Genomic DNA, 163,907 nt, shown 5'->3' with positions numbered 1-163,907 from the left:
GGGGAGGGGTTCCGGTTCTTCGTCGAGTCCAGTCCGCATCCGGTGCTGGGTGTGGCGGTGGGGGAGTCGGTGGAGGCGGCTGGTGTGGATGCCGCGGTGCTGGGGACGTTGCGGCGCGGAGAAGGCGGCCTGGAGCAGGTGTTGCGTGCGGTGGGTCGTGCGTGGGAGCGGGGTTTGGGGGTGGACTGGTCGGGGGCGTTCCCGGGGGCGCGGCGGGTGGAGTTGCCGACGTACGCCTTCCAGCGCAGCCGCTACTGGCCCGAGCCGGCGCCCACCACGGCGGCCGATGTGGGCTCGGCCGGGCTCGATCCGGCCGGCCACCCCGTCCTCGGAGCGGCCATCGAGCTGGCCGACACCGGTGAACTGCTGCTCAGCGGCCGGATCTCGCTGCGTACCCACCCCTGGCTCGCCGACCACGCCGTGGCCGGTACGGTCCTGCTGCCCGGCGCGGCCTTCGCGGAGCTCGCGGTACGTGCCGCGGACGAGGCCGGATGCCACACGGTGGAGGAACTGACGCTCCAGGCACCGCTGTTGATACCCGCCGACGCCGCCGTCCGCCTGCAAGTACGGGTCGGTGCCGCGGACGCGCACGGCACCCGCTCCCTGGGCCTGTTCTCCTGCCGTGAGGACGCGACGACCCCGCACTGGACCGCGCACGCCGCCGGCGTACTCACCGCCGACGCCACGACCCGCGAGCCGTCACCCGCACCCGCATCCGCACCGGACGACACCGGCTCCTGGCCCCCGCCCGGCGCCGTCCCGGTCCCCGTCGACGACCTGTACGAGCGGTTCCACGCCTCCGGCTACGGCTACGGAACCGCCTTCCGCGGGCTCACCCGTGCCTGGCGCCGGGGCGACGAGATCCTCACCGAGGTACACCTGCCCGAGGACCAGCACCGGTCCGCCGCCGCCTTCGGCGTGCACCCCGCCCTGCTGGACGCCGCCCTCCAGGGACTGTTCCTGCGCGCTCAGCCGGAGACCGGACCGGGCCCGGACCGGCCGTCCGCCGGACTGCCGTTCTCCTGGAACGGGGTCAGGCTGCACGCCGTCGGCGCCACCGCGCTCAGGGTACGGCTCGGCTTCCGGCCGGACGGATCGGTGTCGATCGACGCGACGGACCGGAACGGTCTCCCGGTCGTGTCGGTCGAGGCGCTCGCCGTCCGCCCGATCGACCTCGACGCCCTCCGCCCGGAGGGCGGCCCGGAATCCCTCTACCGGGTGCGGTGGTCGGCGGCGCCCGCCACCGCACCCGCCGGTCCCCCCGGCCGCTGGGCCGTCCTCGGCGGGGGGCAGTTCTTCCCGGACAGCCATCCGGACCTGGCCGCCCTCGGTGCCGCGCTGGACGGGGGAGCGCCGCCGCCCGCCGCGGTGCTGGCCTGGTGCGACCACACCCCGCACCTGCCGGGGCCGCCCGACGCCGCATCCGTGCACACCGCACTGGACGACGCCCTGCGGCTCGTCCAGAACTGGCTGGCCGACCCGCGTTGGGACGACGGCACCCGGCTCGTGCTCGTCACCCGGGGCGCGGTCTCCACGGCGGCCGGTGAGGAGGTCACCGACCTCACCGGCGCCGCGGTCCGCGGCCTCGTCCGCTCCGCCCAGTCCGAGCACCCGGACCGCTTCCTGCTGATCGACACCGATGACCCGGCCGCCGTGACCGGCCTGCTGCCCCGGGCACTGGCCGGAACGGAACCCCAACTGGCGATACGCGCCGGACAACTCCTCGCCGCCCGGCTCACCAGGGCCACCGTCACCACGGACCCGAAGCCGGACACGAACGCGCTCGCTGTCTGGGGCACGGACCTGGACCTGGACCTGGACCTGGACCTGGACCCGGTCCCGGTCCCGGTCCGGGTCCCGGACCTGGACACACCGTCCGGTGTCGCTCCGCCCGGGGGAACCGTCCTCGTCACCGGGGCCGGCGGTGCGCTCGGCGGTCTGGTGGCACAGCACCTCGTGACCGCGCACGGCGTACGGAACCTGCTGCTCGTCGGCAGGCGCGGCGCGGACGCCCCGGGCCTGGCCGGCCTCGCCGCCGAACTGCGCCGACTCGGCGCCCGGGTGGACGTAGCGGCATGTGACGTCGCCGACCGGGACGCGCTCGCCGTCCTGCTCGCCGGCATCCCCGCCGACCGCCCGCTGAGCGCGGTCGTCCACGCGGCGGGTGTCCTGGACGACGGGACGGTCGAGTCGCTGACCCCCGAGCGGATGCGCCACGTACTGCGGCCCAAGGTCGACGGAGCTCTCCATTTGCACGCCCTCACCCGTGATCTGCCGCTGTCGGCCTTCGTCCTGTTCTCCTCGGCGTCCGCCACGGTGGGCAACGCCGGCCAGGGCAACTACGCGGCCGCCAACGCCTTCCTCGACGCGCTCGCCCAGCACCGCCGGGCCCTGGGCCTGCCCGCCCAGTCACTCGCCTGGGGCCTGTGGGCACGCCGCAGCACCATGACCGGGACGCTCACCGCCGCCGACCTGCGGCGCATGTCCCGGTCGGGCACCGCGGCCATCGACAGCGCAGAAGGTCTGGCGCTGTTCGACGCGGCCCTCACCCTGGACGAACCCCTGCTCGTGCCGGTCAAGATCGACCTCGGCCGGCTCCGGACGGCGGCCCGGACCGCACCCGTACCGGCCCTGCTCTCCGCCCTGGTCCCCGGCACCGTACGCCGTCCCGCCTCCGGGGCGGACGCCGCCGGAGCGGACTCGCTGCGCCGCAGGCTGACCGGCCTTCCCCCGGAGGAACGCGTCGCCGCCCTGCTCGACCTGGTACGGAGCCGGAGCGCCGACATCCTCGGCCACGGCGCGGCCACGACCATCGACCCGGACCAGCCGTTCAAGGATCTCGGCTTCGACTCGCTCACCTCCGTCGAACTCCGCAACCGGCTCAGCGCCGCCACCGGCCGCAGGCTGCCCGCGACCCTGGTCTTCGACCACCCCACCCCGGCCGCCGTCGCCGCCCACCTCGCCGGGCGCCTGGTACCCGACGGGCCGGGCGGCCCCGCCGCCACCGGCAAGGCCGCCGGGAAGGCCACAGGGAAGGCTGCCGGGACACCAGTCGGGGCGGACCGCGAGGACCACGAGATCAGCTCCCTGCTCGCCGCGATCCCACCCGCCGCACTGCGCCGGGCCGGACTCCTCGACGCGCTCCTGGACCTCGCCGGCCGGCCGGAGGCACCGGTTCCCGCCGCCGACGACATCGAGGGCATGGCCGTCGACGAGCTCGTCCGGATGGCCCTGGGCGGCGAACGTGACTGACCGACAGCCGCAGAAGGAGAAGCCGACTGCCATGCCCACCGACACGGATCAGGTGGTCGCCGCCCTGCGCGCCTCGCTGCTGGACAACCAGCGCCTGCGGCAGGAGAACCGACGGCTCCGCGACGACTTCGCCGAGCCCGTCGCCGTCGTGGCGATGAGCTGCCGCTACCCCGGCGGGGTGCGTACCCCGGAAGACCTGTGGGAGCTTCTGGTCAAGGAACGCGACGCGGTCTCGGCGTTCCCCGCCGACCGAGGCTGGGACGTCGAGGGCGGCTTCGACGCGGACCCCGACGCGTCCGGCACGTTCTACGTCCGTGAAGGCGGCTTCCTCCACGACGCGACCGGCTTCGACCCCGGCTTCTTCGGTATCTCCCCGCGCGAGGCCCTGGCCATGGACCCGCAGCAACGGCTGCTGCTGGAAGCGTCCTGGGAAGCGGTGGAACGCGCGGGCATCGACCCGACGACCCTGCGCGGCAGCCGCACCGGCGTCTACACCGGAGTGATCCACGGCGAGTACGCGTCCCGGCTCGACCGGGTGCCCGACGAGCTGGAAGGCTTCCTCGGCACCGGCAGCATCCCGAGCGTCGCCTCGGGCCGGATCGCCTACACCCTGGGCCTGGAAGGCCCGGCGGTCACCCTGGACACCGCCTGCTCGTCCTCCCTGGTCGCCGTCCACCTCGCCTGCCAGGGGCTGCGCTCCGGCGACACCACCCTGGCCCTCGCCGGCGGGGTGACCGTGATGTCCACCCCCGGGCTGTACGCCGGATTCAGCCGCCAGCGCGGCCTGGCACCCGACGGACGCAGCAAGTCCTTCTCGGCCGCCGCGGACGGAGCCGGGTTCGGGGAGGGCCTGGGCCTGCTCCTGCTGGAACGGCTCTCGGACGCCCAGCGCGCGGGACATCCCGTCCTGGCCGTCATCCGGGGTTCGGCCGTCAACCAGGACGGCGCCAGCAACGGGCTGACCGCCCCGAACGGGCCCGCGCAGCAGCGCGTGATCAGCCAGGCGCTCACCCGTGCCGGACTCGCCCCGTCGGAGGTGGACATGGTGGAGGCGCACGGCACCGGCACCGTGCTCGGCGACCCCATCGAGGCCCAGGCACTGATGGCCGCGTACGGTCAGGACCGGCCCGCCGACCGGCCTTTGTGGCTGGGCTCGTTGAAGTCCAACCTGTCCCACACCCAGGCCGCCGCGGGCGTCGGCGGGGTGATCAAGTCGGTGCTGGCGATGCGGCACGGCGTGATGCCGCGCACGCTGCACGTCGACCGCCCCTCGCCCCGCGTCGACTGGACCGAGGGAGCCGTCCGCCTGCTCACCGAGGCCACCCCCTGGCCGGAGACGGGACGGCCGCGCCGGGCCGGGGTGTCCTCCTTCGGCGCCAGCGGGACCAACGCCCACGTCATCCTCGAACAGGCCCCCACCGCACCGGCCGCCCCCACCGCACCGGCCGGCGCGCCGGTCGCCGCCGTCCCCTGGATCCTGTCGGCGCGTACCCCGGACGCGCTGCGCGCCCAGGCGGCGGCGCTGCATGAGCGGGTGGTGGCGGAACCGGGTCTGAGCGTGGTGGACGTGGGTCATTCGCTGGCGGTGGGGCGTTCACGGTTCGCGGAGCGTGCCGTGGTGGTGGGGGCGGGCCGGGGCGAGCTGCTGGCCGGTGTCGCCGCCCTGTCACGGGGTGCGGGCTCGGCGGGCGTGGCAGTCGGCGGGGGGCAGCTCCCGGGCCGCTCGGTGCTCGTGTTCCCGGGCCACGGCTCGCAGTGGGTGGGGATGGCTGCGGGGCTGCTGGACGAGTCGCGTGTGTTCGCGGGGCGGATGGCGGAGTGCGGGAGGGCCCTGACGCCTTACGTCGACTGGTCGTTGGCCGACGCGTTGGGTTCGGAGCGGCTGCTGAAGCGGGTTGATGTGGTGCAGCCGGTGCTATGGGCGGTGATGGTGTCGTTGGCGGNGGTGTGGNGTTCGTTCGGTGTGGTTCCGGATGCGGTGGTGGGTCACTCCCAGGGGGAGATCGCGGCTGCGTGTGTGGCGGGTGGTCTGAGTCTGGAGGACGGGGCGCGGGTGGTCGCGTTGCGTTCTCGTGCGGTGGGGGCGNTGGCGGGGCGTGGGGGTATGGCGTCGGTGCCGTTGCCGGTGGGTGTGGTGCGGGAGCGTATCGCTTCGTGGGGTGGCCGGTTGTCGGTGGCGGCGGTCAACGGCCCGTCTTCAACGGTGGTTTCGGGCGCAGCGGACGCGGTCACGGCACTGGTGGAGGAACTTCTCCAGGAAGGGGTGTGGGCGAGCCTCATCGAAGTCGACTACGCGTCACACTCGGCGCACGTGGAGGAGATCCGTGAGCGCCTGCTGTCCGGCCTGGACGGCATCACGCCCCTCTCGGGCGCGGTGCCGTACTACTCCAGTGTGACCGGCGGTCCGCTGGACACGAAGGCCCTGGACGCCGAGTACTGGTACCGCAACCTCCGGCAGACGGTCGAGTTCGAGCGGGCGACCCGCTCGCTCCTCGCGGCGGGGCACCGCGTCTTCATCGAGTCCAGCCCCCAGCCCGCCCTGATGTACGGGATCGAGGACACGGCCGCCGACGCGGGCGCTCCCGGGACGCTGGTGCTCGACACCCTGCGGCGCGGGGCCGGAGGGCTCCGCCGGTTTCAGACCGCCCTCGCCGAGGCGCACGTCCGGGGCCTGCGCGTCGACTGGGAGCGGCTGTTCGCGGGAACCGGCGCCCAGCGGGTGGACCTGCCCACCTACGCCTTCCAGCGACGCCGCTACTGGCTCGACGCCCCGCCGGCCGACCGGGACCCGGCGGCCGTCGGCCAGGCCGCCGTGGACCATCCGCTGCTCGGCGCCGCGGTCGAACTGCCCGACGACGCGGGCACCCTCTTCACCGGCCGGCTCTCCGCGGCCACCCACCCCTGGCTCGCCGACCATTCCGTGGCCGGAGCCGTGATCCTGCCCGGCGCGGCCCTCGTGGAGCTGGCCGCGCACGCGGGCCGCCGCGTCGGCTGCGCCCTGGTGGAGGAACTGACCCTCGCGGCCCCGCTGCTGCTGCCCGGCGACGCCGCCGACGACCACGCCGTACAACTGCGCGTACGGGTGGGTGCCGAGGACGGCACAGGACGGCGTCCGGTGGAGTTCCACTCCCGGCCCGAGGCCGCCCCCGGCGCCGCCGCCCCGCCCTGGACCCGGCACGCGACCGGCACGGTCGGCCCCGAGGACCGCGCGGCCGAAGGGGACGACACGGCCGAACCGGCCGGCGCGTGGCCCCCGCCCGGCGCCGTCCCCCTGGACGTGGACGAACTGTACGGACTGCTCGAAGCCCGGGGCGTCTCCTACGGTCCGGCGTTCCGGGGCCTGCGTGCCGCCTGGCGCACCCCGGACGCGATCCACGCCGAAGTGGCCCTGCCCGACGACCTCCCCGGCACCGGAGCCGACGGGTTCGCCGTGCACCCGGCCCTCCTGGACGCGGCCCTCCAGACGGCCGGTCTGCGCGAGGGCGCCGGGACCGCGGAGCCCGCCGACGGCGTCCCCCTGCCCTTCTCCTGGCAGCGCGTCGCGATCGGGACCTCCGACGCGCCGGTCCTGCGCGTCCGGCTGCGCCCCGACGGCCCCGACACCGTCGCCGCGCGGATCACCGACCCCTCGGGGCGTACGGTGGCGACCGTAGGCGCGCTCACCCTGCGCACGGCGTCCCCCGCCGCGCTGCGGGCGTCCGCCGGCTCCGTCTTCCACGTCGGCTGGACGCCGGTCACCGCCGGGCCCGGCCCGCGCCCGGTCACCCGCTGGGGCCTCCTCGGCCCGCGGGACGAGCGGCTGCTCCCGGCCGCCTTCGCCGCCGGACACCTGTCCGCGACACCCGACGCGGCGCTGCTGATCTGCCCGCCGTCCACCGGCACCGGCACCGCGGCCGGTGCGACCGGTGCGGCCGGCGCGACCGGGGACGACCCCGCCCGGGACGCGGACCCCGAGGCGGCGCACCGGGTCGTGTCCGAAGTCCTGGACCGCCTCCAGGCCCACTTGGCCGACGACAGCACCGCCCGTACGCCCCTGGTGGTGCTCACCCGGGGCGCGACCGGCCCGCGCAGCGCGCGGCCGCGGCCGGCGGACCTCGGCGCGGCGGCCGTCTGGGGCCTGCTCAGGGCCGCTCAGCTCGAACACCCCGACCGGTTCGTGCTGTTGGACACCGAAGAGCCGGACCCGGACGGTCTCGGCGACGCGCTCGCCGAGCTCCTCGCCACGGGCGAACCACAGGCGGCCCTGCGCGGCGGCGTCCTGTACGCGCCCCGGCTGATGCGGCCGTCGGCCGCCGCTGCCACTGCCACCGCCACCGCGACCGAGGCCCCCGCCCCCGCGGCAGCGACCGGATCGGACGGTCCGTTCGGGCCGTCCGAGGGGACGGTACTGCTGAGCGGCGGCGGCGCTCTCGCGGCCGTCCTGGCGCGCCATCTGGTCGCCGCGCACGGGGTGCGCCACCTCCTTGTGCTGAGCCGCCGCGGCGCCGACGCCCCGGGCCTGCCGGAGCTGACGGCGGAGCTGGCCGGGTCCGGAGCCGAACTGACCGCCGTCCGATGTGATGTGACGGATCGTCAGGCACTGGCCGCCGCGCTCGCGGCCGTCCCCGGACGCCATCCGCTGTGCGCCGTGGTCCACACCGCCGGAGTGCTCGACGACGGTCTGCTGGACGGGCTGACGGGGGAGCGGACGGCCGCCGTCCTGCGGCCCAAGCTCGACGCCGCCCACCACCTCGACCGGCTGACACGCGGGGCGGACCTCTCGGCGTTCGTCGTCTTCTCCTCCGCCGCAGGCGTGCTGGGCAGCCCCGGTCAGGCGTCCTACTCGGCCGCCAACGCTGCGCTCGACGCCCTCATCGCGGAACGCCGACGGCTCGGGCTCCCCGGCCTGTCCCTGGCCTGGGGGCCCTGGGAGCGGGTCGGCGGGATGACGGCGGAGCTGGGCGGCGCCGAACGGCGGCGCATCGACCGGCGCGGCGCCCGCGGCCTCTCCGACGAGGAGGCCATGGCCCTGCTGGACGCGGTGTGCGCCGCCGACGCCGCCCCGCCGGAGGACGGGAGCCCCGTCGTCCTGGCCCATCTCGACCTCACCGTGCGCGGCGACGGCCCGGTGCACCCGATGCTGCGCTCCCTGGTCCGGCGCGGCCCGACCGCGCCGACCGGAGCCAAGGGGGCGCCGACCGCCGCAGCGGCGCTGCGGCACCGGCTCGACGCCGCCGCCGACGCGCGGGAACACGAGCTGGTCCTGCGCGAACTCGTCCTCGCCCAGGCCGCCGAAGTCCTCGGCCACGCCGACTCCGGGGAGCTGTCCGCGACGGTGCCCTTCCTCGCCGCCGGATTCGACTCGTTGACAGCGGTCGAGCTCCGCAACCGGCTGGCCGCCGTCACCGGACTGCGGCTGCGGCCCTCCGCCGTCTTCGACAGCGGCACCCCCGCCGCGCTCGCGGCACGCCTCGCCGCCGAGGCCCGGACGCAGGACACGCCCCGGCCCGGAGCGGCACCCGTGACCGGCGCCGCCGCGTCCGGCACCGGCACCGAGCCGGACACCGGCGCCGCCGACCCGGTGAGCGTGCTGTTCCGCCGGGCCTGCGCACTCGGCCGGATCGACGAGGGCATCGCCCTGCTCAAGACCGCCTCCGCCCTCCGCCCGGCCTTCCGCAGCGGCGGCGACCTCGTGGCCGCCGGCACCGGCCCGCGGCTGCTGTGCCTGAACGAGCGCGCCGACGCCCCCGTGCTCGTCTGCTTCGGCTCCGTCGTCGCCCTCGGCGGCGCCCACCAGTACGCCCGCTTCGCCTCCCGCTTCCGGGACCGCTACGCCGTCGCCGCCCTGGACGCCCCCGGATTCACCCCCGAGGAGGAACTGCCCGCCGACATGCCGGCCCTGCTGGACCTCCAGGCGACGACACTGCTCCGGGAACTGCCCGGACGGACGCTCGTCCTGGCCGGTTCCTCCTCCGGCGGCACGCTCGCCCACGGGGTCGCCGCCGAGCTGGAACGGCGCGGCGAGGGCCCGGCGGCCGTGGTGCTGCTGGACACCTACCTCTCCGACAACCAGGGCATCACCCAGTTCAACGACGTCCTGCTGGGCGGCATGTTCGCCCGCGAGGACCGGGCGGCCCCGATGGACGGGACCCGGCTGACCGCGATGGGCGGCTACTTCCGTCTGCTCGACGACTGGCGTCCCCCGCCGGTCAGCGCCCCGCTGCTGCTGGTCCGCGCCTCCACCCCGCTCGGCCGCCCGTCCGCCGAAGCCGGTGACTGGCGCTCCTCCTGGGCCGGTGCCGACACCGTCGTCGACGTTCCCGGAGACCACTTCTCGATCATGGAACAGCATGTCGCGACCACCGGCGACGCCGTCGCCGACTGGCTCGGCACCACGCTGCGCACCCCCGACGGCCTGTGAAGACGAAGGAGAATCCGTTGACCGCGGCCCCGTACGACGACCCACCCCCACGACCCGCCCTCACCGTGCTGGGAGCCGGGGTGATGGGTGTCGGCATCACCGTTCTCGCTCTCGGACACGGCCTGCCGGTCCACCTGGTCGACATCGACCGGGAACGGCTCGACCGAGCCGCAGACTTGATCGACGGCGAGCTCCGGCTGGCCGAGCTGATGGGCGCCCTGCCCACCGGGACGCCCCCCGGCGTCCTGGCCACCGGCACCTCGCTCAAGGAGGCCGCCAGAGCCACCGCCGTCATCGAGGCGGTCACCGAGAACGCCGCGGTCAAGGCCGCCGTACTGGCCGAGGTCTCCGGGCTGGTCCGGCCCGGAACCCTGCTGATCACCAACACCTCCTCCATCCCCGTCGACGAACTGGCCGGGGCGCTGGAGCGGCCGGCGGAACTGGTCGGCACCCACTTCATGAACCCGCCCTACCTGATCGGCACCGCAGAAGTGGTCCGCGGCGCCAGAACCGGCGAGCCCGCGATGGCCGCCGTGGCGGACCTGCTCAGCGTCCTGCGGCGGCGGGCGGTGGTCGTCCGGGACGCGCCCGGCTTCGTGACCAGCCGCATCCTGCACCCGATGATCAACGACGCGGCCCGCGTCGTGGAGGAGGGCACGGCGACCGCCGAGGACGTCGACGCGCTGATGCAGGGCTGCCTGGGACACCCCACCGGCCCGCTGCGCACCGCGGACCTGATCGGCATCGACAACCTCGTCGACTCCCTCACCGTGCTCCACGAACGCACCGGAGACGACGGCTGCCGTCCCACCGGACTGCTGCTCCGGCTGGTCCGCGAGGGCCGGCTGGGCCGCAAGTCCGGAAGCGGCTTCTACGACTACACCTGATCGACGACGAGGAGAAGGCCATGACCACAGCGAACACGCCCGGCCCCCACGGCCTGGAGAAGGAACTGCTGGAATTCCTGGAGGAACGCACCGGGACCGCCTGGGACGCCGACACCGACCTGTTCGACGCCGGCGGCCTGTCGTCCCTGTTCGCCATGCAGGTGGTGGTGCACCTGGAGAAGACCTACGCCATCGCCGTCCGCGGCGCGGACCTGCGGCTGGACAACTTCCGCACCGTACGGCGGATGGCGGAGCTGGTGGACCGGCTCCGGGTGCCGGCCGCCGGGGGCCGGCATGGGTGAGGACCTGAACGGCGCCATGGCCTCCGTCACCCTGCGGGTCGGCGGCCTCGCGGAGGAGTGGGACCGAACCGGCCTCATCCCGCTGGACCTGCTGCGCGGCCTGGGCGCCGAGGGCCGGCTGTGCGCCGAAGTCCCGGAGCGGCACGGCGGCTGGGGGCTCAGCAGCCTGCACAGCGGCGCGTACACCGCCCATGTGGGCGGCCTGTGCAGCTCGCTGCGCAGCGTGATGACCTCGCAGGGCATGGCGGCGTGGACCATCCAGCGCCTGGGCACCGCCGAGCAGTCGGCCGCCCACCTTCCCCGGCTGACCGGCGGCCGACTGGCGGCGGTCGGCTTCAGCGAGCCCGGCGCCGGCAGCGACCTCGCGGCGATGACGACGACCGTCCGCCGCGACGGCGGCACGGTCGTCGTCGATGGGCACAAGAAGTGGGTGACCGCCGCCCACTACGCCGACCTGCTGGTCGTCGTCGGCCGCCACGAGGACGGCGCGGTGGCCGTCGTGGTGCCCACCGACACACCCGGCGTCCGGATCGAGCGGATCGCCGCCCCGCTCGGCTGCCGCGCGGCCGGACACGCGGACGTGCACCTCGACGGGGTGCGGCTGCCGGCCGACAGCGTCCTGGGCGGCCACGAGCTGCCGACCGCCCTGCTGGTGACGACCGCGCTGGCCTACGGGCGGATGTCCGTCGCCTGGGGGTGCGTGGGCATTCTGCGGGCCTGCCTTGCGGCGGCCACCGCGCACGCCGCCGGACGGAAGCAGTTCGGCAGACCGCTCGCGGAGCACCAGCTCGTCGCCGGGCACATCGCCGACCTCTACACGGCCGAGCAGGTGGCCGCGCGGGTCTGCGAGCACGCCAGCCGCTGCTGGGACGAAGGGTCGCCGGACCAGGTGGTGGCGACCGTACTGGCCAAGCACGTCAGCGCGACCCAGGCCGCCCGGGGCGCGGCGACGGCCGTCCAGGTACTGGCCTCGGCCGGGTCCCGGGACGGGCACACGGTGGCTCGGGCGTACCGGGACGCCAAGCTGATGGAGATCATCGAGGGCAGCAACGAGCTGTGCCGGCTGATGCTGGCCCGGCACGCCCTCGCCGCCGCTCCGGGGGCACCGTGAGCGCGCCCGCGGCCGTCGAGACGAGGAAGGACGACATGGCCGAGACCGTCAAGTGCCTGGTCTGGGACCTGGACGACACCCTCTGGCGGGGCACCCTGCTGGAGGACGGCGAGGTGCACCTGCCGGACGAGGTGCGCCAGGTGGTGATCGAACTGGACTCCCGCGGCATCCTCCAGTCCATCGCCAGCCGCAACGACCACGAGCACGCCTGGGCCCGGCTGGAGGCGTTCGGCGTGGCCGAGTACTTCGTCCTGCCGGAGATCGGGTGGGGCGCCAAGTCCGAGTCGGTGCGCAGGATCGGCGACCGGCTGAACTTCGCGCTCACGACCCTCGCCTTCGTCGACGACCGGCCCGCCGAACGGGCCGAGGTCGCCTTCCACCTGCCCGGCGTGCGGTGCTACCCGGCCGAGCAGGTCCTCGCCCTCCCCGGCCTCGCCGAGTTCACCCCCGCGACCAGCACCGTCGACTCCCGGCGGCGCCGCCGGATGTACCAGGCGGGCTTTAGCCGCGAGGCCGAGCGCGCGGCCGCCCCCGGCTCCGACGAGGAGTTCCTGCGCTCCCTGGACCTGCGGATGCGCATCGGCCGGGCCACCGGTGAGGAGCTGTCCCGGGTCGAGGAACTCACCCTGCGCACCAGCCAGATGAACGCGACCGGGGTCCACTACCCGGACGCGGTGCTGCGCGGCCTGATCACCGACCCCCGGCACGAGGTCCTGGTGGTCACCCTCACCGACCGGTTCGGCCCGCACGGCGCGGTCGGCGTCCTGCTGCTGGAGCGACACCCGGGCGTGTGGCACCTCAAGCTGCTCGCCACCTCCTGCCGGGTCGTCGCCTACGGCGCCGGCGCGACCCTGCTGAACTGGCTGGCAGACGCCGCCGCCCGGTCCGGGGTCCACCTGGTGGCGGACTTCCGGGCGACCGAACGCAACCGGATGATGGAGATCGCCTACCGGTTCGCGGGCTTCGAGACCCTGGACGAGGCCCCGTGCCCGTGCGCCGCCGTCCTCGTACCGGCTCCGAAGGACACCGGACTCCAGCGCCTGCACCTGGTCCCCGGCCCGCGCGTGGTGTCCACCGTCATGAGCGTGGACGCACCCGACCTGAGCAGGCCGGAAGGGGGCCCGGGAACGTCGTGACCGCCGCGGCGGCCGGTGCTCCCGGGCTCCGGCCCGCCGCGCTCAGCGCTTGCGGACGAGGGTGATCCCGTCGGCCATCACCAGCAGCGACAGCTCCACCCGGGGGTCCTCGTACAGCACCCGGTTCAGAGCCCGGACCCCGGCGGTCTCCGGGTCCGCGGCGGCCGGGTCGGCGACCCGGCCGAAGAACAGGGTGTTGTCGACCACGATCAGACCCCCGGCGCGCAGCAGCGCCAGCGACGCCTCGTAGTAGCGGACGTAGTTGGCCTTGTCCGCGTCGATGAACACCAGGTCGAAGCTCTCCGGCCCGCGCTCCGCCAGCAGCGTGTCCAGGGTCGCGGCGGCGTCGCCGATCCGCAGGTCGATCCGCGAGTCGACCCCGTCCCGCTTCCAGAAGTCGGCGCCGATGGCCGGCCACCGGTCGTCGATGTCGCAGGACACCAGCAGACCGTCGGCCGGGAGCGCGCGGGCCATGCACAGGGTGCTGTAGCCGGTGAAGGTGCCGATCTCCAGCACCGTCCGCGCCCCTGTCAACCCGACCAGCAGGGCCAGCAGTTGGCCCTCCTCCGCCATCACCTGGAGGGCGGACCCGCCCGGTAGGTCCGCGGTGGTCTCCCGCAGCTCCCTGAGGAGATCGTCGTCACGGAGGGAGACCTCCCGGACGTAGGCGAGCAGGTCGTGGGTTGCTGCTGTCTGGTCGGCCATGGCGCGGGGGTCCTCTCGAAGGAGATCGGGGCGAAGGAGACCGGGGGCGAAAGGGATCGGGACGAGGGGACGGGGCCGCCGGGGGCCCGTCACCGGGCCGCCGGGACGGTCATCCGGCGCGCATGTACGGGTGATCGGGCTGCCGTACGGCGTCCGCCTGGGCCCGCTCGCTCGCGTACGCCCGCAGCAGCGCGTCCAGCCGGTAGCGGCCCCCCGCCGGCGCCCCCAGCAGATTCGCCTCGACCAGGGAGTCCAGGACCTCCTCGGCCTGCGCCTCGGAGCAGCCGACCATCACCGCGACCTTGCTGCTGGAGACCGAACACGCCCCGGCGGCCCCCAGCGTGGCGAACACCGCGGCGGGGTCGATCCCGGCCGGCGCCGTCCGCCGGAGCCCGGCGACCTCGGCGTCGAGGCAGGGCCGGACCCCGAAGTCGCCCGCGCACAGCTCGTCCAGCAGCCGCGGGGCCTCCGTGAGCCGCCGGGCCAGGTGCCCGATGCTCCAGTGCGGGCGCTCCAGCAGCCGGGTCCCCGCGATCCGGATCGCCAGCGGCAGGCCCGCGCAGAGCGTCACCACCGTACGGGCCGCCCGCGGTTCGCCACCGACCCTGGCCGGGCCGACGATGCTGCCCAGCAGCTCCAGCGACCCTTCCTCGTCCAACGGGCCGAGCAGCAGGGTGCGCGCGCCCTCCAGATCGGCCAGCCGCCGCCGGCTGGTCACCAGCAGCCTGCTGCCCCCGCTGCCCGGTATCAGCGGCCGCACCTGCGCGGTGCTGGAGGCGTTGTCGAGCACCACCAGCAGACGGCGGCCCGCCGTGAGCGAGCGGTAGAGGCTCTCCCGCTCCGACTCCTCCCCGGGGATCTCGTCCCGGGGCACACCGAGGTCCGCCAGAAACCTCGGCAGCACCACCCGGGCGGTCAGCGGCCGCCCCGCTCCGCCGAGATCCGCGTAGAGCTGGCCGTGTATCGAGGAGCCGCGCATGGCGTGCGCCGCGTGCAGGGCCAGGGCGCTCTTGCCGACACCGCCCCGGCCGGTGACCACCGCCGTCGCCACCATGCCCGCGGGCATCGCGCCGGTCGTGAGGAAGTGCCGCAGCCGCGCCAGCGCGTCGGAGCGGGCCGACAGTGGCAGCGGCACCGAGGGAAGCTGCGCCGGATCGGGCCAGCAGGACCTTTCCCGGGCAGTGGCCGGCGCCGCGGCGACGGCCGCCTCCGGGGCCGCCGCGTGCTGTTCCAGCGGGTCGGGCGTACGGGCCCGGTCGTCGGCCGCGAGGATGTGCCGGTGAACCTCGCGCAGATCGGCGCTCGGCTCCGCCCCGAGCTGTTCGACGAGCAGTACCCGGGTGCGTCGGTAGAGCTCCAGGGCCTCCGACTGCCGTCCCGAGCGGAACAGCGCCAGCATCAGCTTGCCCACCAGGGCCTCGCGTAAGGGGTGCTTGCGCACCAGCCGCACCAGCTCCGGCACGATCTCGGCGTGCCGCAGCAGCGCCAGTTCCGCGTCGAACCGCAGCTCCATGGTCTGCAGACGGAGCTCTTGGAGGTAGCGGCCCTCCACATCACGCAGCGTCCGCGACGGTATGTCCGCCAACGGCTCCTCGCGCCACAGGGCGAGTGCCTCGGCCAGCTCGGCGGAGGAGCCCTCCAGGTCTCCGCGCCCGGCCAGTTCCGCCGCGCGTCGGCGGTGGGCGGTGAACTGCCCGAGATCGCTCTCGTGCTCGCCGAGTTCGAGGAGGTAGCCCGGTGCCCGGGTGAGGATGCGGGCGGAGGCGTGCTCGCCCAGCGACTGCCGCAGGCGCATCACGTAGGTGCGGACGGTCGCGGCGGCACTCGGCGGCGGGGCGCCGTCCCAGATGTACTCGGTGATCCGGTCGACCGAGATCACCCGGTTGGCGTTGAGGAGGAGCGCTGCCATGACCACGCGTTGTCTCGGCGCCGACACGTGCACCTCACGCGCGTTCAACCGGACGGAAAGCGGGCCCAGCAACAGGAAGTTCAAGGGGAGACCTCTTCATCGCGCGACCGGTGGGCAAGACTGCTTCCAGCGTCTTAGGTGACCGTGTAAGGGTCAACGCGGTCCTGTCGTATCTAGATGTATTCCTAGAGCGCGGGCCTTGCGCTCATGCCGCGTTCACGCGGTGCGGTACCATCACGGCGGTCAGGACCAGGCCGCCCACCACGGCCCAGCGGCCGGTGAAGCCGCGCACCACCCCGCCGCCGTCGACCCGGTGGCCCGGCACCGTCAGCGCGGCCGAGAACACCCCGCGCACGGGATCCAGCCGCACGAGCGCGTCGAGGAAGTCCAACGGCCGCCCCGTCAGCGGGAACCACGCCTTGTACACGGACTCCTTGGCACTGAACAGCACCCGGTCCCAGCACACCCCCGGTGCCACTCGCCGGCACTCCTCCAGCGGGGCCCGCTCCGAGGGCACGGTCACCGCGTCGAACACCCCCTCAGGCAGCGGCCCTTCAGGTTCCGCGTCGATGCCGAGGGCGAGCAGATCGGTGCGGTGCGCCACCGCGGCGGCCCGGTATCCGGCGCAGTGGCTGATCGCCCCGACCACCCCGGGCGGCCACAGCGGCTCGCCGCGCGGCCCGGCCAGCACCGGCACCCGCGGCTGGCCCAGCCGGGCCAGTGCCTGCCGGGCGCACCGTCGGCCCGTCGTGAACTCCCGCCGCCGCTGCTCCACGACATGCGCCACCAGGAGCTCCTCCTCCGGGAACAGCTCGGATCCCGGCGGGTCGCCGCGCGACTCCGACACCTCGACCACCGCCGACAACAGGTCCTCGATCACCGGCCGGTGCCCGTCACCGCTGCGCCGGGCCGGACGGAGGGGGCCGTGTGCCATGGCTGCCCGGTACCCGTACCACGGTCGAGAATCGGTCGGCCGGCGGCCGCGGCACCCGCTCCACGGCCGCCGCCGGTTCGCCCACGTGTGCGGTCGGCGGCAGCCGTTCCCGCTCGTCCGGTGGGAACAGCCCTTCGATGGCCGCCCTCGTTCTCCGGACGGGCGACATGGGGGTCGCCGACGGCGTACAGCCTTTCCATGAGGTGCCCTCGCCTCCTCGGCCGGATCCGCGGTGCGCGGTGCGGCCGTACCGTTGCCGCGGAGTCGGATCCAAGTAAATCCCACAGGATTGATCTGCACCGCAACGTTCTCGCCATTCACTGAAGGAACAGCCGGAATTGAACGCGGGCATGCATGGCCGGATACGCCCAGATGGGTACTTGCTGACATTCCGGGGGACATGGCAGGCTGTCATATGCGGTGCCCGTGACTCGCCGATCACCGTCCCTCGGTGTTCCCGGCATTAGCGGGTACTGGCCGGTGCGCCGATGCGGAGGATGTCCCACGTGATCACAGAGCACCGCTCGCCGGCCCCGCGCGGATAAATCGAGAAAGGCTAAAAAGGCCGACATGACCTCGCTCTCGTTAGACAGCGACCTGTGGTGCCGTCGCTTCCATCCCTCGCCGACGGCCACGCGCCGACTGGTCTGCTTTCCGCACGCCGGAGGTTCGGCGAGTTTCTACTTCCCGGTGTCCGCCGCGCTGCGCGGACCGGTCGACCTCCTCGCCGTGCAGTACCCCGGCAGGCAGGACCGCCGGGAGGAACCGGGCGTCCAGGACCTGCACCGCACGGCCGACGAAGTGTCCGAAGCGCTGCGCCGCTGGGCCGACCTCCCCCTGACCCTCTTCGGACACAGCATGGGCGCGCTCGTCGCCTTCGAGGTGGCCCGGCGCGTCGAGCGCGCGGGCGGGCGGATCGACCACCTCTTCGTCTCCGGCCGCAAGGGGCCGTCCGCGGACCGGCCCGAGCCCTCCCACCCGCTCGACGACGAGGGCATCGTGGCGGAGGTCAGGGCCATGAGCGGCACCGACGCCCGGCTCCTGGACGACGAGGAACTGCTGCGGATGGTGCTGCCCGCGCTGCGCGCCGACTACCGGGCCCTGGGGGCCTACCGGGCCGACCGCGACGCCGTGGTGACCTGCCCGGTCACCGCCGTGGTGGGGGACCAGGACCCCTGGACACCGGTCCCCGGGGCCGCGCGCTGGCGCGACCGCACGACGGCCGCGTTCGACCTCAGGGTCTTCCCCGGCGGCCACTTCTATCTCAGCAGCCGGGCGGACGAGGTGACCGGCATGCTCCGTGACCACCTCGCCGGCCCGCCGCGCGCCTGAGACCACGGACGAAAGAGAAGGGGGACCGGGGAGTGACAGCGTCAGCGACCTCCGAGGAGATCAAGCCCGCGCCGCGGCCGCCGAGGTCCGGGCCCGCCGCCGTCGCCCGTCCGCCGGGCGGGGGCCCGCCCGGCGGCACCGGCGTCCGGCGGCTGACCGCCGTGGACGCCCGCATCCTGGAAGGCGTCGCGGTCGGCACCCCGACCGTCCGGCTGGCGGCATCGCTCTATCTGAGCCGACAGGGCATCGAGTACCGCATCGGGCTGCTGATGCGCCAATTCCAGGCCGCGAACCGGCCCGCTCTGGTTTCCCGGGCGCACTCTCTCGGTGTGCTGAGCGTCGGGGCATGGCCACCCCGCGTCCTCCCGGAATTCCTTGAGTCCTAGAAGAGGGAGTCCTGCGAGAGGGAGTCCTGGAAGAGGGAGGGGATGCTGTTCTCCGGCCTTCCTCCGTGAGATCACGCCGCCCCCGGAGGAAAGGCTGAGAAAAATTCACTTCCGGAAGCGGGAAATGTACTCCACCGATATGCTGCCGGATATTTTCCCAGACCTGGACATCGTATCGATATCGCGCCGCGCGACAGGTTGCCGAGCGTCCGGCGGAACGCCGGATTCTGCGGCATCGTACTGTCGGGCAACCTCCGCTGTGCTGCACCTGGGCCGCATCATCGCCCCCTTCTTTCACGCCAATTCACAGGAGCTGTCATGAGTCTGGGATATTTGTTCGGAGGCGGCGTCGGGACCGAGCCGCGGGGACTGGAGCTCCACCGGACCTACGAGGTCGTGCAGAGCTGGTACGAACAGGTCTCCGCGTGGACCGGGCTGACGGTCGGACAGATCCTGGAGGAAGACCTCCCGACCGCCCAGGAGGAGCGCCAGAGCGTCGGCACCGTCCGCGAAGCCGCTCTCGCGATCGGCATACACGACGTACTCGCCTCGTTCAGCCTGCGCCCCGCGGCCATCGGCGGCCTCAGCCTCGGCGCGATGACCGCCAGCTGTCTCGCCGGATCGCTGGGACGGCGGGAACTGTTCGAGATGCTGGCCGGCGCCCGCGACGCCCCGGAACCGCCCGCCGGAGAGCCGGAGCAGGGGGTGGCCATAGCCTTCGGCCCCCTCGCCGACGGCGCCCCCTCCCACCCGGGGGAGAACGTCCCCGGCATCCACCTGGCGGGCGACTTCGGCCCCACGGCCGACGGCACCCAGCGCATCATGATGCTCGCCGGCCACGCCGAAGCACTCGGCGCGCTCGCCGCCGAGGCCCCGCCGGGAACGGTCGTGCCGCTCCCCGGACGCACCATCGCCGTCCACACTCCGCTGCGCCGGCCCTACCGCGACTTCATGGCCCCGCGCATCGACGCGATCCCCTTCACCGACCCCGAACTCCCTCTGCTGTCCTGCCTGGAGCACAAGGTCCTGCGCACCGCGGCCGACGTCAGGGACCTCTTCCAGCGCAACCCCACGAACCCGATCAGCCTGGTCGACGTCTACGGCGGGATGAAGGAGCAGGGCGTGCAACTCGGGCTGGTGATGGGCCCCTCCATACCCGAGGGCATCCTCGCGTTCCCCTTCCCGGTGGTCCACATAGAGCAGCCCGAGCACATCGAGCAGGCCCTGACCACCGCCTACGACCTCGGTATCGACCTCTCCGGCGCCCCGGTCCGGTCGTGACCGCCGCCACCCGCGCCGACCCGGACGCCCAGATCGCGCGTTGGCTGGACACCGACCTCGACGAGTGGACCCGCGCCGTGGTCCGACGGCACTTCGACCCGGTGTCCGGCAGCCCCTACTGGCTCGGGCAGGCCCCCCGGCTGGGCTTCGACCCCCGCGACATCACCCGCTACGACCAGCTCGAAGCCTTCGGTCCGTTCCCGCTCGACCGGCTGCGCGAGGAGGACCCCGCGGACCTCGTCCCGCTGACGGTGCCCAGACCGCTGGCCGGACGGATCTGGGACAGCGGAGGCACCACCGGCACCCCCTGCCGGGTGTTCTACACCCCTGACATGCTGCTGCACCGGGCGATCTGGCGTCGCTGGTCCTTCGTGCGGGAAGGATTCGCACCGGGCCGCACCTGGCTCCAGGCCACCCCCACCGGACCGCATCTGATCGGGAACGGCGTGCGGGAGGTGTCCGAACTCCACGCCGGCCAGGTGTACGCCGTGGACATGGACCCCCGCTGGGTCAAGCGCCTCATCCGGGCGGGACGCCTGGCCGAGGTCAACGACTACACCCTGCACCTGCTGGAGCAGATCACCGACGTCGTCCGGCAGGGCCGCGTCCACTACCTCAACACCACCCCGGCCCTCTTCCAGGCCCTCTGCCGGCACCGGCCCGAACTGGTCGCGGCCCTGGACGGCGTACGCCTGAGCGGCACCCAGATCAGCGCCGACACGTACCGGACCTTCACCGCCGCCCTGCGGGGCGGGATCTGCGGACTGACCTACGGCAACACCTTCGGCAACGCGGCCTGCCTGGACATCGAGGAGGACGGCGGGTTGATCAGCTACGTCCCCAACTATCCGCAGGTCACCATGGCGGTGGTCGACAAGCGCGACTTCTCGGCCCCGGTCGCCCCGGGCACGGTCGGCCAGGTACGGCTCACCGTCCTCCACGAGGACCTCTTCCTCCCCAACATCCTGGAACGCGACCAGGCCCTGCGTCACCCGACCGACCACTGGCCCACCGACGGCGTCGCCAACGTCCGCCCCCTCCAGACCACCAACTCGTCCCCCGAGGGCCTCTACTAAACTGATGTGCGGCTCGTTGTAAACTAGGAAAGCAGCCCTTGACCTGCACATACGCAGGCAGGGAGCCTACTAGTGGGAGTGCTCCGATGTTGCGCACCATGTTCAAGTCCAAGATTCACCGTGCCACCGTGACCCACGCCGACCTGCACTACGTGGGATCGGTGACCATCGACGCGGATCTCCTGGACGCCGCCGACCTGCTGCCCGGGGAACTGGTGCACATCGTCGACATCACCAACGGCGCCCGGCTGGAGACGTATGTCATCGAGGGGGAGCGCGGGTCGGGTGTCATCGGGATCAACGGAGCCGCGGCGCACCTCGTGCACCCCGGTGACCTGGTGATCCTCATCAGCTATGCGCAGGTCACCGATGCCGAGGCGCGGGCGCTGGAGCCGCGGGTGGTGCATGTGGACGCGGACAACCGCATCGTGGAGCTGGGCGCCGACCCGTCCGCGCCGGTGCCGGGCTCGGACCAGGAGCGCAGCCCCCGGTCCGTACCGGCCTGATCCGCGGGGACGGCGGGACGGCAGGGGCGGACGGCATTCCCGGCGGCAGGAACACGACGAGGAGCGAGCCCGGTGGGTGACATCGAGATCCGTGACGACCGGGCGGCCGGGCGGCTGGAGGCCGTCTCGGGCGGTGAGTCGGGCGGTGAGGTGGTCGGCCGGGTCGAGTACTTCGTCCTCGACTCGCCCGGCCGTGCTCTCGTCCCCGTCCACACGATCGTGGACCCGGCCCACGAGGGCCAGGGCATCGCCGGTTCCCTGGCGCGCGAGTTGTACGCCGTCGCCCGGCGCGAGGGTGCCGCCGTCGTCCCGCTGTGCCCCTACGTCGCCGGCTGGGCCGCCCGCCATCAGGACGAGGCCCCGGCGCCCGGTGCCGCGCTGACCGTGGCCGCCGAGACGTGGCTCGCCGCGCACCCGGAGCGGTTCTGAGCGGGGACGGGACGCGCGCCGAGCAGGGCGCCCCGCCGCTGCTCGCCCTGCTCCACACCTCACCCGTGCACGTCCCGGTCTTCGAGGCGCTGCGCGACGCGGACCACCCGGGCCTGCGGCTGCGGCACTTCGTCGACGAAGATCTGCTGCGCAGGGCGCGGGAGGACGGCCCGGACGCGGTCGCGGACGATGTGGCGGCCGTGCTGGACCGGGCCGCCGCCGAGGGCGCGGGCGCGCTGCTGTGCACCTGCTCGACCCTCGGCGCCGTGGCCGAGAAGGCCGCGGGGGTCACGGGGGCCACGGGGGGCAGGGTGGGCGGGCGCGGGCGAGCGCCGGTCGCCCGGCCCGTCGTGCTGCGCGTCGACCGGCCGATGGCGGCGGCCGCCGTGGCCGCCGGACCCCGGGTGGTGGTCGTCGCCGCCCTGGAGAGCACCCTCGCCCCGACCACCGCGCTCCTGGCGGAGGAGGCCGCGCGCGCCGGGCGGCGCGTCACCGTCCGCCCGCTGTTCGTTCCCGGTGCGTGGGCACTCTTCGAGGCCGGGGACACCGAGGGGTACGTGCGGGAGATCGCGACGGCCGTCGACACGGTCCCGGCGGCGGACGCCGACGCGGTCGTCCTCGCCCAGGCGTCCATGGCCGCGGCCGTGGACCGGGTGACGACCGCCGTGCCGGTCCTGGCCGGCCCGCGGCCCGGACTCGCCGCGGCGGCCCACGCGGCGGCCGACGCGGCGGGCGGGGCACGACGGTACGGGTCGGTAGCCCGGTAGCGGATGCGGGTGCGGGTGCGGGTGCGGGTGCGCAGATGGTACCGACGCGACGCGGCCGTCCGGGGTGTCGCCGCCGTGCCCGCGGGTGACTGGCCGCGCGGGGGTCGGGTAGCCGGGGGAGTAGTCCAGCAGCCGACGCCGGAGGACGTCATGACGAACCCGTACCCCGATCCCGTACCGCCGCCGCCCACGCCCGGACCCACCCCCGGGCCGGACCCCGCTCCGGGTCCGCCCGCGCCCGGACCCGACCCGCAGCCCCCGGGCCCGGCGCCCGCGCCCGAGCCGCCGCCGGTCCCGGGACCGCCACCCGGCCCCGGCCCCACACCTCCCGGCCCGACGCCTCCGGGACCGCCGCCCCCGGGCCCGGTGCCGCCGGAGCCCTCGCCGTCTCCGATCCCGCCGGGCCCCGAACCCGTCCCGAACCCCGAGCCGGGGCCACCGCTGTCCTGAGCGGTGCCCGCCTCCGCGACGCGCGGGGCGTGCGGAGGCGTTCGCCCTCAGTACGCCCTGCGCCGCGTACGCCCTGAGTCGAGTACGTCCTACGCCGTGATCTCCGACCGGTCCCCGCCCCACAGCGTGTGGAAGGTGCCGTCGCGGTCCACGCGCCGGTAGGTGTGCGCGCCGAAGAAGTCGCGCTGCCCCTGGGTGAGGGCGGCCGGCAGACGCGGGGCGCGCAGGGCGTCGTAGTACGCCAGGGCCGCCGCGAAGCCCGGCGTGGGCACCCCCTGGCGGGTCGCGGCGACCAGGACCTCGCGCCAGTCGTCCTGGGCGGCGGCGATCTCCTGGGCGAAGGTGTCGTCGGACAGCAGGCTCGGCAGGTCGGGGCGGGCGTCGTAGGCGGCCCGGATGCGGTCGAGGAAGGCCGCGCGGATGATGCATCCGCCGCGCCAGATGGCGGAGACCGCGCCCAGGTCGATGTCCCAGCCGTACTCCTCGCTGCCCGCCGCGATCTCGTGGAAGCCCTGCGTGTACGACACGATCTTGGAGGCGTACAGCGCCTGTTCCACCCGGTCGGCGAAGGCCGCCGCCTCCGACTCGGACAGCGGGGACGCCTTCGGGCCCGCCAGGTGGCGCGAGGCCCCCCGCAGCGCCGCGTGCCCGGACAGGGACCGGGCGAAGACCGCCTCCGCGATGCCCGACACCGGCACCCCGAGGTCGAGCGCGATCTGCACCGTCCAGCGGCCGGTGCCCTTCTGCTCGGCCTGGTCCACCACCACGTCCACGAACGGCTCGCCCGTGGCCGCGTCCACGTGGGCCAGCACCTCCGCCGTGATCTCGATCAGGTACGAGTCCAGCCGGCCGGTGTTCCAGGTGCGGAAGATCTCCGCGATCTGGGCGGGGGAGTATCCGGCGACGTCGCGCAGCAGCTGGTACGCCTCGCCGATCAGCTGCATGTCGGCGTACTCGATGCCGTTGTGCACCATCTTCACGAAGTGGCCCGCGCCGTCCGGACCGACGTGCGTGACACACGGCGCGCCGTCGGCCGCCTTGGCGGAGATCTTCTCCAGCATCGGGCCGAGCGACTTGTACGACTCGGCCGAGCCGCCCGGCATGATGCTCGGGCCGTGCAGCGCGCCCTCCTCGCCGCCGGAGATTCCGGTGCCGACGAAGTGGATGCCCTGCTCGCGCAGCTCCCGCTCGCGGCGCCGGGTGTCCGCGAAGTGCGCGTTGCCGCCGTCGATGATCATGTCACCGGGCTCCAGCAGCGGCGCGAACTCCTTGATCACGGCGTCGGTCGGCTCCCCGGCCTTGACCATGACGACCAGACGGCGCGGGCGCTCCAGGGCCGCCACGAACTCCTCCGCGCTCTCGGCCGGGACGAAGTCGCCCTCCTTCCCGAACTCCTCCACCAGCGACCTCGTCCGTGCCACCGTGCGGTTGTGCACGGCGACCGGGTAGCCGTTGCGCGCGAAGTTCCGGGCGAGGTTGCGGCCCATGACCGCGAGTCCGGTGACGCCGATCTGGGCTGTAGTGCTCATACCGCCTGCTCCTCGAAGATCCGGTGGACCACGGGGTCCTGTCGTCCGTGGCTGGTGCCGTCGTGCCGTCGTGCCGTCGTGCGTCGTGCCGTGCTGCGGGGGTGCGGGGGTGCGATGACGTCCGTGTGCGGTCGTCCGGTGGGGCGATGATGCCCCGGCGCGGTGGTCTCGTGGTGCAGCCGTGGTCGTCGGCGCGCCCGCCGTCCTGTGACCATCCTCGCGTGACGGTACGCGGCCCGCACATCCGTCCCATCGGCCGCTCCTTCCTCTTCCGGCCCCTCCTGTGCTGGTTCTGTTCCGGCCCCTTCCGGTCCTGGTGCGCCGGGTGGCGGCGACGCCGGACGACAGGAGGCCGATTGCCGTCTTGTCATGGCTCGTTCGCGGCGTCTACTTTTGCCGCTCCTGACGCATGGCGAGGGGACTTCGGACATGGCCGCACGCGGCCGGCACCGCCGGTACCAGCCGAACAGGATCAACCGTGCCTCACTGACCGTCACGGTGGGAGGCGCCGGCATGGCCATCCCGCTGATCGGCGCCGGCACCGCCTACGCGGCCGACGCGGCCACCTGGAACAAGGTGGCCGCCTGCGAGTCGAGCGGCGACTGGAACACCAACACGGGCAACGGCTATTACGGCGGGCTCCAGTTCACCCGGTCCACCTGGGCGGCGTACGGCGGCATCAGGTACGCGCCGCGCGCCGACCTGGCCGGCCGGGAGCAGCAGATCGCCGTCGCGGAGAAGGTGCTCGGCGGGCAGGGGCCGGGTGCCTGGCCCGTGTGCGGGCCGCGCGCGGGACTGACCCACGCCCACCCGGCACAGGCGCACTCCGTGCCGACGCGGACCGTGCGGACACAGACCGCGCAGGCGCACCCAACGCCTGTGAGTACCAAGGGCGTTGCGAGCGCGGTGCGCGACGTCCGGCCGCAGACCACGCCCCAGTCGCGCGCGGGCACCGTCGAGATGTACACGGTGGTCAGCGGAGACACCCTCTCCGGTATCGCGGACGACCGCGATGTCCGGGGCGGCTGGCCCCAGTTGTACGCGGACAACCGCGCGACCGTCGGGTCCGACCCGGATCTGATACTGCCCGGTCAGCGGCTCTCCCTGCACCCGTCGCGGCAGGCGCCCGCCCCGCACCCGCAGCACACCCCGGCCACCAAGGCCGACTCCGGACAGAAGCAGAAGCAGAAGCAGAAACAGAAGCCCGAGCGGAGACAGAAGCCGAAGGCCGCCGCCGCCGAGCCGAAAGCCGTCGCGAAGCCGAAGCCGAAGCCCACCACCCGGGCCGGGAGCGGCAGTTCCCGCCACAGCGGGCACCCGCACACCACCTCGCACACCCTCGTCGCGCCCGTGCACGCCTCGATCGGCACCGCCTACCGTTCCTCCGGCTCGCACTGGTCGAAGGGCTATCACACCGGCGTCGACTTCCTGGTGCCCACCGGCACCTCCGTGCACGCCGTCGGCGCGGGCCGCGTGGTCACCGCGGGCTGGGGCGGCTCGTACGGCTACCAGGTGGTGATCCGGCACGCCGACGGCCGCTACAGCCAGTACGCGCACCTGTCGGCGATCTCCGTACGGGCCGGTCAGACGGTCACCGCCGGGCAGCGCCTCGGCCGCTCCGGCGCCACCGGCAACGTCACGGGCCCGCATCTGCACTTCGAGGTGCGGACCGGGCCCGGTTTCGGCTCCGACATCGACCCGCTGCGCTATCTCCGCGCGGGCGGCGTCGGCATCTGAGAGGCGGCGGCGTCAGTTCCTGGTGCCGGGGACGTCAGGAGCTGACGCGGGGACGGTGCCGGTCCGTCACGGGCGCGGGCATCGGGACGTACGGGACGCAGTAGACCAGTCCGGCGCAGAACGAGCCGCCGTACGCGGACGGTGCGGGCAACAGGGCCTTGACCTGGGCCTTCACCGGGGCCGTCCCGGACGGTCCGGACGGTACGGCCCCGGCGGGCTCTCCCGTGCCGACGGCGTCGACTCTGGCCACGGGTGCCACGGGTGCCACGGCCGGCGTCGGCTGCGTCGGCACCGCCACTACCGCTGCCGTCGTCACCGGCGCCGTCCCCTCCGGTGCTGCCGCCTCTGCTGCCGTCTCGTCCCGAGCCGCCGGTTCCCCCGGTCCCGCTCCGGCCGTCCGCGCCTCGCGCTCGATCCGTTCCGTGGTGAGCAGGATCAGGCCACCCGCCGCCGCGACCCCGCAGCCCAGGGCCAGCACCGTGCCGGTGGTGCCGTACCGGAAGCTCTCGCCGAACATCGTGATGCCCACGGCCGCCGCCGCCATCGGGTTCACCACGGTCAGGGTGGCCAGCGGCGCCGCGAGGCCGCCGCCCCGGTAGGACGCCTGGGACAGCAGCATGCCGACCGTGGCCAGCACCGCGATCACCGCGAGCGACGGCAGTTCGGACGCCGTGACGCCGTCCGTCCAGTCCACCGCGACCGCCTTGGTGAACACGGAGGACATGCCGAAGGCGACGCCGGAGCCGACGGCGAGCAGCACGCTGCGCACCGCGGGATGCCGGTGCGCGGCGCGCCCCGCAGCCGTCAGCGCGAGCACCGCCGCGGCGGTGAGGACGGCCAGGACCACCCGCTGGGCGCCGTTCAGCGACTGCGCGTGCGAGGCGCCCACCAGGGACAGCAGGCCCGCCAGGCCCACCGTCGCCAGGACCGCGCCGCGCCAGGCGGCGGCACCGGCCCGGCGGCCGACCAGGAGCGCGGCCATGGGCAGCGCGAACACGATCGTGAGGGCGCCCAGCGGCTGGACCAGGCTGAGCGGGCCGTACGCCAGCGCCACCACATGGAGGAGACCGCCGAGGCCGTTCAGCGCGACGGCCGCCCACCAGACCGGGCGGCGCAGCGGCGCGTACCGCTCGCCGGGCGCGGACACCGCGACCTGCTCCTGCACGATCGCCCCGCCGGCGTACGCCACGGCGGAGACGAGCGACAGCAGCACGGACAGCGCGAGGGCGCTCATGAGCTGGTCCTCTGCGGGAGGCCGGGGCGTCGGGCCCGGCGCGGCGAACAGGCGGCTTCCATGGTCCAACACACTGCCGTGCCGATCTCTTCCCGTCGTCGTCCCTGAGCATTCAATGGGTCATACTGCCGATGGAGTACGCGTCATGCGGTGTCCTCCCCTGGGTGGGCGACACCCGCGCGACACCCCCGAGAACAGCTCCGGGAACCCCCCGAAGGGGCGCCCTCCCCGGCCCGCTTGGTACTACTGCTCCTCGTGCACCGTGACTTTGGACTCGCCGTACTCCGCCCGCTCGGCGGCTTCTTCGTCCTGCGCACCGGCGAGCCGCCGCACGCGCCGCTCCCCACCCTCGCGGAGGCGTACACCGCCTCGGCGGCGGATCCGCTGGGCGCGCGGGTGCGCAAGGTGGCCGGTGCGATCCGCGCCCCGGAGGCGAGGATCGCCGCCTCGGTGGCCCACCTGGGGCTCGCCGCCCGGCTGTGGTCGGTGGCGCTGGGCTGCGCCGTGCGCGCCGGGCGGCTCCCCGACCTGGCGCCGTCCCTGCTGCGCTGGGACCCGGAGGGCAGCGCCCCCGACGACCTCTGGCTCACCGAGGTGCGCCCGCTGCCCGCCGCCCCGCAGGACCTCGCCGCCGCTCCCTCGGACCTCGCCGCCACCCCGGAATCCGCCGCCGCGCTCGCGGACGCCGTCCTGCTCGGCCACCTGGAACCGCTGGCCGCGGCCCTGCGGGCCCGCCACCGGCTCGCGCCGGGCCTGCTGCGGGGCAACGCGGCCTCCGCGCTGGCGGGCGCGGCACGGCAGCTGGGCGGCTGGGCCCTGGGCGCGGGCCGCCCGGAGGAGGCCGCCCGCGCGCACGATCTGGCCGTACGCCTGCTCGCGCACCCGCTGCTCGCCGGGGCGGGCACGTACGGCGCCACCGGCTTCCGGCGGCGCAGCTGCTGCCTCTACTACCGGGTGCCGGGCGGCGGTGTCTGCGGGGACTGTTGTTTCACACGAGCCCCGGGGCCTTCCCCGCGCGCCGGATCCGGGTGACCATGAAGGTGACGAGCCGCCACACTCATGGGGGTTGCGGGTGCGCGTGGGACTGCTGACCCGGGAGTATCCGCCGGACGTGTACGGCGGTGCGGGCGTCCATGTCGAGTTCCTGGCCCGGGAGCTGCGGCCGCTCGTGGACCTGCGGGTGCACTGCTGGGGCGAGTCCTCGGCGGCGGAGCGCGCGGCCGGGGTGGACCGGCACCGCCCGTGGCCCGCGCTGGACGGCGCCAACGACGCCCTGCGCACCTTCTCGGTGGACCTCGCGGCGGCCGCCGCCGTCCAGGGCTGCGACCTGCTGCACTCGCACACCTGGTACGCCAACCTCGCCGGACACCTCGGCAAGCTGCTGCACGGCGTGCCGCACGTGGTGACCGCGCACTCCCTGGAGCCGCTGCGCCCCTGGAAGGCCGAGCAGCTCGGCGGCGGCTACGCCCTGTCGGGCTGGGCGGAACGCACCGCGATCGAGGCCGCCGACGCCGTGGTCGCCGTCTCCGCGGCCATGCGCGAGGACATCCTCGGCTGCTACCCGGCGCTGGACCCGGCCCGTGTCCATGTCGTGCACAACGGCATCGACACCGCCCTGTACCGGCCGGATCCGGACACCGACGCGCTCACCCGCCTCGGCCTCGACCCGGACCGCCCCTACGTGCTCTTCGTCGGCCGCATCACCCGGCAGAAGGGCGTGCCCCACCTGCTGCGCGCCGTGCGCGGCATCGACCCGGCGGCCCAGGTCGTGCTGTGCGCGGGCGCCCCCGACACACCGGAGATCGACCGGGAGTTCCGCGATCTGCACCGGGAGCTGGACCGGGTACGCGACGGGGTCCACTGGATCCCCCGGATGCTGCCGCGCCCGGACGTGATCCAGCTGCTCACGCACGCCGCCGTCTTCGTCTGCCCCTCGGTGTACGAGCCGCTCGGCATCGTCAACCTGGAGGCGATGGCCTGCGGCACCCCCGTCGTCGCCTCGCGCGTCGGAGGCATTCCCGAGGTGGTCGAGGACGGCCGTACCGGGGTCCTCGTGGACGTGGGCGACGTGCGCGAGGACGGCGGCGCCGCCTTCGAGGCGGGGCTGGCCCGCGCCCTCGACGCGGTGCTCGCCGACCCGGCGGCCGCGCGCCGGACGGGCGAGGCGGGGCGGCGGCGCGCGGTGGGCGAGTTCGGCTGGGACGCGGTCGCCCGGCGCACGGTCCGGCTCTACGAGGAGGTCCTGGGCCAGGCTTGAGGCGCCGCGCCCCGGGGCAGTAGTGGGGGCAACCGGGTGAGGGGAGCGGCCATGCGTCGTGGTGGACCTTCGGTCCTCGGAATCGTCCTCGCGGGCGGAGAGGGCAAGCGTCTGATGCCCCTGACCGCGGACCGCGCCAAACCGGCGGTCACCTTCGGCGGCACCTACCGCCTGGTCGACTTCGTCCTGTCCAACCTCGTCAACGGCGACATCCTGCGCATCTGCGTGCTCACGCAGTACAAGTCGCACTCGCTGGACCGGCACATCACCACGACCTGGCGCATGTCCAGTCTGCTGGGCAACTACGTCACACCGGTGCCCGCGCAGCAGCGGCTCGGCCCGCGCTGGTACCTGGGCAGCGCCGACGCGATCCTCCAGTCGCTCAACCTCGTCCACGACGAACAGCCCGAGTACGTCGCGGTGTTCGGCGCCGACCACGTCTACCGCATGGACCCGCGGCAGATGCTCCGGCAGCACATCGACAGCGGCGCGGGCGTGACCGTCGCCGGGATCCGGGTGCCGCGCGAGCAGTCGTCCTCGTTCGGGGTGATCACCCCGGGGCCCGACGGGCAGGGCGTCGAGCGGTTCCTGGAGAAGCCCACCGACCCGCCGGGGCTCGCGGGCGATCCCGACCACGTCTTCGCCTCCATGGGCAACTACGTCTTCACCACCAAGGCGCTCGTCGAGGCGCTGCACCGGGACGCCGAGGACGAGGGCTCGGTGCACGACATGGGCGGCTCGATCCTGCCGCGGCTCACCGAGCGGGGCGAGGCGGCCCTGTACGACTTCAGCGCCAACCACGTGCCCGGCGAGACCAGCCGCGACCGGGGCTACTGGCGGGACGTGGGCACCCTCGACGCCTACTACGACGCCCATATGGACCTGATCGCCGAGCGGCCCGCGTTCAACCTGTACAACCGGGACTGGCCGGTCTACACCCACTCCAACCAGCTCTCGCCCGCCCGCTTCAACGCGGGCGGTATCGCGGGGGAGTCCATCATCAGCGCGGGCTGCCTGATCCGCGGCCAGGTCACCCGGTCCGTGCTCTCCCCGGGCGTACGGGTCGACCCCGGCGCGGTGGTGCAGGGCTCGGTGCTGCACGACAACGTCCGCGTCGGCCGGGGCGCGGTGGTGCGCGGCGCGGTCCTGGACAAGAACGTCGAGGTGCCGCCCGGCGCGACCATCGGCGTCAACCCGGAGCGGGACGCGGAGCTGTACACGGTGTCCGGGCGCGGGGTGATCGCCCTGGGCAAGGGCCAGCGGGTGCCGTAGGCGCCGAGCCGGGGGCCCCAGGGTCCGGGGACCGCGACACCCGGGGACCGCGACACCCGCGGATACCGGCCTGACGGCACGTCAGGCGTGATCATGCGGGCAACGACGTCTTCCCCGGAGGTCTTCCCGCATGAGACGGACCCGGCGCCTCGGCCTGTGCGTGGCGGGGGCGGTGGCAGCCTCCGCGCTGACCGCCGCCCCCGCCACGCGGGCCGCCGAGACCCGCGCAGCCGCCCGGCTGACCGACCTGGTCAACCCGTTCATCGGCACCGCGAACGAAGGCAACACCTTCCCCGGCGCCGCCGTGCCCTTCGGCATGGTGCAGTTCTCGCCGGACACCGGTCACAACACCGGCTACGACTACGCCCACCGCCGCATCCGCGGCTTCTCCCTGGTCCATCTCTCCGGGGTCGGCTGCCGGATCGGCGGCGACCTGCCGGTCCTGCCCACCACCGGAGACGTCACCGCGACGGACAACGCGAAGTACGCGGCCGGATTCCGCCACGAGGACGAGCGGGCGAGCCCCGGCTACTACCGGGTCGCGCTCGACTCCGGCATCGAGGCCGAGCTGACGGCGACGGCCCGCACCGGAGTGCAGCGCTACACCTTCCCGGCCACCGGCAAGGCCAACGTCCTGCTCGACGCGGGCCAGGCGCTGCACCGGACGGTCGGCTCCGGCGTGGAGATCCTGGACGACCGCACCGTGCGCACCGAGATCACCGGCCGCGGCTTCTGCGCGGACACCCTCCCGTACACGGTGTACACGATCACCCGCTTCGACCGGCCCTTCACCGCGTACGGCACCTGGGACGGCGCCACCGTCACCCCCGGCGCGCGCACCGGGCACGGCGGCGCCTACCTGCGCTTCGACACCACGGCCGACCGCACGGTGGAGGCGACCACCGCGCTGTCCTACGTCGACGCGGCGGGCGCGGCCGGCAATCTGCGCGCCGAGGGCGGCCGGGCCTTCGACGCGGTGCGCCGGGCGGCCGGGCGCAGCTGGGAGGAGCGGCTGGGGGACGTACGGGTGAGCGGCGGCGACGCGGCCCGCCGCCGGACCTTCTACTCGTCCCTGTATCGGGCCTTCCTCGCGCCGAACGTCGGCAACGACGCCGACGGCCGCTACACCGGCTGGGACCGGCGCGTCCACCGCACCGGCGGCATCACCTACTACCAGAACTGGTCGCTCTGGGACACCTACCGCACCCAGGCCCGGTTCCTCGCGCTGCTCGCGCCCCGCGAGGCCCGGGACATGGCCGTCTCCGTGATCCGGGTGGCCGAGGAGAGCGGCTGGCTGCCCAAGTGGGGCTACGGCACGGTCGAGACGAACGTGATGACCGGCGACCCGGTCACCCCGTTCCTCACCGACGCCTTCCAGCAGGGCCTGCTCAAGGGGTACGAGGAGCGGGCGTACCGCGCGCTGCGCCGCAACGCCGACTCGGTGCCGCCCGCCGACGCCCCGGCGCTGGGCCGCAACGGCAACCCGGACTACCTGGCCCGCGGCTACGTCCCGTACATCAAGGGCCACCGGCCGCCCAAGGCCGGCCACTCCGACTACGCCTTCGGCGCCTCGGCGACCCTGGAGTACGCGCTGTCGGACGCCGTGCTCGCCCAGATGGCCCGTGCCCTGGGCCACCGCGCGGACGCCGGACGGTACGCGGCCCGCTCCCGCAGCTACCGGAACCTGTTCGACCCGGCGACGCGCTTCTTCCGCGCCCGCGACACCGGCGGGGCCTTCACCGGACCGGCGGATCCGGCGCACAGCACGGGCTTCCACGAGGGCACCGCCTGGCACTACCAGTGGCTCGTCCCGCAGGACCTGCCCGGCGTGGTCGGCCTGCTCGGCGGCGAGCGGCCGACCAACGATCGGCTCGACGCGTTCTTCGCCTACGACCGGCTCCTCGCCGACCCCGCCCGCACCGCCCGGGAGAACTGGGTCTCGGGGCCGTACGACTTCTACGACACCGACCGCTACAACCCGCTGAACGAACCCGACCTGCTCGCCCCGTACACCTATCTGTCGACGGGGCAGCCGTGGAAGACCACCGACGTGGTGCACGCCGCGCTGACCCTGTTCACCGACGAACCGGCCGGGCTGACCGGCAACGACGACCTCGGCACCATGTCGGCCTGGGACGTGCTGTCGTCCATCGGCCTGTACCCGGTGCAGCCCGGCTACGGCACCTGGGGCCTGTCCACCCCCGTGTTCGACCGGGTCGACCTGCGGCTCGACCCCCGCTACCACCCGCGCGGCGCGCTCACCGTCCTGGCGCCCGGGACCTCCCGCGAGGCCCGGTACACCCGGACGGTCCGCGCCGACGGGGTGACCCACGACCGGACGTATCTGACCACCGGCGAACTGCGCCGACTGCGGACGCTGCGCTACACCGTGGGCGCGCAGCCCTCGGCGTGGGGCACGTCGGCGCAGGCGGCGCCGCCCGTCCTGCGCTGACCGCGTCCGGCGCCCCCTGACAACCGCGTGTCCCGCCCCGGGCGGCCGGGGCGGGACCCCATCCGTTTTTAACTGTGCGTAACTTGATCACGCTTGACCGTGATCGACAGGAGTTGTTCACTGCAAAGACCCCATCGCCGACGCGAGGTAAGCCCGTGACCCCTGATCTGCTCGCTCCCCTCGACCTGGCGTTCTGGAACATCGAGTCCGCCGGGCACCCGATGCACCTCGGCGCGCTCGGCGTCTTCGCGGCCCCCTCGCCCGGCGACGCGGCCCACGCCGCCGACCTGCTCGCCGCCCGCGCCGCCGCGGTGCCCGGTCTGCGTATGCGCATCCGCGACGTGTGGCACCCGCTCGGCCTGCACCGGCCCGGTGCCGACGGGCTGCGCGGCGCCCTGGCGAAGGGCCTGCGGCAGCCGCTCGGCTTCGGCGGCGCCGCCCGCGAACCCGACCCCCGCTTCGACCCGCTGAACCACATCCACCTGCACGCCCCCGTCCCCGGCTTCCACACGGCGGCCGGACGGCTCATGCAGCGCCCCCTGGAACGCGGCCTGCCGCCGTGGGAGGCCCATGTGCTGCCCGCGGCGGACGGGACCGGCTTCGCGGTGCTGTTCAAGTTCCACCACGCCCTCGCCGACGGCCTGCGCGCCCTCACCCTCGCCGCCGCGATCCTCGACCCGGTCGACCTGCCCCGGCGCGGCCCCGGCCCCGCCGCACCGCGGCGCGGCCCGCTGCCCGAGGTGCGCGCGCTGCCCGGACTGGTCCGCGACGCCCTCGGCGACCTGGGCCGGGCCCTGGACATCGGCGCCCGCGTCGCCCGCTCCACCCTCGCCACCCGCCCCGTCCCCGCCCTCACCGCCGCACCCACCGGCACCCGCCGCACCGCGGGCGTGGCCGTCGACATCGACGACGTCCACCTGGTCCGCAAGGCCGTCGGCGGCACCGTCAACGACGTACTGATCGCGGTCGTCGCGGGCGCCCTGCGCCGCTGGCTGGAGGAGCGCGGCGAGCCCGTCGAGGGCCTCGCGCCCCGCGCCCTCATCCCCGTCTCCCGGCGCCGCCCGCGCACCGCCCAGCCGCCGGGCAACCGGCTCTCCGGCTATCTGACGCACCTGCCCGTCGGCGTCGCCGACCCGCTGCGCCGGCTCGCCGCCGTCCGCGCCGCCATGGACCGCAACAAGGACGCCGGACCCGACCGGGGTGCCGGGGCCGTCGCCCTGCTCGCCGACCATGTGCCCGCCCTCGGCCACCGGCTCGGCGGCCCGCTGGTCGGACAGGCCGCCCGGCTCTGGTTCGACATCCTGGTCACCAGCGTCCCGCTGCCCGGCTTCGGGCTGCGCCTGGCCGGCCACCCGCTCACCGAGGTCTACCCCTTCGCGCCGCTCGCCCGCGGCCAGTCCCTGGCCGTCGCGATCTCCACCTACCGCGGCCAGGTCCACTACGGGCTCGTCGCCGACGCCGAGGCCGTGCCCGACCTGCACCGGCTGGCCCGCGCGGTGACCGAGGAGGTGGAGACCCTCATCACCGTCTGCGCCCCCTGAACCCGCGCCGCACCGGCCCGCGCGCCGCCCGGCCGGCCATGATCGCCACGCGTTTGGCGGTCGGCCGCACCGCTGCCGTAAAATCCCCCGTTCGACGGCGGGCGCGACTCGGAGCGCCACGGGAACCAGCAGGGAAGCGGCGCGATGACGGTGACAGACGAGGGCCCCACGGCCACGGACGAGGTGGTGTACGCGCCGGGCGGCGAGCCCGCGTACGGGCCCGGTATCGACCCCGAGCGCCTGGCCGTCTGCCTCGACGTGCTCCGCGAACTGGACGAGATCGAGGTCGACCACCCCGACGCCGTCGCGGTGCGCCGGGCCACCTCCCACATCTACCGCACGGTCAAGCAGCGCCGCCGCCAGGAGCGCCGCGCCGCCAAGACCTCCCACGACAAGACGGTCACCGAGGCCACCGCCACCGGCTCCGCGCAGCGCATCGACGACGAGACCGAGGGCATCCTGCCCTCCTCGCGCACCGGAGAGGGACAGATCGCGGGGATACTCCAGCGCCCGCGCTCCTGCTACGTCTGCAAGCAGCGCTACGTCGAGGTCGACTACTTCTACCACCAGCTGTGCCAGAAGTGCGCCGCCGAGAACCGGGCCCGCCGCGACGCGCGCGCCGACCTGACCGGCAAGCGCGCGCTGCTCACCGGCGGCCGGGCCAAGATCGGCATGTACATCGCGCTCCGGCTGCTGCGCGACGGCGCCCACACCACGATCACCACCCGCTTCCCGGGCGACGCGATCCGGCGCTTCAAGGCCCAGCCCGACAGCGCCGACTGGATCCACCGGCTGAAGATCGTCGGTATCGACCTGCGCGACCCCGCCCAGGTCGTCTCGCTCGCCGACTCGGTCGCCGCCGAGGGCCCGCTGGACATCCTGATCAACAACGCCGCCCAGACGGTACGGCGCTCCCCGCAGGCCTACAGCGAGCTGATCTCCGCCGAGTCGGCCCCGCTGCCCGCCGGTGAGCTGCCCGCCTCCGAGGTGATCGGCACCTTCGGCTCCGGCGCGGTCGCCGCGCTGCCGGTGGCGGGCTCCGGGATGCTCGGCGCCCAGGACGTCACCGACCTGGCCCTCGTCTCCGGTTCGGCGTCCCTGGAGCGCATCGCCGCCGGGACGGCCATCGACGCGGGCGGCCTGGTGCCCGACCTGCACGACACCAACAGCTGGATCCAGACGGTCGAGGAGGTCACGCCGGTCGAGCTGCTGGAGGTGCAGCTGTGCAACTCCACCGCGCCCTTCCTGCTGATCAGCCGACTGCGCCCGGCGATGGCCGCGGCGGCGGCCCGCCGTACGTACATCGTCAACGTCTCCGCCATGGAGGGTGTCTTCGACCGCGGCTACAAGGGCGCCGGGCACCCGCACACCAACATGGCCAAGGCCGCCCTGAACATGCTCACCCGCACCGCCGCCCAGGAGATGTTCGAGAAGGACGGCATCCTGATGACGGCCGTCGACACCGGCTGGATCACCGACGAGCGTCCGCACCCCGACAAGGTGCGCCTGGCCGAGGCCGGCTTCCACGCCCCGCTGGACCTGGTCGACGGCGCCGCCCGCGTCTACGACCCGATCGTGCGCGGCGAGGAGGGCGAGGACCTGTACGGCGTCTTCCTGAAGGACTACGCGCCCGGCAAGTGGTGAGGCCCGCTCGCGTACGTGCTCGCTGAGGTGCCGTCAGTCGACGGCGCCCAGCCGGGAGTTGCGGGCCGCGACCAGGTCCAGGACGGTGCGCCAGTCCTCCAGCACCCCGGCGGCCGCGCCGTCGCCCGGACCCGGGGTGCGGGCCTCCTCGGCCGCGAGGCGCAGGGCCAGGGCGTCCTCGTCGACCGGCCGGACGGGGCGGCCGTCGGCGGCGTACGCCTGCTGCCGCAGCAGCCGGAAGACGCGCTCCCCGAGCAGTCCGCGGACCGCTTCGGCGGCCCGGAGGGCACCGGCCCGCGAGTCCGTGCCCGCGCCCTCGCCGCCGCCTTCGCCCGCACCGGGCAGTCCGCCGACGGCCAGGGCGAGACCCGCGATCTGCAACTCCTTGTCGGCCGGACGGCTGCGGCGCAGCAGCGCGGCGGTCCGCAGGGCGTGCGCGCAGGGATCGGTGCGGTGCCCGGGGCGGCCGGGCACACGGGCGTCCCGCCCGGCGTGCAGCAGGTCCATCAGTTCCTCGACACTGCGCAGCTCCATGCGTCAGTCCTCCCGCGGGACGGCCGGTGCGGTACGTCAGCAGAGCACGGCGAGCTTGCGGCGCGGCCAACGGGACCTGAACTGCGTGCCGTCCGCCGAACGGGTGAACCCCGGCTCGCGCGACAAAGCGACAAATCGCCTCTTATATGGCTCAATGAACATGCCTGACTTCCGATAGTTACCTGGTTTTTGCAGCCCCATCGAGCAGGGGGGTGCTCATTTGGTTAATCTGGAGTAGGCGGACAGCACCAAAGGGTTCCCACCACACCCACGGTCCGCCCCGGGGTGAACCGGTGCCCAACGGCCCGCTCGGACCTCAGTTGCCGGCGCCACCGCGTCCGACCTGTCTCGACCCAGACCCGAGCGGGTGTCAGGCGCCGCAGCGCAGACTGCCGGTTGACCGCCCCGAGGGTGACCGACACATAAGGAGTGCGCGGTGACACCGGAGAAGACCAATCGCGAGCAGCGCCCCGAGGAACGCACGGAGCGCGTGGGCCGACGGCCCGGAGACCTCGGCAGCCTCGACGTGTGGGCGCGGTCCGCCCCCATCCGCCTGGCCGGGTACGAGGACGACCTCGCCGAGCCGCACATCCTGCCCAGCGTCGACTGACCACCCGGACCGGTCGCCCGAGGCATGGGCGTGCGAGACTCGCGCCCATGCTGATCAGGGAAGCAACGGACCACGACTGGCCGCGCATCTGGCCGTTCTGGCACCGGATCGTCGCCGCCGGGGAGACCTACGCCTGGGACCCGGACACCTCCGAACAGGACGCCCGCGCCCTGTGGACCGGCCCCGGCAAGCGGGTCTTCGTCGCCGAGGACGACGACGGCACGATCCTCGGCTCCGCCTACGTGAAGCCCAACTACGGCGGGCCCGCCGCGGACATCGCCAACGCGGGCTTCATGGTCGACCCGGACCGCACCGGCCGCGGCGCGGGCCGCGCCCTCGCCGAACACGTCCTCGCGGCGGCCCGGGACGACGGCTACCGCGGCATGGTCTTCAACGCCGTCGTCGAGACCAACCCGGCCGTGGGCCTGTGGACTTCGCTCGGCTTCACCGTCCTCGGCACCGTGCCGCGGGCGTACCGGCACCCGCGGCACGGCCTGGTGGGGCTGCACATCATGTACCGGGACCTCTGAACGCACCGGGACCTCTGAGCGGTACGGCGGCGCCGCCGACCGGGCCCGGGGTGCGTGCGGCACGCGGCCGGGCCGGGCGGACGGTGCGCGGGTTCAGTCCAGCGGGGCGGTGCGCGGCCACGGGCGCCGTCGCTCGATCCGCTCCGCCAGGTCCAGCAGGACGGCCTCCGTGCCGGGGCGCCCCACCAGCTGCACCGCGCACGGCGCACCGGAGGGCAGGGTGCCGAACGGCACCACCGCCGCGGGCCAGCCGGTCAGGTTCCACGGCCCGGTCATCGGTGAACAGGCGCCGTTGACCGCGACGTTGCGCAGCCAGCCCCGCTCGTGCCAGGCCACGGCCCGCGGCGGGCGGCGGGCCAGCGCCGGACAGAGCAGCACGTCGTGCTCGGCGAAGAACGGCGCGAGCCGCTCCCGCAGCCGTTCCCGCGCGTCACCCGTGCGGACCCCCTCGACGAACCGCCGCCCGACGGCGGCCTGCACCCGGGTGCGCCGGGCCAGTTGCCGCGGATCCAGGCCCACGGCGTCCATGGCCGTACCGGCACTCCAGTGCCGCAGCGCGGTGAACCCGATCGACGCCGGATAGGGCGGATCGGCGCGCCGCACCCGGTGGCCCTCCCGCGCCAGCAGCCGCGCCGCCTCCCGTACGGCGCCGGCGTACGGCGGGGTGACCGTCGTCCCGCGCAGCGGCGCGCGCACCGACGCGGCCACCGACGGCGCCGACTGCTCGGCGGTGGACGGTACTTCGGTGTCCGCCAGCACCGAGAGCATCAGCCGCGCGTCCGCGACCGTCGTGGCGAGCGGCCCGTTCTCCGACATGCCGAACCAGTCGCCGTTGCCGATGCCGGCCGGCACCACCCGGTGGCCCGGCTTGACGGTGACCAGGCCGCAGGCGGCGGCCGGGATGCGCAGCGAGCCCATGCCGTCGTTGCCGAGCGCGAGCGGCACCATCCCGGCGGCGACCGCCGCCGCGCTGCCCCCCGACGAACCGCCCGCCGTGCGCGAGGTGTCCCACGGATTGCGGGTGACGCCGTGCACGCCCTCGGTGGTGCCGAAGATGCACAGCTCGGGCACGTTGGTCAGCCCCACCACGACCGCGCCCGCCGCCCGCAGCCGGGCGACGGTGACATGGTCCTGGGTCTGCGGCAGCCCGGAGGTCGCCGCGGAGCCGTTCCGGGTGGACTCGCCGCGTACGGCGAGGTTGTCCTTGACGGCCACCGGCACGCCCGCCAGGGGGAGTTGGGTCAGATCCGGCCGGGCCCCGACCGCGTCGGCCTCCTCCAGCGCCGCACGGGCGCGGACGGTGCGAAAGGCGCCGATCCGGCCGTCGAGCCGCTCGATGCGGGCCAGATGCGCGGCCACCACCGCACGGGCGGTGACCCGCTTCTCGCGTACGGCGGCGGCGATCTCGACGGCACTGCGGCCGGCCCAGTCGGTCACGGGCACTCCTCGGCGGAAGGTCGGAAACTCCGAAAGCGGGGGCGGACAGGGCGTACTGGCGAGTACGTGGGGTGAACTCTGCCCGGAGCGGGCCCCTCGCGTCGAGAGGCCGCGTCCGGCCGCCACCACCGGCGGCCCCCGGCCTGCCCGGCAGGGGGAGGGATCATGGCCGTAGAGGAACGAGAACCGGGGACGAGGGAGAGGACGAGAAGGCGTGGATGTGTACGAGGCCGTGGACAGTCGCCGGGCCGTGCGGGCGTTCGGCGACGAGCCGGTGCCCGAGGATGTGCTCGAACGCGTCCTGGCCGCGGCGGCGAGAGCACCGTCGAGCGGCAACCTCCAGCCGTGGCACCTGTACGTCGTGACCGGCGAGCCGCTGGCCGAGCTGAAGCGGCGGGCCACGGCCAGGGCACTGGCGGGCGACCCGGGCGACGAGCGGGAGTATCCGATGTACCCGGCCGAACTGACACCGCCCTATCTGGACCGCTTCACCGCCGCTGCCGCCCAGCGGTACGCGGCCCTGGGGATCGAGCGCGACGATCCCGCACGGCCCATGAAGATCGCCGCGCTGAACTCGGGGGCGTTCGGGGCGCCGGCCGTGCTGTTCTGCTACCTCGACCGGACGATGGGGCCGGGGCAGTGGGGGGACGCCGGGATGTACCTCCAGACGGTCATGCTGCTGCTCCGGGCGGAGGGGCTGCACAGCTGTCCCCAGGTGATGTGGACGATGTACCGGAAGACGGTCGGGGAGGTGGTCGGAGCGGGGGACGGGCGCGTGCTGTTCTGCGGGGTCGCGGTGGGGTTCGAGAAGGACGGCGCGCCGCAACCGCGCACCGGGCGGGCGGACATGGCGGAGACGGTGACCTTCGTCGGGCGGTGACCCCCGCCCGGCCGCGGGTCCGCGCCGCCGGTCCGGAACCGGGCAGGGCCCTGGCCGCGTCTCGCCGGATGCCGGGCGAGGACACGTCCGGCATCCGGCGGGACCGGGCGGGACGGGGTGTCCCCGCCGGTCCGCCGCGGTGCCGGGACGCCCGGGTGCACGCGACGCGTAGGCGGCCCGCCCGGGTGGGTCTATGGTCGGAAGCACAGGGCGAGCACGAGGGGAAGTAGTCGGCGATGGCGCAGGACGAGGCCGTGATCGGCTGCATGGGGGAGCTTCTCATCGGCACCCGCGGATCCGCCGGTCCCGGCGAGATCCTGGTGCGGGTCAGAGGCGGCTCCGAGACCTTCCTCGCCTGGTCGCAGGAACCGTTGCCGATCGGTGCGACGGTCCTCGTGGTGGACTCCCGCGGACGCCGTGAGGTAGACGTGATCGAGTGGGCCGACCCCCTGGACCGGTTGCGCGACGATGCGGCCGACGCAGGCTAAGGAGAACAGACCATGTTCGGTTACCGTGTTCCCGCCCCCGACGAGGCGATGCTGATCTCGGGCGGCAGGCGGGGACTGGGGGGCGCGCCGTTTAGGGTGGTGACGGGGCACGGCAAGTTCGTGCTCCCGGTGTTCCGCAAGGTCCGCTTCCTCACCCTGTCGATGTGCGAGTCGGAGGTCGTCGAGACCTGCGTCACCCGGCAGGGCATCGCGCTGCATGTGCGCGCCGTCATTGCCTTCAAGGTCGGCAACGACCCGGAGAGCATCATCAACGCCGGGCAGCGCTTCCTCTCCGACCAGGACCAGATGTCCGTCCTGACCGGGCGGATCTTCGCCGGTCACCTGCGCGCCATCATCGGTTCGATGACCGTGGAGGAGATCGTCACCGAGCGGCAGAAGCTCGCCGCCGAGGTGCTCGACACCTCCAAGACGGAGATGGCGAAGATCGGCCTGATCGTGGACTCGCTCCAGATCCAGTCCATCGACGACGGCGACACCGGGTACATCGACGCCATGTCCGCGCCGCACAAGGCGGCCATCCAGCGGCAGGCGCAGATCGCCCAGGCGCAGGCCAACCAGGCCGCCGCCGAGGCGGAGCAGGAGGCGGCCCGCAGGCAGGCCGAGTACGCCCGCCAGACCGCCGTCGTCAAGGCGGAGTACTCCGCCGAGGTGGACCGGGCCCAGGCACAGGCCGCGCAGGCCGGGCCGCTGGCGCTGGCGCATGCCCAGCAGGAGGTGCTCGCCGCCCAGACGGAGCTGGCCCAGCGGCAGGCCGAACTGCGCCAGCAGGAGCTGGTCGCCGAGATCGTCAAGCCCGCCGAGGCGGACGCCGAGCGGGTCAGGATCCTCGCCGCGGCCGAGGCCCAGCGGATGAAGGTCCAGGCCGAGGCCGCCGCGTCCTACGACCGTGTCGCGCTCGACCGGATGCTGATCGACCAGCTCCCGCAGATCGTCAAGGAGGCTGCGGGCGGCCTCTCCGGTGCCAACGTCAACGTCCTCAACGGCGCGGACGGCCTCGGCGAGATCGCGGCGGGGCTGGTCGCCCAGGGTCTGACCATCCTGGACTCGGTACGGCAGAACCTGAACGGCGGTGGCGGTGGCGGTGGCGGCCAGGGCGGCGGCGCCCGGCGCGACGGCTCAGGACCGGCCGCGGCGGACACCGGCCGCCGCGAACTCCAGGGCCCGCGGCCCGCGACCCCGGACAACGGGTCGCAGGCGCCGGGCCGGGGCGGCAAGGGAACGGCCGAGTAGGGCCCCGCGTGCGGTCCCGCCCCGCGGCGGGACCGCAGCGACAGCACCGGGCGTCGGGCGGCCGTCCGTGTCGTCGGCCTGGCCGATACCCCGCCTGCCGCGTGCGGCCTGCCGTCCACCGGCCGCTCTCGGGTTCGACGGCGTCCGGGGGATCGCCGACCGCCGGCACTCGGCCGCCGACCGTGTCGCCGCACCGGCCGACACCCCGACGGCCGCCTGCGGCCCCGGGCGCGATCATCGGCACCGCCGTACTCCACCGGCCCCGCCCGCCGTCAGGCGTGCTCAGCCGAGTCGGTGGCACGCACACGCCCACCGGCGACCGCCGGGCCGTTACGGCTCCCGGTACGCCCCCACCGGCACCGCGCCGGATGCCGGGCGTATCCGTTCACCGGGAACCACCGGACCGGTCCGGCTCCGGGCGTGGCCACCGGCACCCGCCGGATGCCGGGCGTACCCGTACACCGGGAACCACCGGAGCACCGGGCCACCGGATCACCCTGGCTCCCGGGCGCGGCCACCGAGCCCACCGGCCCCGCCCGCCGCCGGGCGCGCTCAGCCGACGCGGTCGCCCGCCCCCGCCTGGGCGCCCGCCTCCGGCGCGTCCCGCGCCGGCCCCGTGCTGTCGCGTTCGATCAGGCGGGGGACCGGGACGCGGACCGTGCGGGCCGGGCCGCCGTCCAAGAGGGCGGTCAGCGCGCGGGCCGCCGTACGGCCGAACTCCATGCTGTCCCGCGACAGGGCGGACAGCCACGGCTTGACCATGCGGCACAGCGCGGAGTCCTCCCAGGCGACCACCGACACGTCCGCCGGGACGGAGTAGCCCAGTTCGGTCGCGGCGGCCACGCCCGCCAGGGCCATCACGTCGTTGTCGTAGATCAGGGCTGTCGGGGGGGACGGCGAGCTCAGTATCCGGCGGGTGACGGCGGCGCCCTCCGCGTCCGAGTAGTCCGTGGTCACCGACTCGACGCCGGTCAGCCCGCGCCGCTCGGCCTCGGTGCGCAGCGTCCGGATCCGGCGCTCGGTGTGGGCGAGCCCGGCCAGGCCCGCGATGTGCATGATGCGCCGGTGGCCGAGCCCGTAGAGCCCGTCCACCACCGAGGCCATGGCGCCCGCGTCGTCCGCCCACACGGTGGACAGGCCCGGGTGCCGCTCGTCGGGGGCGCCGCCGATCACCACGGCGGGCAGGCCGAGTTCGTCGAGCAGACCGGGGCGCGGGTCGTCGGTGCGCGGGTCCACGACGAGGACGCCGTCCACCCGGTGCTCGGCCCACCATCTGCGATATACGTCACACTCGTCCGGTACGTCCTCCACCACCTGGAAGAGCAGCCCGAGATGGCGCTCGGAGAGCACTTCCTGGATGCCGGAGACCAGTTGCAGGAAGAACGAGTCGACGCCGAGTGTGTCGGCGGGCCGGGCCAGCACGAAGCCGATCGTGGCCGCGCCCTCCCCGGACAGCGCGCGGGCCGCCGTACTGGGCCGCCAGCCCAGCTGTTCGGCGACCCGGCGGACCCGGTCGCGGGTGACCTCGGAGACACCGGGCCGGTCGTTGAGCGCGAACGAGACGGCGCTCTCGGAGACACCGGCACGGCGCGCGATGTCCTTCATCGTCGGACGGCGCGCCGGGGTCCGCTTGGCCGGCATGTTCCCCCTCTTTTCACAGCGGTGATCACTAAAGCGCTTGAGTGGACGCAGCCTAAAGCGCATTAGTCCTCGCGGGCAAGTCCCTACTCGGACCCCGGTGACCTGGACTAATGTGGCCGAGGTAGCTTTAGCAGGCCCGAATCCATTGACTTTTGATGAACTCGGCATGCATCGTCACTGCCGACACCAGCCGTCGACGCCGCAAGGGAGCCGTGTCACCGTGCCCATATCCCGCAGAGCACTCGCCGCCGCAGCCATCACCGCCCTCGTCCTGCCGTTGAGCGCCTGTGGCTCCGGCGGGGACGACGCCGGTTCGACGGACGCGTCGGGCAAGGTCGAGGGCAACATCACCTTCCAGACCTGGAACCTGCGCGCCAACTTCAAGGACTACTTCGAGGGCGTCATCGGCGACTTCGAGAAGAAGTACCCGGGCACGCACGTCAAGTGGGTCGACCAGCCCGCCGAGGGCTACCCCGACAAGATCAGCGCGGACGCGGCCGGCGGCACCCTGCCCGACGTCGTCAACGTCGCCCCGGACCTGGTCGCGCCGCTCGCCAAGGCGGGCCTGGCGATGGACCTGGACAAGGCCGCCGCCAAGTACAAGGGCGAGTACCTGCCCGGCGCCTGGGCCAGCCACCAGGTCCCCGGCCTGCCCGGCACGTACGCCTTCCCCTGGTACCTGAACACCGGCCCGCTGTTCTACAACAAGACCCTCTTCAAGCAGGCGGGCCTGGACGCCGAGAAGCCGCCGAAGACCTACGACGAGCTCTTCACGGACGCCCTCCAGCTCGCCGAGAAGACCGACGGCAAGGTCGCCACCCTCGCCAATGTGCCCACCATCGAGGACTTCGGCCGCTACGGCTCGACGCTGACGAACAAGGAGGGCACCGGCTTCGCCTTCAACGACGCGAAGGGTGTCGAACTCCTCACCAAGTACAAGCAGTTGTACGACGCCAAGGCGCTCGACCCGCAGGCGCTCACCGCCACCCCGGAGTCGACCGGCAAGAAGTTCCTCACCGGTGCCGTGGCCATGAACCCGGGCAGCGCCCTGGACCTGGACAACTTCAAGAAGCAGGCGCCGAACCTGTACAAGAACATCGGTATCACCGACCAGATCACCAGCACCGGCCACGTCAACATGTACGTGCAGGGCCTGATGGTGAACGCGAAGACCAGGAACACGCCCGCCGCCGTCGCGTTCGCGCACTTCGTCACCGACGCCGAGCACCAGATGTCCTTCGCCAAGAAGGTCGCCATCTTCCCGAGCACCGCGGGCTCGCTCAACGACCCGTACTTCACCAAGGAGGACGGCACCGACGAGACCCGGGTCCGGGTCGCCGCCGCCAAGTCCCTGAAGACCGCGGTCAACTACACGCCCGTGCAGTTCAGCGACCAGATGAAGACGGCGCTGCGCAACGAGGTCGCCAAGGCGCTCCAGGGCAAGCAGAGCCCCAAGGACGCGCTCGACAACGCTGTCAAGGCATGTGACCAGCTTCTGAAGCAGCAGGGATAACGCACCATGTCCACCTCGACCGTCTCCCGGGCGCCCGCGAAGCGCCCGGCCCGGCGCTCCGGCCGGGGCGCCGGGCCGCGCCCGGCATCCCGGATCCGGCGCCAACTGCCCACCAGTCCCTGGCTGTTCGCCGCCCCCGGACTGCTGGTCACCGCCGTCTTCATCCTGTACCCGTTCGTCTCCACGGTGATCAACGCCTTCACCGACCGGCGCACCCTGATCCCCGGCCACTTCGTCGGCCTCGCCAACTTCCGCGAGCTGCTGCACGACGACGCCTTCTGGATCGGCCTGCGCAACAGCACGCTGTACATGGTCGGCACCGTCCCGGCGCTGGTGATCCTGCCGCTGCTGCTGGCCATGCTGGTGCAGAAGAACATCCCGGGCATCACCTTCTTCCGGTCCGCCTTCTACACCCCGGTCGTCGCCTCGATCGTCGTGGTCGGCCTGATCTGGGTCTGGATGCTGGACGAACGCGGACTGGTGAACTCGCTCCTGGAGACGGTCGGGCTCGGCAAGGTCGGTTTCCTCAGCGACCAGTGGCTGCTGCTGGTCAGCGCCATGGCCGTCACGGTCTGGAAGGGCCTCGGCTACTACATGATCGTCTACCTCGCGGCGCTCGCCAACGTGCCGCGCGAACTGCACGAGGCCGCCGCCGTGGACGGCGCGGGCGCGGTGCGCCGCTTCTTCACCGTGACCGTGCCGGCCGTCCGCTCCACCATGGTCCTGGTCGCCGCGCTCTCCTCGGTCGCCGCCTTCAAGGTGTTCTCCGAGGTCTACCTGATGGCCGGGCCCAGCGGCGGCCCCGCGGGCGAGGACACCACCCTGGTGATGCTCATCCAGCGCACCGGCACCGGCCTGTCCGGCCGCGTCGGCTACGCCTCCGCCATCTCCCTGGTGGTGTTCGTGATCACCGTGATCCTCATGCTGCTCGTCCTGCGCGCCGACCGGAAGGAGGACGCGTGAGCACCGTCGAGACCCCGGCCCGCAAGACCCCGGCGCGCGCGCGGAGGCCCCGCTTCACCGACGAGAACGGCCGCCGCTACCGGGTGTGGGAACTGGTCCTGCGCTACGTCCTGCTGCTGGCCGTGCTCGCCCTGACGGTCGGCCCGTTCGTGTGGCAGCTGTCCACCTCGCTCAAGGGCCCCACCGAGGACATCTTCAGCTCCCCGCCGAAGTTCCTGCCCGGCGACCCCACCGTGCACAACTACGAGCGCGTCGCCGACACCATCCCGGTCTGGGACTACGCCTTCAACTCCCTCAAGGTCGCCGCCGCCAACGTCGTCACCAACTGCGTCGGCTCGGCCCTGGCCGGCTACGCCCTGGCCCGGCTGCGCTACCGGGGCCGCCGGGTCGCCACCCTGGTCTTCGTGCTGGCGATGCTCGTGCCCGCGGAGGGCATCATCATCGCCCAGTTCACCACCATGCGGGAGCTGGGCCTGAACAACACCCTCGTCGGTGTCCTGCTGCCCGGCGCCGTCGCGTCGCTGAACGTCCTGCTGATGCGCAACGCCTTCCTGAACCTGCCCTACGAGATCGAGGAGGCCGCCTACGTCGACGGCGCCAACGTCTGGCAGCGGTTCCTGCGGATCGCGCTGCCGTCGGTCAAGGGCACCCTCGCCGTCGTGGCGATCTTCGCCTTCATGGGCGCCTGGGACGACTTCCTGTGGCCGCTCATCGTGCTCAGCGACCCCTCCAGGTTCACCCTGACCATCGGCCTGAACTACCTGCACGGCACCTTCGCCAACGACGAACGGCTCGTCGCCGCCGGCACCGTCATCGCCGTGGCCCCGCTGATCGCCCTCTTCGCCTGCCTCCAGCGCTACTTCTTCCGCGGGGTCGGCGAGGGCGCCGTCAAGGGCTGAGCGCCCGGGGCCGCTCCCGGGAGCGGCCCCCGCGGCCGGCCGTCACCGCAGCTTTCGCGGGCCGAACCCCCGTACCCCCACCTCGCAAGGACCCCGCATGCCTTCTGCCGTGCGCTTCGGCGTCAACTACACCCCGAGCCAGGGGTGGTTCCACCACTGGCTCGACTTCGACCTGGACGCCGTACGCGCCGACCTGGACTCCATCGCCGCGCTCGGCCTCGACCACGTCCGGGTCTTCCCGCTGTGGCCCTACTTCCAGCCCGACCGCGCCCTGATCCGGCCGCGCGCCGTGGAGCAGCTGGTGCAGCTCGTCGACGCGGCCGGGGAACGCGGGCTCGACGTCAACGTGGACGGCCTCCAGGGACACCTGTCCAGCTTCGACTTCCTGCCCGCCTGGACCCGCACCTGGCACCGCCGCAACCTCTTCACCGACCCCGAGGTCCTGGACGGCCAGGCCGCCTACCTGCGCACCCTGGCCGCCGCCCTCGACGGCCGCCCCAACTTCCTCGGCATGACCCTCGGCAACGAGGTCAACCAGTTCTCCGCCGGGCCCCACCCCGACCCGGACCGGGCCACCGCCGACCAGATCGACGCCTGGCTGGAGCGCATGCTCGCCGCCTGCGAGCAGGGCGCCCCCGGCAAGATGCACCTGCACGCCGAGTACGACGCCACCTGGTACCAGGACGACATGCCGTTCACCCCGGACCAGGCCGCCCGGCACGGCGCGCTGACCGCCGTGCACTCCTGGGTCTTCAACGGCACCGCCCAGCGCCACGGCCGCACCTCCGTGCCCACCGAGCACCACGCCGCCTACCTCATCGAGCTGAGCAAGGCATGGGCGGCCGACCCGCACCGTCCCGTCTGGCTCCAGGAGGTCGGCGCGCCCGCCCCCCTGATCCCCGCCGAGCACGCCGCCGCCTTCACCGAGGCCACCGTCGCCAACGCGCTGGACTGCCCCGACCTGTGGGGCATCACCTGGTGGTGCTCCCACGACGTCTCGCGCGAGCTGGCCGACTTCCCCGAACTCGAGTACAGCCTCGGCCTGCTGACCAACGACCGCCGCCCCAAGGACCTTGCCCGCAGCCTCGCCCGCGCGGCCCGCGAGCACACCTACGCCCCGGCCCCGCGCGCCACCGCCCTGACCGTGCCCGCCGACCCGGCCGCCCGCTCCCGCTGCGCGCCCGGCGGCGACGTCTTCGAGGCGTTCTTCCGGCTCACCGCCGACGGCGCCCGCCCCACCACCGTCCTCGACACCCGGGCGGCCGACCAGGACCACCTGGCCGCCCGCGGCATCACGGACGTCGTCACCCCCGATCAGGTACTCCCCACCCCACCAGGAGGCACCCGCTCGTGAGTCACCACCCCGCCCGGCGCACCGTCCTGCTCGCGGGCGCCGCGACCGCCGCCCTGCCCGCGCTGTCCCTGCCCGCCGCCGCGCCCGCCTCGGCGGCGCCCCGCACCGCCGCCACCGGCCTGGCGCCCCTCGCCTCCTACTGGTACCCCGACTCGCTGCCCGACGGCAGCCCCGGCGAGGGCATCACCTGGCGCGGCCTGAAGAGCTGGCGCGCCGCCACCGACATCGACCTGCCCTTCAACCGGGCCTCCGTGCCGCTCGCCCGGCGCTTCACCCCGGCCCCGGCCAACACCACGGCCCGCGCGGACCAGGCCCGTATCCAGTCCCTGGTCTCCTTCGGCCCCACCGCGGGCAACCCCTCCCAGGGCTCGGCCACCGCCGACTACTACGCCCTCACCCACTGGGCGTACATCGACGAGCTGGTCTTCTGGGGCGGCTCCTCCGGCGAGGGGCTGATCCTCGCGCCGAACGCGCCGATCGTGGACGCCGCCCACCGGCACGGCGTCCCCGTCCTCGGCAACGTCTTCCTGCCGCCCGCCGCCTACGGCGGACAGCTCCGCTGGACCAGCGACCTGGTGCAGCAAGACGCCGCCGGGCACCACCCGCTCGCCGCCCAGCTCGTCGCGGTCGCGGCGGCGTACGGCTTCGACGGCTGGTTCGTCAACGCCGAGACCGGCGGCGGCGACAGCGCGCTCGGCGCGGCCATGCTCGGCTTCGTCCGCGAGCTGAAGAAGCTCGCCGCCGCCCGCGGACAGCGCGTCACCTGGTACGACGCCATGACCGTGGACGGCACGGTGAGCTGGCAGGGCGCGCTGAACGACCGCAACCAGGCGCTGTACGAGGCCGCCGACGACCTGTTCGTCGACTTCCGCTGGAGCGCGGGCTCGCTGGCCTCCTCCGCCCGCCGGGCCGACGCGCTGGGCCGCAGCCGCTACGAGCTGTGGGCCGGTGTCGACGTGGAGTCCCGCGGCTCGGACACCTCCGTGGACTGGGACGCGATCGTGCCCGGCGGCACCGCGCACACCGCCTCCGTCGGCCTCTACCGCCCGGAGTGGACCCGGGGCCACCTGCCCGCCGGGCACACCCCGGAGGCGTTCCACGCCGCCGACGACCGGTTCTGGACCGGCCGCTCCCTCGACCCGTCCCGGCCCGACGCCGCCGACCCCTGGCGGGCACCGGCCGTCTTCGCCGCCGACCGGTCCACCGTCACCTCCCTGCCGTTCGCGACCGTCTTCAACACCGGCCACGGACTGCGCTGGCACGAGCGGGGCGAGGTGACCTCCGACACCCCCTGGAACCACCTCGGCCTCCAGGACCGGCTGCCCGCCCGCCGCTGGAGCGTGCGCACCGAGGGGCAGCGGCCCGCCGTCGCCTTCGACTTCGCCGACGCCTGGCACGGCGGCAGCAGCCTCCTGGTGTCCGGCGCGCTCGACCGGCCCGCCGTGCTGGACCTCTACACGACCCGGCTGCCGCTCGGCCGCAACACCGTCGTCGAGCTGACCCACCGCGCCGACGCCGGGGACGTACGCGTCGAGCTGGCCGTGGCGACGGCCGAACCGGACGGCGCCGGGAACCCGCCGCCGTACACGTACCTGCCGCTGCCGGCCGGGCGTGGCGACGGCTGGCGGACCACCGCGGTGCGGCTGCCCGGCCGGTCCGGGACCGTGCACGCCCTCGGGATCCGGCTCACCGCCACCGGCGGCGGCCCGGTCCGCTGGCGGCTCGGCGGCCTCGCCGTGCGCGAGCGCGCCACCACCCCGGCCGCCCCCGTCCGGCCCCGGGTCACCGCGGCCTCGGGCGGCGACCTGCGCCTGGCCTGGGACCACCCGGCGCCCGGCACGGTCCGCCACTACACCGTGCACCGCGTGCTGCCCGACGGCACCCGCCGCTTCCTGGGCGGCACCGGCCAGCGCGCCTACTTCGTCACCGGCCTGACTCCCGCACCGGGCGAGCGGGCCGTACGGTTCGAGGTACGGGCGGTGGGGGAGCTGTACACCTCCTCGGCCGCCGCCGCCCTCGGCCACCGCTGGTAACCACCGACTGATCCACCCGCAGACGCAGACCTACGGAGCATTCCGCATGCATGACGACCGCAGCCTGGTCGAAGCCCGCCTCAAGCGCGTACTCGACGAGCGCATCCGCCCCGCCGTGTACCCCGAGTCCGTGCCCCTGGACGTGGCCGTGTGGCACGCGCCCGGGGAGCCCGTGCCGGTCGCCGAGGGACTGGCCGCCGAGCCCGAGCCGATCGCGGTGGGCGCCCGCTGGGGTGCTCCGTGGGGCACCAGCTGGTTCCGGGTGACCGGCACCGTCCCGCAGGCATGGGCCGGCCGGTCCGTCGAGGCCCTGCTCGACCTGGGCTTCGACGAGAACATGCCCGGCTTCCAGTGCGAGGGCCTGGTCTACCGGCCCGACGGCACCCCGGTGAAGGGCCTCAACCCGCGCAACCAGTGGGTCCGGATCGGCGCCCCCGTCGAGGGCGGCGAGGAGGTGCGCCTGCACATCGAGGCCGCCTCCAACCCGGTCATCCTCGACTACCACCCCTTCCTGCCCACCCAGCTCGGTGACAAGGAGACCGCGGGCAGCGACCCGCAGTACACGCTGACCCGGATGGACCTCGCCGTCTTCGACGAGACCGTGTGGCAGCTCGTCATCGACCTTGAGGTGCTCGGCGAGCTGATGGCCGAGCTGCCCGAGGACTCCCAGCGCCGCTACGAGATCCTGCGCGCCGTGGACCGGGCACTGGACCTGGTGGACCTCCAGGACGTCAACGGCACCGCCGAGCGGGCCCGCGCCCAGCTCACCGGCGTGCTCTCCGCGCCCGCCGTGCCCTCCGCGCACCGCATCAGCGCCGTCGGCCACGCGCACATCGACTCCGCCTGGCTGTGGCCGCTGCGCGAGACGGTGCGCAAGGTGGCGCGTACGACGTCCAACATGACCGCCCTGCTGGAGGACGAGCCCGACTTCGTCTTCGCCATGTCCCAGGCGCAGCAGTGGGCCTGGATCAAGGAGCACCGGCCCGAGGTGTGGGCGCGGGTCAAGAAGGCCGTCGCGGACGGGCGGTTCGTCCCGGCCGGCGGCATGTGGGTGGAGTCCGACACCAACATGCCCGGCTCGGAGGCCATGGCCCGGCAGTTCGTGCACGGCAAGCGGTTCTTCCTCGACGAGTTCGGCGTCGAGAACGACGAGGCGTGGCTGCCCGACACCTTCGGCTTCGCCGCCGGTCTGCCGCAGATCATCAAGGCGGCCGGTTCCAAGCGGCTGCTCACGCAGAAGATCTCCTGGTCGCAGACGAACAAGTTCCCGCACCACACCTTCCAGTGGGAGGGCATCGACGGCACCCGGATCTTCACGCACTTCCCGCCCGTCGACACCTACAACTGCTCCATGAAGGGCAGCGAGATCGCGCACGCGGCCCGCAACTTCAAGGACAAGGGCGTCGCCCGGCACTCGCTGGCGCCCACCGGCTGGGGCGACGGCGGCGGCGGCACCACCCGCGAGATGGTCGCCAAGGCCGCCCGGCTGCGCGACCTGGAGGGCTCCGCGCAGGTGGTGTGGGAGACCCCCGAGGCGTTCTTCGACAAGGCCGAGGCCGAGTACCCCGAACCGCCCGTCTGGGTCGGTGAGCTGTACCTCGAACTGCACCGCGCCACCCTGACCAGCCAGGCCAAGACCAAGCAGGGCAACCGGCGCAGCGAGCACCTGCTGCGCGAGGCGGAGCTGTGGGCGGCCACCGCCGCCGTGCGCGCCGGGTTCCCCTACCCCTACGAGGACCTGGACCGGATCTGGAAGACGGTGCTGCTGCACCAGTTCCACGACATTCTGCCCGGCTCGTCCATCGCCTGGGTGCACCGCGAGGCCCGCGCGACCTACGAGCGGGTCGCCGCCGAGCTGGACGCCATCATCGACGGCGCGCAGCGCGCGCTGGCCGGCGAGGGTGCCACCCCGCTCGTCTTCAACGCGGCCCCGCACGGCCGTTGTGGTGTCCCGGCGGGCGGCGCCGCCGCCCCGGCCGTCGAGGGCGGCACCCGGCTCACGCCCCGCCGGGGCGGCGGACACGTCCTGGACAACGGCGTGCTGCGCGTCGAGATCGACGAGCGGGGCCTGGTCGTCTCGGCGTACGACATCGAGGCCGAGCGGGAGACGGTCGCCCCCGGCCGGGCCGCGAACCTGCTCCAGCTGCACCCCGACTTCCCGAACATGTGGGACGCCTGGGACGTGGACGAGTTCTACCGCAACACGGTCACCGACCTGACGGACGCGGACGAGGTCACGGCGGGCGAGGACGGCGCCTCGGTGCGCGTCGTGCGCTCCTTCGGCGACTCCCGCGTCACCCAGGTGCTGTCGCTGGCCGCGGGCGAGCGGCGGCTGCTCCTGGACACCGAGGTCGACTGGCACGAGACGGAGAAGTTCCTCAAGCTGGCCTTCCCGCTGGACGTGCACGCCGAACGGTACGCGTCGGAGACCCAGTTCGGGCACTTCCACCGGCCCACCCACACCAACACCTCGTGGGAGGCCGCCAAGTTCGAGGCGTGCAACCACCGGTTCGTGCACGTGGCCGAGCCCGGCTGGGGCGTCGCCCTGGTCAACGACTCGACGTACGGCCACGACGTGACCCGCGCGGTCCGCACCGACGGCGACCTGGGCACGACCACCACGGTCCGGGTGTCGCTGCTGCGCGCGCCGCGCTTCCCCGACCCGGAGACCGACCAGGGCGTCCACCGCTTCCGGCACGCCCTGGTGCCCGGCGCCGACATCGGCGGCGCGGTCCGCGAGGGCTGGCGGATCAACGTGCCCGAGCGGCGGCTGACCGGCGCGGGCGCGGTCGCCCCGCTGGTGGCCGTCGACGACGACGCGGTGGTCGTGACGGCTCTCAAGCTCGCCGACGACGGCAGCGGTGACGTGGTCGTCCGCTTCCACGAGGCGCACGGCGGCCGGGCGCGGGCCACACTGAGCGCCGGGTTCGAGGTCGCCGACGCCGTGGCGACCGACCTGCTGGAGCGCCCGCTGGCCGACGCCCCGGCCGTGGAGCGCGACGGCGAGCGGATCGCGGTGCGGCTGCGTCCGTTCGAGCTGGTGACGCTGCGGCTGCGGCGCGCCTGAGTCGGTACAGGAGGGCGGACCGGCGCGCATGCGCCGGTCCGCCCTCCGGCGTTCCCGCCGTGTCCTCACCCGTGGTCCGCCGTCACTCCGTGAACCGGGCGCGCAGCCACTCCTCCACCTCGCCGACGTGGGAGGCCGCCGCCGCGCGGGCCGCCTCCGGGTCATGGGCCGCCAACGCCCGGAAGATCGCGGCGTGTTCGCGGCGGGTGCGGGCGAACGCACCCTCCTCCTGGTAGCCGCGCCAGACCCGGGCGCGGAAGGTGCGCGAGGACAGGCCCTCCAGGATCGCGGCCATCGTCCCGTTGCCCGCCGCCATCGCTATCTCGCGGTGGAAGGCCAGGTCGTGGGCGAGGATCTCCTCCGGGTCGTCGGTGGCGTTCATGGCCGTGAGGTGCTTCTCCACCTCGGCCAGCCGCTCCGGGGTGATCCGCGCCGCCGCCAGCGCGGTCGCCGTGGACTCCAGGACCCGGCGCACCTCCAGCAGTTCGACCAGGCGCGGCCCGCGGGTCAGGTCGGCCACCACCCCGAACGTCTCCAGCAGGTCTCCGGCCTCCAACTGCGTGACATAGATGCCCGATCCGTGCCGGGCCTCCAGCACACCGAGCACGGTGAGCGCGCGTATCGCCTCGCGCACGGAACTGCGGGAGATGCCCAGCCCGGCGGCGAGGTCGCGTTCGGTCGGCAGCCGCTGGCCCGGCTCCAGCCGGCCCTCGGCGATCATCGACTTGATCCGCTCGATGGCCCGCTGCGTCACGGTGCCCTTCTGCCCGGCACCGGCGGCGCCCTGCGCCGCCTCCGCCGCCTCCGTCTCCTTCGGCCCGGCATGCGCGGCACGCGCGGCGCCGTCCGGGTCCGGCTCCGTCCGCTCGGCCGGTCCGGTCGGGGTCTGCTCCACGCCACTCCTCCTGTCGCCGTGCGCCGCAGTCTAACCATCGAGGTGGTCGGACCACTTCGGCCGTCCGGCCGGGAAAAGTGGCTCCGGAGGGTGTTCCGGGCATCAAGTGGTCTGATAAGTATGCGGGCAACTGCTCGATCTCGCCCGATGAGGAGCCGACAGATGGCCGGCACACAAGTGCGGAACGGACGGCAAGGCAGGCGGCTGCACGGCAGGCGGTTCCCGGCGGCGGCGGTGCGCGCGGCGGCCGTCGCCGCCTGCGGCGCGCTGGCGCTGACGGCCTGCGGCAGCACCAAGGACGGCGGCGCGCCCGGCGCCCAGGGCGGCGGCAGCGGCAAGGTCGGTGTCGTCCTGCCCCTGCTGACCTCGCCGTTCTGGCAGTCCTACAACGACTACGTGCCCAAGATGGCCACGTCCCAAGGCGTGGACGCGCTGAAGACGGTCAACTCCAACAGCGACCCCTCGCAGCAGATCACCGACATCAACAACGAGCTGAACCAGGGCGTCAAGGGCCTGGTCGTGGCCCCGCTGGACAGCGCCGCCATCCAGGCCGGACTCGACCAGGCCGAACGCAAGGGCGTCCCCGTGGTCGCCGTCGACGTGGCACCCGACAAGGGCAAGGTCGCCATGGTCGTGCGCGCCGACAACATCGCGTACGGCGAGAAGGCCTGCCGGTACCTCGGTGCGCACCTCGCCTCCGGCAAGGTTGTGCAGATCATGGGCGACCTCGCCTCCGTCAACGGCCGGGAGCGCTCGGAGGCGTTCCGCGCCTGTGTGAAGAAGAACTTCCCGAAGCTGAAGGTGCTGGAGATCCCCGCCAAGTGGGAGTCCGACACCGCCGCCGCCAGACTCGACACGCTGCTGAACGCCAACCCCGACATCAAGGGCATCTACCTCCAGGCGGGCGGCGTCTACCTGGCACCCACCCTCCAGACCCTGAAGTCCAAGAACCTGCTGAAGAAGGCCGGGACGGCCGGACACATCGCCATCGTCTCCAACGACGGCATCCCGCAGGAGTTCGACGCCATCCGCAAGGGCGAGATCGACGCCACCGTCTCCCAGCCGGCCGACGCCTACGCCAAGTACGGCATGTACTACATCAAGGCGGCCATGCAGGGGAAGACGTTCGCGCCCGGCCCCACCGACCACGGCTCCACCATCGTGAAGCTGCCCAACGGAGTCCTGGAGGACCAGTTGCCCGCGCCCCTGGTCACCAAGGAGAACGTCGACGACCGGGCGCTGTGGGGCAACACGGTCCGATGAGCGCCCCCGACACCGCCCCGCTCGCCGAGGCGCGGGGCGTCACCAAGCGCTACGGAGCCACCGTCGCCCTCGCCGACGGCCGTCTCACTGTCCGCAGCGGAGAGTCCCACGCCCTCGTCGGCCGCAACGGCGCCGGCAAGTCCACCCTCGTCACCCTGCTCACCGGCCTCCAGGCCCCCGACGCGGGCGAGATCCGCTTCGACGGCGCGAGCGCGCCCCCGCTCGGCGACCGCGACGCCTGGCGCCGCAAGGTCGCCTGCGTCTACCAGAAGCCGACCGTCGTCCCCGAACTCACCGTCGCCGAGAACCTGTTCATCAACCGCCAGCCCACCGGACGCGGCGGCCTGATCAGCTGGCGGCGGCTGCGCGAGGAGGCCGCCGCGCTCCTGGACGCCTGGGACGTGCGCGTCGACCCCGGCGCCCGCACGGCCGAACTCCGCGTCGAGGACTGGCAGATGGTGGAGATCGCGCGGGCCCTCAGCCTCGGCGCCCGGTTCATCGTCCTGGACGAACCCACCGCCCAGCTCGACAACCGCGAGATAGAGCGGCTGTTCACCCGGATGCGGACACTCCAGGACTCCGGCGTCACCTTCCTGTTCATCTCCCACCACCTCCAGGAGGTGTACGAGGTCTGCCAGACCGTCACCGTGCTGCGCGACGCCCGCTGGATCACCACCGCCCCCGTCGCGGACCTGCCCCGCTCCGCCCTGGTGGAGGCCATGGCGGGGGAGTCGGTCACCGGCGGCGCCCTGAGCCGCGAGCCGGTCGCCGCCCACGCCCCCGTGGTGCTCGCCGCGCACGGCCTCACCTCCGGCGCGTACCGCGACATCGACCTGAGCGTGCGCGGCGGCGAGGTCGTCGGACTCGCCGGCACCAGCGGCAGCGGCAAGATCGAACTGGCCGAGTCCTTCGCCGGACTGCACACCCCCACCGGCGGCAGCGCCGAACTCGACGGCCGCGCCCTGCCGTTCGGCGACGTACGGGCCGCGCTGACGGCGGGCGTCGGCTGCGTCCCGCGCGACCGCCACGAGCAGGGCCTGGTGCCCCGGATGACCGTCGGCGACAACACCACGCTCAGCGTCCTGGACCGGCTCGGCCGGTTCGGCTTCGTCGGCACCGGCGCCCGCCGCGCCCTCGCCGGTGAGCTCGTCACCCGCCTCGGCATCCGCACCGAGGGCCCCGGGCAGCCGGTGTCCGACCTGTCCGGCGGCAACGCGCAGAAGGTCGTCATGGCCCGCGCCCTCGCCCGTGACCCGCGGCTGCTCGTCCTCATCAACCCCACCGCGGGCGTCGACGTGAAGTCCAAGGAATCCCTGCTGGCGCGCGTGGACAGCGCCCGCGAGGACGGCACCGCCGTGCTCGTCGTCTCCGACGAACTCGACGACCTGCGGCGCTGCGACCGCGTCCTCGTCCTCTTCCACGGCCGGATCACCGCCGAGCACCCGGCGGGCTGGCGCGACCACGAGCTGATCGCCTCCATCGAAGGAGTGGACCATGGCTGACACCGAGACGGCCGCGCCGCTCGCCCCACCGCACCCGGCCGACGCGGGCCGGGCCAGGGCAGTCCTGCTGCGCCGCGCCCGCGAACTGGCCCTCGTACCAGCCCTGTTGCTGCTCATGGTGCTCGGCGCGGTCGTCAACGACTCGTTCCTCACCGAACGCAACCTGATCTCCGTCCTGGGCTCGTCCGCCGCCCTCGCCATGGTGGTGCTCGCCGAGTCCCTGGTGCTCATCACCGGCAAGTTCGACCTGTCCCTGGAATCGGTCGTGGGCATCGCACCCGCCGTCGGCGCCCTGCTCGTCCTGCCCGCCGCCCAGTCCGGCTGGGGCACCGAACTGGCCGCCCCGCTCGCCCTGCTCGCGATCCTGGCCGCCGGAGCGGTGATCGGCGCCTTCAACGGCATCCTGGTCGTCACCTTCAAGCTCAACGCCTTCATCGTGACCCTGGCCATGCTCATCGTGCTGCGCGGAGTGCTGGTCGGCGCCACCAAGGGCAAGACGCTGTTCGGCATGCCCGACAGCTTCTACGCGCTGGCCACCACCACCTTCCTCACCGTCCCCCTGTCGGTGTGGCTGGCCGCCGTTGCCTTCGCCGTCACCGGCCTGGTCCTGCGCCACCACCGCGTCGGCCGTGCCCTGTACGCCATCGGCGGCAACGCGGACGCCGCACGCGCGGCCGGGATCCGCGTCGAGCGCGTGATGCTCGGCGTGTTCGTCGTCGCCGGTGTCCTCGCCTCCGTCGGCGGCATCATGCAGACCGGCTACGTCGGCGCGATCAGCGCCAACCAGGGCCAGAACATGATCTTCACGGTGTTCGCGGCGGCGGTCATCGGCGGCATCAGCCTCGACGGCGGCCGGGGCACCATGTTCGGCGCGCTCACCGGCGTCCTGCTGCTCGGCGTGGTGCAGAACCTGCTCACCCTCGCCCAGGTGCCGTCGTTCTGGATCCAGGCCATCTACGGGGGGATCATCCTGGTCGCCCTCATGATCGCGCGCGTGACGACGGGCCGCGCCCAGGACTGACCGCACGGCCCCCCGCCACCGACGAAAGGCCACCCGTGTCCCCGACGCCCGCCCGTGTCACCGCGGTCGACACCCACGACATCCGCTTCCCCACCTCGCGCGAGCTGGACGGCTCCGACGCGATGAATCCGGACCCCGACTACTCGGCCGCCTACGCCGTCCTGCGCACCGACGCCGCGGACGGCCCGGACGGGGCCGAGGGCCATGGCTTCACCTTCACCATCGGGCGGGGCAACGACGTCCAGGTCGCCGCGATCCACGCACTGCGCCACCACGTGGTCGGACGGTCCGTCGACGAACTGTGCGCCGACCCCGGCTCGCTCTTCCGCGATCTCATCGGCGACAGCCAACTGCGCTGGCTGGGGCCCGAGAAGGGCGTGATGCACATGGCGATCGGCGCGGTCGTCAACGCCGTGTGGGACCTCGCCGCCAAACGCGCGGGCAAGCCGCTGTGGCGGCTGCTCGCCGAGGCCGACCCGGCGTGGCTGGTGCGGCAGGTCGACTTCCGCTACCTCACCGACGCCCTCACCCCCGACGAGGCCCTGGACCTGCTGCGCCGCGGCCGGGAGGGCGCCGGGGAGCGCACCGCCCGCCTCCTGGCGCACGGCTACCCCGCCTACACCACGTCCCCCGGCTGGCTCGGCTACGACGACGCCAAGCTGACCCGCCTCGCCGCCCAGGCCGTCGCCGACGGCTTCACCCAGATCAAGCTGAAGGTCGGCGCCGACCTCGACGACGACGTACGCCGCTGCCGGGTGGCCCGCGCCGTCGTGGGACCCGGGGTGCGCATCGCGGTCGACGCCAACCAGCGCTGGGACGTGGCCGAGGCCATCCGCTGGACCCGGGCGCTCGCCCCCTACGACCCGTACTGGATCGAGGAGCCCACCAGCCCCGACGACGTCCTCGGCCACGCGGCCATCCGCGAGGCGGTGGCCCCGGTGAAGGTGGCCACCGGCGAGCACGTGCACAACCGCGTCGTCTTCAAACAGATGCTCCAGGCCGGTGCCCTGGACGTGCTCCAGATCGACGCGGCCCGCGTCGGCGGCGTCAACGAGAACCTGGCCATCCTGCTGCTCGCCGCCAAGTACGGCGTCCCGGTCTGCCCGCACGCCGGCGGGGTCGGCCTGTGCGAACTGGTGCAGCACTTCTCGATGTTCGACTACGTCGCCCTGACCGGCACCACCGAGGACCGCGTCATCGAGTACGTCGACCACCTCCACGACCACTTCCTGGATCCGGTGGTGATCCGCGAGGGTCGCTACAGGGCCCCCACCGCGCCCGGCTTCTCCGCCGCCATGCGGCCGGAGTCCATCGCGCGCTACACCTTCCCCGGCGGCACCTTCTGGGCCGCCGACCTGGCACAGCAGACACAGCAGAAGGGGCACGCGGCATGAGCGACTTCGACGGACTGAGGGCCCTGGTGACGGGCGGCGCCTCCGGGATCGGCCGGGCCACCGCCGGTCTCCTGGCCGGGCGGGGCGCCCGCGTCGCGGTGCTGGACCTGGATCCCTCGGCCGTGGACAAGCCCCTGCACGCCTTCCGCGCCGACGTGACCGACGACGTCCTGGTGCGCACCGCCGTCGAGGCGGCCGCCGACGCCCTCGGCGGAGTCGACATCCTCGTCAACAACGCAGGCGTCGGCGCCCAGGGCACCGTCGAGGACAACGACGACGCCGAGTGGCACCGCGTCCTCGACGTCAACGTCCTCGGCATCGTCCGCACCACCCGCGCCGCCCTGCCGCACCTGCGCGTCTCCGACCACGCGGCCGTCGTCAACACCTGCTCGATAGCGGCCACCGCCGGTCTCCCGCAGCGCGCCCTCTACAGCGCCAGCAAGGGTGCCGTCCTCTCCCTCACCCTCGCCATGGCCGCCGACCACATCCGCGAGGGCATCCGCGTCAACTGCGTCAACCCGGGGACCGTGGACACCCCCTGGGTCGGCCGGCTGCTGGACTCGGCCCCCGACCCCGCCGCCGAACGCGCCGCCCTCCAGGCCCGCCAGCCCACCGGCCGCCTGGTCACCGCCGCCGAGGTCGCCGCCGCCATCGCCTACCTGGCGGGCCCGCACTCCGGCGCCACCACCGGCACCGCCCTCGCGGTCGACGGCGGCATGCAGGGCCTGCGGCTGCGCCCGGCGGCCCGGTGACGGCCCTGGGCGCGACCGGCGTCGAGCTCGGCCCCCTCGGCTTCGGCACCGCCGCCCTCGGCAACCTGTACACCGAGGTCGGCGAGGACCAGGCGCACGAGGCGGTCACCGCCGCCTGGGACGCGGGCATCCGCTACTTCGACACCGCGCCCCACTACGGGCTCGGCCTGGCCGAACGCCGCCTGGGCGCCGCCCTGCGCACCCGCCCCAGGAGCGAGTACACCCTGTCCACCAAGGTGGGCCGCCGCCTGGCGCCCGCCGACCGCACCGGCGACGGCACCGGCGACGACCTCGCCGCCGGATTCGCGGTGCCCGCCACCCACCGCCGCGTCTGGGACTTCACCGCCGACGGCATCCGGCGCACCCTGGAGGCCAGCCTGGACCGCCTCGGCGTCGACCGCGTCGACATCGCCTATCTCCACGACCCCGACGACCACGCCGAAGCGGCCTTCCGCGAGGGCTACCCGGCCCTGGAGCGACTGCGCGCCGAGGGCCTGGTCGGCGCGATCGGCGCCGGGATGAACCAGAGCGCGCTGCTGACCCGCTTCGTCCAGGACACCGATGTCGACGTGGTGCTGTGCGCGGGCCGCCACACCCTCCTCGATCACAGCGCCCTGACCGACCTGCTGCCCGCCGCCCTGGCCCGCGGGGTCGCCGTGGTCGTCGGCGGTGCCTTCAACTCCGGCCTGCTCGCCGATCCGCGGCCGGGCGCCACCTACGACTACACCCAGGCGCCGCCCGCGCTGCTGGAGCGGGCCCTGCGCCTGCGGGAGACCGCCCGCGCGCACGGCATCACCCTGCGCGCCGCCGCCCTGTCCCACTGCGCCGCCCACCCGGCCGTGGCCAGTGTGCTGATCGGTGCCCGCTCGGCCGCCGAGGTGCGCGACTGCGCCGAGCAGTACGCCGTCCCCGTCCCCGCGTCCTTCTGGCGGGAACTGCGCGAGAGGGGCCTGCTGCCGCGAGAGGAGCCCGTATGAGAGTCGCCCTGCACACCGAGGTGCGCGCCGACCGCGTCGCCGCCTACGAGGCCGCGCACCGGGAGGTGCCCGCCGCGCTCACCGCCGCCGTCCGCGCCGCCGGGGCCACCTCCTGGACCATCTGGCGCAGCGGCACCCACCTGTTCCACCTCCTGGAGTGCGAGGACTACGCCCGGCTCCTGGCCGAACTGGAGCGGCTGCCCGTCAACGTGGCCTGGCAGGCCCGCATGGCCGACCTGCTCGACGTCGCGCACGACTACTCCGGAGACGGTGCCGGAGCGGGCCTGCCCGTGGTGTGGGAGCTGCCGTGACCGTCGACGCCCACCACCACGTGTGGGACCTGTCCGTCCGCGACCAGGACTGGATCACCGGCCCCGCCCTCAGCCCGCTGCGCCGCGACTTCAGCCTCGCCGACCTGGCGCCCGAGGCCCGCGCCGCCGGGGTCGAGCGCACCGTCCTCGTCCAGACCGTCACCGTGCCCGAGGAGACCCCGGAGCTGCTGGCCCTGGCCGAGGCGCACGAGCTGATCGCGGGCGTGGTCGGCTGGACGGACCTCACCCGGGCCGACGTCGCGGACGAGCTGGACCGGCTGCGCGCCCTGCCCGGCGGCCGGTACCTCAAGGGCGTCCGCCACCAGGTCCAGGGCGAGGCCGACCCCCGGTGGCTGCTGCGCCCCGAGGTGCGCCGGGGCCTGACCACCGTCGCCGACGCGGGCCTGGTGTACGACCTGGTCGTCGTCCCCCGCCAGCTCCCCGCCTGCGCCGAGGCGGCGGCCCGCCACCCCGGGCTCACCTTCGTCCTGGACCACCTGGGCAAACCGCCCGCCGCCACCGGCGGCACCGAGCCCTGGGCGGGCGACGTCCGTGCGCTCGCCGCCCTGCCCAACACCGTCTGCAAGCTGTCGGGCCTGGTCACCGAGGCCGACCCGGCCACGTGGACCCCGGCGGGACTGCGCCCCTACGCGGACACGGTGCTGGACGCCTTCGGTCCGGACCGGCTGATGTTCGGCTCGGACTGGCCGGTGTGCACCCTGGCCGCCTCCTACGCGGAGGTCCTGGCCACCGCCCGGGAGCTGACCGCCGGGCTCGGCGCGCACGAGCGCGCGGCGGTCTTCACCCGGACGGCCGACCGCGTCTACGGGCTGGCTCAGCCCAGCTCGTAGTCGAACCGGATCCGGTGGGTGCCGTCGGCGTCGACGGCCAGGCCGCCGGTGCCGCGTATCCCCGTCAGCTCGCCGGTGCCGCTGGAGGGGACGACGGTGAAGAACTCCGCGCCGCGGTCGCTGCCCGTGGTGGTGGCCGAGTGGACGAAGTTGAAGGCGCCCCGGCGGCCGTGCAGGGTGCCCTCGAAGGACTCCATGGCGACATAGGTGCCGACCCCGGTCTCCTGGTCGTAGGCGGCGGTGAACAGGGTCGCCGCGCGGCCGGTGATCTCGCCCTCGAAGTGCTTCTCCAGGGTGGCCACTCCCACCGGGAGGCCGGTGGTCACGACGGGGTCCGGCTTCAGGTCGGCCGGCGTGAAGGACTTCACGGTGAAGGTGCCCGTAGCTCTCATGCGAAAGACCGTAGCGGCAGGGTCTGACAACGGCCCCGGCCTGCCCGTTCCGGCTGCCCGGCCCACCCGGCACGGCACCCCGCCGGACCGGCCGCACCCCGTCAGTCGTCCCGCGCCGGGCCCGCCAGCCGGGTCGGCGCCAGGAACTCCCGGACGAACGTGCGGTCCCAGCAGGCCCCGGTGGCGCGCAGCTCCGGCCAGGTCGTGTAGCGGTAGCGGAACAGCCGGGCGCGGACGAAGCGCGGCGGCCGGTCGCGCGGGAACGGCGAGCGGCGCAGCAGCCGCAGCGTGTCGCGGTCGTTCTCCAGGAGTCGTTCCACCAGCGCGCCGAACCACGGCCCGGCGTACGCCGGGGACAGCGCGGCGAACCACATCATCCAGTCCAGGCGCAGATGGTACGGGGCAAACTGCCGGGGCCAGTGCCGTACGTCCCCGGGCTTGCCCCTGAACTCGTACTCCCGCCAGTCGGAGTCCTCGCGCGGCACCTCGTCGAGGGTGCCCTCGATCACCACCTCGTGCCGGATCCGGCCGACGGTGCCGAACGCGCCGTAGGTGTTGACCAGGTGCAGCGGGTCGAAGGAGCGGTTCATGACCTGGCGGCGGGAGATCATGTTCCGCACCGGGCGGTGACTGAGGAGGACCAGCAGCGCGGCCACGGCCAGGACCAGCACCTCGTACCACAGCGGGGGCGCGGACACGGCCGGCGGCGGGCCGCCCGGCCAGCGGACCGCGGACAGGGCGAGCACGACGGTGATCCAGTTCAGCCAGGCGAAGTTGCCCGAGGCCACCAGCCACAGCTGGGTGAGGATCATCAGCGCCGCGGCGGCCGTGGCGACCGGCTGCGGGGTGAACAGCAGGAACGGCACCACCAGTTGCGTGAGGTGGTTCGCGGCCGTCTCCGCCTTGTGCAGCGGCGCGGGCAGCCGGTGGAAGAACCAGCTCAGCGGGCCCGGCATCGGCTGGGTCTCGTGGTGGTAGTACAGGCAGGTCAGGTTCCGCCAGCACGGGTCGCCGCGCAGCTTGATCAGCCCCGCGCCGAACTCCACCCGGAAGAGGATCCAGCGCAGCAGGAACAGCACGAGGACCGGCGGGGCCACCTCGTCGTTGCCCAGGAACACCGCGAGGAACCCGGTCTCCAGCAGCAGCGACTCCCAGCCGAAGCCGTACCAGGTCTGCCCGACGTTCACGATCGACAGGTACAGCGCCCACGGCACCAGCCACAGCAGCAGCGCGCCCCACAGCGGAAGCCACGCGTCCGCCCCCGCCAGCAGCGCCGCCGACACCGCGCACCCGCCCCAGGCGACCGCCGCGAAGAGACTGTCCGAGTAGCGCAGGTGGAACAGGCTCGGCGCCCGCCGGAACGGCACCCGCGCCACGAACCGGGGGATCGGCAGCATCCCGCGCTCGCCCAGCAGCGCCCGGAACTGGAGGGCCGCCGTCAGGAACGCCACGAGGTAGACGGCGGCCAGCGCCCGCTGGAACACCAGCCGGCCGAGCCAGTAGTCGGGTGCGGTGAACCATCCCACGGTCGTGCACGCTCCTTCCCTGCCGGTGCCCCGGTCCGCCGCCCCCGGGGACCGGGTTCCCCGCGCTTTTCGCTCGAAGAACTCGAAGAACTCGAAGAATCGGACAAATCCTGGCAAGGTGGGCCCATGGCTGAACGGGGAGCGCACGCCCTGGCACTCCCGGACGACTGGCCCGCGCACCCGGATCCGATCCTGGCACTCAACCGCATGGGCAGCTTCGACTGGGATCTGGACACCGGTCTGCTCAGCATGGACGCGCAGACGCACAGGATCTTCGACCTCACCCCCGAGGAGTACGACGGCCACCCCGAGAGCCTGGGCCGCCGGGTCCCCGCCGCCGAGGGCCGCCGCCTGGACGCCATGGTGAACCGCGCCCTGCGGGAGGGCCGCGAGAACTACGGCACCTACATGCGGCTGCGCCGCCGCGACGGCACGCTGCGCTGGATCCACACCCAGGGCTACATCCGCCGGGACGCGGCCGGGCGCCCGCACCGGATCATCGGGATCATCCGCGACGCCACCGAGGAACTGGACGACATCGCCGGCCGCCAGGAGCGGGTGGCGCGGGCCGCCGCCCGGCGCGAGCAGACCAATGTCGTCCAGGCCACCACGGCGGCCCTCGCCCACGCGCACTCCGTCCAGGACGTCATCGACGTCGTCAAGGACAGCCACGGCCTCGCCCTGCTCGGCTCCACCAGCCTGGTCCTCGGCCTGGTCGAGGCCGGCCGCCTCCGGCTGGTCGCCGAGGGCCCCGAGGGCAGCTCCGTGCCCGGCACCCGCGTCACCCGGATCGACGAGCCCTACCCGATGAGCGAGGCCGTGCGCACCCTCAGCCCGTGCTTCATCGAGTCCCCGGAGGACTTCGCCGAGCGCTACCCGATCCTGTGGCCGCACATCACCGGGCTGCGCATCACCTCGGCCGCCTACCTCCCGCTGATCGCCCAGGGCCGCCCCATCGGCGGCATGGGCCTGCTCTACAGCGGCCGGCACGGCTTCACCCAGGAGGAGCGCAACCTGCTGGTCGCCCTGGGCAGCAGCATCGCGCAGAGCCTCCAGCGCGCCATGCTCTACGAGCAGGAGAAGGACCTCGCCCAGGGCCTCCAGCAGGCGATGCTGCCGCGCACGATCCCCAGCGTCCCCGGCGCCGACGTCGCCGTGCGCTACCGCTCCGGCTACGCGGGCGGCTCCCTGGGCCGCGACATCGGCGGCGACTGGTACGACCTGATCCCGCTGCCCGGCGGCCGGGTCGGCGCCGTCATCGGCGACGTCCAGGGCCACGACACGCACGCCGCCGCCGTCATGGGCCAGCTCCGCATCGTGCTGCGCGCCTACGCCGCCGAGGGCCACACCCCGGCCACCGTGATGGCCCGCGCCTCCGTCTTCCTGCACGAACTGGACACCGACCGCTTCGCGACCTGCCTGTACGCGGAGGCCGACCTGTCCACCGGCGTGGTCCAGGTGGTCCGCGCCGGGCACATCGACCCGCTGGTGCGCAACGTCGACGGCGGCTGCCGCCGGGTCGAGGTCGACGGCGGCCTGCCGCTCGGCCTGTCCGCCGAGTTCGGCGACCTGGAGTACCCGGTGTGCGCCATGGAGCTCGACCCCGGGCAGTCCCTGGTGCTGTGCACCGACGGCCTCGTCGAGCAGCCCGGCGCCGACCTCGACGACGGCATGCGTGCCCTGGTCGACATGATCGGCACGGGCCCCGAGGACGTACGCGACCTCGCCGACCAGCTGATCGCCATGGCGGAGGAGCGCGGCGGGGACGACGACGTGGCCCTGCTGGTGCTGCGCCGCCGCGCGCTCGCCGAACGCCGGCCCGAGGGCCGCCTCCAGCACCATGTCGCACCGGGCGACCCCGAGGCGCTGACCCGGGCCCGCCACATGATCCGCGCCACCGTGCGCTCCTGGGGCGCCCGCGAGCGCTCCGACGAGATCGAACTCGTGGCCGACGAACTCATCACCAACGCCCTGATGCACACCGAGGGCGCCGCCGTGGTCACCCTGCGGGTGCTCAGCGGCACCGACCGGCGGCTGCGGGTGGAGGTCGAGGACTCCTCCAGCGCCCTGCCGCGCCGCCGCGAACCGGGGGAGCAGGGCGTCTCCGGGCGCGGGCTGCTCCTCGTCGACCGGCTCACCGACGTGTGGGGCGTGGAGGCGCGCGGCGGCGGCAAGTGCCTGTGGAGCGAGTTCGTGATGGACGAGACGGACGAGCCGACGTGAGCGTCCGGGGGAGCCGTCGGGGCGGGGGCGGCGGAGGCCCGCGCCGCGTGGCGGTGTCCGTGGGCGGTGGCACTCTGGAACCATGCCGGAACTGCCCGAGGTGGAAGCGCTCAGGGACTTCCTGACCGAGAACCTGGTCGGTCACGAGGTGGTCCGGGTGCTGCCCGTCGCCATCAGCGTCCTGAAGACCTACGACCCGCCGGTCACCGCCCTGGAGGGGCACAAGGTCACCGCCGTCGGCCGGTACGGCAAGTTCCTCGACCTGGCGACCGACGGCGGCCCGCACCTGGTCACCCATCTGGCGCGGGCCGGGTGGCTCCAGTGGCGGGACCGCCTCCCGGACGGCCCGCCCCGGCCCGGCAAGGGCCCCCTCGCCCTGCGGGTCGCCCTGGAGACCGGCGCGGGCTTCGACCTCACCGAGGCCGGCACCCAGAAGCGGCTCGCGGTGTACGTCGTACCGGACCCGCGGCAGGTGCCCGGCGTCGCCCGCCTCGGCCCGGACCCGCTGGCCGACGACTTCGACGAGGAGCGCTTCGCCGGGCTGCTCGCGGGGGAGCGGCGGCAGCTCAAGGGCGCCCTGCGCGACCAGAGCCTGATCGCGGGTGTGGGCAACGCCTACAGCGACGAGATCCTGCACGCGGCCCGGATGTCCCCGTTCAAGCTGGCGGCCTCCCTGACCCCGCAGGAGACCGGGCGGCTGTACGAGGCGCTGCGCACCACCCTGACCGAGGCGGTCGAGCGCTCCAGAGGCATCGCGGCCGGCCGGCTGAAGGCGGAGAAGAAGAGCGGCCTGCGGGTGCACGGCCGCATCGGCGAACCCTGCCCGGTGTGCGGTGACACCATCCGCGAGGTCTCCTTCAGCGACTCCTCGCTCCAGTACTGCCCGACCTGCCAGACGGGCGGCAAGCCGCTCGCGGACCGCAGACTCTCCCGGCTGCTCAAGTAGCCCGCCCGTCTGCCCGTCTGCCCGGCGGGCCGGGCGCGCCCGGACCGGGCACCCCGCGCGGGATGCGGCGAGGCGCCGCCGTCCGGAGCGCCGTGCCGCGGAGCCGGACCCGGTCAGAACATCAGAACGTCAGAACAGATGGATGGCCAGATGCCCCAGGGGCAGTCCGAGCTGCCAGGCGGGCGTCCACACCTTGGGGCCCTCGTCCTCGCCCACCGCGCCCGCGCCGTCCGGCACCGCGTCCAGGTCGGGCGCGAGCAGTTCGGTCTCCTCCAGCCAGCGCCAGGCGGCCTCGGCCAGCGCGAGGTCGGGCGAGGGGACGCCCCGGGCGTCCGCGTCGGCGGCGAGGCAGGCCACCCGCTCGCGCACCCAGTCCTGCCACGGCTGGTCGTACGCGGTGAGCGACAGCCAGGTCTCCAGCTGCGAGACCACCCGGATGCCGGACAGCTCGCCGCCGGTGTCGGACAGGAAGACGGTCAGCGCCAGCGCGTCCCGTCCGGCGCGGAACTCCACCGACGCCGGGGGCATCAGATCGCCCGTGCGCAGCAGTTCGTCGGCGATGTACTCGGCGTAGAACCAGGCCATGGGGACGTCCTGATCACCGCCGTGGCCGCCCTCCGCGTTCTCGTGCCCTCTGTGCAGCATCCCTTCCCGCCTTCCTCCGGTGCGTGCGCGTCGCCCGAGCCCCGGCTCCCGGGACCATGCCCCCGCGGAACACGGATGAGAACAGCCGATTACCCAACAGGGGTCCACAGCAAGGCGCTTTACGGAGGCTTGACCCAAGAGTCCGTTTCATCGCAGGTCGGCCGCGTAACCCGGAAGCACCCTGCGCAGGGCGCGCAGCGCGTAGTACGCACGGGACTTCACGGTACCGGGCGGAATGCCCAGGGTTTCGGCGGCCTCCGCCACACTGGCCCCGCGGAAGTACACGAGCACCAGGACGTCACGGTGCTGCGGAGTGAGTGTCTTCACAGCGCGCCGCACATCGAGGGTGGCGGCGGACCGTTCGGCGTGGTCGGCGATCACCCGCGCGTTCTCCAGGACGGCGTCGCCGACCTCGGGCGGCCGGGCCTGCCGGGCCCGGCGCGCGTCGATGGCCAGCCGCCGCGCGACGGTCAGCAGCCAGGGCCGTACGGAGTCGAAGGTCTCGGCGCGCAGCGCCTCGGGGTGCTGCCAGGCCCGCACCAGCGTCTCCTGGAGCAGGTCCTCGGCGCGCTGCCGGTCGCCGTCGCACAGCCGCAGCAGCAGTGCGAACAGCGGCCGTGCGTGCTCGCGCTGGAGCGCGGCGAGTTCGTGCTCGGCGGTCGTCGTCGCGGCACCCGCCGTCCGGGCGGTCGTGACGTCGGCGGGCGCCCCGGTGGTCGGCGGCGCGGGCGGGAGGGTGGTTCCGGCCATCATGGCCGTATGGCACCGCAGGGTGCCGTCCGGGGACAGGGCGCGCGCGGCGCTGTGCGGCGGACGGTCGATCGCGTCGTTGAACGGTGCGACGAACGGTCCGTCAGGTGCCGGTGACGGTACGGGACGCCGGGCGCCCGGGGTCCGGCGGCTGCCGGACAGGGGCCGGTGCGCACCGGACGGACCAATCACGGCGCCGCCGCTGTTTGCGGCGACGGCCCGCTTCGTACCCATCTGACTAACGCTTGTCCGTCGATATGACCGAATGATCGAACGTCTGCTCTGAAGGGAACCGATGTTCGCACGCCGACACCAGGTGGCCCTGGCCGTGACAGCCGTCCTCACCGCGGCGGCGGCCTGCCAGGCCGGCCACCACGAGCAGCGGCCCGCGGCGGCCGCACCCCCGGCGCCCACGGCCGGCACCCGCCCGGCCGCCACCGCGTTCACCCTGCTGGCCTCCGGCGCCCTCCGGCCGGACGCCTCGGTGATCGAGCGGGCCGCCTTCGACGCGGGCGGCACCGGCCACGACTTCCGCCCCCTGCTGGAGGGCGTCGCCCCGGCCGTCTCCGGCGCGGACGTGGCCCTGTGCCACCTGGACGCCGTACAGGAACCCGAGGAGGCGCCCGCCGCCGCGTCCCCCGGCATGTTCCCGCCGGAGCTGGCCCCGGCGCTCGCCGCCACCGGCTACGACGGCTGCGCCACCGCCTCCGCGCACACCCTGGACGACGGTCCCGACGGGGTCCGCCGCACCCTGGACGCCCTGGACCGCGCCGGGATCCGGCACGCCGGGTCGGCCCGCACCGAGGACGAGGCGCGCGGCGCCCTCCTGCGCGCCGGGTCCGCGCTGGTCGCCCATCTGGCGTACAGCCAGGGCCCGGACCGGCCGTCGCCCGCCGGACAGCCCTGGTCGCTGCGCCTGCTCGACACCGACCGGATCCTCGCCGACGCGCGGGCCGCCCGGCGGGCGGGCGCCGATGTCGTCGTGGTGTCCCTGGACTGGGGCGACCCGGACCAGGACGGCCCGGACGCGGAGCAGACGGAACTGGCGCGCAGGCTCACCGCCGCGCGCACCGGCGCCCGCCCCGCCGTCGACCTGATCCTCGGAACCGGCGCCCGGACGCCCCAGCCCTACGAGAAGGTGGGCGGCACCTGGGTGGTCTACGGCACCGGCGACCAGATCGCGGGCCCGCAGCCCGGCGCCGCCGCCCCGCCCGACCCGCGCACCGGCCGGAGCACCCTGGCCCGCTTCACCTTCGCCCCGCCCGCCAGGGCCGGAGGCCGCTGGGAGGTGACCCGGGCCGAGTTCGTGCCCGAACTGTTCGACCCCGACGCCGGACGGGTGGTGAACGTCGACGAGGCCATCGGCCGGGGCGCCGACCTCCAGGCCGTACGCGACGGGATCCGGGACGCGGTGCTCGCCCGGGGCGCGGCGAAGGACGGGCTGGTGATGGGCCGCTGACGGCCCGGCGGGCAGGGACCGGCCCGGCGGCGCGTGACCGCTGCGCCGCCGGGCCCCTCCGCCGTCCGTCAGCTCTTCGGGCCGCGCCCCGGCGCCAGCGCGGAGCGCTTGTACGAGTAGCCGAAGTAGATGACGCAGCCGATCAGGAACCACACCACGAACCGCACCCACGTCTGCCACTGGAGGAACGTGATCAGCCAGATGGAGAAGACGATCCCGAGCGCGGGCACGAACGGCATCCACGGGGTGCGGAAGGAACGCGGCAGGTCCGGCTGCCGGTAGCGCAGCACGATCACCGCCGTGCAGACCACCACGAACGCCAGCAGGATCCCGATGTTGGTCAGCTCGGCCGCCTCCGCGATCGGCAGGAACCCGGCGATCACGGCGGACGCGATCCCGACGATCCACGTCACGCGCGTCGGCACATGCCGGGTGGGGTGCGTCTTGGCGAACCAGCGCGGCAGCAGCCCGTCCCGGGACATCGAGAACCACACCCGGGTCACACCCAGCATGAACGTGAACATCACGGTGAGGATGCCGATGATCGCGCCCACCGCGATCACGTCCGCCAGACTGCTCAGCCCCACCGACTTGAACGCGGTCGAGAAGCCGCTCTCCTTGTCGATGTCCTTGTAGTTCTGCATACCGGTGAGCACCAGGCAGGCCGCCACGTACAGCACCATCGCGATGGCCAGCGAGTAGATGATCGCCTTCGGCATGTGCCGCTGTGCGTCCTTGGACTCCTCGGCCGCCGTCGACATGGCGTCGTAGCCGAAGACCGCGAAGAACACGGTGGCCGCGCCGGTGAACGCCCCGCCGACCCCGAAGGGGAAGAACGGATGGTAGTTGGCGCTGTTGATGTGGAAGACACCGACCAGGATCACCACCAGCACCACGACGACCTTCAGCGCCACCACGACCGTCTCGAAGCGGGCCGCGCTGCGGATGCCGAGGTTCAGCAGCCAGGCGATGAGCAGGCACAGGATCGCCGCGAACAGGTCGACCCGGTGCCCCGAGCCGGTGCCGGGCGCGCCCAGCATCCAGGACGGCAGATGCGCGCCCATGTCCTCGACGAGGAAGCTGAAGTACCCGGAGATGCCGATGGCGACCACCGCCACGATCGCCGTGTACTCCAGCAGCAGGTCCCAGCCGATGAACCAGCCGGCGAACTCGCCGAGCACCGCGTACCCGTAGGTGTACGCCGAGCCCGCCTTCGGGATCATCCCGGCGAACTCCGCGTACGACAGCGCGGCCGCGGCGCTGGCCACGCCCGCGATCAGGAAGGAGACGAGCACCGCGGGACCGGCCGTGCCGTTGGCCACCGTACCGGCCAGGGTGAAGATGCCCGCCCCGATGATGCCGCCCACACCGATCGCCGTGAGCTGCCACAGCCCGAGCGACCGTTCGAGTTTCGGTCCTTCGCCGCCTTCCGTCTCCTCGATGTGTTCGATGGGTTTACGGCGGAGAATGCCCTCACCCATGCGGAGCCCGGCCATGCGCCTCACCTCTTCGCAGACGGCAATCGGCTGACGGCGGATCATGATGGCCCAGCGCGGCCGGGTTCGGAAGACGCCACGCACGCCCCGCCGGTCACGGGGGACGCGGTGCGACGCCTTACGGCACCACCGTCACAGGCCACCTTCCCGCTTTCACCAGGCGTACTGCCACCGAACCGATGATCCGATGACCCGCCTGCTCCGAGGCGCCGACGACCACCGCGTCCGCCTTCAGCTCGTCGGAGGCCGTCACCAGCCCGTTGTACGGATCACCGCGGAAGGTGTGGAACTCCCAGCGCACCTCGAATATCCCCTTGAGCCGTTCGGCGGACTCGCGGATCTGCTGGACGAGGTCCTCGGCGATCTCGTCGGTCGTGTCGGCCACCGGCGCGCCCAGCGCGGCCCCCGCCGACATCACCGGCTGCACGTACACGAGGGCCAGCCGCGCGCCCTGCCGACGGGCGAGACCGGCGGCGTAGGCGGCGGCCCGCATCGAGGAGTCGGAGCCGTCCACCCCGGCCACGATCACCTTCGGCCCGTCGGTGCCCCGCTCGAAGCGGGACGCCTGCTGCTCGTGCTCCTCGTGCTGTTCCGTCACGCTGCGTAGCTTATCGGACGGGGCGCCGCTGGGCGCCGACTGGTCCGGGCGGGTGTTTTCGTGCCGCCGAACCGGTGCGGCGGCGACCGCCCGGTCACTGATGACTCATGCAGAAGGATCAGTTGTTCACGCGGCGCCGGGCCTTGCTCGCCGGGGCCGCCGCTCTCGGCGCGGCAGGCGCCGCCGGCACGGCCGGACTGCTGCTCTCCGGTTCCCCCGGCGGTCCGCCGCCCGCGCCGCCCGCCGCGGGCCCGCAGGCGCACAGCGCCCTCAGACCCTCCGCCTACCGGCTGCGGCCCCTGACCGGCGACGCCCCGCAGCGGATCAGGCCGCTGCCGACCGAGGTGCGCACCGCCCCGATCCTGAGCTTCTCCGGCCGCGGCAACACGATGCTCCTCACCTTCGACGACGGCCCCAACCCCGAGTACACCCCCCAGGTGCTGGACACCCTGGCCAAGTACGACATCCGGGCGACGTTCATGGTGTGCGGCGAGATGGCCGACTGGAACCGCGACCTGCTGGCCCGGATGGCCGACGAGGGCCATGTCGTCGGCAACCACACCTGGACCCACCCGCTGCTCACCCAGCTCAGCCGGAGCGAGATCCGCGACGAGATCGAGAGCACCAGCGACGTCATCGAGAAGGCGTACGGCGAGCGGCCCCTGTGGTTCCGCGCCCCCTACGGCGCCTGGAACCGCACGGTCTTCCGGCTCAACGCCGAACTCGGCATGGAGCCCCTGGCCTGGACCGTCGACAGCCTCGACTGGACGACGCCCGGCACCAAGGCCATCGTGCGCCGGGTGGAGCGGGGCGCCGCCCCCGGGGTGGTGGTGCTCTCCCACGACGCCGGGGGCGACCGCTCGCAGACCGTCCGGGCGCTGCGCACCTATCTGCCCAAGCTGCTGGACGAGGGCTACCACTTCACCGTCCCGCGCCGGAAGTACACCTGACACGGCCGCCCGCCCGGCGGTGCCGTCGCGCCGGGCGGGCCCCCGCCGGTCAGCGGACCTCGGCCAGCCGGGCGAAGACGACGACGTTCCCCTGGTACCCGGTCTTCTTCGTGTAGTCGCCGCCGCAGGTGATGAGCCGCAGCTCCGGTGTGCCCTTCGAGCCGTACACGCGGTCCCCGGGGAAGTCGCTCTTCTCGAACACCTCCACCCCGTACACCTCGAAGACGGCCGTCCTCCCGTCCTCGCGGTGGATCTCGACGTGGTTGCCCTTCTTCAGCGCGCCGAGGCCGTAGAAGACCGCCGGACCCATGGTGTTGTCCACATGGCCGACGACGACCGCGGTCCCCTTCTCGCCCGGGGTGACGGCGCCGTTGAACCAGCCCGCCAGGTTCGGGTCGTCCGGGGGCGGTGCCGCGACCCAGCCGTCGCTGTCCACGCCGACCGGGGTGACGGGCGCGTCGACCTGGATCACGGGGACCCTGATCCGGTCGGGCACCGAGCGCTCCAGGGCCGGTGCGTCCGCGCCGTCCGTGGACTGCGGGGCGCTGGGCACCGCGCGCGCGACGTCCGGTGCCGCCGCCTTCGCGGGCTGGGGCGGACCGGCGTCGAACTCGCCCGAGCCGTTGCGGATGAGAGCGAGCCCGGAGAGCAGGACCAGCGCTATCACGCCCCACGGCGCACGCTTCCGCCGTGGCTGCGGCTCCTCCTCTTCCCGGAATCCGGACAGCTCGCTCGCAGTCATACGCCATCCCCTCTCGGCGCGGCCGGCACCGTTCTCACTCGCCCGTGCCTGCACGCTAAGTCCGGCGCCGGGAACCGGCGACGGGACGGAGGCGAACGGGTGGCGCACCGCCTTTTCGTGCGCCATCCGAGTCGGGCCGTACGGGGGCTTTATGACAACCCGTGACCTGCGGCGACCTTCAACGGGGTGAATCCGCCGGCGGATCGGCTCACCGGGTCGGACGAGCGCCGAAGTGCGGTCGGGTACGGGCCGTCCGAGGGTTCTCGCGGGAGGCGCTTTCTCGCCGATCGACCGGGTACGGGCCCCCGGGGCGCCTTCCGCGGAGGAACACATGTCCATCACTCGTACCCCCCTGGCGGCCCTGGTGGCCGCCGTCGCCGCCGTAGGGCTGGCCGCCCCGGTGGCCGTCGCCAAGGGCGGCGACGCCCCCGGCGGCTGGGACGTCGGGCCGGGCAACGGCCAGATCGGCGGCTTCGGGAGCGGCCAGGTCGGCGGTCCGGGCAACGGGCAGATCGGAGGACTCGGCAACGGTCAGATCGGCGGGCCGGGCATCGGCCAGGTCCCTGGCGGCGGCGGGGTCGGTGGCGTCGGTGGGGTGGGTGGCGTCGGCGGCGTGGGCGGTGTCGGCGGGGTGGGCGGCTTCGGCGGCGGTCCCGACGGCGGTCCGGGCAACGGACAGGTGGGCGGCTTCGGCGGCGGCCGGGGCCCGGACGGAGGCTTCGGGCGCGGCCCGGACGGCGGGTTCGGGCGGGGGCACGAACACCGGCCGAGACACGGCCAGGTGGGCGGGTTCGGCGAGGGGCACGGCGGCGGCCACGGGGGCGGCCAGGACGGCGGACCGGGCGGCTGGACCGGAGGCGGCCCAGGCGGGTGGCCGGGCGGCGGCGGCCCCGGTGGCGGCGGTCCCGGTGGTGGTCCGGGCGGCGGCTCCGGCGGGATCCGCGACATCACCGCCCTGCCCGGTGTGATCGCCCGCGGCGGGCAGCTGGCGATCACGGTGGAAGGCTGCCGCAGCGGCGGGACCGCCGCCTCGCGCGCCTTCTCGACCACCGGGCTGCGGCCCGTCAACGGCGCGCGCGAGACGGCACGGGGCGTGGCCACCGTCCGCGAGGACGTCCGCCCCGGCACGTACGACATCACGGTCCGGTGCGACGGCCGCACCCTGACCCGGCCGGGGGCGTTCACCGTCGTCGGCGGTGTGCGCGGCGGCCTCGGCGGGGCCACGACCACCGGCGCGACCACGGCGGACATCGCCATCGGCGGCGGCCTGGTGGCGGCGGGCGTCGTCGGCGGCGGGGTGTTCCTGCTGCGCCGCCGGCCCGGCAGGCGCGTCTGACGGCGCCGTACGCCCACGGCCCCCGGTCCGGCCTCCGTCCCGCGCGGCGGAGGCCGGACCGGCGCGTGTGCGGCGGCGGCCCGCGCCGCGACCGCCCGGGGCGGGACCGGCCCCCGCGGACATCTTCCTGCCCCCGCTGACATCTTCCTGACACACCTGCGCCCCGGACCCGCACAGGTCCGGGGCGCAGCTGTATGTGGGGGTGACGGCGGTGTCAGGCGACGCCCTCCTCGCCGGTGCGGCGCCGCGACAGGTAGTACGCCGTGCCCACCGAACCGGCGATGAGCGCCGTGCCCATGCCGACCTCCTTCAGGTCGAACCCGGCGACGGTGCCGCCCCCGCCCGCGCGGACGCCGTGCTGGAAGTGCTCGGGCTTGCCTCCGCCCCGGCCGCCGCGGCCCTCGTCCTCGTCGTCGGACCCGTAGGAGCTGCTGTCGCCGCCACCGCCGCCGTAGGAGCGGTCGCCGCCGCCCCCGCCGCCGTACGACGAGTGGCCGCCGCCGTCGTAGGAGCCGCCGTCACCGCCGCTCGCGACGGCCGCGGGTGCGGAGAGGGTGAGGGCGCCCAGACCCAGCAGTGCCGCCGAAACGACGCGTATGACGCGCATGGTGATTCCTCCGGTCCCCGAGGAGCAGCTGCGGACCTTTTCCGCGTGCGCCTGAAATGCACCTCGATGATCGAAACGCTAGGAACATGTGCACTCCGGCGCTATCGCACCCGGGCGAACGGGGCAACCGTGTGGGCCGCACAGGGGACGGGGCACCCGCGGCCGGGGTACCGGCCGGTGAGTGCCCGTCACTCCCGCGCGCCTCCCGCCGTACCCGGCCGCCTCAGCGGGTGATGCCCGGGAACATGTCCAGGAAGGGCGCCGTGGACGACGCGATGCCCCGGCTGTAGGGCGCGTCGAAGTCCCAGATCAGGAAGAGGAGGAAGGCGATCAGCGCGGAGAACACCCCTGCGAGGACCAGTTCGCGCGGGGTGCGCCGGATCTGGAGCGCGAACACCATGCCGATGGTGATCACCGCCCCGGCGATCAGTCCGAACCACACCACGCCGGGCATCGTCGCCCCGGTGGAGTCCGAGCGGGCGGCGCGGGCCTGGTCGGCGGCGGTGACCTGGTCGACGAGCGGCTGGTACGCCTGCGCCTCGAAGTCGGACTTCGGCTGGTAGTCGCTGACGTCGGCGCGGATCTTCTCCAGCAACTGGTCGCCCTGCTTCGTCACATGACCGTGGTCGACCATCGTCTTCCACTCGGTGTGCACGACGTGTCCGACATAGGCGTTGACATCGGAACGGATCCGGTCGCGCACGTCCGGCGGATAGACCCGGACGCGTTCGGAGATCTCGTGCAGCGCCTGGGCCTCGGCCTGGACGTGGTCCTGGGCGGAGACGCGGGCCTCCCAGACCCCGGCGATGGCCAGGCCCAGCACGATGGCGTACACCACACCGATCCACATCGTCATGTACTCGATGACGTCCGGGGTGTCGCTGGGGTCCTCGTCCTCGGCCGCCGTGCGGTCCCGTACGAGGGTGATGACCACGACCACGGCACAGGCGGCCAGCATCGCGAGGACGAGAACAAGCCATTCCGACAACGGGTTCCTCCAGGGGTCAGCGCGGGCGGAGCGCGGCGACGGCGACCAGCGCGGGCACCGCGATCAACAGGACGTAGGTGATCGGCGACGGAGCGCGCCGGGGCGTGTGCCGGTGCGGCTGGGCCCGGTAGTGCGGATAGGTGACCGGCCGCGCCGAAGGGCTGGGGCGGGGCGTGGGACTCGGTGTCGGGGTGGGGGTGGGCGAGGGAGGCGGGGGCGGTGTCGGGCGGGGTGCGGGGGCCACCGGGGCCGGTCGCGGGGGCGGCGGCGTGGGCCGGGGCTTCGGCGGAGGTGCCGGGCGCGGGGTGGGCTTCGGTGGTGGTGGTGGTTTCGGTGTGGGCGACGGGGTGGGGGTGGGGGACGGAGTAGGAGTGGGAGTCGGGGTCGGAGTCGGCGTGGGCGTAGGTGTGGGCGTGGGCCTCGGGCACGGGGGGAACGGGGGCCAGGTGCCGCCGCCGGCCACCGCCACCGCCACGGTTCCGCCCGGCCCCGTGGAGGCGTAGGCGCAGGCGTCGGCGGCCGCCGGGGCGGCGGGGACGCCCACGCAGGTCCACGCCACGGCCGTCGGCGCCAACACCCGCAGCACCAGGGCGAATCGGGTCGGTTTCGGTCGATGCACGACCGAGATCATGGGCCGCTCCGGACCCCCGCACTCCGACGCGCCGGGCGATTGGTCCGAAGGAGCGAAACGGGACGGAGGCTGGTTTGGGCGGAGCACCGCCCTCGGCGAGCCGATACGGACGCGTGTGCGAGCTGGTGGAGAGCGGCCCCAGGCCGACTCGAACCCGGCCCGAGGCCGACGTGAGCCGACGCAAGCCGACGTGAGCCGACATGAGTCGCCGTGAGTCGGCGTGAGTCGGCGGGTCCGGACGCGGGGTCGCCTCGGCGGCACGGTCACCGAGCGCGACGGCCGGCGCGCCGACGGCAACCGGTGCGCTCTGCCCCCGCTGCGGGGCAGGGAGGCGCCGAACGCGGAAGTGACGGCGGGCGCACGCGCACACCGCGCACACCGCGCATGCGGTGCCTGCCGGATCGTTTCTCTTCCGCATGGCGCCAAGGGGCGGTCCGCCGCGTGCCGGAGCGTGCGCCCGAGCGCTTCCGCCGGGCCCGCACATCGGCGCAATCCACCGTGATGCGGGCGCCCTCCGGACCGTACGCCGCAGGTGGTGACCGGGAACGGATGGTCAATTTCCGTTTCCTCTCGCCCCTTTGGCGGGCGATCAGTAGCCTCAGCTCGAACACCGGATCGCCTACGTTGTGGAGAGAAGATGGAGCGTCCCGCCTGGGCCCCACGGAGCATCGACATCTCGGTGCCGAGCGTCGCCCGGATCTACGACTACTACCTGGGCGGTTCGCACAACTTCGAGATCGACCGCGAAGCGGCCCGCAGGGCCATGGAGTTCATGCCGGGGCTGCCCAAGATCATGCAGGCCAACCGGGCGTTCATGCGCCGCGCCGTGCGGTACGCGCTGGACGAGGGCGTCACGCAGTTCCTCGACATCGGGTCCGGCATCCCCACCTTCGGCAACGTCCACGAGGTCGCCCAGGCCGCCCGCCCCGGCGCCCGCGTGGTCTACGTCGACCACGACCCGGTCGCGGTCACCCACAGCCAGGCCGTCCTCGCGGACAACGACGACGCGGACGTGGTCGCGGCGGACCTGCGCAAGCCCCACGAGATCCTCGAAAGCCCCCCGTTGCGGCGGCTGATCGACCTGAATCGGCCAGTGGCGCTGCTTCTCGTTGCCATACTTCACTTCGTGGAAGACACGGACGACCCGTACACCGCCGTCGCCGCGCTGCGCGACGCGCTCGCCCCCGGCAGCCTGCTGATCCTCACGCATGCCTCGTACGAGGGAATCCCGCTGCCGCCGGAGCGGAGCGAGGGCGCGGTCGACGTATACAAGGGCATCCGCAATCCGCTGATCATGCGCTCGCGCGAGGAGATCGCGCGGTTCTTCGAGGGGTACGACATGGTGGAACCCGGACTGGTGCCGATGGCGCGCTGGCGGCCGGAGACGGCGCCGGAGGACGAGGATCCTTACGCCTTCTCCGGATACGCCGGCGTGGGGCGTACGGCGTGAACACGCAGCCGGACGGCCCGGAGGACAGACTGCGCCGGCTGACGACGATCTGGAGCCGGGCGGTCTTCCCGGTGACCTCCACGTCGCTGACCCGCCCGGAGTTCGAGGAGCAACTCCTGCCGCTGGCCCGCCGGCTGAGCGGGGCGCTGCGGGCCAGGGCGTTCGACGCCGCGGAGGGCGAGGCGGTCGGCGCCGCGCTGATCGGGGCGCACTGCACGGCGCCCGAGGCACTGAGCCGCTCCCTGGACTGCGTGGACGCCTACCTCGTGCTCTACTGCGGCGAGGACGGCGACCCGGAGGATCTGCGGGCCCGCTCCGGGCGTCTCCAGCACGCCATGGCCGCCGGGTTCGCGCGGGCGCTGCGCGAGCGCACCCTCGTCGAGCAGGAGGCCATCGCGCAGGCCGCGTTGCGCGCCCAGGGCGTGGTCGCCCAGGCGCTGCACGCCAGCGAGGCCCGCTTCCGCGCCGTGTTCGAGGGCGCCGCCATAGGCATCGGGATCGCCGACCTCGACGGCAACGTCCTCCAGGTCAACGGCGCGTTGCTGCGCATGTTCGGCGGCTCCGAGCAGAGCCTGCGCGTACGCAACGTCCAGGAGTGGACGCACGCCGACGACGCCCCGCAGACCTGGCGGCTGTACCAGGAACTGGTGCGCGGCGAGCGCGAGCACTACCACGTGGAGAAGGCCTTCTACCGCCCCGACGGCACGGTCCTGTGGACCAACCTGACCGTCTCCCTGCTGCGCGACCCCGACGGCAACCCCCAGTACCAGCTGGCCCTGATGGAGGACACCACCGAGCGGCGGCTGCTCAACCTGCGGCTGCGCTACGAGGCCACCCACGACGCGCTCACCGGACTGCCCAACCGCACCCTGTTCTTCGAACGGCTGGAGAAGACGCTCAACGCGGGCGAGGGCAGCCGCTTCGGGCTGTGCTACCTCGACCTGGACGGCTTCAAGACCATCAACGACAGCCTCGGCCACGCGGCCGGCGACCGGCTGCTGGTGGAGGTCGCCGACCGGCTCCAGGCGTGCGCGACCGCGCCCGGCGAGATGGTCGCCCGGCTCGGCGGCGACGAGTTCGTCGCGCTGACCACCGGAGCCGACAGCCGCAGCGAGGTCGACGACCTCGCCACCCGCATCATGAACGCGCTGCTCGCCCCCATCCGCATCGACGGCCGCGAACTGACCGTGCGCGGCAGCATCGGCGTCGTCGAGGGCCCGGTGGGGGAGCGCAGCGCGGCGGAGGTGCTGCGCAGCGCCGACATCACCATGTACCGCGCCAAGTCGGCGGGCGGCAACCGCTTCGAGCTGGCCGACCCGGAGGCCGACGCCCGCGCCATCACCCGGCACGGGCTCACCACCGCGCTGCCCGCCGCGCTCGACCGGGGCGAGTTCTTCATCGAGTACCAGCCGCTGGTGCACCTCGGCGACGGCAGTGTGCGCGGCGCTGAGGCACTGGTGCGCTGGCTGCACCCGCAGCACGGCGTGCTCGGCCCCGACCGGTTCATCCCGCTCGCCGAGCACACCGGGCTGATCGTGCCGCTGGGCCGCTGGGTCATGGAGCAGTCGGTGCGTCAGGCCCGCGAGTGGCGGGAGCGGTACGGTGACGGCTCCAGCGGGCCGCTGCGCATCAACGTCAACCTCTCGCCGTGCCAGCTCGGCCATCCCGGACTCGTCCAGGACACCGTCGACATCCTGGAGCGCGCGGGGGTGACCCCGGACGCGCTGTGCCTGGAGGTGACCGAGTCGGCGCTGATCGGCGCGGACGACGATCTGCTCAAACCGCTGCGCCGACTGGCCGACATGGGCGTGGACATCGCGCTGGACGACTTCGGCACCGGCTACTCCAACCTGGCCAATCTGCGGCGGCTGCCGGTGAGCGTGCTCAAGCTGGACCGCTCCTTCACCCAGGGCATGCAGCAGTTCCCGGCCGACCCCGTCGACCTGAAGATCGTCGAGGGGATCGTCGCCCTGGCGCACAGCCTGGACCTCGCGGTCACCGTCGAGGGCGTGGAGACCGGAGCCCAGGCGGAACAACTGCGGATACTGGGCTGCGACACGGCCCAGGGCTGGTACTACGCCCGTCCCGGCCCGCCGGACCGGCTGCACGAGCTGGCCCTGGCGGACGCGACGGGCTGAGCCGACGGGGCGGTGCCGCCCGGCGCGGGCGACGGGTGCGTGTGCAGTGGGTACGCCTACCGCCGCCGTCCGTCTCCGCCGCGGCTCCGGCGCCCGCCGTTTCCCTGGTCTAGCCTCCGGCTCCTGCCACGGCCCGGGCTCCCAGGCCGGTTCCGGGGGCGGACGACGCCTCGTCGGGCGTGCGCTGCGGCGCCCGCGTCCGCGCCTCGGCCACCGCCGTGGCCGCCCGGACCAGGGCCGCCGTGGCGGTCGAGCGCGACTGCTGGGGCCAGGCGACCGCCATGACGGCGGCGGGCGCGTCCACGACGGGGCGGTAGGCGACGCCGGGGCGCGGGTAGCGCAGGGTCACGGAGGCGGGCAGCAGCGTGACGACCTCGCCGAGCGCGACCAGGGTGAGCAACTGGGCCAGATCGCGGCAGTCGTCCCGGGCCCGCCCGACGGGCCGGCCGACGTCCTCCGCGGTCATGCCCAGGTCGTCCAGGCCGAGGCGGGTGCGCGCGGCGAGCGGATGGGCCGCCGCCACGGCGGCGACGCGAGGCTCCACGGTGAGTGTCTCGCTGTCCAGGCCGGTCGGGTCGTAGGGAGTGTGGACCAGGGCCACGTCCGCCTCGCCGCGGCGCAGCAGCGTGGCGGACTCGTGCAGCGCGCAGAGCCGGACCGTCACCGGGACGGCGGCCGGGTCGGCGGCGAAGCGCTCCAGGATCGGTTCCAGCAGACCCGCGTCGCCGTCGGCCTTCACCGCGAGGACCAGCCCGGCCTGCGGTGCGACGGCCCGCTGCGCCCGGTGCCCGGCCGCCGTCAGGGCGTCCAGCGCGATCCGGCCCTCCGTGAGCAGCACCTCGCCGGCCGGGGTCAGTGCCACCCGGTGGGTGCTCCGCTCGAACAGGGTGACGCCGAGGTCCGTCTCCAGCGCGCGGATCGCGCGGGACAGCGGGGGCGGCGAGATGCCGAGCCGCTCGGCGGCGCGGGCGAAGTTCAGCTCCTCGGCGACGGCGACGAAATAGCGCAGGGCACGGGACTCCACGGCGGCCCCTTCCGGTCGGTATTGCCTCCAGGGTAACGACCGCGACCGGACCGGACCTTCAGTTCCGGCGGCGACGGGCGAAGGATCGGGGTACGCGGGAGAGGGCAGGGAGCAGCGGGGGTGTGCCACCGGGCACACCCTCACCCTCTACTTCAGCCTTACCTTTCGCGCCTTCTGTGCTTCTCCACCTCCGTACCCCTGTGACTTCCGGGAGACCCCTCGTGATGCTCGTGACCACTCCGACCGGCCAGATCGGCGGGCGCCTGCTCGACCTCCTCCTCGACGCGCCGGAGACGACCGGACAGCTCCGGGTGATCGCCCGCGACCCGGCGCGCCTCACCCCGCGGGTTCGGGAGCGGGCCGAGGTGTTCCGCGGCTCGCACAGCGACCCCGGACTGCTCGCCGAGGCGGCGGCGGGCGCCGACCAGGTCTTCTGGCTGGTGCCCCCGGTGCCGGGCGCCGAGAGCGTCGAGGGCCATTTCCGGGCCTTCGCCGACGCGCTGTGCCGGGTGATCGGGGAGCAGGGCGTGCGGCGGGTGGTGGGCGTCTCCACCCTGGGCCGCAAGACCGCCGCGGCCGCCGGGCAGATCTCCGCGTCGCTGGCGATGGACGAGCGGATCGAGGCCACCGGTGTGCACTACCGGGCGCTGTGCCCGCCCTTCCTGATGGAGAACCTGCTCGGCCAGGCCGCCTCGATCCGCGAGCAGGGGATCTTCCACCTGGCCAACGACGCCGGACGGGTCCTGCGCACCTGTGCCACCGGTGACATCGCCGCCACCGCCGCCCGGCTGCTGCTCGACCCGTCCTGGACCGGGCAGGAGGACGTCCCGCTGGTGGGCCCCGACGCGCTGACGCCCGAGGGCATGGCCGAGGTGATGTCCGAGGTGCTGGGCCGCCCGGTCCGGCTGCGGCCGGTCGCCCTCGACGACTTCCGGCGCGCCCTGCTGGGCCACGGTGTCAGTGAGGCGTGGGCGCAGGGCGTCGTCGACATGGTCCGCGCCCAGGACGAGCAGGGCTTCTACGGCGCCGGTGTGCCGAGCACCCCGGACACGGCGCCCACCGGCTTCGGCCAGTGGTGCGAGGAGGTGCTGGCCCCGGCCGTGCGCGGCTGAGCACCGTACGCCCGCGGAGCCGCCCGTACGCGTGCGCCCGCAGCCCCGGGCCCGCTCACCGCTCCAGCAGCATCCGCTGGAGCTCCCTGGCCGCCCGCGGCGGCGCCACGTCGCTGCGGTGGGCCAGGGCGATCGTGCGGTGCAGGCCGGGGCGGGCCAGCGGGGTCACCCGCAGACCGTGCCCGGAGCGGGCGGCGACCATGCGGGGCACGACGGCGACGCCCAGACCGGCCCGTACGAAGCCCAGGACGGCGTCCATCTCACCGCCCTCCACGGCGAACTCCGGCTCGAAGCCCTCGGCGCGGCACGCGGCGACCGTCAGCTCCCGCAGGTCGTAGCCGTGGCGGAACATCACGAGCCGCGCGCCCGCCAGGTCCGCGATGCGCACCGTCCGCCGCCCCGCGGGTCCGGGCGGTGGCGCGTCCGAGGAGGACACCACGACCAGGTCCTCGCGCAGCAGCTCCACCGTGGCCAGCGCGGGGGACGGGCTGGGCAGCGGCAGCACCACCAGGGCCAGGTCCAGGGCACCGCGCGCCAGCTCCCGTACGAGATCGTGCGAACCGCCCTCCTCGACCAGCAGCCGGATGCCCGGGTAGCGGTCGTGGAAGGCGCGCAGCACGTCCGGCAGCAGCCCCGTGCACAGGCTCGGCGTGGCGCCCAGCCGCACCCGGCCCCGGCGCAGCTGGGCCAGCTCCTGCACCTCGTGCCGGGCGGTGTCCGCGTCGGCGAGGATGCGCCGGGCCAGCGGCAGCAGCGCCTCGCCCGCGTCGGTGAGCGTGATGTTGCCGCGCGCCCGCTGGAACAGGTCGGCGCCCAGCTCCCGCTCCAGCGCCTTGATCTGCTGGGACAGCGAGGGCTGGGCGACATGGACCAGATCGGCGGCCCGGGTGAAGTGCCGGGTCTCGGCGACGGCCACGAAGTACTGGAGCTGCTGGAGCTGCACCCGGCCATGATAGCCGCCGCCTATCGGAACGAGCCGGACCATGTCTTGGACCGATGACCCCCGGCGGGCCTAGCGTCGGTCCCATGGCTCTGGCAACGCGGACGGACCGACGGCCGTCCCTGGCACGCACCGTGTGGCGGTCGACCGTCGGGAAGAAGACCGTGATGGCGGTCAGCGGCCTGATCATGCTGCTGTACCTGGTCGCCCACATGATCGGGAACCTGAAGATCTACTTCGGCGCGGGCGAGTTCAACCACTACGCGCACTGGCTGCGCACCGTGGGCGAGCCGTTCATGCACTACGAGTGGACGCTCTGGCTGATCCGGGTCGTGCTGGTCGTCGCCGTGGTCGCGCACGCCGTCTCCGCCTACCAGCTCAGCCGCCGCGACATCCGGGCGCGCCCGGCCAAGTACGTGCACGCCAGGCCCCGCGCGAGCTACGCCACCCGCACCATGCGCTGGGGCGGGATCATCCTCGGCCTGTTCATCGTCTGGCACCTGCTGGACCTGACCACCGGCACCGTGCACTCCGGCGGCTTCCAGGAGGGCCACCCGTACCAGAACGTCGTGGACACCTTCTCCACCTGGTACGGCAACGTGATCTACATCGTCGCCATGCTGGCGCTCGGCCTGCACATCCGGCACGGCTTCTGGAGCGCCGCCCAGACCCTCGGCGTCGGCAGCCGGGCCCGCGACCGCGCCCTGAAGACCGTCGCAGACGTCCTCGCAGTACTGCTCACGGCCGGTTTCATCGCCGTACCGGTGGGCGTGATGACCGGAGTGGTGAGCTGACATGACCGCCTACGCCGACTACACGACCGGTGAACCGGTCGCCGACACCAAGGCCCCCTCCGGGCCGGTCGAACAGCGCTGGGACACCCGGCGTTTCGAGGCCAGGCTGGTCAACCCGGCCAACCGGCGCGGACAGACGGTCATCGTCGTCGGCACCGGCCTCGCGGGCGGCTCGGCCGGGGCCACCCTCGCCGAACAGGGCTACCGCGTCGTCCAGTTCTGCTACCAGGACTCCCCGCGCCGGGCCCACTCCATCGCCGCGCAGGGCGGCATCAACGCCGCGAAGAACTACCGCAACGACGGCGACTCGGTGCACCGCCTGTTCTACGACACCGTCAAGGGCGGCGACTTCCGCTCCCGCGAGTCCAACGTGCACCGGCTCGCCCAGATCTCCGTCGAGATCATCGACCAGTGCGTGGCCCAGGGCGTCCCCTTCGCCCGCGAGTACGGCGGCCTGCTCGACACCCGCTCCTTCGGCGGCGTCCAGGTCTCCCGCACCTTCTACGCCCGCGGCCAGACCGGGCAGCAGCTCCTGCTCGGCGCCTACCAGGCACTGTCGCGGCAGATCGCCGCCGGGAACATCGAGATGCATCCGCGCACCGAGATGCTGGACCTGATCGTCGTCGACGGCCGCGCCCGCGGCATCGTGGCCCGCGACCTGATCACCGGGAAGATCGACACCTACTTCGCGGACGCCGTCGTCCTCGCCTCCGGCGGCTACGGCAACGTCTTCTACCTGTCGACCAACGCCATGAACTCCAACGCGACCGCCGTCTGGCGGGCGCACCGGCGCGGCGCCTACTTCGCCAACCCCTGCTTCACCCAGATCCACCCCACCTGCATCCCGCGCACCGGCGACCACCAGTCCAAGCTGACCCTGATGAGCGAGTCGCTGCGCAACGACGGCCGCATCTGGGTGCCGAAGGCCAAGGGCGACGACCGCCCGCCGAACGAGATCCCCGAGGACGAGCGCGACTACTACCTGGAGCGCATCTACCCCTCCTTCGGCAACCTCGTGCCCCGCGACATCGCCTCCCGCGCCGCCAAGAACGTCTGCGACGAGGGCAGGGGAGTGGGCCCCGGCGGACAGGGCGTCTACCTGGACTTCGCCGACGCCGTCCGGCGCATGGGCCGCGCCGGGGTGGAGGAGAAGTACGGCAACCTCTTCGACATGTACGAGCGGATCACCGCGGAGAACCCGTACGAGGTGCCGATGCGGATCTACCCCGCCGTGCACTACACGATGGGCGGCCTGTGGGTCGACTACGACCTCCAGACCACCGTCCCCGGCCTGTTCGCGATCGGCGAGGCCAACTTCTCCGACCACGGCGCCAACCGCCTCGGCGCCTCCGCGCTGATGCAGGGCCTGGCCGACGGCTACTTCGTGCTGCCGGCCACCATCAACGACTACCTGGCCCGCCATCCGCACCAGGACCCGGTCACCGACGACCACCCCGTCGTCCAGGAGGTGCTGGCCGAGACCGAGGACCGGCTCCACCTGCTCCTCGCCGTCGACGGCGACCGCACCCCCGACTCCTTCCACCGCGAACTCGGCGAACTCATGTGGGAGCTGTGCGGCATGGCCCGCACCGACGCCGGGCTGCGCAAGGCGCTGGAGCGCATCCCGCAGATCCGCGACGAGTTCTGGCGGCGCATCAAGGTGCCCGGCACCGGCGAGGAGTTCAACCAGTCCCTGGAGAAGGCCAACCGCATCGTCGACTACCTGGAACTGGCCGAGCTGATGTGCCTCGACGCCCTGCACCGCGCCGAGTCCTGCGGCGGCCACTTCCGCGAGGAGTCCCAGACCTCCGACGGCGAGGCCGCCCGCCGGGACGAGGAGTTCGGCTACGCGGCGGCCTGGGAGTTCACCGACACCGGCGAGGCGCCCGTCCTGCACAAGGAAGACCTGGTCTTCGAGTACGTCCACCCCACCCAGCGGAGCTACGCATGAAGCTCACCCTGCGCGTCTGGCGGCAGCGGAACGCCGCCGCCGAGGGCGCCATGTCCACCTACGAGCTGGACGACGTCTCGTCCGACATGTCCTTCCTGGAGATGCTGGACGTCCTCAACGAACAGCTCATCCTGGCCGGTGAGGACCCCGTCGCCTTCGACCACGACTGCCGCGAGGGCATCTGCGGCGCGTGCAGCCTCGTCATCAACGGCGACGCGCACGGCCCCGAGCGCACCACCGCCTGCCAGCTGCACATGCGCTCCTTCCGCGACGGCGACACCATCGACGTCGAACCCTGGCGGGCCGCCGCCTTCCCGGTGGTCAAGGACCTCGTGGTGGACCGCTCGGCCTTCGACCGGATCATCCAGGCCGGCGGCTACATCACCGCCCCCACCGGCGCCGCCCCCGAGGCCCACGCCGCACCCGTACCGAAGCCGGACGCCGACTTCGCCTTCGAGCACGCCGAGTGCATCGGCTGCGGCGCCTGCGTGGCCGCCTGCCCCAACGGCGCGGCGATGCTGTTCACCTCCGCCAAGGTCAACCACCTCAACGTGCTGCCGCAGGGCGCCCCCGAACGCGAGAGCCGGGTGCTGGACATGGTGGCCCAGATGGACGAGGAGGGCTTCGGCGGCTGCACCCTCACCGGCGAGTGCGCCACCGCCTGCCCCAAGGGCATCCCCCTGGTGTCGATCACCGGCATGAACAAGGAGTGGCTGCGGGCCACCCGCAGGGCGGGCAGGCGGTAGGCCGCCCATCAAACGTTCGCCGAGGGGGCGGACGGACGGGGCCGGGAGTGGTGCTCATCCCCGGCCCCGCCTCGCACCCGGGCATTCAACAACCGCACACCCCCTCTCCTGGCACCGGTCACGCACCGGACAGCCGGCACCGGAAGAACAGGAACGACGGACCGCACCGCCGGTCCGCGAGCGCCCTTCCCGCTTCCCTGTCCGTACCGGCCCGTGATCCGCCCGTGACCAGGAGAGAGCCATGTCCGGTGGTACCGCACTCGCACGGCCCCCGCAGTCCTCGGCACCCGCCCGCTACACCGTCTCCCTCGCCCGCGACGAGGCCGATGTGCGCGCCGCGCAGCGGCTGCGGCACGACGTCTTCGCCAAGGAGATGGGCGCCCTGCTCGCCACCCCCGAACCGGGGCACGACATCGACGCCTTCGACGCCTACTGCGACCACCTCCTCGTGCGCGACACCGCGACCGGGCAGGTCGTCGGCACCTACCGGCTGCTGCCGCCCGAGCGGGCCGCGGTCGCCGGACGCCTCTACTCCGAGGGCGAGTTCGACCTCACGGCCCTCGACCCGATCCGCCCCTCGCTCGTCGAGGTGGGCCGCTCCTGCGTCCACCCCGACCACCGCGACGGCACCGTGATCGGCCTCATCTGGGCCGGCATCGCCCGCTACATGGTCGACCACGGCCAGGAGTGGCTCGCCGGCTGCTGCTCGCTGCCGCTCGCCGACGGCGGCGCGCAGGCGGCCCGCACCTGGGAGCGGGTGCGCGCCAAGCACCTGGCACCGGCCGAGTACCGGGTGCGCCCGCTGCTGCCCTGGCTGCCCGCGAACGCCGCCCCGGCGCCCGCCCGCGCCGAACTGCCCGCCCTGCTGCGCGGCTACCTCCGTCTGGGCGCCTGGGTGTGCGGCGAACCCGCCCACGACCCCGACTTCGGCGTCGCCGACCTGTACGTGCTGCTGTCCATGCGCCGCGTCGACCCCCGCTATCTGCGGCACTTCCTCTCCCTCGCCCCGGCCGTCCGGTGAGCGCCTGGCTGCCGGCCGCGCCCTGCACCCCGGGCGCCTGCCTGGGCGGGGCCGCCCCGGCGGTCCGCGCCCCGCTGGCCGTGCTGCGGCTCACCGCGCTGGCGGCGCTGCTGCTGGCCGGGATCGCGCTGTCCCCGCTCGGTCCGCGCCTGCCCGCGCGCTGGATCCGGCGCTGGTGCCGGGCGCTCGTCCGGGCCGCCGGGGTCCGTGTCGAGATCACCGGGGCGGCCGCGCCCACCGGCGGGCTGCTGCTGGTGGCCAACCACGTCTCCTGGCTCGACGTGCCGCTGCTGGCCGCGGTGCGCCCGGCCAGGATGCTCGCCAAACGGGAGATCCGCCGGTGGCCGCTGGCAGGCCGGCTCGCGGCCCGCGGCGGCGCCCTGTTCATCGAACGGGACCGGCTGCGCGCCCTGCCCGGCACGGTCGGCCGGATCGCGGACGCGCTGCGCGCGGGCACCGCCGTCGCCGCCTTCCCCGAGGGCAGCACCTGGTGCGGCCGGGAGCAGGGCCGCTTCCACCGGGCCGTCTTCCAGGCCGCCCTGGACGCCGGGGCGGCGGTCCAGCCGGTCCGGATCGACTACCGGGCGGGCGGCGGAGGGGCCGGTACCGCCGCCGCCTTCGTCGGCGACGACAGCCTGCTCGCGTCGCTGTGGCGGGTCGCCTCGGCCCGCGGCCTGAGCGCCCGCGTCGACGTGCGGCCCGCCCTGCCGCCGGGCACCCACCGCGACCGCCGCGCCCTGGCCGACGCCGCCCAGCACGGCGGCGGGTGCGGCGGCCCGGTCCGGCCGCTGCCCGCGCCCGCCGCCGTGCGCGCGTAGCACCGCCGGGGCCCGGGGCCGCCGGAGCCCCGGCCGGTGCGCCGCACGGGGTCAGATCCGGCGCACGGTGTGCAGCGACGTGGCGTAGGTGCCCGTGCCGTCCAGCAGCGAGGCGCCGCCGAGGTCGGACATGGTGGGCCCGTTCACCGTCTTGCGGCTGGACAGGAAGCGGCGCCTGCCGGTGGCGTCCGTGCCCAGGTGGATGCCGACGTGGTCGACCGTCACGATCTGACGGTCGGGGTCGTCGTCGCCCGAGTCGGCGTCGAACAGCACGAGGTCACCGGGCTGGAGCCGGTCCGCCGCCGGTGGCGCGGTGCCGTCGGTGCGGTCGACGAGCACACCGGGCGTGTGGTCGGCCATGTCACGGGACGTGCGCGGTATCCGCTCCCCGGAGGTGTCCGCGCCCGCGGCCATCGGTACGCCCATGTGGTGGCCGTAGACCATGCGCGTGTAGCCCGAGCAGTCCAGATTTCCGGTTTGCTTGCTCGACGGTCCGGTGTGGGCGCCGTCGGGGAAGGTCCAGCCGATGCCCATGTACTCGTGGAAGTCGGCGCCCTCGTAGCGGTAGCCGTGCGGGTCGAGATAGCCGTAACCGGCGTCGCCCAGCACCTGCCTGCCCTGCGCCGGGCCGTCCCCGGCGGTGACCGCGGGCGCACCGGCCAGGAACATCGCGGCGTGGGCGAGCACGTCGGGCGCGGTGGATCCGGCCCAGCCGCGCACGGTCCGCTCCAGCTCCGCCGTCCAGGTGCCGTCGAAGGGCTCGGGCAGCACCCGCACCCAGTCGCCGTGGGTGACGCTCGGCGGGGCGGCCCAGTTCGCCGCGTCCACCTGGAAGCGGCTCACCAGCAGCCCGACCGGGAGGTTGGTGCAGCCCTTGTCGGCGAGGGCGCGCAGCCCCACCCGACCCTTGCCGAACGTCCCGTCGGTGACGTCCACGGCCCACGCGGACGGCTCCGCCGTGTCGTCGCGCCACGCCTTGGCCCTGATCCGCGTGCCCTCGCGGCGCACCCGGATCGTCCAGTCGGCGCCGACTGGGGCGGCGGTGGCCAGCGCGACGGGCGAGGCGAGCTGGGTCACCGCGTCGGCTACCTCCTTCTCCACCCGCAGTTGCACCGCGCCCGTGGTGAGGAAGGACAGCCGGGCCCGGTAGTTGTTGTGGGTGTCCTGGTAGCCGAAGGACAGCGCGTACGAACAGGCCGCGCCGGTGGGCACCTTGTCGAAGCGGGCCACGGAGCGCACGTCGACGTCGGTGATCTCGTCGTCGCGCAGGCTGGCGTGGCGGCTGGCGTAGTCGGTGGTGAGCGCGATCACGCCGGTGCCGGGCCGCACCGAGTAGTCCGTGGCGGCGGGGCCGAGCGTGGACCAGCTGCCGCCGCCCGGCGAGGTCCCCCAGTACTTCCGCTGCGCGGCCGGCAGCGTGGTGTCCGGCAGGGTGCGGCCGAAGTCGTCCGCGAAGGGCCGCTTGTTCTCCGTGAACGTCCTGCGCGGGCCCGCCACCAGGACGCTCCGGGCGCCGTGGGTGAGCAGCGCGACCCGGCCGCCGCCCGAGGTGACCTCGGTGCGGGCCGGGGTGCCGGGGAGCACCGTGGCGGTGAGCGGCGCGGTCAGGGCGACCTGGCTGAAGTAGGAGGCGTCCAGAGGCGGCAGGGTCACCGCGGAGCGGGCGGCGCCCGGTCCGGGCAGCGGATCCACGGCGGCGCCGGACGCGGCGGCACCGGCGCCCGCGGCCCCCGCGCCGCCGGTCGAGGTCGCGGCGCGGGCCGGGGCGGCGGTCGCGGTGCCGAGCGGGACGGCCGCGGCGGAGGCGGCGATGGCGGCGAGCAGGCCGCGACGGGACGTGTGTGTCATGCGCTCCATGATCCCGTACGGTCCGCCGCCTGCCCCGCCGAGCTGGACGTCTCCGGCAACGCACCGCACCGGCACGGCCGTTGACCGGAGCGCTCAGTCCCGCCCGTCGTCCCCCTCCGCGCCGCCGGTCCGGGCGCGTGCGAGGGCGCGGGCCAGATACGGCGCCGTGGCGCTGCCCCGCGCCCGCGCCACCTCCGCCGGGGTCCCCGCCGCCACGATCCGGCCGCCCGCGTCCCCGCCGCCGGGGCCCATGTCCACCACATGGTCGGCGTCCGCGACGACGGACATGTCGTGCTCGACGACGACCACCGTGTGCCCGGCGTCGACCAGACCGTGCAACTGCCGCATCAGGACCTCGACATCGGCCGGGTGCAGCCCCGTCGTCGGCTCGTCCAGGAGGTAGAGGGTGTGGCCCCGGCGGCCGCGCTGGAGCTCGCTCGCGAGCTTGATGCGCTGGGCCTCGCCGCCCGACAGCTCGGTGGCGGGCTGGCCCAGGCGCAGATAGCCGAGCCCCACGTCGAGCAGTGTGTCCAGACTGCGCGCGGCGGCCGGGACGTCGGCGAAGAACTCCGCCGCGCTCTCCACCGTCAGGTCCAGCACCTCGGCGATGCTGCGCCCCCGGTACGTCACGCGCAGCGTCCCGGGGTTGTAGCGGGCGCCGCCGCAGTCCGGGCAGGGGGCGTACGTACTAGGTAGGAAGAGCAGTTCCACGCTCACGAACCCCTCGCCCTGGCAGGTCTCGCACCGGCCCCCGGCCACGTTGAACGAGAACCGGCCCACGCCGTACCCGAGTTCGCGTGCCGCGTCGGTGTCCGCGAACACCTTGCGCACGACGTCGAACAGCCCGGTGTAGGTGGCCAGGTTGGAGCGCGGGGTACGCCCGATCGGCCGCTGGTCCACCGACACCAGCCGCCCCACGCTCGGGAGTTCCTCGGTGATCTCGCCGATCAGCGTGGACTTGCCGGACCCGGACACCCCCGTGACCGCGGTGAAGGCGCCCAGCGGGAAACGGGCCGTCACCCCGCGCAGGTTGTGCCGGGTGACCGGGCCGACCGTCACCTCCCCGCGCGGCTGCCGCGCCGGACGCTCGGGCGCGGCGGCGCGGCCGAACAGGAAGCGCGCCGTGGCCGACCCGGGCACCCGCGCCAGCGCCTCCACCGGCCCGCTGTGCAGCACCCGGCCCCCGTGCTCCCCGGCCAGCGGGCCGACGTCCACCACCCAGTCCGCCGCGCGCACCACGTCCATGTGGTGCTCCACCACGAACAGGGAGTTCCCCGCGTCCCTGAGCCGCCGCAACACCGTGAGCAGGGCCTCGGTGTCCGCCGGGTGCAGCCCGGCCGACGGCTCGTCCAGGACGTACACCACCCCGAACAGGCCCGACCGCAACTGCGTGGCCAGCCGCAGGCGCTGGAGTTCGCCCGTCGACAGGGTGGGTGTGGAGCGGTCCAGGGAGAGGTAGCCGAGGCCCAGTTCGACGATCGGCGCGATCCGCGCGCGCAGGTCGCCGGTCAGGACCCGGGCGGCCTCGGTGGCCCCGTCGGGCAGGGCGGCCAGCTCGGTCAGCGGCAGCGCCGCCAGCTCGGCGATGGTACGGCCCGCGACGGTGACGGCCAGCGCCTCGGGCCGCAGCCTGCCCCCGCCGCACAGCGGGCAGGGCGCGGAGGTCAGGAACCGCTCGGCCTTCGCGCGCAGCGCCGGGCTCTTCGACTCGGCGAACGTCTTCATCACATACCGGCGGGCGCTCATGTACGTTCCCTGATAAGGCCGTTGGATGCGGTCCGCGTCCCGCACCGGGTGCACCGTCACCACCGGCTGCTCGTCCGTGAACAGGATCCACGCGCGCCGCTCGGCGGGCAGTTCGCGCCAGGGCAGGTCCACGTCGACGCCGAGCGCGGCGAGGATGTCCCGCAGGTTCTTGCCCTGCCAGGCACCCGGCCAGGCGGCGATCGCGCCCTCGCGCACCGAGAGCGAGGGGTCGGGGACGAGCAGTTCCTCGGTCGTCCGGTGCACCCGCCCGAGGCCGTGGCACTCCGGGCAGGCCCCGGCCGCCGTGTTCGGCGAGAAGGCGTCCGAGTCGAGGCGCTCGGCGCCCGGCGGGTAGTCACCGGCCCGGGAGAACAGCATCCGCAGCGAGTTGGACAGATTCGTCAGGGTGCCCACCGAGGACCGCGAGGTCGGCGCCGCCCGCCGCTGCTGGAGCGAGACGGCCGGCGGCAGCCCGCTGATGTCCCCGACCTTCGGCGCCCCCACCTGGTGGATCAGCCGGCGCGCGTACGGCGCCACCGACTCGAAGTAGCGCCGCTGCGCCTCCGCGTAGACCGTCCCGAACGCCAGCGACGACTTCCCCGAGCCCGACACCCCCGTGAACACGGCCAGCGCGTCCCGCGGCACATCGACGTCGACCCCGCGGAGATTGTGCTCGCGGGCCCCGCGGACACGGACGTACTGGTCGTGAGGGGTCGGCATGGCACGGCTCCAGACAGAGAAGGGGACGACAGTACGGGCAAACCACAGGATTCTACGCAAATATCACAGAGTTCCCCTATGGGGCGTCGGTCTCGCCGGTGCGGCGCCCTCACCAGGGCGAACGTCCGGACCGTGGCCCTGACCGCATGCCCGTTCGTGCGGACCTCTAATATCATTTCGCGTTCTCCGACGGACGCCGACGCCCACCTCGTCGTGCCCGCCGTGCGACGCCCGACACGACACGACGACGTCCGTCGCCCGGCGACGGAGTCGAGCACCGAGAGGAACGTCCATGCGCGCCCGGACCATCGTCGCGGCCACCGCGACGGCACTGGCGGCGGTCGCCGCCCGTGACCTCGTCCAGAAGAAGCACGCACTGCTCCGGAACTTCCCGGTGGTCGGCCATGCCCGGTACCTGCTGGAGACGATCGGGCCGGAGCTGCGGCAGTACATCGTGACCTCCAACGACGAGGAGCGCCCCTTCAGCCGCGACCAGCGCACCTGGATCTACGCGTCGTCGAAGGAGGAGAACAACTACTTCGGGTTCGGCACCGACAACGACGTGGAGCACATGCAGGGCCACGCGTACCTGAAGCAGCGCACGTTCGCCGGACCGCTGCCCGACCTGCACGACCCGCAGTCGGCGCTGCCCTCGGCCAAGGTGCTGGGCGGCCCGCGCGGGCGCGCCAGGGCGTTCCGGCCGGCGAGCGTGGTGAACATCTCGGCGATGAGCTTCGGCTCGCTCTCCGGCGCGGCGATCACGGCGCTGAACGAAGGGGCGGCGCTCGCGGGCGCGATGCACAACACGGGCGAGGGCGGCCTGTCGCCGTACCACCGCAGGGGCGGCGATCTCGTCCTCCAGATCGGCACCGCCTACTTCGGCTGCCGCGACGAGGACGGCACCTTCAACCTCGACAAGCTCAAGCAGGTGGTCGCGAGCGCCCCGGTCAAGGCCATCGAGATCAAGCTCTCCCAGGGCGCCAAGCCCGGTCTCGGCGGGATGCTGCCGGGCGCGAAGGTGACCCCGGAGATCGCCGAGATCCGCGGCATCCCGGTCGGCAAGGACTGCGCCTCCCCGTCGCGGCACACCGCCTTCGGCGACGTCGACTCGATGCTCGACTTCGTCGAACTGATCGCCGCCGAGACCGGACTGCCGGTCGGCGTCAAGAGCGCGGTGGGCGAACTGGGCTTCTGGGAGGAACTGGCCGCGCTGATGGCGCGCGGTGACCGCGGTGTCGACTTCGTGACCGTCGACGGCGGTGAGGGCGGCACCGGCGCGGCGCCGCTGACCTTCGCCGACTCGGTGTCGCTGCCGTTCCGCATGGGCTTCTCCCGGGTCTACGGCACCTTCGCGGAGCAGGGGCTGACCGACGACCTGACCTTCATCGGGTCCGGCAAACTCGGCCTGCCCGAGAACGCCGCGGTCGCCTTCGCCCTGGGCGTCGACATGGTCAACGTGGCCCGTGAGGCGATGCTGTCGATCGGCTGCATCCAGGCGCAGAAGTGCCACACCGACAAGTGCCCCACCGGCATCGCCACCCAGAACCCGTGGCTGGCCCGCGGCATCGACCCCGCCTCCAAGGCCAACCGGGCCGGTGTCTACCTGCGCCAGCTGCGCAAGGAACTGATGAAGCTCTCGTCGGCGGTCGGCGTCGCCCACCCGGCACTCATCACCCCCGGCGACATCGAGATCCTGAACGGCGACTACGAGGCCCGCACGCTGGCCGGTGTCTACGGCTACAAGGACGGCTGGGGCGAGCTGGGCCCGCGTCTGGCCGACGAGATCACCGCACTGCTGGCCGCCGGTCCGGCCGCCGCGCAGGAGCCGATCATCTGACGGACCGTCAGGCGGCCGCGCCTCATTGGGGGGTGGCGGCCCGTCAGGGGGTGGCGGACCCGGGCCGCCAGGGAGCGGCGGACCGGGCTCCGGGCCGTGCCGTCGCCCCGTCGCGGCCGGTGAAGACCTCCGCGAGCCGCCGGTAGGAGCCGACCAGCGCCGTCCGGTCGTACGAGCTGGTGGTGACCAGTACCTCCTGGGCGGCCGTCTCCCTCAGCACCGTCTCCAGCGCGTCCGCGACCTGGTCGGCGGTCCCGGCGAGCTGGCCGGACAGACCGGACTCGTAGAGGCCGCGCTCCTTGGCGGTCATCGGCAGGGCCTCGACGTGCTCGGCCGGTGCCAGCGGCGGGAAGGTGCCGCGGGTGCGGGCGTGGGCCATCGCCCATGCCTCGGGCACCAGCAGCCGGCGGGCCTCCGCCTCGGTGCCGGCCACCGCGACCGTGCCCGAGATCACCACGTACGGCTCGGCCGCCCACGGCGAGGGGCGGAACGCCGACCGGTAGCGCTCGATGCCGCGCAGCATCTTCTCGCGGTCGCGCAGATCTCCGACGACCATGGGCAGGCCCGCGCGGGCGGCGATCACCGCGCCCTCGCCCATGGCCAGCACGAACGGCGGCACCCGCAGCCCCTCGGCGGGCCGGGCGTGCGCCCCGGTCGGCGAGGTGCCCTCGAACCAGCCGAGCAGCTCGGCGAGCTGCGCCACGAAGTCCTCCGCGTCGCCCTTGCCGTGGCCCAGGGCGCGGCGTACGCCGTCGGTGAAGCCCACCGAGCGGCCCAGGCCCATGTCGATGCGCCCGGGGAACAGCGACTCCAGCACCCCGAACTGCTCGGCCACGACCAGCGGGCGGTGGTTGGGCAGCATCACCCCGCCCGTGCCCACGCGGACGGTGCGCGTCGCGGCGGCCACGGCGGCGGCCAGTACGGTCGGCGCCGACCCGGCGACCCCGGGCACGCCGTGGTGCTCCGACACCCAGAACCGGTGGTAGCCGAGCCGTTCCGCCTCCTGGGCCAGGGACACGCTGTCCCGCAGCGCCTCGGCGGCCGGGCGGCCCTCGCGGGTACGGGAGCGGTCGAGGACGGAGAAGCGGGTGGACGCGATCAGAGAACTCACATCGCTTTCAACGCGCCGGTGCGCCCGGGATTCCCGCTCGCGCGCCGCGTCCCGGATCCCCGCTCAGCCGGACCCGCCGCCGGGCTCCGGGCCCCAGTACTCCGGTCCGACCCCGCGCCACTCGATGAGCGGGGAGACCGTCACCTCCACGGGGTCGACGTCGAGTCCGGCGCGGCGCAGGAACTCGGCGACGTCCGCGGTGTCGTAGGCGAGACCGAGGATCTCGCCGTTCACACGGACCCGGCGGCCGCCGGTGGGGGAGGGCGGGTACACGGTGACGGGCAGCGCTCCGGGCATGTACCCAGCATCGGACGCGGTGCCGCACCCCGCATCCGGACGGCTTCGCCCGGTCCGTCTAGGGTGGACGCGTGACGGACAGCAGCAGGCGGCCCCTCGCGGTGTTCGACCTGGACAACACCCTCGCCGACACGGCGCACCGGCAGCGCTTCCTGGAGCGTCGGCCGCGCGACTGGGACGCGTTCTTCGCCGCCGCGCCCCAGGACCCGCCGCTCGCCGAGGGGGTGCGGCTGGCCCGCGACAGCGCGCGGGAGTGCGAGGTCGTCTACCTCACCGGGCGGCCCGAGCGGTGCCGCCGGGACACCCTCGACTGGCTGGAGGCGCACGGACTGCCGGCCGGGCGGGTCCACATGCGGCGCGACGCGGACCGCAGGCCCGCCCGCACCACCAAGCTGGAGGTCCTGCGCCGGCTCGCCCGCGACCGGGAGATCCAGGTGCTCGTGGACGACGACGAACTGGTGTGCCTGGACGCCGAACGGGCGGGGTTCCCGGTGGTGCGCGCCCGCTGGACGGCCCCCTCGGCCGACCTGGCGGACGCGCAGGAGCGGGAGGGGCGCACCTGAGACCCGGCGGCCCGTCGCACGCGGCCGGTGGGAGCTGTCCTCAGCCGGCGTCCTCGATACGGAAACCGAGCTTCAGGCCGACCTGGTAGTGCTCGATCCGCCCGTTCTCGATCTGGCCCCTGACCTGCGTCACCTCGAACCAGTCCAGGTTGCGCACGGTCTGCGAGGCGCGGGCGACGGCGTTGCGGACGGCGTCGTCGACGCCCTGGTGGGAACTGCCGACGATCTCGGTGACCCGGTACACATGGTCGCTCATGGCGGGGTTGCTCCTCTCGCGGGCGGCGCCGACGGCGCCGGACGACGGGGTCGTCGCGGTGGGTGACACCTCGTGAGGCATGTGTCACCCGTCACTCCACGGTGCCGCATACGGGGCTCACGCGCGAGATGTGCGGATTGTGACCGGACGGGCACTTGACCTCCGTATTGGTCCATACCAAAATCCCAGCACGCCCCGTACGAGCCCGCTGCTCGACCCCCACATCGGGACCTTCCCTGTGCACCTGACAGAACTGGAACCCGCTCGTGAGACGTCGACTCCTCGCCCTCGTCTGTGTGTCCGCCGCGCTGGTCAGCGCCTGTGGACCACTGTCCGGCGGTACGGGCGGACGGCAGACCGTCACCGTCTGGCTCATGAAGGACAGCGCCTCGCAGGACTTCCTGCACCGCTTCACGGAGGACTTCGAGCACACCCACAAGGACCTCCGCCTCGACATCCGCATCCAGGAATGGACCGGCATCGGCCCCAAGGTCCAGGAGGCCCTCTCCGGCGGCGGGAAGGACGGACCCGACGTCATCGAGGTCGGCAACACCCAGGTCGCCCAGTACGTCGAGGGCGGCCGGCTGACCAACCTGACACTGGAGTCCATGCGGGACTGGGGCATGCAGGACTGGGTGCCGGGCCTGGCCGAGCCGGGGCAGGACAACTCCGCCCAGTACGGCATCCCCTGGTACGCCGCCAACCGGGTCGTCGTCTACCGCAAGGACCTGTTCGAGGAGGCCGGCGTCGACAGCCCGCCGCGCACCCGCGAGGAGTGGCTGAGCGCCACCGAGAAGCTCGACAAGGGCGGCAACCAGGGCATCTACCTGGCCGGTCAGGACTGGTACACGCTCTCCGGCTTCATCTGGGACGAGGGCGGCGAGCTCGCCAAGGAGAACGCCAACCTCTGGCAGGGCGCCCTGGACAGCCGGGCCGCCCTGCGCGGCATGGACTTCTACCGGCGGCTCCAGGCGCTCGGCGACGGCCCGGTCGGCGCCGACGAGGAACACCCGCCGCAGGCCGGTGTGTTCGCCAAGGGCAAGGTGGCGCAGATCGTGGCCGTGCCGGGTGTCGCCCAGGCCATCGTGCAGCAGAACCCCGAGCTCAAGGACAAGCTGGGCTTCTTCCCGGTCCCGGGGAAGTCGGCCGACCGGCCCGGCTCCGTGTTCACCGGCGGCTCCGACCTCATCGTGCCGCGCAACACCGGCGACCGCGATGCCGCCGTCGCGGTCGTCGCCGCCCTCACCGGCGCCAAGTGGGACACCGACCTGGCCCGCACGATGAACTACGTCCCCAACAAGACGACGCTCGCCTCCGCGGTCGCCGGTGAGCCGGGTGTCGCGGCCATGGCGGCCGGGGCCGCGCACGGCCGCGCCACCCCCAACACGGCGCAGTGGGCCGCCGTCGAGACCGACAACCCGATCAAGCGGTACATGACCAAGGTGCTCGACGGCGCCGATGCGAAGACCGAGGCACGCCGCGCCTCACAGCGCATCACCGAACAACTGAAGCCGAGCCTGGGCTGACGCGGGCCCCGGCCCGGCCCGACGGTCCGCCGACCGGACCCGGACCGTCGGGCCGGACCGCACCCGCCACCGGTCCGGCGGCCGGGCCCGGACCGGTGACCTGACCCGCTCCCGCCGCCGGGAGGCACAGCCACCCGGCCCGGACCGGCTTCCCGGTCGCTCAGGCCGACCGCCTCGCGCGGATCGCGCACCTCCCGGTCCTCCCCGGTCCCTGTCGCCCGGCCGCGCCCCGTCCGGGCCGTCCGTCCGGGCCGACGGCTCGCCCTGACGCGACGGCCGCCCCGCACCGGCCCGTGCTGCGGGGCGCGGGGCGCGGGACGGGGCGAGCGGGTCGGGCGTGGTGCTCAGCGTGCCATGCTCAGCGACAGCGCGAAGCGGCCCTCGTCGTCCGTCCACCACCGGACCAGGTCCAGTCCGGCGGCGGCCAGTTCCGCGGTGACGCCCTCGCGGCGGAACTTGGCGGAGACCTCGGTGCGCAGCTCCTCGCCCGCGGCGAAGTCGACGGCGAGGTCGAGGGCGCGCACCTTCACGGTCTGCGCCGTGCGGGAGCGCAGCCGCATCTCGATCCACTCGTCGTCCGGGTTCCACAGGGCCACGTGGTCGAAGGCGTCGGGGTCGAAGTCGGCGCCCAGTTCGCGGTCGACGACGGCCAGGACGTTCTTGTTGAACGCGGCGGTCACCCCGGCGTCGTCGTCGTACGCCCGTACCAGGACCCGCTCGTCCTTGACCAGGTCCGTGCCGAGCAGCAGCGCGTCGCCGGGGGAGAGCAGGGCGCGCACCCCGGCGAGGAACGCCGCGCGTTCGGCGGGCAGCAGATTGCCGATGGTGCCGCCGAGGAACGCCAGCAGCCTGGGTCCCGGTGCGCCGGGCAGGGTGAGTTTGGCGGTGAAGTCGGCGAGCAGCGCGTGCACGGTCAGGCCGGGGCGTTCGGCGGTGAGCGCCTGCCCGGCCTGGCGCAGCGCGCTCTCGCTCACGTCGACGGGGACGTAACTGTGCAGAGAGGGCAGGGCGTCCAGCAGATGGCGGGTCTTCTCCGAGGAGCCGGAGCCCAGTTCGATCAGGGTGCGGGCGGGCAGGGCGGCGGCGATCTCCGCCGCCCGGCTCGCCAGGATCTCCCGCTCGGCCCGGGTCGGGTAGTACTCGGGGAGCCGGGTGATCTGCTCGAACAGGTCGCTGCCGTGCGCGTCGTAGAACCACTTGGGCGGCAGCGCCTTCGGGTTGCTGGTCAGGCCGTGGCGGACGTCGGCGCGCAGTGCGGCGGCCATGGCGTCCTCGGGCAGGATGCGGGTGAGGTGGAACGGGCTCACGTGCGGGGCTCCTCTGCGGGTGCGGACGCCGGATCCCCGGCGGGATCCTTGCGGCTGAGGTCCTTCAGCGGGGTCAGCAGGACGTCCTGGCGGGTCGCGGTGAGCAGGGTGCGGTCGGGCACCCGGTGCCAGCGCGGATCGTCGTCGTACGGCTCGGAGGCGACCGCCACCGCGCGGCGGCCCTGGTCGGCGAGGAACCACAGGGTGTCGCCCCAGGCGGTCGCCGTGACCGTACGGCCGTCGGTGAGCAGCAGGTTGAGCCGGGAGCCGGGGGCCGCCGCCGCGACCTCCAGCACGGTGTCGGACAGCGCCTGGGGAGCGGTGTCACCGGCCCGCAGCCGGGCCAGCACCAGCGCCCACAGCAGCGCGGAGTCGCTGCGGGCCTGAAGGCTCAGCAGGTCCTCGGCCGGCAGGGTACGGGCGGTTCCCGAGAGGGAGCCCGGCCAGCCGGTCACGGCGCCGTTGTGGCTGAACAGCCAGCGCTCGGCGGCGAACGGCGCCGCCGCGGCCTCCGCGTCCGCGCCCGCCATGGTCGCGTCCCGCACCGCGGCGAGCAGCGCACCGGAGCGCACCACCCGGGCCAGATCGGCGAAGGACAGGTCGGCCCAGATCGGTCCGGCCCGGCGGTAGCGGGCGGGCACCGGGTCGCCGTCGGCGTACCAGCCGACCCCGAAGCCGTCGGCGTTGACCGTGCCGTACCGCTGCTGCCGGGGCGCCCACGACTGGCGGTACAGGCTGTGCGGCGGCTCGGTCAGGAGCCGGCCCAGCGGCTCCTCGGGCCCGAGGAAGGCCAGATGGCGGCACATCAGATCGCTCCGGGAGCAGCGGAGCGGGCGGTGCGGAACCCGGCGAAGATCTGCCGCCTGACCGGGTAGTCCCAGTTGCGGAAGGTGCCCCGGCAGGCCACCGGGTCCACGGCGAACGAGCCGCCGCGCAGCACCTTGTGCTCCGGGCCGAAGAACACCTCCGAGTACTCCTTGTACGGGAACGCGGCGAACCCGGGGTAGGGCAGGAAGTCGCTCGCCGTCCACTCCCAGACATCGCCGATGAGCTGCCGTATGCCCAGCGGGGAGGCGCCGGCCGGATAGCTGCCCGCCGGGGCCGGACGCAGGTGCCGCTGGCCCAGGTTGGCGTGTTCGGGCGCCGGATCCGCGTCGCCCCACGGGTAGCGGGCCGAGCGGCCGGTCGCCGGGTCGTGCCGGGCCGCCTTCTCCCACTCGGTCTCGGTGGGCAGCCGCCGCCCGGCCCAGCGGGCGTAGGCGTCGGCCTCGTACCAGGACACGTGCAGCACCGGCTCGTCGGGCGGTACGGCCTCGGTGGCGCCGAAGTGCCGCCGCAGCCACTGTCCGGCGTCGCGGCGCCAGAACAGCGGCGCGGTGATGCCGTGCCGCCGGATGTGGTTCCAGCCGTCCGGCGCCCACCAGCGCGGGTCCTCGTACCCGCCGTCGTCGAGGAACGCCCGGTAGGCGGCGTTGGTCACCGGAGTGGTGTCGATCCAGAACGGCGCCACCTCCCGTACGTGCGCGGGCCGTTCGTTGTCCAGCGCCCAGGGCTCGGTGGAGGTGCCCATGGTGAACGGGCCGCCGGGGACGAGGACTTCGGCGGGGCCGGTGAACAGCGGCACCGGGTCGGGGTCCGGAGCGGTCAGCGCCCGCGGGCCCGAGCGGAGCTGATGGGTGATCAGCATCGTCTCGTCGTGCTGCTGTTCATGCTGCGCGACCATGCCGAAGGCGAAGCCCGCCTCGGTCAGCCGGGTGCCGTGCAGCGCGGTGGACTCCAGTACGTCCAGCACCCGGGAGCGCACCTCCGAGGCGTAGGCGCGCGCCTCGGCGGGCGCGAGCAGCGGCAGCGAGGGGCGTTCCGAGCGCGGGTGCTCGAAGGCGTCGTAGAGGCTGTCGATCTCGGGGCGCATCGCCTCCCGGCCGCCGACCGCCCGCAGCAGCCACAGCTCCTCCTGGTTGCCGATGTGCGCGAGGTCCCACACCAGCGGGGACATCAGCGGCGAGTGCTGCGCGGTCAGGTCGGGCTCCTCCACACAGCTGGTCAGCAGCGTGGTGCGGTCCCGGGCGGTGCGCAGGGAGGCCAGCGCACGGGTGCGCAGCGCCTCGCTGTCGGTCTCTGCGCCGGGCGCCGGGCCGGTCGCGGTGTCGAGCGCGGGGTCGGTCATGTGCGGCTGTCCTTCCCGTGGGTGCGGCGGTGCCCACCGGCGTCCGGTCGGTCGAGCAGATCCTCGGCGGGGCAGCGGCCCGCGCGGACGTAGCGGTCCAGGTACGCGGCGACGGCGCCGGTGACATCGGCGGTGGCGCCGAGCCGGGGCAGGGCCGCGAGCGCGGCCTCGAAGCAGGTGACGGCCGCCTCGTGCAGCTCCGGGTCGGCCAGCGCCGTGCGGGCCGCCGTCGTCCAGAGCGGATTGTGCGGCGCCGGCCGGGACCCGGCCCGCTCGGCGAGCGGCTTCACGGCCCGGTACGCGGTCTCCGCGGCCTCCGGGTCGTCGAAGAGCGCCGCCGTCACCGCGAGCGGCACGATCCACCCGTCGTCGCCGGGCTGCGCGTCGATCATGCGCAGCTCCAGATGGCCGCGCGGGCGGACCGGCGGGAACAGCGTGGTCAGGTGGTAGTCGAGATCCTCCCTGGTCGGCGGTCTCGGCAGGCCGGAGCGTATCCAGTCCCGGAAGGTCACGTCCTCGGGCACGTGCCACGGCCCGTCGGAGCGCCGTACGCACATCACCGGCGCGTCCAGGACGTGCCGGGCCCAGGTGGTGCGGGGGGTGCCGTCCAGCGGGGGAGCGCCCGCCCGGTCCGGACCGATCTCGGTCCACAGCAGCTGCCGGGTGGAGAGCCAGCCGGTGGGCCGTCGGCCGATCAGCGGGGAGTTGGCGAAGGCGGCCACCAGGACGGCGCCCAGATGGTGCGCGAGCCACCAGCGCCGCACATGGCCGAGCGGACCCGGCTCCTCGTGGCCCGCGTCCACGCTCACCTGCACGGAGGCGGAGGTGCACATCATGTGCCGGCCGGCCGGGCCGCCCCGGTCCAGGCAGGCTTCCAGGGCGTCGTAGCGCGGCTCGCGCAGGAACCTGCGCGGGGTGTGCCAGGGATCGTGGCCGAGCCCGACCAGGCACAGGCCGTCGTCGGCCAGTACGGCGCGGACGCGGTCGAGGTCGGCGGAGACGGTGCGGACGCACTCCGTCAGGGAGGCGGCGGGCGGTGAGCTGAGTTCCAGCTGTCCGCCGGGCTCGACGGTGAGCGCCGACCCCAGGGGCACGGTCCGCAGGGCGGCGTAGGCCGCTTCGAGACGTTCGGGTGTGACGGGGAGCCGCGGCGCGCGCAGCTCGTGGACGAGCCATTCCACTTCGACGCCGAGGGTGCGGGGCGGTCCGGTCTTGAAGCAGATGCCGGTGACCAGAGCCTCGACCTCGGCCTCGGTGACGGCTGTACGGGGCTCCGTACAGCCACTTGTCGAATCGGACATGTCGGGATCCTCCTGAGATTCCACCATGCCACCGGCCCGGGACGGGTGGTCCGGGACGGAGACGCACCGTCCCACCCAAAACCCTGCGACCGATTCGCACAAGGGTGCAGAACGGGACAATCGTGCCCCGGAATCTCCGTTTCCGCGATGTTTCCCACGGTGTCACGCCGCGACCGCGGCCCGTCGGCGGCGACCGCGCGGCGCTTCGGCGACCCGGCGCCGGACGGGTGCGCCGGGCGCCCGCCCCCGGCGTCGCGGCGGCGGAAACTCCGTTGCGCCGCGGTCCCGGCATCGCCCACGATGCGTGCATGAGGGCAACGGGGGGCGCCGCGCCGGGCGCGGTCATGGCGTGCACGGGGGTGACGCCATGAGCGCGCGTCTGCGCGGTGTCGCGCAGCAGACCGAGCAGATCGTCATGGCCGGTTCCTATCGCCGCGCCGACGGGCTCCCGGTCCCGCTGGCGGCGGACATCGAGGCCGCCCGCGCCGGGACCCGGGTGTACGGCCCCGAGCCGGTGCCCGTGCCCGCCCGGACGCCCGTCGCGACGACCGTCGAGGTCACGGGCGAGAGCAGCCTGGCCGCCGCCCGGCGCCTCACCGGCCCCGTGGCCGTGCTGAACTTCGCCTCGGCGCGCAATCCCGGCGGCGGCTACCTCAACGGCGCGCAGGCCCAGGAGGAGGCCCTGTGCCGCGCCTCCGCGCTGCACACGTGTCTGCTTCAGGCCAGGGGGTTCTACGAGCACCACCGGACACACCGGGATCCGTTCTACTCCGACCGGGTGATCCACTCACCGGCCGTGCCCGTCTTCCGCGACGACCGGGGGCGGCTGCTGGACGAGCCGTACACCGCCGGTTTCCTGACCGCAGCGGCGCCGAACGCCGGGGTGGTCCTGCGGGACACGCCCGAGCGCGCGGTCCGGCTGCCGGAGGTCCTGGCCGTCCGCGCCGGACGCGTACTGGAGACCGCCGCCGCGCACGGCTACCGGCGGCTGGTGCTCGGCGCCTGGGGGTGCGGGGTGTTCCGCAACGACCCCGCGCAGGTGGCGGCCGCCTTCCGGGCCCTGCTGGCGCCCGGCGGACGGTTCGCTGACGCCTTCGAGCACGTGGTGTTCGGTGTCCTGGACCGGACACCGGGAACCGTCGTGCGCGCGGCGTTCGTACGGACGTTCGCCTGACCGGAGGGTCCGCCGGACGCGGGGCGCCGTCCCCGGGGTCAGCTCCAGCCGTACCGCTCGCGCAGCCGCCGCACCACCGTGTCGAACCGCGCCCGGTCCAGTGCGCACGCCTCCCGCCGCATGCCGTCCTCATGCAGCCGCAGCACCCGGTCGACGGCGACCCAGGAGTCGCGCCCGGTGCGGTCCCACGGTCCGTTCCCGATCGCCACCCACGCGCGCTCGCCGTCGTGCGCCTTGCTGGACAACTGCACCGCGAGGAGCGTCCCCGCCGCCTCCCGGGCCACCACGAGCACCGGACGGTCCTTGCCCCGCCCGTCGTCCTCCTCGAAGGGGACCCAGGTCCAGACGATCTCCCCGGGGTCGGGATCGCCGTCGTGCGCGGGCGCGTACTCGGTGCGCACCCGGCCGACCTCGCGCGGGTCGGCCTCCGTGGTGGCGGCGGTGCCGTGGCGGCCGGGGACGTCGTCGCGGGGGCCGCCGGTCTCGTCGGTCTCATGGGTGAAGGCAGTCACGCGGGCACCCTAGTGGGGCCGCGGGACACCTCACCCACCGGCCGCCGCGAGACGGCGCAGGCGTACGCGGCAGGCGGGACGGTCGGGACGGCGGTACCGGCGGGTCGTCAGGAGGCGTTCCCACGGGAGCGGATCTGCATCCCCGGCCGCCGCCGGTGCACCGTCAGGTAGACGAGGCCGTCCGGCCCCGCGGCGATGCTGCGCGTGGAGCCGTGCGGCAGCCAGACCGTCGCGCCCTCGGCCAGCGCGAGGGGCTCGTCCCGCGGGCCCGCACCGAGGGTCCCCGCGCCGGAGACCACGTACACCAGGACGTCCAGGTCCGGTTCGGCGTGCGGGGCGACACGCCCGCCCGGTGCGAGCCGTACGAGGTTGGCGTCGAGCTGGCGGCCGCTCTCCGCCAGCTTCCACAGCACCCCGGCCGGCACCGGAGGGTTCCCGGCCAGCGTCCGGGCGTCGCACAGGAGGCTCGGCTGCGGCTCCCCGGCTCCGTCCGGACCGGCGTCCCGCGCGGCGGACGACACCATGGCGCACCCCTCTTCCTTGTGTCTGCGGCACATCGCCTACAATTATTCCATGTCGGACTCGTGAAAAATCACCGCAGGTGGAAAGGGGTGACCGGCATGGCTGCGGCCCAGGGAAACCCGCGGCGGCGTGACGTGCTGGACGTGCTGCGCTCGGCCGCCGGTCCGCTGGGTGTCGCGGAGACCGCCGAGCGGACCGGCGTGCACCCCAACACGGTCCGCTTCCATCTCGACGCACTGGTGGCCGAAGGGCGCGTCGAGCGGCGCACGGAGGAGCCCCGGCGCGCGGGCCGCCGCCCCGGACCCGGCCGCCCCCGCACGGTGTACGCCCTCCGGCCGGGCATGGACCGCGCCGGTGTCCGCGGGTACCACCTGCTGGCCCGGATGCTGCTCGGTGAGCTGGCCTCCCGCGGCCCCGGCGCCCGGGACGCCGCCGTGCGCACGGGCCGCGCCTGGGGCCGCTCCCTCGCGCAGCCGCCATCGCGGTCGCAGCCGCAGGCCGTTCCCCGGGCGGAAGCACTGCCCCTGCCCCGGCCCCTGCCGACGCCGACGTCGACGCCGTCCGGTTCGTCGCCCACCGCCGCCGAGTCGGCGGACCGGCTGGTCGCGCTGCTCGGTGACCTCGGGTTCGACCCGGTGTCCGAGGGTGGCGGCGGGGACGGGCCGCCGCGACGGATCCGGCTGCGGCACTGCCCGTTCCTCGAACTGGCCGAGGAGTACGGGGAATTGGTGTGCCCGCTCCATCTCGGCCTGATGCAGGGCGCGTTGGCGGAGCTGGGCGCGCCGCTCACCGCGAGCGGTCTGGAGCCGTTCGCCACCGCGGAATCCTGCCTGGCCCACCTGGCCGCCGCTCCGGCCGGAGCGGCGGCCGCCGAATGACGTGTGCCGAATGACGTGTGCCGAATGACGTGTGCCGAATGACGTGTGCCGAATGACGTGTGCCGACGACGTGCGTCGAGTGACGTGCGCCGAATGATGCGAACAGGCCCGGATCCGGACCGGGATCCTGGCGGGAAGAGGCTGTCCGCTCCTGCTCGGGCGGCGAGCCGACCACGGCCCGTGCCCCGGGCGGAAAGGCGACACTTTCATGGACTCCACGTCGGCCGCCACGGCGAGCGCGGTCACCTTCGTCTGGCTCGGCATGGTGCTGGGCATCTCCTTCCTGGAGGCGCCCCTGAAGTTCCGCGCCCCCGGAGTGACGATCCCCGTCGGCCTGGGCATCGGCCGCCTGGTCTTCCGGGCGCTGAACCTGGTGGAGGCCGCCGCGGCGGCCGTGGTGACCGCCGCGGTCGCCGCGGGCGGCGCCCCCGCGCCGGTGATCGCCCTGACCGCGGCCGTCGTGGTGCTCCTCCTGGTGCAACTGCTCCTCGTCCGGCCCCGGTTGAACCGCAGATCCGACCGCGTCCTGTCCGGTGACGAACCGGTGGAGGGCCCGCGCTCGCACGACCACCTGGTCTATGTGGCCCTGGAGATCGTCAAGGTGGCCGTCCTGATCGCCCTGGGGGTCACGCTGCTGACGGCGTGAGGGGCGCGGCGCCCGGACGCCTCGGGCGGCGCGGGAGGCGCGGGAGGCTCACCCGGCCCGCCGGTCCGGCGCCAGCAGCCTGCGCAGCCAGTCCAGCCGGGCCGCCTGCGCCGCGCCGGACAGGGCCGCGCGTGGGGCGAGGGCGTCGAAGCCGTGGCAGCCGCCGGGCCACACATGGAGTTCCGCGACACCGCCGGCCCGCCAGATGCCGGAGGCGTAGGCCACGACCTCGTCGCGGAAGGTCTCCGCCGAGCCGACGTCCAGGAAGGCCGGAGGCAGCCCGGACAGGTCCGTCGCGCGGGCGGGCGCGGCGTACGGCGGTACCCCGGGACCGCCCCGCCGGTCACCGAGCAGGGCGGTCCAGGCGGTCTCGTTGGCCGTGCGGTCCCAGAGGCCGACCCCCGCCATCTGGTGCGCGGACGGCGTGTCGTTGCGGTCGTCGAGCATCGGGGACAGCAGCAGCTGCCCGTAGGGACGCGGCCCCCGGCGGTCGCGCAGCAGCAGCGCGAGCGCCGCCGCGAGCCCGCCGCCCGCGCTCGCGCCGACGAGCACGATCCGCTCCGGGTCGCCGCCCAGTTCCCCGGCCCGCTCCGCCGTCCACCGCAGCCCGGCGTACACGTCCTCGACCGGTGCGGGGTGCGGGTGCTCCGGCGCCAGCCGGTACTCCACCGAAACCACGACCGCGCCCAGCTCCCGCGCCCACTCCAGGACCGTCGGCAGGCCGACCCGGTTGTTCCCGGCGACCAGGCCGCCGCCGTGCACGTGGTAGAGGACGGGCCGGGCGGCGCGGGACGGGGGCGCCGCCTTCGCAGTGGGGCGGCAGACGAGCAGGGAGACCCCGGGCGCCCCCGGTGGACCCGGGACGGTCCGGTCCGCGGTCCCGAAGGCGCCGTCCAGGGTCAGGTCCGGGCCGCCCGCCGGATCCAGGGCCAGGGCCGCGGCGCGCCGGGCGCTCTCGATGTCCCGCGGGGCGAACCCGGGCCGCGCCAGGTCCCCGGCCTCCTCCAGCGCGGCGGCCAGCTCCGGATCGAACGGCGGCGGTACGGACCCGGTGGCGGCACTGCTCATGACGTCTCCTCGGGGCTCCGGACGGCGGAGCCGGTGCTCGGTGCGGTGCGCGGCGGGGTACGACCCGGCCGCTGGATACCCGCGTACCCGCATACCCGCGCACGACGGCCGGGCAGCGCGAGGCGGCGGAGCGAAGCGGCCGGGAGCCGGGAGACCGAGAGCCGGGAGGACGGGCGCGACGCGAAGGGGCCGGATCCGTGACAGGGCATGTCACGGATCCGGCCCCTCGCCGGTGGTTCAGCAGCCTCAGACGGCGACGGTCTCGTCGGCGTGGCCGCGCAGACGGGCGACGACCTCGGTCAGCTGTGCGGCGACCTCGGTGTCGTCGGCCGGGTGGATCTCGGTGAAGCGGGTCACGGAGCCCGGGATGGACAGCTTGATGTCCTCGATCACCTTGCCGCCGGCGATGCCCACGGCCTTGCGGGTGTCGTCGTGCGCCCACACGCCGCCGTACTGGCCGAGCGCGGTGCCGACGACGGCGACGGGCTTGCCGCCGAAGGCGCCGGCGCCGTACGGGCGGGACAGCCAGTCGATGGCGTTCTTCAGCACGGCCGGGATGGTGCCGTTGTACTCGGGCGAGAAGAGCAGGAAGGCGTCGGCGGCCTGGGCCGCCTCGCGCAGCTTGGCGGCGGCGGCCGGGACGCTGCCCTCGGCGTCGATGTCCTCGTTGTAGAACGGGACGTCGCCCAGGCCCTCGAAGACCTGGACCTCGGCGCCCTCGGGCGCGAGCTTCGCCGCAGCCTCGGCGAGCTGGCGGTTGTGCGAGCCGGCGCGCAGGCTGCCGACGAGCGCGAGGATGCGAACAGACATGGGGGACTCCAAGGGGGTGAAACACTGCCGTTACGATCCGGACCGAGGTCCGTTTAATTTTCTACCAGGTTAACCGGACCGCGGTCCAGTTTTCTTCCCCATGCTTTACGCTGTCTTCATGTCCAGCGCTCTGCCGCCCTTCCCCACGCCTCAAGAGCCCCACGGCAAACCGGTGTTGCTGGAGCTGGGCACCGGTTCGGACGAGCCCTGCCTGCGGGCCGACGCGGCGCGCAACCGCGCCCGGCTGCTGGACGCGGCGGCCCGGCTGGTCGCCGAGCACGGAGCCGCCGGGGTCACCATGGAGGCGGTGGCCGCGGCCGCCCAGGTGGGCAAGGGCACGGTCTTCCGCCGCTTCGGCGACCGCACCGGACTGCTGACGGCGCTCCTGGACCACTCGGAGAAGAAGTTCCAGGCGGCCTTCCTGAGCGGTCCCGCGCCCCTCGGGCCGGGCGCGCCGCCGGTGGAGCGGCTGCGGGCCTTCGGCTGCGCCGCGCTGCGCCGCGCCGCCGACGACCTGGAACTCCAACTGGCCGCCGAGGCGTGCCCCGACCGCAGGCATCTGGTCCCGGCCCACCGGGTGCGGTACGGCCATGTCGTGATGCTGCTGCGCCACGCGGTCCCCGAGGCGGACGCCGAACTGCTCGCCCACACGCTGATGGGCTCTCTCGAACCGGCGCTCATCTTCCATCTGACCCGGCAGCGCCAGATGCCGATGGAACGCCTCCAGACCGGCTGGTACGACCTGGTCACCCGGCTGACCGCCTCGGCGCCCCCGGCTGCCTGACCGACGCCCTCTCCCGGGTCTCCCGGCCCGTTCAGCCGTGGGACGCGAACATCTCCAGCAGCGCGTCCGGGGCGTCCTCGCCGAACAGCAGGGTCGCGCCGCGGGCCGACTCGGCCGCCGCCGACTCGCTGCGCGGGAACAGCCGCTCCTCGTACGCCCGCAGCGCCGCCTCGGTGTCGTCCGGCCGCGCGGCGAGAAAACCGGCCAGTTCGGCGCCGTCGAGCATGGCCAGATTCGCGCCCTCGCCCGCGAACGGCGACATCAGGTGCGCGGCGTCGCCCAGCAGCGTCACCCCGGGCACCCGGTCCCAGCGGTGGCCGACCGGCAGGGCGTGGATCCGGCGCGGGACCAGCGCGCCGTCGGCGTCCGCGACCAGGGACCGCAGGCTCTTGTCCCAGTCGGCGAAGCGGTCGAGGACCCGCTCCTTGGCGGTGTCCGTGTCGGTGAAGTCGATCCCGTCCAGCCAGTCCTCCGGCGCCACGGCGGCCGCGTAGACATGCAGGTCGCCGTGCGTCTCGCGGTGCGCGAGGAAGCCCCGGCCCGCGCCGAGCGCGAAGAAGAACCCGCCGCCCACCACCTCGGCGGCCACCGGATGGCGCGCGTCGGCCTCCCGCAGGTCCGCCTCGACGAACGACACGCCCGTGTAGGCGGGCCGCGCGGCGGAGACCAGCGGGCGGATCCGCGACCAGGCGCCGTCGGCGCCGACCAGCAGATCCGTGGTGAACACGGTGCCGTCGGCGAGCGCCACCTCGTGCCGGCCGCCGCCCAGCCCGCGCGCCCCGGTGACCTTCGCGCCCCAGCGCACGGTCGCCTCGGGCAGCGAGCCGAGCAGCAGGTCGCGCAGATCGCCCCGGTCGATCTCGGGCCGGCCGCCGGTGCCGTCGTCGGGCTCGTCCATCCGGACGGTCCCGTGCCGGTCGAGCACCCGTGTGGCCTGGCCACCCGGCAGCACCAGTTCGCTGAACCGCTCGTGCAGCCCGGCCGCGCGCAGCGCCGCCTGCCCCGAGTCCTCGTGGATGTCGAGCATGCCGCCCTGGGTGCGCGCGGCGGGGGAGGCGTCCAGGTCGAAGACGGCCGCCTCGATCCCGTGCACATGCAGGACGCGGGCGAGCGTGAGGCCGCCGAGCCCGGCGCCGATCACGGCGATGGGGTGGTGCGGGACGGGAGTGTGGGACATGGGTGTCTCCGGATGAAGGGGAAGGGTGCAGGTGCAGGTGCAGGTGCGGCGAGGGCGCGGATGGGGTGGGGCGCAGGCGTGAGGGATCAGTCGGAGCCCGGGACCGGGGTGTGCGCGATACCGCTGATGACGGCCCGGATGCCCCAGGTCAGACGCTCCTCGGGCGCCCCGGACAGCAGCGGGCCCGCGAGCGCGGCGATGTGCGGATGGGTGGTGTCGCGGGCGCCGTGCAGGGCGCGGGTCAGCGCGTCCCAGTCGGCGTCGGAGTCGGTGTCGGTGTCGGAGCCGGTGTCCCGCTGTCCGGTGGTGGCCGTGCCTCGCGCGGAGTGCTCGGCGGCCGTCGCCGTGGCGTGCTGGAGCAGCAGGTCCACGCCCCACGCCGCCCGCTCGGGCGGGACGCCGCCCTCGTCGAGCAGGGCGAGCAGTGTCTCGATGAGATTCAGGTAGTGCGGGCCGCTGGGCCGGGCGGTGAGCGCGGAGCGGGCGAGACTCGGATGGGCGTGCAGCATCCGGACGTACGCGGTGAGCACCCCCTCCAGCCGAGCGCGCCAGTCCCCCTCCTCGGGCGCGGGTGCCGCGCCGACCGTGCCCAGCAGCTCGTCCAGGACGGCCGCGTGCAGCTCGGCGGTGTTGCGCACGTACACGTACAGCGAGGCCGGGCCGGTGTCGAGTTCCTGGGCCAGGCGCCGCATGGTCACCTTCGCCAGGCCCTCGGCGCGCAGCACGGCGACCGCCGCGGCGACGATGCCCTCCCGGGTCAGGGCGGGCTTGGCGGGGCGGTCGCGGCGGCTGCGGGGGGTGTCGGGGCGTGCGGTCATGTCTGCACCGTAACGAACATGTTCGCTCCGAACAAGTTCGTGACGAACATGTTCGGGGTGCGTCGTGCTCGCACGACGCATCACCCGCGTACGACGCATCACCCGCGTACGACGCATCACCCGCGTACGACGCATCACCTGCGTACGACGAATCGTTTCGGCGTCGATCGCGCCGCCCGCGACGCGTCCCCCGTCGGCCACCGGGCCGTCGCGCACCCGGCCGGGATGCTTCCCCCGCGCGCTCAACTCCCTTGCGCTTCTGCCAAGATGCGGTACGTCATGGTGCAGATACCCAAGGCCGCCGCGCCCTCGTCGACGACACCCCCACTGCCGCACTCCGTCCCCACGAGTGCCGATGTGGCCCGTCTCGCGGGTGTCTCGCGCGCGACCGTCTCCTACGTCCTGAACAACACCAGCGCCGTGCGGATCAGCGAGCCCACCCGCCGCCGGGTCCGCGCCGCCGCCGAGGAACTGGGCTATGTGCCCCACGCCGCCGCGCGCAGCCTGCGCGCCGGGCACAGCCGTATCGTCCTGATGCCCACGCCCGCCGTCCCGATGGGGCCGCTGTACCACGGGTTCATCGACGAGCTCCAGTGGGCGCTGGGCCGCCTCGACTACACCGTCGTGCAGCACGGCAGCGTCGGCCTGCGCGGCGAGGAGGCCGCCCGCGCCTGGGCCGAACTGCGCCCGGTCGCCGTCCTGGTGCCCGGCACCGGCATCGGCCCCGAGGGGGTCGCGGTGCTGCGGCGCTCCGGGGCGCGGGCCGTCGTCACCATCGGACCCGAGGCCGTCGAGGGGGCGCACGCCGTGCTCCTGGACCACCACAGCGTCGGCCACCGCGCCGGAGCTCATCTGTACGCCCGCGGCCGTCGCCGGATCGGCGTGGTCGTCCCCGAGGAACGCGGGCTCGGGGTGTTCTCCCGGCCTCGCCTGGAAGGCGTACGGCGTGCCCTGAGCGGGACCGACGGGACCGTCACCGAGCTTCCCCTCGGCTACAACGAGGAGTCGGCGGCCCGGCTCGCCGCCCGCTGGCGCGCGCTCGGCCTGGACGCGGTGTTCGCCTACAACGACGAGTACGCCATGCTCCTGATGCGCGCCCTCCAGGACGTGGGCCTGCGCGTGCCCGAGGAGACGGCCGTGGTGGGCGCCGACGACCTGATGCTCGGCAGGCTGCTGCGGCCCCGGCTGAGCACGGTGCACATCGAGCTGCCCGCGGGCCGCGACCTCGCCGAGCTGGTCGACCGCGCCGTACGCGACCCCGGCGGCGCACCGGAGCGGCGCACGGTGCGGGGTGCCACCGTGGTGCACCGCGAATCCAGCTGACCGGGCCCGGACACGGCGGCGGGGCCCGTCCCGTCAGGGAGGGCCCCGCGGCGCCCGGCGGCCACCGGACCGGCCGGCGGCTGCCCGCGGTGTCCGCTACTCGCCCGACTGCTCCGACTGCTCCGCCTGTGCCTGCTGCTCGGCGACCGCCTTGCGCACCTCGTCCATGTCCAGCTTGCGGGCCTGGCCGATCACATCGGTCAGAGCCGCCTCCGGGAGCGCGCCGGGCTGCGCGAACACGGCCACCTGGTCACGGACGATCATCAGCGTCGGGATCGACTGGATGCCGAAGGCCGCCGCCAGCTCCGGCTGCGCCTCCGTGTCCACCTTGCCGAACACCAGGTCCGGGTTGTCCGCCGCCGCCTTCTCGTAGACCGGGGCGAACGAACGGCACGGCCCGCACCAGGACGCCCAGAAGTCGATGAGAACGAACTCGTTCTCCGTGACCGTCTGGTCGAAATTCTCCTTGGTCAGCTCCACGGTGCTGCTCATGGCGTGATTCCTCTTCCTGATGTCGGGTTGAGCCGTCCGCACAACACGGCCGACCCTACGGGCTATTCCGCGCGCGTACCCAAGCGGCCGACCGGGCAACCCACCTGGTCACCGGCGCGCACCGCCGCCACCCGGCCCGTGGGTCCCTGTGGCCACCGGACACGCCACCCACCAGACTGACCCCATGACGGAAACGGAAACCCTCGCGTACGACGTCGTGGTGCTCGGAGCCGGACCGGTCGGCGAGAACGTCGCCGACCGCACCCGCGCGGCGGGCCTGTCCACCGCGATCGTGGAGAGCGAGCTGGTCGGCGGCGAGTGCTCCTACTGGGCGTGCATGCCGAGCAAGGCCCTGCTGCGCCCGGTCATCGCCCGCGCCGACGCCCGCCGCCTGCCCGGACTGAGCCAGGCCGTGCAGGGACCGCTGGACACCGCGGCGGTCCTCGCCCGCCGGGACGAGTACACCTCGCACTGGCACGACGACGGCCAGGTCGCCTGGGTCGAGGGCATCGGGGCGGACCTGTACCGCGGCCACGGCCGCCTCGCCGGTCCCCGTACCGTCACGGTCACCGGCCCGGACGGCGAGCGGCGGACCCTGACCGCCCGGCACGCCGTGGCCGTCTGCACCGGCACCCGGGCGAGCCTGCCCGAGCTGCCCGGTCTCGACGGCGTCGGGCCGTGGACCAGCCGCGAGGCCACCAGCGCCGAGGAGGTGCCCCGGCGGCTGATCGTGGTCGGCGGCGGTGTCGTCGCCACCGAGATGGCCACCGTCTACCAGGCCCTCGGCTCCCAGGTCACCCTGCTGGTGCGCGGCAAGGGACTGCTGCCGCGCATGGAGCCCTTCGCCGGGGAACTCGTCGCCGCGGCGCTCACCGCGGCCGGCGCCGAGCTGCGCACCGGTACCTCGGTGGAGTCGGTGACCCGCGCGAACGGCACCGTCGTGGCCGTCACCGGCACCGGCGAGCGGATCGAGGCCGACGAGATCCTCTTCGCCACCGGACGCGCCCCGCGCACCGATGACATCGGCCTGGAGACGGTCGGCCTGGCACCCGGCTCGTGGCTCTCCGTCGACGACACCCTGCGGGTGGAGGGCACCGACTGGCTGTACGCGTGCGGCGACGTCAACCACCGCGCCCTCCTCACCCACCAGGGCAAGTACCAGGCACGGATCGCGGGCGACGTCATCGGCGCCCGCGCCGCGGGCACCGTCCCCGCCGCACCCCAGCCGTGGGGGCCCTACGCCGCCACCGCCGACCACCACGCCGTCCCGCAGGTCGTCTTCACCGACCCCGAGGCCGCCGCCGTCGGGCTGTCCCTCGCGGAGGCCGAACAGGCCGGACACCGGGTCCGCGCCGTCGACGTCGACCTCTCCTCGGTCGCGGGCGCCGGACTGTACGGGGAGGGCTACCGGGGCCGCGCCCGCATGGTGGTCGACCTCGACGAGCACATCCTGCGCGGCGTCACCTTCGTCGGCCCCGGCGTCGGCGAACTGCTGCACTCCGCGACGGTCGCCGTCGCCGGCCGGATCCCCGTCGACCTGCTCTGGCACGCGGTCCCCTCGTACCCGACGATCAGCGAGGTGTGGCTGCGCCTGCTGGAGGCGTACCGGGGCTGAGCCCGGGGCGTGCGGTCCCGTGCCTCCGGGCCGGTGAGGGAAGGGACGGGAGCGGGTCGGCGGGCCGAGGAGCTGTGCCGGTCGCTCGGGCGAGTATCGGGGCTCGGTGGGGTGTCGGGCCGCGAGGATGGCGGGTCCGGTGGCTGCCCCACCCCGCGGTACGAGGGATCCCGCCCGGCCACCCGGCAGTCCCGTGGGCGGGCTCGGAGAAGTCCGCTCCCGCGAGCCCGCGCCGCCCCCGTCACCCCAGCGGGAAGCCCAGCGCGTCCGCCGCCCGCTCGGGTGTCGGCTGGGACCAGCGGGCCGCCACCACCTCGTTCGAGGACAGCGAGCGGATCTCGGCGCGGTCGAGGTAGAGGGTGCCGTCGAGATGGTCGGTCTCGTGCTGCGCGATGCGGGCCGGCCAGCCGGTCAGCACCTCGTCCACCGGGCGCCCCCGCTCGTCCTCGGCGCGCAGCCGCACCCGGGCGTGCCGGGCCACCACCGCCTGCCACCCCGGCACGCTCAGACAGCCCTCGAAGAACGCGGCCCGGTCCGGACCGACCTGCTCGTAGACGGGGTTGACCAGGACCCTGAACGGCAGCGGCACCCGGCCGCGCGCCAGCCGCACCTCCTCCGGCACCGGCGCCGGGTCCTCGACGACGGCGATCCGCAGGGCCACGCCCACCTGCGGCGCGGCCAGCCCCACCCCCGGCGCCGCGTGCATGGTGACGCGCAGCGCCTGGACGAACCGGTCGAGCAACGCGGGCTCCAACTGACCGTCGAACGGCTCGGCGGCGCCGCGCAGCACCGGATCACCGGCTGTGACGATGGGCAACGGGCCGTCCACGGCGAGGAGTTCTTCGACCTGTGCGGCAAGGGGCGTACGCGCGCTGTCTGGAGCCATTCCGTCAGCATGCCACGGAGTGAAGTAGCGTGGTCCGGCACGCCGACGCCGGAGGGAGACCGACATGGCCGAGCAGGACCGGCGGATCCGGCGCAGACAGGGGGAGCTGGAGGGCCAGGTGCTCGCCGCGCTCCGTGAGGCCGACGGCGCGGTGACCGCCGCCTGGGTGCAGGAACGGCTCGGCGGCGACCTCGCCTACACCACCGTCGTCACCATCCTGACCCGGCTGCTCGCCAAGGACGTGGTCGCCCGCGAGCGCCGGGGCCGCTCCTTCGTGTGGACGCCGACCGCCGACGTGGCCCGGCTCGCCGCGCTGAGGATGCGCCGGCTGCTGGACGGCGAGCGCGACCGCGAGGCGGTCCTCGCCAGCTTCGTCACCGCGCTGCCGCCCGGCGACGAGCAGGTGCTGCGCGCGCTGCTGGAGTCGGTGGACGAGAGCTGCGCGCCCGGGGACCGGGACACGGACGAGGACCGCACGGAGCACTGACCGCACATGGGAGTCTTCGTCCTCCTGCCGCTGGTGCTGCCGCTGACCGCCTGGCCGGTCGCGCGCCTGGCCGAGCTGCATCTGCATCCGCGCACCGCCACCCGGCTGCTGACGGCGGTGGCCGTCGTCATGGCGGTGTGCAGCACGCTGTGCCTGCTGCTGCTCATGGTCGTCGGCACCGCCCAGCTGCCCGGCAACCCGCTGCCGGACGGCTGGTCCGACCCCGAGGTCAGAGCCGCCGTACCGCACGACGGGTTCGTGGGCCGTGCCGCCATCCCCGCCCTGGCGGCGGTGGCGGCGGCCTGCGCCCGCACCCTGTGGCGCCACCGGCGGGTGACCCGGCGCGCCCGGCGGGCCCTGGCCGGGGTGCGCGGCGGCACGGTCGCGGTACTCCCGGACGACGCGTCGCCCTACGCGTACGCGCTGCCCGGCGCCCCCGGGCGGATCGTCGTGACCACCGCCCTGCTGGCCGGCCTGGCCCCGGCCGAGCGGCGCGCGCTGTTCGCCCATGAACGCGCCCATCTGGCCGCCCGGCACCACCGCCATCTCCTCGCCGTGCACCTGGCGGCGCGCGCCAATCCGTTCCTGCGCCCGCTGCGCTCCGCCGTCGCCTACACCGCCGAGCGGTGGGCCGACGAGGAGGCGGCCCGCGCGGTCGGCGACCGGCGCACGGTGGCACGGGCCATCGGCCGGGCGGCGCTGCTGTCGGGCCGGTCGGCCGCCGCGCCCGCGCCCACCCTCGCGGCGCTCGCCGCCACCGGACCGGTGCCCCGCCGGATGGCCGCCCTGCTGGCGCCCGCGCCCCCGGTCCGCGACTGGCCCTCGCTCTTCACGGCGGCCGGTGCGGCGGCCTGGGGCGCCGCCGCCGGTGCGGCGGTGTCCGCCATGTCCTCGGCGAACTCCGCCGTCACCCTCTTCCTGGTCCTCCAGACGGCCACGCCCCTGTAGCGGGCCGCCCGCCACAGCGGCGCGGCCCGCGCCTCACGCGTCCGCGAACTCGCCGGCCAGGGCCGAGGCGATCCGCAGCTGACCGGCGGCCTCCTCGTGCCGTCCCTGGCGCTGGAGGGTGCGGCCCAGCAGCAGCCGGGCGTACTGCTCCACCGGGTCCCGCTCCACCAGGATCCGCAGCTGCGCCTCGGCCCGGCCGAGCTGGGCCGAGTGGTAGTAGGCCCGCGCCAGCAGCAGCCGCGGACCCGTCTGCTCCGGCACCTCCTCCACCAGCGCGCCCAGCACCCGCGCCGCACCGGCGTAGTCGCGCGCGTCGAAGAACCGGCCCGCCCGCTCCCAGCGCTCGGCCGCCGTCCCGTGGTCGTAGTACGTGGTCTCCACTTGTGACCTCCTTCGGGCGGTCCAACCGCTGTCATTGGTTGAAAATTCCACCACTCCTCGGAGTTGCGGAAGCCCGCCCGCCGACTTCCCGCAATGCCCCGCCCGCCCGGACCCCGTCCGCGCTACGCCCGGAGCCGCTGTACACAGTCAGTGCTGCAATCCGTGATTCCTGTCGCAGGTCTTGGTTCGTAGGTGCGTAGGCCGAGAGGAAGCAGGTGCAGCGGTGGCCGAGGTCACTGCCCGGACGCGTGCGGACGTGCGTGACCGGGCCACATGGACGGAACTTTTCTACGACCTGGTGCTCGCCTTCGGGGTGGGCCAGGTGGCGCACGTGCTGGCGCTGCACCCGGGCTGGCCGCGGCTGGGCGGCTGCCTGCTGGTCCTGGTGCCGCTGTGGTGGGCGTGGGTGGACGTCGTGATGGCGATGAACGCCGTGCACGAGACGAACACGCAGCGGGTGTTCCTGCTGCTGGCCGGGCTCGCCACGTACGGGATGAGCATGTCGGCGCAGCACGCGCTGGAGAGCCGGCCGGAGGCGCTGCTGTACGCGGGCAGCTATCTCGCCCTGCGGCTGCTCATCGGGGAGGCCATCCGGCGGGAGTGCGCCGTCTACACCATCCACCCCTACCGGGCCGGACTCGCCTTCGCGCTGGGGCTGTTCGGGGTGACGGCGCTGCCGGACGGGATGCGCACCGCCGGGTGGGCGATCGCCGTGGTCGCCGAGATCCTCGCGCCGCTCGTGCTCAGCGGCCATCTGCGGCAGCTCGCGTTCGGCGTCAACCATCTGCCGGAACGATTCGGCATGTTCATCATCATCGCGCTCGGCGAGAACGTCGTCTCCGTCGGCGCCTGGGCCGGCGGGGGCCACCTCGGCGCGACGGAACTCACCGCCGTCGCCCTGGCCTTCCTCACCGGATGCGGCCTGTGGTGGCTCTACTTCCACCTCGCCGCCTCCGCCGTGGCCCACGCCCTGCGCGCCCACCCCCGGCCCTCCGTCGTCGTGCGGGACGTGCTCAGCTACGGCCATCTCGCCCTGGTCTCCGGCCTGTTGCTGGTGGCCGTGGGCGCCGAGCGGATCGTCGCCGAGCCGGAGGCCACCCCGCACCGGCTCGCCGCCGGACTGCTGCCGGCCGGGGCCGCCCTGTTCACGCTCACCTTCTGCTGCACCCGCCGCCGGATGTTCGGGGCCGCCTCCGTGACCCGCTTCGGCGGCGGGCTCGCCCTGCTCGGTGTCGCCGCCGCCGCGCCCCGGGTGCCGGGCCTGGTCACGCTCGGCGCCGTCACCTTCGTGCTCGTCGCCGTCAACGGGCTGGAGCACTACCTCCTCACCGGCGGCCGGCACGTCCCGCTGATCTTCGTCAAGCGCTGAGCCGCGGACACGCCCTTGGGCCCTGACCCGGTCAAATGGCCAGGTGTTTCCGGCGACTTGACGCAGTGTGCCGACCCCCCGCCGCGGCCCGGCGGCCCCCGCTCCGCCGCCCCTAGCGTTCTGAGGTGCCCAGCCGCGGGGCCTGGTGCGTGCGGCAGCCCCGGTATCCGTCTCCGAAGGAGTGGTCCGATGACGATCCCAACGCCCCAGACCGTCGACGACGGTTCCTTGTTCATCGACGGCAAGTTCCAGCCCGCAGACTCCGGAGAGACCGTCCAGGACATCAACCCGGCGACGGAGCAGCCGATATGCGAGGTGGCCTGGGCCGGGACGAGTGACCTCGACCGCGCCGTGCAGGCGGCACGGCGCGCCTTCGACCTGGGCCCCTGGCCCGGGATGCCGGCCAAGGAACGCGGCCGGCTGCTGCTGCGGATAGCCGACGGCATCGAGGGCGCGGGGGAGGAGCTGGCCCGGCTGGAGACCCTCGACGTCGGCAAGCCGATCACCTTCACCCGCGGCTTCGACGTACGGGCCGCCGCCGAGATCTTCCGCTACTACGCCGGTATGGTCGAGCAGTTGGAGGGCGCCGCCCGCCCGGCCGGCGCCCGCTCGCTCCAGTACACCCGGCGCGAGCCGGTCGGCGTGGTCGGCGCCATCACGCCCTTCAACTTCCCGCTGAACCTCGCGGTCAACAAGATCGCCCCGGCGCTCGCCGCGGGCAACACCCTCGTCCACAAGCCCGCCGAGCAGACCCCGCTGACCGCCCTGGTGCTCGCCCGGGTCATGGCCGAGGCCGGACTGCCCGAGGGCGTGCACAACGTGGTCACCGGCGACGGCGCCACGGTCGGCGCCGCGCTCGTCGAGCACCCCGGCATCGACAAGATCTCCTTCACCGGCTCCACGGCCACCGGCAAGCGCCTGATCGCGGCGGCGGCCGGGACGCTGAAGAAGGTCACCGTCGAACTCGGCGGCAAGGGCGCCAACATCGTCTTCGGCGACGCGGACATCGAGGCCGCCGTGCAGGCCGCGTTCCAGGCCGGGTTCTTCAACACCGGCCAGTTCTGCATGAGCGGCTCGCGGCTGCTGGTGCACCGCTCCGTGCACGACCAGGTGGTGGAGGCGCTGACCGGCGTCCTGGGTGCCGTCCCGGTGGGCGACCCGCTGGACGAGAACACGGTGCTCGGCCCGCTGGCGCACCGGCAGCAGCTGGACAAGGTCGTCGAGTACGTCGGCATCGGCCGCGCGGAGGGCGCCACCGTCGCCCACGGCGGCGAGCGCGGACACGACGGCCCCGGCTACTTCCACCAGCCCACGCTGTTCACCGGCGCGAACCCGCAGATGCGCATCGCGCAGGAGGAGATCTTCGGCCCGGTCGTCACGGTGCTGCCGTTCGACACCGACGAGGAGGCCGTCGAGATCGCCAACGGCACGCCGTACGGCCTCGCCGCGGGACTGCACACCAGTGACGTGCGGCGCGCCCACACCGTGGCCGCCCGGTTGCAGGCGGGGATCGTCTGGGTCAACACCTGGGCGGCGTTCGAGAACTCCACGTCCTTCGGCGGCTACAAGTCCTCCGGCTACGGCCGCGAGCTGGGCCCCGAGGGCATCGAGGAGTACTTGCAGTACAAGACCGTGTACGTCAATGTCGATTGAGGTAGAAATGTCCGAACAAACCCGCCCCGGCGCCCTCTCCGCCGGGCTCGTGCTGGGCGCGTTCCTGGCGCCCAGCGCGCTCGGAATGTCCGCGACGCCCATCGCACTGCCCGCACTCGGCGACAGCCTCTCGGTGGCCTCCGGGGCGACGGCCTGGGTGCTGGCGGGCTACACGCTGACCCTCTCCGTCGCCTCCGCCCTCGCCGGCCGCCTCGCCGACATCCGCGGTCTGCGCATGCCCATCGTCACCGGCATGGTGCTGCTGCTGGCCGGTACCGTCCTCGTTGTCGCCGTCCCCTGGTTCCCGGCCGTCATCGCGGGCCGCATGCTCCAGGGCATCGGCGGCGGTGTCGCCGCCGTGCTCTCCTTCGGCGTCGCCAACCGCCTGTTCACCGAACCCCGCGAGCGCGGGCGCACCATCGGCACGATGGGCGCCGTCGTCGGCGTCGTCTCCGGCGGCGGCGCACTGCTCGGCGGCGCCCTGACCGACCTGATCGGCTGGCAGGCCGCGCTCGCCCTGCCCGGACTCTCCGCGCTCGCCGCGGTCTGGGTGCTGCGCATCGCGCCGCCCACCCAGCCCCGCGCCGAACGCCTGGACGCACGCGGCGCGGTGCTCTGCCTCGCCCTCGCCGCGGCCCTCGCGGTGCTCCTCCAGGCCCGCACCACCCACCTGAAGGAGAGCCTCGTCCTGGTGCTGGCGGTGCTCGCCGTCGCCCTGGCCGCGGCCACCGTCTGGCACGTGCGCCGGGTGCCCGAGGGCTTCCTGCCGCGCCTGGTGGTGAGCAACAGCCGCTTCGTGCTCGCCGCGGTGGCCGGCTTCACCCTCTTCGCCGGCTACCTCATCATCCAGTTCGCCGCGCCCCGGCTGATCCTCATGGACCACGATCTGAGCGTCACCCAGATCGGACTGATCCTGCTGCCGACCGGCGTGGTCAGCGCCATCCTGTCGCGGACGGCCGGCGGACTCGCCCACAAGGTGGGCCCGTTGCGCCTGGTCACCGCCCTCACCGTGCTCAGCGCGGCCGGGCTGCTGCTCGCCGCGCTCGCCGGGCGCCAGCCGGTCGCCCTGGTCATCGCGGTGGCCGCCTGCGTCTCCGGGTTCAGCGCGGGCCAGGTCGCGCTGATGGCCGCGGTGCCGCACCTGGTGGACAGCTCCGTGCACGGCGTGGCCGCCGGTGTGTTCCAGCTCGTCTTCATCACCGGCGGTTCGCTCGGCTCCGCCGCGGTCGGCGGCATGGTCGGCGCGATGAGCCTGTCCACCGCGATCGGTGTGCTCGCCGTGGTGCCGCTGATCGGCATGGTCGCCGCCGTGGCCTCGGCCCTGATGGTGAAGCGGCAGACGTCGGCACCGGCCCCCGCGGCGGGCCCCGTCCGCCCGGCGGTCGCAGCGGAGAACGCCGCACGCGCCACCGGCTGACCCGCCCCCACCCCGCTGCCGTTCCCGGAGTCCGCTCCAGGGGCGGCAGCACTTTTTGCCCCACCGGCCCGTACCACCCGACCAGTTCGTCCCTCAAGGAGTGGAAATGGCTCGACTGACCCGCCGCGGCTTCCTCGGCACCGCCACCGGTGTCGGCGGCGCCGCCGTGCTCGGCACCCCGGCCGCGCAGGCGGCGCCCCAGGCCCCCGCCGAGGCCGCCGCCGCAGGCGCAGCCGCCGTCGGCACGGTGACCGTGACCCCGTCGGACCCGCGCTACCTGGACCTCACCCAGCGCGGCTACAACGCCCGGTTCGCCGCGCAGCCCGACGCGATACGGCTCACGCACTCCACCCGCCAGGTCGTCGACGCCGTCCAGGACGCGGTCACGGCCGGTGCCCGGATCGCGGTGCGCAGCGGCGGCCACTGCCTCGACGGCCTCGTCGACGACCCGGGCGTACGCGTCCTGATCGACCTGTCCGAGATGAACGCCATCGGCTACGACGCCTCCCGCCGGGCCTTCTCCGTACAGGGCGGCGCCACCCTCGGGCAGGTCTACCGCACCCTCTACCTGGAGTGGGGCGTGACCATACCGGCCGGCGACTGCCCCACCGTCGGGGTCGGCGGCCATGTCACCGGCGGCGGCTACGGCCCGCTCAACCGCAAGTACGGCGCGGTCGTCGACCACCTCTACGCCGTCGAGGTGGTCTACGTCGACGCGGCCGGCACCGCCCGCTGCGTGGTCGCCACGCGCGAGCCCGACGACCCCCACCGCGAGCTGTGGTGGGCGCACACCGGCGGTGGCGGCGGCCAGTTCGGGATCGTGACCACCTTCTGGTTCCGCTCCCCGGACGCCACCGGCACCGACCCGGCGGGCCTGCTGCCCAAGCCGCCGCACAGCCTGCTGAAGACGTCCACCAGCTGGAAGTGGACCGACCTGACCGAGGCGGACTTCACACGCCTGGTGCACAACCACAACGCCTGGCACGCCGCCCACAACGAGCCCGGCACCGACTACGACACGCTCAACAGCGCCCTGCTGCTCTACAACCACGTCCAGGGCGCCGTCTCCCTCACCGCGCAGATCGACGGCTCACTGCCGGACTCCCGTCAACTGCTGGACAGTTACATCGACACCGTCGCCGCCGGGGTGAGCGCGCCGCACACCACCACCGCGCACAGCACGCCCTGGCTGAAGGAGTCCCTGAAGGACCACTACGACACCGGGCTCTACAACCGCGGCAAGTTCAAGGGCGCCTATCTGCGCCGGGGCTGGTCCGACGCGCAGCTCGCCGTCCTGTACCGCAACCTGAGCGACCCGTCCTACACCGGGCACGGCGGAGCGATCCTCTTCTCCTACGGCGCCCAGGTCACCGAGGTCGCGCCCGACGCCACCGCCCTCGCCCAGCGCGACTCGATGCTCAAGGCCAACTTTCTCACCTACTGGACCGACCCCGCCGAGGACGACCGGCACGTCGCCTGGCTGCGCGCCCTCTACCGCGACTTCTACGCCGCCACCGGGGGCGTGCCGCTGCCGGACGGCGACGCCGACGGGTCGTACATCAACTACCCCGACCCCGATCTGGCCGACCCGGCGTGGAACACCTCCGGGGTGCCCTGGCAGACCCTGTACTGGAAGGGCAACCTGCCGCGGCTGCGGGCCGTGAAGAAGAAGTGGGACCCGCGCGACGTGTTCCACCACGCGCTGTCCGTGACCGCCGCCCGCTGACGCACCGCGGCCCCGCAGCTCCGGAGGGAGGTGCGGGGCCGCGGCGTGTGCGCCGGTCAGCCGAGCGCGGGGAAGACGACGCCGGTCAGCGACTCGCTCAGCTCCCGCAGCCGGGCGCGGGCCGCCGGGTCGTAGGCCTGGGCGCCGGCCCGTGCGACCGTGGCCCGGTTGAAGTACTCGCCGGTGACCTCGGCGAGCGCCGGGTCGGTCACCAGGCGGGCGGTGTTGCGGGTGCCCTCCTCCAGGGTGCTCTGCGGGGTGAACAGATTCACCACGATCTTCGTCGGCATGTACGAGGCCGGGTGCAGGGCGTTGACGGTGACCCCGGTGCCGGCGAGCTGCTCGGCCAGGTCCTTGGTGAGGCTGATCTGGGCGAGCTTGGCCTGGCAGTACGCCTGACCGCCGTCCCAGCCGCGCTCCAGCATCACGTCGTCGAAGTCGAGCGGGGCCTGGCCCGCCGAGGTGACGTTGACGATGCGGGCGGGGGCGGAGCGCACCAGCAGCGGGGCCAGCCGGCAGCTGAGGATGTAGCCCGCCAGATAGTCCACCTGGAAGGTGAGTTCGTGCCCGTCCCGGCTCTCCTGACGGGCCAGCTCGACCCCGATGCCCGCGTTGTTGACGAGGACGTCGAGCCGGTCGTGCCCGGCCAGGATCCGGTCGGCGAGCGCGCGGGTCTCGGCCAGCGAGGAGAAGTCGGCCAGCTCGTAGCTGAACCGGTCGGCGCCGGTCTTCGCCCGCAGCTCCTCCAGCAGCTCCTGGCCCTTGCGGGGGCTGCGGCCGTGCAGGATCAGCGTGGCGCCCTGCTCGGCGAGTTCATGGGCGAGGGCGCGGCCGAGTCCGTCGGTGGCGCCGGTGATGAGGACGGTCTGTTCGCTGACAGGGCTCATGGTCTTCGGTTTCCTCAGGTGCGTAGGAACATGGCTGTGGGCACGGCCGGTCGGGATCGACCGGCCGTGCCCGGTGCGGGCGTACGGCGTCACGCGCTCACGCGTAGGACCGCAGTTCTTCGGGGGTCTGGTCGGTGTAGCCCTGGCTCACCTCGATGACGACGCCGTCGGGGTCGGCCACCCAGACCGTCTTCCAGCCGGAGATGAACTCGTCGAAGGCCAGCGGCCCGAGGAGCACCTCCAGCTCCCCGTCGGCCGCCGCCATGAACGCGTCCACGTCGTCGACCTGGAAGGCGAGGTGGCGGGCGGCGCCGGGGTTGTCCGGACCGTCCTTGGCGGTGGGGAAGGCCGGTTCGGACGTGGTGGGGAAGAGTTCGAGGTAGACCGGGCCGCTCTTGAGGAAGACGACCCGGGCCCCGTCCGCCTCGACGACCCGGGCCCGCTCGAACCCGAACCAGCGGCGGTAGAACGCCTCCGTGGCCTGCTGGTCACGGCAGTTGAGGCCGACGTGCGACCAGCGGGCGCCCACGGTTGCGGACATGGGCCTCACACCCCACCGGTGACAGGGGCGAAGGGCACCGTGTCGTGCACGTTCGTCATGTAGACGATCTCCCCGCCGGCGATCCGGAAGTAGTTGCACACGTCCGCCTCGACGGACTCGCCCTTCGGGGTGCGGGCGGAGATGTGCGAGACGACGGCGGCCTGGTCGCCGTCGACGACGACGTGCACGGGGACGTTGGAGAAGGACGCGTACATCTGCCCGAACCCCTTCATCATGTCCCGCAGCGTCTCGCGGCCCTCCACATGGCCGGCGAGCTGCTCGTCCATCGTCTGGTCGACGGAGAACAGATCGCACCAGGGGTCCCAGTCACCGGAGTTGGCGAGCCGGTAGTAGGTGTCGACGATCTCTCGGGTGTTCATCACGGCCTCCAGGGCGCACGGGGTCGGCGGTTCGCGGCGGTCACGGCAGCGGGACGTCGAGCTGGCGCATCAGGCCCGCGGTGTCGGCCTGCACCCAGCGCTCGACGACCTTGGCGTCCTCCAGCCGGTAGACCTCCAGGCTGGTCCAGGACACCTCGCGGCCGTCGGGCTCCTGGCCGAAGAACGGGGCGATGTGCTTGCCGCGGAAGGTGATGTGCATGATCACCTTGTCCGGGGACGCCGGGTACAGGGCGTCCAGGTGCACGGTGAAGTCGAGGGCGTCGTGCGCGGCCTTGATGATGACCTTCAGCTCGTCCAGGCTCGCCACGTCCCAGGCCGGGTTGTTGTCCCGGAAGGTCGGACCGAACAGCTCGTCCAGGTCGTCGTAGCGGCGCTCGTTGACCGCGTCGCTGACCGCCTGCACGGTGGCCAGGTTCGCCGCGTCGGTGGAGACCTGCTCACGCAGTCCGAGCAGGTCGTCCTGGGCCCAGCGCTCCACGAAGCGGCCGTCCTCGATGCGCCATATCTCCGTGGTGGTCCACTCCACGCCGCGCCCGGTCGCCGGGAAGCCGAAGACGGTGTCACCGTGCGTCCCGGTCAGCTTCACCCGGGTGACGACCTTGTCGCCGCCGTCCGCGCCGTCGACGGGGAGGGCCTCCTGGAGCTCCCCCTTGAGGCCGTACGTGGCGTGGGCGGCGCGCAGCGCGGCCAGGTAGTCGTCCAGGCCCTTGATCTCGAAGCCGGGGTGGTGGTCGGTGAAGTCCGCGCCGATGACCTCGGCCACGGTGGCGTAGTCCGCCGCGTTGAAGGCGTCCAGGAAGCGCCGGTACAGGGCGACGCTCGCGTTCACGGCGGTGCTGTCAGACGTGGGCATGGTGGGTCCCCTCGGTCCGTCGGTGGTGTGAGTCCTTGATCAGCTCGGCCGCGCGCTCGCCGATCATCACGCTGGGCGCGTTGGTGTTGCCCGCGACGATCGTCGGCATCACGGAGGCGTCCGCGATCCGGAGCCCGGTGACGCCGTGCACACGCAGCTCGTGGTCGGTGACCGCGTCCGGTCCTGCGCCCATGCGGCAGGTGCCGGCCGGGTGCCACAGGGTGGTGGCGCGGGCGGCGACGTAGGCGCGCAGCTCCGCGGGGTCGCGCACCCCGGCGCCGGGGCCCAGCTCCGGGCCGCGCAGCCGGTCGAAGGCCGTGCTGTGCGCCAGCTCCCGGGCCAGCACGACCCCGTGGACCAGGACGTCCACGTCGGCCGCTGCGGTGAGGTAGCCCGCCTGCACGACGGCGGGGGCCGCCGGGTCGGTGGAGCGCAGCCGGACCCGGCCGCGGCTCTCCGGCAGCAGCGCGATCGGCGCGAAGGTGAAGCCGGGCCCGGCCTGCTGCCCGGCGGGGGCGTCCGGGGCGAGGAACTTCACCGGCCCGAAGGTGAACTGGAGGTCGGGCGCCCGCTCGCCCGCACCGCCCGTGGTGTGCGTGAACAGGCCCGCCTCGGAGAGCATCGCCCCCTCGGGGTGCTCCTCGCGGGACTGGTAGCACACCGGGACGAACAGATGGTCCTGGAGATTGCCGCCCACGCCGGGCAGATGCTGCACGACGGTGACGCCGTGCGCCCGCAGATGCGCGGCCGGGCCGATCCCGGAGAGCATGAGCAGCTTCGGCGTCTCGAAGGCGCCGGCGCTGACGACGACCTCCTCGTCCGCCCACGCCTGCTGCCGCTGCCCGCCGTGCACATAGGCGACCCCGGTGACCCGGGTGCCCTCGGTCAGCAGCCGGGTGGCGTGCGCCCCGGTGGCCACCGTCAGGTTGGGGCGGTCCAGCACCGGGCGCAGATAGGCGGTGGCCGTCGAGGAGCGGGTGCCCTCGTCGGTGCGCGTGGTCTGGTACAGGAAGCCGTAGCCGTCCTGCCGCCGGCCGTTGTAGTCGTCGCCGGGCGCGTCGAAGCCGAGCTGCCGCGCGGCCGCCACGAAGGCCCTGGCGACCGGCGAGGGATCGGTGTGGTCGCGCACCCGGACCGGGCCGCCCTTGCCGCGCAGCGCGTCGCCGCCGCGGTCGTAGTCCTCGGCGCGGCGGAACGCGGGCAGCACGTCCGCGTACGACCAGCCGGGGTTGCCCGCCGCCGCCCAGCCGTCGTAGTCGTGGCGGCTGCCGCGCACCCACATCAGGGCGTTCACGGAGCTGCATCCGCCGGCCACCTTGCCGCGGGCCACCGGAACGCGGCGGCCGTCGAGAGCGGCCTCCGGCTCGGTGGCGTACCCCCAGTCGATCGTGGGGCTCCACTCGCTGGTCAGCAGGGCCAGCAGGGAGGCGGCGTCGGTGCGGTGGATCTCCGGCCGCTCGTCCCACCCGCCGGCCTCCAGGAGCAGCACGCTCACGTCCGGGTCCTCGCTGAGCCGGCTCGCCACGGCACAGCCCGCGCTGCCGGCGCCGACGACGACGTAGTCGTACGACATGGGAACCTCCCGCATCGGTGCTCAGGCCGGGTTCAGGTCGCCGACGCGGTACGTGCGGATGCGCAGCGTCCCGTCCGCAGGATCGCGCACCAGCTGCCAGGTCTGGTCGATGCGCAGGGCCGACACGCCGCCGTCGGAGAGGTTCTTCGCGGTCCACACGACGGTCACCTCGACGTCGACGAGGCCGTCGTGCTCGTCGGTGCGCAGCTTCTCCACGATGTGGCTCTGCGGTCCGAAGCTCTCGCCCACCGCCGTGTACCAGTCGCGGAAGTCGGCGTGGCCGCGCAGGGTGCGCTCGGGGAACGCCATCTCCAGACCGTCGTCGATCACGTACGGCAGCAGGTCCTCGACGGGTTCGTGGCTGCTCAGGATGTCGTACCAGTGCTGGACGAACACGGCGACGTCCTGGCCGTGCGCGGTCAGCGGGCTCTGTGCGGTCGTCATGCCAGGTCCCTCTCGCTGAAGGGCGGGTCCGGATCCGGTCCGGACGGCTGTCCCGGTCGATTCCGCCACGACCGCGCCGACCGCGCCCCGGCCGGAGCGTCCGGCGGCCGGATTGCGTCAGGTCGGGCGGTGCTCTTGCCGACGTCGCAGGGCCAATTGCCTTAGTACGGCGAGCCACTTGGGCATGTCGGGCCACCTGCGGGGTCGGCTTCTGGCCGGTCCGGGCGGCAGACCGTAGACATGAGTTCGACCGGTCCCATCCGACCCGCGTCGCACGAGAGGACACCCCATGAGCAAGCGCATCCTCGTCGTCCTGTCCGAATACGGCTACTGGGGCGAGGAGTTGATCGGCCCGCTGGAGACCTTCGACAAGGCCGGCTACCAGGTCACCTTCGCCACGCCGACCGGCAAGCGCCCCGTCGCGCTGCCGCCGAGCATGGACCCCGACTACGTGGACCCGCCGCTCGGCCGTTCCGTCACCACCCCCGAGATGGCCGCCAAGGTCCGGGCCATCGACAGCTCCCCGCGCCTGGACGGCCCGCTGGACCTGTCGTCCTGGCTGCCCGACCGGCCCTACCGCTCCAAGCCGTACTTCCTGCGCGACTGGGAGGCGTACAACACGCGCCTTGAGCAGATCCGCGACCAGATCGCCGACCGCTACGACGCCCTGCTCATCGTCGGCGGCTCCGGACCCATCGTCGACCTCGCCAACAACTGGCGGGTGCACGACCTGATCCTCGCCTTCCACGCCCTGGACATGCCGATCGCCGCCGAGTGCTACGGCGTCGCGCCGCTGGCCTTCGCCCGCGACCAGGAGGACCGCGTCTCGATCATCCGGGGCAAGCACGTCACCGGGCACTGCATCGAGTACGACTACAAGGACGGCACCGGCTTCATGGGCACCGACTTCGTCATCGGCCCGCCGCCGTACCCGCTGGAGTACATCCTGCGCGACGCCACCGCGCCCGGCGGGGCCTTCCACGGCAACTTCGGCAAGGAGACCTCCGTCATCGTCGACTACCCGTTCATCACGGGCCGTTCCACCCCCGACTCCTATCTGACGGGCCAGAAGCTCGTCGAGGTCCTGGAGGACGGCCTGCGCCGGTGGGGCTTCAAGGAAGCCGTCTGATCCCCGCCCGCACGGCAGCCGCGTAACCTTCGCAGAAAGGTGCACGTCATGGTCAGCAGGCCCGCGCGGGTCGCGATCCTCGAACAGCTGCGCGCCGACGGGGTGCGGCACATGTTCGGCAACCCCGGCACGGTCGAGCAGGGTTTCCTCGACGAATTGCGCAACTTCCCGGACATCGAGTACATCCTCGCGCTCCAGGAATCCAGTGTCGTCGGCCTCGCCGACGGCTACGCGCGGGCCACGCGCACCCCGGCCGTGATGCAGCTGCACACCGGCGTCGGCGTCGGCAACGCGGTCGGCATGCTCTACCAGGCGGCCCGCGGGCACGCCCCGCTGGTCGCCGTCGCCGGCGAGGCGGGCCTGCGTTACGACGCCATGGAGGCCCAGATGGCGGTCGACCTGGTCGCCATGGCCGAACCCGTCACCAAGTGGGCGACCCGGGTGGTCGACCCGGAGTCGGTGCTGCGGGTGCTGCGCCGCGCCTTCAAGGTGGCGGCGACCCCGCCGTACGGGCCGGTGCTCGTCGTGCTGCCCGCCGACGTCATGGACCGGGACACCAGCGAACCCGCCGTGCCCACCTCCTACGTCGACTTCGCCGCCACGCCCGACGCGGAGATGCTCGACCGGGCCGCCGGTCTGCTCGCCGGGGCCGAACGGCCGCTCGTGATCGCGGGCGACGGCGTGCACTTCGCGGGCGCCCAGGAGGAGCTGGGCCGGCTCGCCCGCGTCTGGGGCGCCGAGGTGTGGGGGGCGGACTGGGCCGAGGTCAACCTGTCGGTGGAACACCCCGCCTACGGCGGCCAGTTGGGTCACATGTTCGGCGAGAGCAGCCGGAAGGTCACCGCGGCCGCCGACGCGGTGCTGATCACCGGCACCTACGCGCTCCCCGAGGTGTACCCGGCCCTGGACGGGGTCTTCGCCGACGGCGCGCCGGTCGTCCACATCGACCTGGACACCGGCGCCATCGCCAAGAACTTCCCGGTGGACCTGGGCATCGCCGCCGACCCGCGGCGCGCCCTCAACGGCCTTGCCCGCGCCCTGGAGCGCCGGATGAGCCCGGCCGCCCGCGCCCGCGCGGGGGAGTGGTTCACCCGGCGCTCGGCCGAGCAGTCCGCCGCCCGTGCCGCCGCCCGCCGCGCCGACGAGGCCGCCGCACTCGACCCGGACGCCCTGCCCACCACGGCCTTCCTCCAGGAACTGGCCCGCCGGCTGCCCGAGGACGCCGTGGTGTTCGACGAGGCGCTCACCGCCTCCCCGGACCTCACCCGCCATCTGCCCCCGACCCGGCCCGGCCACTGGCACCAGACCCGCGGCGGCTCCCTCGGCGTCGGCATCCCCGGCGCCATCGCCGCCCGGCTGGCCCATCCCGAGCGCACGGTGGTCGGCTTCACCGGCGACGGCGGCTCCATGTACACCGTGCAGGCACTGTGGACGGCGGCCCGCCACAACATCGGCGCCAAGTTCGTCATCTGCAACAACAGCAGCTACAAGCTCCTCGAACTCAACATCGAGGAGTACTGGCGGACGGTCGGCGTCGCCGCGCACGAGCAGCCGGAGATGTTCGACCTGTCCAGGCCGGCCATCGACTTCACGGGCCTGGCCCGCTCCCTGGGCGTGCCGGGCGTCCGGGTCGAGAAGCCCGACCAGGCGAAGGCGGCCGTCGAGCAGGCGCTCGCCACCCCCGGCCCCTTCCTGATCGACCTGGTCACCGGACGCGGAAGGCAGGAGTGAGCCGTGCGACTGACCGGACACAAGATCGCGATCCTGCTGGAGAGCGACTTCTACGAGCCCGAGATCCTCTACTACCAGCACCGCTTCCCCGAGGAAGGCGCCGAGGTGCACTTCCTGTCCCGGATGTGGGGCCAGGACGAGATCACCTTCCAGGGGCACGAGCACCGGATGCCGTTCGTCGTGCGCGAGTCCTTCGAGGACGTCGACGAGTTCGCGCTCAAGGAGTACTCCGCGGTGATCGTCCCCTCCGGGATGGTCTCCGACCGGCTGCGCTACACCGAGGACCCGGCCGAACTCCCGCCCGCCGTACGGTTCCTGCGCCGCGCCTTCCAGGACCCGGCCATCGTCAAGGGCATCATCTGCCACGGCATGTGGCTCACCGCCCCGGTGCCCCACCTGGTGCGCGGGCGCCGGGCCGTCGTCCACAACAACCTGCTGGGCGACCTGCGCAACATGGGCGGCCTGTACGTGGACGAGGACGTCGTCGTCGACGACGACCTGGTCACCGGGCGCACCGGGGCGCACTGCCACCTGTTCGCCCGGACGATCATCGACCTGATCGCCGACCGGGACCGGGACCGGGCCGCCCGCTCGCGCGGCGGTGTGCGGACCGCGGCCCTCGGAGGTGCCCGATGACCGCCGTCATGGACCCGGGCGCCCGGGTGCCCGTCGCCGACCGCATCCCGATCCGCGACGTCCGCCCCCAGGTGCGCGGCGGCGCCGTCGCCGCCAAGGGCGTCGCGGGGGAGACGCTCACCGTCGGCGCCACCGTGTTCCGCGAGGGCTCGGGCGAGATCGGCGCCAACGTCGTGCTGCGGGACTCGAAGGGGCGGCCCGGGGCGTGGACGCCGATGACGCTGGCCGACGCGGACGCCGACCGGTGGGAGGCCACCGTCGTGCTCGGCGAGCCGGGCCGGTGGACGTACACCGTCGAGGCGTGGGCCGACCCCGTCGCCACCTGGCGCCGCGACGCCGCCCTGAAGGTCCCCGCCGGGGTCGACGTCGAACTGACGCTCGCCGAGGGCGCGCTGCTGTACGAGCGGGCCGCCTTCGGCATCCCGGACACCGCCTGCCGCGAGGCGGTGACCGCGGTGGCGCGGGCGCTGCGCGACGAGGCGAGCCCGCTCGCCTGCCGGCTCGCCGCGGCCGAGGCCCCCGAGGCGGCCGCCGCGCTGCGCCGGCACCCGCTGCGCGAACTGGTCACCGTCTCCTGGCCGCTGCCCCTGCTCGTCGAGGGGCGCCGGGCCCTGGTCGGCGCCTGGTACGAGATGTTCCCGCGCTCCGAGGGCGCCCGCACCGCCGACGGCGCACCGCCGGTCAGCGGGACCTTCGAGACGGCGGCGCTGCGGCTGCCCGCGATCGCCGCGATGGGCTTCGACGTGGTGTACCTGCCACCGGTCCACCCCATCGGCCGTACCCACCGCAAGGGCCCGGACAACGCGCTCACCGCCGCCGCGCACGACGTCGGCTCGCCCTGGGCGATCGGCTCGGCCGAGGGCGGCCACGACGCCGTCCACCCCGACCTGGGCACCCTCGACGACTTCCGCCGCTTCGTGGCCCGCGCCGGGGAACTCGGCCTCGACGTCGCCCTGGACTTCGCCCTCCAGTGCTCGCCCGACCACCCCTGGCTGACCGAGCACCCCGAGTGGTTCACCCAGCGCGCCGACGGCTCCGTCACCACCGCCGAGAACCCGCCCAAGAAGTACGAGGACATCCATCCCCTCGCCTTCGACCGGGACTTCGAGGGACTGGTCGCCGAGAGCGTACGGCTGCTGCGCTTCTGGATGGACCAGGGCGTGCGGATCTTCCGCGTCGACAACCCGCACACCAAGCCGGTCGGCTTCTGGCAGCGGGTGATCGCGGAGATCAACGGACGCGACCCCGATGTGGTGTTCCTCGCCGAGGCGTTCACCCGGCGCGCCATGGTGCACGCCCTCGCCCAGGCCGGCTTCCAGCAGTCGTACACGTACTTCACCTGGAAGAACGAGAAGGAGGAGCTGACCGAGTACGCGAGCGAACTCGCCCACGAGAGCGCCGACTTCCTGCGGCCCAACCTCTTCGTGAACACCCCGGACATCCTGCACGCCTACCTCCAGGAGGGCGACCGGCCCGCCTTCGAGACCCGCGCCGTGCTCGCCGCGACGCTCGCCCCGGCCTGGGGCGTGTACGCGGGCTACGAACTGTGCGAGAACGAGGCCCTGGAACCGGGCACCGAGGACTACAGGAACTCCGAGAAGTACGAGCTGCGCCCGCGCGACTGGGCCGCCGCCGAGGCCGAGGGCCGCTCCATCGCCCCGCTGCTGACCCGCCTCAACGAGCTGCGCCGCGCCCACCCCGCCCTCCAGGAGCTGCGCAACCTCCGCTTCCACGGCGTCCCGCACCCCCAGGTCATCGCCTACTCCAAGCAGGTGCGGCTGCCCGACGGCTCCCTCGACACGGTCCTCGCCGTCGTCAACCTCGATGCGCACCTGCCGGCCGAGGGCACCGTCACCTTCGACCTGGCCGCCCTCGGCCTGCCCGACGACGGCTCGCTGAAGCTGCGCGACGTGCTGACCGGCGAGGTCCACTCCTGGCGCCCGGAGACGTACTTCCATCTGGTGCCGGGCCGTTCCCCGGCCCATCTGCTGGTGCCCGTCGGGGAGGAGCCATGACGGTCGCCTGGGTGGACGTCGGGCAGCGCCGGCCCGTCGACCCGCTGCTGGGACTGCTCGACCCCTGGCTGCGCACCCGCCGCTGGTACGCGGCCGGAGCCGGACCCGCCGGCCCGCTCACACCGGTCGTGGCCGACGTCGTACGCGAGCAGGCGCCCGCCCTGGTGCACGCCGTCCTGCGCACCGCCGCCGGACAGCTGTACCAGGTCCTGCTCGGGCTGCGCCCCGAACTGCCCCGGCGGCTCGCGGACGCCGCCATCGGCCGGGTGCCGGAGGGGGAGTGGCGCGGCTGGACGCTGTACGAGGCCACCGAGGACGCCGCGCTCATGGGGGTGCTGCTGCGCCACCTTGCGCACGGCGGCGGCGACGGGCTGCGCATGGAGCGGACCACGCCGCTGCCGCTGCCGGTGGGCCTCGTGCCCCGGCCGCTGACCGCCGACCAGAGCAACAGCGCCGTCGCCTACGGGGACCGGCTGCTGCTCAAGCTCTACCGGCGCCCCGAACCCGGCCCGCACCTGGAGGTCGAGACGCTGCGCGCGCTCACCGACGCGCGCTGCGCCCGCACCCCGCGGCTGCACGGCACCCTGCTCAGCGGCGGCAGCGCACTGGTCCTCGGGCTGATGGAGGACCTGCTGCCGGCCGAGGGCGACGGCTGGCAGGCCGCCGTGCGCCAGGTCGCCGACTGCGTGGACGGCACCTGTCCCGCCGTCCCGGCCACCGGCGGCTTCACCGCGCACGCCCGCGCCCTGGGCACGGCCGTCGCCGAGGTGCACACGGCGCTCGCCGACGCCTTCCCGCGGGTGCGGCTCACCGCGCAGGACATCGCGCGCCAGGCCGCCGAGATGACCGGGCGCCTGGAGACGGCCGTCCTGGAGGTGCCGGGTCTGGCCCGGCACCGCGGCGGGCTCGTCCGGCTCTACGAGGACTACGCGCGGGCGGGCGCGCGCGGCTGCGCGGTCCTCGCCCAGCGGGTCCACGGCGATCTGCACCTGGGCCAGGCACTGCCCACCCCGGCCGGCTGGCACCTGGTCGACTTCGAGGGCGAACCGGCCCGCCCGGCCGCCGAACGCGGCGCGCCGCAACCGGTGCTGCGGGACGTGGCCGGGATGCTCCGCTCCTTCGACTACGCCGCCCAGGCGGGCCTGCGGACCCTGCGGGAACGCGACCTGGACGAGGCGCCCGGCGCCCGGCTGCGCCGGGTCCGCCGGGCGCGGGCGTGGGCCGCGCGCAACCGGCGCGCGTTCGTCGCGGGCTACGCGGAGACGGGCGGCACGGATCCGCACTGCCACCCGCTCCCGCTGCGGGCCTTCGAGGCGGACAAGGCCGTCTACGAGGCCGTCTACGAGTCCCGGCACCGCCCCGACTGGCTGCCGATCCCCCTGGAGGCGGTGCACCGGCTGGCCCGTACCTGACCGGACGGCGCCGCAGGGCGCCGCAGTGGACGGCCGCGCGCGACGGGGGCGCGCGGCACCCACGCCCGCCACCACTCCGACCGCACCACCCCCGACCCGTGCCCGCCCCGCGCCGGAGCGTCTCCCGGCGCGGGGCGGGACCCCGCACGAGAGGACCGCGACGTTGCCCGTGACCGCCCCCCACCCGGACGCCGACCTGGACCGCATCCTCGTCGGCGCCCACCACGACCCGCACAGCTTCCTCGGCGCCCACCCCACAGCCGACGGCCACACCGTCGTGCGCGCCCTGAAGCCCCTGGCGCGCGCCGTCGTGGCCGTCCGCCCCTCGGGCGAGCGGACCCGGCTGACCCACGAGCGCGACGGGTTGTTCACCGGAACCCTCCCCGGCACGGCGGCCGGCCACCACCTCCTGGTCACGTACGACGACGGCGTCGAGCGGATCCACCACGACGGCTACCGCTTCCCGCCCACCCTCGGCGCCATCGACCTGCACCTCGTCTCCGAGGGCCGCCATGAACTGCTGTGGCGGGTCCTCGGCTCCCATGTGCGCACCCTGGACGGCGTCACCGGCACCTCCTTCGCCGTGTGGGCGCCCCACGCCCAGGGCGTGCGCGTCATCGGCGACTTCAACGGCTGGGGCGCCGAGCACCCGATGCGCTCGCTCGGCGCCAGCGGTGTGTGGGAGCTGTTCGTGCCGGACGTCGGCGCGGGCACTCGCTACAAGTACGAGATCCACACCCGCGACGGGCGCCTGCTCCAGAAGGCGGACCCGCTGGCCCGCGCCGCCGAGACACCGCCCGCCACCGCCTCCGTCGTGCACACCTCGGCCTACGCCTGGGGCGACGCCGCCTGGATGGCGACCCGCGGCGGCGAGGACTGCCACGGCCGCCCGATGTCCGTGTACGAGGTGCACCTGCCGTCCTGGCGGCCCGGCCTCGGCTACCGGCAGCTCGCCGAGGAACTGCCCGCGTACGTGACGGAACTGGGCTTCACCCACGTCGAGTTCATGCCCGTCATGGAGTACCCCTTCGGCGGCTCCTGGGGCTACCAGGTCACCGGCTTCTTCGCGCCCACCTCCCGGCTGGGCGGACCCGACGACTTCCGGTACCTGATCGACTCCCTGCACGCGGCGGGCATCGGGGTGATCCTCGACTGGGTGCCCGCGCACTTCCCGAAGGACGACTTCGCGCTGGCCCGCTTCGACGGCGAACCGCTGTACGAGCCGGCCGACCCGCGCCGCGCGCACCACCCCGACTGGGGCACCCTGGAGTTCGACCACGGGCGCCGCGAGGTGCGCAACTTCCTCGTCGCCAGCGCCGTCCACTGGTGCACGGAGTTCCATGTGGACGCGCTGCGCGTGGACGCCGTCGCCTCCATGCTCTACCTCGACTACTCCCGCCCGGACGGCGCCTGGAGCCCCAACGAGCACGGCGGCCACCAGAATCTGGACGCGGTCGCCTTCCTCCAGGAACTGACCGACACCGTGCGGCGCACCGCGCCCGGCGCGCTGACCATCGCCGAGGAGTCCACGGCCTGGCCCGGCGTGACCCGGCCCACCTACGAGACCGGCGACGACGGCTTCGGCGGCCTCGGCTTCGACCTCAAGTGGAACCTGGGCTGGATGCACGACACGCTGGACTACCTGGCCCGCGACCCGGTGCACCGCGCCTGGCACCACGACGAGATCACCTTCTCCCTGGTCTACGCCCACAGCGAGCACTATCTGCTGCCGCTGTCCCACGACGAGGTCGTGCACGGCAAGGGCGCCCTGGTGTCGAAGCTGCCGGGCGACTGGTGGCGGCGGCGCGCGACCCTGCGCGCCCTGTACGCCTACATGTGGGCCCACCCCGGCAAGCAACTCCTGTTCATGGGCCAGGAGTTCGCGCAGGGCGAGGAGTTCGACCACGACGCGGGCCCGCAGTGGTGGGTGCTCGACGAGGGCTGGCCCTCGCACGCCGACCACCGGGGCGTGCGCACCCTGGTCGGCGACCTCAACGCCCGCTACCGCGCCACGCCCGCCCTGTGGGAGCTGGACTCCGACCCGGCCGGCTTCTCCTGGATCGACGCCTCGCACGCCGAGGCCAATGTGCTGTCCTTCGTCCGCCGGGACGCGGCGGGCCGCCCGCTCGTCGCGGTCGCCAACTTCTCGCCCGTGGTGCGCACCGGCTACCGCGTCGGGCTGCCGGACGCCCCGGTGTGGCGGGAGGTCCTGAACACCGACGACGAGGCGTACGGCGGCAGCGGGGTGGGCAACGACCGGGTGATCCGGGCCGGGCGGACCCCCTGGCACGGGCGGACGCGCAGTGCCGCCCTCACCCTGCCGCCGCTCGCGGTGGTGTGGCTGGAGCCGGCCGGGGGCGCCGCTCACGACCTTGAGGAGGACGACCTCGATGACCACTGAACCCGCTGGAACCGAGGACGACCTGTACGACCGGATCGTCACCCCGTACGACATCAGGGGCCTGTTCCGGGCCGAGGTCGACCCCGGGCTCGCCTACCGGGCCGGTGCCGCCTTCACCGAGCTGACCGGCGCGGACACCGTCGCCGTCGCGCACGACGCGCGGCAGTCCTCGCCGGTGCTCGCCGACGCGTTCGCCCAGGGCGTCCTGGACCAGGGCGCCGACGTGCTGGACGCGGGCCTCGGCTCCACCGACTGCCTGTACTACGTCTCGGGCCGTCTGGACGTCCCCGGCGCCATGATCACGGCGGGCCGCGCCCCCGCCGCGTACAACGGGATCCGGCTGTGCCGGGCCGGGGCCGCCGACCTGGACGAGGGCACCGGCATGGAACTGCTGCGCCGTCGGCTGCGCGAGCCGCGCCCGCCGCTGACCGACCGCCCCGGCTCGGTGCTGCCCGGCCGCGCCGTGGACGACTACGCCGCGCATCTGCGCTCGCTCGTGGACCTCTCGGACATCCGCCCGCTGAAGGTCGTCGTCGACGCCGGGAACGGGATGGCGGGGCTGACGGCGCCCCTGGTCCTCGGTCATCCCTCGATCGAACTGGTGCCGCTGCGCTTCGAGCTGGACGGGACCTTCCCCTTCGGCGCGCCGGACCTCGCGGACGTGAGCGCGCTGCGGGACGTGGTACGGGAGTCGGGCGCCGACGTGGGTCTTGCCTTCGACGGGGACGGCGACCGGCTGCTCGCCGTGGACGAGCGCGGCGCCGTGGTGCCGCCCGCCGCGGTGATCGCGCTGGTGGCCGGGCGGGAACTGGCCCGCCGGCCGGGCGCCGCCGTGGTCCACGACCTGGTCACCGCCACCTCCGCCATCGACGCCATCAAGGAGGCGGGCGGTATCCCGGTCCGCTCGCGCACCGGCCCGGCGGCCATCAAGGCGCTGATGGCCGAGCAGGACGCGGCGTTCGGCGGCGCGCACTGCGGCCACTACTACTTCCGGGACTTCTGGTACGCCGACACGGGCATGCTGGCCGCGCTGCACCTGCTGGCCGAACTCGGCGACACGGCCTGCGAGCTGTCCGAGCTGGCGGCCCGGCACGACCGGTACGCCTCCTCGGGGCCCGTCGACGTCCGGGTGCCCGATCCGCTGGCCGCCCTGCAACGTGTGGTGCGGCACTTCGCCGCGCAGGGCACGGCGCTCGACCACCTCGACGGGGTGACCGGCGAACTGCCCGACGGCTCGTGGTTCAACGTGCGCGCCCCCGGGACCGGCCCCGTCGTCCGGGTGAACGTGGAGGCGGGGACGGTCGCGGCGATGGGGCGGCTGCGGGACCGGGTGGTGGACGTGGTGGTCAGCGCCGGTCGATGAGCGCGGCCTCCGGGGCGCGGGTGCGGGCCAGTCCCGCGGCGGTGAGCGCCATGTCGTAGGCCTTCAGGGCCTCGTCCTGCTCACCGCCCTGGCGCCACAGGTCCCCGATGTGGCGCCAGGTCTGCGCGGCGTCGTGCGAGGCGGGCTGCTGCCGCAACTGGCGGGCGGCCGAGTGGAGGTGCTGCACGGCCTCGTCGGGGGAGTTGCGCAGCAGGTGGATCTCGGCGAGGTACGTCCGGGCCAGCGCGGACAGCACCCGGGAGTCGGCGCCGAGCAGCCCGAGCGCGCGCTCGGCGTGGGCGGCGGCCGCGTCCCAGTGGCCGAGCTGCTTCTCCGCGTTGGCCAGGTTCAGCTCGCAGCGGGACAGCTCGCTGGCGCTGCCGACCTCGGCCAGCGCCTCCTGCGCCGACTCCAGCAGCTCCAGGGCGCGTTCGGGATGGGGTGGGTCCAACTGGAGCAGCATGGAGCCGTAGTTCATCCGGAGCATGGCCGCGTGGCGCGCGTTGTCGCCCTCGGCCATCATCGCGAGCGCCCGTTCGGTCAGCGCGATGGCCTCGCTCAGCCGGCCCTGGGAGCCGGCCACCAGGCCCGCGTTCCAGTAGACGGCGCCCCGGGCCCCGTGGGAGCCCTGGGTCTCGGCGGCGGGCAGCAGCCGCTCGCCGAGGAGCTGGGCCCGGGTCAGGTCGCCCCGGGTGTGGTACGAGCCCATGAGGGTGACGCCGAGCTGGATGTGGTCCATCGTGGTCTCCAGGCCGAGCCCGTCGAGCTGGGCCACCGCCCGCTCCCCGATGTCGATGCTGAGCGCGATGTCCCCGGCGTCGCGGTAGCAGCGGCACAGGGCGACCGCGATACGGCACCACTCGTCGGAGCCGACGGCGATGGCGGGGTCGCGGTGCAGGTCGTCCAGGACGGAGATGGCGGCCTCCAGGCGGCCCGTCTTCTCCAGCGCGGCGGCCTGGCCGATGAGGGCGCGCCGGATCATGGAGCCGTCCAGCGCGGAGCGGTGGGAGAGCAGTTCACCGAAGGACTGGAGGGCCTCACCGTTGTCTCCGTTGCGCAGCGCCATCTCGGCGAAGGCGAGCTTCAGCCGGTACTCCTCGGCGCGGTGGTCGTCGATACCGGTCAGCAGGTACTCGGGGGAGGTGCCGAGCTTCTCCGCGATGGTGGCCAGCACCGGAGAGGACGGCACCCGCTTGCCCGACTCGATCAGCGAGATGTAGCTCGTGGAGGCTTCCGCCGAGGCCAGATCCTGCTGCTTGAGCCCGCGCCGTATCCGAAGGGTCCTTATGCGGCCCCCAAGGCCCTCTGCCCGTTCCGCCTTGGTGTGATCCATGGGGACTCCTTCCGGAGTTCATGACTACGTGTGTGACAACGCAAAGTTACCAGCGTGACTCTGCGAAGCCCAGTGCTCTTTGAGAAGTCCTCCGCTTCTTAGGCAAGTCCGGAGTTGGCCGGTAAAGGCCAGCGGGCTTTGCTGTCTTATTACTTGACTAAAAAAGTGACTCAGACTTGACTCAGGGTGTCAACTCGACTGAGAGCGTGACGATTGGGGGGCTACGAGATGCGGAAGAGTCTTTTGTCACTCCTCCTTGTCCTGTGCGTGGGGGGAGTCGCGGCCGTCGGCTGCTTCGCCGAGACGGCCGGACCCGGACGGTCGGAACCGATCAGCAAGGAGGCGACCATTGAGGGCACCTGCTGCTGATGGCCCGGTCCCGCTCCGGGTGGACCTGCTCACCCGCGAATACCCGCCCGCCGTCTACGGCGGCGCGGGGGTCCACGTGGCCGAGCTGTCCCGCGGCCTGCGGGAGCTCACGGACGTACGAGTGCGCTGCCTGGGGGAGCCCCGGCAGGAGAACGGCGTCACGGCCTACGCGACCGACACCCGGCTCACCGCGGCCGACGCGGCCCTCGGGTTCCTCGGCGCGGACCTGGCCATGGCGCGGGACTGTGCCGGTGCGGGAGTCGTGCACAGTCACACCTGGTACGCCAACATGGCGGGTCATCTCGCCCGGACCCTGCACGGGCCGGCCCATGTCATGACGATGCACAGCCTGGAGCCGCTGCGGCCCTGGAAGGCCGAGCAACTGGGGGGCGGCTACGCGCTGTCGAGCTGGATGGAGCGCACGGCCGTCACCGCCGCCGACCGTGTCGTCGCCGTCTCCGCGGCGATGCGCGAGGACGTCCTGCGGGTCTACCCGGAGGTCTCGCCGGACCGGGTGCGGGTCATCCACAACGGCATCGACGCGGACGCGTACCGCGCCGACCCGCGCACCGACGCGCTGCACCGGCACGGCATCGACCCCGAGCGGCCCTATGTGCTGTTCGTCGGCCGCGTCACCCGGCAGAAGGGGCTGCCGCACCTGCTGCGCGCCGCGTTCGGCCTGCCGCCCGAGGCGCAGCTCGTGCTGTGCTGCGGACAGCCGGACACCCCGCGCATCGCCGCCGAGGTGGCGGCACTCGTCGAGGAACTGCGCACCGTGCGCGACGGGGTGTTCCGTATCGACGGGATGCTGGATGCCACGTCCGTGCGCCAACTGCTCACCCACGCCACCGTGTTCGTGTGCCCCTCGGTGTACGAGCCGATGGGCATCGTGAACCTGGAGGCGATGGCCTGCGGCACGGCGGTCGTGGCGTCGGCCGTCGGAGGCATCCCCGAGGTCGTCGCCGACGGGGAGACCGGCACGCTGGTCCCCTTCGAGGCCAGGACCGACGCCACCGGCGAACCGGCCGACCCGGAGAAGTTCGCCGGGCAGCTCGGCCTCACGATCGGCGAGCTGATCGCCGACCCGGCGCGCGCCGGGCGGTTCGGCGCCGCGGGCCGACGGAGGGCCGTGGAGCACTTCTCGTGGCACCGGGCCGCCGAACGCACCATGGAGGTCTACGCGGAGGCCGTGGCGGCGCGTTGAGCGCCCCCACCACGGCTCACTGCGCCGGGGGGCGCCCCTTCGAGGCCGTACGGCCGTGGAGGGGCGCCCCCTCGTCCGGGTACGGGAAGTGGCAGGCCGCGCCGTCCTCCGCGGGCGCGGGCAGATCGCGCTCGCACAGCAGACGGTGCTCCGGCGGCAGCCGCCGGTGGACGGGGCAGCGGCCGCGGAAGGCGCAGCCGGCCGACACATCGGCGTCCACCGCCGCAGGCCCTGGCAGCCCCGTCGGCTCCGGTCCCCCGGTCCGGCCGGGGCCCGCGCGCGGCACGGGCGCGGGCACGGCCGACAGCAGCGCGCGGGTGTAGGGGTGCCGGGGCCGGTCGAACACCGCGCCGACCGTCCCGGACTCCACCGTGCGCCCGCCGTACATCACCACCACCCGGTCCGCGAGCTGCCGTACGACCGCGAGGTCGTGCGAGACCAGCAGACACGCCGGACTCCCCGGCGCCGCCGTCACCCGGCGCAGCAGGGCGATGATCCCGGCCTGCACCGACACGTCCAGCGCCGACACCGGCTCGTCCAGCAGCAGCAGTTCGGGACGGACTGCGAGCGCGCGGGCCAGGGCGACCCGCTGGAGCTGTCCCCCGGAGAGCTGGTGCGGACGGCGTCCGGCGGTCGCCGGGTCCAGCTCCATCTGGGCCAGCAGCTCACGGGTGCGGGCGGCCACCCGCGGTGCCGGGGTGCGCAGCGCCTCCATCGGCTCGGCGACGATCCGCGCGACGGTCATCCGCGGGTCCAGGCTCGCCGCGCAGTCCTGGAGCACGAGCTGCACCCGGCCGCGCAGCCCCCGCGCCGCGGCCCGGGTCAGAGCCGCCGTGTCCTGGCCCAGGACCTCGACGCGGCCCGACTCGGGCGCGGTGAGCGCGATGATCCGGTCCAGTGTCGTCGACTTGCCCGCGCCGGACTCACCGACCAGCGCGACGGTCTCGCTGCGCCGGACCTCCAGATCGACGTGGTGGACCGCGCGGTGGGAGCGGTGGTCGGCGCGCAGGGCGGTGACCCGCAGGGCCGGGACGGCGGAGCGGGGCCGGGGCGGGGGCGGGGGCGAGGCGGGATAGAGGTCCGCCGCGCCGCGCGAGGCCGTGACACGCGGGCGCAGACAGGCCACCAGATGCGTGGCCGAACCACGTTGTTCCACGAGCGGTTCGAGCCCGGGGGCGGTGCGCGCGCACTCGGGGGCGGCCACCGGGCAGCGCGGCGCGAACGCGCAGCCCGCGACGGCTTCCCCCGGCGGCGGGGGCGTCCCCGGTATCTGGGTCAGCGCGTGGGCCGCGTCCAGCCGCGGGGCCGCGGCGAGCAGCCCCACGGTGTACGGCATCCGGGGCGCGGCGAACAGCTCGCGCGTGGGAGCCGTCTCCACCACCCGCCCCGCGTACATCACCGCCACCCGGTCGGCGGCGCCCGCCACCACCCCGAGGTCATGGCTGACCAGCAGCAGCGCCGCACCGGTCGCCGCCCGCGCGTCCTGGAGCGCGGTCAGGATCTCCGCCTGCACACTGACGTCCAGGGAACTGGTCGGTTCGTCGGCGACGATGACGTCCGGCCGGCCCGCGACCGCCATCGCGATCATGGCGCGCTGGCGCAGCCCGCCGGAGAGTTCGTGCGGATAGGCGCGCGCCACCCGCTCCGGCTCGGGCACGCGCAGCCCGGTGAGCAGTTCCACGGCCCGCCGCCGTGCCGAGCGCCGGGTGGGGCGCGGCCGTTCGTGGATGCGCAGCACCTCGCCGATCTGGTCGCCGATCCGGTGCACCGGGGTGAACGCGGCCAGCGGGTCCTGGAACACCATGGCGATCCGCCGGCCGCGCAGCCGCGCCAGGTCGCGCACCGGGAGGCCGACCAGTTCGGTGCCGAGCAGCCGCACCGAACCGCGCACCGCCGCCTCGCGCGGCAGCAGCCCGAGCGCCGCGAGCGCGGTGAGGGTCTTGCCCGCGCCGGACTCGCCGACGAGGCCGAGCACCTCGCCGCGCTCCAGGGCCAGGTCGACACCGCGCAGGGCGGCGCGGCCCGGCCCGAACTCCACGTGCAGCCCGCTCAGTTCGAGCACCGTACTCATGCCGGGACCTCGGTGCGGGCGGTCCTCGGGTCGAGCGCGTCGCGCAGCCCCTCGCCGACCAGGTTCACCGCCAGGACGAAGCAGAGCAGCATGCCGGTGGGGAAGAAGAACATCCACGGATAGGTGAGCGCGACCTCCGTGCTGTCGGCGATCAGCGTGCCCAGGGACACGTCGGGCGGCTGGACGCCGAAGCCGAAGTACGACAGGCCCGCCTCGCTGATCACCGCCCCGGCCGTGGCGATCGTTCCATGGGTGATCAGGAACGAGGTCATGTGCGGCAGGATGTGGCGGCGGACGATGCGCAGGGGGTGGACGCCCATGTGCCGGGCCGCCGTCACATAGGGCCGCTCGCGCAGCGAGAGCGCCGTCGCGCGGACCGCCCGCGCCGTGAGCATCCAGCCGAGCGCGGCCAGCGCCCCCGCGTAGGCCACCCAGCCCGCCCCGCGCAGCGCGGGCGCCACCACGACCAGCACGAGAAAGCCCGGGACCACCAGGAACAGGTCCACCAGGAAGGTGACGGCCCGGTCGGTCCAGCCGCCGAAGTACCCGGCGCAGGTGCCGGCCACCGCAGCGAAGGCCGTGCCCGCCAGCGCGACGAACAGCCCGATCAGCAGCGACTTCTGGAGCCCGCGCGCGGTCTGCGCGAACACGTCCTGGCCGATCCGGTTGGTGCCGAACCAGTGCCGGGCGCCCGGCGGCGCGCTGAGCGCCCCGTAGTCGATGTCGGTGGGCGAGGACGGGGACACGTACGGTCCGGCGGCCGCGTACGCGCACAGCAGCGCGATCAGTACGAGGCCCAGCAGCGCGCCCGGCCCGTGCCGCGACGGGAGGATTCTCACCGGCGCACCCGCGGGTCGAGCACCAGCAGCAGCGCGTCGGCGAGCAGCCCGGCGAGCAGCACCGTCACGGCCGAGAACAGGCAGACCGCGACGACCGAGTTGACGTCGCCCTCCTGCGCCGCCGCCAGGAACCAGCTGCCGACGCCCGGCCAGCAGTAGATCTGCTCCGCGAAGACCGAACCGGTGAACAGGGCGAGGAAGCCGAACGAGAAGAACGTCGTCATCGGGACCAGCGACACCCGCAGCCCGTGGCGCAGCAGCGCCCGGCCGGGCGTGAGGCCCTTGGCCTGCGCGGTGCGCAGATGGTCGGCGGCGAGCACGTCCAGGGTCGCCGCCCGTTGGTAGCGGCTGTAGGAGGCGATGGCGCCGAGCGCCACCGTGGCGGCCGGGAGCACCAGATGGGACGCCCGGTCGGCCGGCCCGGACGGCCAGGCGCCCCGGTGGCCGGGCGTCGTCTCGCCGGTGTAACGGATCACCGTGTGTCCGACGCTGTCGTTGAAGGAGAGCGCGCCGTCCTTGAGGAGCAGTGCCAGCACGAACGTGGGGACGGACAGGACGAGGAAGGAGAACACCGTCAGTACCCGGTCGGGCAGGCGGCCCCTGCGGACCGCGGCCCATACGCCCGCGAGCACCCCGAGCCCGGTCCCCACCACCGTCCCGGCCAGCAGCAGCCGCACCGAGACACCGACGCGCCGCCCGAACTCCGCGTTCACCGGCTCCCCGTCGATGGTCCGCCCCAGGTCGCCGTGGAGCGCCCGCCAGGACCAGTGCCCGAACCGGAGGAGGACCGGAGTGCTGTCGTCCAGGCCGAGCGCGGCGAGCTGGTGGTCGACCGCCGAGGCGGGCGGGCGGGGGGTGCGGTTCTCGAAGTGGGCGCGCGGACTGAGCGCGGCCGAGGCCACCACGTACGACACGAGAACCGAGACGAGGAGGAGGGCCGCGCTGTGGGTGATGCGCCAGAGCGCACGGCCGGCCATGAGTCTCCTCGGTGGGGGCGGGCGGCGGTCACGGTTCATGAGCGCGATACACGTCGATGGTAGATTCAACGCGCTCTATTCGTAGGTCAGTTCGCATCTTTTGGTGATCTTTTGCCTTGTCCAGGGGGGACATGTGAGCCGATTACGCAGCATCGGAGCCGTTCTCGGACTGCTCGTGACGACCGTGCTCGCGGGATGCAGCGGATCCGGCGGCCCGCCCGACGGACAGCGCTCCGCGGCGGCGGCCTACGGCTCCCAGAGCATCGGCGCCGCACCCGTGACCGGACTGCGTGACGGCGGAACGCTCACCCTCGGCATCTCCGCCTGGCCCACCCAGCTCAACTACCACCAGGTCGACGGCGCCACCGACGGCGTCTCACAGCTCGCCCAGCTCGTGGAGCCCGGCCTCTTCCGGCGCGACGCCAGGGGGGTACCGCACCCCGACACCGACTACCTCCTGTCGGCGAAGATCACCGACACCTCGCCGCAGACGGTGCTCTACCGGCTCAACCCCGAGGCCCGCTGGTCCGACGGGCGGCCCGTGGGAGCGGCGGACTTCGCCGCCCAGTGGCGGGCCATCGGCCGCGGCGACAGCCGCTACCACATCGCCGACCCGACCGGCTACGACCAGATCGCCTCGGTGAGCGCGGGCGCGGGCGGCGACGGCGCGCACGAGGTGAAGGTCGTCTTCCGCACCCCCTACACCGACTGGCAGCGGCTGTTCACCCCGCTGTACCCGGCCTCCGCCATCGACACCCCCGACCGGTTCAACCAGGGCTGGGTCGACCGGATCCCGGTCAGCGCCGGACCGTTCAAGGTCGCCTCGCTCGACGACACCACCGAGACCGCCACCGTCGTGCGCGACCCCGCGTGGTGGGGCACCCGGCCCCGGCTCGACAGGATCGTGCTGCGCACCCTGCTGCCCGGCGCCGCCCTCCAGGCCTACCGCAACGGCGAGATCGACGCCGTCAACGCCGGTACCGCCGAGGACTACGCGCAGCTGAAGGACGCCGGGGACAGCGAGATCCGGATCGGCTCCTCCTGGGACGAGGTGCATGTGGCGCTGAACGGCGCCGCCGGGCCGCTGACCGACATCGACGTCCGGCACGCCGTCCAGCGGGCCGTCGACCGGCAGGCGCTCGCGGACGTCGCCGCCAAGGGACTGCCGGTGGGCGTCCCGCTGCTCGGCAACCACATCTTCATGGTCAACCAGCCCGGCTACGCCGACCACTCCGCCATCTGGGGCACCCACGACCTCGCCGAGGCCCGCCGCATCCTGGACCGGGCCGGCTGGAAGCAGCACGGGCCGGGCGAGCCGCGCACCAAGAACGGCAGGACGCTGCGGCTCCGGTTCGTCGTCAGCACGGCCACCACCCGCCTCGGCCTCGACCTCTCGCAGCTCGTCCAGTCGATGCTCGGCCAGGCCGGAATCAAGGTCGACATCGTCAAGGTGCCCGCGAACGACTACACCGCGAAGTACCTGAACCACGGCAACTTCGACCTGGCCATGTTCCGCTTCGTCGGCCTCACCTACCCGAGCGGCGTCCTGTCGATCTACGAACAGCCGCACGACGGGGCCTCGTTGCTCAACTACGGCAGGGTCGGAGACGCCACCGTCGACACCCTGCTGCGCCAGGCCGCCGGCACCCTCGACACCCGGCGCGCCACCGAGCTGTACAACCGGGCGGACGCCGAGATCTGGCGCCTCGGCCATGACATCGAGCTGTACCAGCGCCCGCAGCTGATGGCGGTCCGCGCGGGCCTGGCCAACTACGGGATCCCCGGACTCGGCGACATCGACTGGACCAAGGTCGGCTGGGCCAGAAGCCGCTCGGGGGCCGGGGCGAAGACGGCCGCCCGCACCGGGACGGCGGCGGCGTCCCCGGCGCCGCGAGCGACGCCGTAGCTCCGCGCACGCCTGTCCGGTGGCGGTCGGACCGCCACCGGACAGGGGCTGTGTGCCGCGCGGAGCAGCGCTCGCGGACCGCCCGGACCGCCCGGACCGCCCGGCCCGCTCAGACGGCGGAGCCGCTGAGCACCCGCGCGGGCCGCGGCGCCGCCGCCCGCAGCGACGCGTAGCCGAGCGCGGCCGACGCCAGCGTCACATGGTGGTGCCAGCCGCGGAACGAACGGCCCTCGAAGTCACCGAGCCCGAAGTCCTCGTGCAGCCGCCGCAGGCCCGTACCGGCCAGGGAGCGCAGCTGCGCCAGCGGCAGCGCCTCCGCCAGCCGCCGGGCCGGCAGGTTCGTCAGCCAGTACGCGCGCGGCTCGGGCCGCCCGAACGGCCAGTCCGTGACCAGATGGCGCGGTCCCGCCCGGTGCGCGGGCGCGGTCCGGCCGGTGGCCGGCCGCCCGCACAGCAGCGCGGGCGTGGACAGGAACTGCGTGCGGTACCGGCGCTCGCTCGTGCGGTCCTGCCAGCTCACCGGGGTGCGCTCGGTGCGCCGGGCCACGTGCGCGGCCAGGTCGGCGACCGTGCCGCGCACCGCGGGCAGCGCCGAGTGCGGGCGCGGCATGGTGACGGCGGTACGCGGGGAGACCTGGACGAGATAGCCGAGGCCCCGCGCCTCCAGACCGCTCAGCAGCGGATCGGTCTCGGACTCGTGGCGCCAGTCGGCGAGCACCGGCCGCGGGTCCAGCAGCCACTCCTCGGTCATCTCGTCGACGGCCTCCAGCACATAGCGCCAGCGCGGCCTGGACTGCTCGTGCGCGGGCAGGTGCGCGGCCCGGCGTAACTGCTCGTCCCGGTCCCAGCGGGGCGGGAGCAGCAGCCGCCAGTTCACCGGCAGCCCACCGCCGGCGCCGACCAGCGAGACGGCGCAGGCGAGCTGGCAGTTGACGGTGCGCTCCTGGGACGGGGCGTACTGCCGGGCCACGCCCACCGAGCGGTCGCCGTTCTTGACGAAGACGACCTCGTCCACCGACCAGGCGTCCACGGCGAACGCGTTGGCCAGGCGCAGCGCCGTCTGGCGCCGCACCGGGGCGCACTCCCACGGGCTCTGGTGCACGAACTGCTGGAGCTGCTGCACGGCGGGCCGCCCGAGCACGTGCTCGGAGATCCGGGTGGGCGTCTTGCGGCCCGGCACGGACAGCAGCCCGCGCAGATAGACCTCGCCCCAGCGCCGCTGGTCGGAGCGGGCCAGTTCACGGAAGAGATCGCCGCAGTACGCCTGGAAGGACAGGGCGGCGGGCGCATCGAGGGGAGTCGGAGAGGACACAGTGCTCCCGGGGTGGTGCGGAACAGGTCGGATGGTCGGCGATTCAGTCATGGGCGCACGCGTCCCCGCCCTCCAGGAGGAAGGCGTCGGTGGCGAGCAGGGCGTCCGCGACGTCGGGCAGGGCGCAGCCGACGATGACGAAGTGGGCGTCGAGCCCGGCCTTGGTGCGCTGGAAGAGGAGTTCGTTGATGGCGGGCCGGCTCATCGCGGTGACCTCGCACAGGTGGAACTCCACGCGCTGCGGCTCGGCGGCCATCACCTCGGCCAGGATGCGGCGGAACTTCTCCAGCTCCGCGGTGTCGATGACGCCCGAGCAGCGCACGTGCGCGGTGTCGCCGTCGAACTCGGTGCGCATCCGCAGCCGCATCTGCGCGGCCTCCAGCTCGACGCGCACCCGCACCGGTTCGGCGCCCTCGGGCAGCCGGACGGTCAGCTCCTTGGCGTCGAAGTTGTGGTGCGGGACGCCGTCCACCCACACCCCGGTCAGCTCCACCGACCCGGCGGGCAGCAGATCGGGCGCGACCCGCAGGACCCGCTCGGGCAGATCGTCCGGGCGCGGCCGGAAGTGCAGGGTGAGCGTGTCGTTGGTGATGAGCAGACCGGTGTAGGTCGCGGCCAGGTAGCACAGCTCCAGCGAGTGGTAGCCGGCCATGGAGTGGCTGCCCTTGAGGCGCTCGGTGCCGAGCAGGTACGGGATGCCGTTGGCCTGCACGTTGAAGTACACGCCGCCGTCGTCGTTGTCGAGGAAGAAGGCGTTGTGGAACGAGGCGGCCTCACGGGCCAGGCGCAGGTGCTCCGGGTCGCTGGTGGTGCCGGCCAGGATCAGATAGGCGAGGATCGCCTGCTCCTGCTGCCACCACGCCTTGCGGTCGTGCCACACCATGCGGTGCATCCCGCTGTCCGGGTCGGCCTTGCGCTCGACCACGTCGTACCAGCCGCCGCGCAGCTGGTCGCTGCCGACCGCGGGCATGATCTGGCCGATGCGCTCGGCGAGCGCCCCGTAACTGTCCTTGTCGAACAGGGCCTTGATCCGGGTCAGGTTCCAGGCGATCTTGAGGTTGTGACCGACGACGGCCCGGTCCTGCTGCCAGCCCCAGGTGCGGTCGGGCGACCAGTCGGCGTGGAACCGCTCCTGCACGAACGGGCTGTGCGGCTCGTCGGGGAAGTGCTCGACGATGGTGTCGGCGGTCTCCTCCAGCAGCCGCGCGAAGTCCGCGCGCCCGGTGGCCAGATACGCGTTGATCAGGTAGGCCGGGGCGTGGTCGCCGATCGAGTTCCAGTTCTTGCGCGACCGGTTGGGCCCGAGCGCGTCGGCGTGCGGGTCCAGCGTGATCGGGTCCAGGTGCGAGAAGAACCCGCCCTGCTCCCGGTCCCGGAAGAACTGCTCGAACAGGGCGACCGTGCGGTCGATGTCCTCCAGGATCCGCGGGTCGCCGGTGATCCGGTACGTCTGGGTCGGACCGGCGAGCGCGTAGATCTGCTCGTACATCGGGATCGCGTCGACGTCGTCGCCGAACTCCGAGGCGTAGACCTTGCGCTGGCCGCCCGGGGTGACGTCGATGCCGTGGTACCAGTAGGCGAACCCGTCCCGGGCGTCGGCGACCCGCATGTGCTCGCGCAGATACTCCGTGCCCGACTCGGCCGCGTCCAGGAACCGGTCCTCGCCGGTCAGCAGGTAGGCGGTCGACAGGCCGTAGACCAGCCGGGAGATGGTGTCGGTCTCCTGGCGCACGTCCGCGCCGTCGAAGTCGGGCAGATGCGTGCCGTGCAGGGTCAGGTTGGTGCGGAACCTGCGCCAGTCGCAGACGCCGTCGGGGAAGTGGCCGCGCAGATAGAAGTCGGCGATGGCCGCGGCCTGCTGCACCCACCACGCCGGGTGCTCGAAGACATAGGCGCCGCGGTGCTCCTCGGGGAAGGTGATCTCCTTGGCCTCGAACCGCTCGCCGTTCTCCCACTCGTAGCAGATGCCGTACGCGAAGACGTAGCGGCCCTCGGCGAGCATGTCCAGGGTGGCTTCGGTGGTGTCGCGGTAGGGGTCGCCGAGGTTGCGCACGATGCGCGAGGCGACGTTGCGGGGCAGGTGGACGGTGAACTCACGGTCGTCCGAGGTGCGCAGACCGAACCGGCGGCCGGTGGGGCTGAAGTAGGTGACGTAACCGGCGAGCGTGTCGGAGAACGTGCGGCGACGTGCTGCGGATCCACTCATCGGGGATAGTCCTTCGCGTCAGACAGGGCCGCGAGCAGCACGACGCTGCGGCCGTGGGCATGGAAGGTGTGGTCGTCGTGGGGCTCCTCATGGCCGGCCGGAAGCAGGTCGCGCGGGCCGGCCTGGGCGGTGTCCAGGACGCGGTGCCAGCGGTGGCCGCGAATGAGCGGCAGTTCGAAGTCAAGGCCCAAGTGGTACATGTTCAGGATGAGATGCAGGTCGGGATCGCCGTCGAACCCGCCGAGCGTGCAGGCCAGGACGCGGGCGTTGGTGTCCTCCCAGCCGGGCTGCTCCAGCCGGGTGCCGTGCCAGGTGATGTCCGGCAGCTGGCGGGAGTTGAGCCGCCCGGTGTAGAAGTGGGGCGCGCGGAAGGTGCGGTAGCGGCGGCGCAGCCCGATCAGCCGCCGCACGAACGCGAAGGTCTCCTCCTCCTTCTCGGCCTGGTCCCAGTCGAGCCAGGACGTCGGGTTGTCCTGGCAGTACGCGTTGTTGTTGCCGCTTTGGCTGTTGCGGAACTCGTCGCCCGCGAGCAGCATCGGCACGCCCCTGCTGAGCATCAGCACGGACAGCAGGTTCTTGATCTGCCGCACCCGCAGGCGCTCCACCTCGGGGTCGTCGCTGGGGCCCTCGGCCCCGCAGTTCCAGCTGTAGTTCTCGCCCGCGCCGTCGGTGTCGGCCTCTCCGTTGGCGTAGTTGTGCTTGTGGTCGTAGCTCACCAGGTCGTTGAGGGTGAAGCCGTCGTGGCAGGTGACGAAGTTGATGCTGTTGGTGGGCAGTTCCTTCTGCGGTCCGAACAGGTCCTCGGAGCCGCCGAGCCGCTTGGCGAGGTCGCCGACGACCCCGGCGTCGCCGCGCACGAAGCGTCGTACGTCGTCACGGAACGGGCCGTTCCACTGGGCCCAGCGCTTCCCGGGGAAGCGGCCCACCTGGTAGAGGCCGCCGCCGTCCCACGGCTCGGCGATGATCTTCGTCTCGGCGAGCACCTTGGACAGCTCGATCGCCCACAGCACCGGCGGCACCGCCATCTCGTAGCCCTGGTCGCCGCGCGACAGCTCGGAGGCGAGGTCGAAGCGGAAGCCGTCGATGTGGTGCTCGGTGACCCAGTACTCCAGGGACTCGATGATGAACTTGGCGACGAAGGGGTGGTTGGCGTTGACCGCGTTGCCGCACCCGGTGAAGTCCATGTAGTGGGTGCGGTCCTGCGGCCACAGGTGGTAGTACGCCTCGTTGGCCTGGCCGCGGAAGCTGATGGTCGGGCCGAACTCGTTGCCCTCGCTGGTGTGGTTGAAGACGACGTCGAGGATCACCTCGATGCCGGCCCGGTGCAGCGCCTTCACCATGTCCCTGAACTCCGCTATGTGGGTGTTCAGATGGGGCGAGGTGCAGTAGCCGGTGTGCGGCGCGAAGAAGCCGTACGGGTCGTAGCCCCAGTAGTTGTGCAGCGGGGTGCCGTCCGGCCCGGTGCGCAGGACGTGCGTCTCGTCGAAGTCGAAGACGGGCAGCAGCTCCACGGCCGTCACTCCGAGGCGCTTGAGGTGCGGGATCTTCTCGACGACCGCGGAGAACGTCCCCGGGGCGGCCGCCCGTGACGTGGGCGACGCCGTCAGACCGCGCACGTGCATCTCGTAGATGACCGTGTCCTCCATCGGCGTGCGCAGCGGCTGGTCGCCCTCCCAGTCGTAGTCGTCCAGATCGACGACCAGGCTGCGCATGCACGTCTCGACGTTGTCCTGGAGGCCGATCGCGAGGGTGCGGTTCCAGCGGGAGTTGATGTTGGCGCGGGCGTACGGGTCGAGCAGCACCTTGCGGTGGTCGAAGCGGGCGCCGGTGCGCTTGGTGTCGCGCGGCCCGTCCATCCGGTACGCGTAGACCTGTCCGGCGCCGATCCCGGCGACATGGCAGTGCCAGAAGTGGAAGCTGCGGTGCTTGTCCGGGTGCAGGTGGATGGTCCGTGAGGGCTGCGGGTCGTCGCACTTGTCGAAGAGCAGCAGGTCGACACGGGTGGCGTGTTCCGAGAAGACGGAGAAGTTCACTCCGCCGTCGACGACGGTGGAACCCAGAGGCTGGGGACGTCCCGCGGAGATCTGCGGCGCCTCGGTCATGGTGGTCTCCGTTTTCGTGACAGGTGGGGCGTACGGGGGCCGGGTCGGTGAGCGGGCTCAGGCCAGGGCGCGCAGCGGGGCGCTCTCGTCCACGCTGAGCCCGGCGAACAGTTCCTCCCAGTCGCCGGGGGCGCTGCCCGCGCCGCCCCGCATCTCGAAGGTGAGTCCCTTGGCGGACGGGCAGTACAGGGCCTGGACGCAGGCCTCGGCGACGTCCTGGAGGGCGACGTAGCCGTCCCTGCGGTCGCCCTGCTCCAGGTGCACGCGGCCGTCGTCGGCCAGCTCGGAGCGGTCGGTCAGCCAGCCGGGACGCACGATCGTGTAGTCGAGGCCGGAGGCGCGGACCGCGTTCTCCCCGGCCAGCCGCCAGTCGAGCATCCGCCCGTAGGCGTTCATCGGATGCTCGGGGCGGGTCACGTGCCGCTGGCTGACCAGCACGAACTGGGCGCGTCCGAAACCGTCCTGGCGCAGCAGCGCGTCCAGGGTGTTGAGCACCCCGGAGTGCAGGGTGCTCCGCGGGCTGTCGGGTCCGGTGGTGTCGGTGCCGGGCTCCACGGTGTAGACGACGGCCGAGCAGTCGCGCAGCGGGACGGTCAGGGACCCGGGGTCGCGGACGTCACCGAGGAAGAACTGTGCACGGGGCGGCAGATGGCGCTGGGCGCGCTGTTTGCTGCGGCCGATGACCCGGACGCTCTCCCCGCGGTCGAGGAGCTTGCGGGTGACGATCCGGCCGACCCGGCCGGTGCCGCCGATCACGGCGATGGCAGTGTTCACGTGGGCTCTCCTGAGGGGGAGCGGTGGGTGTGGTTCACACCCACCGCAAGATGTCGTCCGAGCTGGTGAGCTGGGTGCCGCTGGGCACTCCCGAGACGGCCGGCACGCGCAGCCGCGGATAGACGCTGACGCCCGACAGGCGCGTGCCCGACCAGAGTTGGGCGCCGTCGCCCACGGCGGAGAGGGCTTCGAGGCGTACCGGGGTGCGGGCGTCGGAGCGCACCTGCACCATCGGGCCGACGTAGGAGTCGCTGATGTGCGCGTACGCGCCGATGACGGCGGAGTCCCCGAGCACGCTGCCCTCGACCTGGGCGCCCTCGTGCAGGTCGACGCCGTCGCCGACGTCCGTGCCGCGCAGCCGCACGCCCGCGCCGATCTCGACGTGCCGGCCGATGCGCACGCCGGGACCGATGACGACACTGCCCTCGGCGATCTTCTGGGCGAGCGTGGTGCCGGTGATGTGGTCCTTGGAGCGCAGGCTGGACTCGTGGATCCAGTACCGGGGCTCGGTGCTGGCCGGGGTGCCCAGGGCGCGGTCCAGCTGCGGGTAGAGGCCGCCGAGCGCGTCGCCGATGGTGCCCAGGTAGTCGCGGATGTTGCCGAGGTCGCCCAGGCGCGCGATGGGTTCGACGGCCACCCGGTGGCCGAGGCCGACCAGGCGCGGCAGCAGGTCGTTGCCCCAGTCCAGGCGCTGCTGGGCGAGCCGGATGAGTTCGGGGGTGCGCGCGGCGAGCCGGAGCCGGGCGCAGTCGATGAGGTACATCCCGGCGTTGGTGGCCAGGGTGCGCGGTCCCTGCGGCTGGGTGATCTCGGGGAACTCCCGCTCGATGACGGGGAGTCGGGGCTTCTCCAGGAAGCCGCACACCAGGCGCTCGGCGGTGGTGCGCATGACGCCGTACTTGCCGGCGATCTCCTCGGGGGTGCGGGAGACGGCGGCCACGGTGACCACCGCGTCGGAGTCGCGCTGGGCGGCGAGCAGCTTGTCCAGCGAGAACTCGAAGAGCGAGTCGACGGGGAGGACGAGCGCGGTGCCCGTGAGGTTCCACTGCTCCAGATTGTGCAGGGTGGCCGCGCCGGAGCCCACGTTGTACGGGTCGAAGCGGGCCCGGGAGTAGTCGATCTCCACTCCGTAGCGCTCGCCGTGCCCGAGCACCAGCTTGATCTGGCTGCGGTTCTCCACCCCCTGCGCCACTACGTAGAAACGGCGTATGCCCTGATCGCGGCAGGCCTCGACGATCCACTCGATGAGCGGCCTGCCGGCGAACGGGATGAGTGCCTTGCTGCGGATGTAGTCGGCGGACTGGAGGGTGATGGGCTTCGCCCGTTCGCCCCGCCCACCGGCCAGGATGATGCCGACCGTGCTGTCGTCCCCCATCGCGTGTTCCGCCCTCCAGGCCGACTTGTCGATGAATCAGATTCAACAGCGTGTGTCATATCAAGTCAAGTGACCTGTCATGTGCGCAGGTTGGAGCGATGGTCACCAGTCAATCGACGCGTGGGGCGGCGGCTGCGCCACAAGCCCCGGCGACAAGCGGTCCGACGACCGGTTTCCCGGCGCGGGCCCGGCGCGGGCCGCGTCCCGGGGGTCCCGGCCGTGTCGCCCCCGGCCGCCGCCTGGGCGCCCCGCGCACCCGTCTCGCCCGTTCGGCCCATCCAGCCCGCCCCGGGCGGCGTTCCCTCCAACGGGCTACATCCGCTCGTGCGGGGGGCGGATGCCGGGCGAGGGTGGCAGTGGCGTGAAGGAGTGCGGGACGCCCCGGGACACCGTGGCCGGACCCGCCCCGCCCCCCGAGAACGGAGCGCGACCATGACCGCCCAGCCCCACTCCGCCCCGACCGGGGGCGGCTACGGACCGCCCCCGGACCGCCGCGCCGCCTGGGCCGCCGGAGGCGCCGCCTTCGCGGGCATCCTGCTGCTGCTCAACGGCGTCCTGGCGATCCTCCAGGGCATCGCGGCGATCGCCAAGAACGATGTGTACGCCCAAGTGGGCGACTACATCTACGAGTTCAGCCTCACCGGCTGGGGCTGGCTCCTGGTGATCCTCGGTGCCGTCGCCGCCCTCGCGGGCTGCGGCATCCTCGCCGGGTCGGCCTGGGCCCGCGCCATCGGCATCGTGCTCGCCTCACTGGGCCTGGTGGCGCAGTTCCTCTTCCTGCCGCACGCGCCCGTCTGGTCCGTGATCATGATGGCGATCGACGTGTTCGTCATCTGGGCCCTGGCGGTCTACGAGCCGGACACCGCGCACGGATGACGTCACCCCTCCGTGGCCCTCAGCCCGCCGAGTGCGCCGAGCGGACCTGGAAGAGGCGCGGCTGCACATCCGTGGCGATCTTCGCGGCCTGGTCCATGTGGAAGCGGGCCTCGGGGTTGGCGAGCATGGCCCGGTAGTGTTCCTCGGTCTCCCACTGGCAGTAGTTGACGACGCGTTGGCCGTCGAGCGAGGCGTGGAAGTTCGCGTGGAGGAAGCCGGGCTGGTGCCGCATCGTGTCCTCGGTGGCGCGGGCGAGCAGCGCGATCAGCTCGTCCTGGCGGTCGGGGGAGACGGTGAAGACGTTGATGAGGGTCGCCACGGGACGCCCGGTGTCGACCTGCACGGTAACAGTCATGCCAGTACGTCTCCCCTTACCGCCTGCCGGGTTGTCGCCCGGCGCGCCGCATTCGCCCGATCGGAGCCGCGGTCCGCGGCACGGGCGTCGGCCGCGGCTCCGGCCGGGGCGGCTGCCGGAGCGCCTCGCTGCCTTTGTTAGGCTCCCCTCGCCTCCCGCGGGGGAAGTCCGGTGAGAGTCCGGCGCTGACCCGCAACGGTGTGCGCGACGGCCTCGCGGTCCGCCGCGCGAGCCCGATCGCCCGGGGGTGGCGCGACCCGATGACTGCTCGCCGCGGACTGTGAGAGGGGGGCCGCGGCCGTTCGGCCGCAGGGCTGTCTCCTGCTCGACGTCCGGCAGGCGGCCCAGCCGAAGGACGGCCCGCACCGTGCGCCGAAGGACGACCCCCGGCCGGATACCCCTGCCCCCGCTCGCCCTCGGCCTCGGGCTGCTCCTGATCGTCTCCCTGGTGTGCGGCGTCGGCCTCGGCGCCGCACAGGTCACCTGGCCCGACGTCTTCCGCCATCTGTGGGCCGGCCTCACCGGCGGCACCGTGCCCGCCCGGGACGCCGCCGCGTACACCATCGTCTGGGAGATCCGGCTGCCGCGCGTCGTGCTCGGCGCGATCGTGGGCGCCGGACTCGCCACGGTCGGCGTCGCCGTCCAGGCCATGGTCCGCAACGCGCTGGCCGACCCGTTCGTGCTGGGCATCTCCTCGGGCGCGGCGGTGGGCGCCAACGCCGTGATCCTGCTCGGCGCGTTCGCCGGGCTCGGCGTCTGGGCCCTGTCGGTGTCCGCCTTCGGCTCCGCGCTGGCGGCCATGGTCCTGGTCTACGCGGTCGCCCGCTCACCGCGCGGACTCGCCCCGCTGCGGCTGGTCCTGACCGGAACCGCCCTGGCGTACGGCTTCGAGGCGATCACCATGGTCATGGTGTTCGGCGCGGCCCGGGGCGAGGCGGCCCGCTCCGCCGTGATGTGGCTGCTGGGGAGCCTCGGCGGCGCCACCTGGGCGCAGGTGCCGCTGGCCGCGGGCACCGTCATGGCCGGCTGGCTCTGGTTGCGGGCGCGGGCCGAGGCGCTCAACGCCCTGGCCATGGGCGACGAGACCGCGGCGGCGCTCGGCGTCCCGCCCGGCCGGCTGCGCCGGGAGATCTTCGTGGTCACCGCGGCCGTCACCGGGACCGTGGTCGCCGTCAGCGGCGCCATCGGCTTCGTCGGCCTCATGGTGCCGCACGTGGTGCGCATGGTGGTCGGCGCCGACCACCGCAGGGTGCTGGTGGTCGCACCGCTGGCCGGAGCCGTCCTGCTCGTCTGGGCCGACGTGGTCTCCCGGCTGCTGCTGGCCCCCGCCGAACTCCCCGTCGGAGTGATCACCGCCGTGGTCGGGGTCCCCGTGTTCCTGCTGCTGATGCGGCGGGGCGGCTACGCGTTCGGAGGCCGCTGAGCATGCGTGTCGACATCGAGGACGTGACGGTCGAGGCCACCGGTGTCCGGCTGGTCGAGGACATCCGGCTCACCGCGCCGGACGGGGCGTTCGTCGGGCTCGTCGGACCCAACGGCAGCGGCAAGTCGACCCTGCTGCGCACCGTGTACCGGGCGCTGCGTCCCGCCTCGGGCACCGTACGGATCGACGGCGAGGACCTGCACGCGATGAGCCCGCCGGCCGCCGCGCGTGTACTGGCCGCCCTGCCCCAGGAGTCCAGTGCCGAGTTCGACTACACGGTGGCCGAGGTCGTCGCCATGGGCCGCACCCCGCACCGCGACCGCACCGCCGCGGGCGACCGCGAGATCTGCGCGCACGCCATGGCCCGCACCGGCGTCGCGGACCTCGCCGACCGCGGCTTCCTCGCCCTGTCCGGCGGCGAACGGCAGCGCGTCCTGATGGCCCGCGCCCTCGCCCAGCAGCCCCGGGTGCTGGTCCTGGACGAACCCACCAACCACCTCGACATCGCCCACCAGCTCGACCTGCTCGCCCAGGTCAGGGAAAGCGGCCTGACCGTGCTGGCCGCGCTCCACGACCTCAACCTCGCCGCCGCCCACTGCGACGTCCTCTACGTGATCTCCCGGGGCCGGATCGTCGCCGACGGGCCACCCCACGACATCCTGCGCCCCGGCCTGCTCGCCGAGGTGTTCGGGGTGCGCGCCCACCGTGTGCGGCACCCCGAGACCGGCGCCGTCCAGCTCCTGTTCGACCTGCTCCCGCCCACCACCTGAGGACCCCCGCCCATGCGCACCCTGCCCGCCGCCGCCCTGTGCCTCGCCGCGGCGCTCACCGCCACCGCCACCGGCTGCGGCGCCCACGTCGAGAAGGCCCCGGCCGCCGGGGCCTCCGCGTCCGCCACGGCCGTCACCCTCACCAACTGCGGTACGCCCGTCACCTACGACAAGGTGCCCGAGCGCGTCGTCACCAACGACGTCGGCATCACCGAGCTGATGTTCGCCCTCGGCCTGGAGGACCGCATGGCCGGCTACGCCATGCCCGACGACAAGGGCGACCTGGACGCCGTGCCCTACCAGGACGCCTACCGCAAGGTGAAGTGGCTCTCCAAGAACCAGCTCACCAAGGAGAACGTCCTCGACGCCCGCGCCGACCTCGTCTTCGCCGGCTGGAACTACGGCTTCCGCGAGGACGGCGGCTTCACCCCCGACTCCCTGAAGAAACTCGGCATCCCCTCCTACGTCCTCACCGAGTCCTGCCACAACGGCCGGTCCAAGACCTCCCGCGGCATCATGCCGCCGCTCGACGCCCTCTACGCCGACCTCACCAACCTCGGCCGGCTCTTCGGCGTCGAACAGCGCGCGGCGAAGCTGATCGCCGAGTACAAGAAGCAGATCGCCGACGTCCGCGCCAAGGCCCCGCAGGGCGCCGCCAGGCCCAAGGTCTTCCTCTACGACAGCGGCCAGGACCAGCCGTTCACCGCGGGCCGCTACGCCGCGCCGGAACAGATCATCACCGAGGCCGGCGGCGTCAACGTCATGCACGACGCCGCGGACTCCTGGACCACCGTCGGCTGGGAGAGCGTCGTCGACCGCGACCCCGACGTCATCGTCATCTGCGACTACGGCGACGTCAGCGCCGAGCAGAAGAAGAAGTTCCTGCTCTCCTACGCCCCGCTGCGCGACGTGTCCGCCGTGAAGAACCGGCGGATCTTCGTCCTCGACTACGTCGACCTGGTGGAGAGCCCGCGCATCCCGTCCGCCGTGGCCCGGCTCGGCGCGTACCTGCGGACCGTGGCGCAGAAGTCGTGACGCGGCCGTGCTGAGAGGACCGGGGTGCCGTGCGGCGGACCGGGCCCCGGGCGGCCGGTAACCTGCGACGCCATGCACGTACTGATCCTCGGCGGCACCGCCGAGGCCCGCCGCCTGGCCGAACTGCTGCACGGCACCCCCGGGGTGCGCACGACCAGCTCCCTGGCCGGGCGGGTCGCCGCGCCCCGGCTGCCGCCGGGCGAGGTCCGCCTCGGCGGCTTCGGCGGGCCCGGGGGGCTGACGGCCTGGCTGCGCGCGCACGCGGTCGGCGCGCTCGTCGACGCCACCCACCCCTTCGCCGGGACGATCAGCCGCCACGCCGCCCGTGCCGCGGCCGACGCCGCCGTCCCCCTGCTCGCGCTGCGCCGCCCCGGCTGGAGTCCCGGCGCGGGCGACCGCTGGCACGACGCCGCCTCGCTGGAGGCGGCGGCGGCACTGCTGCCCGCGCTCGGCCGGCGGGTGTTCCTCACCACCGGACGGCTGGGCCTCGCGGCCTTCGCGCACCTGGACGACCTGTGGTTCCTCGTGCGCTCCGTCGACGCGCCCGAGCCCCCGCACCCGAAGCGCATGGACGTCCTGCTCGACCGCGGGCCCTTCACCCTGGAAGGGGAGCGCGCCCTGCTGCGCCGCCACCGCGTCGACGTCGTCGTGACGAAGGACAGCGGGGGAGCGGCCACCGCGCCCAAGCTCACGGCCGCCCGCGAGGCCGGTCTGCCGGTGGTCGTCGTCCGGCGCCCGGCCGCGCCCGAGGGCGTCCCGGCCGTGCCGGGACCGGAGGAGGCCGCCCGCTGGATCGGGGAGCTGTCCGCCCGTGCCGCAGGCCGCGGCGGTGACACGGGCACCGGCCGCTGAGCGCGGCGGCACGCCCGTAGCCGGTCAGGGGCAGGTCACTCGGTCTCGCTCGCGATCGCGTTGACCGCGGCGGCGGCGATGGCGCTGCCGCCCCGGCGCCCGCGCACCACCAGATGCTCCAGGCCCGACGGATGCGCGGCCAGCGCCTCCTTGGACTCGGCGGCCCCGACGAACCCCACCGGCACCCCGATGACGGCGGCGGGCCGTCCCGCGCCCTCCTCGACCAGCTCCAGCAGCCGGAACAGGGCCGTGGGCGCGTTGCCGACCACGACCACGGAACCCGCCAGCCGCTCCCGCCACAGCTCCAGCGCGGCGGCGCTGCGCGTGGTGCCCAGCTCGGCGGCGAGCGCGGGCACGGCCGGGTCGGAGAGGGTGCACAGCACCTCGTTGTCCGCGGGCAGCCGGGCGCGGGTGATGCCGCTGGCCACCATCCGCACGTCGCACAGGACGGGCGCCCCGGCGCGCAGCGCCTCGCGCGCGCGGGCCACCACGCCGGGCGAGTACGCGATGTCCCGGACGAGGTCGGTCATCCCGCAGGCGTGGATCATCCGGACCGCCACCTGGGCGACGTCGGCGGGCAGACCGGTCAGGTCCGCCTCGGCGCGGATGGTGGTGAAGGACTGGCGGTAGATGGCCGCGCCGTCCTTCTCGTAGACGTGCCGGGGGGAGCGGGGCGCCGGGGTGTTCTTGTCGCTGGACATCGCGGCGAGCATACCGACGCCGTCCCCCGTCGCCGGACCTAGGTCCAAGGCATGATCGGCACCCCGCCCCTTCTGCTGTTAGCGTGCAGATGCACATTGTTCGCAATAACGCGAAGGGCGTTGGACATGCCGATCTACACGCTGCCTGAACTGCCGTACGACTACTCGGCGCTCGCGCCGGTCATCAGCCCCGAGATCATCGAGCTGCACCACGACAAGCACCACGCGGCCTATGTGAAGGGCGCCAACGACACGCTGGAGCAGCTCGCCGAGGCGCGGGACAAGGAGACCTGGGGCTCGATCAACGGCCTGGAGAAGAACCTGGCCTTCCATCTCTCCGGGCACATCCTGCACTCGATCTACTGGCAGAACATGACGGGCGACGGCGGCGGCGAGCCGCTGGCCCAGGACGGCGTGGGCGAGCTGGCCGACGCGATCACCGAGTCCTTCGGCTCCTTCGCCGGGTTCAAGGCCCAGCTCACCAAGGCCGCGGCCACCACCCAGGGCTCCGGCTGGGGCNTCCTGGCCTACGAACCCCTCAGCGGCCGCCTCGTCGTCGAACAGGTCTACGACCACCAGGGCAACGTCGGACAGGGCTCCACCCCCGTCCTCGTCTTCGACGCCTGGGAGCACGCCTTCTACCTCCAGTACAAGAACCAGAAGGTCGACTTCATCGACGCCATGTGGGCCGTCGTCAA

Annotated in this window: 137 protein-coding genes, 1 pseudogene and 1 riboswitch; of the genes and pseudogenes, 82 read left to right on the top strand and 56 right to left on the bottom strand. The window is 73.8% G+C overall.

Translation table 11 applies throughout. The features are described from left to right. From B086_RS0119810 to B086_RS0119785, 6 genes are all read left to right on the top strand, one after another. Positions 1-3,252 (top strand): type I polyketide synthase (locus B086_RS0119810; protein ID WP_037873703.1); only part of this gene is annotated, 3,252 nt, incomplete at its 5' end. 31 nt (positions 3,253-3,283) lie between these two features. Further along, a complete protein-coding gene (locus tag B086_RS0119805; protein ID WP_018568174.1) occupies positions 3,284-9,652 on the top strand; it encodes a type I polyketide synthase in 6,369 nt (2,122 codons plus the stop codon). Positions 9,653-9,669: 17 nt separating this feature from the next. Further along, entirely contained in the window at positions 9,670-10,539 is an 870-nt protein-coding gene (locus B086_RS0119800) for a 3-hydroxyacyl-CoA dehydrogenase family protein (protein WP_018568173.1), read from the top strand. Between the two features lie 20 nt (positions 10,540-10,559). Beyond that, positions 10,560-10,841 (top strand): acyl carrier protein, encoded by a 282-nt coding sequence (locus tag B086_RS0119795; protein ID WP_018568172.1) that lies wholly within the window; start codon positions 10,560-10,562, stop codon positions 10,839-10,841. Continuing rightward, a complete protein-coding gene (locus tag B086_RS0119790; RefSeq protein WP_018568171.1) occupies positions 10,834-11,952 on the top strand; it encodes an acyl-CoA dehydrogenase family protein in 1,119 nt (372 codons plus the stop codon). The genes B086_RS0119795 and B086_RS0119790 overlap by 8 nt, the downstream gene beginning before the upstream one ends. 35 nt (positions 11,953-11,987) lie before the next feature. Beyond that, positions 11,988-13,088, top strand: a complete 1,101-nt coding sequence (locus B086_RS0119785; RefSeq protein WP_018568170.1) for an HAD-IIIC family phosphatase — start codon at positions 11,988-11,990, stop codon at positions 13,086-13,088. A 42-nt stretch (positions 13,089-13,130) separates the two neighbouring features. Here B086_RS0119785 and B086_RS0119780 read toward each other — a convergent pair whose 3' ends face one another. From B086_RS0119780 to B086_RS0119770, 3 genes are all read right to left on the bottom strand, one after another. Then, positions 13,131-13,793, bottom strand: a complete 663-nt coding sequence (locus B086_RS0119780) for a class I SAM-dependent methyltransferase (protein WP_018568169.1) — start codon at positions 13,791-13,793, stop codon at positions 13,131-13,133. A 109-nt stretch (positions 13,794-13,902) separates the two neighbouring features. Continuing rightward, positions 13,903-15,729, bottom strand: a complete 1,827-nt coding sequence (locus tag B086_RS0119775) for an AfsR/SARP family transcriptional regulator (protein ID WP_267880891.1) — start codon at positions 15,727-15,729, stop codon at positions 13,903-13,905. 178 nt (positions 15,730-15,907) lie between these two features. After that, positions 15,908-16,636: a 4'-phosphopantetheinyl transferase family protein gene (locus tag B086_RS0119770; protein ID WP_018568167.1), complete on the bottom strand. Its 729-nt coding sequence runs from the start codon at positions 16,634-16,636 to the stop codon at positions 15,908-15,910. Positions 16,637-17,206: 570 nt separating this feature from the next. Between B086_RS0119770 and B086_RS0119765 the strand changes: the two genes are divergently transcribed. The 7 genes from B086_RS0119765 to B086_RS0119735 all read left to right on the top strand — a co-directional run bounded on the left by B086_RS0119765 (position 17,207) and on the right by B086_RS0119735 (position 22,413). Further along, a complete protein-coding gene (locus B086_RS0119765) occupies positions 17,207-17,968 on the top strand; it encodes a thioesterase II family protein (RefSeq protein ID WP_026252588.1) in 762 nt (253 codons plus the stop codon). Between the two features lie 32 nt (positions 17,969-18,000). Next, complete coding sequence (locus B086_RS0119760; RefSeq protein WP_018568165.1) at positions 18,001-18,354, top strand: hypothetical protein; 354 nt, start codon at positions 18,001-18,003, stop codon at positions 18,352-18,354. Between the two features lie 318 nt (positions 18,355-18,672). Then, complete coding sequence (locus tag B086_RS0119755) at positions 18,673-19,635, top strand: malonyl transferase (protein WP_026252587.1); 963 nt, start codon at positions 18,673-18,675, stop codon at positions 19,633-19,635. Further along, entirely contained in the window at positions 19,632-20,711 is a 1,080-nt protein-coding gene (locus B086_RS0119750) for an arylcarboxylate reductase component (RefSeq protein WP_018568163.1), read from the top strand. Before B086_RS0119755 ends, B086_RS0119750 begins: the two co-directional genes overlap by 4 nt. An 86-nt stretch (positions 20,712-20,797) precedes the next feature. Then, a complete protein-coding gene (gene panD / locus B086_RS0119745) occupies positions 20,798-21,217 on the top strand; it encodes an aspartate 1-decarboxylase (RefSeq protein WP_026252586.1) in 420 nt (139 codons plus the stop codon). 72 nt (positions 21,218-21,289) lie between these two features. Then, positions 21,290-21,646 carry a GNAT family N-acetyltransferase gene (locus B086_RS0119740; RefSeq protein WP_018568161.1) on the top strand — a complete coding sequence of 119 codons (357 nt, stop codon included), beginning with the start codon at positions 21,290-21,292 and terminating at the stop codon, positions 21,644-21,646. A 38-nt stretch (positions 21,647-21,684) separates the two neighbouring features. Next, a complete protein-coding gene (locus B086_RS0119735) occupies positions 21,685-22,413 on the top strand; it encodes a hypothetical protein (RefSeq protein WP_051115872.1) in 729 nt (242 codons plus the stop codon). Positions 22,414-22,952: 539 nt separating this feature from the next. Here B086_RS0119735 and gndA read toward each other — a convergent pair. Further along, complete coding sequence (gndA, locus tag B086_RS0119730) at positions 22,953-24,392, bottom strand: NADP-dependent phosphogluconate dehydrogenase (RefSeq protein ID WP_018568159.1); 1,440 nt, start codon at positions 24,390-24,392, stop codon at positions 22,953-22,955. Positions 24,393-24,821: 429 nt separating this feature from the next. Between gndA and B086_RS0119725 the strand changes: the two genes are divergently transcribed. Then, positions 24,822-26,129 (top strand): transglycosylase family protein, encoded by a 1,308-nt coding sequence (locus B086_RS0119725; RefSeq protein ID WP_018568158.1) that lies wholly within the window; start codon positions 24,822-24,824, stop codon positions 26,127-26,129. 34 nt (positions 26,130-26,163) lie between these two features. Here the strand turns inward: B086_RS0119725 and B086_RS0119720 are convergent, their stop codons facing one another. After that, a complete protein-coding gene (locus B086_RS0119720) occupies positions 26,164-27,363 on the bottom strand; it encodes a DMT family transporter (protein ID WP_018568157.1) in 1,200 nt (399 codons plus the stop codon). Between the two features lie 255 nt (positions 27,364-27,618). On the opposite strand from B086_RS0119720, the gene B086_RS0119715 reads away from it, so the two are divergent. From B086_RS0119715 to B086_RS0119690, 6 genes are all read left to right on the top strand, one after another. Beyond that, entirely contained in the window at positions 27,619-28,395 is a 777-nt protein-coding gene (locus B086_RS0119715) for a (2Fe-2S)-binding protein (protein ID WP_420712553.1), read from the top strand. 40 nt (positions 28,396-28,435) lie between these two features. Continuing rightward, complete coding sequence (gene glgA, locus B086_RS0119710) at positions 28,436-29,620, top strand: glycogen synthase (protein ID WP_018568155.1); 1,185 nt, start codon at positions 28,436-28,438, stop codon at positions 29,618-29,620. Between the two features lie 51 nt (positions 29,621-29,671). Next, positions 29,672-30,892: a glucose-1-phosphate adenylyltransferase gene (glgC, locus tag B086_RS0119705; protein WP_026252585.1), complete on the top strand. Its 1,221-nt coding sequence runs from the start codon at positions 29,672-29,674 to the stop codon at positions 30,890-30,892. 130 nt (positions 30,893-31,022) lie between these two features. Then, entirely contained in the window at positions 31,023-33,344 is a 2,322-nt protein-coding gene (locus tag B086_RS0119700; protein ID WP_018568153.1) for a GH92 family glycosyl hydrolase, read from the top strand. A 155-nt stretch (positions 33,345-33,499) separates the two neighbouring features. Beyond that, positions 33,500-34,885: a wax ester/triacylglycerol synthase family O-acyltransferase gene (locus B086_RS0119695; RefSeq protein WP_018568152.1), complete on the top strand. Its 1,386-nt coding sequence runs from the start codon at positions 33,500-33,502 to the stop codon at positions 34,883-34,885. A gap of 144 nt (positions 34,886-35,029) precedes the next feature. Next, positions 35,030-36,529 carry an SDR family NAD(P)-dependent oxidoreductase gene (locus B086_RS0119690; protein ID WP_018568151.1) on the top strand — a complete coding sequence of 500 codons (1,500 nt, stop codon included), beginning with the start codon at positions 35,030-35,032 and terminating at the stop codon, positions 36,527-36,529. Positions 36,530-36,562: 33 nt separating this feature from the next. On the opposite strand, the gene B086_RS0119685 is transcribed toward B086_RS0119690, so the two are convergent. Next, the gene (locus tag B086_RS0119685) at positions 36,563-37,063 is read right to left on the bottom strand and encodes a hypothetical protein (RefSeq protein ID WP_018568150.1); all 501 of its coding nucleotides are present in this window, start codon (positions 37,061-37,063) and stop codon (positions 36,563-36,565) included. A 436-nt stretch (positions 37,064-37,499) separates the two neighbouring features. On the opposite strand from B086_RS0119685, the gene B086_RS44140 reads away from it, so the two are divergent. Both B086_RS44140 and B086_RS0119675 read left to right on the top strand, forming a co-directional pair. Next, complete coding sequence (locus B086_RS44140; RefSeq protein WP_018568149.1) at positions 37,500-37,673, top strand: hypothetical protein; 174 nt, start codon at positions 37,500-37,502, stop codon at positions 37,671-37,673. 47 nt (positions 37,674-37,720) lie between these two features. Beyond that, positions 37,721-38,203 carry a GNAT family N-acetyltransferase gene (locus B086_RS0119675; protein WP_018568148.1) on the top strand — a complete coding sequence of 161 codons (483 nt, stop codon included), beginning with the start codon at positions 37,721-37,723 and terminating at the stop codon, positions 38,201-38,203. A gap of 93 nt (positions 38,204-38,296) precedes the next feature. Here B086_RS0119675 and B086_RS0119670 read toward each other — a convergent pair whose 3' ends face one another. Next, positions 38,297-39,640 carry an amidase gene (locus B086_RS0119670; RefSeq protein WP_018568147.1) on the bottom strand — a complete coding sequence of 448 codons (1,344 nt, stop codon included), beginning with the start codon at positions 39,638-39,640 and terminating at the stop codon, positions 38,297-38,299. Positions 39,641-39,854: 214 nt separating this feature from the next. Here B086_RS0119670 and B086_RS0119665 point away from each other — a divergent pair, with 214 nt between their 5' ends. The 3 genes from B086_RS0119665 (at position 39,855) to B086_RS0119655 (ending at position 42,259) form a co-directional block, all read left to right on the top strand. After that, complete coding sequence (locus tag B086_RS0119665; protein WP_018568146.1) at positions 39,855-40,520, top strand: nitroreductase; 666 nt, start codon at positions 39,855-39,857, stop codon at positions 40,518-40,520. A gap of 236 nt (positions 40,521-40,756) precedes the next feature. Beyond that, on the top strand, positions 40,757-41,008 hold the full coding sequence (locus B086_RS0119660) for a hypothetical protein (RefSeq protein WP_018568145.1): 252 nt from the start codon (positions 40,757-40,759) through the stop codon (positions 41,006-41,008). A 12-nt stretch (positions 41,009-41,020) separates the two neighbouring features. Then, the gene (locus B086_RS0119655) at positions 41,021-42,259 is read left to right on the top strand and encodes an SPFH domain-containing protein (RefSeq protein ID WP_018568144.1); all 1,239 of its coding nucleotides are present in this window, start codon (positions 41,021-41,023) and stop codon (positions 42,257-42,259) included. A 552-nt stretch (positions 42,260-42,811) separates the two neighbouring features. Here B086_RS0119655 and B086_RS0119650 read toward each other — a convergent pair. Then, a complete protein-coding gene (locus tag B086_RS0119650) occupies positions 42,812-43,900 on the bottom strand; it encodes a LacI family DNA-binding transcriptional regulator (RefSeq protein WP_018568143.1) in 1,089 nt (362 codons plus the stop codon). Between the two features lie 220 nt (positions 43,901-44,120). On the opposite strand from B086_RS0119650, the gene B086_RS0119645 reads away from it, so the two are divergent. The 6 genes from B086_RS0119645 to B086_RS0119620 all read left to right on the top strand — a co-directional run bounded on the left by B086_RS0119645 (position 44,121) and on the right by B086_RS0119620 (position 53,729). Continuing rightward, positions 44,121-45,413, top strand: a complete 1,293-nt coding sequence (locus B086_RS0119645) for an ABC transporter substrate-binding protein (protein WP_018568142.1) — start codon at positions 44,121-44,123, stop codon at positions 45,411-45,413. 6 nt (positions 45,414-45,419) lie between these two features. Continuing rightward, the gene (locus B086_RS0119640; RefSeq protein WP_018568141.1) at positions 45,420-46,376 is read left to right on the top strand and encodes a carbohydrate ABC transporter permease; all 957 of its coding nucleotides are present in this window, start codon (positions 45,420-45,422) and stop codon (positions 46,374-46,376) included. Continuing rightward, positions 46,373-47,275, top strand: a complete 903-nt coding sequence (locus B086_RS0119635; RefSeq protein WP_018568140.1) for a carbohydrate ABC transporter permease — start codon at positions 46,373-46,375, stop codon at positions 47,273-47,275. The genes B086_RS0119640 and B086_RS0119635 overlap by 4 nt, the downstream gene beginning before the upstream one ends. Positions 47,276-47,372: 97 nt before the next feature. Next, positions 47,373-48,629: a glycoside hydrolase 5 family protein gene (locus B086_RS0119630; protein ID WP_086024243.1), complete on the top strand. Its 1,257-nt coding sequence runs from the start codon at positions 47,373-47,375 to the stop codon at positions 48,627-48,629. Beyond that, a complete protein-coding gene (locus B086_RS0119625; protein WP_018568138.1) occupies positions 48,626-50,662 on the top strand; it encodes an endo-beta-N-acetylglucosaminidase in 2,037 nt (678 codons plus the stop codon). Before B086_RS0119630 ends, B086_RS0119625 begins: the two co-directional genes overlap by 4 nt. Before the next feature lie 46 nt (positions 50,663-50,708). Beyond that, positions 50,709-53,729, top strand: a complete 3,021-nt coding sequence (locus B086_RS0119620) for an alpha-mannosidase (RefSeq protein WP_018568137.1) — start codon at positions 50,709-50,711, stop codon at positions 53,727-53,729. Positions 53,730-53,811: 82 nt separating this feature from the next. Here the strand turns inward: B086_RS0119620 and B086_RS0119615 are convergent, their stop codons facing one another. Beyond that, positions 53,812-54,483, bottom strand: a complete 672-nt coding sequence (locus B086_RS0119615) for a FadR/GntR family transcriptional regulator (RefSeq protein WP_026252584.1) — start codon at positions 54,481-54,483, stop codon at positions 53,812-53,814. A gap of 303 nt (positions 54,484-54,786) precedes the next feature. Between B086_RS0119615 and B086_RS0119610 the strand changes: the two genes are divergently transcribed. Genes B086_RS0119610 through B086_RS0119575 form a run of 8 tightly spaced genes read left to right on the top strand, consistent with a single transcriptional unit; the run spans position 54,787 to position 62,695 of the window. Further along, on the top strand, positions 54,787-55,887 hold the full coding sequence (locus B086_RS0119610) for a sugar ABC transporter substrate-binding protein (protein WP_018568135.1): 1,101 nt from the start codon (positions 54,787-54,789) through the stop codon (positions 55,885-55,887). Further along, positions 55,884-57,389 carry a sugar ABC transporter ATP-binding protein gene (locus tag B086_RS0119605; protein ID WP_026252583.1) on the top strand — a complete coding sequence of 502 codons (1,506 nt, stop codon included), beginning with the start codon at positions 55,884-55,886 and terminating at the stop codon, positions 57,387-57,389. Before B086_RS0119610 ends, B086_RS0119605 begins: the two co-directional genes overlap by 4 nt. After that, positions 57,382-58,410 carry an ABC transporter permease gene (locus B086_RS0119600; RefSeq protein WP_018568133.1) on the top strand — a complete coding sequence of 343 codons (1,029 nt, stop codon included), beginning with the start codon at positions 57,382-57,384 and terminating at the stop codon, positions 58,408-58,410. The genes B086_RS0119605 and B086_RS0119600 overlap by 8 nt, the downstream gene beginning before the upstream one ends. A gap of 35 nt (positions 58,411-58,445) precedes the next feature. Beyond that, the gene (locus B086_RS0119595; protein ID WP_018568132.1) at positions 58,446-59,804 is read left to right on the top strand and encodes an L-fuconate dehydratase; all 1,359 of its coding nucleotides are present in this window, start codon (positions 58,446-58,448) and stop codon (positions 59,802-59,804) included. Beyond that, on the top strand, positions 59,801-60,556 hold the full coding sequence (locus B086_RS0119590) for an SDR family NAD(P)-dependent oxidoreductase (RefSeq protein ID WP_018568131.1): 756 nt from the start codon (positions 59,801-59,803) through the stop codon (positions 60,554-60,556). The genes B086_RS0119595 and B086_RS0119590 overlap by 4 nt, the downstream gene beginning before the upstream one ends. Further along, on the top strand, positions 60,553-61,533 hold the full coding sequence (locus tag B086_RS0119585; RefSeq protein ID WP_018568130.1) for an aldo/keto reductase: 981 nt from the start codon (positions 60,553-60,555) through the stop codon (positions 61,531-61,533). The genes B086_RS0119590 and B086_RS0119585 overlap by 4 nt, the downstream gene beginning before the upstream one ends. Then, complete coding sequence (locus B086_RS0119580) at positions 61,530-61,844, top strand: L-rhamnose mutarotase (protein ID WP_018568129.1); 315 nt, start codon at positions 61,530-61,532, stop codon at positions 61,842-61,844. Before B086_RS0119585 ends, B086_RS0119580 begins: the two co-directional genes overlap by 4 nt. Further along, positions 61,841-62,695, top strand: a complete 855-nt coding sequence (locus tag B086_RS0119575; RefSeq protein WP_018568128.1) for an amidohydrolase family protein — start codon at positions 61,841-61,843, stop codon at positions 62,693-62,695. The genes B086_RS0119580 and B086_RS0119575 overlap by 4 nt, the downstream gene beginning before the upstream one ends. Here the strand turns inward: B086_RS0119575 and B086_RS0119570 are convergent. Both B086_RS0119570 and B086_RS0119565 read right to left on the bottom strand, forming a co-directional pair. Further along, positions 62,680-63,087, bottom strand: a complete 408-nt coding sequence (locus B086_RS0119570; protein ID WP_026252582.1) for a DUF3224 domain-containing protein — start codon at positions 63,085-63,087, stop codon at positions 62,680-62,682. The two genes, B086_RS0119575 and B086_RS0119570, sit on opposite strands and share 16 nt — an antisense overlap. 101 nt (positions 63,088-63,188) lie before the next feature. Then, a complete protein-coding gene (locus B086_RS0119565) occupies positions 63,189-64,613 on the bottom strand; it encodes a lipase maturation factor family protein (protein ID WP_018568126.1) in 1,425 nt (474 codons plus the stop codon). A gap of 126 nt (positions 64,614-64,739) precedes the next feature. Between B086_RS0119565 and B086_RS0119560 the strand changes: the two genes are divergently transcribed. Together B086_RS0119560 and B086_RS0119555 are read left to right on the top strand one after the other, a co-directional pair. After that, entirely contained in the window at positions 64,740-66,836 is a 2,097-nt protein-coding gene (locus B086_RS0119560) for a SpoIIE family protein phosphatase (RefSeq protein ID WP_018568125.1), read from the top strand. A gap of 82 nt (positions 66,837-66,918) precedes the next feature. Then, positions 66,919-67,782, top strand: a complete 864-nt coding sequence (locus tag B086_RS0119555) for an Fpg/Nei family DNA glycosylase (RefSeq protein ID WP_018568124.1) — start codon at positions 66,919-66,921, stop codon at positions 67,780-67,782. A 129-nt stretch (positions 67,783-67,911) separates the two neighbouring features. Here the strand turns inward: B086_RS0119555 and B086_RS0119550 are convergent, their stop codons facing one another. Both B086_RS0119550 and B086_RS0119545 read right to left on the bottom strand, forming a co-directional pair. Beyond that, on the bottom strand, positions 67,912-68,427 hold the full coding sequence (locus B086_RS0119550) for a hypothetical protein (RefSeq protein WP_018568123.1): 516 nt from the start codon (positions 68,425-68,427) through the stop codon (positions 67,912-67,914). Positions 68,428-68,574: 147 nt separating this feature from the next. After that, positions 68,575-69,216 (bottom strand): sigma-70 family RNA polymerase sigma factor, encoded by a 642-nt coding sequence (locus tag B086_RS0119545; protein WP_420712554.1) that lies wholly within the window; start codon positions 69,214-69,216, stop codon positions 68,575-68,577. A gap of 256 nt (positions 69,217-69,472) precedes the next feature. Between B086_RS0119545 and B086_RS0119540 the strand changes: the two genes are divergently transcribed. Beyond that, positions 69,473-70,636 (top strand): CapA family protein, encoded by a 1,164-nt coding sequence (locus B086_RS0119540; RefSeq protein WP_018568121.1) that lies wholly within the window; start codon positions 69,473-69,475, stop codon positions 70,634-70,636. Positions 70,637-70,704: 68 nt separating this feature from the next. Here B086_RS0119540 and B086_RS0119535 read toward each other — a convergent pair whose 3' ends face one another. Further along, a complete protein-coding gene (locus B086_RS0119535) occupies positions 70,705-72,132 on the bottom strand; it encodes an amino acid permease (protein ID WP_018568120.1) in 1,428 nt (475 codons plus the stop codon). Positions 72,133-72,250: 118 nt separating this feature from the next. Beyond that, a complete protein-coding gene (locus B086_RS0119530) occupies positions 72,251-72,730 on the bottom strand; it encodes a universal stress protein (protein WP_018568119.1) in 480 nt (159 codons plus the stop codon). Positions 72,731-72,837: 107 nt separating this feature from the next. Between B086_RS0119530 and B086_RS0119525 the strand changes: the two genes are divergently transcribed. Continuing rightward, positions 72,838-73,680: a polysaccharide deacetylase family protein gene (locus tag B086_RS0119525; RefSeq protein WP_018568118.1), complete on the top strand. Its 843-nt coding sequence runs from the start codon at positions 72,838-72,840 to the stop codon at positions 73,678-73,680. Positions 73,681-73,729: 49 nt separating this feature from the next. Here B086_RS0119525 and B086_RS0119520 read toward each other — a convergent pair whose 3' ends face one another. Both B086_RS0119520 and B086_RS46260 read right to left on the bottom strand, forming a co-directional pair. Further along, entirely contained in the window at positions 73,730-74,422 is a 693-nt protein-coding gene (locus B086_RS0119520; RefSeq protein WP_026252580.1) for a class F sortase, read from the bottom strand. Between the two features lie 208 nt (positions 74,423-74,630). After that, positions 74,631-75,239, bottom strand: a complete 609-nt coding sequence (locus B086_RS46260; RefSeq protein WP_420712552.1) for a hypothetical protein — start codon at positions 75,237-75,239, stop codon at positions 74,631-74,633. Positions 75,240-75,315: 76 nt separating this feature from the next. Between B086_RS46260 and B086_RS45515 the strand changes: the two are divergent. Then, positions 75,316-75,758: pseudogene (locus B086_RS45515) on the top strand (hypothetical protein). Positions 75,759-75,972: 214 nt separating this feature from the next. Here the strand turns inward: B086_RS45515 and B086_RS0119510 are convergent. Together B086_RS0119510 and B086_RS0119505 are read right to left on the bottom strand one after the other, a co-directional pair. Continuing rightward, the gene (locus B086_RS0119510) at positions 75,973-76,365 is read right to left on the bottom strand and encodes a hypothetical protein (protein ID WP_018568116.1); all 393 of its coding nucleotides are present in this window, start codon (positions 76,363-76,365) and stop codon (positions 75,973-75,975) included. A 223-nt stretch (positions 76,366-76,588) separates the two neighbouring features. Beyond that, complete coding sequence (locus tag B086_RS0119505) at positions 76,589-77,353, bottom strand: DUF4239 domain-containing protein (RefSeq protein WP_078509763.1); 765 nt, start codon at positions 77,351-77,353, stop codon at positions 76,589-76,591. Between the two features lie 1,268 nt (positions 77,354-78,621). Here B086_RS0119505 and B086_RS0119500 point away from each other — a divergent pair. Then, positions 78,622-79,434, top strand: a complete 813-nt coding sequence (locus B086_RS0119500) for an SAM-dependent methyltransferase (protein WP_018568114.1) — start codon at positions 78,622-78,624, stop codon at positions 79,432-79,434. Continuing rightward, complete coding sequence (locus B086_RS0119495; RefSeq protein ID WP_018568113.1) at positions 79,431-81,572, top strand: putative bifunctional diguanylate cyclase/phosphodiesterase; 2,142 nt, start codon at positions 79,431-79,433, stop codon at positions 81,570-81,572. Before B086_RS0119500 ends, B086_RS0119495 begins: the two co-directional genes overlap by 4 nt. A gap of 109 nt (positions 81,573-81,681) precedes the next feature. Here B086_RS0119495 and B086_RS0119490 read toward each other — a convergent pair whose 3' ends face one another. Further along, the gene (locus B086_RS0119490; protein ID WP_018568112.1) at positions 81,682-82,596 is read right to left on the bottom strand and encodes a LysR family transcriptional regulator; all 915 of its coding nucleotides are present in this window, start codon (positions 82,594-82,596) and stop codon (positions 81,682-81,684) included. 221 nt (positions 82,597-82,817) lie between these two features. Here B086_RS0119490 and B086_RS0119485 point away from each other — a divergent pair, with 221 nt between their 5' ends. Further along, positions 82,818-83,708, top strand: a complete 891-nt coding sequence (locus B086_RS0119485) for an NAD(P)H-binding protein (protein ID WP_026252579.1) — start codon at positions 82,818-82,820, stop codon at positions 83,706-83,708. Positions 83,709-83,763: 55 nt separating this feature from the next. On the opposite strand, the gene B086_RS0119480 is transcribed toward B086_RS0119485, so the two are convergent. Then, entirely contained in the window at positions 83,764-84,651 is an 888-nt protein-coding gene (locus tag B086_RS0119480) for a LysR family transcriptional regulator (protein WP_026252578.1), read from the bottom strand. 119 nt (positions 84,652-84,770) lie between these two features. Here B086_RS0119480 and B086_RS0119475 point away from each other — a divergent pair, with 119 nt between their 5' ends. From B086_RS0119475 to B086_RS0119455, 5 genes are all read left to right on the top strand, one after another. Beyond that, a complete protein-coding gene (locus B086_RS0119475; RefSeq protein ID WP_026252577.1) occupies positions 84,771-85,442 on the top strand; it encodes a succinate dehydrogenase in 672 nt (223 codons plus the stop codon). A gap of 1 nt (position 85,443) precedes the next feature. Then, the gene (locus B086_RS0119470) at positions 85,444-87,393 is read left to right on the top strand and encodes a fumarate reductase/succinate dehydrogenase flavoprotein subunit (protein WP_018568108.1); all 1,950 of its coding nucleotides are present in this window, start codon (positions 85,444-85,446) and stop codon (positions 87,391-87,393) included. Beyond that, complete coding sequence (locus B086_RS0119465; RefSeq protein ID WP_018568107.1) at positions 87,390-88,139, top strand: succinate dehydrogenase/fumarate reductase iron-sulfur subunit; 750 nt, start codon at positions 87,390-87,392, stop codon at positions 88,137-88,139. The genes B086_RS0119470 and B086_RS0119465 overlap by 4 nt, the downstream gene beginning before the upstream one ends. A 241-nt stretch (positions 88,140-88,380) precedes the next feature. Next, on the top strand, positions 88,381-89,160 hold the full coding sequence (locus tag B086_RS0119460) for a GNAT family N-acetyltransferase (protein ID WP_018568106.1): 780 nt from the start codon (positions 88,381-88,383) through the stop codon (positions 89,158-89,160). Next, on the top strand, positions 89,157-89,978 hold the full coding sequence (locus tag B086_RS0119455) for a lysophospholipid acyltransferase family protein (RefSeq protein ID WP_018568105.1): 822 nt from the start codon (positions 89,157-89,159) through the stop codon (positions 89,976-89,978). The genes B086_RS0119460 and B086_RS0119455 overlap by 4 nt, the downstream gene beginning before the upstream one ends. 51 nt (positions 89,979-90,029) lie before the next feature. Here the strand turns inward: B086_RS0119455 and B086_RS0119450 are convergent, their stop codons facing one another. Together B086_RS0119450 and B086_RS0119445 are read right to left on the bottom strand one after the other, a co-directional pair. Continuing rightward, the gene (locus B086_RS0119450; protein WP_018568104.1) at positions 90,030-91,826 is read right to left on the bottom strand and encodes a hypothetical protein; all 1,797 of its coding nucleotides are present in this window, start codon (positions 91,824-91,826) and stop codon (positions 90,030-90,032) included. Positions 91,827-91,919: 93 nt separating this feature from the next. Next, positions 91,920-94,292 (bottom strand): ATP-binding cassette domain-containing protein, encoded by a 2,373-nt coding sequence (locus B086_RS0119445; protein ID WP_018568103.1) that lies wholly within the window; start codon positions 94,290-94,292, stop codon positions 91,920-91,922. Positions 94,293-94,584: 292 nt separating this feature from the next. On the opposite strand from B086_RS0119445, the gene B086_RS0119440 reads away from it, so the two are divergent. Then, positions 94,585-96,129 (top strand): FMN-binding glutamate synthase family protein, encoded by a 1,545-nt coding sequence (locus tag B086_RS0119440; protein ID WP_018568102.1) that lies wholly within the window; start codon positions 94,585-94,587, stop codon positions 96,127-96,129. A 43-nt stretch (positions 96,130-96,172) separates the two neighbouring features. Here the strand turns inward: B086_RS0119440 and B086_RS0119435 are convergent, their stop codons facing one another. Continuing rightward, positions 96,173-97,240 carry an MsnO8 family LLM class oxidoreductase gene (locus B086_RS0119435; protein WP_018568101.1) on the bottom strand — a complete coding sequence of 356 codons (1,068 nt, stop codon included), beginning with the start codon at positions 97,238-97,240 and terminating at the stop codon, positions 96,173-96,175. Positions 97,241-97,303: 63 nt separating this feature from the next. Next, positions 97,304-97,537 carry a hypothetical protein gene (locus B086_RS0119430; protein WP_018568100.1) on the bottom strand — a complete coding sequence of 78 codons (234 nt, stop codon included), beginning with the start codon at positions 97,535-97,537 and terminating at the stop codon, positions 97,304-97,306. A 71-nt stretch (positions 97,538-97,608) separates the two neighbouring features. Here B086_RS0119430 and B086_RS0119425 point away from each other — a divergent pair, with 71 nt between their 5' ends. Beyond that, positions 97,609-98,100 carry a hypothetical protein gene (locus tag B086_RS0119425; RefSeq protein WP_018568099.1) on the top strand — a complete coding sequence of 164 codons (492 nt, stop codon included), beginning with the start codon at positions 97,609-97,611 and terminating at the stop codon, positions 98,098-98,100. 40 nt (positions 98,101-98,140) lie between these two features. Here B086_RS0119425 and B086_RS0119420 read toward each other — a convergent pair whose 3' ends face one another. After that, a complete protein-coding gene (locus tag B086_RS0119420) occupies positions 98,141-98,356 on the bottom strand; it encodes a dodecin (RefSeq protein ID WP_026252576.1) in 216 nt (71 codons plus the stop codon). 266 nt (positions 98,357-98,622) lie between these two features. Here B086_RS0119420 and B086_RS0119415 point away from each other — a divergent pair, with 266 nt between their 5' ends. Beyond that, positions 98,623-99,882 (top strand): extracellular solute-binding protein, encoded by a 1,260-nt coding sequence (locus B086_RS0119415; RefSeq protein ID WP_026252575.1) that lies wholly within the window; start codon positions 98,623-98,625, stop codon positions 99,880-99,882. Between the two features lie 344 nt (positions 99,883-100,226). On the opposite strand, the gene egtD is transcribed toward B086_RS0119415, so the two are convergent. From egtD to egtA, 4 genes are read right to left on the bottom strand one after another with little or no spacing between them, the layout of a single operon-like run. Continuing rightward, positions 100,227-101,189: an L-histidine N(alpha)-methyltransferase gene (egtD, locus tag B086_RS0119410; protein WP_018568096.1), complete on the bottom strand. Its 963-nt coding sequence runs from the start codon at positions 101,187-101,189 to the stop codon at positions 100,227-100,229. Further along, positions 101,186-101,995, bottom strand: coding sequence for an ergothioneine biosynthesis protein EgtC (gene egtC / locus B086_RS0119405; RefSeq protein WP_018568095.1), 810 nt, complete (start codon positions 101,993-101,995; stop codon positions 101,186-101,188). The genes egtD and egtC overlap by 4 nt, the downstream gene beginning before the upstream one ends. Then, on the bottom strand, positions 101,995-103,356 hold the full coding sequence (gene egtB, locus B086_RS0119400; RefSeq protein ID WP_018568094.1) for an ergothioneine biosynthesis protein EgtB: 1,362 nt from the start codon (positions 103,354-103,356) through the stop codon (positions 101,995-101,997). The genes egtC and egtB overlap by 1 nt, the downstream gene beginning before the upstream one ends. Beyond that, a complete protein-coding gene (gene egtA / locus B086_RS0119395) occupies positions 103,353-104,657 on the bottom strand; it encodes an ergothioneine biosynthesis glutamate--cysteine ligase EgtA (RefSeq protein WP_018568093.1) in 1,305 nt (434 codons plus the stop codon). Before egtA ends, egtB begins: the two co-directional genes overlap by 4 nt. A gap of 367 nt (positions 104,658-105,024) precedes the next feature. On the opposite strand from egtA, the gene B086_RS0119390 reads away from it, so the two are divergent. Further along, a complete protein-coding gene (locus B086_RS0119390; RefSeq protein WP_018568092.1) occupies positions 105,025-105,831 on the top strand; it encodes a TIGR02452 family protein in 807 nt (268 codons plus the stop codon). 38 nt (positions 105,832-105,869) lie between these two features. Here B086_RS0119390 and B086_RS0119385 read toward each other — a convergent pair whose 3' ends face one another. Then, positions 105,870-106,343: a type II toxin-antitoxin system PemK/MazF family toxin gene (locus tag B086_RS0119385; protein ID WP_018568091.1), complete on the bottom strand. Its 474-nt coding sequence runs from the start codon at positions 106,341-106,343 to the stop codon at positions 105,870-105,872. A 107-nt stretch (positions 106,344-106,450) separates the two neighbouring features. Further along, complete coding sequence (locus B086_RS0119380; protein WP_018568090.1) at positions 106,451-106,867, bottom strand: cupin domain-containing protein; 417 nt, start codon at positions 106,865-106,867, stop codon at positions 106,451-106,453. Positions 106,868-106,963: 96 nt separating this feature from the next. Here B086_RS0119380 and B086_RS0119375 point away from each other — a divergent pair, with 96 nt between their 5' ends. Then, complete coding sequence (locus tag B086_RS0119375; RefSeq protein ID WP_037873707.1) at positions 106,964-107,743, top strand: helix-turn-helix transcriptional regulator; 780 nt, start codon at positions 106,964-106,966, stop codon at positions 107,741-107,743. Between the two features lie 208 nt (positions 107,744-107,951). Next, positions 107,952-108,389, top strand: a complete 438-nt coding sequence (locus B086_RS0119370; protein ID WP_018568088.1) for a hypothetical protein — start codon at positions 107,952-107,954, stop codon at positions 108,387-108,389. Positions 108,390-108,437: 48 nt separating this feature from the next. Here the strand turns inward: B086_RS0119370 and B086_RS0119365 are convergent, their stop codons facing one another. Together B086_RS0119365 and B086_RS0119360 are read right to left on the bottom strand one after the other, a co-directional pair. Next, positions 108,438-109,457 carry an alpha/beta hydrolase gene (locus B086_RS0119365; protein WP_018568087.1) on the bottom strand — a complete coding sequence of 340 codons (1,020 nt, stop codon included), beginning with the start codon at positions 109,455-109,457 and terminating at the stop codon, positions 108,438-108,440. A gap of 246 nt (positions 109,458-109,703) precedes the next feature. Further along, the gene (locus tag B086_RS0119360; protein WP_018568086.1) at positions 109,704-110,267 is read right to left on the bottom strand and encodes an NAD(P)H-dependent oxidoreductase; all 564 of its coding nucleotides are present in this window, start codon (positions 110,265-110,267) and stop codon (positions 109,704-109,706) included. A 118-nt stretch (positions 110,268-110,385) separates the two neighbouring features. Between B086_RS0119360 and B086_RS0119355 the strand changes: the two genes are divergently transcribed. Continuing rightward, positions 110,386-111,051 (top strand): TetR/AcrR family transcriptional regulator, encoded by a 666-nt coding sequence (locus B086_RS0119355; protein WP_037873706.1) that lies wholly within the window; start codon positions 110,386-110,388, stop codon positions 111,049-111,051. Between the two features lie 31 nt (positions 111,052-111,082). Here the strand turns inward: B086_RS0119355 and B086_RS0119350 are convergent, their stop codons facing one another. Next, positions 111,083-112,228, bottom strand: coding sequence for an FAD-dependent oxidoreductase (locus B086_RS0119350; protein ID WP_018568084.1), 1,146 nt, complete (start codon positions 112,226-112,228; stop codon positions 111,083-111,085). An 86-nt stretch (positions 112,229-112,314) separates the two neighbouring features. Continuing rightward, on the bottom strand, positions 112,315-113,046 hold the full coding sequence (locus B086_RS0119345; protein ID WP_018568083.1) for a TetR/AcrR family transcriptional regulator: 732 nt from the start codon (positions 113,044-113,046) through the stop codon (positions 112,315-112,317). 279 nt (positions 113,047-113,325) lie between these two features. On the opposite strand from B086_RS0119345, the gene B086_RS0119340 reads away from it, so the two are divergent. Further along, positions 113,326-114,369, top strand: a complete 1,044-nt coding sequence (locus B086_RS0119340) for a LacI family DNA-binding transcriptional regulator (protein ID WP_037873701.1) — start codon at positions 113,326-113,328, stop codon at positions 114,367-114,369. Positions 114,370-114,465: 96 nt separating this feature from the next. Here B086_RS0119340 and trxA read toward each other — a convergent pair whose 3' ends face one another. Continuing rightward, a complete protein-coding gene (gene trxA, locus B086_RS0119335) occupies positions 114,466-114,861 on the bottom strand; it encodes a thioredoxin (protein ID WP_018568081.1) in 396 nt (131 codons plus the stop codon). Positions 114,862-115,045: 184 nt separating this feature from the next. On the opposite strand from trxA, the gene B086_RS0119330 reads away from it, so the two are divergent. Then, entirely contained in the window at positions 115,046-116,476 is a 1,431-nt protein-coding gene (locus B086_RS0119330; RefSeq protein WP_018568080.1) for a dihydrolipoyl dehydrogenase family protein, read from the top strand. Between the two features lie 241 nt (positions 116,477-116,717). On the opposite strand, the gene B086_RS0119325 is transcribed toward B086_RS0119330, so the two are convergent. After that, complete coding sequence (locus tag B086_RS0119325; protein WP_026252573.1) at positions 116,718-117,362, bottom strand: peptide deformylase; 645 nt, start codon at positions 117,360-117,362, stop codon at positions 116,718-116,720. A 64-nt stretch (positions 117,363-117,426) separates the two neighbouring features. On the opposite strand from B086_RS0119325, the gene B086_RS0119320 reads away from it, so the two are divergent. Both B086_RS0119320 and B086_RS0119315 read left to right on the top strand, forming a co-directional pair. After that, positions 117,427-117,849, top strand: coding sequence for a BlaI/MecI/CopY family transcriptional regulator (locus B086_RS0119320; protein ID WP_018568078.1), 423 nt, complete (start codon positions 117,427-117,429; stop codon positions 117,847-117,849). Between the two features lie 6 nt (positions 117,850-117,855). Then, positions 117,856-118,797 carry a M56 family metallopeptidase gene (locus B086_RS0119315; protein ID WP_018568077.1) on the top strand — a complete coding sequence of 314 codons (942 nt, stop codon included), beginning with the start codon at positions 117,856-117,858 and terminating at the stop codon, positions 118,795-118,797. A gap of 33 nt (positions 118,798-118,830) precedes the next feature. On the opposite strand, the gene B086_RS0119310 is transcribed toward B086_RS0119315, so the two are convergent. Beyond that, complete coding sequence (locus B086_RS0119310; RefSeq protein WP_018568076.1) at positions 118,831-119,178, bottom strand: tetratricopeptide repeat protein; 348 nt, start codon at positions 119,176-119,178, stop codon at positions 118,831-118,833. Between the two features lie 223 nt (positions 119,179-119,401). Between B086_RS0119310 and B086_RS0119305 the strand changes: the two genes are divergently transcribed. The 4 genes from B086_RS0119305 (at position 119,402) to B086_RS0119290 (ending at position 125,343) form a co-directional block, all read left to right on the top strand. Next, a complete protein-coding gene (locus B086_RS0119305) occupies positions 119,402-120,547 on the top strand; it encodes a low temperature requirement protein A (protein ID WP_018568075.1) in 1,146 nt (381 codons plus the stop codon). A gap of 189 nt (positions 120,548-120,736) precedes the next feature. After that, entirely contained in the window at positions 120,737-122,200 is a 1,464-nt protein-coding gene (locus tag B086_RS0119300; protein ID WP_018568074.1) for an aldehyde dehydrogenase family protein, read from the top strand. A 7-nt stretch (positions 122,201-122,207) separates the two neighbouring features. Then, positions 122,208-123,617, top strand: coding sequence for an MFS transporter (locus B086_RS0119295; RefSeq protein WP_018568073.1), 1,410 nt, complete (start codon positions 122,208-122,210; stop codon positions 123,615-123,617). 106 nt (positions 123,618-123,723) lie between these two features. Beyond that, positions 123,724-125,343, top strand: a complete 1,620-nt coding sequence (locus B086_RS0119290; protein WP_018568072.1) for an FAD-binding oxidoreductase — start codon at positions 123,724-123,726, stop codon at positions 125,341-125,343. A gap of 56 nt (positions 125,344-125,399) precedes the next feature. Here the strand turns inward: B086_RS0119290 and B086_RS0119285 are convergent, their stop codons facing one another. The 6 genes from B086_RS0119285 to B086_RS0119260 form a co-directional block, all read right to left on the bottom strand. Beyond that, positions 125,400-126,230: an SDR family NAD(P)-dependent oxidoreductase gene (locus tag B086_RS0119285; protein ID WP_018568071.1), complete on the bottom strand. Its 831-nt coding sequence runs from the start codon at positions 126,228-126,230 to the stop codon at positions 125,400-125,402. A gap of 97 nt (positions 126,231-126,327) precedes the next feature. After that, positions 126,328-126,771 carry a VOC family protein gene (locus tag B086_RS0119280; RefSeq protein WP_018568070.1) on the bottom strand — a complete coding sequence of 148 codons (444 nt, stop codon included), beginning with the start codon at positions 126,769-126,771 and terminating at the stop codon, positions 126,328-126,330. Between the two features lie 5 nt (positions 126,772-126,776). Continuing rightward, positions 126,777-127,151: a nuclear transport factor 2 family protein gene (locus B086_RS0119275; RefSeq protein WP_018568069.1), complete on the bottom strand. Its 375-nt coding sequence runs from the start codon at positions 127,149-127,151 to the stop codon at positions 126,777-126,779. A 40-nt stretch (positions 127,152-127,191) separates the two neighbouring features. Then, positions 127,192-128,025 carry an ester cyclase gene (locus tag B086_RS0119270; protein ID WP_018568068.1) on the bottom strand — a complete coding sequence of 278 codons (834 nt, stop codon included), beginning with the start codon at positions 128,023-128,025 and terminating at the stop codon, positions 127,192-127,194. Then, positions 128,012-129,598 carry a GMC family oxidoreductase gene (locus tag B086_RS40280; protein ID WP_018568067.1) on the bottom strand — a complete coding sequence of 529 codons (1,587 nt, stop codon included), beginning with the start codon at positions 129,596-129,598 and terminating at the stop codon, positions 128,012-128,014. Before B086_RS40280 ends, B086_RS0119270 begins: the two co-directional genes overlap by 14 nt. Before the next feature lie 21 nt (positions 129,599-129,619). After that, positions 129,620-130,042 (bottom strand): nuclear transport factor 2 family protein, encoded by a 423-nt coding sequence (locus B086_RS0119260; RefSeq protein ID WP_018568066.1) that lies wholly within the window; start codon positions 130,040-130,042, stop codon positions 129,620-129,622. 289 nt (positions 130,043-130,331) lie between these two features. On the opposite strand from B086_RS0119260, the gene B086_RS0119255 reads away from it, so the two are divergent. The 7 genes from B086_RS0119255 to manB all read left to right on the top strand — a co-directional run bounded on the left by B086_RS0119255 (position 130,332) and on the right by manB (position 140,729). Further along, a complete protein-coding gene (locus B086_RS0119255) occupies positions 130,332-131,171 on the top strand; it encodes a type 1 glutamine amidotransferase domain-containing protein (protein WP_018568065.1) in 840 nt (279 codons plus the stop codon). Between the two features lie 48 nt (positions 131,172-131,219). Further along, positions 131,220-132,902 carry a thiamine pyrophosphate-binding protein gene (locus B086_RS0119250; protein ID WP_018568064.1) on the top strand — a complete coding sequence of 561 codons (1,683 nt, stop codon included), beginning with the start codon at positions 131,220-131,222 and terminating at the stop codon, positions 132,900-132,902. Between the two features lie 3 nt (positions 132,903-132,905). Beyond that, positions 132,906-133,538: a DJ-1/PfpI family protein gene (locus B086_RS0119245; protein WP_018568063.1), complete on the top strand. Its 633-nt coding sequence runs from the start codon at positions 132,906-132,908 to the stop codon at positions 133,536-133,538. Then, positions 133,535-135,553, top strand: coding sequence for a maltotransferase domain-containing protein (locus B086_RS0119240; RefSeq protein ID WP_018568062.1), 2,019 nt, complete (start codon positions 133,535-133,537; stop codon positions 135,551-135,553). The genes B086_RS0119245 and B086_RS0119240 overlap by 4 nt, the downstream gene beginning before the upstream one ends. Beyond that, complete coding sequence (locus tag B086_RS46255; protein WP_018568061.1) at positions 135,550-136,965, top strand: maltokinase N-terminal cap-like domain-containing protein; 1,416 nt, start codon at positions 135,550-135,552, stop codon at positions 136,963-136,965. The genes B086_RS0119240 and B086_RS46255 overlap by 4 nt, the downstream gene beginning before the upstream one ends. A gap of 169 nt (positions 136,966-137,134) precedes the next feature. After that, complete coding sequence (gene glgB / locus B086_RS0119230) at positions 137,135-139,366, top strand: 1,4-alpha-glucan branching protein GlgB (protein ID WP_018568060.1); 2,232 nt, start codon at positions 137,135-137,137, stop codon at positions 139,364-139,366. Further along, positions 139,356-140,729: a hypothetical protein gene (gene manB / locus B086_RS0119225; RefSeq protein ID WP_018568059.1), complete on the top strand. Its 1,374-nt coding sequence runs from the start codon at positions 139,356-139,358 to the stop codon at positions 140,727-140,729. The genes glgB and manB overlap by 11 nt, the downstream gene beginning before the upstream one ends. On the opposite strand, the gene B086_RS0119220 is transcribed toward manB, so the two are convergent. Next, a complete protein-coding gene (locus B086_RS0119220; RefSeq protein WP_018568058.1) occupies positions 140,713-142,062 on the bottom strand; it encodes a helix-turn-helix domain-containing protein in 1,350 nt (449 codons plus the stop codon). The genes manB and B086_RS0119220 overlap by 17 nt on opposite strands. A 388-nt stretch (positions 142,063-142,450) precedes the next feature. Here B086_RS0119220 and glgA (B086_RS0119215) point away from each other — a divergent pair, with 388 nt between their 5' ends. Next, positions 142,451-143,635: a glycogen synthase gene (glgA, locus tag B086_RS0119215; protein ID WP_018568057.1), complete on the top strand. Its 1,185-nt coding sequence runs from the start codon at positions 142,451-142,453 to the stop codon at positions 143,633-143,635. 16 nt (positions 143,636-143,651) lie between these two features. Here the strand turns inward: glgA (B086_RS0119215) and B086_RS40275 are convergent, their stop codons facing one another. Genes B086_RS40275 through B086_RS0119200 form a run of 3 tightly spaced genes read right to left on the bottom strand, consistent with a single transcriptional unit; the run spans position 143,652 to position 147,522 of the window. Beyond that, entirely contained in the window at positions 143,652-145,706 is a 2,055-nt protein-coding gene (locus B086_RS40275) for an ABC transporter ATP-binding protein (protein ID WP_018568056.1), read from the bottom strand. Continuing rightward, positions 145,703-146,545: an ABC transporter permease gene (locus B086_RS0119205; RefSeq protein ID WP_018568055.1), complete on the bottom strand. Its 843-nt coding sequence runs from the start codon at positions 146,543-146,545 to the stop codon at positions 145,703-145,705. The genes B086_RS40275 and B086_RS0119205 overlap by 4 nt, the downstream gene beginning before the upstream one ends. Next, positions 146,542-147,522: an ABC transporter permease gene (locus B086_RS0119200; RefSeq protein WP_018568054.1), complete on the bottom strand. Its 981-nt coding sequence runs from the start codon at positions 147,520-147,522 to the stop codon at positions 146,542-146,544. The genes B086_RS0119205 and B086_RS0119200 overlap by 4 nt, the downstream gene beginning before the upstream one ends. Positions 147,523-147,655: 133 nt before the next feature. Here B086_RS0119200 and B086_RS0119195 point away from each other — a divergent pair, with 133 nt between their 5' ends. Next, positions 147,656-149,428 (top strand): ABC transporter family substrate-binding protein, encoded by a 1,773-nt coding sequence (locus B086_RS0119195; RefSeq protein ID WP_234029336.1) that lies wholly within the window; start codon positions 147,656-147,658, stop codon positions 149,426-149,428. 109 nt (positions 149,429-149,537) lie between these two features. Here the strand turns inward: B086_RS0119195 and B086_RS0119190 are convergent, their stop codons facing one another. The 5 genes from B086_RS0119190 to B086_RS0119170 are packed head-to-tail and all read right to left on the bottom strand — an operon-like array spanning position 149,538 to position 157,197. Then, positions 149,538-150,740: an IS701 family transposase gene (locus B086_RS0119190; RefSeq protein ID WP_018568052.1), complete on the bottom strand. Its 1,203-nt coding sequence runs from the start codon at positions 150,738-150,740 to the stop codon at positions 149,538-149,540. A gap of 43 nt (positions 150,741-150,783) precedes the next feature. Then, entirely contained in the window at positions 150,784-152,946 is a 2,163-nt protein-coding gene (locus B086_RS0119185) for an AGE family epimerase/isomerase (RefSeq protein WP_018568051.1), read from the bottom strand. After that, positions 152,943-155,048 (bottom strand): glycogen debranching protein GlgX, encoded by a 2,106-nt coding sequence (gene glgX / locus B086_RS0119180; RefSeq protein WP_018568050.1) that lies wholly within the window; start codon positions 155,046-155,048, stop codon positions 152,943-152,945. The genes B086_RS0119185 and glgX overlap by 4 nt, the downstream gene beginning before the upstream one ends. A 57-nt stretch (positions 155,049-155,105) precedes the next feature. Next, a complete protein-coding gene (locus B086_RS0119175) occupies positions 155,106-155,822 on the bottom strand; it encodes an SDR family oxidoreductase (RefSeq protein ID WP_018568049.1) in 717 nt (238 codons plus the stop codon). Between the two features lie 34 nt (positions 155,823-155,856). Further along, complete coding sequence (locus B086_RS0119170) at positions 155,857-157,197, bottom strand: sugar phosphate nucleotidyltransferase (RefSeq protein ID WP_018568048.1); 1,341 nt, start codon at positions 157,195-157,197, stop codon at positions 155,857-155,859. Between the two features lie 432 nt (positions 157,198-157,629). On the opposite strand from B086_RS0119170, the gene B086_RS0119165 reads away from it, so the two are divergent. After that, on the top strand, positions 157,630-158,073 hold the full coding sequence (locus tag B086_RS0119165) for a DUF7144 family membrane protein (RefSeq protein ID WP_018568047.1): 444 nt from the start codon (positions 157,630-157,632) through the stop codon (positions 158,071-158,073). A 19-nt stretch (positions 158,074-158,092) separates the two neighbouring features. Here B086_RS0119165 and B086_RS0119160 read toward each other — a convergent pair whose 3' ends face one another. Beyond that, positions 158,093-158,428 (bottom strand): antibiotic biosynthesis monooxygenase family protein, encoded by a 336-nt coding sequence (locus tag B086_RS0119160; protein ID WP_026252569.1) that lies wholly within the window; start codon positions 158,426-158,428, stop codon positions 158,093-158,095. Positions 158,429-158,588: 160 nt separating this feature from the next. Further along, positions 158,589-158,671, top strand: a riboswitch (cobalamin riboswitch). A 151-nt stretch (positions 158,672-158,822) separates the two neighbouring features. Between B086_RS0119160 and B086_RS0119155 the strand changes: the two genes are divergently transcribed. From B086_RS0119155 to B086_RS0119140, 4 genes are all read left to right on the top strand, one after another. Further along, a complete protein-coding gene (locus tag B086_RS0119155) occupies positions 158,823-159,851 on the top strand; it encodes a FecCD family ABC transporter permease (protein WP_389463933.1) in 1,029 nt (342 codons plus the stop codon). A 2-nt stretch (positions 159,852-159,853) separates the two neighbouring features. Then, positions 159,854-160,621, top strand: a complete 768-nt coding sequence (locus B086_RS0119150; protein WP_018568044.1) for an ABC transporter ATP-binding protein — start codon at positions 159,854-159,856, stop codon at positions 160,619-160,621. Between the two features lie 12 nt (positions 160,622-160,633). Beyond that, on the top strand, positions 160,634-161,656 hold the full coding sequence (locus B086_RS0119145) for an ABC transporter substrate-binding protein (RefSeq protein WP_018568043.1): 1,023 nt from the start codon (positions 160,634-160,636) through the stop codon (positions 161,654-161,656). A 72-nt stretch (positions 161,657-161,728) separates the two neighbouring features. After that, entirely contained in the window at positions 161,729-162,508 is a 780-nt protein-coding gene (locus B086_RS0119140) for a cobalt-precorrin-6A reductase (RefSeq protein ID WP_018568042.1), read from the top strand. 35 nt (positions 162,509-162,543) lie between these two features. Here the strand turns inward: B086_RS0119140 and B086_RS0119135 are convergent, their stop codons facing one another. Then, a complete protein-coding gene (locus tag B086_RS0119135; protein ID WP_051115869.1) occupies positions 162,544-163,209 on the bottom strand; it encodes a precorrin-8X methylmutase in 666 nt (221 codons plus the stop codon). A gap of 126 nt (positions 163,210-163,335) precedes the next feature. Here B086_RS0119135 and B086_RS0119130 point away from each other — a divergent pair. Further along, positions 163,336-163,907 (top strand): superoxide dismutase (locus tag B086_RS0119130; RefSeq protein ID WP_018568040.1); only part of this gene is annotated, 572 nt, incomplete at its 3' end.

The sequence above is a fragment of the Streptomyces sp. PsTaAH-124 genome, from assembly GCF_000373685.1.
In the GTDB taxonomy this organism is placed as follows: Bacteria; Actinomycetota; Actinomycetes; order Streptomycetales; family Streptomycetaceae; genus Streptomyces; species Streptomyces andamanensis.
The sequence above is the reverse complement of the archived record's forward strand: the minus strand, read 5'-3'. Positions and strand labels throughout refer to the sequence as shown.

Bases quoted from the DNA above. Each gene is read 5' to 3' on its own strand.
- B086_RS0119165 (WP_018568047.1), top strand. From the start codon at position 157,630: ATGACCGCCCAGCCCCACTCCGCCCCGACCGGGGGCGGCTACGGACCG.
- B086_RS0119460 (WP_018568106.1), top strand. From the start codon at position 88,381: ATGTCCGGTGGTACCGCACTCGCACGGCCCCCGCAGTCCTCGGCACCC.
- B086_RS0119325 (WP_026252573.1), bottom strand. From the start codon at position 117,362: ATGGCTCCAGACAGCGCGCGTACGCCCCTTGCCGCACAGGTCGAAGAA.
- B086_RS0119560 (WP_018568125.1), top strand. From the start codon at position 64,740: ATGGCTGAACGGGGAGCGCACGCCCTGGCACTCCCGGACGACTGGCCC.
- B086_RS0119320 (WP_018568078.1), top strand. From the start codon at position 117,427: ATGGCCGAGCAGGACCGGCGGATCCGGCGCAGACAGGGGGAGCTGGAG.
- B086_RS0119270 (WP_018568068.1), bottom strand. From the start codon at position 128,025: ATGCCCACGTCTGACAGCACCGCCGTGAACGCGAGCGTCGCCCTGTAC.
- B086_RS0119630 (WP_086024243.1), top strand. From the start codon at position 47,373: ATGCCTTCTGCCGTGCGCTTCGGCGTCAACTACACCCCGAGCCAGGGG.
- egtA (WP_018568093.1), bottom strand. From the start codon at position 104,657: ATGTCCGATTCGACAAGTGGCTGTACGGAGCCCCGTACAGCCGTCACC.
- B086_RS0119260 (WP_018568066.1), bottom strand. From the start codon at position 130,042: ATGACGACCGCACAGAGCCCGCTGACCGCGCACGGCCAGGACGTCGCC.
- B086_RS0119430 (WP_018568100.1), bottom strand. From the start codon at position 97,537: ATGCCCGGAGCGCTGCCCGTCACCGTGTACCCGCCCTCCCCCACCGGC.
- B086_RS0119780 (WP_018568169.1), bottom strand. From the start codon at position 13,793: ATGGCCGACCAGACAGCAGCAACCCACGACCTGCTCGCCTACGTCCGG.
- glgC (WP_026252585.1), top strand. From the start codon at position 29,672: ATGCGTCGTGGTGGACCTTCGGTCCTCGGAATCGTCCTCGCGGGCGGA.
- B086_RS0119445 (WP_018568103.1), bottom strand. From the start codon at position 94,292: ATGCCGACCCCTCACGACCAGTACGTCCGTGTCCGCGGGGCCCGCGAG.
- B086_RS0119540 (WP_018568121.1), top strand. From the start codon at position 69,473: ATGTTCGCACGCCGACACCAGGTGGCCCTGGCCGTGACAGCCGTCCTC.
- B086_RS0119650 (WP_018568143.1), bottom strand. From the start codon at position 43,900: ATGCCGGCCAAGCGGACCCCGGCGCGCCGTCCGACGATGAAGGACATC.
- B086_RS0119330 (WP_018568080.1), top strand. From the start codon at position 115,046: ATGACGGAAACGGAAACCCTCGCGTACGACGTCGTGGTGCTCGGAGCC.
- B086_RS0119600 (WP_018568133.1), top strand. From the start codon at position 57,382: ATGGCTGACACCGAGACGGCCGCGCCGCTCGCCCCACCGCACCCGGCC.
- B086_RS0119365 (WP_018568087.1), bottom strand. From the start codon at position 109,457: ATGAGCAGTGCCGCCACCGGGTCCGTACCGCCGCCGTTCGATCCGGAG.
- B086_RS0119720 (WP_018568157.1), bottom strand. From the start codon at position 27,363: ATGAGCGCCCTCGCGCTGTCCGTGCTGCTGTCGCTCGTCTCCGCCGTG.
- B086_RS0119770 (WP_018568167.1), bottom strand. From the start codon at position 16,636: ATGGCACACGGCCCCCTCCGTCCGGCCCGGCGCAGCGGTGACGGGCAC.
- B086_RS0119520 (WP_026252580.1), bottom strand. From the start codon at position 74,422: ATGACTGCGAGCGAGCTGTCCGGATTCCGGGAAGAGGAGGAGCCGCAG.
- B086_RS0119790 (WP_018568171.1), top strand. From the start codon at position 10,834: ATGGGTGAGGACCTGAACGGCGCCATGGCCTCCGTCACCCTGCGGGTC.
- manB (WP_018568059.1), top strand. From the start codon at position 139,356: ATGACCACTGAACCCGCTGGAACCGAGGACGACCTGTACGACCGGATC.
- B086_RS0119300 (WP_018568074.1), top strand. From the start codon at position 120,737: ATGACGATCCCAACGCCCCAGACCGTCGACGACGGTTCCTTGTTCATC.
- B086_RS0119355 (WP_037873706.1), top strand. From the start codon at position 110,386: ATGTCCAGCGCTCTGCCGCCCTTCCCCACGCCTCAAGAGCCCCACGGC.
- B086_RS0119700 (WP_018568153.1), top strand. From the start codon at position 31,023: ATGAGACGGACCCGGCGCCTCGGCCTGTGCGTGGCGGGGGCGGTGGCA.
- B086_RS0119380 (WP_018568090.1), bottom strand. From the start codon at position 106,867: ATGGTGTCGTCCGCCGCGCGGGACGCCGGTCCGGACGGAGCCGGGGAG.
- B086_RS0119640 (WP_018568141.1), top strand. From the start codon at position 45,420: ATGTCCACCTCGACCGTCTCCCGGGCGCCCGCGAAGCGCCCGGCCCGG.
- B086_RS0119390 (WP_018568092.1), top strand. From the start codon at position 105,025: ATGAGCGCGCGTCTGCGCGGTGTCGCGCAGCAGACCGAGCAGATCGTC.
- B086_RS0119470 (WP_018568108.1), top strand. From the start codon at position 85,444: ATGACCGCCTACGCCGACTACACGACCGGTGAACCGGTCGCCGACACC.
- B086_RS0119285 (WP_018568071.1), bottom strand. From the start codon at position 126,230: ATGAGCCCTGTCAGCGAACAGACCGTCCTCATCACCGGCGCCACCGAC.
- B086_RS0119620 (WP_018568137.1), top strand. From the start codon at position 50,709: ATGCATGACGACCGCAGCCTGGTCGAAGCCCGCCTCAAGCGCGTACTC.
- B086_RS0119690 (WP_018568151.1), top strand. From the start codon at position 35,030: ATGACGGTGACAGACGAGGGCCCCACGGCCACGGACGAGGTGGTGTAC.
- B086_RS0119350 (WP_018568084.1), bottom strand. From the start codon at position 112,228: ATGTCCCACACTCCCGTCCCGCACCACCCCATCGCCGTGATCGGCGCC.
- B086_RS0119660 (WP_018568145.1), top strand. From the start codon at position 40,757: ATGGCGCAGGACGAGGCCGTGATCGGCTGCATGGGGGAGCTTCTCATC.
- B086_RS46255 (WP_018568061.1), top strand. From the start codon at position 135,550: ATGACGGTCGCCTGGGTGGACGTCGGGCAGCGCCGGCCCGTCGACCCG.
- B086_RS0119535 (WP_018568120.1), bottom strand. From the start codon at position 72,132: ATGGCCGGGCTCCGCATGGGTGAGGGCATTCTCCGCCGTAAACCCATC.
- B086_RS0119420 (WP_026252576.1), bottom strand. From the start codon at position 98,356: ATGAGCGACCATGTGTACCGGGTCACCGAGATCGTCGGCAGTTCCCAC.
- gndA (WP_018568159.1), bottom strand. From the start codon at position 24,392: ATGAGCACTACAGCCCAGATCGGCGTCACCGGACTCGCGGTCATGGGC.
- B086_RS0119605 (WP_026252583.1), top strand. From the start codon at position 55,884: ATGAGCGCCCCCGACACCGCCCCGCTCGCCGAGGCGCGGGGCGTCACC.
- B086_RS40275 (WP_018568056.1), bottom strand. From the start codon at position 145,706: ATGAGTACGGTGCTCGAACTGAGCGGGCTGCACGTGGAGTTCGGGCCG.
- B086_RS0119550 (WP_018568123.1), bottom strand. From the start codon at position 68,427: ATGCTGCACAGAGGGCACGAGAACGCGGAGGGCGGCCACGGCGGTGAT.
- B086_RS0119725 (WP_018568158.1), top strand. From the start codon at position 24,822: ATGGCCGCACGCGGCCGGCACCGCCGGTACCAGCCGAACAGGATCAAC.
- B086_RS0119360 (WP_018568086.1), bottom strand. From the start codon at position 110,267: ATGTCTGTTCGCATCCTCGCGCTCGTCGGCAGCCTGCGCGCCGGCTCG.
- B086_RS0119755 (WP_026252587.1), top strand. From the start codon at position 18,673: ATGAGTCTGGGATATTTGTTCGGAGGCGGCGTCGGGACCGAGCCGCGG.
- B086_RS0119370 (WP_018568088.1), top strand. From the start codon at position 107,952: ATGGACTCCACGTCGGCCGCCACGGCGAGCGCGGTCACCTTCGTCTGG.
- B086_RS0119150 (WP_018568044.1), top strand. From the start codon at position 159,854: ATGCGTGTCGACATCGAGGACGTGACGGTCGAGGCCACCGGTGTCCGG.
- B086_RS0119580 (WP_018568129.1), top strand. From the start codon at position 61,530: ATGAGAGTCGCCCTGCACACCGAGGTGCGCGCCGACCGCGTCGCCGCC.
- B086_RS0119250 (WP_018568064.1), top strand. From the start codon at position 131,220: ATGGTCAGCAGGCCCGCGCGGGTCGCGATCCTCGAACAGCTGCGCGCC.
- B086_RS0119450 (WP_018568104.1), bottom strand. From the start codon at position 91,826: ATGACACACACGTCCCGTCGCGGCCTGCTCGCCGCCATCGCCGCCTCC.
- B086_RS0119525 (WP_018568118.1), top strand. From the start codon at position 72,838: ATGCAGAAGGATCAGTTGTTCACGCGGCGCCGGGCCTTGCTCGCCGGG.
- B086_RS0119795 (WP_018568172.1), top strand. From the start codon at position 10,560: ATGACCACAGCGAACACGCCCGGCCCCCACGGCCTGGAGAAGGAACTG.
- B086_RS0119440 (WP_018568102.1), top strand. From the start codon at position 94,585: ATGCGCGCCCGGACCATCGTCGCGGCCACCGCGACGGCACTGGCGGCG.
- egtC (WP_018568095.1), bottom strand. From the start codon at position 101,995: ATGTGCCGCCATCTGGCCTTCCTCGGGCCCGAGGAGCCGCTGGGCCGG.
- B086_RS0119500 (WP_018568114.1), top strand. From the start codon at position 78,622: ATGGAGCGTCCCGCCTGGGCCCCACGGAGCATCGACATCTCGGTGCCG.
- B086_RS0119200 (WP_018568054.1), bottom strand. From the start codon at position 147,522: ATGGCCGGCCGTGCGCTCTGGCGCATCACCCACAGCGCGGCCCTCCTC.
- B086_RS0119765 (WP_026252588.1), top strand. From the start codon at position 17,207: ATGACCTCGCTCTCGTTAGACAGCGACCTGTGGTGCCGTCGCTTCCAT.
- panD (WP_026252586.1), top strand. From the start codon at position 20,798: ATGTTGCGCACCATGTTCAAGTCCAAGATTCACCGTGCCACCGTGACC.
- B086_RS0119295 (WP_018568073.1), top strand. From the start codon at position 122,208: ATGTCCGAACAAACCCGCCCCGGCGCCCTCTCCGCCGGGCTCGTGCTG.
- B086_RS0119340 (WP_037873701.1), top strand. From the start codon at position 113,326: ATGGTGCAGATACCCAAGGCCGCCGCGCCCTCGTCGACGACACCCCCA.
- glgX (WP_018568050.1), bottom strand. From the start codon at position 155,048: ATGACCGAGGCGCCGCAGATCTCCGCGGGACGTCCCCAGCCTCTGGGT.
- B086_RS0119655 (WP_018568144.1), top strand. From the start codon at position 41,021: ATGTTCGGTTACCGTGTTCCCGCCCCCGACGAGGCGATGCTGATCTCG.
- B086_RS0119570 (WP_026252582.1), bottom strand. From the start codon at position 63,087: ATGAGAGCTACGGGCACCTTCACCGTGAAGTCCTTCACGCCGGCCGAC.
- egtB (WP_018568094.1), bottom strand. From the start codon at position 103,356: ATGACCGACCCCGCGCTCGACACCGCGACCGGCCCGGCGCCCGGCGCA.
- B086_RS0119255 (WP_018568065.1), top strand. From the start codon at position 130,332: ATGAGCAAGCGCATCCTCGTCGTCCTGTCCGAATACGGCTACTGGGGC.
- B086_RS0119145 (WP_018568043.1), top strand. From the start codon at position 160,634: ATGCGCACCCTGCCCGCCGCCGCCCTGTGCCTCGCCGCGGCGCTCACC.
- B086_RS0119280 (WP_018568070.1), bottom strand. From the start codon at position 126,771: ATGTCCGCAACCGTGGGCGCCCGCTGGTCGCACGTCGGCCTCAACTGC.
- B086_RS0119140 (WP_018568042.1), top strand. From the start codon at position 161,729: ATGCACGTACTGATCCTCGGCGGCACCGCCGAGGCCCGCCGCCTGGCC.
- B086_RS0119345 (WP_018568083.1), bottom strand. From the start codon at position 113,046: ATGACCGCACGCCCCGACACCCCCCGCAGCCGCCGCGACCGCCCCGCC.
- B086_RS0119375 (WP_037873707.1), top strand. From the start codon at position 106,964: ATGGCTGCGGCCCAGGGAAACCCGCGGCGGCGTGACGTGCTGGACGTG.
- B086_RS0119465 (WP_018568107.1), top strand. From the start codon at position 87,390: ATGAAGCTCACCCTGCGCGTCTGGCGGCAGCGGAACGCCGCCGCCGAG.
- B086_RS0119240 (WP_018568062.1), top strand. From the start codon at position 133,535: ATGACCGCCGTCATGGACCCGGGCGCCCGGGTGCCCGTCGCCGACCGC.
- B086_RS0119185 (WP_018568051.1), bottom strand. From the start codon at position 152,946: ATGAGTGGATCCGCAGCACGTCGCCGCACGTTCTCCGACACGCTCGCC.
- B086_RS0119160 (WP_026252569.1), bottom strand. From the start codon at position 158,428: ATGACTGTTACCGTGCAGGTCGACACCGGGCGTCCCGTGGCGACCCTC.
- B086_RS0119275 (WP_018568069.1), bottom strand. From the start codon at position 127,151: ATGAACACCCGAGAGATCGTCGACACCTACTACCGGCTCGCCAACTCC.
- B086_RS40280 (WP_018568067.1), bottom strand. From the start codon at position 129,598: ATGTCGTACGACTACGTCGTCGTCGGCGCCGGCAGCGCGGGCTGTGCC.
- B086_RS0119290 (WP_018568072.1), top strand. From the start codon at position 123,724: ATGGCTCGACTGACCCGCCGCGGCTTCCTCGGCACCGCCACCGGTGTC.
- B086_RS0119555 (WP_018568124.1), top strand. From the start codon at position 66,919: ATGCCGGAACTGCCCGAGGTGGAAGCGCTCAGGGACTTCCTGACCGAG.
- B086_RS0119610 (WP_018568135.1), top strand. From the start codon at position 54,787: ATGGCCGGCACACAAGTGCGGAACGGACGGCAAGGCAGGCGGCTGCAC.
- B086_RS0119510 (WP_018568116.1), bottom strand. From the start codon at position 76,365: ATGCGCGTCATACGCGTCGTTTCGGCGGCACTGCTGGGTCTGGGCGCC.
- B086_RS0119675 (WP_018568148.1), top strand. From the start codon at position 37,721: ATGCTGATCAGGGAAGCAACGGACCACGACTGGCCGCGCATCTGGCCG.
- B086_RS0119315 (WP_018568077.1), top strand. From the start codon at position 117,856: ATGGGAGTCTTCGTCCTCCTGCCGCTGGTGCTGCCGCTGACCGCCTGG.
- B086_RS0119590 (WP_018568131.1), top strand. From the start codon at position 59,801: ATGAGCGACTTCGACGGACTGAGGGCCCTGGTGACGGGCGGCGCCTCC.
- trxA (WP_018568081.1), bottom strand. From the start codon at position 114,861: ATGAGCAGCACCGTGGAGCTGACCAAGGAGAATTTCGACCAGACGGTC.
- B086_RS0119220 (WP_018568058.1), bottom strand. From the start codon at position 142,062: ATGGATCACACCAAGGCGGAACGGGCAGAGGGCCTTGGGGGCCGCATA.
- B086_RS0119135 (WP_051115869.1), bottom strand. From the start codon at position 163,209: ATGTCCAGCGACAAGAACACCCCGGCGCCCCGCTCCCCCCGGCACGTC.
- B086_RS0119170 (WP_018568048.1), bottom strand. From the start codon at position 157,197: ATGGGGGACGACAGCACGGTCGGCATCATCCTGGCCGGTGGGCGGGGC.
- B086_RS0119785 (WP_018568170.1), top strand. From the start codon at position 11,988: ATGGCCGAGACCGTCAAGTGCCTGGTCTGGGACCTGGACGACACCCTC.
- B086_RS0119685 (WP_018568150.1), bottom strand. From the start codon at position 37,063: ATGGAGCTGCGCAGTGTCGAGGAACTGATGGACCTGCTGCACGCCGGG.